The organism is Kitasatospora sp. NPDC002227 (assembly GCF_040296285.1).
In the GTDB taxonomy this organism is placed as follows: domain Bacteria; phylum Actinomycetota; class Actinomycetes; order Streptomycetales; family Streptomycetaceae; genus Kitasatospora.
Genome location: NZ_JBEOWY010000001.1, coordinates 57,672 through 284,694, shown reverse-complemented (window position 1 = coordinate 284,694; position 227,023 = coordinate 57,672). Strand labels below are relative to the sequence as shown.

The following is a 227,023-nucleotide window of genomic DNA, read 5'->3' as shown; positions in this document are numbered from 1 at the left end:
ACCACGTGGTTGGTGGTGAGGCCGAAGACCGACAGGCGCCCGTCGTCGCTCTTGGCGACCTGGGGCGGGCCGGCGAGGCCCAGGCCGAGGTCGTAGGAGTGGCCGGTGTCCCAAGTCCCGGCCGGGGCGGCGGTGGTGCCGGGCACGGACTGGGCCATGGTCCACGGGTGGTTGTCGGCGTGGTTGGCGAAGACCTGGAGCAGGGTGCCGGTGCTCTGGGTGCCGGTCGCCGAGGCGAGGGCGCTGTACGTGTTGGCGGCCAGGGCGGGGTCGCTGGTCCAGCCGGAGCCGAGGTCGGTCCAGGTGGCCCAGTTGCCGGTGGGCAGCGGGGTCTGCTGGGTGCCGGGCATCGCCTGGGCGGTCGCTTCCAGGTGTCCGTCCTGGGTACGGGCGGCCAGGGCGATACGGCCGGAGCCGGTGACGACGGCCGCCGGGTTGCCGGCCCACGGGCCGCCGGCCAGCTTCTCCCAGTCGCTCCAGAACTGGCCGTTGGGCGCCAGCTGGGCGCAGTGCCAGATCGCATTGTCCGCGCCGCGGACGAAGAGTTCCAGGCGGCCGTCGGTGTTGCCCTGGAGCTGGCCGCCGGCGTTGGCGGAGGTGGCGGTGTTGTCGTCGCTCACCAGGACCGGTGTGCCCACGACAGTGGTGCCGGGCGGGGTGCCCAGGTCGCCCCAGGGGCCCCAGCCGCCCTTTCCCCAGGTCTGGTGCCACAGGTCGCCGCTGCTGCGATGGGCGAAGACCTCCAGCCGGCCGTCCAGGCGGCGGCCGACCCCCGGGTCGCCGTTGGTCACACCCCCGGTGCTCGTCCAGTCGCCCCACGCGCCGGTGGCGGGGTCACGGTCGCGTCGGTACAGGGTGTTGTTGCCGGCGCGGACGAACACCGTCGTGGTGCCGTCTCCGGAGGTGGCCACGACCGGGGCTCCCGACGCGGCCGCCGCCTCGGCGGGCGGTGCGAGGAGGAGCGGTACCAGCCCGGCGGCGGTCAGCGCGGCGGCCAGCAGCGCACGCACGCCTCGTCGGCGCCGGGGGCGGTGGGGTCGGGGGTCGAGGAGTCCAGGCACGAGCAGACCTCCCAGGGAGTCCGGGACCGCGCGGGGCGCCCGAGACGGACGCGAAGCGGCTCCGAGGACGGTGAACATGCCGGCGTCATAAGCAGGCTGACCGATCGTATGAGTCCGAACGGCGTACCGCACCGGCGTGTGGGCGCGCGCTACCGGCGCCCGCGACAGGCGCAGGGCGCGGCGCCTCCGTCCGCCCTGCCGGTCCTGGCGTACGGATACCAGGCAGGACAGGAGCCGCGGCCGAAGGCGGCGGTACCCGGTGGACCGGGTACCGCCGCCTTCGGGAGGTGACGCCTGCTCAGTCGTGCGGGACGACCGCCACCGGTGCGGGTGCATGGTGGAGCACGGCGTGGGCGACCGGGCCGAGCCGCATCCCGAGGTGGTGGGGGCGGCGGCGCCGTCCGACCACCAGGAGGGCCGCGTCGGCGCCGGCGTCCACCAGGGCGGAGGAGCCGCTGCCGACCCGGTTGTCCTCGACCACGACGACCTCGGGGTACTTCTCCCGCGAGACGGCGAGCGTGTCGCTGAGCAGTTCGTCCTCCAGAGCACGGAACTGCCGCTCCTCGGCCAGCGGAGGCACCCAGCCGGCGTAGCCCCAGGCCGGCGGCGGGGTCCAGCCGTGGACGGCGCGGAGCACCGCCCGGCGGCGTGCGGCCTCGCGGAAGGCGAAGTCGATCACGTCGGCGGCGGGCGCACGGGTGTCGATGCCGACGACCACCTCGTCCCCGGTGGGCTCGTCGGCCCGGACCAGTACGACGGGCACCTCGCAGCGCCCGGCGACGGCGAGGCCGACGGAGCCGACCGCCAGCCCCTCGAAGCCGCCGATCCCGCGGGAGCCGAGGACGAGCAGCTCCGCCTTGGCGGCGGCCTCGGCCAGCACCTCGGCCGGTTCGCCGCCGCCGATCAGCTCGGCACGGATCTCCAGGCCCGGGTGCATGCCCTGGACCTCCTCCTTCGCGTCGGACAGCATCCGGGTCGTCAGGGCGCGTACGTCGGTGGGCTGGGAAGGGTCGGCGTGGAGGTCGTCCCGCCAGGTCTGGGCGTGCACCAGTCGCAGCGCGAGCCCACGGCGGACGGCCTCGTCGGCGGCCCAGCGGGCAGCGGCGGTGCTTGCGGGCGAGCCGTCGATCCCGGCCAGCAGGTACTCGGACATCAGGGTTCCTCTCGAAGGAAGGGGGCACCGGGTATCCGGTGCCGGGCCAGTGAGATCGGGCGGCCTGGCAGGCCGCTCAGCCGAGGGCGGTGCGCAGTGCGTTCAGGACGGCGGCCGGGTCGGTCAGGGCGTGGTGGACCGGCGGGACTGGCAGGTCGAGGCCGAGAAGCTGGTGGACGGCGTGCATGGCGCCGCGTACCGAGTACTCGACGGTGAACACCACGTCCTCGGGGATCTCCACGTACTGGCCGAGGAAGGCGAAGTTCCGTGCACCGTGCGGGATCACCCGCGGCCGGTCGCGGTCGTCCCGGCGGGCGAACTGGCTGGTGATGTACGGCATCATCACGGTGGTGACGGTGGTGGTGCTGTGCACCTCGTCGGCGATGTCCTCGAAGCCGAACTGGCCGAGCAGTTCGGTGAGGATCTCCCGCCCGGTGCACTCGGCCATCGCCTTGCCGGTGTGGTCGCCGGGGGAGTCGAGGAACAGGCCGTAGCCCCACAGGGTGAACACGCCGTCGGGCTGGCCGGCGAAGTGCGGCGGGCGCGGGACGACGACCGACAGCAGCCAGGGCGAATCCTTGAACGTCATCAGGGCCCCGGTGCCGGGCACGTTGCCGGAGAACTCCTCGATCCGCTTGAGCAGCGCGGGGCTGTGCATGGTGAGGGTGAACGACTCCCAGGCTCCTTCGGCGATGTTGCCGTTGAAGACGGCGGGGCGGCCGAAGTCCGGTGCCTTGCGGGAGAGCGTCTCCCAGAGCGTCCAGCTGCCGTCGCGCTTGTCGCGGATCAGCTCGGGGACGGTGTCGTCGCCGCCGAGCGCCGCGTCGGCCGTCATCGAGCCGAGGGTGATGAACGCCAGGTCCAGCTCGGCGAGTTCCACGGTGGCCGGGCCGCCCGAGCGCTCCAGGTGCAGCCGCCGGGCACGGCGGATGCCGCTCTGCTCGGTGAAGTCGACGTCGGTGACGGTGACTCCGTGCTCGAAGTGCACACCTCGGTCGGTCAGCCACGCGACGATCGGCCGGACGATGGAGTCGTACTGGTTGAGGCGGGTGCGGCGCACGCCGGCCAGGGTGTGGATCCGCGGGAACTCCTGGAGGAAGCGCAGGAAGTAGCGCTTGAGCTCGATCGCGCTGTGCCAGTTCTGGAAGGCGAAGGTGGTGCGCCACATCGTCCAGAAATCGGTGGCGAAGAAGTGCTCGGAGAAGAACTCGTCGATCCGGCGGGCACCGATCACCGACTCGGGCAGGACGAGCAGCCGGGCCAGTTCGAGCCGGTCGTGGTTGTCGAGGCCGAGCTGTGAGGCGTCCAGGATGCGGTGGTCGCGGTCGATCAGCCGGGCCTTGGCGTCGGTGGGCCAGCGGCGGTTGAAGTCGGTGGTCTCCTCACGGACCGAGACGTTCTCGTCGTCCAGGGTGGGGACGGTCTCCAGCAAGTCCCACAGGCAGGTGTACGCCTCGTCCTCCAGCATCCGCCCGCCCCGGGTCACGTACGCCTGCTCGGCCGAGCCGCTCCCGTCGAGGGAGCCGCCGGGGAGCGGCAGCCGCTCAAGGATGGTGATGTTCTCGCCGGGGAAGCCGCCGTCGCGGATCAGGAAGGCGGCGGCGGCGAGCGAGGCGATGCCGCCGCCGACCAGGTAGGCCTTCGATTCCCGCCCGCTGTCGATCATGGTCCGTCCAACCGTAGGAGGTACGCGCCAGGGCGGCGCACCTGCGCTGTCCCGCAGGCTCCGCCAGCTTCCGGCGTCCGGCGCCCCGGTGGCAGGGGCGGGCAGCCCACCTCGGTGGGGCCGTAGGTCCCGCTCCGGGGCGAAGCGTCGTGCCCCGGTCGGCCCTGTGCCGACGGGCGCTGGCCGGGCGACGATGAGCGTGGCCCACCACCGACGTCGTACCGAACCCGAGGGAGAGCGCCGCTATGTCCGGCACCCCGAGCACGGCCCCCGGCACACCGTCCGAGCGCGAGCTCAGGGAGCTGGACGCGCACTGGCGCGCTGCCAACTACCTGGCCGCCGGACAGATCTACCTGCTGGCCAACCCGCTGCTGCGCGAGCCGCTGGCACCGGAGCACATCAAGCCGCGCCTGCTCGGCCACTGGGGCACCTCGCCCGGCCTCAACCTCGTGCACACCCACCTCAACCGGGTGATCTCCGGGCGCGACCTGGACGCCATCTGCGTCTGGGGCCCGGGACACGGTGGCCCGGCGGTGTTGGCCGGCTCCTGGCTGGACGGCAGCTACACCGACACCTACCCGTCCGTCACCCGGGACGCCGAGGGCATGGCGAAGCTGTTCCGGCAGTTCTCCTTCCCCGGCGGGGTGCCCAGCCACGTCGCCCCCGAGACCCCGGGCTCGATCCACGAGGGCGGCGAGCTCGGCTACGCGCTCTCGCACGCCTACGGCGCCGCGCTGGACAACCCGGATCTGCTGGTCGCCTGCGTGATCGGCGACGGCGAGGCCGAGACCGGCCCGCTGGCCGCCTCCTGGCACGGCAACAAGTTCCTCGACCCGGTGCACGACGGGGCCGTCCTGCCGATCCTGCACCTGAACGGCTGGAAGATCGCCAACCCGACCGTGCTCTCCCGGCTGCCCGAGGCCGAACTCGACGCCCTGCTGCGCGGCTACGGCCACCTCCCGCTGTACGTCACCGGCGCCGATCCGCAGGAGGTCCACCGGGCCATGGCCGAGGCCATGGACACCGCCCTCGACCGGATTGCCGCCATCCAGTACGAGGCCCGCACCGACGGCTCCACCCGGCGCCCGCACTGGCCGGTGATCGTCCTGCGGACCCCCAAGGGCTGGACCGGCCCCGCCGAGGTCGACGGCCTGCCCGTCGAGGGCACGTGGCGCGCTCACCAAGTCCCGCTCGACCAGGTCCGCGACGACCCCGAGCACCTCGCACAGCTGGAGGCCTGGCTGCGCTCGTACCGGCCGGAGGAGCTCTTCGACGAGCGCGGGAGGCCCACCGAGCAGGTCATGGCCTGCGTCCCGCAGGGCCTCCGCCGGCTCGGCGCCAACCCGCACGCCAACGGCGGCCTGCTGCTGCGTGAGCTGCCGGTGCCCGAGCTGGAGCGGTACGCCGTACCGGTCGACAAGCCGGGTGCCACCCTGCACGAACCCACCCGCGTGCTCGGCGACCTGCTCGAACAGGTGATGGCCGACACCGCAGAGCACCGTGACTTCCGCCTGGTCGGACCGGACGAGACCGCCTCCAACCGGCTCCAGGCCGTCTACGCCGCCACCGGCAAGGCCTGGCAGGCCGCCACGCTGCCCACCGACGAACACCTCGCGCACGACGGCCGGGTCATGGAGATCCTCTCCGAACACACCTGCCAGGGCTGGCTGGAGGGCTACCTGCTCACCGGCCGCCACGGCCTGTTCTCCTGCTACGAAGCGTTCGTCCACATCGTCGACTCGATGGTCAACCAGCACATCAAGTGGCTGCGCACCACCCGGCAGATCCCCTGGCGCGCCCCGATCGCCTCGCTCAACTACCTGCTCACCTCACACGTCTGGCGCCAGGACCACAACGGCTTCTCCCACCAGGACCCGGGCTTCGTCGACCACGTCCTCAACAAGAGTCCCGAGGCCGTGCGGGTCTACTTCCCCCCGGACACCAACACCCTGCTGGCCACCGCCGACCACGTCCTGCGCAGCCGCGACTACGTCAACGTCGTCGTCGCCGGGAAGCAGCCCTGCTTCGACTGGCTGACCCTCGACCAGGCCCGCGCCCACTGCGCCCGCGGTGCCGGGATCTGGGAGTGGGCCGGCACCGACCACGGCGGCCTCGAGCCCGACGTGGTGCTCGCCTGCGCCGGCGACGTCCCCACCCAGGAGGTGATCGCCGCCGCCGAACTGCTGCGCCGTCACCTGCCCGACCTCGTGGTGCGGGTGGTCAACGTCGTCGACATCGCCCGGCTGATGCCCGCCGAGGAGCACCCGCACGGCATGCCCGACACCGAGTTCGACGCGCTCTTCACCCGCGACAAGCCGGTGATCTTCGCCTACCACGGCTACCCGTGGCTTATCCACCGCCTCGCCTACCGCCGCACCGTCCACCCGCACCTGCACGTGCGCGGCTACAAGGAGTCCGGCACCACCACCACGCCGTTCGACATGGTGGTCCGCAACGACCTCGACCGCTACCGCCTGGTCATGGACGTCATCGACCGCGTCCCCGGCCTCGGCGTCCGTGCCGCCACCGTCCGCCAGCAGATGGCCGACCAGCGGCTGCGCCACCACGACTGGATCCGCGAGCACGGCACCGACCTGCCCGAGATCACGGACTGGATCCCGGGCAGCTGACCCACCGCCGCCGGGAGCCGGCCAGAGGGAGACGATCACCATGCACCTGCCCGTCACGATCGGGGTCGACGGCTCCGAGGCCAGTCTGGCCGCCGCCGAGTGGGCCGCTCACGAGGCACTGCTCCGCGACCGCCCGCTGCGCGTCCTGCACGCCCTGCCCCTGATGCCGCACCTGCTCGCCAGCTGGTGCGCGCAACCCCGGCCCGCAGGCGGCGACCTGCTCCACGAGGTTCGGCACGTCCTGGCGGTGCGTCACCCACAGCTGGCGGTACGTACCGAGGAGGTCCACGACGTCGCCACCTCGGCGCTGGTCGCGGCCGCCGAGGACGCCGACCTGCTGGTGCTGGGGGCGCGCGGGAGCGGCGGCTTCCCGGAGCTGCGGGTCGGGGCCACGGTCCTGCACATCGCCGCCCGGGCGGGCTGCCCCACGGTGGTGGTCCCGCCGGAGCCGCCGGGCCCGCAGCCGCGGGAGGAGGTGGTGATCGGAGTGGATGCCCGGCGCCCCGCCGAGGCGGCGATCGGGTTCGCCTTCGACGCCGCCCTGCGGTACGGCCTGCCGCTTCGGGCCGTGTACGCCGGTGTCGTGCCGCCGCCCGAGGACCGGGGCAGTGAGGGCGTGCTGCTCGCCCAGGTCCTGGAGCCCTGGCGAGCCACCCACCCCGAGGTGCAGGTCGTCGCGGACATCGAGAGCGCCGGGCCGGGGCAGGTACTGGTGGAGGCGTCCGCGAAGGCCCGGCTGGTGATTCTCGGCCGCCGCCCGGCGGACCGGGCCGGCGCCCTCGGGCCGGTGGCCCACGCCGTCCTGCACCACGCCGGCTGCCCCGTGGCGGTCGTCCCCGGTGCCTGAGCGGGAGAGAGGGGAGAGGCGATGACCGACTTCGCCATCGAAGCCACCGGGCTGGTCAAGCGGTACGGCAACGCCCGCACCGGCAAGACCGCCCTGGCCGGCCTCGACCTCGCCGTGCCGCACGGCCAGGTGTTCGGCTTCCTCGGCCCCAACGGAGCCGGGAAGACCACCATGATCCGCCTCCTGCTCGACCTGATCCGGCCCACCTCCGGGTCGCTGCGCATCCTGGGTGCCGACCCGCGCGACAGCACGAAGACACGTGGACGGATCGGCTACCTGGCCGGTGACTTCCGGATCGACGGCCGCCAGACCGGACACGAGGCACTGACCTACCTCGGCGAGCTGCGCGGTGGCGTCCCGGCCGCCCGGATCACCGAACTGGCCGAGCGCCTCGACCTGGACCTGAGCCGCCGGATCGGCACCCTGTCGAAGGGCAACCGGCAGAAGATCGGTGTCGTCCAGGCGTTCATGCACACCCCGGAGCTGCTCGTCCTGGACGAGCCGACCAGCGGTCTGGACCCGTTTCTGCAGCAGCGGTTCGTCGAGATGGTCCAGGAGGCGGGCGGCAACGGTCAGACCGTCTTCATGTCCTCGCACGTGCTGAGCGAGGTGCAGCAGACCTGCCGGCGGGTCGGCATCATCCGGGAAGGCGAACTGGTCACCGTCGCGGACGTCGAGAGGCTGCGTCAGTCGGCTCACCGGACGATCGAGATCGCCTTCGCCTCGAAGATCGACATCTCAGTCTTCGACCGGCTGCCCGGGCTGCAGAACGTCGCCGTGACCGCGACGGCCGACGGCGGCAGCGTGCTGCGGGCGATCCTCACCGGCAGCCCCGACCCCCTGCTCAAGGCCACCGCCCGGTTCGAGGCGACCAGTCTGCTGGCCGAGGAACCGGAGCTGGAGGAGATCTTCTTCACCTTCTACGAGCACGGTCCCCACGGGACCGGTCCTCACGGGACCGGTCCTCACGGGACCGGTCCTCACGGGACCGGTCCTCACGGGACCGGAACGAAGGGCCAGGCATCGTGAACAGCACCGTCCTGCGGAAGTACCTGACGGACAGTCGGCGCGCTTTCCTGGGGTGGGCGCTGTCGATCACCGCGGTCGCGGCCATGTACTCCTCGATGTGGCCGGTCATGGGCGGGAACTCGGGTCTGGCCACCGCGATCGACTCCTTCCCCAAGGCCCTGCGCGACGCGTTCCACCTCCAGGACTACGGCACGGTGGCGGGCTACTTCGGATCGACGGTCTTCGGGCTGCTCGTCCCGATCCTGCTGGCCGTCTTCGCCGTCTCGGCCGGCGCCAGAGCGATCGCGGGCGACGAGGAGGCCGGGACGCTCGACCTGGTGCTGGCCCACCCGGTCGGGCGGGTACAGCTGGCGGTGTCCCGGTGGCTCGCGGTACTGGCCGCGATCCTGCTGGCCGGAGCGGTTCTGCTGCTCGTCGAACTGGCCATCCGGGTGCCGGCCGGGTTCACCGACCTGGGCATGGCGAACCTGGCCGCCATGGTCCTCCAGCTCGTCCTGTTCGGCTGCTGCTTCGCCTCGATCGCTTTCGGCATCGGTGCCTGGACCGGGCGCCGCACCTACGCGATCGTCGGCGGGGCCTACCTGACCGTCGTTGCCTACCTGTGCGACTCCTTCCTCCCGCAGATCAACGGCCTGCACTGGACCCAGTACTTCTCCCCGTTCCACTGGTACCTGGGTGGTGAGCCGCTGGTCAACGGCGTCCAGTGGACCCACTGCGCGCTGCTGGCCGGGGTCGGCCTGGCCTTCGCCGCGATCGGGATCCACGGTTTCAGCCGCCGCGACATCGCCCAGGGCGGCTGGCGCGGCTGATCTGATCCCCTGCGGAAGGTTCGGACCGCCCGTTCGACCTGCGCTCGTCCGCGTGTCGCCCGACAGGGCCGCTCGTTACGATCATGGCTTCGCCGGGCTGACCGGTGGGGCCCCGAGACGACGAAAGGCCCACGTGTCCCCATGTCCCACCGCCTGACCGAACCCCGCTCGAGCCAGCCCGACGAAACCTTCCTGCCGCCGGACCAGCCGCCCCCGGCGGTTCCCCCGAAGGTGCTGCGGGACGAGTTAGCGGCAGCGGCCGAGTGGGTTTCGCAGTACCTGAGCGAACTGCCGGCCGGCCCGGTGACCCGTCCGATGCCCGCGCGGCAGCGGGCCCGGCTGCGCGAGGGACACCTCGCCGGACGCGCCGGGGAGCTGGGCGAGGTGCTGGACTTCGTACGGGACCGGATCGCCCCGTACCCGACCGGGAACGGGCACCCCGCCTTCTTCGCCCGGATCAACTCGCCGCCCGCACCGGCCGGGGTCATCGCCGGGTGAGCCGCCCGCTGGAGCAGGTCGGAGGCCATGATCTGCTGATCGAAGTGGAGGCCTGCGGCGTCTGCTGTACCGATCTCCATCTGGCCGAGGGCGATCTCGCACCGCACGTGCCGCACTGCACGCCCGGCCATGAGGTGGTCGGACGGGTCAGGGAGGTCGGTGCGGAGGTAGACGGCTTCGCTCGCGGCGACCGGGTCGGCGTCGCCTGGCTCGCCGGGACGTGCGGCGAGTGCCGCTACTGCCGTTCCGGTCGGGAGAACCTGTGCCCGGACTCCCGCTACACCGGCTGGGACCGGCACGGTGGCTACGCCGGGCACACCGTCGCCGACGCCCGCTTCGCCTACCGCCTGCCCGAGGGGCCGCCCGCCGAGGAACTCGCCCCGCTGCTGTGCGCCGGGATCATCGGCTACCGGGCCCTGGAGCGGGCGCAGCTGCCGGCCGGCGGGCGCCTCGGGATCTACGGCTTCGGCGCCTCCGCGCACCTCACCGCCCAACTTGCGCTTGCTCGCGGGCCCACCGTGCACGTGCTCACCCGAGCCGAGGAGGCCCGGCAGCTGGCGCTCGACCTCGGTGCCGCCTCTGCCCGGGGCGCGTACGACCATCCGCCGGAACCGCTCGACGCAGCAGTCCTGTTCGCCCCCGTGGGTGACCTCGTCCCCGTCGCGCTCGCCGCACTCGACCGTGGGGGCACCCTCGCCGTCGCGGGCATCCACCTCACCGACATCCCCGTGCTCGACTACCAGCGGCACCTGTTCCAGGAGCGCACCCTGCGCAGTGTCACCGCCAACACCCGGGCCGACGGCCTGGCCTACCTCGCCGAAGCGGCCGCGCACCGGCCGGTCGTGCACGTGCGCCGGTACCCGATAGCGGCCGCGCCGGAGGCGCTGGCGGACCTTGCGGCCGACCGGATCACCGGTGTCGCGGTGCTGGTCGCCGACCCGGGCGGGTGACTGCCGCGCGGGGCCCGACCGGCCCTGCGGCCTGGGGCCGGACCGCCCCGCGCAGGGGACGGAGGGCCCTCGGCGTGGGGCGCCGACGCGGCGCACGATGAGGACAGCACAGCGGGAGCCGGTGCTGCGACCGGGATCCGTGCGGACGACAGCCCGAGGCCAGGGTCCCTGGACGGGCAGGATCGCCAGGACAAGGAGTGCCATCATGACCGACCGTACGCTGACGGAGGCAGACCTCCGCCTGCTGGCCGCCGCCGGGGGCGCCGCGCCGTCGCTGCACAACAGCCAGCCTTGGCGCTTCCGTCCGGCCACGGACCGGCGCGGCCTGCTGGTCTATGCCGACGAGAGCCGCGCGGTGCCCGTCGCCGATCCGGACGGACGTGCCCTGCACGTCTCCGTCGGCGCGGCGCTGTACAACCTACGGGTGGCAGCCAGCCACCTCGGGTGGAGCGCCGACGTCCGGCTCTGCCCGGAGCCGGAGGAGCCGGAGCTGCTCGCCGCGCTCGACTTCACCGAGGCGGGACCGGCGGAGAGCCCCGAGCTGTACGGGGCGATCGCGCAGCGCCACTCCAGCCGCGAGCCCTTCGCCAACCGGGACGTCCCGGAAGCCGTGCTCGGGGTGCTCATCCAGGCAGCCGCCGCGGAGAACACGCAGCTGGCGGTGTTGGAGGAGGCTGAGGCGCGACGGGTCATGAGCCTCACGGCAGAGGCCGAGAGCCGCATCGCCGCCGACGTCGTGCGGCAGGCCGAGACCCGGGCCTGGCTCCGACTTGAGGCCCCCGCGACCGACGGCATCCCCGCTGAAGCCCTCGGCCCGCTGGACCACGACGCCCGGGTGCCGATGCGCAGCTTCTCGGGCCGGCCACCGAGCCCGGCCCGCCCGACCCAGCGCTTCGAGGCGCTGCCCCAGCTGGCGCTGATAAGTACGCACGGGGATCGCCCGGTGGACTGGCTGCGGGCCGGCCAGGCCCTCGAGCGGGTCTGGCTGCTGGCCACCCTCCACGGCGTCCGGGCCTCGGTTCTGCACCAGGCCGTCGAGTGGCCAGAGACCCGCTGGCGGCTGCGCGACACCGCAGAGGGCCCCGGACACGTCCAGATGATCGTCCGGTTGGGGTACGGGCCGCCTGGATCGCCGACGCCGCGCCGCGCGGTGGACGAGATCCTCGACCTCAGCGGGACCGGTTCGCATGCGGGGGGCGAGGGCTGACCTCGGGTTGTGCTGGGACACTGCCGACAGAGGACGCTTGCTGCCTGTCCCGGGCGGATGGCCGCCCCGCGACCGAGGAGCATCAGTCGGTCCGCACGACCGGGGTGAGGGTCTGTTCGGGGCGGCCGTTGGCGGGTTGTGCGGTCACCGAGTTGCCATTGCTCCCGGCGGTGCTGGAGGTGAGTGCCCAGCCGGCGGGGTTGACCACGGCATGGCGGGCGCTGTCGTAGCTCCACCGCTGGGCGGCGGAGCCGTCGCAGGCGGCGCGCACCACTTCGCCGCCGACGGTCGGTGGTGCGGCCAGGCACTCGTTGCCCTGGGCGGTGTGCAGGCTGCCGTCGCGGGCGAAGACGAAGAGTTGGTTGGCGTTGGGGCTGGTGGCGCAGCGGTAGGTGATGGCTCCGTTGGTGCCGCCGCGGTCGAGGCAGGCGCCGTTCGCGAAGCGGAGTGGCCAGCGGGCGGACTGGCCGATGCCGAGTTCGGTGAGCACGGTGCCGTCGGGCTGCTTCTGCTGGTTGATCATGTCCTGGCACGTGCCGCTGGTCGAGGTGCCGCTGTTGGTGGCGGTGAGAGCGCCGTCGTTGCCGGTCATCGGGCCCCAGCGGTTCTTGGAGTACGCGTTGTCGTTGCAGGTGTAGGCGGATCTGTTCCAGTCGAAGTACTCCACCCAGCTGTTCCAATCACGCCTGATCTGCTGTGACTTGGGGAGCAGTGCCGAGCCGAGGACGAAGGAGCTGCCGGCGGTCTCGTCGGTGACGGTGGCTGTCACCCAGTGTGTGGCGGGGTTGATCCGGACCTGGATGGCGTAGGTGTGGCCGGTGATGGGGCGGCCCTGGTTGACGGTGTTGTTGGAGCACTGGAGGTGCTGGCCCTCGCCGGTGTTGTTCCAGCAGTGCGAGCCCTGGGTGCCGTCGGCGAACTGGAGGTCGGCGTCGGCCCAGACGGACCAGTTGAAGAGGCCGTCGTTCTGCTGCTTGTCCTGGAGCCCGATGTAGGAGAGGTTCCCGTCGAAGTTGAACTGGTTCGACCAGAAGACGTCACCATCGCCGGGGGTGGTGACCACGGTGGTGCGGAAGGAGACCTCGGTGAGGGCGGTGTCGCCCGGCATGGTCCAGTAGGAGTTCGAGCCGGGTGTCTGTCCGTATCGGGGCTGGGCTTCGGCGGTCGGCGGCGCTGACTTCGCGACGGCCGGGGCTGCCCCGGCTGGTAGGCCGGTGAGGGCGAGGCAGGCGAGAGGCACCGCGCACATGGCACGGCGCCGGGAGGGGTGCGACATCCAATGCTCCCGACAGGTCAGCGGCGACCGGGAGCCGACGCCGCACGGATCCCCCAGCGAGACCATCGCCTGCCCGGTCACGGCCCGCAACCGCGCGGTCGTAGCAGCCGGCCAGGTACGTCCCCGGGTGGTGGACGCCGTTCGGCGGGAGGGCGGGGCCGGTCGGCCCTTTCGGGTGCGGCCAGGGGAGCGGAGGCTGGAGGGGAAGCAGGTGACAGCGGAGGAGTTGTGCCATGGCCACGTCCCACGCACCGCAGACCGCCGAGGCGTTGCTCGCCGACGGCACCACGATCGAGATCCGGCCGCTCGGCCCGCAGGACCATCAAGCGGTGCTCGGCCTGTACACCGACGGGATGTCCGAGGAGAGCCTCCGGATGCGGTTCTTCGGGATCAGCCGCAACGCGCCGACGCAGGCGGCCGACTGGCTGTGCGGACCGCCCCGGCCGGGTCTCCTCGCGCTCGGCGCCTGGGCGGGGGAGGAACTGGTCGGCGAGGCGGACTGCGAGCTGCTGGACGAACCACCGGAGACCGCGGAGCTCGCCCTCGCGGTGGCCGACCGCTGGCACCACCGCGGTGTGGCCACGCTGCTGGTCGAACACCTGGTCCATGCTGCCAGGGCCGCCGGAATCCGGTCCTTCGAGGCCGACACCCTGTTCGGCAACCGTGCCGTCCACGGCGTCTTCGCGGCGCTCGGACTACCGGTCCACCGGAGCTTCACACAGGGTGAGGTCAGGCTTCGGGTGCTGCTCGACGAGTCGGCCGAGCAGTACCGCACGGCGGTGGACGTGCGCGGCCGGCAGGCGGACGTGGCCAGTATGGCGGCCTTGCTCCGCCCGGCCTCGGTCGCGGTGATCGGCGCCTCCCGGCGGGAGGGCTCGGTCGGCAGGACGGTGCTCGGGAAGATCCGGCGGGGCGCCTTCACCGGAAAGGTCTGGGCCGTCAACCCGTACGCCGAGGAGATCGACGGTGAGCCCGTCTACCCCTCCGTCGGGCTGCTGCCGGAGGTGCCCGATCTCGCCGTGCTGGCAGTCCCGGCCGCGGCCGTGGGCGAGACGGCCGAGGAGTGCGGAGCCACCGGGGTCAGGGCGTTGGTCGTGCTCACCTCCGGCCTGGGCCCGCAGGACGCCCGGCGCCTGATGCGGGCCTGCCGTCGGCACAGCATGCGCCTGGTCGGCCCGAACAGCCTCGGGATCGCCCAGACCGACTCGGGCGTGCGGCTGGATGCGGAGTTCGGCGAGGCCTTCCCGCTGCCCGGGACGGCCGGGGTGGCGGTGCAGAGCGGCGGAGTGGGCATCGCGTTGCTGGAGCGACTGGCCTGGCTGGGTGTCGGGGTGTCCAGCTTCGTCTCTCTCGGTGACAAGTACGACGTCAGCGGCAACGACCTGCTCCAGTGGTGGGAGGCCGACGGCCGGACCGACCTCGCGCTGCTCCACCTGGAGTCCTTCGGCAGTCCGCGCGCCTTCGCCCGCACCGCCCGCCGGGTGACCCGCTCGATCCCGGTGCTGACTGTGGACGCGGGGCGCTCGGACGCGGGCCGGCGCGGCGCCGCCTCACACACGGCCGCGGCCGCCACCCCCACCGTCACCAGGGAGGCGCTGTTCCGGCAGGCCGGCATCACGGCGGCCCGCAGCATCGACGAACTCGTGGCCGCCGCAGCCTTGTTGCACGCGCAGCCGCTGCCCGCCCCGCGCGGGGCCGTCGCCGTGGTGTCGAATGCCGGCGGCATCGGCATCCTGGCGGCCGACGCCTGTGCCGAGGCCGGGCTCGTGCTCCCCGAGCTCTCGCAGGAGATCGCCGAGTGGCTGCCGCCGGGCGCCTCCGTCCGCAACCCGGTGGACACCACGGCGGCGGTGGGGCCGGAGGAGCTCACCCACCTGCTGCGGGCCCTGGAACGGGAGGCGGCCGTCGACGCCATCCTGGTCTGTCTGGTGCCGACCGCGCTCAGCGCCAACCGGCACGACGGCCCGGTGCGCGCGCTGCTGGAGGGCCCGGCCCGGCGTCGTGTCCCGATCGCCGCCGTCCTGCTCGACCAGCAGGTGCCCGTCCGGTACCTGACCTGCGCCGACGGCGGTGCGCTGCCCGTCTACTCCGACACCGTCGCAGCCGCCCAGGCCTTCGCACACGCCCGGGACCGCGCCCGCTGGCTCGCCGAGCCGGCACCTGTGCCCGTGGACGCCCCGGGCTGCGACCGACGCACGGCACGGAGCCTGGTGGACGGCTGGCTCACCGCCCACCCCGAGGGCGGCTGGCTCGACCCGCTGTCCACTGCGGACCTGCTGGAGAGCTACGGTCTGCCGCTGACCACCTCGGTGTGGGCCCGCGACGAGCACACGGCGGCGGTCACCGCTGCCGGTCTGTTCCGGCTCGGGCACGAGGGCAAGGTGGCCCTGAAGGCGTACTGGCCGGGACAGGTGCACAAGAGCGCGGCGGGCGCGGTCCGCACCGGCCTCGCCACCGAGGCCGAAGTGCGCGCCGCCTACCGCGAGTTCACGCAGAAGTTCGGCGCGGAGCTGGCCGGAGCGGTGGTGCAGCCGATGGCCGCGCCGGGGCTGGAACTGCTCGCGGGCGTGGTCCAGGACCAGGTGTTCGGCCCGCTCGTCGTGCTCGGCCTGGGCGGCACCGCCGCCGACGTGCTGGCCGACCGGGCGGCCAGGCTCGCCCCGCTGAGCGAGCGCGACCTGACCACCATGGTGACCCAACTCCGGAGCGCACCCCTGCTGCTGGGCCAGGGCGGGCGGCAAGCCGTCGACCTCGCCGCCGTCCGGTCCGTCCTCGCGCGGCTCTCCCGGCTCGCCGAGGACGTCCCGGAGCTCGCGGAGGCCGATCTCAACCCGGTCATCGTCCGGCCCGACGGGGCGCTCTGCGTGGACGCCAGGGTGCGGCTCGAGGCACGGCCGTCCTACGACCCCTACCTTCGGCGGCTGCGGCGGCCGACCGCTGCTGAGGAGCAGTGAGCCCCGTGAAGCACAGCATCCTCGATGGCACGGCGGCCGACACCTTCCCCGCCGCCGCACGGCCGGCGGGCCGAGCCTGCGTCCGCGACTGCATGGGCGGTCCCAGGGTCGCCGTCACCCCCGGCACCGACTTCGCCACCCTGGTCGCCGTGCTGAGCGCCTCACAGCGCGGGGTCGTGCCCGTGGTGTCGCCCGACGGCACGATGACGGGTGTGGTGGCCGTCTCCGACCTGCTCGCGGCCTATGCCGATGGGGACCGTGCGGGCGCCCTGCTCGCCCGGGACCTCATGACTGCCCCGGCCGTCACGGCCACCGCTGACATGAGCTGTGCCGAGGCGGTGACGCTGCTGAGCGGGAACGCGGTGCACCACCTGCCCGTCGTGGACGGGGACGGCCGGTTGATCGGCCTGCTCTCCGCGCAGGACCTGCTCGACGCGCTGCGCGAGGACGACGAGGCGATCCGCGCTGACGCGCTCGCGCTCGCCCTCACCCCCGGCAGCGGCGTCGTTCCGAACTCGCTCCGGATCCGCTGCGAGCGCGGCCGGGTCGCAGTGTCCGGGCGCACGCGCACCCGCAGCGACGCGGCCGCGCTCTGCCTGCAGATCGCCCGCATCGAGGGTGTCACCGGCCTTGCGGACGGTCTCTCCTGGGACGTCGACGACACCGATGCGTCGCCGGTCGGCTGAGCGGGGACGGCCGGGTCACAGCGGAACGACGGCCACCGGGCACCCGGCGTGCTGCACGACGGCCTGGCTGGTGGAGCCGAGGCGCCCGAGCGGCCCGCTCGGCTCGCCGCTGCGCCCGACCACGGCGAGCCGGTGCGCGGCTGTCGCCGCGACCAGCTCCTTCGCCGCTCCGGAGCGCACCACCGACGGGGTGACGGCCACCTCCGGGAAGCGCTCGCGCCAGCCGGCCAGCAGCTCGGTGAGCAGTCGCTCGTGCTCCGCCGCGACGTGCCCCTGTTCGTAGACCGGCGGGAGCTCGTGTCCCGGGCCGAGCAGCAGCGGATAGCTCCAGGCGTGGACCGCCGTGACGGGGAGGGACTCCCGCCGGGCCGCCTCGAAGGCGTACTCGAGCAGGGGAGCCTCTTCGTCCTTGCCCTCCAGGCCCACCACCACACCGCCGGAGGGCACCGGCACCGGGTGCACCACGACCACCGGGCAGGACGCGTGGGCGGCGACGTGGAGACTGGTCGACCCCACCAGGAGCTGGGGGAACCCGCCGGAACCCCGGGCGCCGACCACGAGCAGCTCAGCGTCGTCCGCCGGCCCGGTCAGTGCTTCGCGCGGGGTGGCCTCCTCCGCCAGCTCGGCCTCGACGGCCACCTCCGGGCAGCGTGCGGCGATCCGGGCCCACTCCTGGTCGAGCAGCTGGGCCTCGTCGTCGGTCGTGCCGCCGGACCGGGCGTGGAGCAGCCGCAGGCCCACCCGTCGGCGCGAGGCCTCGTCCGCCGCCCAGTCGACGGCGGCCCGGCTGGCCCCCGAGGGGTCCACGCCCACCACGACGAATCGGTTCATCCTCGGCACCTCCGCGCTACGTCGAACAGTCCCGTCCTCAGGCTATGCCGCTCACCGGACGAGCACCCGCCCGCCGGAGCGGGGCACCACCGCCGTCCGACCGAGCTCGTGGTCGATCCGGTCCCGCAGTGCCTCCGAGCCTTCCCCAGCCTCCGGCCGGGCTCCTGGCCGCCCTCCGCGTCCGCCTGGGCGAGCAGCGCGGTGAACACCCGCTCCCAGGTCCCGTCTGCCGTCCATGTCCGCAGCCGGATGATCCGCAGGAAACGGCCTGGCGCCGTAGCCTCCCGGTGCCGGAACGTGCCAGGATCCTCGGATGGAGATCCGTCGTGTCACTCAGGTCGAGGCGGCCGACGCCGCTGGACATCTCTTCGACACCGCCCCAGGGCGGGAGGCCACTGAACGGTTCCTGGCGGACGAAGGCCATCACCTCCTGATCGCCTATGTTGACGACGTACCGGCGGGGATGGTCACCGGTGTCGAGATGACCCATCCGGACAAGGGGACGGAGATGTTCCTGTACGAGCTGGGCGTGGACGAGTCGTTCCGTGGGCGTGGGGTCGGCCGGGCTCTGGTGTCGGCGCTGGCGGACCTGTCACGTGAACGGGGCTGCTACGGCCTGTGGACGATCACGGATCAGGAGAATGCGGCGGCACTGGCGACGTACCGCCGCACCGGCGGCGTCCCGGAGCCGGGGCAGGTGGTACTCACCTGGACCTTCGATCAGCTGTAGACCGACGTAACGGATCTCCGTCCCGTACCGGGTGGTTGGCGCCCCGGCGTCGGAGGTGCGGGGAGGTGCGGGGAGGTGCGGGGAGGCCAGGGGCCGGCCCGGGGCCGGTGCGGCGGTCAGCTGTGCGGGACCACCGCCACCGGGGCGACGGAGTGGTGCGGGACGGTGTGGGCCACGGGGCCCAGCCGCGGGCCGACCTCGTGCCGCCGCTCCCGGCGGCCGACGACCACCAGAGCGGCCGCCGGGCCGGCCGCGACCAGGGCTCGGGCAGCGCCGCCGAAGCGCACCTCCGGGCGCAGGTCGAGGCTGGATGGTGAGCGAGCCGTCCTGTTCGTTGTGGTCCAGGCCGTCGCGCTCTGGCAGCCCCCGGGATGCCCACCTTTCGGGTCAGTTTCCGCAGGTCGGAGGAGTCTTGCAGGTCGCATGTCCGATTGAATGCGCTTCCGACCTGCGGAAATAGGGGTTGCGAAGAAGATCATTTCACCACCGGTGCACATGCGGCGGCGATGACGATGAGATGCGACGAGGAGCGCCGAACGGGAACGGCGAGAGCCGTTGGCGGCACACCGCTCGGTACTACTGATCGTGACCGCTCGCGAGAGGGCCGAGGACCTGGCCCCGGTGTCGAGGGCTTGTGCTGTGACCCTCGACAATCCCTGGATCAGGCCTGCCGTAGGCACAGGGTGCCCCAGTGGAATCCGGCGCCGATGGCGGACATGACGTAGGTGTCGCCCGGGCGGAGCCGGCCGGTGGAGGCGGTCTGGTGCAGGGCGGTGAAGATGCCGGCTGCGCCGGTGTTGCCGAGGCGGTCCAGTGTGACGGGGACGCGGTCGGCGGGGATGCAGAGGCGGGTTCGGGCTGCGTCGAGGATGTTGAGGTTGGCCTGGTGGAGGAAGTAGTGGTCGATGTCCAGCGGCCTGAGGCCGGCGTGGCGGGTGGCGTTGGCGATGCTCTCGGGCAGCCGGGTGGTGGCGGTGTCCCAGACGGCGTGGCCGTCCATGCTGACGTAGTGGGTGCCGTCGGCGAGTGTCGTTGCACTGGTGGGGAGTCGGGAGCCGCCCGCGGGGATCTGCACGGCGTACGAGAGCTCGGAGCCGATGTCGTAGGAGAGCAGTCCGGCGCCCGGCGTCCGGCTCTTGGCCAGGACCACGGCTGCGGCGGCGTCGCCGAAGAAGACTCCGGCGGTGCGGTCGCCGGGCCGCGTGAGCCGGGAGGCGCAGTCGGCGCCGATGACCAGGATGGTGGCGATGGAAGGGTTCTGCAGGAGGTGTGCGGCCAGGAGTACGGCGTGGACCCCGGCCGCACAGGCTGCCTGCGCCACGTCCAGGGCCAAGGCCCGGTGCGCGCCGAGGGCGTCCTTGACGATCAGTGAGGTCGAGGGCATGGGTTGGTCCTGGGTGTAGCTGGCCACGACGACGGCGTCCAGGCCGGACGCTGGGACGCGGGCTGCTTCCAGGGCGGGGCGGGCAGCGGCCACGCACATGTCGGAGGTGGCCAGCTCCGGCGCGAGCCGGCGGCGTTCGTGAATGCCGGTGCGGGCGGTGATCCAGTCGCCGCTGCGCTGGGTGGTACGGGAGAGGTCGTCGTTGGTGACCACGCCGGGCGGGATGTGGATGCCCGTGCCGGTGATCGCGAACGGGACCTGCAGACCGTCACCGGTGTGGGCGGCCGTGCCCCGCGGGTCGGTGGTGGTGGTCATGCGACAGTGCTCCGGTCGGCGGAGGTGAGGACCTCGAGGTCGGCGTAGTACCGCCCTGACGGGCGGGGCAGGCCGAGCAGGATCCGGCGGGCCGCCTCCGCGGTGAGCGCACCACCCAGCGCGACGCCGGAGGCCAGTTGGGGCCAACTGCTCAGCGTGGTACCGATCCTGGGGATGGCGGCGGCCATGTCGGAGCTGATGGTCTCCCGGCCGACCATGGCGAGGATCGTGTCCACCGTCTCCTGGTGGGTGAGGTCCGCGAGATCGCGTGCGGTGGTCGGTCCGAGCAGCCCGTGCAGGAGAGGCCGGTCGGGCTCCAGGTCGAAACGCTCGATGTCCAGCATGCCCCGGTCGTTGGCGTCCATGACGACCGGAACGCCCAGGGCTCGGGCCCGCTCGCGGGCGGCGAACTTCACGTACGGGGTGTCGCACTCCTCGACCAGCAGGTCGATCGGCCCGGAACCGCCGGTGAAGAAGTCCTCCATCGTCTCGTCGGTCAGGCCGCCGGGGTAGATCTCGATGTCCAGCCAGGGATCGATCTCCGCCATCTGCCGGGCGGCGATCACGCACTTGTTGATCCCCAGGTGGTGGACACCGGCCCGCAGCCGGTTGAGGTTGGAGAGGCTGAGGGCGTCGAAGTCGGCCAGCTTGAACGCCCCGGCGATGCCCTCCATGGCGAAGGTCAGGGCGGCGCTGCTGCCGACCGACAGCCCGATGACGCCGACTCGGCGCCCCAGCAGCTCTCGTTGCTGGGGCCGTTCGATCCGGCCCCGGTTGCGGTCGGTGCGCACCAGGCGGAACTCCTCGCGGGGCAGCAGGTGCACGAGCCGGCCCGACCACGGGTACCAGACCCACGTCCCGTACTCCCGCAGTCCGCTTCCCGTCAACTGCTCGGCGACGGCGTCCGACAGAGCCCCGGCATCGCGGCGCAGCGAGGGGTCGCGACTGGTCACCAGCTCTGTCAGCTGCTCCTCGACGGTGTCGAGCAGTTCGCGGACCCGGCCGGATCCAAGGAGCGTGTCGAAGGCAGATGCGTCGGGCTCGTTCGCCAGGTCGAACAGCACCGGTTGCCAGCAGTCGGCTCCGGCGGCGGGTGCGGGGTGGGGGTGTGTAGCGGGTGCGCCGGGTGCCGTTCGGGTGTGTCCCGTGGGCGCCGGTGCGGTGCGCAGGCGGTCGACGGAGGTCACGAAGGCGGGGAACTCCTCCTCGAGGAGCTCGACCAGGGCGTGGTACTCACCGGCCGGGTCCACTGCCCGGTACAGCATGGCCACGACGTCCTCGGTGTACTGCTCGACGTACCGGCGTGTCCCCGGCAGAGGGCGGAAGCCGAAGCGCTCGTGGAACAGGTCCTGGCCGTCGGCGGTGCCCGAGGTTCCGATCATGGCCTTGGCGCCGAGGTGTCGTGCGGCCGCGATGGCGACCGCGTTGAGGTGGACCCCCAGGCCAAGTTTGCGGGCGTGGTGTTCGACGACGAGGCGGCTGTGCTCAAACGTTTCGGCGGGGCCCAGACCGTGTTCCCGCAGTACCTCCTCGAAGTGCTCCGATCCCAGGTAGGCCCTGCTCTGGAACAGTGCGCTCGTCTGCGGGGTCGAGAGCCGCACGTATCCCAGCGGGCGCTCGTGCGGGCGGCGCCTGGCGAACACGTGCCAGGCGCCGAAGTCGAGGTCCTGGTCGTCCGTGTAGTCGCCCTCCGGCCTGCGGAAGTCCGGGCGGCGCCCGCGGTCGTACAGGATGCGGGCTCGCAGGTTCCGGGTCTCGGTCACCAGCGGGTCGTCAGCCGCGAGGTCCTCGGGGAGGTGGAGCGCGGAGATGTGCCATCCCCTCTCGGACGGAATGCGTTCAGCCGGCATGACTGTCCCTTCTCGTGAACTCGGCACGCGCGGTACGGCCGCGCGTCGGGGGTGGGGTGTGGCCGGCCGTCATCGGGCTGTCGGGCCGGGCGTCGCCGCGTACTTGGTGGCGAGCGTTTGGGTGAGCTCGCCGACGGTGGTCCTGGCGGCGGCCTCGTCGTCCTGGATCTCGACGCCGAGCTCCTCCTGCAGGATGAGCGCGAGTTCGGCGAGCGAGAGCGAGTCCAGGCCCAGGCTCTCCAGGGTGGCGTCCGGGACGATCTCGGACTCCGGGACGTCGAACTTGCCGGTCAGAGTGGAGCGCAGGGAGGTCTGGACAGGAGACACGGGGTGCCCTTTCGGAGACGGTGCGGTCGTTCAGGGGGAGGGGAGGATCGAGGTGCCGGACACTGGCGCGCCGGGGGTGAGATCGGGCCACAGCAGGGCGGCCGAGCCCCAGGTGAGTCCCGCCCCGAAGGCGGTGAGCAGCACCCGGTGCCCCGGACGCAGGTCCTGGCGGGCGGCCGCGTCGGCGAGAGCGAGCGGAATGGAGGCCGCGCCGGTGTTGCCGACCTTCGCGACATGGTTCACGCACCGCTGTGCGGGGAGGTCCAGGCGCTCGCCCACCGCGCTCAGGATGCGGGCGTTGGCCTGGTGCGCGACCAGCCGGTCGATGTCCGTCGGGGCCCAGCCGACGTTCTTCAGGACCGTGCGCGAGGACTCGGTCATCCGGGTCACGGCGTGCTGGAAGACCGCGCGGCCGTCCATGCGGAAGTAGCGGTCGGCCGGGCCGTAGGCTTCCGGCCTGGCTCGTTCCAGCGCGCCGCCACCGGGTACCTCGATCAGCCGGTGGCCGCTCCCGTCGCTGCCGAGGTCGAAGCCCAGGAGACTGCCCGGCTCCCCGGCGAAGCCGCGGCGCAGCACCACGGCTCCGGCGCCGTCGGCGAACACCACCCCCGCGCTGCGGTCGTCGGGGGCGATCAGCGTGGAGTACACCTCGGCCGCCACCAGCAGGACCCGTTCCGCGACACCGGCGCGGATCACGCCCGCGGCGGTGGCCAGCCCGTAGACGAAGCCGGCACATGCCGCTGAGAGGTCCCACGCCGCGGTGCCTGTCAGCCCCAGCCGGGCCGCGAGCTGCGGCGCCATGGCGGGCATCGGCCGGTCCGGGGTGGAGGAGGTCACGATGACCGCGTCCACCCGGGCGCCGCCGACCGACGCCAACGCCCGCCGCGCGGCGTGCTCGGCCGCCTCTCCGGTGGAGGTGCCCGGCTCCACCCAGTGCCGGGTGGTGATGCCGGTACGCCGGCGCACCCAGGCGTCGTCCACCTCCCAGGCGGCGGGCAGCTCGCCATTGGTCACCGCCCGTGGCGGCACCCACCCGCCCAGACCCTCCAACACCGCTGCTGCAGAGCCGAGTTCGTCGGACACCCGTAACCTCACCAAGATCGACCGCGAAGAGGACAGCCCGACTGTAGGGAGGATGTGACGGTAGATCATCTCGGGTTCGAGGTCGAACGGTCGGGAGTTGCATGCGCAAGATCGAGATCTGCGCAGATCAGGACGCCGATGGCCAGAAAATGCTACGGATGCTACCTACTTCGATGATCACTCCGACGGGCGAACGGCGGAGTTCATCGATGTGTGGTGGCATGCAGGGTGGCCGACCCCGCAACTGTGCGCATCCGGTTCGCGTGGGGCGGGTGAAGGCGGCCGCGACTCGCGGGGCTACGACGCGGCGAAGAAGATCGACGGAAGGAAGCGGCATCTGGTGGTGGACGCCAAAGGCCTGCCGCTGTTCGGGGGAACGCTCAGTCCGGGATCTTCCCGCGGGCCGGGACCTTGGTGATCGGCCGCCGCCCGGCGGATCGGGTCGGCTTGCTCGGCCCGGTGGCCCACGCTGTTCTGTGCCACGCCGACTTCCCGGTGGCAGTCGCACCCGGGGCGTGACGGGACCTTCGGGACCGGTCGGGGGCTGCTCGGCCTCTGTGGCCGGCCGTCGCCGGCCGCGAGCCTGTCCGTCAGACACGAGGTCGCGCGCACCGGTCCGCGACCGCAGGACGAAGGAGGTCGTGATCATGTCTCACGCTGTGGTGGTGGGAGTCGACGGCTCGGTGCAGAGCGCGGCGGCGGCCGAGTGGGCGGCTCGCCAGGCCCAGCGGAGCGGCTGTGCACTGCGGATGATCCACGCCGGTGGAGCGGAGCCGGCGCTGCTGCCGGAGCCCACGGACCGGGCGCAGTCGTTGCCCCGGCCGGTGCTCGAACTGCGGAACCTCCTCTCGGACCTGCTGCCGGGCCTGGAGATCTCCTGCGAGCATGTGCCCGGCCACCCCGTAAATGCGTTGGCTGCCGCAGGGGACCGGGAGGGACTGCTGGTGCTCGGTTCGCGCGGGCTCGGCGGGCTCGCCGGCTTGCTGGTCGGGTCGGTCGCGCTGCGCACGGCGGCGCACGCCGCCTGCCCGGTGGTCCTGGTCCGGCAGGGTTGGGAGGGCGACGGCGGAGTGCAGTCGGGCGTGGTGGTGGGGGTGGACAGCGCCCGGCTCTCTGGCGAGGTACTCGCCTTCGCCTTCGAGCAGGCCGCTGTACGGGGGGCGAAGCTGCGGGTGTTGGAGAGCCGGAGCCTGTCCACCGGACGGTACGTGACGGCGGCTCCGGCAGACCCGCCGGAGATCATGAAGGCCTTGGCAGCGGAGGCGCCGGCCCGGCTGGAGGATGCGCTGGCACCCTGGCGGGAGAAGTTCCCCGAGGTGCCCGTCAAGGCTGAGGTGACCGCCTGGCCGGCCGGGCGGGCACTGGTGGAAGCCTCCCGCAGCGCCTCGTTGACGGTGGTGGGCCGGCGGACCTCGAAGACCCGGCCGGCCGTGCCCGGACTGGGCGCCGTGGCCCACGCGGTGCTGCACCACGCGCACAGCCCGGTCGCGGTGGTGCCGCACGACTGACCGACAACGCCATCGTGGCCGTGGCAGGACCGACACCAGGTCCTGCCACGGCCGCCGGCGTGTCCGACCCCGGGGGTGGTGGCCCCGGCAGCCGGTGGGACGAGGGACCTTCGGCCCGCAGGCGTACCCCAACGGCCACCTCCCCGCGCGGTGCCGCTCGGGAAGGCTGTGGGTGCCAGCACGGGCGACGCCCGCCAGCGCACGATCCCCCCGGATGACGAACCGAAAGGTGGTCCCGCCATGCCCCGCCGCCCGCAGGCCGAGGAACCGAATCCTCCCGCCCCCGCCCCGGCCGGCACCACCGCCGTGGACAGCCTGGTCGCCCACGCGCTGACGGCTCTTCGGGACTACGCCGACTTCACCCAGGTACAGGTCGACCACATCGTCAAGAAGGCGTCCCTGGCCGCCCTGGCGCAGCACACCGGCCTCGCCGCGCTGGCGGTGGAGGAAACCGGGCGCGGCCTGTTCGAGGACAAGGCCGTCAAGAACGTGTTCGCCTGCGAGAACGTCACCCACGTGATGGCCCGGACGAAGACCGTCGGAGTGGTGCGCCGGGACGAGATCGACGGGATCGTGGAGATCGCCGAGCCGGTCGGCGTGGTTGCCGGCATCACCCCGGTCACCAACCCCACCTCCACCACGATCTTCAAGTGCCTGCTGGCACTGAAGACCCGAAACCCGATCGTGTTCGCCTTCCACCCTGCGGCGCAGCGCTGCTCGGCGGAGGCGGCCCGGATCGTGCGGGACGCCGCGGTGGCGGCCGGAGCGCCGAAGTTCTGCATCCAGTGGATCGAGCGGCCGTCGATGGCGGCCACCCGGGCCCTGATGAACCACCCGGATGTGGCCACCATCCTGGCGACGGGCGGCAACGCGATGGTCCGGGCCGCGTACTCCTGCGGCAAGCCCGCGCTCGGTGTCGGCGCCGGCAACGTCCCCGCCTACGTCGAGAAGAGCGCCGACCTGAAGCGGGCCGTCAACGACATCGTGCTGTCGAAGACCTTCGACAACGGGATGATCTGCGCTTCCGAGCAGGCCGTCATCCTGGACACGGAGATCCGCGACGCCGCGGTCGCCGAGTTCCGCGCGCTGAAGGCGCACCACGCGAGCGCCGAGGAGAAGGCGCTGCTGGAGCGGTACCTGTTCCCCGCAGCCGACGGGGGCGCCTCCTGCTCCGGCGAGCGGCTGAACACCGAGGCGGTGGGGCGCAGCGCCCACGAGATCGCCGCGGCGGCCGGGTTCGAGGTGCCGGCCGACACCTCGGTGATCCTGGCGGACGCGGAGCGGGTCGGGCCGTCGGAGCCCCTGACCCGGGAGAAGCTCTGCCCGGTGCTGGCCGTGCTGACCGCCTCCTCGCGCCGCGCGGGCGTCGAGCTGGCCGCGGCGATGGTGGAGTTCAACGGGCTGGGGCACTCGGCTGCGGTGCACACCGAGGACGCGGCCTTCGTCGAGGAGTTCGGCCACGCCGTCAAGGCCTGCCGGATCATCTGGAACGCCCCCAGCTCGCAGGGCGGCATCGGCGACGTCTACAACGCCTTCACCCCCTCGCTGACGCTGGGCTGCGGCTCCTACGGCCACAACTCCGTGGCCGGGAACGTCTCGGCACTGAACCTGCTGAACATCAAGCGGAGCGGGCGGCGCAACACGAACATGCAGTGGTTCAAGGTCCCGCCGAAGATCTACTTCGAGCGCAACAGCGTCAAGTACCTGGCGAGCATGCCGAACGCCCACCGGATCGTCATCGTGACCGACCGGACCATGGTCGAGATCGGCCACCTGGAACGGATCCGGGCGGTCCTGGACCGCCGGCGCGATCCGGTCGAGGTCCGGGTGGTCGACTTCGTCGAGCCCAATCCGAGCATCGACACCGTCCGGCGGGGCGCCGAGCTGATGCGCGGCTTCCGGCCGGACACCATCATCGCGCTCGGCGGCGGCTCGCCGATGGACGCGGCCAAGGTGATGTGGCTGATGTACGAGCACCCGGAGGTCGACTTCGCCGACCTGAAGGAGAAGTTCTTCGACATCCGCAAGCGCGCCTTCACCTTCCCCGACCTGGGCGGGATGGCCAAGCTGGTCTGCATCCCGACCACCTCCGGCACCGGAGCCGAGGTCACTCCGTTCGCGGTGATCACCGACACCGCGACGGGGCAGAAGTACCCGCTGGCCGACTACGCGCTCACCCCGAGCGTGGCCATCGTCGACCCGGCGCTCACCACCCACCTGCCCAAGGACGTCACCGCCGACACCGGCTTCGACGCCCTCACCCACTGCATCGAGACCTACGTCTCGGTCTACGCCAACGACTTCACCGACGGCCTGGCCCTGCAGGGCGTCCGGCTGATCTTCGACAACCTGGAGCAGGCCGTCACCGACGGCCCGGACAACCCCGTCGCCCGGGAGAAGATGCACAACGCCGGAACGATCGCGGGCATGGCCTTCGGCTCCGCCTTCCTCGGCGTCGTGCACGCCATGGCCCACACCCTGGGCGCCACCTTCCACGTCGCCCACGGCCGCACCAACGCCCTGCTGCTGCCCCACGTGATCCGCTACAACGGCACGGCACCGACCAAGGTGACCAGCTGGCCCAAGTACCGCAGCTACGCGGCCCCCGAGCGCTACCAGGCCATCGCCCGGGTGCTCGGCCTGTCCGCCGGCACCCCCGAGCAGGGCGTCGAGTCCCTGGCCACCGCGGTCGAGGAACTGCGCGACCGGGTGGGCATCCCGCGCTCCTTCAAGGAGGTCGGCATCGACGAGACGGCCTTCCTGACAGCCCTGCCGCAGCAGGCGATGAACGCCTACGAGGACCAGTGCGCCCCGGCCAACCCGCGGATGCCGCTGCTCGCCGACATGCAGCAGCTGATGCGCCAGGCGTACTACGGCGACCGGTCCTGACCACCACCCGAGCAGAGGGGCACCCCGACCATGACCACACAGCAGCACGGGACCGCGACCGCCTGGCACGGATTCCAGGGCGACCGCTGGCGCGAAGCCATCGACGTGCGCGACTTCATCCAGCACAACTACACCCCCTACCAGGGAGACGCCTCCTTCCTGGCCGGGCCCACCGAGCGGACTCGCTCGGTCTGGCAGCAGATCACCGACCGCTTCCCCGAGGAACGGGCGAAGGGCGTGTACGACGTCGCGTACGACATCCCCGCCGGCATCACCGCGCACGTGCCCGGATACATCGACCGGGAACGGGAACTGATCGTCGGCCTGCAGACCGACGCCCCGCTCAAGCGCGCGATCATGCCCTACGGCGGCTGGCGGATGGTCGCCGGCGCGTTGAAGACCTACGGCTACCCGGTCGACCCGGGACTGGAGAAGGTGTTCACCGAGTACCGCAAGACCCACAACGGCGGCGTCTTCGACGCCTACACGCCCGAGATCCTCGCCGCCCGCAAGGCCGGCGTCATCACAGGCCTGCCCGACGCCTACGGGCGCGGCCGGATCATCGGCGACTACCGCCGGGTGCCGCTCTACGGCGTGGACCGGCTGATCGAGGCGAAGCGGGCCGAGAAGGCCGAACTGGACCACCTGCCGCACGATCCGTCGCTGCTGGAGGAGACCATCCGGGAGCGCGAGGAACTCGCCGAGCAGATCAGGGCACTCGGCGAGTTGAAGCAGATGGCCGCAGGCTACGGCCACGATGTCTCCGGCCCCGCCACGACGGCCCGCGAGGCGGTCCAGTGGCTCTACTTCGCCTACCTGGCTGCAGTGAAGGAGCAGAACGGCGCCGCGATGTCGCTCGGCCGCACCTCCACCTTCCTCGACATCTACCTGCAACGGGACCTCGACGCCGGCAAGTTGACCGAGGAGCAGGCCCAAGAGCTGGTGGACGACTTCGTCATCAAGTTGCGGATCGTGCGCCACAACGCGCTGTAGCAGCGCTCACCCGCACGCGGTGCCGACGCCCTCCCCGACCACGGGCGTCGGCACCGCGTCTCTGTGCAAGGAGAACCGGGATGGCAGAGTCCCCCGAAACCCACCGGCGCGACGGTCGGCGCACCACCGCCGACGAGATCGTCCAGGAGGCCGCCAAGTACACCGAGTTCATCCGCGCCACCGACGAGCTGCTCGCCGACACCGACCTCGTCCTGCTCGACATCAAGTCCTGGGACCGCGCGCTCCACCGGCACCTGACCGGGCAGCGGCTCACTACCACCCTGGACTTCGCCCGGCGCCTCGCCGGCCTCGGTACGGAGGTCTGGGTCCGCTTCGTCCTCGTCCCCGGGCTCACCGACCTTCCCGAGAACCTCGAGGGCGCCGCCTCCTTCGCCGCCTCCTTCGCCGCCTCCCTCGGCAACGTCGCCCGCGTCGACGTGCTGCCCTTCCACAAGCTCGGCGCCGCCAAATGGCGCTCGCTGGGCGTGGAGTTCACCCTCGCCGACACACCGGCGCCGACCCGCGACCAAGTGGCCGCGGCCCGCGCGGTGTTCGCCGCCCACGGCTTGCACGCCGTCTGATCGAGCCTGTCACACCCGCTCCCCGGCACCGTCGAGCCCCACAGCTCGGCCACCGACCGCGGAGCTTCGTCGTGCCCGCGCCGCGTGCCGGTGATGAGGCGCCGGCCTGGCTCGAGACGCGTCTGAATGCGGCTGATGCCGAGGGCTTATCCGTGCGCGCCTCCGGGTCGCCGAACCGGGGTCATGGCCACCTGGCAGCGGACGAGATCCGTGCGATGCAGAACCGCAGTGGCCGGCCGCGATCGTGTCGCGGTCGGCCACTGCGGGTGTGGTGGGGGTCAGCGCAGCCAGGGGTGGTCGCGCACGATCGGGAGGGCGGCCCAGCGGCGGCCCAGCCCCCAGCTGTTGCCGGAGGCGGTGGCGGCCAACACGATCAGCAGCAGGGCGTAGACGAGGTGGTAGTCGACGACGGGGTTGGTGGAGCCGCTGGCGGCGCCGGCCGCCAGGTGGCGGGCGGGCGGCCACTCGGCGGTCCACATCATGGCCAGCAGGAGGGACCCGCTCGCCGCGGCTATCCGCAGGCCGATCCCGCCGATGAGAGCGAGGCCGATGCCGAGCAGGCCGAGCATGAACAGCCAGTCGGCCCAGGTCTGCCCGGCCCACTGGTGGAAGGCGGACTGCAGCGGGCCGGCCGAGACGTGGCTGAGGAAGCCCTTGGTGGGCGAGCCGCCCTTGACCCAGGCGGCGGCGCCCTTGGTGGCGTAGCCGAGGCCGAAGGTCTTGTCGAGGAAGGCCCACAGGAACACGAAGCCGAGGCTGACCCGGGCGGCGGCCAGGGCCATGGCCGTGGTGGTTACCGTGCCGACGACGGCGGCTCGGTCGGCCGGCCGTGCGGTGCGGTGGAACCTGGCCGTGAGGCGGCGGGGCATCCTGGGGGTGTGGGCGTGGTGGACGGACATGACGGGCTCCTCTGCTGGTTCTACTGCCGGAACGGCGAGTTGGTGATGCGCGGGTGTGTGCTTCGGTAGGCGGGCGGCTGCGGTCCCCCCACCGTCACTTGCGGTGCATGGTGTGCAGGGCCTCGGCCAGGACGTGCGGGTCGTGGTGCCCCTTGTGGACGGCCGGGGGCTGCCGGTCGAGGCCGAGGAGCTGCGTCACTGCGGTCCAGGCGGTGCGTACGGAGTACTCGACGGTGAAGACGACGTCGTCGGGTACCTCGGCGAACTGGCCGATGAAGGCGAGGTTGGTCGAGCCCTTCGGTACGACCTGCGGGCGGTCGCCGTGGCTGCGGACCAGGAACTGGCTGGTGATGTAGGGCATCAGGCAGGGGATGACGGTGGATGCCTCGGCGACGCGCTCCGCGGTGGCGGTGTCCACGGCCAGGTGGTGCAGGACCTCCTGGAGGATCTCCTCCCCGCTGCACTCCCGCATGGGCTTCTGGACGTACGTCCCGGGCTTGTCGGGGAAGAGGCCGTAGCCCCACCAGACGGACACGCCCTCGGGCTGCTGCTGGTAGACCGGCTGGCGGTTGACCACGACGGTGAGCAGCCAGGGGGAGTCGGTGAGGGTGAGCAGGCCACCACGGCCGGTGGCACGGCCGGTGAAGTTCTCCATCCAGTCCAGGAAGGCCGGGTCCTTGGCAGTGACGGTGAAGGACTCCCAGGTGGAGTCGGCGATGCTGCGATCGAACACCTCCGGGCGGCCGAAGTCCTCGCGGCCGCGGGCGATGCGGTGCCAGAGCAGGAAGGAGGAGGGGCTGCGCGAGGTGTGCGGGCCTTCCGGCGGGGCGGTGTGCGAGCCGAGGGTGGAATCGGCGGTCATCGAGCCGTTGGTGACGAAGACCAAGTCGTCCGGGGCGACCGGAAGGTCGGCGTGCGGCCCCGCGAAGTGGATGCGCTCGACGTTCGTGCCCGTTCCCGTCCGGAAGGACAGGTCGGTCACCCGGTGGCCGGTGTGGATCCGCACGCCGCGCTCCAGCAGCCAGGCGGTCAGCGGGCGGACGATCGAGTCGTACTGGTTGTACCGGGTGCGGTAGATCCCGGACATCGTCTCGAACTCGGGGAACAGGTGGACGAAGCGCAGCAGGTAGCGGCGGAACTCGATCGCGCTGTGCCAGGGTTCGAAGGCGAATGTGGTGCACCACATGTACCAGAAGTCGGTGGTGAAGAAGTCCTCGCGGAAGCAGTCGGTGATCCGCTTGCCGTCCAGCATCCGCTCCGGTGTGGCCAGGCACTTGACCAGCTGAACGCGGTGGTGCTCGGAGAAGCCCAAGGCGTGGCCGTCGCGGATCGCTCCTCCCTCGCCCACCAGGCGGGTGGCGTCGTCCCAGGGGGATTCCTGGTGGGAGTCGTAGACGTCCTGGGTGGCGGAGACCGACGGGTCGTCCAGCGACGGGATGCCGGACAGCAGGTCGTAGGTGCAGCGGAACTGGGCCTCGAACATCCGCCCGCCGCGCATCGTGTATCCCGCGTCCGGGGTGCCGCCCGCGTCCAGGCTGCCGCCGACCTCCTCCTGCTCCTCGAAGAGGTGGATGTCGCTCCCGGCGAAGCCGCCGTCGCGGATCAGGAACGCCGCAGCGGACAGGGCGGCTATGCCGCTGCCCACCAGGTAGGCCTTTGCCATCGGAATGCTCCTCAACTCTGCTGTACGAAAAGTGGTGTTCATGCCCGAGCGGCCGGTCCGAGCGGCGCTCTGCTGATCGGGGTGTGGATGACAGCCTGCTCCGGGCCGGCTGCCCGGGCTCTGGGCCGTTGGTCACTGGTTGGGGAACAACGGTCCCGGCGGCACGGCCTCGAGGTGTTCGGCGCAGATCCCGGTCGTCCTCGGCCGTGCCGGTGACCGGGCGGGCTGCGCGCTGTGGTGCGTCCAGGGAGCCAGGTCCCGGCCTGTCGGTCCCAGGCGCAGCAGCCGTCTCGCACCGGGGCTGAAAGTCCCGGCACGGCGACCCCCTCGGCCCTTCGCCACCACCTGCCGGCCGACCGATGGTGGAGACGACCACAACGAGAAGGGGAATCACCGTGACCGAGCAGAACGAGTCCCAGCGGCGGATCGTCGTCGGCGTGGACGGATCGCCGTCCTCGATCGACGCGCTGAGCTGGGCCATCGAACAGGCGCGCACCCGCGGCGCCGTCATCGAGGCCCTCGCCGTCTGGCAGCACCCGGTTGCCACCGGTTGGACAGTGCCGATCGAGGCCGACGAGGACCTTGCCGCCATCACACGCAAAGTGCTGGACGACGCCGTCGTTCAGGCGGCCGGCGCGGCATGCCCGGTCGAGATCCGGCCCCGGGTGGTGCAGGGCGGCGCCGTACCCCGCCTGCTGGAGGCGGCTCGGGGTGCCGACCTCCTGGTCGTCGGCAGCCGGGGCCATGGCGGCTTCGTCGGCGCGCTGCTGGGCTCCGTCAGCGGCCACTGCGTGCAGCACGCGACGTGCCCCGTCGTCGTGGTCCGCCACTCGACGGACTGATAACCCGACTCCACGACACCGCCCGTCCAGGACCTGAGCCGGACGCCACACCGCACCGCACCGCACCGCATCCACTGCACCCGACCGCGCGGCCCTCGGGGCCGCCGGCCCCAGAGAAGGAGTGAGCCGATCATGCGACACCGCATCGTGGGAGAGCTGATGACCCGGGCCGTCGTGTCCGTCCGGCCCGACACCGGCTTCAAGGAGATCGCCCGCCTGCTCGCCGAACACGACATCACCTCCGTGCCGGTCCTGGACCACGAGGAGCGGCCGATCGGTCTGGTCTCCGAGGCCGACCTGCTGCTCAACGAGGCCGCCCAGGAGGACCCCGCCGGACTGCTGCTCACCCCGCGGCTGTCGCCCGACGAGCAGACCCGCAGCCGCGCCGCCACCGCCGAATACCTCATGACCAGCCCGGCGGTGTGCGCCCGGCCCGAGTGGACCGTGGTCGAGGCCGCCCGCCTGATGCAGCGCGAGCACCTCAAGCGCCTGCCCGTCGTCGACGAGGCCGGACGCCTGGTCGGCATCGTCAGCCGAAGCGACCTGCTACGCGTCTTCCTCCGCCACGACCGGGCCATCAAGGAGGAGCTCACGCACGAGATCCTCGACCGCACCCTGGGGCTCGCCCCAGGCAGCGTCGACGTTCGGGTCAACGAGGGCCGGGTCACCCTGAACGGCACGGTCGAGCACCGCGCCCTGGTACCGGTGGTGGAACGGCTGTGCCGGAGCGTGGACGGTGTCATCGATGTGACGAACCGCCTCGACTACCGCACCGATGCCCCGGTCCGCTGACCAGGGTTGCCTCGGTCGGTGTCCAGAGCCGTGACCGCGGCTGCCCCGGCGTCGGTTCCGGGGCAGCCGCGGCGGAACTGTGGCTTCTCTGAGTCGGCGCCGGAGATGTCGGTCCTCCGCTTGGGACTGGTGCAGGGCCCGGACCAGCGCCTCGACGTCCTCCCGGAGTTGCCTCGCTTCGGCTGCTACCTCAGCCCGAAGCTCCTTCTACCAGGCGACCTGCTTCTTCAACCTCTTCTCGCAGCCAGGCACGGCTCCGCGGGCTCTGACCTTGTCGTAGAACGCGTTCGGGAGCGGCAGGTGCCATACTCTGCCGCCCTGCGCGTGACGCTCGACGGGCGCCACCAAGCTGACCGGCCCCCCGGCCCGGTGGAACCTGGGCGGCTCCCGCCTGCCCGAGCCGCTACGTGCCCTGGGCCGCGCAGGCCGGGCTGGGCCCGCGCTGCGCCAACCCGTTCCGCAACATCGTGACCCGGGCGGTGGAGCCGTGGGATGGGGCGGACCTCGCGGTCGTGGTCGACGCCGTGCACGGCCACCCCGGTGAGCCGGGCCTGATCCACCGGGTCACCGTCGACATCGACCGCCTGCTGGCCGATCCCCTTGCCGACGCGGTGCCGCGTGTCGTCGCCGAGGTGCGCCGGGCGGTGGAGGAGTTCCGGGCATGACCACCGAAATGCGGCCGACCGGGATACAGAGCACCGTTGGTCCCCGGTCGGGACACGGAAGGTCCGGGTCCCCCGGCGGCGGACCGAGGACCTTCGGCCCTCGGGACCGGAGCGGCCCGCGCGACAGCCTGAAAGGTGATGGCCGAGGCGATCGACCTGCTCAAGGACCGGCTGACGGACCGGCTCGACCGGGTCCGTCGGCACCGCTCGGGCCACCGGCAGCTCGCTGCCCCACCGCGCCGGGCCATGGCCGAGCAGGAGCACCGCCCGCATCGGCTCGACCGGCAGCCGGAGGACCGGCGGATCGTGCGCCACAAGTCCTACAGCCTGCCCAGGCAGGATGCCTGGGCGGCGGTGGCGCCGATGGTCGGGCTGACGGTGGGTGCCGCTTGAGGTGTTGGTGCTCGCGGTCGGCGAGGCGGTAAAGGGGCTCGAACTCGGCGGCTGGCCAAGCGTGTTCATCACCGACGCGGCCACGGGGCGCGGGAACGTGCTGTACCACCGGTACGACGGCCACTACGGCCTGATCACTCCGGTCCGGTAGCGGGAACGGCTTCGCGTGCGGCCCGCCACCGGGGACGGTGGCGGGCCGCAGTGCCGGGTCGGGTCAGAGGCCGCGCTCCGCCTCGGCCACGTGCTGCTTGACGGTGGCGAAGCTGTCCGGGGTGACGGAGATGGAGTCGATCCCGGCCCGGACCAGGAAGCGGGTGAACGCCTGGTCGTTGCTGGGGCGTTGGCCGCAGAGACCGACATGGCGGCCGGCCTCGTGGGCGGTGGTGATCAGGTGCTCGATGGAGCGGGTGACGGCCCGGTTGCTCTCGTCGAAGAGGTGGGTGAGCAGGTCGGAGTCGCGGTCGACGCCGAGGGTGAGCTGGGTGAGGTCGTTGCTGCCGATGGAGAAGCCGTCGAAGCGCTCCGCGAACTGTTCGGCGAGGACGATGTTGGCGGGGATCTCGGCCATCACGTAGACCTGCAGGCCGTTGCCGCCGCGTGGCAGGCCGTTGGCGGCCAGCTCGGCGAGCACCCGGTCGCCCTCCTCGGGAGTGCGGCAGAACGGGATCATCGCGACCACGTTGGTCAGCCCCAGCTCCTCGCGGACCTTCCGCAGCGCCCGGCACTCGAGGGCGAAGCCCTCGCGGTAGCGCTCGTCGTAGTAGCGGCTCGCGCCCCGCCAGCCGATCATCGGGTTGGCCTCGACCGGCTCGAACGGCCTGCCGCCCACGAGCCCCGCGTACTCGTTGGTCTTGAAGTCGCTCAACCGGACGATCACCGGGTCCGGCCAGCGGGAGGCCGCGATCCGGGCCACCCCGGCGGCGAGACGGTCGACGAAGTAGTCCGTGCGGTCGGCGAACCCATCGGTGAGGGCGTCGACCCGGCGGCGCTCGTCGGCGGAGAGACGTTCCGGGTGGACCAGGGCCATCGGGTGGACCCGGACCTGGTGCGCCACCACGAACTCGGTCCGGGCCAGCCCGACGCCGTCGGCCGGGAGCTGCCACCAGCGGAAGGCGGCGGCAGGGTCGGCCAGGTTGAGCATGACTCGGGTGCGGGTCCTCGGCAGGGCCGAGAGGTCGGTGTCGGTCGTCTCGTAGGGCACCCGCCCGGCGTACACGTTCCCCTCCGCGCCCTCGGCGCAGCTGACCGTCACCGGCCGGCGGTCGGCCAGCGCGGTGGTGCCGGTACCCGTGCCGACCACGGCCGGGACGCCCAGCTCCCGGCTGACGATCGCGGCGTGCGAGGTGCGCCCGCCGTGGTCGGTGACGATGGCCGAGGCCCGCTTCATCAACGGCTCCCAGTCCGGGTCGGTGATGCCCGTGACCAGCACGGCGCCCTCGGGGAAGCGGTCGAGGTCCACCGGACTGTCGAGCAGGCAGACCGGGCCGGCGCCGATCGCCTCGCCCACCGCGATGCCCCGCAGCAGCGGCTCGGCGGAGCCGGTCAGCCGGAAGCGCCGCAGCACGCCGCCGTGCCGACGGGACTGGACGGTCTCCGGGCGGGCCTGGACCAGGAACAGCTCGCCGGTGCGGCCGTCCTTGGCCCACTCGATGTCCATCGGGCAGCCGTAGTGTGCCTCCACGGCCACCGCCCACTCGGCGAGGTTGCGCACCTCGGGGTCGGTCAGTACCCGGGCCGCCCGTTCCTCGGGCGTGGTCTCGACGGTCCGGGTCAGGCCCTCCTCGGCGTAGACGGCCTTGCAGCGCTTGGGCCCGGTCTGCGCGCTCAGCACCGGGTTCAGGGCCGGGTCCTTGAGCAGCGGCTTGAACACCAGGTACTCGTCCGGGTCCACCTGGCCGCTGACCACCGTCTCGCCCAGGCCCCAGGCCGCGCTGACCACGACCGCCTCGGGGAAGCCGGTCTCGGTGTCCAGGGTGAACATCACGCCGGCGCCGCCCAGGTCCGAGCGGACCATCAGCTGGACGCCGACGGAGAGCGCCACCGTCAGATGGTCGTAGCCGAGCCGCTCCCGGTAGTCGATCGCCCGGTCGGTGAACAGTGAGGCGAAGCACCGCCGGCAGGCCTCGAGGAGCGCCTCGGGCCCCCGCACGTTGAGGAAGGTCTCCTGCTGCCCGGCGAAGCTCGCCTCCGGCAGGTCCTCGGCAGTGGCGCTGGAGCGCACGGCCACGTCCGGGTCCGGTTGGCCGGCCCGCCGGGCGAGCTCGGCGTACGCCTCGGTGAGCGCACCGGCCAGGGCCTCGGGCAGCGGCGCCGCCAGGACCGCCGCGCGGACGGCCGCACCGACCTCGGCCAGTGGCGCACCGGCGTGCAGGCGGGCGAGCTGGTCGCGGACGGTCTCCCGGAGGCCGTCGGTGCCGAGGTACTCGCGGTAGGCGTCGGCCGTGGTGGCGAACCCGTCGGGCACCCGGACACCGGCCGGTGCCAGGTGCCGGACCAGCTCCCCCAGCGAGGAGTTCTTGCCGCCCACCAGGGCGACGTCGTCGCGGCCGAGCTGGTCGAACCAGATCACGCGGTCCATCGGTACTCCTCCTGAGGTCGTGTGCTCCTGCTGACAGCCAACCGCTCGGCGGCCCTGGCCCGGGAGAGCCGGTGGGGCCCCGGAGGTGGGCCGGAGGTCCCTTCTCGGGGCGCGGTGCGGCCCGCGGGACCACCGGCGTTGCGGGCCGGGACCGTGACGTCCTCGGTGCGCAGACCCAGGGAATGATCGGCACCCTGCTGGCCCGCGAACTCACCGCACTCCTGCCCGGCCGGAGCGTGGCCGCGCTGGCCACCCACACCGAGATCGACCGCGCCCCGGACGGCTGCGACGACTGGACCTGCCGGCCGGCTCGATGAGGCATGACGCCGAGGCCACCGCTGCTTTCAAGCTCCCTGGACGTTCAATCGTGCGGGACGACCGCGACCGGGGCCTGTGTGTGGTGGAGGACGGCATGCGCGACGCAGCGGATGGTGGTGGTCTCGCCCGCGCCGTTGGGGTCGAGGAACCCGAACACCTCGCCCCGCCGCACCGTCAGATCGAGGCCCTCGACTCCGGTCCGGCGGCCGTAGCGCTTGCTCAGCCCGGCCAGTTCGATGGCCGGTCCTTCCTGCTCCATGGTTCTCCTCCTCCTTCGGTGTCGTCGGTCAGCGGATCAGGACGCGTTCGCCGGGCGCCGGGACGACGGCGTTCCAGCCGAGCTCCTCGGCGATCCGCCGGCGCAGGTGCTCCGATCCGGACGGTTCGCCGTGGACCAGGTAGACCGTGCCGGGGGCCGGGGCGTCGCGCAGCCAGCCGAGCACCTCGTCCGCGTCCGCGTGCGCGGAGAAGCCCGGGACGTCGACCACCTCGGCCCGGACCGGGACGTAGCCGCCGTACATCTTCAGTGCCCGGGCACCGTCCACCAGGTCGCGGGCCCGGGTGCCGTAGGCGGCGAAGCCGACGATCAGGACGGTGTTGCGCGGGTCCGGCAGCAGCCGCTGCAGGTGGTGCACCACCCGGCCGCCGGTGGCCATCCCGGAGGCGGAGACGATGATGCTCGGCACCGCGCTGTGCTGGATGCCGGCCGACTCCTCGGACGAGCGGGCCGCCGTGAACGGCTCGGGGTCGAGTGCGCCGCTGCCGTCCTCGGTCACCTCCGGCCGCAGGCAGGGGGAGCGGCGGTCGATCGCGTCCTGGTAGATGCGCAGGGTGCGCAGCGCCATCGGGCTGTCCACGAAGACCGGCACGGAGGCGGGGATCTTGCCGGTGCGCTTGAGTTCGGCGAGCTCGTGCAGTACCACCTCGGTGCGGTCGACCGCGAAGGACGGGATCAGGACGTGCCCACCGCGCGCCAGGGTGCGGTTGACCGCGTCGGCGAAGTGCACCCGGGAGGCCTGGTCGTCGTGGTGCCGGTTGCCGTAGGTGGACTCCACCAGCAGGACGTCCGCGCCGTGGAAGGGCTCCGGCGGGGTCAGCAGCGGGTGCACCGGGCGGCCGAGATCGCCGCTGAAGGCGATCGTCGCGCCGTCCTCCAGGGTGAGGTGGGCCCAGGAGGAGCCCAGGATGTGGCCCGCGTGGTGCAGCCGGAGCACCGTGCCCGGGGCGATCTCGGTGGGGGAGCCGAGCTCGATCGGGCGCAGCAGCCGCAGCAGTTGGTCGACGTCGTGGTCGTCGTAGAGCGGCTCGGCGGGGCGGTGCTTGGACCAGCCGTGGAGGTTGGCGTGAGCGGCCTCCTCGCGGAGCAGGTGGGCGCTGTCGCGCAGCACGAGCTCCGCGATCCGGGCTGTGTCGGGGGTGCAGTACACCGGCCCGGCGAAGCCGTCGCGGACCAGGCGCGGCAGGTAGCCGCAGTGGTCGAGGTGCGCGTGGGTGAGCACGACGGCGTCGACGTCGTGCGGGTCGAGCGGCAGCGGGCGCCGGTTGCGCCGGCGCAGTTCGGCCGGGCCCTGGAACAGGCCGCAGTCCACCATGACCCGGGCGTGGTCGGTCTCCACCAGGTACTTGCTGCCGGTGACGGTGCCCACGCCGCCCAGGAAGGTGAGCAGCCCCGGGCGAGGGGCCGAGGCGCGCCTGGGCGGGCATTCGTCGAGGTCACTGTGCATGGGTGCCACCTGCTCTCCGGGCCGTCGGCCGCATTGTCGGCTGTCGTGGACCACCCTGGCCGTCAGGGCGGGCGGCGACAGCGGGCCGCAGGTCCCTGCCCCCGGGCCTGACGGGCCACCAGGCCGTCCGGTACGGCGGGCCGTTCCTGCCTGTGACGGGGCCGTTCGGCCCTTGTGATCGGCGTCGCCTGGGGGCGGCAGTCGGGCGGAGCCCGGTCGGTGGTGGGAGGAGGGACATGAGGACGGAGATTCGGGCCGGGCGTGGACGACTTTGCTCTGCGCAAGGTCGACTCGCATGCCACGCTGCTGGTCGACCTGAGGCGCGCCGCCCGATCGACGTCCTGCCGGGCGGAGACGCCGAGTCGCTGGCCGCATGGTTGCGTGACCACCCAGCAGTCGAGGTGATCTTTTTACACAGAGCCGCGGTGAGGTACCCCCGCTGACCTGGACAGCTTGATACCGGGACGGATGGTCCCGGAGGAAGCAGCCCAGGCAGTGAGCAAGCAGAGCAACAGGAGCAAGCGGTACCCGGCCGAGTTCAAGCGGGACGCGGTCGAGCTCGCGCTGTCCTCGGACAAGACGGTGACCGAGGTGGCCACCATCAGGCCTGGCGTGGCGGCTCCCGCTGCGTGCCCCACCGCACCGTGGGTGGCCGCACGGACCGTCCCGGCTCCGGCGGCGGTCAGGACCAGAAGAACGTGCCGACGGCCTCAGCGGCGAGGCGTCGGAGACCTGGTGCTGCAGGTGGAGGAGGGCGAGCCCGACACCCTGATGTACTGCATCCACACCGGGGTGGTGGACGGCTCCCCGCCGCCGACCCCGCAGGAGGTGAGCTTTTTTGGGGCCTGGACCAGCCGGGAGTTCGCCCACCGCTTCGCCGGGTTCGTCCGGGGAGCCGCCGTCGGCTGACGGCGCTGATCGATCAGGATTCGAGAAGCCCCGCCGACCGGCGTCACATAGCGTGAACACATCGCCGGGGGATGCGCCGCCGGTCAGCGTGGTCAGGAGGACCGAGTGAGCTACGTAGTCGACTTCGACAAGGTGTCCACCGTCGGCCTGGAGTCGTCGCCGGTGGCCGAGCGGCTCGCCGGGTTGCGGGCCAATGAGGCCCGCTATTTTAAGACCAAGTACGACCACACCTTCACGGTGGAGCCCGCGGAGGAGGCCGGCGAGGTCGTCGACTGGGTGCACCGGATCCTCCGGGAGGAGCGCGAGATCGTCATCGCGTCCCGGCCCCTCGAAGCCACCGCCTTCCAGGTCGAGAACATCAAGATGGCCTACGTCTTCTACGAGAGCGGGCTGTCGATCAACGTGATGTACACCCTCGACGACGGGAAGCGGGCGGTCGGGTTCAAGCTCTCGGAAGGGATGGAGGTCCCGGAGGAGCTCGCCGAGCGGTTCAAGTTCGCCCGCCAGAAGTCGAAGCTCGCCGGGACGATCCGTGGGTCGTTCTTCGTCATCAAGAACGAATACGGCGCCCTGTAGGGCGCCGGGTGGGCCTGGGGTGACAGCAGCGGCGAGCAAGGGGCCGGCGGGTTGTGGGTTCAGTAAGACGAGTCGGACCGCGGTGTCCATTAGGGTGAGCGCGCCGGCCTGTGAACGGTCAGCGATTTCCCCCACTTCTGCGGCTTCATGGTCACGGATTTGGCCAGGGCCGCGGTCACGAGTCCTCAAGCGGAACTTGACCGCGACGAAAGCCTTGAACACCCCAGATCATGTGGTTTGACCTGCTAGTGATCGTTCGGTCCGAATCGTTCAGGTTCCCCTTGGGCATCCCCGAGCCGGGTTGAGGGTCCTGACCGTCTCGGAGTCGTCACCGTCCCTCGACCGACAGGCCGAGAGGTCGGCGGACACTCTGGAACCAGCTCGCGGCCTCGTTGGGGGTGGACCGCGAGACCATCAGGAAGTATCTGGCGCCTGCGGAGGCGTCCGGGATGGCCCCGGGTGGGCCGCCCACGAGCGAGGCGGACTGGGGCAAGCTGATCAAGGGCTGGTTCCCGGAGCTGGCCCGGCGCCGGCTGAACCAGGTACCCGGCGTGGTCGTAGACGGTGAGCTCGGCGGCGACGGTGGCGCGCAGCACGGCGGCGCCGAGGACGGCGGAGACGACCTGGCAGGTGAGCAGGAGGGCGACGGATCTGCGGTCGATCCGCCAGCCGAGCCGGAAGGCGCGGACCACCGGGCTGGGCAGGCGGCGGGCCATCGCGGTGACGCTGATCGCCTCGATCGCCTTGATGCGGCGGCCGTCGGCCGGCCAGCGGAGTTCCTCGTCGGCCTTTGCTGTCTCTTCGGACGGGGTGTCGTGGTGCTCAAGCGGCCTCCCTCGGTGGGGGGGTGAACGCTGTACCCGTACTCGGCCGGTGGCGCCGCCAAACCCGGCCCGGGTGGCCAGGCCGAAATGTGGTCGATCGGGATGATCTTCGTGATGGTGCGGCCCGGGATCGTCGTCCCGGGCCAGTGGGCTGAGGATCCGGTCTGTCCGGTCGTCAGTCGGTGTACATCGACCATTCGTTGTTGTAGATGCCGCTGGGCAGCACGCCCGCGTAGCCGGGGTCGGCGTAGAACACCACCGTGCCGTGGGCCCACTTGCCGTTGTAGAAGGTGAGGGTGTGGCCGGAGTTGTTGACCACCGAGGCCGCGTGGCCGCCGACGCTGACGCCGTAGCCGGAGCCGTTGCCCCAGTTGGCGAAGGTGAACTCGCTCAGGTCGCCGTAGCCGCCGGGGCTCCAGTGCTCGAAGGCTCCCCAGCCGTACTGCGGCGAGTTGTAGTAGAGGCAGATGCTGCCGCTGGGGCAGGTCTCGGCGCCGGTGGGAGCGGCGGCGTAGGACGGTGCGGTCGTGCCGACGAGCGTGGCGCCCGTGGTCACGGCGACGAGAGCGGCGGCTGCGAGCCTGCGCATGGTGCGATCTCCTGTTCGTTGGCGGTTCGGGCCGAGCCTGGCAGAGGCGGCTTACGCGGGACTTACCGTGCACTGACGGTGGGCCGACCCGGCGGAACGGCGGAGCTCCCGACCACGGGAGGCGGCCGGGAGCTCCGGGTGGTTCAGGGCGGCGGGGTCAGCAGGGGAAGGTGCCGCTGTAGAGGGCGTGGCCCGAGGAGGAGGTGCCGGCGCCGAAGCCGTAGATGCCGTCGTCCGTCCAGACGGCCTCGCGGGAGCCGCTGATGCAGGTCGAGGTGGGGGCGATGGCGAAGCCCTCCAGGTTGTCGACCGGCATGACGGCCGGGTTGGTGTAGGTCACGTCCGGGACGATGACGCCGCTCGCGTCGACCTTCATGAAGGTGTGGGTCTCGCCACAGGTGTTGTCACAGGTGGCGACGATGCGCTGGGTGCCGGCGTCGAACATCACGTCCATCACCGAGACCTTGCCGGTCGCGACGGTGCCGAAGGTGGTGAAGGAGCCGTCGGAGTTGAGGCCGTAGACGTGCAGGGTGCCGTCCCACTCCAGGCCGGCGAAGAACAGGCCCGAGCCGTGCAGCGGGTAGTTCGCCGGGTTGTAGGCGGCGCCGGTCAGCGGGTCGACCCAGCCGTTCGCGGTCAGCCAGGAGTCCGGGACGTAGCTGACGCCCTCGAAGCCGAGGTTGGCGTCGTCCTTGCTGCCGGTGTTCAGCTGCGGGAACTGCGAGGTCATGTCCCACTGGTGGACCGGGGTGAGGCTCGAGCCGGTGGCCGCCGGGTCGAACTCCATGATGGTGTCCTTGGGCACGGTGTTGTCGGTGTTGTCGCGCTCGGAGGTCACGTAGACGTGCCCGTTGGCGCCGACGGTGAGGCCCTCGGAGTCTGGCTGGCCGGTGCCGCCCGCGAACTTGATCTGCTTGCCGGTGGCGCTCCAGGACGCGTCCGGCACCCACTTGCCGCCGCTCTTGACCAGCTTGTAGAGCCAGCTCTTGTTCTTCGCGCCCCACAGCACCGAGGGGTTGGCCGGGTCGAAGGCCAGGCCGCTCAGGTCACGGCCCTCCGGGCCGGCGGAGGTGGTGAAGGCGCAGACGTTGTCGGCGATCGTGACGTCCAGGCCGCCCGGCCAGGCCAGGGTGCCGGACGGGGTGGAGCCGGTGCCGGAGGGCGCCTCGGGGGTGCAGCCGCTGGTGAGCGCGCCACCGCCGCCGAGCAGCTGGCCGGTCTGGCCGCCGCCCCCGCCGCTGCCGGTACAGGAGTTGGCACCGCCGAAGGAGGCGGTCACGGCCGTCCGGAACCAGCCGGTGCCGTTGGCGCAGCGTTCCTCCGAGGGGCTGGCGGCATTGGAGGCCCAGGTGACCGAGTCGATGGTGGTGCCGCTGCCGTCGATCAGGAAGAGGGAGTCGTTGGCGCCCAGCCCCAGGGCCGAGTTGAAGGTGACGTAGCCGCCCGCCGGGACGGTGGTCGCGCTCGGGGAGGAGGACGAGACCGGGACCGGGGCGTGGGTGGTGTCGTTGTCGACGTACTTCCAGGTGCCGATGCTCACCGCCGTGGTGCCGCCGTTGTAGAGCTCGACGGTGTCCAGGCCGTCCGAGGTGACCTCGTTGATCCGGACCTTGCTCGCGGCCGGCACGGGCGGGCAGCCCCCGGCGTTCGCGGCGCCGAAGGTGGTCGCGGTGGTCAGCGTCACCCAGGCGCCGGTGCCGTCGCCGCCGCAGCGGGCCATGGCCGGCTTGGCCGCGTTGGTGGCCCATTCGACCCGGTCGACCACGGTGCCGCCGGCGGTGTAGAGCACCACCTTGTCCGAGTCGCCCAGGCCCTTGGGGGAGTTGAAGGTGACGAAGCCGCCGGCCGGGATGGTGGCGGAGGACGGCGAGAACGCGGTCGGCGAGAAGCTGTCGTCGGACATCTTCCAGCCGCTGATGCTCACCGCGGCCGTACCGGTGTTGAACAGCTCCACGGTGTCGCTGTTCGAGGAGGTGACCTCGTTGATCCGGACGTTCTGGTAGCCGGCCGGGTCGGCGGCGGCCGCGGGCTGGGCGGTGACGAGGCCGGTGGCGACGAGTCCTGAGAAGCTCAGTGCCGCGGCGCACGCTGAGGCGACGCCAGTACGCGAGCGAGAGGTAGGCATGACGCCGAACTCTGCTGATCCAACGTGGAAACGACGTGTACGCGGGCTGAATGCCACCTGCTGGCCGCCGGAACGCCAGGCGCGCGTCCGTCGCACCGGCACCCCTGGCCGCAGGGGTGTTCGGACGTCCTCCTAACATCGCTTGGTCAGGGTGTCGTGCTTTAGGAGGAACGTCCATGCAAGCCCGGAAGATCGGCGTGGTGGCCGCGACGGCGGTGGCGGCCCTGGCCGCCCGTGACCTCATGCAGAAGCGCCACGCGCTGCTCCGGAACTTCCCCGTCGTCGGGCACGCCCGGTACCTGCTGGAGACGATCGGGCCCGAGCTGCGGCAGTACATCGTGACCTCCAACGAGGAGGAGCGCCCGTTCAGCCGCGACCAGCGCAGCTGGATCTACGCCTCCGCGAAGGAGGAGAACAACTACTTCGGCTTCGGCACCGAGGTGGACGTCGAGCACGTCCAGGGCCATGCCTACCTCAAGCAGCGCACCTTCGCCGACAACCTGCCCGACACGCACGACCCGCAGGCCCCGCTGCCCTCGGCCAAGGTGCTCGGCGGCCCGCGCGGGCGGGCCAAGGCGTTCCGCCCGGCCAGCGTGGTCAACATCTCGGCGATGAGCTTCGGCTCGCTCTCCGGCGCGGCCATCACCGCCCTCAACAAGGGCGCGGCGCTCGCGGGCACCATGCACAACACCGGTGAGGGCGGGCTCTCCCCGCACCACCGCGGCGGCGGCGACCTCGTGCTGCAGCTCGGCACCGCGTACTTCGGCTGCCGCAACGAGGACGGCAGCTTCAACCTGAGCAAGCTCAAGCAGGTGGTCGAGAGCGCGCCGGTCAAGGCGATCGAGATCAAGCTCTCGCAGGGCGCCAAGCCGGGCCTGGGCGGCATGCTGCCGGGCGCCAAGGTCACCCCCGAGATCGCCGAGATCCGCGGCATCCCGGTGGGCAAGGACTGCGCCTCGCCGTCGCGGCACACCGCGTTCAGCGACGTGGACTCGATGCTGGACTTCGTCGAGCTGCTCGCCACCGAGACCGGCCTGCCGGTCGGGGTGAAGAGCGCGGTCGGTGAGCTGGGCTTCTGGCAGGAGCTGGCCACCCTGATGGCGCGTCGGGACCGCGGGGTCGACTTCGTGACCATCGACGGCGGCGAGGGCGGCACGGGCGCCGCGCCGCGGATGTTCGCCGACTCGGTCTCGCTGCCGTTCCGGATGGGCTTCTCCCGGGTGTACGGCACCTTCGCGGAGCTCGGGCTGACCGACGAGCTGACGTTCATCGGCTCCGGCAAGCTCGGCCTGCCCGAGAATGCCGCAGTGGCTTTCGCACTCGGGGTCGACATGATCAACGTGGCGCGGGAGGCGATGCTCTCGATCGGCTGCATCCAGGCGCAGAAGTGCCACACCGACAGGTGCCCCACCGGCATCGCCACCCAGAACCCGTGGCTGGCCCGGGGCCTGGACCCGGCCTCGAAGTCCACCCGGGCCGCCGTCTACCTGCGCACCCTGCGCAAGGAGCTGATGAAGGTCTCCTCGGCCGTGGGCGTCGCCCACCCGTCCCTCATCACGCCCGCGGACGTCGAGGTCATGAACGGCGACTACGAGGCCCGCACCCTGGCCGACCTGTACGGCTACCAGGAGGGCTGGGGCGAGCTCGGCCCGCAGCTCGCCAAGGAGATCACCGCGCTGATGACGGCCCGGTAGTCCCCCGCGCCCGGGGCCCCGTGTAGCTGCCTCGGGCGCGCAGCCGCAGCGGCTCCTCGCGGTACTCCTCCACCGCGTGGGCCAGCCAGCCCGGGGTGCGGGCCACCGCGAAGACCACCTCGCCGGCCTCCGCCGACAGCCCGGCGGTGAGCGCCAGGGCGGCCAGCGCCAGGTCGACGTTGGCCCGCAGTGCCGGGTGCCCGGCCGGGCCCGCCGCCGCCTCGACCTCGGCGACCGCCCGCACCACGGCCGCCCCGCCGTCGAGCCGGGCCACGGCTTCGAGCAGGGCGGCGGCCCTCGGGTCGCCCTCCGGGTAGAGCGGGTGGCCGAGCCCGGGCACCGGGCGGCCGGTGCGCAGATGGTCGGAGACCACCGGCAGGGCGCCGCCGGCCAGCACCTCGCCGAGCAGCCGGTACGCCAGCGAGCTGGCCGCGCCGTGCAGCGGGCTGTCCGTGGCGCCGAGCCCGGCCGACACCACCGCGTACGGGTTGGCCCGCGCGGAGGCCGCCACCCGGGCCGCCACCGTGGACACCGCCAGCTCGTGGTCCATGAGCAGCACCAGGGCGCGGTCCAGGCAGGCCAGCGCCTCCGGCGCGGGCGCGGCCGTGGCGAGCCGGCTCCAGAGCCGGGCCGCCAGCGTGGCATCCGGACCCGGGAGGGGGCCGGTGGGCGGGAGCGCCTCCACCATCCCGGCGATCAGGGCGGACCCGGCGGCCAGCACCGTCTGCTCGCGCAGGTCGAAGCGCAGCGGGTCGAGCGCGGCGGCGACGCCGGCGGAGATCCGGAGCCGGTCCGGCAGCCGGATCCCGGCCGGCAGTGCGGCGGCGGTCCGGGCCAGTGCCTCGGCCGTGGCCGGGGGCACCCGCAGCGCCACCGGGGCGTCGGCGCCGTGCCCCCAGAGCCAGCCGATCGCGGCCTCGAAGCCGTACCGGGCGGCCAACTCGACGGCGTCCCGGCCCCGGTAGTAGAGCCGGCCGTGCTCGATCAGGGTCAGCCCCGTCCGCAGCGTGACCGGTTCGTCGGCGGGCGGGCGCACCACCGTGCGGCGGCCCCGGGCGGCCAGCTCGGCCACCTCGCGGGCGTCGAAGGTGCTGCCCTTGCCGCCGGGAGCGCGCTCGCTGCTCAGCTGGCCACGGCTGGCGTAGGCGTACACCGTCTCGACCTTGACGCCGAGTCGCTCGGCGACCTGCTGGGTGGTCAGCCGTTCGGCCATGCTCCGCCCGTCCTCCCGATGCGTCGTGCTGATGATCCAGAGTATTGCACATTGATTCCAATCAACGTTGACAACATGGATCAATGATCGGAGAGTACGAACGTCAACGCGAACGCCGGGAAAAGGGGTTGCTGCCATGCCGAACACCATCGAGATCGAGGTCCCCCGCGGCCTCAAGGGCGTCGTGGTCACCGACACCCGGCTGAGTGACGTCCGGGGGCTGGAGGGCTTCTACCACTACCGCCAGTACTCCGCGATCGAGCTCGCCGAGCAGCGCACCCTGGAGGACGTCTGGCACCTGATGCTGGTCGGGGAGTTGCCGGACGCCGCGGGCCGCGCCGCCTTCCTGGCCCGGACCGCCGCGCTGCGCCCGCTGCCCGCCGCGCTGCGCCAGGTGCTGCCCGCGCTGGCGGCGAGCACCGCGCACGGCGGTCCGCTCGCGGCCCTCGGCGCCGCGCTGTCGGTCGCGGCGGCCGGCCGCGGCCTGCGGCCGCTGTACGACACCGAGCCGGCGGAGCGCCTCGAGGACGCGCTGTTCGCCACCGCGCTGGTGCCCACCGTGCTGACCGCCCTGCACCGGCTGCAGCGGGGTGAGCAGCCGGTGGAGCCCCGGGCGGACCTCGGCTACGCGGCCAACTACCTCTACATGCTGACGGGGGAGGAGCCCGAGCCGGCCAAGGCCCGGGCGATCGAGCAGTACCTGATCTCCACGGTCGACCACGGCTTCAACGCCTCGACCTTCACCGCCCGGGTGATCGCCTCCACCGGGGCCGATCTGGTGGCGTGTCTGGTCGGCGGGCTCGGCGCCCTGTCGGGGCCGCTGCACGGCGGTGCGCCGAGCCGGGCGCTCGACACCCTGGACGCGATCGGCACCCCGGACCGGATCGACGGCTGGATTCGGCAGCGGGTGCTGGCCGGTGAGCGGATCATGGGCTTCGGGCACGCCGTGTACCGGACGGAGGATCCGCGCTCGCGGATGCTGCGCGGGGTCGCCGAGTCGTTCGGCGGCGAGCTGGTGGAGCTCGCCGTGCAGGTGGAGGCCCGGGTCGAGGAGATCCTGGCCGAACTGAAGCCCGGGCGGGAGCTGCACATCAACGTGGAGTTCTACGCCGGCGTGGTGATGCACCTGTGCGGTCTGCCGAGGGAGATGTTCACCCCCACCTTCGCCGCAGCGCGCGCGATCGGCTGGAGCGCGAACGTCCTGGAGCAGGCCGCCGATCCGAAGATCATCCGCCCCGCCGCCCGCTACGCCGGACCGGCCGCGCCGCAGCCGCTGCCGATGGTCTGACGGCCCGTCGGTGCACCCTTGCCCGGGTGGGGCACACCCTCGTCATTGGTCCAGACCTATTGACGCGTCAGGTCGTCCCTCCTACGATCCCGACCGGTACAGCCCCCACATGTCCCCACCTCACCCGTTGCCGGGCGGCACGCCCCCACGCGATGGTCATGTCCATGGCGCCCGGCGGGAAGGGAGCACCACATGTCCAGTCGGAGGTCGCTCGCCCCGGGCCGCGCCGTGCCCAAACCGAGCCTGCTGAGGAGATCCCTCGCCGGAGCGTGCGCGGTCGCCGTGGTCGGCGCCGGGATCGCCGTGGCCGGGTCCGTCTCCGCCGGGGCCGCCACCACCAACCTGGTGGCCAACCCCGGCTTCGAGAGCGGACTTTCGGGCTGGAGCTGCTCCGGCGGCTCGGCCGTGGGCAGCCCGGTGCACTCCGGCGCCGGCGCGCTGCAGGGCACGCCGATCGGGCAGGACGACGCCCAGTGCAGCCAGACCGTCAGCGTGCAGCCCAACTCCCAGTACACGCTGAGTGCTTACGTCCAGGGCAGCTACGTCTACCTGGGCGCCACCGGCACCGGCCTGACCGGTACCACCTCGACCTGGACGCCGAACAACGCGGCGTACGGGCAGTTGAGCGTCTCCTTCGGCACCGGGGCGGGCACCACCTTGGTGACGGTCTATCTGCACGGCTGGTACGGACAGCCGGCCTACTACGCCGACGACGTGTCACTGCTCGGGCCGGGCGGCAGCAGCCCCTCGCCCTCGCCGACCTCGGCCCCGCCGACCTCGCCTCCGCCCACCAGTGCGCCGCCCACCTCCGTGCCGCCCACGAGCACGCCGCCCACCAGCACGCCCCCCACGAGCACGCCGCCCGGTGGTGACACCTGCCCCACGAAGCCCAGGCCCGCCGGCAAGGTGCTGCAGGGGTACTGGGAGAACTGGGACGGCGCCGCGAACGGCGTGCACCCGGGGATGGGCTGGGTACCGATCACGGACAGCCGGATCGCCGCGCACGGCTACAACGTGATCAACGCCGCCTTCCCGGTGATCCTCTCGGACGGCACCGCGCTATGGCAGGACGGCATGGACTCGGGCGTCAAGGTCTCGACCCCCGCCGAGATGTGCCAGGCCAAGGCGGCCGGGGCGACCCTGCTGATGTCGATCGGCGGCGCCGCCGCGGGCATCGACCTGAGCTCGAGCACCGTCGCCGACAGGTTCGTGGCGACCGTGGTGCCGATCCTGAAGAAGTACAACTTCGACGGGATCGACATCGACATAGAGACCGGCCTGTCCGGCAGCGGCAGCATCGGCACGCTCTCCGCCTCCCAGGCCAACCTGGAGCGGATCATCGACGGCGTGCTGGCCCAGATGCCGGCCGGCTTCGGCCTGACGATGGCGCCCGAGACCGCGTACGTCACCGGCGGCAGCGTCACCTACGGCTCGATCTGGGGTGCCTACCTGCCGATCATCAAGAAGTACGCCGACAACGGCCGGCTGTGGTGGCTCAACATGCAGTACTACAACGGCAGCATGTACGGCTGCTCCGGCGACTCCTACCAGGCGGGCACCGTCCAGGGGTTCACCGTGCAGACCACCTGCCTCAACAACGGTCTGACCATCCAGGGCACCACGATCAAGGTGCCCTACGACAAGCAGGTGCCCGGCCTGCCGGCCCAACCAGGTGCGGGCGGTGGGTACATGGCGCCGAGCCTGGTCGGCCAGTCGTGGAGCGCCTTCGGCGGCGCGCTCAAGGGGCTCATGACCTGGTCGATCAACTGGGACGGCTCGAAGGGCTGGACATTCGGCGACAACGTCAAGGCCCTGCAGGGCCGTTGAGCCGATCCGGTCCGGTCCCCGCGCGGGGACCGGACCGGATCGGTTCGCGGCTCAGTCGCAGTTCGTGAACTCGGTGGTCTTGGTCACGTAGGTGCCGGCCGAGTTCTGCATGTCGAACCAGACCTCCAGGCAGTTGCCGTTGCCGGGGTAGATCGAGACCGGGCCCGCGTAGTAGAGGAAGTGGCCCGCGTCGTAGCCGGTCTGGCCGGTGGAGTAGACATCCTTGATCTGGATGTCCATCCACTTGTACATCCCGGAGTACACCCCCTGGGCCTCCAGGTAGGCGCAGGCGCCGTTCTGGTACTGGAAGATGTGCCCGGTGGAGGCCGGCCGGCCCGAACTGTCGTAGAAGGGGTAGGTCCAGGAGAGCACGGCGCCGGACGGGCAGCTCGCGCTGGCCGAGGCAGGCGCCGCCGCGCCGATCCCGCCGGCGAGCACTCCCGCGAGCAGCCCGGTGGTGGCCAGCAGTGAGCGGAACTTACGGATCATCATCGTCGGTCTCCCGTGGTCAGCAGTGGTGCTTCTGTTGCTCGACAGACCTTGGCAAGCGGCAGTCACAGCAGACTTACCGCTCGCTGACGCGCCGCAAGCGGAATGCCGCACTCCATACAGTGAATAGTCACTGTATGAGAGTTGGAACATTCGTTATCCGGATGCTCTTCACCACCAGGTGTCGGATCCGGAAGGCTTCCCCGTGTTTCGGACAGGATGTGCGACTTCGCATGTCCGGATACCGGGGAGGACACCACCCATGCCCATCAGGCACCGCCGCCGGCTGCTGATCAGCGCCGTCACCCTGGCCACGCTCGGCCTCACCACCAGCCAGGCACTCGCCGCCCCCGGCCAGGGGCTGCGCCCGTGGCAGGCCCGCCACCTCGCCGACCTCGCCCACCACCACGCCGCCCAGGCCGCCACGGCCGGCCACCTCGCCCCGCGCGCCGAGGCCGGCGGTGACGACGACGGCGGCGACGAGGCGTTCAACTCCATGGAGTCCACCGCCCAGTTCACCGAGGAGCGGACCGCCCCCGGTGTCGTCGCCCCCGGTGCCTACGGCGCGGCCTGGGCCCAGCTGCAGTCGATGGCCCACACCGGCGGCGACTGGAACCAGGTCACCAACAAGCCGTACAACGAGGACGACCCGCGCTACCGGGACGTGAACTCCAACTCCTCGGGCGGCGCGGGCCGCACCACCGGTCGGATCACCGGCATCGCGGCCGACGACGACGGCTACGTCTACGCCGGTGGCGCCAACGGCGGTGTGTTCCGCTCCAGGAGCGGCGGCGGCCAGTGGCAGGCCATCTCGGACAAGCTGCCCTCGCTCTCCACCGGTGCGCTGAGCCTCGACGGCAAGGGCCGCCTCTGGTACGCCACCGGTGAGTCCAACACCGGTGCCACCTCTTACGTCGGCACCGGCGTGTACGTGCTCGCCGACCCCAAGCACGGGGACTTCGAGCCGCGGATGCGGGTCGGCGGCGCCGAGCTGGAGTCGACCACGATCCACGCCCTGCGGTTCGGCGGGGACCGGGTCTGGGCGGCCACCAGCCGTGGCGTGTGGAGCCACTCCACCACCGTCCTCTCCGGCCCGTGGACGCTCGAGTTCGCGCCGAACCCGGACTACCTGCCCGGCGGTGCCAAGGCCGGCGACCCGAGCGCGCCGTACAAGAACATCGCCAACGACGTGGCGATAGACCCCAAGGACCCGTCCAAGGTGGTCCTGGCCGTGGGCTGGCGCAGCGGCGACACCTACAACGGCTTCTACAGCAAGGCGGCGGACGGCAGTTGGCAGCGCGTCGCCTCCCTCGGTGACCTGCCGACCGATGCCGCAGACGTCGGCAACGTGACCTTCGCCCGCTCGACGGACGGTTCGCGCTACTACGCGATCGACCAGTCCCCGGCCGTCATGGCCAGCGACCCGGACACCGGCCTCAAGGGCGTCTACGTCTCCAAGTCCGGCTCCCCGTTCGGCCCTTGGACGCTGATCGCGGACAAGGACAAGCTGAAGGGCAGCGGCTCGGCGCTGCAGGGCGACGGCTACCAGCCCGGCATCCAGGCCTGGTACAACCAGTTCCTGCAGGTCGACCCCAACAACGCCGACCACGTCTACCTCGGTCTCGAGGAGGTCTTCGAGACCAAGAACGGCGGCGCCAACTGGATCACCCCCGGCCCGTACTGGAACTTCGGCTTCCCCTGCTGGAGCATCGACCCGGCCAAGCAGACCGGTGACTGCTCGCCGACCACCCACTCCGACCAGCACGCGGTGGCGATCGGCAGCTTCCACGGCAAGAGCTCGGTCTACGTCGGCAACGACGGCGGCATCTACAGCCGCCCGCTGAACGGCGCGGTGGACTCCGGCGGCCACGCCAAGGACTGGAAGTCGCTGAACGACGGCACCATCGACACCCTGCAGTACTACTCGGTGGGCGTCGGCGCCGACCCGGCCCGCAAGGGCGTCGCGGTCAGCGGCGGCTTGCAGGACAACGGCGAGTCGATCCTGCGGGCCGGCGACAAGGTGATGGGTTCCAACTTCGGCGGCGACGGCGGTGACACCCTGGTCGACCCGAACAACGGCTGCAACATCGCCGCCGAGTACGTCTACGCCGACATCTGGGTCACCCAGAACTGCGCCACCAACAACGGCGCCTGGTCCACCGACCCGAGCAAGGCGACCTCCTTCGAGGTGGCCCCGCCGGACAAGGACGCCAGCGCCGCCCGGTTCATCGCGCCGATCGCCATGGACGCCAAGGACACCAACGCCTGGGTGGCCGGCGGCCAGCACGTCTGGACGCAGAGCAAGGGCTTCGCCATCCGCAGCGGCGCGGAGTGGAAGAACGCCTACGACCTCGGTGCCGGCCACGTCGCCACCGCCGTCGCGGCCTCCGGCGGCACCGTGTACGCCGGTTGGTGCGGCCCCTGCAACAACGTGGGCTTCTCCCGGGGCATCGCGGTCGGCAACGCCGACGGCAGCGGCTGGCACCAGCTGAACCTGCCGGTCGAGGGCAGCCTGCCCAACCGCTACGTCTCCTCCTTCGCGGTCGATCCGGCCGACGCCCAGCACGTGCTCGTCTCGTTCAGCGGCTTCTCGCGCAGCTGGACCGAGGGCCCGGGCGCCGGCGTCGGCCACGTCTTCGAGAGCCACGACGGCGGCGCGAGCTGGACCGACATCTCGGCGAACCTGCCGGATGTGCCGGCCGACTCGCTCAACCTGCTGCCGAACGGCGGCGTCGCGCTCGGCACCGACCTGGCCGCGTTCTACCGCGCCCCCGGCGCCAAGGACTGGAAGGTGCTCGGCCAGAAGCTGCCGACCACCACGGTCATGCAGCTGCGCACCGGCCCCGACGGCAAGCTCTACGCCGCCACCCACGGCCGTGGCCTGTGGTCCTTCGACCTGCGCCGCCTCGGCGTGGGCGTCGGCCACCGCGACGAGCTGGACGGCTGAGCCGGTGAGCCACCGGTGCCCGGCCCGATCCGTGATCGGGCCGGGCACCGGCAGGTCCGGGCGGGAACCGGATCGGGCCTGCTACCGTCCAAGCCGCATGAGGAGTTCTCAGTTGAAGCGACCGCTCGCCGCCCTTGCCGCCGCCGCGGCGCTCCTGGCGCTGAGCGCCTGCACTGGCCACCCGAGCAGGCCGGAGCCGAGCGGAACCACGGCAGGGACGGCGGCGGCCCCGGCCGGCACCCCCAGCTCGTCCGCGAGTCCGTCCGCGAGCCCGGACGTGACGCCCTCCGCCGCCCCGTCGCCCACGCTGAGCTTCCATCCGGTGCCGTTCGGCGGCCCCGCCTCCTCCGTACCGCCGAGGCCGTCCGGCCCGGGCCGGACGGTGGCGCCGAGCTCGACCGATCCGGAGAACCCGGTCGACCAGCAGCACCGGATGACCGCCTCCCCGGTCCGCTGAGCCCTCACCCCCGGCCCGGCAGGGCGCGGTCGGCCGCGGCCTGCAGGGAGTCGAGGTCCTCGGCGATCTCCGCACCCGCCACGGCGTCCGGCAGCTCGTCCTCCAGGTACCGCAGCGGGCGGTGGCGCAGGCCGAGGGCGGCCCAGAGGATCAGCAGCAGGCCGCAGGTCACCAGGAGCAGGCCGGTGCCGCGGCCCGGCCCGGTGCCGAGGACGTGCCCGACCGTGCCGGTCAGCGCCCCGCCCGGCGCCAGCAGGCCGTCGCAGAGGCCGGCCAGGGGCGCGGCGGTGAGGAAGGCCAGCGGGGTCATCGCGACGGCGAGCATCTGGTTGGTGGCGAGCACCCGGCCCTGGAGCTCCGGGCCGACCTTGAGCTGGATGACGGCCAGCCAGTGCGCGTTGAGGATGCTCATGGACGCCCACCAGACGAGCGCGCCCACGGCCGCCAGCGGCACCGAGGGACGCAGGCCGACCAGCAGGACGCCCAGGCCGACGCCGCCCACGAACCCCACCATGCCGGTGGCCCGCCGCGCCGTGCCGCCCCAGAGCGCCACGGCCAGGCTGCCCGCCACGGCTCCCGCGCCGCCGACGGCGGTGACCACGCCCACCGCCGTGGTGCCGCTGAAGGAGAGCAGGTCCGGGACGGTCAGCGTCACCGCGAGCGTGCCCAGGTAGTTCATCACCATGAAGAACACGATCATGACCAGCAGCGGCCGCCGCCGTGCCAGGAACCGCCAGCCGCCCACGACGGCCCGGCCGAAGGACTCCTCCCGCCGCCGGAACAGCCGGTCGGGGAAGCGCACCCACAGCAGCGCGGCCAGGCCGACCAGGAAGGACGCGACGTCCACGCCCACCACCCAGGGCAGCCCGATCAGCCCGATCAGCGCGCCGCCGGCCAGCGGGGCGATCAGGGTGCCCAGGCCGGCCCCGAGGTTGGCCAGCCCGTTGGCCTGCACCAGATACGGCTTGGGTACGAGCTGGGCGACGGCCGCCAGGTAGGCGGGGCGCCGGAACGCGGTCACCAGTGACATGACGCCCACGATCAGGCCGACCTGCCGGAGCGTCAGGCCGCCGCGCCACAGCGCGGCCACCAGCGACACCGTGGCGGCCGCGGAGACGGCGTCGCAGCCGAGCATCACCCGGCGGCGGTCCACCCGGTCCGCCACCGCGCCGCCCAGCGGCCCCGCGACGATCGCCGGGAGCATGGCCAGCATGCTGATCAGCGCGTAGTCGAGGACCCGCCCGCTGCGCTGGTAGGCCCAGACGCCGAGGGCGAAGGAGGTCAGCGCACTGCCGATCAGGGAGACCGTCTGGCCGGCCGCGACGACGTAGAAGGCCCGGAGGTCACGCCGCGCCCGCCCGCCGGTGACGGCGATGCCGGCGAGCTCGGCGAACTCGGCGATCGGATCCGGGAGCCGCCCGCCGGCCCAGGCACCGAGCCGCTCGCCGATCAGCCCGGCGAGCAGGCCGGCCTGGTGCTTGAGGAAGTAGTGGCCGGCCTGGGGGAGGGTGGCCAGCTCGACCCGGTCGGCGAAGGCACCCCACTCCGCGAACCGCTCCTGGTACAGCTCGGTGGACCGGTCGCGTTCGCCGATCAGGCAGAGCACCGGGGCCCGTAGCCTGCGGGAGTCCGGCCTGGTCAGCTCGTGGGTGAACCAGCCCTGCGCCTGGTCCACGTCGTACCGCAGGCCGCGCAGCATGGTCCGCTGCGCGGCTTCGTCGGCCTCGCCGGCCTCGTCCAGGCCGCCGAGGGTGCGCAGGAAGTCCCGGTAGGCCCGGTCGGAGGTCCAGCGGGTGGCCGGGAACCGGCGGCGCAGCCAGGTCGAGAGCCGCCCCGGCAGCCGGGCGCCGGGGAAGCTGCCGCCGACCAGCAGGCCGGTCACCGGGACGCCCTCGGCCTCCAGCCGCAGCGCCAGCTCGGTGGCCGCGGCGGAGCCGACGCAGTGGCCGTACACCGCCACCGGGCCGCCTTGGCCGGCAAGTTCGGCGACGACCCGGTCGGCCAGCGCGCTCAGCGGGAGCAGCGGCTCCTCAGGCCGGGCCGGATCGTGGCCCGGCAGTTCCACGGCCAGCACGGCCGCGCCGGGGATCGCCTTGGCCAGTTCGGTGGCGAGCGGCCCGTAGGAGGCGGCCGAGCCGCCGCCGTACGGGACGCAGACCACGGTGACGGCCGGCACCCGGCCGGGCGGAGGGCCGGCCAGGCGGTGCAGCAGGCGGCGTTCGCCGTCGGGCCCGTCCGCCTGCGCCGCGTCGAGGAAGGCGGCCAGCTCGCGGACGGTCGGGCGGGTGAACAGGTCGATCACCCGGAGCGTCGGGTCGATCGTCCGGACGGCGCGGACGGCCCGGAAGGAGTCCCCGCCGAGGGCGAAGAAGTCGTCGTCCACGCCGATGCCGCCGTCCGTCCCGAGCACCTGTGCCCAGGCGTGCGCGACGCGGAGCTCGGTCGGCGTGCCCGGGGCGGCGTGCTCGGCGCTCGCCGCCGGTTCGGGCGCGGGCAGGGCCGAACGGTCCACCTTGCCGTTGGGGTTGAGCGGCAGCGCGGGCAGGAGGACGACGGCCGAGGGCACCATGTAGTCGGGCAGCCGCGCGCGCAGTGCCGTCCGCACCCGGGCGAGGTCTACGGGGGAGGCGGCGGTCACCCAGGCGGCCAGCCGCCGGTTGTGGGCCTCGCCGACCGGCAGGACCACCGCCTCGGCGATCTCGGGCAGTTCGCGCAGGGCCGTGGCCACCTCGCCGAGCTCGACCCGGAAGCCGCGGATCTTGACCTGGTCGTCGATCCGGCCGAGGAACTCGACCAGACCGTCGGAGGTCACTCTGACCCGGTCACCCGAGCGGTAGCACCGCGTGGTGCCGGTCACCGGATCGGGGACGAATCGCTCGTCGGTCAGATCGGGGCGGCCGAAGTACCCGCGCGCCACGCTCGGCCCGCCGATCCACAGCTCGCCCGGCACCCCGGCGGGCAGCGGCCGCCCGCCGGGGTCGACCACGTAGCAGTCCACACCGGCCAGCGGGCGGCCGATCGGCACCGCGCCCGAGCGCCGCTCCGGCGGGATCTCCGCCACGGCGCAGCCGAGCACGGAGACGGTGGTCTCGGTGGGGCCGTAGTGCACCTGCACGGCCAGCCCGGGCCGGGCGGTGCGGATCCTGGCCACCAGCTCCCAGGGGCAGGCCTCCCCGGCGAGGACGAGCAGCTTGCGCGGCAGCACGCGGGCGAGGTCCCCGTGGGCGGCGAGCAGTTCGAGGTGGCTGGGCACCATCTTGACGGCGTCGACCGGGTGCGCCGCCAGGTACTCCCCGTACGCCTCCGGGTCGGTCGCCACCTCACGGTCCACCAGGTGCACCGTGCCACCGGTGGCCAGTGCCCCGAACAGGTTGGTCAGGCCGAGGTCCGCCGCATGGGTCGACACCAGGGCGAAGGAGCCGCCCTCGACGTCGCAGCCGGCCAGCCGCTCCGCCACCGCGTGCAGGTAGTGCACGATCTGCCGGTGCTCGACCGTGACTCCCTTGGGGCGGCCGGTCGAGCCCGAGGTGAAGATCAGGTAGGCGGGCGCGGAGGGATCCACGGCCGGGCCGGGGTGCTCCCGGGGCGTGGCGGAGGTGTCCTCGATGAGCAGCAGCCGCGCACCGCTCGCGGTGGCCCGGTCGGCGAACTCCCGCTCGGCGAGGACGAATCGCGCACCGGCTGTCGAGAGGATGTCGGTCAGCCGCTCGTCCGGGTAGGCCGGGTCGAGCGGCAGGTAGACCGCACCGGCCTTGAGGGTGGCGAGCAGGGCGACCACGAGTGCCGTCCGCCGGTCGGCCAGGACGGCGACCGGCTGCCGGGCCCCGGCCCCGGCCGCGAGCAGCCGGTGCGCGAGCCGGTTCGCCCGCTGCTCCAGCTCGCCGTAGGTGAGTTCACCGTCGGGGCCCACCACCGCGGTGGCGTCGGGCCGTTCGGCCGCCCAGCGCTCGACCAGGGCGTGCAGCGGCCGGGTGAGGTCGAACTGCCGGCGCGGCCCGGAGAGCAGCGGTCCGGTGACCGGCTCCAGGGGCACCTCGCGGACGGGCCGGTCGAGGTCGGAGAGCACGCCGTCGAGGAGGGCGGTGTACCAGTCGGCGATCCGCTGCGCGGTGCTGCGGCCGAACAGCCCGGTGCGGTAGATCAGCGAGCCTTGGTAGGTCTCGCCCGCCGCGGTCGGAGCGGCGGCCGTGAAGGCCAGGTTGAGGTCGAACTTGGCCGTGGCGGCCGGGGGCGCGAAGACCCTGGCCCGCAGACCGGGGAAGTCCGGTGCCGCCGCCGGGGTGTCGATCACGTTGAGCAGCACCTGGAAGACCGGCGTGGTGGCGAGGTCACGGACCGGGCGGACCTGGTCCACGATCCGCTCGAACGGGACTTCGGCGCGGGCGAAGGCCTCCAGTGCCATGTCACGGACCCGGGTGAACAGCTCCCGGCCGGTCGGGCCGCCCGACAGGTCGGTGCGCAGGGTCAGGGTGTTGATGAAGCAGCCGATCGTGCGCTCGGTGCCGGGGTGGCGCCGCCCGGCCTCGGGCACGCCGACCGGCACGTCGTCGGTCCCCGACAGGCGGGCCAGCAGCTCCTGCCAGACCGCGAGCAGCACCATGAAGGGTGTGCAGCCGGCGTCGGCGGCCCGTCCGCGCACCTTGGCGGTGAGGGCGGGCGGCAGGACCACCGGCAGTTCGGCGCCCGCCTGGTCGGCGACCGCCGGGCGGGGCAGGTCGGTGGGTAGGTCAAGGACGGGCTCCAGGCCGGACAGCGCCTGGACCCACCAGGCCAGTTGGCCCTGCGCGCGACCGTCGTCGGCCGGGCACCGGTCGAGCCAGTGCGCGTAGTCGGCGTACTGGACCGGTGGCGGTGCGGGAGTCTCGGCCAGGCCGCGCCGCGCCGCGTAGAGCGCCGCCAGCTCCGCCACCGCGACCGTCCGCGACCAGGCGTCGAAGGCGATGTGGTGGACGGTCAGGCCGAGGACGTGCTCGTCGGCGCCGAGCCGGAGCAGGGTCGCCCGCAGCGGTGGTTCCACCGCCAGGTCGAACGGCCTGCGGTGCTCCTCGAGCAGGCGGCGGTCCAGCGCGTCCCGCCCGCCGGGGCCGGTCAGGTCGACCTCGGCCAGCGGCACCGCCTCGGCCGGGCCCGCCACGGCCACCGGCTCGCCGTCGGTCTCGGTGAACAGACTGCGCAGGACGAGGTGGCGTTCGGCGAGATCGTGCACCGCGCCCAGCAGCGCCGCCGCGTCCAGCGGTCCGTGCAGGTGGACCGCGACCGGGACGTGGTAGGCGGTGCTGTGCGGATCCAGCTGGGCGAGGAACCACAGCCTCGCCTGGGCGGCCGACAGCGGAGCCGGCGCGTCGGGGTCCGGGCGGGCGGGTATCGCCGGGGCGCTGCCGGCGGCGGAGCGGCGGGCCGAGGCCAGGCGGGCCTTCAGGGCGTCGGCGAGCCGGGAGTCCGGCCGGCCGGTGGAGAGCTCGGTCATGCGGCACCGCCCGGGGTGTGGTCGGGCGCCGACTCGGCGAGGTCGGCCAGCAGGACGGCCTCCAGCGCGGCCGCGAAGTCGGCGAGGACCGGGTGCTCGAAGAGCAGGCGCACCGGCAGCGCGAAGTCCAGCGCGGCCGTCAGGCGGCCCGCGACCCGGGTCGCCGCCAGGGAGTGGCCGCCGAGCGCGAAGAAGTCGTCGTGGGCGCCGACTTCGGTGACGGCGAGCACGGCCTCCCACACCTCGGCCACCAGCAGCTCGGCATCGGTGCGCGGGGCGGTCCGTTCGCGGCCGGCCTCGCGACCGGGCGCCGGGAGGGCGCCGCGGTTCACCTTGCCCGAGACCGTCAGGGGCAGGGCGTCGAGCTGGACCCACCGCCGGGGCACCAGGTGGTCCGGCAGCCGGGTGCGCAGGCGCTCCTCCAGCTCGGGCGTACCGAGGGCGCCCGGGAGGTCCACCGCCAGGTAGCCGACCAGGTGGGCGTCGGCTCCCTCACCGAGGACCAGGACGGCCGCGTCCGTGACCGCCGGCTCCGCGCGCAGGGCGGTCTCGATCTCGCCGAGTTCGATCCGGTGGCCGCGCACCTTCACCTGCTGGTCGCGGCGGCCCAGGAACTCGAGGCTGCCGTCCTCGCGCCAGCGGGCCAGGTCGCCGGTGCGGTAGCGCCGCGCGCCCGGGTCGAACGGATCCGTGGTGAACGCCGCCGCGGTCGCCTCGGGCCGGCCGCGGTAGCCCCGGGCGACGCCCGCGCCGCCGATCCACAGCTCGCCGACGGCCCCTGGCGGCACCAGCCGGCCAAGGCCGTCCAGCACGTAGGCCGTCTCCCCGGCCAGCGGCCGCCCGATCGGCACCGCCTCGCCCACCGGCGCCGTCACCCGGGCCATGGTCGAGTAGACCGTGCTCTCGGTGGGCCCGTACGCGTTCCACAACTCTCCGGTACGGGAGAGGAGTTCGCCGGCCAGTACGGGGTCGAGGAGCTCGCCGATGCTGACCGCGCGCACGCCGGGCCCGGACCACCCGGCGGCGACGAGCATCCGCAGGGTGGTCGGCGTGGCGGTCATCAGGGTCACCCCGGCCTGGTCGATGAACCGCGCCACGGCGTACCCGTCCACCGCGGCCTTGCGGTCGAGCAGCGCCAGCCGGAGGCCGCAGGCCAGGCCGACCCAGAGCTCGAAGCCGAACACGTCGAAGGCCGGTGAGGTGAGCCCCAGCATCACGTCGTCCGGGTGGACGCCCGGCGTGATCCGCATCGCGGCCACGAAGGCCGCCAGGTTCGCATGGGTGACCTCCACGCCCTTGGGCCGGCCGGTCGAGCCGGAGGTGTGGAGCACGTAGGCGAGATCCTCGGGCGCCACCTCGGGCAGCGCCGTGGGCCCCGGGTCGCCCAGACCCCCGAGGTCGAGGACGGGGACGCCGAGCGACCCGGCCGGCGCGAGGCTCTCCCCGGCGGCGATGACGACGCCGGCCCCGGAGTCGGCGAGTTGGGAACACAGCCGCTCGGCGGGCTGGTCCGGCTCCAGCGGAACGTACGCCGCGCCGGCACGCAGGACGCCGAGCAGAGCGGCGGGCAGGTACCGGTCGCGGGGGAGGCAGACGCCGACGGTGGCGGCTCCGGCGGCGCGCAGGGCCGCGGCCACCCGCCGGGAGTACTCGGCCAGCTCCGAGTAGCTGAGCTCGCCCGCCGAGTCGGCGGTGGCCACGGCGGCCGGCCGCCGGGCGGCCTGCTCGAGCACGGCCGCCACCACGGTCCGCGGCCGGTCGGCCGGCAGCGGGGCTCCGGTGCCGGCGGCGAGCAGTGCGTCCTTCTCCGCCCCGGTCACCAACTCCAGGGCCGACAGCGGAAGATCCGGATCGGCCGCCGCCGCGCGCAGGACGCGGAGCAGCCGGTCGGCGAAGGCCTCGGCCTCGGCCGGGGCGAACCGGTCCAGGTCGTACGCGAGCTGCAGCTCGGGCCCCCGTACCGTCTCGTTGACGAACACGGTCAGTGCCGCCTGGGTGCCGCCGCCGGCCACCTCGCCGAGCAGCTCGAGCCGGAGGCCGTCGTGCTCCACGGCCACCGGGAGGCCCGGCGGCTGGACGGAGAGCACGACCGGGGTGCCCATCGTGCCCCGGGGGTGCTCGAGGCCGGCCGCCTCGAAGGCCTCCTGCACGGTGAGCCCCTGATGGTCCATGGCCCGGGCGGTCGCGGCGGCGGCCTGGCCGACGGCGCTGCGGAAGGACTGGCCGTGCGCGAACCGCAGCCGGACCGGCAGGATGCCGACCAGCGGTCCGACGAGCCTCTCCAGTTCGGGGTGCGCCCGGTGCGCCACGGCCGCGCCCAGGACGGCCTCGGGGCGGCCGGTGAGGCCGGCGACCAGCACGCCGAGCGCGGCCAGGTACATCGCGAACGGGGTCGACCCGCAGTCGGCCGCGAGAGCGCGCAGCACGGCCGCCGTCTCGGCGTCGAGGGGGCGGGCCAGCCGGTCGCCGACCAGCCGGCCGGGGCCGTCGGGCGTGGCGCGGCTGGTGGAGCCGAGCCCGTGCGGCGGTACGGCCTCCGCCAACTCCTGGGCCCAGAAGGCCCGCAGCTCCTCGATCCGGTCGGCCCGGGCGGCAAGCGCGCGCTCGTGCAGCGCGAGGTCGCCGACCTGGACGGGCGGCGGCGCGGACTCGGAGCCGCCCAACTCCGCCATCAGGACGCCGATCGACCAGCCGTCGAAGGCCAGATGGTCGGTCACCAGGACCAGTTCGGCGTCGCCTTCGCCGAGCCGGAGCAGGGTGGCCCGCAGCAGCGGTGTCTCGGTGGCGAGGTCGAACGCGTGGCTCGCGGCCGCGCGCGTCAGCTCGGCCGCCCGGCCCGCCCGCTCCGCCGTCGGCACGCCCCGCAGGTCGTGCTCCTCGAACGGCACGGGGGCCGGCGGGCGGACCAGCGAGACCGGTTCCTCGTCCCCGCCCTGACCGGCGCCCACCAGCACGCTGCGCAGCACTTCGTGCCGCTCGACCACCGCGTCCAGCGCGGCCCGCAGCCGCGCCGAGCCCGCCGGCCCGCGCAGGCGCAGCCGGAAGGCGATGGTGGTGGCATGCTCGGCGGAGCTGACCTGTCGCAGCAGCCACATGCCCTGCTGCGCGGAGGTGAGCGGGTAGCTGCCGCGCCCGGCGTGCCTGGCCGGCGCGGGCTCCGGGGCGGTGCTCGGGGCGGCCTCGAGCAGCGCGGCCAGCCCGGCGACGGTGGGCGCGGTGAGGAAGGCCGTCAGGGGGACGGCCGCCCCGAACTCGCGGCTGAGCAGGGCGCAGACGCGGGCCGCCGCCAGGGAGTGGCCGCCGAGCGCCCCGAATTCGTCGTGGATGCCGACCTCCGGCAGGCCGAGCACCCCGGCGAGGAGCTCCGCGACCCGCTGCTCGGTGCCGGTGCGCGGGGCGGCGTACTCGGCGCCGGCCGTGCGGCCGAACTCCACCGCCGCCAGCGCGGCGCGGTCGGCCTTGCCGGTCGGGCCCAGCGGCAGGCGGTCGAGGACGGCGATCCGGGAGGGGACCAGGTGCTCGGGCAGTCTGCCACGCAGCCAGGCGCGCAGCGCCGCCTCGGTGAGCGACCGGTCGGCCTCGGCGTAGGCGGTCAGCCGGCGGGCGCCGTCCTGGTCGGCCGGGGCCAGCACCACGGCGTGCCGGACGGCCGGATGCCCTGCGAGCACGGCCTGGACCTCGCCCAGCTCGATCCGGTAGCCGCGGACCTTGACCTGGTCGTCGCTTCGCCCGGCGAAGTGGTGCAGCCCGCCGGTGCGGCGGACCAGGTCGCCGGTGCGGTAGTGCCGGACCCCGGCGTGGTCGGTGACGAACCGTTCGGCCGTCAGCTCGGGCCGGGCCAGATAGCCCCGGCCGACCAGCGGACCGGACACCCAGAGCTCCCCGACCTCGCCGTCACCGAGGACGTTCCCGGCGCCGTCCCGGACGGTGAGCCCGCTGCCCGCGTAGGGCGACCCGATCGGCGGCTCCTCCCGGCCGGCCCTGGGCACCTCGTGCGTCACGCAGCTCACCGTGCACTCGGTCGGGCCGTAGCTCTGGACGAGCCGCCGCACGCCGGGGGCGGCGTAGATCCGGTCCGCCAGGGCCCGGGTGAGCGGTTCGCCGCCCGCGCGGACGGTGCGCACCCCCGGCGGCAGCGGCTCGCGCACCAGCGCGGCCAGCGTGGACGGCGTCCCGTAGACCATGGTCACCTCGTCCCGGGCGGGGAGGGCGGGCAGCGCCAGCAGGTTCTCGGCCAGGACGACGGTGCCGCCGCCGAGCAGCGGGAGGAAGAGCTGGGTCACCGACGGGTCGAAGCAGATCGAGGTCGCGGCCAGCATCCCGCTCAGTTCGGCGGCCGAGTAGACGGTGGACTCCCACCGCAGCAGGGCCGTCACGTTGCGGTGCTCGACCACCACGCCCTTGGGGCGGCCGGTCGAGCCCGAGGTGTACATCACGTACGCGGCGTCCGTCGGCTCGCCCGCTGCGCCGGGGCCGGCCTCGCGGGCGCCGGGCTCCACCGACTCCGTGAGCAGCAGGGCGAGGCCGGTGGTCCTCAGCACGTCGCCGCGGCGCTCGAGCACGGCGGCGGAGGAGACCAGGTGGGAGATCCCGGCGTCCGCGGCGATGAACTCGAGCCGGTCGGCCGGGTAGGCCGGGTCCAGCGGCACATAGGCCGCACCGGCCTTCCACACTCCGAGCAGGCCGGGAAGCAGCCACTCGTCACGGTCCAGGCAGACGCCCACCAGCGTGCCCCGCCCGACGCCGAGGCCGCGCAGCTCGCGGGCCACGGCGTCGGCCCGGCGGTCGAGCTCCGCGTAGGTGGTCCGGACCGACCCCGCCACCACGGCGGTCGCGTCCGGAGTCCGCCTCGCCTGCTCCTCGAAGGCCCGGTGTGCCTGGCCGATCATGGACATACCCGACGACGTCACTGTCGATCCCCCTCATGAACGCGTCATCACACCGGACGCAGATCCAACAAATGTGCTGGTGCAACCGGTTTCTGAGTGTGCGTCAGTTAGTGGGCGTCCAGCGGCGCGCCCACCGTACTTTGGGGTCCGAGGCGTGGTCCAGAGCCGTGATCGACAGGAAGAGGTCATTCCCGGCCGCGGCCCGGCCGCCTAGAGCCGGCGGCCGAACCAGTCGATGATCCGCCGGAGGGCGTCGAGCTGATGGGCGCGCTCCTGGAGGCCGTGGCCCTCGCGGGGGTAGACGACGAACTCGTGGTCGACGCCGAAGTGGCGCAGGGCACGGTGGAAGTGGACGGCCTGGCCGATCGGGACGTTGGTGTCCTCCTCGCCGTGCAGGATCAGCACCGGGGTGCGGATACCCGCCGCGTAGGAGATCGGGCTGTGCCGGTCGTGGACGTGCGGGCCCGGGCCCGCCCAGCCGGTGCTGCCGCCGAGCGCCGCGTCGAGGATCCCCCAGTCACCGGTGCCGGCCTGCATGCCCCAGTCGCTGATGCCCGCACCCATCACGGCGGCCTTGAACCGGTCGGAGCGGGCCATCGCCCAGGCCGCCAGGAAGCCCCCGTGGCTCCAGCCGGAGATGCCGAGGCGCTCCGGGTCGGCGACGCCCTCGGCCACCAGCAGGTCGATCCCGTCGAGGACGTCGGTCCACTCGTCGCCGCCGACCGCGCCCGCGGCCGTGGCGGCGAATGCGTGGCCGCGCCCCGAGCTGCCCCGGGGGTTGGCGAGGAAGACCGCGTACCCGGCGGCCGCCAGCCACTGGCCGCAGTCCACGGGATTGAGGGCGAACGCGTCGGCGTAGCGGTCGTAAGGGCCGCCGTGGACCAGGGTGACCAGCGGGAACGGCCCGTCGCCCCTGGCCCGGCCGCTGGGGAGGATCAGCAGGCCGTCCAACCGGAGCCCGTCCGAGGCCTGGTAGTCGAGGCGCTCCTGGACACCCCAGCGGACGGCGCGCAGTTCCGGCGCCGTGTCGGTGAGCCTGGCCAGAGAGCCGCCGACGGGCCCCGCATGGACGTCTCCCAGCTCGTACGCCGTGCTCGCCAGCAGGGCGACCGTCTCCCCGGAGCGGCTCGCGGTGAGCCCGGCGAGCAGTCCGGGGGCGGCGCAGACCTGACGGAACCGCAGGGAGCCCGGGTCGAGCCGGTACAGCGCGGTGTCCAGCCCGTCGGCGAACAGCGCGAGCGGGGGGCCGTCCGCGACCTGCACCAGCTCGGCCGGGCAGACGGGCAGGTCGGCGGTGAGGTTGCGGTACTCGGCGGCCGGCGGGACGGTGTCGAGCACGGCGAGCCCGCCGACCAGGTGGCCGGGGGTCACCGCCAGGTGGGCCAGGTGCCAGCGGCCGTCGTGGTGCCACCAGACCGGGGAGCCGGCCTCGACCCCGACCGGGCCCAGGTCGTGGACCACGGCCGTGCCCGGGTCGACCAGATGCAGCCGCGCCGTCAGCACGCCGGGGTCCAGCTCCGGGGTCGACCAGGTCAGCACCGCCAGCGGCCCGCCGTCCGGACGCTGGGTCAGTTCGACCACATGCCGGTCACCGAGGCCGGCCACGGTGCGGACGGCGCCGGTCGCCAGGTCGAGCAGGCGCAGCCGGGTGACGGGCAGGTGCCGGCCCCAGACCTTGGCGTCGTCGCCCTCGGCCTCGCGGCGTTCGTCCTCGGCGGTGGGTTCGTCCGCGGCGAGCAGGGCGACGGTACGGCCGTCCAGGAGCGGGTAGTGGTCGCCGATGCCGCCGCGCCAGGCGGTCAGGGTCTCGACGGCGTCCGCGCCGTCCAGGCGGATGCGCCGGAGTTGGGCGCCGCCCTGCTCCCCGAGGTCGGAGGTGAAGTGGAGCGCGGCCGAGTCCGGCGCCCACTTCGGGGCGAGACCCTCGGCCAGCCGGCGCGGAGGTGTGCCGCCCTCGGCGGCGGTGACCCAGAGGGACGCGCGCGGGCGCCCGGCGCTGCCGCCGTGCGCGACCACCGCATGGGCGACCAGGCGGCCGTCCGGCGAGAGGGCCGGGGTCACGGCGGCGGCGAGGTCCACCACCAGTTCGGCGGTGAGCGGGACGGCCGGTGCGGGGGTCGGCTGCGGTACGGGGCTCGGCATGCTGGCTGCCTTTCGCTTGTCGGTCTTGGCAAGCAGGCATCCTGGCGCACCGTCAGACAGGAGTCATGCGGATTTCGGGGCACCCGGGAGCTCGATCAGCATGCCCTCCGCCGCCACGGCGGCTCCCGCCGCGGTCAGGGCCGGGGTGGTGGCGTGGTTGAGCGGGTTGGTGTTGTTGAGGTGGGTGTAGAGGTGGCGCGGGCCGCGGTGGCGGGCGAGGTGGGGGAGGGAGTGCTGGACGGCCAGGTGGCCGGCGCCGCCGACGGCCGCGGTGGGTTCGTCGGGGCCGTCGTAGGTGCCGTCGAGGAGGACCAGGTCGGCGGTGCGGACGGCGAGTTCGAGCGCGGGGGTCCACTGCGCCAGCCCGGGGGCGTAGACCGCGCAGGCCGGCCCGGCGGTCTGGGTGAAGCGGTAGCCGGTGACCCAGGCGGGGTGCTCGGGCAGGTCGGCGGCGTAGCGGGGGCGCTTGGTGCCCAGCGCCAGGGGCTCGGCGACCAGGCCGCCGTCGAGTTCGACCGCGCGGCCGGGAGTCACGGTGCGCCAGTCGGCCTTGGTGTACGGCGCGAGGAGTGGGCCGACCGGGAAGGCCGAGTGGAGGGCTCGGCGGACCGGATCGGTGGCGTGGACGGTGAGCCCGGCGGCCTCGCGCAGGGTCAACAGGCCCAGGGTGTGGTCGAGTTCGCCACTGGTGAGCAGCACGCCGCGCAGCGGGGTGTCCCGGGTGCCGGGCGGCGGGGTGAGCTCGGGGGCGGCGAGGAGCTGGACGCGCAGGTCGGGGGAGGCGTTGACCAGGTACCAGGCCGTGCCGTCCCCGCTGACGGCCAGGCAGTCCTGGGTGCGGTGGGCGCCGGTGCGGCGGGCGGTGGTGCAGCTCGGGCAGCCGCAGTTCCACTGGGGCAGACCGCCCCCGGCGGCCGTGCCGAGGATCCGGATCTTCAGTGCAGCCTCCCAGGACGCGGACGGACCGACCGTACCCCGGCCGGTCCCTCGCGCCGCGCATTTCAGTCCTGGGTCGCGCCCAGGTCGGGCCGGTCGCGCAGCTCGACCGTGCGGGTGGTGGCGGTGTGCAGTTCGAGCACGGTGAGCTCGTTGCGGCCGGGGCGCAGGACGGGAGCCGGGAGGTACAGGGTGGCCTGCGGGCCTCGGGACCAGTAGCGGCCGAGCGGGAAGCCGTTCACCCAGGCCAGGCCCTTGGTCCAGCCGGGCAGGGCGAGGTAGCCGTCGGCCGGTCGGGCGAGCTCGAAGGAGCCCCGGTGGAAGGCCGGGCCGACCAGCGGCGTGGCCGGAGCGAAGGCCAGCGCGTCGAGGCAGGCCAGCGGCAGCGGGCGGCTGCGCCAGGCGGCGGGCTCCTGGCCGTTCAGCGTCACGCGGCCGAGCAGGCCCTTGCAGTCGTGGATGCCGGCGCCGTAGTTGACCCGGCCCTGGTTCTCCACCAGGACGGCCAGCCGGGCGCCCGGCCCGGGGGAGGCGAAGGCCAGGGCGTGCTCGTGGTTCTCCCGCTCCAGCACGCCGACGGGCTGTCCGTCGAGGAAGACCTGGGCCCGGTCGCGCACCTGCCCGACCCGCAGCACGGTGGGCCCGGCGGCCGCCAGCACCGTCTCGTACAGCACGAAGCCGAAGGACTGCCCCAGCTGCTCCATGCTCAGCGGCCGGTCGGCATCGACGGCCTCGCCCAGCCGTGGCGCCTGGGTCAACAGGGCGGCACAGGAGTCGAGTTCGACGCTCGCGGGGGTGAGCTTCGGCGCCGGGCCGGGCACCGGCTCGGCGGGGACGGGGGCGTGGCGGGCGATCACCTCGCGGAAGGCGTGGTACTTGGGCGTGGGGTCACCGGCTTCGTCGAGCAGCGCGTCGTAGTCGTAGGAGGTGACGGTGGGCCGGTAGGTGCCCTTGTCGTTGGCGCCGTTGGTGAAGCCGAAGTTGGTGCCGCCGTGGAGCAGGTAGATGTTGACGGAGGCCCCGGCGGCGAGCAGCCGGTCGAGCTCGCCGGCGGCGTCGGCGGGGCCTCGGGTGGTGTGCACGGCGCCCCAGCGGTCGAACCAGCCGATCCAGAACTCCGAGCACATCAGCGGCCCGGCGGGCTGCAGCCCGCGCAGCTCGGCGAGCCCGGCCTCGGCCCGGCTGCCGAGGTTGACGGTGCGCAGAACGCCGTCCAGCCCGCCCCGGGACAGGTCGGCGGGCTGGTCGCAGGTGAACAGCGGGACGTCGACGCCGTGGCCGCGCAGCAGCCGGGCCAGCTCGGCGAGGTAGCCGGTGTCTTCGCCGAACGCGCCGTACTCGTTCTCCAGTTGGACGGCGATCACCGGACCGCCGGCGGTGGCGAGGTAGGGCTTCAACGGGCTGAGCAGAGCCGCCAGGTAGCCGTCCACGGCGGCGAGGAAGCGCGGGTCGCGGCTGCGCAGCCCGATGCCGCGCTCGGCGAGCAGCCAGGCGGGCAGGCCGCCGCCCTCCCACTCGGCGCAGATGTAGGGCCCGGGGCGCAGCAGCACGTGCAGGCCCTCGGCGGCGGCCAGGTCGAGGAAGCGGGGCAGGTCGAGGCCGCCGTCGAGGCGGAACTCGCCCGGTGCGGGGGCGTGCAGGTTCCAGGGGACGTAGGTCTCGACCGTGTTGAGCCCGAGCAGGCGGGCCTTGCGGAGCCGGTCGGCCCACTGCTCGGGGTGGATGCGGAAGTAGTGCAGTCCGCCGGAGAGGATGCGCAGCGGTCGGCCGTCGAGGCGGAATCCCTCGTCGGCGATCTCCAGTCGAGGCATGTCGGGGTGCTCCTGACGCAGGGGGCGGTTCAGCCCTTGAGGCCGCTGCCGGTGATGCCTTCGACGATGTAGCGCTGGGCGATGAGGAACATCGCCACCAGCGGCGCGATGGTCACCACCGCGCCGGCGAACAGGCCGGGCAGGTTGATGGTCTGTGCGGTGAGGAAGGTGGACAGGGCGATCTGCGCCGTCCAGGCCGACGGGTCCTGGCCGATCACCAGCGGCCACAGGAAGGCGTTCCAGCTGTCGATGAAGGCGAGCGCCCCGAGCGAGGCGAGCATCGAGCCGGAGCTCGGCAGCGCGATCCGCCGGTACAGGCCCAGCCGGCCCAGGCCGTCCAGCCGCCCGGCCTCCTCGAGCTCGGCGGGCAGGCGGAGGTAGAAGTTGCGGAAGAGCAGCACGGCGAAGGGGTTGAACAGCCCGGGCGCGATGATGCCCCAGAGCGTGTTGACCCCGCCCAGCGAGCCGACCACGACGAAGGTCGGCACGAAGGTCACCGAGCCGGGGATCATCAGGGTGGCCACCACGAGCGTGAGCAGCACACCCCGCCCGGGGACGGGGATCCGCGCGAAGGCGTACCCGGCGGCCGAGGCGAGCAGGGTGGAGACCGGCGCGGTGATCCCGGCGATCAGCAGGGAGTTGGCGAGCGCCTGCCCGAAGTGCAGGGCGGGGTCGGTGAACAGCGCGGTGAAGTTCTCCCAGTGCGTGGTCGAGGGCCACCACGCCCAGTGCGGCGAGGTCAGCGACCGGGAGTCCATCAGGGCGCCCCGAAGCACCAGGTAGAACGGCGCCAGGAAGAGCGCCGTCAGCAGGCCGACGGTGAGACCGCGGGTGAGCGAGCGGAGCCGGTTCACCCGTCGGCCCTCCCGAAGCCGGTGACCCGGCCCTGCACCAGGGTCACACCCACGATGAGGGCCGTCAGCACGAAGGCCCCGGCCGAGCCCAGACCGTAGTCCTGCGCCCCCATCGCGGTGGTGTACAGGTAGACCAGCGGGGGCTGCACGGGCGCCGTGGCGGTGCCGGACAGACCGCTGTTGAAGAGGTTGTAGAACTCGTCGAAGGCCTGGAAGGCGGCGATGAACTGCAGCATCAGCACCGCCACCGAGGTGCCCCGCAGCAGCGGCAGGGTGATCCGGCGCAGCAGCCGCAGCCCGGTGGCGCCGTCGAGCGCGGCGGCCTCGTACACGTCCCGGGGGATGTTCTGCAGGCCGGCCAGGAAGAGCACCAGGTAGAAGCCGACCTGCAGCCAGAGCCGCAGCGAGACCAGCACGATCCAGTACAGCGGTGGGTCGGTGGTCTGCAGCCAGGGCACCGGGCTCATCCCGAACCAGCCGCCGACCAGGTTGGCGACCCCCGCCGGGAGGCCGTTGAACAGGCACATCTTCCACAGCAGGGAGGCCGCGACGTACGAGACCGCGGTGGGCACCAGGAAGGCGGTGCGCACCACCGCCCGGCCCCGGCGGACGCGGTGCACCAGCAGCGCGAGGCCGAGCGAGACGGCGAAGGTGACCGGGACGATGCCGGCGGTGAACAGGAGGATCTGGCCCAGCGAGGTGCGGAAGGCCGGATCGCCCAGCAGCCGGCGGTAGTTGTCCAGGCCGACCCAGTGGCCGAGTGCGATGGTGCCGTGGGCGTCGCTGAGGCTGAGCAGGAAGCTCCAGAGGATCGCCACGTACTTGAAGACGCCGAGCCCGATCAGCATCGGGGCGGTGAGCAGGGCGAAGGCGGCCCAGGCCCGAGGGTCGGTGCGCCTCCTGACGGTCGGGGCGGTGGTCATCAGGCCCGCTGCTTGTCCACGTCGGCCTGGGCCTGCGCGGCGGCGTCGGCGAGCAGCCGGGCCGGGTCGCCCTGCCCGGCGACGATCTTCGCGGCGGCGGCGTTGAAGGCGGCGGCGACCGCGCTGTCCCAGGTGTTGGGGTTGTTCCTGCCGTACTTGGCGGCCAGCTCGACGCTCTCCTTGGCCGCGCCCCGGGTGAGCTTGTCGGCGCCGGCGGCGACCGAGGTGCGCGGCGGGATGTGGAAGCCGTAGCTCTCCGACCAGTCCTTCTGCAGCGCGGTCTGCTCGACCCAGAGCCAGCGGACGAACTTCTTGGCCGCGTCCACGTGCTTGCCCTTGGCGTTGACGCAGCTGGTCCAGCCGCCGACCCGCAGCACCGGGCTGCCACCGGCCTTGAAGGCGGGCCAGGGCAGCACGCCGAAGTCCTCGCCGAGGGCGGCTGTGACGGCGGGCATGGCCCACAGCCCGCACCACTGCATCGGGACGACGCCCTGGGTGAAGGCCGAAGGATCCCACCAGTCGGTGGTGAAGCCGAGCAGCAGGGACTGGTCGTCGTGCAGCCGCCTGAGGCCGGCCACCGCCTCGACGGCCTGCGGCGAGGCGAAGGCCACCCTGCCGTCGGTGACCAGGTCGCCGCCGTTGGAGCGGACGGCGAGCAGGGCGCTGTCGCCGAGCCCGTCGTTGCCGACGAACAGCCCCTTGGCGGCCTTGGAGCTGAGTGCCTTCGCGGCCGCGGCCAGGCCGTCGAAGGTGGTGGGCGGGGTGATGCCCGCCTTGGCGAGGACGCTCTTGCGGTAGTAGAGCATCATCACGTCGTCGAGGGTCTTGATGCCGTAGAGCTTGCCGTCGACCGTCACATAGTCGAGGTCGCCCGCGCCGAAGTCGGCCTTGTCGCTGCCGTACACGTCGTCCAGGGCGGCGATCTGGCCGCGCCGGGCCAGGCCCACGTTGAAGTCGCCGATCTCGAACACGTCCGGGGCGGCGGAGGTGAGCAGGGTCGCGTTGAGCTTGCCGGTGTAGTCCCCGGGGACCCAGGTGACCTTCACCGCGATGTCCGGGTTGGCCTTGGTGAAGCTCTCGGCGTACCGGGTGGCGGCCTGCTGGGTGCCGGCCTCGCCGTAGGCGTGGAACCAGACGTCGAGCGTGGTCCGACCGCCGGCGGAGCCGCCGGTGGGGTCGGTGCTGCAGCCGACGGCGGCACCGGCGACGAACAGGAGCGAGCCGCCGAGGAAGGCACGTCGGCTAGGCTCCGGATGGTGAGCACTCATGTCTCGTCCTTGAGGGTGGGGGTGGGTGTGTCCGGCCGGCCGGTGTCCGCCGTCGTTGCTGCCAGGCATGGGACGGGCACCGGCCGGATCGTTCGGTAGGGCAGTTCACTGCGGTCGTTCGGTACGGTCGCTCACTGCGGTCGTTCGGTACGGTCGTTCGGTACGGTCAGGGGAAGAGCGCCTGGATGCCCAGGACGGCGGCCCCTCTGGCCCACTCCTCCCACGGGAGCGGACGCAGGGTCAGCGGGCACTTGGCGGCGGCCTTGAAGCAGTTGGCCGCATAGGCCTCCCTGATGTGCAGGCCGAACAGGTCGTAGGTGTCGAGCCCTTCGCCGGTGACGACGACGCGCTCGGGGCCGAGCAGGTTGACCAGGATGGCGATCCCGGTGCCGATCGCCTGCCCGGCCCGGGCGAAGGCCGCGCGGGCGGCGGGGTCGCCGCCGCGGGCGAGCTGCACGGCGCCGTCGAAGTCGAGCTCCGGAGCGCCGGTGGCCCGGCGGACCGAGTCGCGGATGGCGTCGCTGGAGGCGATGGCCTCGACGCAGCCGGTCTGGCCGCAGTGGCAGCGCGGCCCGGCCGGGTCGATGCTGAGGTGGCCCAGCTCACCGGCCACGCCGTAAGCACCCGCCACCAGCTGGCCGCCCACGACCAGGCCGGAGCCGATGCCCGCGCCGATGGTGACCAGCGCGAAGTACTCGGTGCCGATGCCCTCGCCGAACCAGTGCTCGGTGACGGTGAGCGCCTTGACGTCGTTCTCCACGGTGACCCTCAGGCCGGTCGCCCGCGCCACCGGCTCGGCCACCGGCACGTCCTGCCAGCCCGGGAGCACCGAGTAGCGGACCCGGCCGGCGGCGCGGTCCACGTCGCCGGAGACCGCGATGCCGAGGTGGCGGGTACGCTCCCGGAACTCCGGTGCGCTGTCAAGGATTTCGTCCACCAGCCCGTGCAGCAGGGCGAGCACGGCGGCCGGCCCCCGGTCCGCGCCGAGGCGGCGCTCGGCGGTGGTGCGCAGGCCGGCCCGCAGGTCGCAGACGGTGCCGAAGAGCGCGTCGGCGCTGATCTTGACCCCGGCGAAGTACTCCCGGTCGGCCGTCACCGCGAGCGGGTTGACGGGCCGTCCGGCGCCGGGGGCCGTGCGCTCGGGCGGGAGTTCGTGCAGGTAGCCGTCCTCGATCAGCGGGCGGGCGGCCTTGGTGACCGCCGTCGAGGACAGGCCGGTGCGGCGGGCGAGTTCGACCCGGCTCAGCGGGCCCTCGGCCAGCAGGAGGGCGAGCACCGAGGTCTCGGCCGGTGCGGTGACCAGAGGTTGGGCATGGTTCGGGAACACGGCTGCAAGCTACCGGCAAATAAATAACTTCGTCCAGTATTGATTTGGGTCCTCAACTCGCCCTACTCTCGGGTCACTTCCGTGCCAGCGACTCCGGGAGCCACCGTGCCCTCCGCCATCTCCTTCGACCCTGACCGAGGGGTCGCCCTCCTGCGCACCCCGGGCGGCGTCTACGCCGTCCGCATCGGCGCCGACGGCAGCCCCCGCCACCTGCACTGGGGCGCCGAGCTCGACCTCGACGCCCTGCCGCACCCCCGCTCGCCCGCCGACAGCAGCTTCGAGGCCGACGCCGCCGCCGACGAACTCGCCCCGCAGACCGGCCCCCGGTACGGCCCGGCCGGGCTCCAGGTGCGTTTCGCGGACGGCACCGCGGGTGCCCAGTGGCACTTCGCCGGGCATCGCATCGACGGCCACGAGCTGCGCCTGCGACTGACGGACCGTCACTATCCGCTGGCCGCCGAGCTCTGCTACCGGATCCGGCCCTCGAGCGACGTGATCGAGCGCTGGACCGAGCTCACCCACACCGGCACCCCGGCGGACGGCCCGGTCACCGTCACCCGCCTCGACTCCGCCGCCTGGACGGTGCCGCGGCTCGCCGACTACCGGCTCAGCCACCTGACCGGCGGCTGGAACAGCGAGTTCCAGCTGCAGCGCGACCGCCTGCCGGTCGCCGAGACCACCCTCACCAGCCGCCGGGGGCTGACCGGTCACCACGCGAGCCCCTGGCTCGCGGTGGACGACGGCAGCGCGAGCGAGGAGCACGGCGAGGTATGGAGCACGGCGCTGGCCTGGAGCGGCAGTTGGCGCATCACCGTGCACCGGGACCCGGTCGGCCGCACCACCTGGACGGGCGGCTTCGGCCACGAGGGCCTGGCCTGGGCGCTGCGGCCCGGTGAGACGCTGCACACGCCCGTCTTCGCCGGGCTGTACAGCCGCGGCGGCTTCGGCGGGGCCAGCCGCGCCTGGCACGCGTACGTCCGCTCGGCCGTCCTGCCCGCGCCCGAGCGGAGCCAGCCGGTGCTCTACAACTCCTGGGAGGCCACCGGCTTCGCGGTCGACCAGGCCGGCCAGATGCGGCTGGCCCAGCTGGCGGCCTGCCTCGGCGCCGAACTCTTCGTGCTCGACGACGGCTGGTTCGGCGCCCGCACGGGCGAGCGCGCCGGGCTCGGTGACTGGCGCCCCCGCTCCGACGCCTTCCCGGCGGGGCTGCGCCCGCTGGCCGACGAAGTGCACTGCCTGGGCATGGAGTTCGGCCTCTGGGTGGAGCCGGAGATGGTCAACCGCGACAGCGACCTCCACCGCGCCCACCCCGACTGGGTGCTGCACGCCCCCGCCCGCGAGGCCACCGAACTGCGCCACCAGCTGGTGCTCAACCTCGCCCGCCCCGAGGTGGCGGCCTGGGTGCACCGCACCCTCGACGAACTGGTCACCGAGAACGCCGTGGACTGGCTCAAGTGGGACGCCAACCGCCCCTTCACCGAGGCGGGTTGGCCCGGACACCCCGACCCGGACCGGGTCTGGACCGATCACGTCCGCGCCGTCCACCGGATCATGGACCAGCTGCGCGCGGACCACCCCGGCCTGCGGATCGAGGCCTGCGCCGGGGGCGGCGGCCGGGTCGACCTGGCCGTTCTGGCCCGCACCGACCAGGCCTGGACCTCCGACAACACCGACCCCGTCGACCGGATCGGCATCCAGCACGGCTACAGTCAGCTGTTCCCCGCCCGGGCCATGGCCGCCTGGGTCACCGACAGCCCCAACGGCGCCACCGGCCGGAGCACCCCGCTGCGGTTCCGCTTCCACGTCGCGATGGCGGGGGCGCTCGGCCTCGGCGGCGACCTGACCCGCTGGACGGAGGCGGAGCTCAAGGAGGCCGCCGAACTGGTCGCCCGCTACAAGGAGATCCGCCCTCTGGTCCAGCGCGGCGAGCAGTACCGCCTGGACGGCGGCGACGGCACCACCGCCGTCCACTACGCGGCCGCCGACGGCGGCGAGCACGCCGTGCTCGCCTGGCGGCCGGCCACCCGCTTCGGCCACGGGCCCGCCCCGCTGCGGCTGCCCGCCCTGGACCTCGGGGCCCGCTACCGCGACCGGGAGACCGGCGAGGTCCACAGCGGTGCCACCCTCAGGCACCGGGGCATCGACCTGCGGCTGCCCGCCGGTGACTACGCCAGCACGCTGATCCGGCTGGTCCGGCAGGAGGGGGCGTGATGAGCAGGCGGCTCGCCGTGGTCACGCCGGACCCGCACCGGTCACCGGACGGGGTTCCGTCCGGCGCAGCCGTCGGGGTGCGAGGGGGCCGGTCGCGGCGGGGGCGGCGAGCAGGTGGTGGTGCGGGGAGAGGCGGCAGGCCGGGTCGGTGGCGCCCGGGTCGCCGGTGAGCAGGAAGGCCTGGCAGCGGCAGCCGCCGTGGTCCACCTCGCGCAACTCGCAGCCGTGGCAGGGCTCGGGCATCCAGTCGGTGCCCCGGTAGCGGTTGAAGGCGGGGGAGTCGTACCAGATCGCGTCCAGGCGCTCGGTCAGCGCGCCGGGCAGCGGCGGGCCCGGCAGGGTGGCGGCGGCGAGGCAGGGGGAGGCGGTGCCGTCGGGGGTGAGCACCAGCTGCCGCCGGCCCCAGCCGTCCATGCAGGGCTTGACGGTGCCGCCGTGCAGATCGGCGGGGACGTAGGCGATCTCGATCCGGTCGCCGTGGCGGGCCCGGGCGGTGGCCAAGTCCTGCTCGGCCTGGTGGAGTTGCTCCTCGGTCGGGGCGAGGTGGGCGCGGTTGTGCCAGGCCCAGCCGTAGTACTGCGCGTGCGCCAGCTCGACCCGGTCGGCGCCCAGCGCCACCGCGAGGTCGGCGAGAGCGCCGAGCCGGGCCAGGTTGCCGCGGTGCAGTACGGCGTTGACGGTGAGCGGCAGGCCGGCGGCGGTGAGCAGTTCGGCCGCGGCGAGTTTGCGCCCGTGCGCGGGCAGTCCGGCGACGGTGTCCGCGCCGAGCCGGTCCGCGTCCTGCAGGGAGAGCTGGACGTGGTCCAGGCCCGCTGCGGCGAGCTCGGCCGTGCGGCGGGCGTCCAGCGGCAGGCCGCTGGTGATGAGGTTGGTGTAGAGGCCCAGGCGGTGGGCGTGGGCGACGAGTTCGGCGAGGTCGGGGCGCAGCAGCGGCTCGCCGCCGGTGAGGTGGAGCTGCAGGATGCCGAGGGCCCGGGCCTGGTCGAGCAGCTCGCACCACTGGTCGGTGGTCAACTCGCTCTGCTTGTCCGTCAGTTCCAGCGGGTTGGCGCAGTAGGTGCACTGCAGCGGGCAGCGGTGGGTCAGTTCGGCGACGAGCCCGAGCGGCGTGGGGGTGCCGCGCCCGGGGCTGCCGGTGAGGAGCCGGGCGGTGGTCGGGGTGCCGGTGCCGTCCAGGGCGAGCAGGCGGCGATCCGCCAAGTCGGCGAGCAGTAGCGTGACTTCGGCGGGGTCCACGCCTTCGTACTCGGCGCCGAGCCGCGCGGTGATCTCGGCGGCGTCGCGGCGCCCGTCGCAGTGGCGGAGCACGGCGGCGGCGGTGTCGCCGAGCAGCAGCACGCCCTCGGGGTAGAGGAGTGCGGCCTGACCACGTACCTGGTCCTCGACCAGCCGGACGCCGCGCCGCAGCCCCGGCCTCACCGGTCGGCGCCGTAGTCGACAGCGTCCAGCACGGCGCGCAGCACCTCGCACTTGAAGGCCAGCGCGGCCAGGGCGGCCTGCTGCTGGGCGGCGCTGGTGCAGTGGTCCAGGACGAGCTCCAGGGTCCGGGCGCTGTCCTGGCGGGCGGCCGGGATGCGGTGCTCGAAGTAGGCGTACCCGGCCGGGGCGATCCAGTCGTAGTGCGTGCGCCAGGCGGTGACCCGCTCGGCCATGTGCTCGGGGGAGAACAGCTCGGTGAGGGCGGCCGCGACGCCCTCCGTCCACGGGCGGGTCTGGCAGAAGTGCAGGTAGCCGTCGACGGCGAAGCGCACCCCGCGGGCGACGTGCCGCAGGTCGGTGACCTCGGCCCGGCCAAGGCCGACCGCCTCGGCGAGCACCAGCCAGTCGGCCAGCCCGCCCTGGCCGTCGGCCGCACCGTCCTGCTGGGCGAGGCGGGCGGCCCACTCGCGCCGGACCTCCGGCAGCGGGCAGTTGGCGATGATGGCGGCGTTCTTGCGGGTCAGACAGAGCTGGTAGTACCAGCGGTTGGCCACCCAGCGCCGCAGCTCCGGCGGCGTGCAGCCGCCGGAGTGCAGACGCAGGTGGAACGGGTGGGTGTCCCAGTACCGCTCGCGCAGCCCGTACAGGCCGGCCGCGAAGCTGTCCCGGGTCAGGGGCAGGGTCACCTGGTGGTCCGCGACGCGTAGGCGGTGACCTCGGCGCCGGTGCGGTGGCACTCCACCACGGGGGCCGACCAGGCGGGCCTCGCCGGGGGCGGCGCCGGTGCGGGGGCGGGCGGGGTGGCGGGAGCGGGGGCGGTGTTCACGGGTTACCTCCTGGGAGTGCGGGCGGCGGGGACGGGGCCCCGTGGCTCAGGACGCTACGAGCTGCCGGCGGCGGGCGCCCCTCCGAGCGGGGCGCCCGAACGGGTGAGGGCTCAGGAGCTCGCCCGGCCGAAGGCGAGCAGGTGGCCGTCCTTGGTGCCGACGTACACCCGGCCGCCGTCGGTGGCCGGGACGGAGAACCTGCTCACGGTGCCGAGCGGGAAGCTGCGGCGCAGCTTGACGGCGCCGCCGACCGGCACGGCGTCGTAGACCCGCAGCTCGCCGTTCTGCCCGCCGGGGCCGGTGCCGGAGTAGATCACCCAGACCAGGGCGGAGCCGCTGGTGGTGCCGTCGGAGGTGACCACCGGCGAGCCCGAGGCGTAGCCGAAGCCCTCGGCGCTGGTGCCCGCGCTGGTCAGCTGCGGCAGGCCGGAGGGGCCCACCGAGTACTTGAGCGCCCGCAACGAGCCGTCGCGCTCGACCTGGTAGACGTAGCCGCCGTCGCCGCCCCAGACCCCGGGGTGGCCCCAGACACCCTTGTACGGGCCGGTGGTGCCGAGCACGGCGTCGGTGCCGTTCGGGCCCTGGCCCATGCCGCCCAGGTTGTCCCGGTCGAGCAGGAAGATCCGGCCGTCCTTGCCGGCCTGCACCAGCAGGTGCGGGTGGGCGGGCGTGCCGAAGGCGGCCGGGAGGGCGGCCGGGCCGCCGGAGCCCAGGTCGAGGTCGCTGTGGTCGAGCTGGCGGTCGTTGCTCGGGCTGAAGAAGTCCTGCGGGCTCAGGCTGCCGTCGGAGCCCACGCCCAGGCGCACCACCGAGTCGGCGAAGTGCCCCTTCGGGCTGCTGCCCGGCCCCTTGGCCGGTGAGGAGCCGTCGCCCGCGCCGTTGCCGGTCGCGATGAAGATCCGCCCGGGCCCGTCCGAGACCAGCCCGCCGCCGCTCATCCAGACGCCGCCGTTCTGGGAGCGGGAGCCGGATTCGGTGGACCAAAGGGTCAGCTTGCCGCTGGTGGTGTTCACCCCCGCCACGCTCCCGACGTAGGTGCCGATGCCGCAGTCCGAGGCGAAGCCGAAGTAGACGGCGCCGTCGAGCAGCAGCAGCCCGGAGCGCTGGGCGGCGGTGCCCGGATCGAGCGGGACTCCGGGGCTGTTCACCGGATCGCCCTGGACCGCCACCGGCCAGCCGGCGCGCTCGGTGCCGGTGGCGGTGTCGAGCGCGTGGACGGAGAAGTGCGCGCCGCCCTCGCTCGACTTGGCCACCAGGTAGACGGCGCCGGTCACGGGGTCGTACACGGGGGTCGAGATGATCCCGGTGCCGGGGGAGAGGCAGTCGCTGGAGGAGGCGACCGGGGTGCCGAGCGCGCGCTGCCAGAGGAGGTGGCCGTCGGCGGCGCTGACGCCGTAGACGTGGTTGGTCTGGGTGACCACCACGACGGTGGAGCCGACCACCAGCGGCTGGGCGAACACCGCGCCGTCGACGGCGGTGGACCAGCGCCGGCCGAAGTCGGCGGCCGAGACCTCGGCCGGTGCCAGGTCCGGTTCGGCCTGGTCCCAGGCCGTGCGGGCGGAGTCGCCCGAGACGGTCGGGTTGTCGGCGCGCGCGGCCGCGGCCGGGGCCAGCAGCGCGAGGGCGGCGAGCAGCAGGCCGCCGCTGCGCCGGAGCGAGTGGGTCATGGGGGGCGCCCTTGCGAGTCGAATGGGTACGAACGAGCACGTGGCGCCATTCTGGGAACGCGCCCGGCCGCCCGGCACCCGCGGATAGGCCCGCTGCCCGGGCCGTTCACGCCCAGGGGGGACTCGGCCGCCCGGACGGCTCTGCCCTTAGCAGAACTTCACCCAGGGCAGAACGCCACGGCCTTCCCAGGGAGACCGGCATCCTTAGGCTGAAGGGGTGAGCACCCAGACGTCCGACCAAGCCCGTGTCATCCCCCTGCGCCCGAAGGCGGCGCCACCCGCCGACCCGGCGCCCGCGCGGCGCGAGCCGCTCTGGCGTGACCTGGTCGGTGATGTGCTGCGGCGTGAGCGGCTCGCCCAGGAGCGGACGTTGAAGGACGTCGCGGAGGCGGCCCGGATCTCGATGCCGTACCTGTCGGAGCTGGAGCGCGGCCGCAAGGAGGCCTCCTCCGAGGTGCTCGCAGCCGCCGCGCAGGCGCTCGGGCTCGGCCTGGGCGACCTGCTCTCGCTGGCGCAGCGCGAGCTGGTGCGGCACTCCCGCGGCCGCGCCGCCTCCTCGGGCCGCTTCGACTGCCTCTGCCTGGCGGCCTGACCGGGCGTCGGCCGGTACGGGGGAGCCGTACCGGCCGAACGGCGGGTCAGACGGTCCGCCGGCTCAGCACCTCGTCGGCCAGTCCGTAGGCGACGGCCTCCTCCGCGGTGAGCACCTTGTCCCGGTCCAGGTCGGCGCGCAGCTTGGCCGGGTCCTGCCGGGTGTGCCGGGCCAGCACCTCCTCCACCTGCGAGCGGATCCGGATCATCTCCTTGGCCGCCAGGCTCAGGTCGGAGACCGTCCCCTGCCGGCCGCCGCTGGCCGGCTGGCCGAGCAGCACCCGCGAGTGCCGGAGCATGAACCGCCGCCCCGGATCGCCGCCGGCCAGCAGCACGGCCGCCGTCGAGGCCGCCTGGCCGACGCAGAAGGTGGAGATCGGCGCCTGTACGAAGGTCATCGTGTCGTAGATGGCCATCAGCGAGGTGAACGAGCCGCCGGGCGAGTTGAGGTAGATGGCGATCTCGCGCTCGGGGCTCTCCGACTCCAGGTGCAGCAGCTGGGCGATGACCACGTTGGCCACCCCGTCGTCGATCTCGGTGCCCAGGAAGACGATCCGCTCGTTCAGCAGCCGGCTGAACACGTCGTACGAGCGCTCGCCCTGCGCCGTCCGCTCGATCACGTAGGGAACGGTGTACGACCCCATGTCAGAGCCCCATCCGCCGACGCGGGGCGGCCGGGCGGATGTCGGCGAGCGACTCCACCACGTGGTCCACCAAGCCGTACTCCCTGGCCTGTTCGGCCGTGAACCAGCGGTCGCGGTCGCCGTCCCGGGCGATCGTCTCCTCGGTCTGGCCGGTGTGCTCGGCGGTGATCCGCTCGATGGCCTTCTTGGTGAACTCCAGGTTCGCCGCCTGGATCTCGATGTCCGCGGTGGTGCCGCCGATGCCCGCCGAGGGCTGGTGCATCATGATCCGCGCGTTCGGCAGCGCGAACCGCTTGCCGGGCGCCCCCACGGTGAGCAGGAACTGGCCCATGCTGGCCGCGAAGCCCATCGCCAGCGTCGAGACGTCGTTCGGGATCAGCCGCATGGTGTCGTAGACGGCCAGCCCCGCCGTGACCGAGCCGCCCGGGCTGTTGATGTACAGGCTGATGTCGGAGCGCGGGTCCTCCGCCGAGAGCAGCAGCAGCTGGGCGCAGACCCGGTTGGCCGACACCTCGTCAACCTGGGTGCCGAGCAGCACGATCCGCTGCGCGAGCAGCTGCGCCGCGAGGTGGTCGTCGAAGCGGCTGGGCGGCGTGTCGCCGTCCTCCGCCCGGGGCGGGAGCAAGGTGCGTGGAGTCATCCGGTCCTCCTGGTCGAGGCGAAGCTGTCGTCGGCCCCACTCTCGGCCCGCCCGCGGCCGGGTGGGGGATTTCTCTGCCCGCCGCAGATTCGCCACGGGCAGAGCCGGGCGCCGGGCCGGGGCACGGAGGGGACATCGGCCCCTCGCGGCCGGGACACGGGCCGCCGGAGGGTGGAGGCGAGACAGGGAGGTGGGTGCGGTGATCACTTCGAAGACCTGGGAGTTCCACGCGGGTGACCGCGTCACGGTGTTCCGCGACTGCTCCTACGGCGCGGCCGAGGACGCGTACGTGGTGGAGGTCCGCGCGGACCGCAGCCTGCGGCTCGAGTTCGGCGACGGCCACCGCAGCTCGCTGCGCAACGGCCACGTCGAGCTGTGCGAGGTACGGGGCGGGTGAGGCTCCCTGCCTGCCCGCCAGTGATTCAGTCCTCGGTCAGCGGCTGCTCGCACCAGATGACCTTGCCGTCCGGGGTGTAGCGGGTGCCCCAGCGGTGGGCGAGCTGGGCGACCAGGAAGAGGCCGCGGCCGCCCTCGTCGGTGGTGGCGGCCCAGCGCAGGTGCGGGGCGGTGCTGCTGCCGTCGGACACTTCGCAGATCAGGCTGGTGTCGCGCAGCAGCCGGACCCGCACCGGCGAGGCGCCGTAGCGGATGGCGTTGGTGACCAGCTCGCTGAGGATCAGCTCGGTGGTGAAGACGATGTCGTCCAGCCCCCACTCGGCGAGGCGGCGGGCGGCGGCGGAGCGGACTTCGGCCACCGCCGACGGGTCCACCCGGACGTCCCACTCGGCCACCTGGTCGGGCGCCAGCCGCCCCGTCCGGGCGACCAGCAGGGCCACGTCGTCGGTGGCGCGGGCGACCTGGGCCGTCCGGGCCACGGCCTGGCAGGTCTCCTCCGGGGAGCGGTGGCCGCCGTCGGCGAGGACGGCGGCCAGCTGGTCCAGGCCCTGGTCGATGTCCCGGCCGCGGGACTCCACCAGGCCGTCGGTGAAGAGCACCAGACGGGAGCCCTCCTCGATCTTCAGCTCGGTGGTGCCGAACGGGTGGCCGCCCACGCCGAGCGGGGGCGCCAGCGCCGTCCCGGGGTACTCGACCGTGCCGTCGGGGTGGACCAGCGCCGGGCCGAGGTGCCCGGCCCGGGCGATGGTGCAGATCCCGGTGACCGGGTCGTAGACCGCGTACGCGCAGGTCGAGCCGGTGATCTTGAAGGCGTCGCACTCCTCGTCGGTCTGCGAGACCAGCTCGTCCAGCCGCTCGAGCACTTCGTCCGGCGGCAGGTCGAGGGCCGCGAAGGTGCGGATGGCGGTGCGCAGCCGCCCCATCGCCACGGCGGCGTTGATGCCGTGGCCGACCACGTCGCCCACCACCAGCGCGGTGCGCAGGCCCGGCAGGCTGATCACGTCGAACCAGTCGCCGCCCACCCCGGCACTGGCCGGCTGGTACCGGTACGCCACCTCCAGGGCGGTCTGCTCGGGCACGACCTGCGGCAGCAGGCTGCGCTGCAGGGCGGCGGCGGTGCCGTGCTCGCGGGCGTAGCGGCGGGCGTTGTCGATCGAGACGGCGGCGCGGGCCGCCATCTCCTCGGCGAGCAGCAGGTCGTCGGCGTCGAACTGGGCGCCGGCCGGCCGGCGGCGGAACTCGACCAGGCCGAGCACCCGGCCGTGCACCCGCAAGGGCGCCACCAGCGCCGAGGCCCGCCGCCCGGCCGGCCCGCCGCCGGTCAGCACGGCGCGCCCGGACTCCAGGGCACGGGCCTGCGGCGAGCCCTTGGCCGGGGTGAAGCTGCCGCTGGCGACGGCGCCGTGCACCCCGCGCAGCACGGTCCGGCGCAGCACCTGCGGGCCCGGCTCCGGCTCCTCGCCCAGGGTGACGCCCGCGACCAGGTCGACCGCGACCACGTCGGCGAAGCGCCCGGCCGCGACATCGGCCAGCTCCTCGCAGGTGCGGTTCATGTCGAGGCTGCGGCCGATCCGCAGGCCGGCCTCGTAGAGCAGCTGGCGGCGCCGCCCGGCGTCCTCTACCCGGCTGGTGAGCTCGTGCAGCTCGGTCGAGTCCCGCAGGGTGAGCACCGTGCCGGGCCGGCCGCCGTACGGGGCGGTCGGGCGCTTGTTGACCGCCAGCAGCCGGTCGCCGGCCCGGTGGATGCCGTCGGTGACGGCCTCGGCGGAGATCAGCAGCGCGACGGTCTGCGGGTCGAGCCCCAGCTCGCCGACCGGCCGCTGCTCGGCGTCCTCCGGCAGGCCGAGCAGCCGCCGGGCCTCGTCGTTGGCGAGGATCACGGTGGCGTCCTCGCCGATGATCAGCACACCCTCGCGGACGGCGTGCAGCACCGCGTCGTGGTGCTCGTACATCCGGGCCAGCTCGCGGGGGCCGAGCCCCCTGGTCTGGCGCAGCAGGCGGCGGCTGGCCAGCACGGTGACCACGGCGGCCAGCGCCACGGCGGCCGCCGCCCCGCCGAGCAGCACCGGCAGGTGCGAGCCGACCAGCGAATTGACCCGGCCGACGGTGATGTTGACCGCGACCACGCCCTTGGGGGTGCCGTCCGGGGTGAACACAGGCACCGCCGTCACGATCGAGCGGAAACCCGGCTCGTCCAGGTCGAAGGTGACGGTGTGCCCGGCCCTCAGCTGGGGCAGCACCTCGGAGAGCACGTAGGCCGGCGGCTGGTACGGGTGGCCGACGTAGGCGGGGTAGGGGGAGGTGAGCTGGACGGAGGCGGTGTTGAGCACCACCACCGAGTCCACCCCGGTGGCCTGCCGGACGGCCTCGGCCTCCGGCTGCAGCACCGCCGAGGGGACGGCGCTGTCCAGCGCGGGGATCAGCCCGGGGGAGTGCGCGAAGGACTCCGCCACCCCCCTGGTCACCCGGCGCGCGTCACTGACCGTGCTCGACCGGGCCTGCAGCACCATCGCGGTCAGCGCGGCCGTCACGAGCAGCAGCATGATCGCCAGCTCGATCAGCAGCGCCCGGCCGGCCAGGCTGCGGACGGTCAGCAGCCCCCGGGCACCGCTGCGCCCTGGCCGTCCGGCCGTCCGGGAGGCCCGGGCGGGGGCCGGGATCCGGGCCGGCGGGCCGGGCGGGGCCGGGGGCGGAGGCGACTTGAGCAGGACCATGGGAGCAATCCCCGTTCTCGACCACTGCGCGTGAGCAGCCGACGGAATCCACCATGGCGGGGCGGGCCCGGTGGCCGGTACGGGGAAAATACGTATTCGACTACGTATTCTCAGAATGTCGGGATCGTCCCGGTTTGATGATCATCGGGGGTGAACCCGGGTGACCGCAGCGGAGGGCCCGGGCCGGGCCGGGAATCTCCCGGCCGACCTGACCAGCTTCGTCGGCCGTCGGCAGGAGATCACCGAGGCACGTCGGCTGCTCCCCACCACCCGGCTGCTCACCCTCACCGGCCCCGGCGGGGTCGGCAAGACCAGGTTGGCGCTGCGGGTGGCCGAGACCGCCCGGCGGAGCTACCCCGACGGCACCTGGCTGGTCGAGCTCGCCGACCTCGGCGACGCCTCGCTGCTCGCCCACACCGCCGCGGAGGCGCTCGGCCTGCACGCCGAGAGCGCCCGGCCCCCCGCCGAGCTGCTGATCGACCACCTCGCCCCGCGCACCACGCTGCTCGTGCTCGACAACTGCGAGCACCTGGTGGAGGAGTGTGCCGCCTTCGTGGCCAGGCTGCTGCGCGCCTGCCCCGGCCTCACCGTGCTCGCCACCAGCCGCCAGTCGCTCGGCGGCTACGGCGAGACGGTGCTCCTGGTGCCGCCGCTGCCGGTGCCCGAGGGGGAGCCGGGCCGGGCCGAACTCGCCCGCTACGACTCGGTGGTGCTGTTCACCGAGCGGGCCCGGGCGGCGCTGCCGGGCTTCGACCCGGAGAGCGTGCCGCCCGAGGTGCTGGCCCGGCTCTGCCGCGAGCTCGAGGGCATCCCGCTGGCCATCGAACTCGCGGCGGTCTGGCTGCGGGCGCTCTCGCCGGGCGAGCTGGCACAGCGGCTCGACGAGCGCTACCGGCTGCTCACCACCGGCCCGCGCAGCGCGCCCGGCCGCCAGCGCACCCTGCGGGCGCTGATCGACTGGAGCCACGAGCTGTGCTCCCGGCCCGAGCAACTGCTCTGGGCCAGGGCCTCGGTGTTCGCCGGCGGCTTCGACCTGGCGGCGGCGGAGGCCGTCGGCGGGGGCGACGGGGTGGCGGCCGAGGACGTCCCGGAGCTGGTCCGCTCGCTGGTCGACAAGTCGGTGCTGATCCGGGAGGAGCACCGGGGCAGTGTCCGGTACCGGATGCTGGAGACGCTGCGCGAGTACGGCCAGGAGCTGCTCGCGGGCGGCGGGGAGGAGCAGGCCGTCCGGGCCCGGCACCGGGACTGCTACGCCGCGCTGGTCGGCCGGTTCGCGGCGGAGTGGATCGGGCCGGCCCAGGAGGCCTGGCTGGAGCGGCTGGAGCTGGAGCACGCCAACCTCCGGGCCGCGCTGGGGTACTGCCTCGGCCGGGCGGGCGAGGCCGTGGTGGCGCTGCGGATCGCCACCGGCATCGACGAGTTCTGGACCGTCCGGGGGATCAACACCGAGGCGCGCTACTGGCTCGGCCAGGCGCTGGCGGCGGCGCCCGAGCCGAGCCGCGAGCGGGTCTCGGGCCTGTGCCTGAGCGCCTGGTACGCGCTGCTGCAGGGAGAGGCCGGGGCCGCCGCCCCGCTGCTGGCCGAGGCCCAGGAGCTGCTCGAGGTGGTCGGCGGGGCGGGCCGGGCGGCGTACGCCGCGCAGGTGCGCGGCATGGCGGCGCTGTTCGCCGGGGAACCCGACCGGGCGCAGCCGCTGCTGGAGACGGCACTGGCCGGGTTCCGGGCCGGGCGCCCGGGCGGAGAGCTGTCCGCGCTCACCGTGCTGGGCCTGGCGGAGGGGCTGCAGGGCTCCCGGGAGCCGGGCCTGGCCCACCTGGAGGAGGCGCTCGCGCTGGCCGAGGGCCTGGGGGAGGTGTACTGGCGGTCCTGGGCGCTGTGGGCGCTCGCCTTCCTGGAGCTCGGCCACGACCTGGCGCGGGCGGAGGCGGCCGCCAAGGAGGCGCTCGCGGTCCACGGCCGGCTGCGCAGCGAGCTCGGCACGGCCTTCACCCTCGAGCTGCTGGCCTGGGTGAGCACCCGGCAGGGGCGGCACGCCCGGGCCGCCGTGCTGTTCGGCGCGGCCGCCGCCGGCTGGGAGCGGATGGACGCGGGCCCGGACGGGTACCGCCCGGTGGCCGCCGCGCACGCGCAGCACACCGCCGAGACCCGGGCGGCCCTCGGAGCGGACCGGTACGAGGACGCGCTCCGGCAGGGGCGGCGGCTGCCGGCCCGGCGGGCGGTCGAGCAGGCGCTGGAGCAGCGCGGGCCGACGGGCCGGCCGCCCGACGCCGCCGCGGCCTCGCTGACCCCCAGGGAGCGGCAGATCGCCGCGCTGCTGGCCGAGGGCCTCTCCAACAAGGACATCGCGGCCCGGCTGGTGGTCTCGCCGCGCACCGCCGAGACACACGTCGACCACATCCTGCGCAAACTCGGATTCAGCTCCCGTACCCAGATCGCCGCCTGGGTCGCCGGGCAGGAGCGCGACCCCGGGCCCGAGGACTGACCCGGATCTTGTATCGTTGCCCGCGAATCATCCAGAGGGGTGGAGGGACCGGCCCTACGAAGCCCCGGCAACTCCCCGTCCGGCTCGGCGTGCGAAGTACGCGCCAGACCGTGCGGGGGCAGTGCCAACTCCGGCCTGTCGCCAACGTGGCGCGGGAAAGATGAGGAGACACGGTGCTCTCTGTGCTGTCCTTCGCCCGGGCGCTTCCCGCCCCGGCCCTTCCGCGTACCCGTCTCGTGCCCGGCGCAGGCCCTCGGCCGAATTCCCCGGCCCTTCCGCGCTGACCACCCCCGCTCCCCGCGTGGAGCAGCCGTGCGCGCAACCTCACTGCCGCGTACGGCCTTTGAGACTGGAGTACCTGTCCATGGACAACACGAGCGGCGTCGGCGTGCTCGACAAGGTCACCACCATCCTCGGCACCCTGGAGTCCGGGCCCACCACCCTGGGCGAACTGGTGGTGGCCACCGGCCTGGCCCGGCCCACCGCGCACCGCCTCGCCGTCGCGCTTGAGCACCACCGCCTGGTCAGCCGGGACCTGCAGGGCCGGTTCGTGCTCGGCCCCCGGCTCGCCGAGCTCTCGGCGGCCGCCGGGGAGGACCGGCTGCTCGCGGCGGCCGGCCCGGTGCTGACCCACCTGCGGGACGTCACCGGCGAGAGCGCCCAGCTCTACCGCCGCCAGGGCGAACTGCGGATCTGCGTGGCCGCCGCCGAGCGGCTCTACGGCCTGCGGGACACCGTCCCGCTCGGCATCACCCTGCCGATGAAGGTCGGCTCGGCCGCACAGATCCTGCTCGCCTGGGAGGAGCCCGAGCGCCTGCACCGGGGGCTGCAGGGGGCCAGGTTCACCGCCACCGCCCTCAGCGGCGTGCGGCGGCGCGGCTGGGCCCAGTCCATCGGCGAACGCGAACCCGGCGTCGCCTCCGTCTCCGCCCCCGTCCGCGGCCCGGGCCACCGGGTGGTGGCCGCCGTCTCCGTCTCCGGCCCGATCGAGCGCCTCACCCGCCACCCCGGCGCCCGCCTCTCCCAGGCCGTGGTCGAGGCGGCCGACCGCCTCACCGAGGCGCTGCGCCACGCCTGACCGGCGGGGTCTGAGGCATTGTCAGTCCGGCGGCATACGGTGGGGCGGACCACACGGCTTTGCGGGAGGAGCTCCATGTCACGCGTACGGGTGCACAACTTCGGGGTCTCGCTGGACGGGTACGCCACCGGCGACGGCCAGAGCCTGGAGGCGCCGTTCGGCCACGCGGGCTCGCGGCTGCTCGACTGGGCGCTGGGGACTCGGACCTTCCGGGAGATGATCCACGGTCAGAGCGGCGGCTCCACCGGGGTCGACGACGCCCTCGCGGCCAGCTCGTTCCAGGGCATCGGCGCCGAGATCATGGGGCGGAACAAGTTCGGCCCGCAGCGCGGGCCGTGGCAGGACGAGGAGTGGCGCGGCTGGTGGGGCGACAACCCGCCTTTCCACACCCCCGTCTTCGTCCTCACCCACCACCCCCGCCCGTCGATCGAGCTCGAGGGCGGCACCACCTTCTACTTCGTCGACGCCCCGCCGGAGGAGGCGCTGCGGCGGGCCCGGGAGGCGGCCGGCGGGCTGGACGTACGGATCGGCGGCGGGCCGACCACCGTGCGGGAGTTCCTGGCCGGTGACTTGATCGACTTCATGCACGTGGCCGTGGTGCCGGTCGTGCTGGGGCGCGGAGTGCGGCTGTGGGAGGGGCTGGAAGGGCTGGAGGAGCGGTTCGAGGTGGAGTCCACCGTCGCGCCCAGCGGGGTCACCCACCTGACCTTCACCCGGCGGTAGCGGGCGGCGGCCACGGCGGTGAGGCCGTCCCTGGGGCGGGACGGCCTCCGCGGTCCGTCAGAACGCCGAGTGGGCGAACCAGTGGGCCAGCAGTGCGTCGTCGCCGTGCACCTCGAAGCGGTCCGAGGTGCGGTCGAGGCGGCCGTAGAGCAGGAGCAGCAGGTCGGCGGCGGTGCCGCGGACGGTGGCGTCGGCGGGCTCGGCGGGCTCCTCGGAGAGCTTCTCGGAGGTCTCGAGGGTGAGGCTGTCGGGGCGCAGGCGGACCAGCCAGTCGCCCGCGCCGTCGGTGCGGGCGAAGCGGATGGTGCGGTTCTCGGCGCGCAGCTCGGCCGTCTTCGGGGCGAAGAGGGCGGCGAAGGGCAGGTTGGTCAGGAACTCGGCCACGCCGTCGGCCGCGAGCGCCGGGTCGATGTCGGCGGGGAGGCCGAGTGCGAGCTCGGCGTCCACCCGGTGGACCAGCGTCTCGAAGGCCATCCGGCGGACCCAGAACCTGGCGTGCTGGTCCGCGCCCCAGGCCCACATGGGCGCGTCCAGGTCGAGCCCGGTCCAGACGGCGGCGGCCTCCGCGGCGGCCTCGCCCAGCCAGGCGGGGTACTCCGCCGGGCTCTCCGGCAGCTTGAGGTCGACGTCACGGCTGGTCGGCGGCTGCAGGCTGCCCTTGCCGAGCAGGTCGGTGAACCAGCGCTGCGCGCTGCCGGTGTGCCGGACCAGGTCGGCCAGCGTCCAGTCCGGGCAGGTGGGAACGGGGAGCGACGGGTCGGCGTGCTGGACGGCCGCGACGAAGCGGGTGGTCTCGGCGGCGACGGCGGTGCCGTGGTCGAGCGGGGTCATGAACGTGGTCTCCAGGCGCTCAATGTTTCAGTACGTGAAACAACCCTGAAGACGCTAAGCCTCAAATGTTGACCCTGTCAAACATTGCGGGGGATGACGATGAGCGAGCAGCACACCGAACCGGTGGTAAGCGTCCGCGGTGGCGCCGGCTGCCGGCCGCTCGGGCGGGGTGAGGCGTCACTCGGGGCGTGCCGGGGCCGGCTCGTGGTCGGGGTAGGCGGCGAGGAGGGCGAGCCAGAGCTGGAAGCGGTCCTGCATGGACTGCAGGGAGCGGCCGGTGAGGCGTTCGATCTGGTCGAGGCGGTAGCGGACGGTGTTGCGGTGGACGTAGAGCTGGTCGGCGACGGCCTGGACGGAGCAGTCGGCGGCCAGGTAGGCGTGCAGGGTGGTGACCAGGCCGGCGTTGTTGGCCCCGTCGAAGCGGGTGAGCGGGCGCAGCACTTCGGCGGCCAGCTGCTTGAGCGGCAGGTCGGGGCTGGAGAGCAGCAGGCGCGGCAGGTTCAGCGGATCGCCCGCGTGGACACCGGGCCCCCGGGAGAGCGCCGCCTGGGCCTCGAACCAGCTCCAGCGCAGCCCGTCCACGCCCCGGTAGCAGCCGCCGATGCCGACCGAGGCGCGGGTGTCGAGACCGGCCAGCGCGCCGGCGAGCCGCCGGGCCGGCTCCTCCACGGGCGCCGACTGCGGGAGGAGGGCCACCAGGTACCGGCCCACCACGGCCGTGAGCACCGGCTCGGGGGCGTCCGCCTGCTCCGGGGCCAGCCACGGCAGCCGGGCCAGCCGCTGCTCGGCCGCCCGGTCGCCGCCCTCCGGTGCCAGGGCGCCCAGTACGACCCGGTGGGCCGCCTTCGCGTCGAGCCCGAAGGCGGCGAGTCTGCGCTCGGCGGCCGCCGGTGCGAGCACGTCCCGCACGATGTCCTCCACCACCTGGCCGACCAGCTCCCGCCGCCCGGCCAGGTGCGCCTGACGGCGGGCCAGCTCCAGGCCGATCAGCCGCACCGCGTACGGCAGCACCTCCGCCGCCGGCCCGGCCGAGCGCAGGCACAGGTGACCCGCGAGGGCCCCGTCCACCTGGACGGGCAGCCGCAGCGGCCCGGTGGGCCCCGGCCCGTCCCGCCGCTCCGGGACGGCGGCCAGCACCACGCCGTGCCGGTCGACCACCGCCGCCTCGGAGCCACTGGCCCGGTGCAGCACCCGCAGCAGCGCGGTCAGCCCCTCGCCGGACAGCAGGGCCTGGACCAGCAGGTCGTGCTGGTCCACCAGCCGCCGCTGCGCACTGTGGTCCTCGGCCGCGATCCGCTCCGCCACCAGCCGGTTGACCGCGATGAACGGTGTCTCGTAAGGGACTTCGAGCACCGCCAGGCCCGCCCGCTCGGCCTCGGCCACCGTGGCCCGCGGCACGGCGGTGTGGCTCAGCCCGGTGCCGAAGCCGATGCCGGAGGCGCCCGCGGCCGCCACCTGGCGGACGAAGCCGGCCTGGGCGGCGGCGGTGCGCTGGCGCAGGCCGGTGGTGAGGAGCAGCTCGCCACCCGTCATCCACGGGGTCGGATCGGCCAGTTCGGTCACCGCGACCCACCGTACGACGCGGTCGAGGCCGGCCGGGCCGGTGCACAGCCGCAGGCCGAGGGCCTGGTCCTGGAGCAGATCACGCAGAGCTACGGGCATGCGCGGGACTGTAGCGCCGCACAACTCACCGGCGGAAGACCGTGCGGGTGTCCATGGCCGGCGGGAGCCGGTCTTCCCTAGGGTTCGAGGTGCCGAGCCGTCGGTCACGGCGGAGGGAACGACCCGAGGGGTACGCGGAGTTGACGAACGAAGACCGCCGGTCTGAGGCCGCCGGACCCGGCGCGATCCGGCTCGAAGGCCTGGCGAAGAGCTTCGACGGCCAGGTCCGCGCGGTCGACGGGGTGGACCTGGAGATCGGCGAGGGCGAGTTCTTCGCGATGCTCGGGCCGTCCGGCTCCGGGAAGACCACGGTGCTGCGCATGATCGCCGGCTTCGAGGCGCCGAGCTCGGGCCGGATCCTGCTCGGCGGCACCGATGTCACCGCGCTCGCGCCGTTCGACCGGGACGTCAACACGGTGTTCCAGGACTACGCGCTCTTCCCGCACATGACGATCGAACAGAACGTCGGCTACGGCCTGATGGTGCGCAAGGTGCCCAAGGCCGAGCGGGCCGAGCGGGTGCGGGCGGCGCTCGCGATGGTCCGCCTCGACGGCTTCGAGCGGCGGCGCCCCGCGCAGCTATCCGGCGGCCAGCGTCAACGGGTGGCGCTGGCACGGGCGTTGGTGAACCGGCCGAAGGTGCTGCTGCTCGACGAGCCGCTGGGGGCGCTCGACCTGAAGCTGCGGCACGAGATGCAGGTGGAGCTCAAGCAGATCCAGCGCGAGGTGGGGATCACCTTCGTGTTCGTCACCCACGACCAGGACGAGGCGCTCACCATGGCCGACCGGGTCGCGGTGTTCAACGCCGGGCGGATCGAACAGGTCGGACCGCCCGCCGAGGTGTACGAGCACCCGGCCACCGCGTTCGTGGCCGGCTTCGTCGGCACCTCCAACCTGCTCGACGGCCAGGCGGCCGAGCAAGTCGTCGGGGAGAGCGGCCTGTTCAGCATCCGGCCGGAGAAGATCCGGATAGCTCACCCGGACGACCCGGCCGGCCCCGACGAGCTCTCCGCGACCGGGCGGGTGGCCGAGGTGGTCTACGCGGGCGGCCACACCCGCTTCCTGGTCGACCTGACGGCGGGCGGCCGGCTCACCGCCGTCCGGCAGAACCTGGAGGAGGGCTCGGCCGACGTCCAGCGCCACCGCGGCGCCGAGGTCGTCCTCGCCTGGCAGCGGGGGCACACCGTCCGCGTCGGCTCCTGACACCCACTTCCCTCGAGAACGGACCAACTCGCATGCGTATCCGCTCGATCGCCGCCGCCGTGGCCGCGGCGCTGCTCGCCGCAGGCTGCAGCAGCGCCGCTCCGACCGCCGGGGCCGGCCACAGCCTGACGCCGCCGAAGCTGCCGATGCTCCAGACCCTGGGCACCGGGGAGGGCCAGGTGAACCTGGTCGCCTGGGCCGGGTACGCCGAGGACGGGGCGGACGACAAGGACGTCGACTGGGTCCACCCCTTCGAGCAGCAGACCGGCTGCAAGGTCAACACGAAGATCGCCGGGACGTCGGACGAGATGGTCTCGCTGATGAAGACCGGCCAGTACGACGCCGTCTCGGCCTCCGGGGACGCGACCCTGCGGCTGATCGCGGCCGGGGACGTCGCGCCGGTCAACACCTCGCTGGTGGCGAACTACGCGGACATCTACCCAGGCCTGAAGAACCAGCCGTGGAACTCGGTGAACGGCCAGATGTACGGCATCCCGCACGGCCGCGGCGCCAACCTGCTGATGTACCGCACCGACAAGGTCTCCCCGGCGCCGGACTCCTGGAGCGTGGTCTTCGACGGCGCCTCGAAGTACGCCGGCCACGTCACCGCCTACGATTCGCCGATCTACCTCGCCGACGCCGCGCTGTACCTGATGAAGACCAAGGCCGAGCTGGGCATCAAGAACCCCTACGCCCTGGACGACGCCCAACTGAAGGCGGCCGTCGAGCTCTTGAAGACCCAGCACAAGGCGGTCGGCGAGTACTGGAGCGACTACCAGAAGTCGGAGAACTCCTTCAAGACCGGCGACAGCGTGGTCGGCACCACCTGGCAGGTGATCGCCAACATGGCGCAGACCGACAAGGCGCCGGTGCAGGCGGTGCTGCCCAAGGAGGGCGCCACCGGCTGGTCGGACACCTGGATGGTCTCGGCGAAGGCGGCGCACCCCGACTGCGCCTACCAGTGGATGAACTGGATCGTCTCGCCGAAGGTGAACGCCCAGGTCGCCGAGTGGTTCGGCGAGGCGCCGTCCAACGCCAAGGCCTGCGACCTGACCTCGGACAAGAAGTTCTGCGCCACCTTCCACGCCGCGGACGACGCGTACTGGAAGAACGTCTACTACTGGACCACCCCGGTCAAGAACTGCCTGGACGGCCGGGGCACGGTCTGCACCGACTACGCCGCCTGGACGGCCGCGTGGACCGAGATCAAGGGCTGATGATGGCCCCCGACCTGGCCGCCCCGTCGCCGCTGGTGCGGCGGGGCGGTGTCCGTTCCCTGGCCTCGGCGCTGCACCGGCACGCCCGGCTGCGGCTCGCACTGCTGCTGGCGGCGCCGATGGCCTGGCTGGTGCTCGCCTACCTGGGCTCGCTCGCCGTGCTGCTGCTCTCCGCCTTCTGGACCATCGACGACTTCACCTACAACGTCGTCCAGGTCTGGAACACCGCCAACTTCACCACCGTGTTCACCGAGCCGGTCTACCGGGCGATCGCGCTGCGCACCCTCGGCATCGCGGCGGCCGTCACCGTGATCGACGCCCTGGTGGCCTTCCCGATGGCCTTCTACATGGCCCGGATCGCCCGGCCACGCACCCGCAAGCTGCTGGTGGTCGCCGTGCTGACCCCGCTCTGGGCCAGCTACCTGGTCAAGGCGTACGCCTGGCGGGTCATCTTCAGCCAGGGCGGCGTGCTCGACTGGGCGGGCAAGCCGTTCGGGGTGTCCAGCCCCGGGTACGGCACGGCGGCGGTGATCGTGGTCCTCGCCTACCTGTGGCTGCCGTACATGATCCTGCCGATCCACGCGGGCCTTGAGAACCTGCCGGCCAACCTCCTCGACGCCTCCGCCGACCTGGGCGCCTCGGCCGGGCGGACGTTCCGTTCGGTGGTGCTGCCGCTCACCCTGCCCTCGGTGTTCGCCGGGTCGGTCTTCACCTTCTCGCTCAGCCTGGGCGACTACATCGCGGTGCGGATCGTCGGCGGCAAGACCCAGGTGCTCGGCACCGCGATCGCCGACAACGTGACGCTCAACCTGCCGCTGGCGGCCGCGCTGTCCTGCGTACCGGTCCTGATGATCGTCGGCTACCTGCTCGCCGTGCGCCGCTCCGGCGCCCTGGACTCCCTCTAAGGGGCCACCGTGACCTTCTCCCGGCGCACCCGGATCGCCCTGCGGGCGGCCATGGCCGCGGGCCTCGCGGTGATCTACCTGCCGCTGCTGCTCGTGCTGCTCAACTCCTTCAACCGGGACCGCTCCTTCGCCTGGCCGCCGACCGGTCTCACCACCGAGTGGTGGTCCCGAGCCTGGGAGTCGGAGGGTGCCCGCAGCGCCCTGCTCACCTCGCTGCAGGCGGGCGCCGGGGCGACGGCGGTGGCGCTGGTGCTCGGTACGATGACCGCCTTCGCCGTCCAGCGGTACCGCTTCTTCGGGCGGCAGGCGGTGTCGTTCCTGGTCGTCCTTCCGATCGCGCTGCCCGGCATCGTCACCGGCATCGCGCTCAACGCGGCCTTCCGGACGGTGCTGGGCCCGGCAGGGATCGGCTTCGGCCTGCTCACCGTGATCGTGGGGCACGCCACGTTCTGCATCGTGGTGGTCTTCAACAACGTCATCGCCCGGCTGCGCCGGCTCTCCCCCTCGGCGGAGGAGGCCTCGGCCGACCTCGGCGCCCACACCTTCCAGACCTTCCGGTACGTCACCTTCCCGGCCGTCCGGTCCGCCCTCCTCGCGGGCGGCCTGCTGGCCTTCGCGCTCTCCTTCGACGAGATCGTGGTGACCACCTTCACCGCCGGGCCCGGCGTGCAGACCCTGCCGGTGTGGATCTACGCCAACCTCGCCCGGCCGAACCAGGCACCGGTGGTGAACGTGGTCGCGGCGCTGCTGGTCCTGCTCTCCGTGGTCCCGGTGTACCTGGCCCAGCGGCTCTCCGCCCCCGCCCTGCCGGGGACGGACCGGCGTGCGGGCGGTGGACGGTGAGCATGCCGGCCCGGGCTACCGGGCGGTCCGGTTACGACCCCCAGTAGACGGTGACGATGATCCAGTCGCTCCTGTACTCGCTCCAGCCGACGATGACGTGCAACTGGCCTTCGGCCTTCTCCGCGATGTAGTGCCAGTTGCCGTTGTCCTGGCAGAAGGGCCTGATGTTCCGCATCACGCCGTCGATCTCGTCCCGGGTGACCTGACGTCCGTTCATCCGGTCCAGTGCGTGGTCGGAGAGGTAGGGGGCGTAGGTCGGCGCCTGGGGGTCGGTGTGACAGTTCGTCGTTGCCGTGCAGTCGAAGTCGCAGCGGACGGCCGGGCGCGCGAGGCCCGGTGTCGCGGCGAGCGCGGGGCCGGAGAGCAGGGCCAGTCCGGCGGTGACCGCGGCGACTGCGGCGAGGCGAAGACGGTTCGGCTTGATCACGGGGGTTTCCTCTTCCGGGTTGGTTCCGCGGCTTTCTGCCGCTGGGGAAGAGGATGGTCGGCGGCGATCCACGCGTGATCTGCGGAACGTCTACGGCCCGGCCGACTTGGCCGGGCCGAGCGCGTGGTCAGCTGATGCAGGTCAGGGTGGCCTGCCAGAAGTGCGGGGCGAGCGTCTGCACGTCCAGGTCGCACTGGGCGTTGGTGTACCCGGCGGCGTGGGCCTGGCTGTAGGCGGACTGGCGGGCGGTGTAGGAGTCCTGGCCGGTGCCGACGAAGTAGCCGCTGGCGGCCGAGGCGGTGGTGGTGACGCCCGCGAGGGCGAGCAGGGTGGCGGCGGTCAGGGACACGGCGGCGATGCGGCGGGGAAGTGACGTCATGACTGTTCTCCGTCTCGGTCGGTGGAGCGGGTGCATGCGGTCCGTTCGGTGCCGGTTCTCGGCAAGCCGGGACTGTAGCAACTGACATGACGGGGCAACAGGTCTTCGTCAGCTGAAGTGATCGGTGCGGTCCTCTAGGGTGGAAGTGAGCCGGGGGGCGCACGGGTGGTTCGGGTGCCCCCTGGTGTTGGCAGGTTGTGGGGACGAGCTCGAGGAGCGGGTTGTGATGAGTGGTCGGTTCGCCGGGAAGGTCGTTGTGGTCACCGGGGCGGGGGCGGGGATCGGCCGCGCCAGCGCGCGGGCGTTCGCGCGGGAAGGGGCCGTGGTGGTGGCCGCCGGGGCGCGGGCGGAGTCGATCGAGGAGACCGTCCGGCTGGTGAAGGAGGACGGGGGCGTCGCCGACTCGGTGGTGGCGGACGTGAGCCGGGCCGAGGACATGGAGCGGCTGGTGCAGGCGGTGGTGGAGCGGCACGGCGGGCTGCACGTCGCGCACAACAACGCGGGCATCCTCGGCCGCCCGGCGCCGGTCGCGGACCTCGACCTGACGATGTGGCAGTCGGTTCTGGACGTGAATCTGACCGGCGTCCTGCTGAGCATGCAGTACCAGATCCGGCACATGCGCGAGCACGGCGGCGGAGCCATCGTCAACACCGCCTCCAACATCGGCGCGCACGGCCGCCGCCCCGGCCTGGCCGCGTACGCCGCCTCGAAGGCGGCGGTGAGCACCCTGACGAAGGTCGCGGCGCTCGACCACATCAAGGACAACATCCGGATCAACGCGGTGAGTCCGGGCGCGACCGACACCACCATGTCGCTGCGCCCGGGCGAGACGGCGGACGGCCGGGCCGAGCGGCTGGCCTCGGCGGTGCCGATCGGCCGGGTCGGGACGACGGACGAGGTGGTGGCGACCGTCCTGTGGCTGGCCTCGGCGGAGGCGAGCTTCGTGGTCGGGCACGACCTGGTGGTGGACGGTGGCGCGACCGCCTGACGGCCGGAATAGGCCCGGCCACGTGGGTGTGGTCCACGCGGCCGGGCTCCCCCACATACGGTTGGTTCTCGGGAGGGGCGGTCAGTGTGTCAGGCGGCGGTGCACCGGAGGGTGACGTAGGCCTCCCAGGTGGTCTGCGCCCAGTTGACCGGGGCGCTGGTGCTGGAGACGACCTGGCACTGGGTGGGGTAGTCGAAGCCCGCGTTCCGGGCACTGACGTCGGCGGCGCCGGTCGCGCCGTTGACCGCCCAGAAGCTGTTCGGGCCGAACGCGTGGCCGGTGAAGGTCGCCGTGGTGGCGGCCGAGGCGGTCGCCGGGAGCGCGGCTCCGGTCAGAAGCAGGGCGCCGACGGCGGTCGAGGTGCCGAGCACGCGGTGGAGCAGGGTCATGGTGATGACCTTTCAGGAGTGGCCGGCCTCGGGGAGCGGGAGGGGCGGCCGCGGTGTACCGGTGTGGTGGTCGGTGCCCGGATTCATTTCAGCACTTATGGGGCCGATTGTCATCAGCTCAAGTGAATTTGATCTATCTGGTGACCGGTCGGGGCCGTTGGTGGTGAGGGCGCTCAGCCGAGCTGGGCCTTCAGGAAGTTGGCGCCGTTGTAGCTGCCCCGGCCGGTGACCTTGTCGTACTTCGCGCCGGCCTGGTAGGCGCCGTTGCTGCCGCTGGTGACGTCGTGGAAGGCCGAGGAGTAGGCCGAGGTGCCGGCCAGTGACGGACTGGCCCTGGGCGGCCGCCTCATTGAGGTCGGTGTCCACCGCCACCCGGTTGCTCGCGGTCTCCCCGGCTTCGTAGATGCCCCAACTGATGGAGATGACCGGCACGTTGTCGCTGACCAGCTTGGCATAGACGGCCGTCTCCCCGGCGTCCGAGTTCGGCGCCTCGTACACCTTGATCGCGGCGCCCGGGGCGAGCGCCTGCACGACCTCGATGTCCAGCTCGACCTCGTCCTCGCCCGAGAGGTCGGTGGTGCCGCCGCCCGCGCCGACCACCACGGGGGTGGCGGGGGTGCGGTCGGCCGCGAGCGCGGCGAGTTCGTAGGCGGTCGCGGAGTCGTCGGCGTGCTCGGCCGCGGTGGCGAGGGAGTTGGCGAGCGTCTCCTCGGGCTCGGGCTCGGGCCGGGCGAAGGCGAGTTGGCGGGCCCGCTGCTCGGGTGGGAGGTGCGCGGGGGCGGGCAGGCCGTCGAAGAGGTCGACCAGACCGACGTACGGGAGGTGGGACTCCGAGGAGGCGGGTGCGCAGCGCAGCACGGCCCAGCCGGAGCGGGCGGCGAGGGTACGGGCGACGGTGGTGCGGCCGATCCCGGTGGGGCCGTGCAGCAGCAGGGAGTTGTGCTGGGCCAGGAGTGCGGCGGCGGTACGCAGGAAGCCTGCGCGGAGCGCGGCCCCGGTGCTGTGGTGTGCCCCCGTGTCGGCCATGCCCCGTCCTCCCTGCCGGCTGCGGACTCCCCCGGCCGGCTCGGCGCCGAGTGGGCTGAGCCGGACCTTCGGCAGTTCATCCCAGCCGTCGGGGCGGGTGGGCGTCAACAAGTGGCCGTGGGTGCGGGCCGGTTCGACACAGAGACTTCATGCCTGGGCGGGTGGTCAGCTCGAGGGTGGGGTGTCCTGGAGGGGGAAGGCCATCAGGCTGAGGCTGACCGGGGTGGTGCCCGGGGTGCGGACGGGCCGGGCGGCTTCGTGGAGTTCGACGGCGAGGGCCGCAAGGCGCGTGCGGGCGCTCTCCCACAGCTCGGGGTCGAGCCAGAGTTCGGCGTCGACGGTGACGCCGGTGCTGTCGGGTGCCCGGCGGGCGACGCGCTCGCGCAGCGTGTTCGCCATCGTCTCGGCGAGGAGCTGGGAGCCCTGGTGCTGGTCGGAGAGGGGGGTGCCGCGTACCGCGAGGTACCGGCGCTCGCGGCCGCCCCGGACGACCCGCTCCTCGGCGAGCTCGACCAGGCCGACGGCGTCCAGCCGCCGCAGGTGCTGGCTGGCGAGGGCGTGCGAGACGCCCAGCTCGCGGGCGAGTTCGGCGGCGGACATCGGCGCGGGCCAGATCAGGGTGAGGATCCGGAGCCGGAGCGGGTGGGCGAGCGCACGCAGCACGGGGTCGGTTTCGGTCACCGGGCCAGTAAACCGCATGGGCCGGCGGCGGCTCGGGAGTGATCACGAAGGGCTACCCCCAAGCAAATGATTGGGGGTAGTGTGACGGCTCCACGAATCGAACGGGGGATGGGTGTGAACTGGCACCTCGTCAAGGTGTTGCGGGAGCGCAACACGGGGCTCTACCTGGGTGGGGTGGTGGTCTCCGGCTTCGGGGACTCCGCGATGGCCCTGGCCGCCGGGATCTGGATCAAGGCGGTGACCGGCTCGGACAGCCTGGCCGCGCTGGCCGGGTTCTGCGTCTGGCTGCCCACGCTCGCCGGGCCGGTGGTCGGCACCTTCGCCGACCGGGTGCGGCGCCAGCCGCTGCTGGTCGGCGTCAACCTGGCGCTGGCCGTCGTGCTGCTCGCCCCGGCCGTGGCACCGGAGCCGGCCGTGCTGTGGGTGCTGCTCGGGGTGCTCACCGTGGTCGGGGTGGGGACGGTGCTGACCGACAGCGCCGAGACGGCGCTGGTCACCGCCGCCGTCCGCGAGGAGTTGCGCGGCGACTTCAACGGGCTGGTCCGCACCGCGATGGAGAGCTCCAAACTGGTCGCGCCGCTGGCGGGTGCCGGGCTGTACACCGCCTTCGGCGGCCCGGCGGTGGCCGCGCTGGACGCCGCCAGCTTCGTGCTCGCCGCCCTCGCCTTCCGGCTGATCCGGGTGCAGGAGGCCCCGCCGGAGCGCGCCGGGCGGCCGGACTGGCGGGCCGAGACGGCCGAGGGTGCCCGCTACCTGTGGCGGCACCCGGTGCTGCGGCCGCTGGTGCTCACGGCCGCGACGGCGATGGTGGCCTCCGGCCTGAGCAGCACCGCCACGTTTGCTCTGCTCGACCACGGCCTGCACCGGGCGGCGGCCTTCGCGGGCGTGCTGACGGCGCTGCAGGGGGTCGGCTCGATGGCCGGCGGCGTGGTGGCGGGCGCGCTGCTGCGGCGGATGCCGGAGCGGGTCTTCGTCGCGGTGGGGGTGGCGCTGTTCGCGCTCGGGGTGCTGGCCAGGGCCACCCCGTACCTGCCGGTGGTGCTGGCCGGGAGCCTGGCGGTCGGGATCGGGCTGCCCTGGCCGATCATCGCCGCGTTCACCGCCGTGCAGCGCGAGACCCCGGGCGGGCTGCTCGGCCGGGTGGCCGGCACGGCCGGGACGCTGGTCTTCGCCCCGACCGGGCTCGCGATGCTGCTGGGCACCGGGCTGGTGGCGACGATGGACTACCGCGTCCAGACGGTACTGGCCGGAGCCCTCGCGCTGGCCGCCGCGGGTCTGCTGGCCCGGCGGCGGGCGGCCGAGACGCAGGCCGCCTGACCGCGGGTCAGGCAGTGGCGCCGCGGGGGCCGGGTTCGGGGACCAGGCCGTGGGAGACGAGCCAGGGGGCAGTGGCGGCTGGAGAGGTCCGTCCCGGTAAGGGCTGGTCAGTTCGGCCTGGGCCGGCGGGCGTCCACCTCGATCTCGATCCGCATCCTGGGGTCGGCCAGCCCGCACACCATCATGGTGGCCGCCGGGCGGACGTCGCCGAAGTACCGGCGCAGCACGGGCCAGCACGGCTCGAAGTCCGCGCGCTCCGGCAGCAGGTAGCGCACCCGTACGACGTCGCCGAAGCCGCACCCCGCCTCCGCCAGGGCCGCGCCGATGTTGCGCAGGCACTGCTCGGCCTGGGCCACGACGCCCTCGGCGATCGTCATGGTCGCGTAGTCGAAGCCGGTGGTGCCGGACACGTACACCTGGTCGCCGTCCACCACCGCGCGGGCGTAGCCGATCTGCTCCTCGAAGGTGGAACCGCTGAGGATCGCTTGCCGCTCTGTCGCTGTCATGCGGGGAACGCTAGGCGGGCCTGCGGCGATACGTCCAATACGGCTTCGGGTACCAGCTGATATCTCCACGGGTATGGACGGCCCGGTCAGTCGGGCCATTCCTCGCAGTACTCGATGTGGAGCTGGCGGGCGGTGGGGGCGAGGGTGCCGTCGGTGCCGTGGAACTCCGTGCAGAAGTGCGAGGAGCTCGGGTGGGCGGCGGCGTGGCCGGGGCCGTCCTGGGCGAGGTCGAGGAAGTGGCGGGCGGTCTCCCGGAAGAGCTTCGCGCTGCCGGTCATGAAGAGCGTTTCGGCGTGCAGGTGCTGGTGGAACACATCGCGGTTCTCGCGGTGGTGGCGGGCCTCGAAGTCGATGGAGTCGACGGCGGGTGGGGCTTGGAGCGTGACGGTCCTCGGCCGGCCCGGGCCGAGGCGGGCGCGGAGCTCCTTCCAGCGGGCCGGGGCGAACTGGAGGGTGTGGTGGAGCAGCAGCAGGTCCAGCGGGCGGCCGTCGGCCGCCGACAGGGTCGCCGAGGGTAGCCGGTTGGTCCGCATCGGCAGGTGGATCAGTGCCCGGGGGGAGGTGGCGGCGAGGGCCCAGAGGGCACCGATGCACCGGGCGGCGTCCTGGTCGAGGTAGCAGTCCAGGTACCGGTCGTGGTCGAGGAGCGCGGCGTGGCGCAGTGGCCGGGCCGGGCGGATGACCTTGAACTCCGACGCGCCGAGGCGGGCCTGATGGATGGTGACGGGCAGTTTCAACGGGCTGTTCCGGTTACAGGTCGGTGGCCAGGTGGTGTCCGAGTGTGGCATGGTCGGCGCCGCTCCCCGGCGTGGTTTTCCGCCGGGGAGGGCCGCACGGGTGAACGGGGAGCAGGGCATGGCGACGGGGACGACACTCAACCTCTGGCGTGAGCAGCTGGGGGAGGTGCCCGAGGAGGTCTGGAGCCGCGCCGGGCTCCAGGTGCTGATCCTGGCGGACAACGGGCTGGCCCGGCTCTCCGACCGGATCGGGCGGCTGACGGAGCTGGTCACCCTCGACCTCGGGCACAACCGGCTCACCGAGCTGCCGGAGGCGCTGGGCGGGCTGGCCGGGCTCAGCGGGTGTCTGTACCTGCACGACAACCGCCTGGCTGAGCTGCCCGAGTCCTTGGGCGGGCTGACGCGGCTGCGGTACCTGAACGTCGGCGAGAACCCGCTGACCGCGCTGCCCGAAAGCATCGGCCGCCTCGGCGAGCTGGTCGAGCTGCGGGCCCAGTACGGCAGGCTGCGCGAGCTGCCGGCCGGGATCGGGGGCCTGCGGAAGCTGCGGGAGCTGTGGCTGCGCGGCAACCGGTTGAGCGGCCTGCCGTCCGCCTTCGGCGAGTTGGCGCAGCTGCGGCAGCTGGAGCTGCGGGAGAACGCGCTCACCGCGATCCCGGAGGTGCTGGCCCGCCTGCCGCTGCTGCGCCAGCTGGACCTGCGGAGCAACGGCATCACCGAGGTGCCCGACTGGGTGGCGCGGATGCCCGCGCTGGAGAAGCTCGACCTGCGGTGGAACCCGTGCGAGCCCTCCCGGCGGCTGCTCGCGGAGCTCGAGGCACGCGGGTGTGTCGTCCTGCGGTGAGGCGGGCGCGGAAAACCGGTCGACCGCGAACCGGGCCGGCCCTACGCTGACCGCCATGGGAACAGGGAAGACCTCCTACGTCTGTCTGCCCTGCCGGGCCTCCTACAAGCAGGGCTTCATGGGAGGCCAGGAGCGGCGCTGCCCGCGCTGCGCCGGCGGGCTGATCCACGTCGGATCCGCCTTCGCCGCGCCGCGGCGGCGGGACACCGCCGCCTGGCGGACGCTGTCCGTGCTGCTGAACGCGGGCATCCGCTTCCACACGGGCTGCTGCTGCGGGCCGGGCTACCGCCCGCGCACCCTCGGCGAGGTGCGCGAGCGGATGGCGTACGCGCGCCGGACGGGCGTGCCGTTCGAGCGGGCCCTGGTGAGCCCCGAGGTGCCGTAGGGTCAGCCCTCCAGACGCTCCAGGATGCGTTCCATGCCGCTGGTCCAGTTGTCGCGCAGGGCCAGGACGGCGGCCGGGACGCCCTCGGTGAGCAGGCATTCGGCGATGCGTTCGTGCTCGGCGGCGGTGCGCTCCAGGACGTCCTGGTCGCCGACTACCAGGCGTTCGTAGCGGTGCATGGTGAGCTTGAGGGAGGTGATCAAGTCCATCAGGCGCTCGTTGCGGCAGCCGGAGAGCAGCAGGTCGTGCCAGGCGTCGTCGTAACGCTCTATCACGTCGTACGGGGCCTGCTCGGCGCTGAAGGCGCGGGCCTCGGCGAGCAGCCGGGGGGCGATGGCGCGCAGGTGGGCGGGGTCGGAGAGCTCCAGGGCGAGGGACTCCATGGCGGCCACGATGGTGGTGAGGTCACGGAACTCCTGGGCGCTCAGCAACGCGAAGCGGAAGCCCTTGCCACGCTCGCTGGTGATGATGCCCTCGCGTTCGAGGGAGATCATCGCCTCGCGCAAGGGCGTGCGGCTGACGCCGAGCTCGGCCGCCAGGTGCACTTCGTTGATCGGCTCACCGGCGGTGAACTCGCCTCTGGCCAGGCGCTCCAGGAGTTCGTCCTTGACCTGCTCGCGCAGGGGACGCCGCTCGATCGGCATGGTGCTGCTCCCTCTCCCTCAAAAGCCGCGCCCAGTATCGCTCAGGCGGTGCCGGCGCCGTCCACCGCGATCACGGCGCCGCTGACGAAGGCGGCCGCGTCGCTGGCGAGGAAGGCCACCGTGCGGGCGATGTCCAGTGGTTGGCCGATCCGGCCGAGCGGGCGGTCGGCGGCATCGGTGTAGAAGGCGGCCACGCTCTCGCCGAGCTGGCGGGCCTCCTCGGCCAGCATGCCGGTCGCGGTGTCGCCGGGGCAGACGCAGTTGACCCGGATGTTGTCCGGACCGTGGTCGATGGCCATCGCCCTGGTCAGGTTGACCACCGCGCCCTTGGAGGCACAGTAGGAGGCGGCGCGGGCGCCGCCCTTGATGCCCCAGCCGGAGCCGGTGTTGACGATGCTGCCGCCGCCTTGCGCGGCCATCAGCGGGATGACCAGGCCGCTGAGCACCATGATCGAGCGGACGTTGACGGCCATCACCAAGTCCCAGTCCTCGTCGGTGATCTCGCAGACCGTCGAGCGGCGGATGATGCCCGCGTTGTTGAACAGCACGTCCACCCCGCCGTGCAGCTCGACGGCGGCGGCCACCAGCCGGGCGCAGTCCTCGCGGCGGGAGACGTCGCAGAGCACGAAGGTGGCGCCGAGCTCCTTCGCGGCCTGCTCGCCCCGGTCGGTGTCCACATCGGCGAGCACCACGGCGGCGCCGAGCTCGGCGAACAGCTCGGCGGTGGCGCGGCCGATGCCGGAGGCGGCGCCGGTGACGATGGCACGGCGGCCGGAGAGGTCGATCACGGTAGCTCCAGAGGGGTTCAGTAGGCGGGGTAGAGGGCGCGGCGGCGGAAGCCGGTGATCACCTGGTGGTGGCCGGAGAGTTCGGCGTCCAGTGCCGGGTCGCCGGTGTCGAGGTGCAGCGGGCGTCCGCGCAGGGCGGCGAGCTTGGCCTCGGTGGCGAGCACCAGCAGCCGGGACCGCCCGGCCGAACGCAGCACGGCGGGCGAGAGCTGCTGGTTGCCCCGGCCGAGCAGGAAGCCCTGCCCGCCGGTGGGGGAGAGGGCCAGCCACGCGGAGCGGCCGGCCAGCCGGTCGAGGAGCTCGCGCTCCCCGAGGTCGGTGGCGAGGGGCTGCAGGCCCGCGCCCTCGCGGCGGAGCAGATCCACCCCGAGCAGGGTGGTCTCGGCGCCGAGCGCGGCGGCCACCTGGTGGGTGGTCGAGCCCGGACCGAGCACGAGCAGCTCGCCGGGCGGCAGGAAGGTGCGCAGCTCGGCGGCGATCCCGCCGAGGGCGGCCGGGTCGGGCGTGGTGGCGCCGGTCTTGCGCTGCTGGATGCGCAGCGGCAGCTCGGGCACCGGGAGGTGGCCGTGCAAGCGGGCGCCGAGGCGGCCCCGGCGCAGCGCCTCCTCGTCCAGGTCGACCACCTCGCGCGGGTGGACGGGCAGCCCGGAGCTGAGGTGGGCCGCCGCCGTCTCCCCGGCCGCGCGCGGATGGACGGCGAAGACCGCCGAGTGCATCTTCACCCCGGTGGGCACGCCGATCACCGGGCAGCCGGGCTCGGCCGCGAGTACGTCGCGGGCGGTGCCGTCGCCGCCGGCGAACAGCAGCAGCCGCACGCCCGCCCGGCGCAGGGCGCGGACGGTGGCGGTGGTGTCCCAGGCCGAGGTGCGGCGGCCGGGCCGGTGCACCAGCTGCGGACGGAACCCGGCGACCAGCGCCGCCTCGGCGCCCATCGGGCCGTCGGCGGTGAGCAGCCGCAGCTCCTCCGGGTGCCGGGCGGCCAGCTCGGCCAGGGCGAGCGCGGCCCGCTCCCCGGCCCGGGGCACCGCCCCGAGCCGGTGGGCCCGCCGCTGGGTGGTCTCACCGTCGCTCCCCTTGAGCCCGACCGCGCCGCCGACCCCGGCGACGGGGTTGACGACGAGACCGACCAGAGCCGTCATACCTGCTCGCCAAGGATCTTGCGGCGATAGGCCCGCCAGGTGACGGCCCAGCGGTCGGGGTCGTCCAGGGTCTCGTGCCGGACGCGGTGCACGGCGGCGCGGTGCGGCGCGGTGCGGACGGTCTCCGGCTCCTCGTAGGCCTCACGGGAGATCTCGGCGAGGACGGCCGCGTACTCGTCCAGATCCGCGCGGGAGTAGGACTCGGTGGGCTCCAACGTCATCGGCTCCGGCACCACGTACGGGTGGTGGCTGGTCCAGTAGTGGGTGCCGAAGTCGGCGGCGCGGTAGCCGATCTCCTCGCTGTGCACCCCGGTGTCGGCCGCCAGCTGCTCCCAGCTGTAGCGGACCTGCTCCAGCCGGGGCCGCCCGGCGGCGTACGGGACTGACACGCCGCGGATCCGACTCACCTGGTGCATCAGGTAGTTGTTGTTCAGCACGGCAGTCTCGGCGGCGGTGCGCAGGCCCTCGGCGCCGAGCGACATGATCCAGGCGTAGGCGCGGACCAGGTTCGGCACCACGCCGTAGAAGGGGCGGATCTTGCCGATCGACTCGGGCCGGTCGTCGTCGAGGAAGTACCGCTCGCCGTCGAACCCGACAACGGGGCGCGGGAGGTAAGGGGCGAGCGCCTCGGTGACGGCGCAGGCTCCGGCGGCCGGGCCGCCGCAGGCGTGCGGGGTGGAGAAGGTCTTGTGCAGGTTGAAGTGGCACAGGTCGAAGCCGGCCTCGCGGGCCCGGGTGATGCCGAGGATGCCGTTGGCGTTGGCCTGGTCGTAGGCGGCCAGCCCGCCCGCCTCATGGACCAGCGCCACGAACTCGGCGATCCGGGGGTTGTAGATCCCGGTGTCCTCGGGATTGGTGATCAGCAGCGCGGCGGTGCGCGGGCCGACGGCGGCGCGCAGCGCCGCCAGCGAGGGGTAGCCGTCCGCGTCCGGGTGCAGGGTGATCACGCGGAAGCCCGCCGTCGCCGCGCAGGCGGCGTTGGAGGGGTGGGAGAAGACGGTGGTGATGATCTCGTCTCGCTGCGCCGCCTCGCCCCGGGCGGCGAAGTAGGCCCGGATCATCGCGACGTTGGTCCAGATGGCGGCCGAGCCGGCTCCGGGCTGCAGGCTCACCTGGTCCATCCCGGAAATCTCGGCGATCATCCGCTGGAGCCGGTGGATCAGCTCGAGGACGCCCTGGACGGTGGACTCGTCCTGCAGGGGGTGCAGCGCCGCCACGGCGGGGTCGCGGACGAAGGTGTCGTTGACCTTGGGGCTGTACTTCATGGTGCAGGTGCCCTGGCCGACGTCGATGTTGAGATCCACACCCAGGTTCTCCTGGGAGAGGCGCAAGTAGTGGCGCAGTACGTGGAGTTGGGAGAGTTCGGGCAGGCCGGGAGGTTCGGCGCGGCGCAGTGCGGCGGGCAGTGCGGCGAGCGGGTCGCCGACCGACATCTCCGGGTCGGGCAGCGGCACCAGGACGCCGCGCGAGCCGGGGGTGTGCAGGTCGAAGATCGCGGGCTCGTCCCAGCGGGCCTGCTGGAAGCGGCGCAGCGCGGGCTTCGGAGCGATCAGTCCCTCGGTCACTTGGCGATCTCCTGCAAGGTCTCGGCGAGGTGGTCGATGTCGGCCTTGGTGTGCGTCTCGGTGACGCAGTAGAGCGCGTCGGTGGCGTTCAGCGGCCTACCGCCGAAGATGCCCCGGGCGAGGAGTTCGCGGCCCACCTCGGCGGCGCCGAGCGAGCCGGTGAAGCGCAGGCAGAAGTCCGCGAAGTGCACCGAACCGGCGTACGGGGCTTCGACGTTCGCCACCTCGCCGAGGCGGCGAACCGCGTAGGCGGTGGTGGCGGCCACGTTCTCGCCCAGCTCGCGCATCCCGGCCGGGCCCATCAGTGCGAGGTGGACGCCGGCGGCGATGCCGTGCAGCGCGGCCGCGGTGCCGACCCACTCCTTGCCCTCCTCGCGGACGGCGAAGGAGGTCCGCCCGTAGGCGACGTCGCCGAAGCCGAGCTCGCCGGGCACCTCGGTGGGGACCAGGCCGAACAGGCGGGAGGGGTACTCGGCGACCAGGCGCTCCTCGTCGCGGCTGCCGATGAAGCCGGCGTGGCTGCCGCCGAAACTCATCGGCAGGCCGAGCGGTTGGAGGTCCCCGCAGGTGAGGTCGGCGCCGTAGGTGCTGGGAGGGCTGAGCACGCCGAGGCTCGCCGGGTTGCAGCCGACCACGTAGAGGGCGCCCACCGCATGGGCCAGCTCGGCGAGTTCGGGCAGGGCGGGGTCGACGATGCCCAGGTAGGAGGGCGCGTCGGCGTACAGGGCGGCGGTGTCGGTGGTGAGCGCGGCCCGGACGGCGCCGAGGTCGGCCCGGCCGGTGGCGGGGTCGACGGGCAGCACGGTGAGCCGGTGGTCCGGGCGCAGGTAGTCGGCGAGCTTGGCGAGCTTGTCCGGGTCGGTCGCGGTGGCGACCACCACGTGGCGTCGGCCGGTGTACCGGGCGGCCATCCGCAGCGCGGTGGCGGCGGCCTGGAAGCCGTCGTACGTGGGCACGTTGACGATGTCGGCGGCCAGCAGCTCGGCCATCAGCGACTGGTACTCCCAGAGCGCCTGGAACCGGCCGTGGTCCTCGTAGGGCTCCCCGGCGTAGGCGGTGAGGAATTCGCTGCGGTTCACGATCTCGTCCACCACGGCGGGGACGTGGTGCGGGTAGCAGCCCGCACCGAGGAAGCTCAGCGCCTGCCGGGTGCTGGTATTGCGGCCGAGCAACTCCCGCATGTGCCGCACGAGTTCGGCCTCCGAGCGGAGCGGGGCCGGGAGGTCGAGCGGTCGGCCGAGCCGCAGCGCGGCCGGGATGTCCGCGTAGAAGTCCTCGACGCTCTCCGCCCCGACGGCGGCCAGCATGGCGGCCCGGACGGCCGGGACGGAGTTGGGGACGTAGGGATGAACGGATGGTCCGGTGGAGGTCATCTTCCCGCTCTCTCAAGCTTCTTGGCGCAGGACTCTTGACGGCCGAGGCCGGGATTCAGTGTGCTGTATACAGCATTCAGCATCACTTCCCCCGGAGGCAAGAGTGCTCACCGGACCCACCCGCAGATCCGTTCTCACCGCCGGACTCGCCGCAGGCGCCGGGGTGTTGGGCCTGACCGGCTGTGCCGCCGGCGGCGCCGCGAAGCCGGTGCGCAGCCTGGCGCCGAGCAGCTCGGCGCCGCCGACGGGCAGTATCACCGTCTGGTCCTGGGACGTTGCCGCGCAGGCCATGAAGCGGCTGGCGCCCGTCTTCCAGCAGCAGCACCCCGGCACCACGGTGCAGGTGGTGGACATCGGCTACGACAGCGCGTACGACAAGATCACCGTCGGCCTGCAGGCGGGCACCGGACTGCCGGACCTGCTCACCGTCGAGGGCGAGCGGCTGCCCGCCTATCTCGGCAGCTTCCCCGCCGGGTTCTACGACCTGACCGCGCTCGCCGGGCAGCACCAGAGCCGGTTCGCCCCCGCCGCCTGGACGACCGTCACCGACCCGCAGGGCAAGGTGCGGGCGCTGCCCTGGGACATCGGGCCGTGCGGGCTGTTCTACCGCACCGACCTGTTCCGCCAGGCCGGGATCGACCCGGCCACCATCCTCACCTGGGACGACTACGTCCGCGCCGGGGTGCGGTTGAGGAGCGCCACCGGGCAGAAGCTGCTGGTGCTCGACTCGGTGAAGGACTCCACCATCGGCATGCTGCTCCAGCAGCAGGGGCAGTCGCTGTTCGCGGGCGGCGGCAAGGTCGCCGTCGGCACCCCGCAGGCCGTCAAGGCGCTCACCCTGCTCAAGACCCTGGCCGACCAGGGGCTGGTGGACTACGAGAAGGGCTGGGACGGACTGGTCACCGCCACCAAGGCGGGCAAAGCCGCCACCGCGCCCACCGCCGCCTGGTGGTCCGGCACGCTCACGAGCGAAATGCCGGAGCTCAAGGGCAAGTTCGACGTGCTGCCGCTGCCCGCCTTCGAGGCCGGCGGGGTCCGCACCTCGGACGCGGGCGGCTCCACGCTGGCCGTCACCGCGCAGAGCAAGAACCCGCAACTGGCCTGGGCCTTCACCGAGTTCCTGCTGGCCGACACCGGCAACCAGATCTCGATGCTGAAGAACGAAGGCATCTTCCCCGCCTACCTGCCCGCCCTGGCGGACCCGTTCATCGACGCCCCGCAGGAGTACTACGGCGGAAAGCCCGTCTTCCGGGTCTTCGCCGACCTCGCCAAGGCCATCCCCCCGGTGGAGTACACCAAGGACGACGCCAAGGCCGGCCAGATCATGGCCACCACCGTAGCCGGCGTGCTGCTGCACGGGGACGACCCCGGCAAGGCGCTCGGCTCCGCCGCCCGGCAGATCACCGCCGCCACCGGCCGCGGCGCACTGAGCGGATGACGGCCCGCCGGACGCCCCGGGCCTGGATCTTCGCCGGACCGGCCGCCGCGCTGCTCACCGCCTTCTTCGCCTACCCGCTGGCCGCCAGCCTCTACCAGAGCTTCACCACCCAGGACGGCGGCGTCACCAGCTTCGTCGGCCTCGCCCAGTACCGGCGCCTGCTGGCCGACCCGGCCTTCCTGCACGCGCTCGCCAACACGGCTCTGGTGCTCGCGGTGCAGGTGCCGGTGATGATCGGGCTGGCGCTGGCCCTGGCCTTCCTGCTCAACCAGTCCTGGCTGCGCTTCCGGGGCACCTGGCGGGCGCTGTACTTCCTGCCCGCCGTCACCACGCTGGTCGCCTACGCCGTGGTCTTCCAGGTGCTGCTCAAGACCGACGGCGGACTGGCGAACCAGGTGCTGGGCGCGCTCGGCCTGCACCCGGTGGACTGGCTGAACGACCCGGCCTGGGCCAAGGTGGCGCTGATCGGCTCGATCACCTGGCGGTGGACGGGCTACAACGCCGTGATCCTGCTGGCCGGCCTGCAGGCGATCGGCCGCGAGCAGTACGAGGCCGCCGCCGTGGACGGCGCGGGAGCGGTGCGCACCCACCTGGCGGTGATCCTGCCGCAGCTTCGGCCGGTGCTGCTGTTCTGCGTCATCACCTCGACCATCGGCACGCTCCAACTCTTCGATGAGAACTTCGTGTTGACCAGGGGCGGCCCGGCCGACGCCACCCTGACCCCGGTGCTCTACCTCTACCGGGTCGGCTTCCAGCAGAGCGACTTCGGCTACGCCGCCGCGATCGCCTGGGCGGTGGTGCTGGTGACCGGCGTGATCTCGCTGCTGCAGTTCCGGCTGCTCGGAAGGGGGCGGGGGTGAAGCGGGCCCTGGTCACGCTGGTGCTCGCGGCGGGCGCCGCGGTGAGCCTGCTGCCGTTCTGCTGGATGGCGGTGGCCGCCACCCACGACACCGCCGAACTCTTCCGCTCCCCACCGCCGTTCCTGCCCGGCGGGCACCTGCTGCACAACATCGCCGGGCTGCAGCGCAGCGTCGGCATCGGGCGGGTGCTGCTCAACAGCCTGGGCACCGGGCTGGTCTACACGGCCGGCAGCGCACTGCTGTCCGCGATGGGCGGCTACGGGCTGGCCAAGTACCGGTTCCGCGGGCGGGGGCTGCTGCTCGGCGCGGTGCTGGCGACCATGATGATCCCGTTCCAGGTGCTGCTGGTGCCGCTGTTCCAGATGATGGCGAGCCTCGGCTGGATCGACAGCTACCAGGCGATCGTCGTGCCCTTCCTGGCGAACTCCTTCGGCATCCTGCTGATGCGCCAGGCTTTTCTGGACTTCCCGGACGAGCTGATCGAATCGGCCAGGATCGACGGCGCCGGGGACATCCGGACCTTCTACCGCGTTGTGCTGCCGTGCGTGCGCCCGCAGTTGGGCGCACTCGTCATCTTCACCTTCATGGGCCAGTGGAACAGTTTCATCTGGCCGCTCCTGATGCTCAACACCGAGGACAAGTACACCGTGCCCGTCGCACTCAACACCCTCACCGGTCTCAGCCGGGTCGACTACTCCGGCCTGATGCTCGGCTCCCTGCTCGCCACCCTCCCGCTGATCCTGCTCTTCGCGCTGTTCCAGCGGCAGTTCGTCGCCGGCCTGCTCGGCGGGGCGGTGAAGGGATGACCGACGCGACCGGCACCGTGACCCGCGTACCCGGCCTGCTCTACGGCGGGGACTACAACCCCGAGCAGTGGCCCGAGGAGGTCTGGGCCGAGGACGTCAAGCTGATGCGCGAGGCCGGGGTCACCATGGTGACGCTCGGTGTCTTCGCCTGGGCCAGGATCCAACCGGGGCCCGAGGAGTGGGACTTCGGCTGGCTGGACGGCCTGCTGGAGCAGCTGCACGCGCACGGCGTCGCCGTGGACCTGGCCACCGCCACGGCCTCCCCGCCGGCCTGGCTGGTGCGCTCCCACCCCGAGCTGCTGCCGGTGACCGCCGACGGCGTACGGCTCGAGTTCGGCTCCCGGCAGCACTACTGCCCCTCCTCGCCCGTCTACCGCGCCGCCGCCGTCCGGCTCGCCCGCGCGCTCGCCGAGCGCTACGGCAAGCACCCCGCCGTGGCTCTGTGGCACGTGCACAACGAGTACGGCGACCACGTCACCGAGTGCTTCTGTGCGGAGTCGGCGGCGCACTTCCGCCGCTGGCTGGGCGAGCGCTACGGCGGCATCGAGGCGCTCAACTCGGCCTGGGGCACCGGATTCTGGTCCCAGCACTACCGCAGCCTCGGCGAGGTCGAGCCGCCGCGCACCGCGCCCGGCCCGGTGAACCCGACCCAGGCGCTCGACTGGCGGCGGTTCTGCTCCGACGCGCTGCTCGAGTGCTACCGCGCCGAGAAGGCCGTCCTCGACGAGCTGGCCCCCGGCACACCGGTGACCACCAACTTCATGTCGATGTTCAAGGCACTGGACTACTGGGCCTGGGCCGCCGAGGAGGACGTGGTCTCCGACGACGCCTACCCGGATCCGGCGGACCCGGACGCCCATGTGCACGCCGCGATGAACTACGACCTGATGCGCTCGCTCAAGGGCGGCGCGCCCTGGCTGCTGCTCGAGCAGGCCCCCTCGGCGGTGAGCTGGCGGCCGGTCAACGTGCCCAAACGGCCCGGACTGCAGCGGCTCTGGTCGCTGCAGGCGGTGGCCCGGGGTGCGGACGCCGTCATGTACTTCCAGTGGCGGGCCTCCCGCGCCGGGGCCGAGAAGCACCACAGCGCGCTGCTACCGCACCGGGGCACCGACTCGCGCGGCTGGCGCGAGACGGTGCGCTTCGGCGCCGAGCTGCGGCGGCTGGCCCCGGTCGCGGGCGGGCGCAGTACGGCGCAGGTGGCGATCGTGCTCGACTGGGAGAACTGGTGGGCCCTCGAGCTCGAGGACCACCCCTCGGCCCGGATGCGCTGGCTCGACCTGCTGCGGCCCTGGTACGCGGCGCTGCACCGGAGCGGCACAGCGGTGGACTTCGTGCCGCCGACGGCCGAACTCGACGGCTACCGCGTGGTGTTGGCGCCGAACCTGTACCTGTTGCGGGAGCGCACCGCGCAGCGGCTGGCCGGCTACGCGGCCGGTGGCGGCCACCTGGTCTGCGGTCCGTTCAGCGGCGTGGTGGACGAGCACGACCACATCCACCTCGGCGGCTACCCCGCTCCGCTGCGCGAGACGCTGGGCGTGGTGGTGGACGAGTTCTGGCCGCTGCCCGAGGGCGCGGCCACCCGGCTGAGCCTGGCGGACGGGCGGCAGCTGAGCGCCACCCGCTGGACGGAGTGGCTGGAGCCGCACGGCGCCGAGGCGGTCGCCCGGTACGACGAGGGCCCGCTGGCCGGGCTGCCCGCCGTCACCCGGCGCGGCACCGCCTGGTACCTCGGCTGCGACCTCGGGCCGCAGGTCGCCGTGGTGCTCGGGGAGATCCTGCGGACGGCCGGGGTGACGCCCGTGCTGGCCGCGCCCGAGGGGGTGGAGGCGACCGTCCGCCGCAGCCCCGGCGGGGCCGAGCACCTCTTCCTGCTCAACCACACGGACAGGCCCATCGTGGTGACCCTGCCCGCCGAATGGACCACCGCGAACGATCTGCTCGCCCCCGACCGCGTACCCGGCCCGGCCCTCACCCTCGGCCCGCTCGACGTGGCCGTCCTGCACCGCTGACCTCGAAGGACTACAGTGACCGACCGCCGTACCCTGCTACGTGCCGCCGCTGCCGGTGCCGTCCTCGCCGCCACCTGCACCGGCACGCTCCCGGTCGAGGCCGCCGAGCCCTCGTACGCCGATCTGCTCGACCTGCACGGCGTGCCCGCGGCCGCCGAGACCGGCACGCTCAACCCGGTCAACGTCTTCGCGGACCAAGGGGCCTGGCACGCCTACGCGTTGCCGCGCGCCGACGACCCGGGCAGTTACGGCGGCTTCTCCGGCCCGCTGTACATCGCTCAGGAGTACCCCTGGTGGCTCAGCCGCTCGTTCAGCCGGGTCGAGTTGAGCGAGGGCGGGAAGGCGCTCGCCCTCTCGAGTCCGGAACTCACCTCCCTGCCAGGACTGTTGCGGCAGCGCTACCGGTTCGGGGAGGGGCTGGAGCTCACCCTGGAGCTGCGCTTCACGAGTGACCGCAGCGCTTACGTCCGGGCCGTTGTGGCAAACGGTGGCGCCGAGCGGCGGGAGATAGCCGTCGGCTGGTCCGGCACCCTGCTGCGGCCGGTCGCCGAGCCGCAGCACAGCGCCCCGGCGCTGGTGGCCACCGAGCGCGGGGTGGCGGTCTCCTTCGCCCGGGTGCGCAGCACCTGGAGCTTCCTTACCGACGGCACCGAGCGGTTCGAGGTGACCCACGAGCGCCCGGTGCGCAGCACGGTGGACGGCGACTCCTACCGCACCGAGCTGGCTGCCCCGCTGGTGCTGGCGCCGGGGGCCCGGCAGGCACTGGGCTGGGCGGAGACGTACACCTTCACCGAGGCCGAACGGGCGGTGGAGCGCCCGGCGGTGGCCGAGCTGCTGCGGCGCCCGGAGCGGGCGGTGGCGGCGGTCGACCGGCGCTGGCGGGGCTATCTGAGCAGCGCGACCAAGGGGGTGCCGGCCGGCCGGCGGCGGCTCGCGGTGAAGGCCGTGCAGACGCTGGTGAGCAACTGGCGCAGTGCGGCAGGGGCGTTGAAGCACGACGGGATCACGCCCTCGATCTCGTACAAGTGGTTCACCGGCGGGTTCTGGGCCTGGGACACCTGGAAGCAGGCCGTCGGCACCGCGCGGTTCGACCCGGCGCTGGCGCAGTCGCAGATCCGGTCCGTGCTGGACCACCAGATCACGGCCGCCTCGGCGGACCGCCCGCAGGACGCGGGGATGGTGCCGGACTGCGTCTTCTACAACGACCTCGCGCACGGCGGCGGCAACTGGAACGAGCGCAACTCCAAGCCGCCGCTGGGCGCTTGGTCGGTCTGGCAGGTCTTCCGGCGCAGCGGCGACACCGCCTTCCTGCGCGAGGTGTACCCCAAGCTGGCGGCCTACCAGCAGTGGTGGAGCCGGTGCCGGGACCACGACGGCAACGGCCTGGCCGAGTACGGCGCGACGGTGGACCAGGGAAACGGCACGGCCGAGGACGCGCGGCAGGCGGCGGCCTGGGAGAGCGGGATGGACAACGCGCCGCGCTTCGACGCGGAGCTGGGCACCGCCGTGGTGGAGAACCGCGACGGCAGGGGCGAGTTGGTGGGGTACTCGCTCGGCCAGGAGTCGGTGGACCTCAACGCGTACCTGGTGGCGGACCAGCGCTATCTGGCCATGATCGCCGACCGGCTGGGCCTGCGGGCGGAGGCGGCGCGGTGGCGGGCAGCGGCCGAGGAGCTGGCGGCGAAGGTGCGCGGCCGGATGTACGACCCGGCGACGGGGTGGTTCCACGACACGGCGCTGGGCAGCGGGCAGCGGCTGACCGCGCGCGGGCGCGGGATCGAGGGGGTGGTCCCGCTCTGGGCCGCGGTGGCGAGCGAGGAGCAGGCGGCGGCGGTGCGTTCGCGCCTGGTCGACCCGGCGGAGTTCGGCACGGCGGTGCCCTTCCCGACGGTGGCGAGGAGCTCGCCGTACTTCGCCGCGCAGGAGTACTGGCGCGGCCCGGTCTGGCTCGACCAGGCGTACTTCGCGCTGGCCGGCCTGCGGGCGTACGGCTACGACCGGGAGGCCGCCGCGCTCACCGACCGCCTGCTGGCGAACGCGGCGGGCCTGAGCGGGGACGGCCCGATCATGGAGAACTACGACCCGCTGACCGGCAAGGCCCTCAACTCGACCAACTTCAGCTGGTCGGCCGCGCTGCTGCTGCCGATGATCGGCGACTGACCGGGCGTGCGGGGGCGGCCCGGGGCGAGGGCCGCCCCCGCCGCGTCACTCGGCGATCAGGCCGTCCCGCAGCTCGACCACCTGGTCGGCGAGCTCCATCAGGTTCGGGTCGTGGGTGGCGACCAGGGCGGTGACGCCCTCGCTGCGGACCACCGCGCGCAGCAGCTCCATGACGGAGCGTCCGGTCTCGGAGTCGAGCTGGCCGGTGGGCTCGTCGGCGATGATCAGCGACGGCTGGTTGGCGAGGGCGCGGGCCAGGGCGACGCGCTGCTGCTGGCCGCCGGAGAGCTCGCCGGGGCGCTGCTCGGCGTGGTCGGCCAGGCCGACCAGGGCGAGCAGGGTGCGGGCCCGCTCCTCCCGCTCCTTGGCGGGCACCCGGCTGAGGCGCATCGGTACGCCGACGTTCTCGGCGGCCGTGAGCACCGGGATCAGCCCGAAGGACTGGAAGACGAAGCCGATCCGCTCGCGCCGCAGCGCGAGCCGGCCGCTCTCGTCGAGCCCGTCGAGGGTGGTGCCGTCGATCTCCACCGTGCCGCTGGTCGGCGTGTCCAGACCGCCGATCAGGTTGAGCAGCGTGGTCTTGCCCGAGCCGGACCGCCCCTTGACGGCCGTCAGCTCCCCGCGCCGGGCGGTGAAACTGACGCCGCGCAGGGCGTGCACGGCCTGCGGCCCCTCGCCGAAGCTGCGGCGGAGGTCGCTCACCACCACCATCGGCGAGGCCGAGCCAGCCGCCGAGGTTGGCTGAAAAATTTCTGTCGTCATCGTGAAACCCCCTGAAGCCGGGCTGCGTGTACTTGGCAGTTCCGCAACAGTTGGCCACCTGGCACACGATCTCCACAACGGTACTCACACACCTGTTCGATTGTGCCATGATCATTTGATACCCGGTACGGGAAAGTCCGGGATCGGGGGAGAGATCGGATGCTCGGATTCGTCCTGCGCCGTCTGCGCGGACGGCTGCCCCTGGCGGCAGCCGTCCTGCTGACGGCGCTCATCACCACGGCGGTGCTCACCGCCCTGGTCGCCTTCGAGCGCACGGTCGGCGAGGCCGGCCTGCGGCAGGCCCTGCAAGGGCCCAGCCACGGCCAGACCGTCGCACTGGCCTCGGGCGACCACGACCTGAAGGCGCGCGCCGCGGACGACACGTCCGTCGCCCGCTACGCCGACCAGCTCTTCGGCACCCTGCCGCACTCCGTGCAGGCGATGGCCCGCAGCCGCTCCTACGGACTGCCCGGCCACCAGGGCAAGGAGCCGGACCTGACGGTGCTCGCCGCCGTGGACCGCAGCCGGGTCAAGCTCACCGCCGGCCGCTGGCCGGGGCCGGCGCAGCCCGGCGCGACGGCCGAGACCGCGGTGCCGCAGAGCCTGCTGACCAGGCTCGGCCTGACGGCGGCCCAGCTGCCCGCCGACGTCCGGCTGGACGACCGCTACGGCGGCGCGCCGATCGGCGTCAAGGTCACCGGCGTCTACCAGGCGCTCGACCGCGAGGAGCCGTACTGGCGGCTCGACCCGCTCGGCGGGCACGAAGTGCAGGTGATGGGCTTCACCACCTACGGCCCGATGCTGGTGGACGACTCCGCCTTCACCGCGGGCGGGCTGCCGCAGGGCAGCAGGTCCTGGCTGGTGACGGCCCAGTTCGGCGCGATCACCGCCGGGCAGGCCGACGGGCTGCGCCGGCGCGTCGAGCCGACCGGGGTCGCCTTCCGGCAGGCCAGCGGCCTGCAGAGCCGCACCGAACTCGGTGAAGTCCTGCAGGGTCTGCAGGCGGCCGAGTTGGTCGCCCGCTCCACCCTGCTGATCGGCGCGCTGCAGCTCGCCGTGCTCGCCGCCGCCGCGCTGCTGCTGGTGGTCCACCTGATGCAGGACCGGCAGGCCGGCGAGAACGCGCTGCTCACCGCGCGCGGCGCCGCCCGCCGCAGGCTCGGCGCGTTCACCGGGGTCGAGGCGCTGGTGCTCGCCCTGCCCGCCGCCGCGTTCGCCCCGCTGCTCACCCCGCCGCTGCTCACCCTGCTCGGCCACTCCGGCTCGCTGGCCAAGGTGCCGCTGGACACCGGGCTGCCGTGGCTGGCCTGGCCGGTCGCCGCGGTCTGCGCGCTGGTCTGTGTCGCGCTCACCGCACTGCCCACCCTGCTGCGCAACGCGGGTACGGCGGCGCTGCGCAAGGCCGGCCGCCGGCAGGCGCTGGTCGCCGGGGCGGCCCGCTCCGGGGCAGACCTCGCCCTGCTGGTGCTCGCGGTGCTCGCCTACCAGCAGCTCGGGCACTACTCCGGCGGCGGCCTGTCCGCCGCGGCGGACGGCTCGCTCAGCGTCGACCCGGTGCTAATCGCCGCGCCCACGCTGGCGCTGTGCGCGGGGACGGTGCTGGTGCTGCGGGTGCTCCCGTACGCCGCCCGGCTCGGCAGCCGGTTCGCCACCCGGGGCGCGGGCCTCGGCGGGGCGCTGGTCGGCTGGCAGCTCGCCCGCCGCCCCGGCCGGGCCACCGGGCCGGTGCTGCTGCTGGTGCTCGCGGTCTCGATGGGCGTGCTCGCGCTCGGTCAGCGCGCGGCCTGGACGGCCTCGCAGCACGACCAGGCCGAGTTCTCCACGGCCGGGGGCCTGCGGATCACGGGCTCGAGCGTCGCCCCGATGGGCCAGGCCGGCCTGTACGGCGGGCTGCCCGGCGGGGACCGGATGCTCCCCGTGGTGCGGGCCGACCTGGCCCTGCCCGACCGGTCCTCGGGGCAGTTGCTGGCGCTGGACACCGGCGCCGCGGCCACCCGGCTGCCGATCCGCTCCGACCTGCTGAAGGGGCGCCGCCCGGCCGAGCTGTTCGGCCCGCTGGCCGCCCCCGCGCAGGGCACGGCCACCGTCCCGCTGCCCGGCCGTCCGACCCGGGTGGACGTGAAGCTGACCAACCACGAACAGGCCTACCTGACCGTGCCGCCGCCGTGGGCAGCGCCGGACTGGCAGGGCGCGTTCGCACCCGACCTGGTGCTCCTGATCCAGGACCGCAACGGCGTCCTCTACCGGCTGGTCGCCTCGCGGCTGCCGCTCGACGGCGACGCGACCGTCTCGGTGGACCTGACCCGCTACCTGGACGGACCGCTCGGCTCCGCGGCCTACCCGCTCAGCCTGGCCGGGGTCACGCTCTCCTTCACCGGACAGTCGGACCACATGGGCAGCGGAGACCTGACGATCCATCAGATCCTGGTCTCCGACACGCCGGACGGCCCGGCGGCGGCGGTCACCCCGCCGGCCGGCTTCGGCTGGCAGTCGACCGCGAACTCGCCGGGCGCGCCGGAGAACCGCCTGGTCACCCTCGGTGCGGCCAAATCCACCGCCGAGCAGCTGCTGACCGCGAACTACCAGGCCGTGGTCAAGGACCTCTCGCTGGTCGGGGTCTCCGCCACCTTCACGGCGGCCGGCGAGCAGCAGCCGATCCCGGCGGTGGCCACCGACTCCTACCTGCGGGCGGTCGGCGCCGGCGTCGGCGACGTGGTCCAACTCCCGCTCGGGGAAGGGCGGCTGAGGGCCAAGGTGGTCGCCGCCGTGCGGGCCCTGCCGGTGGTGGGCACCACCGCGATCGCCGTCGACCTGCGCACCCTGCAGCTGCGGTCCGCCGCCGTCGGCCAGGACCCGCCGATCCCGTCCGAGTGGTGGCTGCCCGCCACCGGTCCGGGAGACGACACCCCGGCCAAGGCCGCCGCCGCGCTGCGCACCTCGGCCGCCAAGCAGACCGTGCGACTGCGCGAGGAGGCCGCCGCCGTGCTGCTCGACGACCCGGTCAACGCCGGTCCGCAGAGCGCGCTGGCCGCGCTGTGCGTGGCCGCCGCCGTGCTCGCCGCGATCGGCTTCGCCGCCGCCACGGCCGCGGCCCGGGGCGAACGCGCCGCCGAGTTCGCCGTGCTGCGCGCGCTCGGGGCCTCCGGCGGGCTGCTGGCCCGCACCGTCACCGTCGAGCAGGGCCTGCTGGTCGGCCTCGGCGCCGCCGTCGGGCTAGCCCTCGGCACCGTCCTGCTGCACCTGATCATCCCGCTGATCCTGCTCACCCCGACAGCTCAGCGCCCCGTACCGGAGGTCGTCATCGCCCTGCCCGTGGGCCAGGCCCTCGCCCTCACCGCGGCGATCGCCGCCGTCCCCCTGCTCGCCGCCGTGTTCGGCGGGCGTCGTCAGCGCGACCTGGTCGCCCGCCTGCGGTTCGCGGAGGAGATGTGAGCACCGACCGCCCGACCCCGCCCGGCGCGCCCTGGGTCCGCACCCGGCTGGGCGCCGCCCGTACGGCCGCCGTGCTGGCCGCCCTGCTCGCCTTCCTCGTGGTGCTGCTCGCCACCGCACTGCCGCGGGCCATGGACCGGGGCGCCGACCGGGCGCTGCGCCAGTACCTGAAGGACGGCGGGGTGACCGACACCAGCCTGGTGGTCACCGCGACCAGCGGCGGCACCACCGGGCGCGAGGAGAGCGGAGCCGACCTCGACCGGACGGTCGGCCAGCTGACCGACCGGATGACCGAGCACCTGAGGCCCGCCCCCAGCGGCCCCGTCTACGGCCGCCGGGGCCTTCGGCCACGCGCCCTGCAGAACCCGGAACTGGCGGCGCCCGAGGGCGTCCCCCCGAAACTGGAGGTGCTGTACCTGCAGGGGCTCGCCAAGCACGCCAAGCTGGTGAGCGGGAAGTGGCCGGACGACGGCACGACCCCGCAGACCGTGCTCTCGGAGAGCGGGGCGCGTACCCTCGGCGCCAAGGTGGGCACCGTGCTGAACGGCGGGGGCGGGCTCGGCATGACCGTGGTGGGCCTCTATGCCGTCGACGACCCCGCGGACCCGTACTGGACGGGAATGGGCTGTCTGGTCAGCGCCTGCTCCGAGTACACCGCGGGCAAGCCGCCGTACCAGTACTGGGAGGTCGGCGGCCTGATCGGCCCGAACCAGCTGGAGGTCGTCGGCAGTTGGGGCGAGGAGGCGGAGAACTTCTGGCGGCTGCCGGTCGACATCGACCGGCTGCGCAACGACCAGCTCGCCGACATCCAGACCGAGACCGCGGCCTACGTGGGCGGCACCACCAACGTGGAGCTCGCCTACCGCACCGGCAGGCCCGCGCTGCGGATCACCTCCGGCCTGCCCGAGCTGTTCGAGCAGGCGCAGGCCGAGCAGGCGGCGGCGGCCCCGCTGGCCGCCATCGGCCCGGCCGGCGCCGCCGGGGTGGCCGCCGTGGTGCTCTGCCTGGCCGCCGCGCTCGGCAACGACCGCCGCACCGCCGAACTGCGGCTGCTCGCCGCCCGGGGCGCCTCGCGCGCCGGGCTGCTGCGCCGGCTGCTCGGCGAGAGCGCCGTCACCACGCTGCCCGCCGCAGTGCTCGGCGGAGCGCTCGCCCTAATGCTGCTGCCGACCTTCCGGTGGGGCAACGCGGTGCTGGCCGGCACGCTCGTCACCCTGTTCACCCTGCTCTCCCTCCCGCTGCGGGTGGTCGCCCCGCAGCTGCGGCCGGGCAGGCGGCCCGGCCGGCGGCGCCTGGTCGCCGAGCTGCTGGTGCTGGTCGTCACGGCCGCGGCCGTCTTCGAGCTGCGCCGGCGCGGGGTCTCGGCCGCGAACCAGGGCGTCGACGTGCTGCTGATCGTCGCGCCGCTGCTGCTCGCGCTGAGCGGGGCACTGCTGCTGGTGCGTCTGCAGCCCGTGACGGTCGGGGCGTTGGCCCGCTGGACCGGGCGGCGCCCGGGCCTGGTCGGCTTCCTCGGCCTGGCGCGGGCCACCCGGGGCACCGGCGAGCAGGCCCGGCCCTCGGTGCTGCCGCTGCTCGCCCTGGTGCTGGCCGTGACCACCGCCGGGTTCGGCGCCACCTTGGTGAGCGCCGTGGACGGGCAGCGCCACCAGGCCGCCCGGTTCCAGGTCGGTGCCGACACCGCCGTCCTGCTGCCCGAGGGCGCCCAGCTGCCGGAGGGGTTCACCGCCAAGGCCGACGCCCTGCCCGGCGTCCACGACGCGGTCGCCCTGTGGACCGAGGACGAGGTGTTCGTCCGCGACTCCGACCTGGCCGGCACCCCGCGGGTGACCATCGTCGTGGTCGACCCGGCCAAGTACGCCGTGCTCGCCCACGCCGCCGGGCACGGCGAGTTCGACCCCGCCGTGCTCGGCGGTGCCCGGGCCGACGGCACCGTCCCGGTGCTGGTCACCAAGGACCTGGCCAACCTGGCCGGGGCCAAGTTCGGCCTGCGGACGCAGAACGGTGACGACCTGTCGGTCACCGCCCGGGGCATCGTGGACACCCCCGCGACGGTGGCCGGCTCCAGGAGCTCCGCCGTGATCGTGCCCGCCGGGCCCGCCATCGCCCAGACACCGGCTCTCGGGCACGTCAACCGGTGGTACGCCCTCGGTGCGACCGACCCCGCCGGGGTGACGGCGCTGCTCGGCAAGACCTCGGCGGAGGTGCGCACCAGCGCGGCCGTCACCGCGGCGCTGGCGCACAACCCGCTGCAGGGCTCGGCCGAGCGGATGTTCTGGGTCTCGGTGGTCGCCGCCGTCGGCTTCGCCCTGCTGGCCGTGCTGCTCGCCCTGGTGCGGGCCGCGCCGGACCGCGCCGCGATCCTGGCCCGGCTGCGCACCATGGGCATGCGGCCCCGGGAAGGGGTCGGCGTGATCATGGTCGAATCGCTGCCGCAAGCCTTCACCGGCACGCTGATCGGCGCCCTGGGCGCCGTGCTGGCGGTGCTGCTGCTCGGCCCGGCCATCGACCTCACCACCATGGTGGGCGCCCCGGTCGCCACCGGGCTCGCCCCCGCCGTCACGCCCGTGCTCGGCCAGGCGGCGGTCATCGCCGCCCTGACCACGCTGGGCGTGCTCGCCGAAGCCGCGCTCTTCGGCCGACGACAGATCACCACCGAGTTGAGAGCGGGAGACGCCCGATGACCAGCCAGCCCGAGAGCACCACCGTCGAGCGGGCCCAGGCGGACGGCCCCGCCGAGCCCACCCTGGCGCAGCTGCGCGAGCGGGCACTCGCCGCCGCCGCGCCCAGCTCCTACGGCAAGGACGCGGTGATCGCCTGCGACCGCCTGGTGCGGATCTTCACCGCCGACCGGATCGAGGTGCAGGCCCTGCAGGGCCTGGACCTGCTGGTCGACCACGGCGACCTGGTCGCCCTGGTCGGCGCCTCCGGGAGCGGCAAGTCCACCCTGCTCAACATCCTGGCCGGACTGGACAGCCCGACGGCCGGCCGGGCCACCGTCGCGGGGCGGGACCTTTTGGCGATGAGCGCCAAAGACCGGCTGCGCTACCGGCGGGAGGTGGTCGGCTTCATCTGGCAGCAGACCGCGCGCAACCTGCTGCCCTTCCTGACCGCCGAGCAGAACATCGCGCTGCCCATGCAGCTCGCCAAGGGCCGCGCCGGCGCCGCCAAGCAGGCCGCCCGGGTGGCCGAGCTCCTCGAGGCGCTGGACATCGGCGACCTCGCGGGGCGCCGCCCGGCCCAGCTCTCCGGTGGCCAGCAGCAGCGGGTGGCGATCGCGGTGGCGATGGCCAACAACCCGGCCGTGGTGCTCGCCGACGAGCCCACCGGCGAGCTGGACTCGGAGACCGCCGCCGGGATCTTCGAGGCCTTCCGCACCGTCAACCGGGAGCTCGGCGCCACCGTGGTCATCGTGACCCACGACCCGCTGGTGGCCGGGGAGGTCCGCCGCACCGTGGCCATCCGGGACGGCCGCACCAGCAGCGAGGTGCTGCGGCGCACCGTCACCGACGAGCACGGCGAGGAGACCGTCAGCGAGCGCGAGTACGTGATGCTCGACCGCACCGGCCGGGTGCAGCTGCCCGCCAAGTTCCTGGCGGCGCTGGGCATGAGCGAGCGCGTCGCGATGGACCTGGCCGCCGACCACATCGCCGTCTACCCGGACCAGGAGGACTGACCGCACGCAGCCGCCATCCGGCGGTTCGGGAGCAGGGCCTCCGTGGTGACCACGGAGGCCCTGAGTCCGTGGTCACCACGGATTCGCGGGCGCGGCGCACCGGCCACAGTGGGGAGGGACAGGGGGCAGCTGCCCCGACAAGCTCGAAGTGACCCACCGGAGTTGAATCATGACCGGACGACGCACCGCGCTCTCCCTCACCGTCGCCGCGCTGACGGTGTCGGCCCTCGCGCTGACCGGCGCGCCCGCCCAGGCCGACGGGGCCACCAACATCAGGGTGCTGAACTCGCGGCACTGCCTCGACAACGCCACCGAGAACGAGGCGAAGCTCCAGATGTGGACCTGCGGCGGCGGCAACGAGCAGATGTGGCAGACGGAGGACATGGGAGGCGGTCTGTTCCGCTTCAACAACGAGTGGTCGAACCGGTGCATCACGGCGCCGTCGTGGCCGGCGGTCGGCCAGATCACGATGGGCGACTGCTACCCCTCCCTGTCCACGCAGCTCTGGCGCCGGTACGCCACCGGGCCGTCCGGCATGGTCATGTGGCAGAGCGCCTACAGCGGTGAGTGCATGACCACCCCGAGCGTCGCCAACGGCACCGCCGTGCTGGCCCAGACCTGTGAGACCACCGACCAGTACGACTGGTGGCAGTAGTCCCCGTCCCGGGACGGCCGGAGCCCACCTTTGACGATGCGTCCGGCGCGTCGGTATCGTCGGCGGATGGATCTCTTGCGATATGTGGCGTTCACGACCGACCCGGCGGGCGGAAACCCGGCGGGGGTGGTGCTGGACGCCGGCGGGCTCGACGAGTCGGTGATGCTGGCCACGGCGGCCGAGGTGGGCTTCTCGGAGACGGCCTTCGCGGTGCCGAAGGGGCCGGGCGAGCTGGCGGTGCGGTACTTCAGCCCGCTGATCGAGGTGCCGTTCTGCGGGCACGCGACGATCGCCACGGCCGTGGCCTACGCCGAGCGGTACGGCACGGGGCCGCTGATCCTGCACACCGGGGCCGGGGAGATCGCGGTCACCACCCGCGCGGGGGAGGACGGCACGGTGACGGCGACGCTGGTCAGCGTGGCGCCCTCGGTCGAGCCCATGACCGATCTGCCGGAGCTGCTGGCCGCGCTGCGCTGGGAGGCCGCGGACCTCGACCCGGCCCTGCCGCCGCGGGTGGCGTACGCGGGCGCCCGGCACCCGGTGATCGCCGCCGCGACCCGGGAGCGGCTGGCCGCGCTCGACTACGACTTCGCCGCGCTCAAGGCGCTGATGGAGCGCCACGGATGGGTGACGGTCGACCTGGTCTGGCGCGAGTCCGCCACCGTCTTCCACGCCCGCAACCCGTTCCCGACCGGCGGCGTGGTCGAGGACCCGGCCACCGGAGCCGCCGCCGCAGCCTTCGGCGGCTACCTGCGCGACCTCGGCCTGGTCGACCTCCCGGCCACCCTGACCGTCCACCAGGGGCACGACCTCGGCCGCCCCAGCACCCTGACCGTCACCGTCCCGGCCGAGCCGGGCAGCGGCATCGCGGTGACGGGGACGGCCGTGCCGTTCGCCTAGGAGCTGCCTGGGCAGCTCCGGGGGAGCCTGGTGTCAGTTCGTCAGTTCGAAGAGGAGTTCCAGCTCGAGCGGGGCGTCCAGGGGGAGGGACGGAACGCCGACCGGGCTGACGGCCGGGTGGCCGGCCTCGCCGAGGACGGTGGCGAGGAGGTCGGTGGCGCCCTCGACGACGGCGGCCTGGCCGGTGAACCCGGGGTCGGAGGCGACATAGCCGACCAGGCGGACGGCGCGGACGGTCCGCCCGGGGCCCACCACCGCGTCGACCGCCGCCAGCGCGGCGAGGGCGCAGCGCCGGCTCAGCTCCCGGGCCTCGGCGGGCGGCACCGCACCACCCACCAGGCCGGTGGCCGCGAGCTCGCCGTCGACCACCGGGAGCTGCCCCGAGACCTGCACCAGGCGGCCGTTGACCACAGCCGGGACGTACACCCCGCGCGGCGGGCTGACCGGAGGGAGGGACAGGCCGGCCGCGGCGAGCCCCGCCCGGATACTCTGCGTGTGCTCCGTGTACTCCATGGCCCGCAGCCTACCCGGCCAACTGAGCCGTCCCACACAGAACTTGCGCAAGGCGGTGGCACAGTCGCCACACCTGGCCGGTCCGGGCCGTGCGGTGGCCCACTACGATGGGCGGACCAGACAGACGGGGAGATCACGCGTGGTGGCCAACGAGGTGCCGGACGGAGGGTCGCTCGCGTCGAGGATCGAGCGGCTGTTCCAGATCGTCAGACGGCCGGGCGGCGACGCCTACAGCAACGAGGAGGTGGCCCGGGCCTGCCGGGAGGCGAGCGGGGAGAGCTTCTCGACCACCTACCTGTGGCAGCTGCGCACGGGCCGCCGGGACAACCCGACCAAGCGGCACCTGGAGGCACTGGCACAATTCTTCGAGGTACCACCCGCATACTTCTTCGAGGACGGCCCGGCCGACCGGATCGCCGAGGAGCTGACGCTGCTGGGGGCGCTGCGCGACGCGGGGGTCCGCGAGGTGGCGTTGCGCGCGGTGACCCTCTCGCCGGACGGTCTGGGTACGATCACCGACATGATCGAGGCGATCGGGCGGCGCGAGCGCGAAGCCGCCGAGCGGCAACGGGCGGAGCAGAGGTAGACATTGGCCGGGGTGGGGTGGGGGCGTGGGGCCCAGTGGCGGCGGTGCCGCCGGCTGGCGGAGTCGATCGAGCTGCCGGAGCCGTTCGACCCGGCGGCGCTGACGGAGCTGCTCACCGGGAGGCTGGGCCGCCCGGTGGAGTTCCTGCCGCTGCCGGCCGGGGCCTTCGGCCCCTGCGGAGTGCTGGTGAGCACCGAACGGGCCGAGTACATCGGCTACCCGGCCGACGCCACGCCGCTGCACCAGCGGCACATCGTGCTGCACGAGGTCGGCCACCTGCTCTGCGGCCACCGCGGCACGGCCACCCTGAACGCCGCCACCGAGCGGACCCTGCTGCCGCACCTCTCGGGTGAGCTGGTGCGCCGGGTGCTAGGCCGGGACGGCTACACCGAGCCGCAGGAGCGGGAGGCCGAGCTGTTCGCCACCCTGGTGGCGGCCCGTCAGCGCCACCAGGCCGGTCCGGCTCCCACCCCCGGCGGCGCGGGGGACAGGGTGAGCCGGCTGATCGGGGTCGAGCGGCCGCCGGGGCGCGGGGAGTGATCGACTTCGCCGGCCTGCTGGCCGTGGTGATCGCGCTGGCCGCCGCGGGCTGCCGGCTGTGGGCGAGCAAGGGCGCCCGGCCCGGCCTGGTGTTCGGATTCGCCGTCAGCATGGCGATCTCCTCGGGGTTACTCTCCCCGGCGGTCTCCGAGTCCGCCGCCCAGCTGTGGGAGCCGCTGTGCCGGGTGGTGCCGCTCCTCGGCATCGAGGTGCGCAACGTCGCGCTCTGCTTCCTGGCGCTGATGGCCTACGGCGTGCGGGGCGGCGTCGAGGCCCGGCGGGAGCGGCGCCAGCTCATGCTGCTGGCCGGGGTGATCGCCGTCGAGGCGCTCAGCTACCTGGCGGCCGGGGTGGACCCGGAGGGGAGCGTGCTGGCCTCGAACGGCCCGGGCAGCCGGGCGGCGCTGGTCGCGTACGACCTCTTCTTCCTGCTCTACAGCGTGTGGTGCGTCAGCCTGTTCGTGGTGGTGATCCACCGCTCGGCGCGGCAGGTGCCGGCCGGGGTGCTGCGGGTGGGCGTGCGGCTGGTGGCGGCCGGCGGCCTGTCCGGGCTGGTCTGGACGGCGCTGGACGTCATCCCGCTCTTCTCCCAGCTGCTGACGGGCCGGCAGGAGTACGCGGAGGACGTGTACTCGGCGCCCTGGGCGGTGCTCACGCTCACCCTCGGGCTCGGCGGCGCCACCCTGGCGGCCTGGGGCCGGACGGCCGCCGCCCCGCTGCGCTGGCTGCGCGCCTGGCGCAGCTACCGGCGGCTCGGGCCGCTCTGGACGGCCCTGCACCAGGCCCGGCCGGAGATCGCGCTGGAGCCGGCCGGCTGGCGCGGCAGTGCGCACCTGTCGCTCTACCGGCGGGTGATCGAGATCCGGGACGGGCAGCTCGCGCTGCGCGGCCATGTGCACCCGCAGGCGGTGGAGTGGGCCGGCTCGGACGCGGGGTCGGAGGTGGTGGAGGCCGCGGTGATCGCCGCCGCCCTGGAGGCCGCGGCGGCCGGGCGCAGCTACCCCGGCAGCGGGTACCGGGCCCCCGAGATGTCGGCCGAACTCACCGAGGAGGCGGCCAGGCTGGAGCTGATCGCGCAGGCGTTCCACCGGTCCGCGGCGGTGGCGGAGGTGCGGCGGCGGGTGCGGGCCTCACTGGCCGAGGTGCCGGGCTGAGGGTGTGCGGGCGCAAGTGTGCCCGCCCCGGCCGGGGGACGACACCGGACGGGGCGGGCGGTGAGGACGGCCGACCGGGTTCGGGGTCTCCGCCGGGGTTCACCGGCGAAGTCCCGGTCGGGCCCTCGGCTCAATGATCACAGCGTAGGCCAGCTGAGGTGAATCTGACTAGACCTCAATATCCACAGCTGTTTCGGGGTTCGGGGTGCCGTCGAGGCGCTTGAACAGGTGGACGTCCGAGTGCCCGCCGGGGATACCGAGCATCCGGCCGGTCTCCCGGTACCCGTGGCGCTGGTAGAAGCCGGGCGCCTGGAAGGTGAAGGAGGAGACCGCCACCCGGTCGCACCCCCGGGCCCGCGCCTCGGCCTCGGCGGCCAGCAGCAGCTTGGCCCCCCAGCCGCCCGAGCGGCTCTCCTCCCGGACCCAGAGCATCTCGATCCCGCACAGCCCGCCCCAGGTCCAGGCCGTGAGCCCGCCGATCAGCTCTCCCGCTTCGTCGGTGGCCCTGACCGAGAAGGAGCCGTAGTCGTCGGCGCCGGTCGCGGCGGAGTTGAAGGCGGTCAGTTCGGCGTCGAGCCGCTTGTTGAGTTCGGGGTCGCGCTCCCCGGTGGTCAGATGTGCCATGCGCGCGAGTATGCCGCAGACCGGCGCGTCGGCCGGCCCCGCTGTCGGGTCGGGCCGTCAGCTCAGGGCGGTGGCCAGCAGGGTGGCGGTGGCGGCGAGGAGGGGCTCGTCCGGCGGGGCAGCGGGGTCGGGCTTGGCGGAGAGGACGGCGAGGACGAGCGGCGGGCGGCCCGGGGGCCAGGTGAGGGCGGCGTCGTTGGTGGTGCCGTAGTGGCCGGTGCCGGTCTTGTCGGCGGTGGTCCAGGAGGTGGGGAGGCCGGCCCGGAGGCGGCCGGCGCCGGTGGTGTTGCCGAGCAGCCAGGCGGTGAGGCGGCGGCGGTCGGGCGGGGCGAGGGCGGGGCCGAGGGCCAGGCGGGCGTAGCTGAGGGCGAGGGCGCGCGGGCTGGTGGTGTCGGTGGTCCGGCCGGGTTCGGCCGAGTTGAGGCCGGGCTCCCAGCGGTCGAGCCTGGTCACACCGTCGCCGATGGAGCGGCAGAAGCGGGTGACGGCCGCCGGGCCGCCGAGTTCGCGCAGCAGCAGGTTGGCGGCGGTGTTGTCGCTGTGGTCGAGGGCCGCCGCGCACAGGTCGGCGACGGTCATGCCCGCGGCGAGGTTCGCGGGCAGGCCGGTGACGGGGGCGTAGCCGGAGGCGGCGACGTCCCGCGCGGTGTACCGGATGCGGTGGGCGAGGAAGGCGGTGCCCAGGTCACGCAGCACCGCCGCCACGGCGAGCGTCTTGAAGGTCGAGCAGAGCGGGAAGAGCTCGTCCGCGCGGTACGCCACCGCCCGGCCGGTCGGCGAGTCGTACGCGAAGACCCCGAGCCGGGCCCCGTGGGCCCGCTCGAGGGAGCGGAGCCGGCCCGTCACGGTGTCCGCCGCGAGGGCCCTCCCGCCGGTGGGGAGGGCCAGCGCCAGGGCTGCCAGGACGGTGCGCCGCGCGGTCAGTAGACCTGCACCGAGGAGCTGCCGGAGCTGCTGTCCGAGCGGAAGACCGCCGAGGAACTGTTGCCCGCCAGCCCGAGCAGCAGGAAGAGCACGACCAGCACCTTGCCCCCGGTGCCCAGCCGCAGCGGCCGCGAGGCCGAGCGGGCCTCCTGCTGCCCGTACGGCTCGCTGTCGCCGAACAGCCGCTTGGGGTAGGCGGAGGTCACCATCATCGCGTACGCGTTGTACCGCATCGTGTACCGCAGGGTCGCCGCCGTGGCCTCCCACAGCGGCTGCGGCAGGCGGCCCATGACCAGGGTGATCAGCCAGGTGATGAAGGCCAGCACGTACCACCCGCCGACGAGCAGGCTGTTGATGACGGCGGCCGGGATCATCAGGATGATGCGGAAGAACACCGCGAGCCGGTTGAGCTCACCGGGCCGCAGCCAGACCTGCACCGGGTACTCCGGCGGCGCCTGCAGCGCGAACGGCGGGTACTCGTCGACCAGCAGCATCGCACTGGCCTGGACACGGGTGGCGTAGGCGACGTACCCGGAGAGGAAGCCAGCGCACGGCTCGGGCAGGCGGCCGAGCACCAGGGCGCCGAACCAGCCGACCACGGTCAGCACGAAGGCGACGATGCCGAGCACGAAGAGGGCGATGAAGTGCGGGATCAGCAGCAGCCAGCGCAGCAGCACGGTGAGCCGGCGTTGGCTCTTGGCACCTGGTAGGTCCAGCTCCGGCAGCCACTCCTGCTCGAAACCCGCCTGGGGCGGTGCGCTCCATCCGGTTGCGGCCATCGTCCTGCTCCTCACTGGGGTCCGTGCCTTGCCACGCTGCCAGCCGTCCGCTCTGACGGCGCGTCGGTCTGGGCCGACGGAGGGTCAACCGGGCGCGGAAACCACTCGCGGGGGTGAGACCGCCGCCCGTAGGCTCCCGGGACCATGGACGAGAACAGGCGGGAACGGCTCCGGACCACCTTCACCGAGGACGCCGAACTGTACGACCGGGCGCGCCCCGGGTACCCGGCGGCGCTCTACGCCGAGCTGGCCCGCTCGGCCGGGCTCGGGCCGGGGTGCCGGGTGCTGGAGATCGGGTGCGGCACGGGGAAGGCGACGGTGCCGCTGGCCGCGGCCGGGGCCCTGGTGACGGCCGTCGAGCTCGGCCCGGAGATGGCGGCGGTGGCGGAGCGCAACCTCGCGCCGTACCCGGCGGCCGAGGTGCGGGTCGGGGCCTTCGAGGCCTGGCCGCTGCCGGCCGAGCCCTTCGACCTGGTACTCGCGGCGACGGCCTTCCACTGGATCGACCCGGCCGTACGGGTGGTCAAGGCGGCCCGGGCGCTGCGGCCCGGCGGAGCGCTGGCCGTGTTCGGCACCCACCACGTCCGGGGCGGCGACGTGGACTTCTTCACCGAGACCTACCCGATCTACGATCGCTTCGACCCCGACACCCCGCCGCCGGACCGGCTGATGACCCCGGGCGGTGAGATCCCCGCCGCCACCGCCGAGCTGACCGCCGCCGGCCTGTTCGGCCCGCCCGCCGTGCACCGCTGGGAGTGGGACTGCAGCTACTCCACCCGGGCCTACCTGGACGTGCTGCTCACCTACTCCAACCACCGCGCCCTGCCGGACCGGGCCCGCGAGGGCCTGCTCACCGCGATCGCCGAGCTGATCGACACCCGCTACGGCGGCCGCGTCACCAAGCGCTACATGACCGAGCTGACGCTCGCGGAGCGGCTCGCCGGGTAACAGATCACGAATCGAGAAGCCGCCCGGCCCCGCGCCCGCCTAGCCTGAGGGTGATCAGGCGGGGCGGGCCCGCCGGATCGGACGGAGACACGATGAGCGAGCCGCACGCCGCCGACAGCCACGACCTGATCCGGGTGGTCGGCGCGCGCGAGAACAATCTGAAAGACCTTGAGCTGGAGCTGCCCAAGCGGCGGCTGACGGTGTTCACCGGGGTCTCCGGCTCGGGCAAGAGCTCGCTGGTCTTCGACACCATCGCCGCCGAGTCGCAGCGGCTGATCAACGAGACGTACAGCGCCTTCGTGCAGGGCTTCATGCCCACCCTCGCCCGGCCCGAGGTGGACGTCCTGGAGGGGCTGACCACCGCGATCATCGTGGACCAGCAGCGGATGGGCGCCGACCCGCGCTCGACCGTGGGCACCGCCACCGACGTCAACGCGATGCTGCGGATCCTGTTCAGCCGGCTCGGCAGGCCGCACATCGGCCCGCCCAGCGCGTACGCCTTCAACGTCCCCTCGGTCAGCGCGAGCGGGGCGATGAAGGTCGAGCGCGGGGAGCAGAAGGCCGTGAAGGTGAACTTCTCCCGCACCGGCGGGATGTGCCCGCGCTGCGAGGGCCGGGGCGCGGTCTCCGACATCGACCTCACCCAGCTCTACGACGACACCAAGTCGCTGGCCGAGGGCGCGCTCACCATCCCCGGGTACACCACCGGCGGCTGGAACTACCGGCTGTACAGCGAGTCGGGCTTCTTCGACCCGGCGAAGCCGATCCGCAGGTTCACCAAGAAGGAGCTGCACGACTTCCTGCACCACGAGCCGGTGCGGATGAAGATCGCGGGCATCAACATGACCTACGAGGGCCTGGTGCTCCGCATCCAGAAGTCGATGCTGGCCAAGGACAAGGAGGCGATGCAGCCGCACATCCGGGCCTTCGTGGACCGTGCGGTCGCCTTCACCACCTGCCCCGACTGCGACGGCACCCGCCTGAGCGAGGGGGCGAGGGCCTCGAAGATCAAGAAGGTCAGCATCGCCGACGCCTGCGCGATGCAGATCAGCGACCTGGCCGAGTGGGTGCGCGCGCTGGACGAGCCCTCGGTGGCGCCGCTGCTCGAAGGGCTGCGGGCGACGCTGGACTCCTTCGTGGAGATCGGCCTCGGCTACCTCTCGCTCGACCGCTCCTCGGGCACGCTCTCGGGCGGCGAGGCGCAGCGGGTCAAGATGATCCGCCACCTCGGCTCCTCGCTCACCGACACCACGTACGTCTTCGACGAGCCCACCACCGGCCTGCACCCGCACGACATCCAGCGGATGAACGAGCTGCTGCTGCGCCTGCGGGACAAGGGCAACACGGTGCTGGTGGTCGAGCACAAGCCGGAGACCATCGCGATCGCCGACCATGTGGTGGACCTCGGGCCGGGCGCCGGGGCGGCGGGCGGCACGGTCTGCTTCGAGGGCACGGTCGAGGGCCTGCGCCGCAGCGGCACCGTGACGGGCCGGCACTTCGACGACCGGGCCAAGCTCAAGGCGGCGGTGCGCAAGCCCACCGGCGCGCTGGAGATCCGGGGTGCGAGCGCGCACAACCTGCGCCACGTGGACGTGGACATCCCGCTCGGGGTGCTCGCCGTGGTGACCGGGGTGGCGGGCTCGGGCAAGAGCTCGCTGGTGCACGGGTCGGTGCCCGCGAGCGAGGGGGTGGTGTCGGTGGACCAGACACCGATCCGGGGTTCGCGCCGGAGCAACCCGGCGACGTACACCGGGCTGTTGGAGCCGGTCCGCAAGGCGTTCGCGAAGGCGAACGGGGTGAAGCCCGCACTGTTCAGCGCCAACTCCGAGGGTGCCTGCCCGACCTGCAACGGGGCCGGGGTGGTGTACACCGACCTGGCGATGATGGCCGGGGTGTCGAGCACCTGCGAGGACTGCGAGGGCAGGCGGTACCAGGCCTCGGTGCTCGAGTACCGCCTCGGGGGCAGGGACATCAGCGAGGTGCTCGCGATGCCGGTGGCCGAGGCGGTGGAGTTCTTCGCCGCCGGGGAGGCGGCGACGCCAGCCGCGCACCGGATCCTGACCCGGCTCGCGGACGTCGGGCTCGGCTACCTGAGCCTCGGTCAGCCGCTCACCACCCTCTCGGGCGGTGAGCGGCAGCGCCTCAAGTTGGCCACCCACATGGCCGACAAGGGCGGGACCTACGTGCTCGACGAGCCGACCGCCGGGCTCCACCTGGCCGACGTCGAGCAGCTGCTCGGGCTGCTCGACCGGCTGGTGGACGCCGGCAAGTCGGTGATCGTGGTCGAGCACCACCAGGCCGTGATGGCCCACGCGGACTGGATCATCGACCTCGGCCCGGGAGCGGGCCACGAGGGCGGCCGGGTGGTCTTCGAGGGGACGCCGGCCGAACTGGTCGCCGCCCGCTCGACGCTGACCGGGCAGCACCTCGCGGAGTACGTCGGAGCCTGACGGCTCAGCAGGTGCCGGAGCCGGGGCCGCCGAGGTGGAAGGAGGTGGCCGTGGCTCCGGCGGAGAAGTAGAGGGCCGGGCTGGTGGCCGACACGGTGAGGGCCGGGGCGTCGGCGGAGCCCGCCAGGTAGTAGGAGTCGATCCAGGAGGAGCGGTTGGAGGCGGCGGCCCAGCCGTTGCCCATGTCCTCGCAGGTGGCGTCGGTGGCGTGGGCGATCTCGCCGAAGGCGGTGACCACCTGGGCGCGGGTGTAGTTGCCGCTCCAGAGCGAGCCGGGGAAGTAGCCGATGGCCTGGTTGTTCCAGTACAGCCACCAGTCGCCGCCCACGTTCTGGATGGCGTAGCTGGCGGAGGAGCCCGCGCCCACCGTCATGCCGGGCTTGACGTTGCGGTTGGTGGAGACGAAGCCGCAGCCGTTGTAGCAGCTCTCCTGGCCGTTGACCCAGTGGTAGACGAACAGGTGCGGCCGGGTGTCGCCGTTGAGGCCGAGGTCCACCGTCCAGCCGATCTCGACGGTGGAGTTGCGGTCGGCGGACTGCAGGGCCAGCTCCTGGAGCGAGTGCGAGGAGGTGTCACCGGGCTTGATCTCGGGGGCGGCCTGCATCATCCGGATGCTGGCCCCGGCCGTGTCGGTGATCTGACGGCCCGAGACGTAGTCGTAGCACGCGCCGTACCAGCAGACCGGGCCGGTGCCCGAGGCGGTGGCGGGCGGGCGCGGGGCGAGCGGCGCGGCGGCCTGGGCCGGGGCGGCGGCCGCCAGGAGGCCGAGGGCGGTGAGCAGGGTGGTGGTGCCACTGAGGATCGAGCGGCCTATCCGCATGGGGGCTCCGTCGGGTTGCGTGGGGGCTCAGGTGGGTTATGTGCTGTATTAACTCTGGTTACAGCGGGAGTTAAGCTAGCCCCGGCGGATCGGCGGGCGCAAGGGTCCGGACGGACTACGCTGAGCGCCCGTCGGTGCAGCGAACGGAGTGGGTGGTCATGGCGGTGCAGGGTGCGGGGGCTGAGGAGCGGGCGGCGATCGGTGCCCGGGTGCTGCGGTTGCGCACCGAGCGCGGGCTCACCCAGCGGGCGCTGGCCGAGCCCGCGTACACGGCCGCTTACATCTCCACGGTGGAGTCCGGCAAGGTGAGCCCGTCGGAGACGGCGCTGCGCTTCCTGGCCGGGCAGCTCGGCGTCAGCTTCGAGGAGCTGTCGACGGGCAGACCCGCGCACCTGGGCACCGAGCTGCGGGTGCTGCTCGGGGACGCCCGGCAACTGCTGGCCGAGGGCGCTCCGGCCGACGCCGCGCGGCGATTCGCGGAGCTGGCCGAGGAGGCGGCGCGATCGGCACTGCCCGCCGAGGAGGCCACCGCCCGGACGGGGCTCGGCGACTGCGCCCTGGAGCAGGGCGAACTCACCCGGGCCATCGAGGAGTTCGAACGCGCCGAGGAGCTGCTCGCCGACCGGCCGCTGCCGCAGCGGGTGCCCGCACTGCGCGGCCGGGCGGTGGCCCACCTGCTCGCGGGTGACCTGCGCTACTCCTGCTACCTGCTCGAGAACGCGATCGACCAGCTCAACGCCGCCGGACTGCACGACCCGCACGCCCTGGTGCTGCTCTACTCCGCCGTGATCGCGCCCTACATGGACCTCGGCGCCCAGAACCGGGCCGCCAGGGCCGCCGAACTCGCCCTCGCGCTCGCCCCCCAAGTCGCCGACCCCGCACTGGTCGCCCGGCTGCACCGGGGGGTGGCCCGCACGCTGCTCGCCCAGGGCCGGGCCGCGGAGGCCGACGCGGCGCTGGCCCGGGCCCAGGAGCTCTACCAGCAGCTGCAGATCCGCACCGAGCTCGCCCACTGCCACTGGATGCGAGGCTATCTCCGGGGCCAGGAAGGCGACTTGGGCGAGGCCGAGCGCGAACTGCGCACAGCCCGGGGCATCCTCGCCGACCGCCGGGCCGCGCTCTACACCGTGCAGATCGACGTCGAACTCGCCGACGTGCTGCGGCGCGGCGGCCAAGCGGCGGAGGCCGAGCAGCTGCTCGCCGACCTGCTCGGCTCACTCACCCCCGAGCGCGGCGCCGTGCACGCGGGCGGCGCCCACCGCCTGCTCGGCCTGATCGCCGAGGAGCGGGGCGACGACACCGCCGCCGAGCAGCACTACCGCGCCGCCCTCGCCCTCCTCGAGCGGACCGGCGCGGCCGCCGACCTCGCCGACCTGTGCCGCCTGCTCGGCGACCTGCTGCGCCGCACCGACCGCCCCGAGGCCGCCCTCGACGCCTACCGCGCCGGCCTCACCCACCGCGCCACCCCGGGCACCACCACTCTCGGCCCCGCCCCGGCAGGCCCCCCGCTGTGACCCCACCCTGGCCGATGCGCCCGGTGGCTCTCCCGGGGTGGTCAGAAGCAGGTGCGGTCCGCGCTGCGGCGGTCGCCGAGCGGCAGGTGGGCAGGGTGGTTGCCCGCGCGGGCGGTGCGGCGCCAGGGGCGGGCGTAGCGGAGGGCGATCTCGATGTCCTGGTCCGGGGAGTCGCGGTCGAGGTCGGCGAGGGCGAGGGCCGGGGAGGTGCCGGCCGGGCAGCGGGCCAGCCAGCGGCCGCCCGGGGCGACGACGCCGGCCGGGGCGGTGGCGCCGTACTGGGCCGGGGTGCTGTAACCGAGCCAGTAGTTGTAGAGCGTGCCGTAGGCCTGGGCCAGCACCCCGAACATCACGTCCTCGGCCATCGCCGAGAGCAGCACGCAGTCCACGCCCAACCGCTCGTACTCGGCGAACAGTTCGGGGAAGTTGACCTCGATGCAGAGCGCGGCGCCGAACCGGAAGCCGTCCACCTCGAAGACCACCGGCGCGGTGCCGGGGGTGTACAGGTAGGAGAGCTCGGCGTGCGAGAGCAGTCGCTTGTCGTAGCGGGTGACCAGCTCGCCCCGGTCGGAGATCACGTACAGGCTGTTGTGCGGCCGGGCGGGCGCGGTCAGCGGGTGGACCGAGCCGAGCACCGTCCACAGCCGCAGCTCGCCGGCGAGCGCCGCGACCGCCTCGGCCTCCGCCCGTAGCAGGCCCCAGTCGGCCCGGCTCCAGTCGGCCTCGGCGAGCCGCTCGGGCCCGGCCGAGGACATCAGCCGCTTGCCCGGGTACACCAGCGCGCCCTCGGGGAACTGCACCAGCCGTGCCCCGGCGCCCGCGGCCTCCCGCATCAGCTCCCTGACCTGCGCCCCGGCGGCCCGCAACGCCGGGGCGTCCCCCGGGTCCGCCGGCACCGTGGTCCGGGCGACCGCCAACCGCAGTGTGGTACCGCTCACTTCTGCCCACCCCGTCCGTCTGTCACAACCGTGTCGTCCGCTCCGTCATACCAGCGACCGACTCTTCCGAGACAGGAGATCCGATGATGGACGCACGGATGCCCAACCCCGCCGTGGTGATTCCCGAGGCGATGCCCGCCCTGCTGGCCGTGGTGAAGGCGGCCGGCCAGGGCGGGGTGCCGCAGACCGTGATGGAGCTGGTGCACCTGCGGGCCAGCCAGATCAACGGGTGCAGCTACTGCCTGGACGGCGGCGTCACCAGTGCCCGGAAGGCGGGGGTGGACGAGAAGCAGCTCGCCACCGTCGCCGCCTGGCGGGACGCGCCGTACTTCTCGCCCGCCGAGCGGGCCGCGCTGGCGCTGGCCGAGTCGATGACCCGGCTGGCGGACCGCAGCGACGCGGTGCCGGACGAGATCTGGGCGGCGGCCGCCGAGCACTTCGACGAGCGGCAGCTGGCCGGGCTGACCCTGATGATCGGCCTGACCAACCTGTTCAACCGGTTGAACGTGACCACCCGCCAGCCCTCCGGCGCGAGCTGGTAAGGGGCCCCGCGATGCGAATCACCATCTTCGCGGCGAGCGGAGGCGTCGGCCGCCACCTGCTCGACCAGGCGCTGGCGGCCGGACATGACGTGACGGCCGTGGTCCGGGCCCCGGCCAAGCTCGGGCCGACCACGGCCCGGGTGGTCGCCGTCGACCTGGCCGAGGCCGGCCCGGCCGAGCTGCGGGCGGCGGTCGAGGGCGCGGACGCGGTGCTCTCCGGGCTCGGCCCGGTCTCCAAGGCGGAGGCCGGGGTGGCCTGGCGGGGCACCACCGCGATCGTGCAGGCGATGAAGGCGGCCGGGGTGCGGCGGATCGTCGCGGTGAGCGCGGCCCCCGTCGGCACCATCGCCACACCGGGGCGGCCGCACCCGCCCCGGCACGACCCGGGCGACCGGGGCGTCCTGCGGTACGTGGCCTACCCGATCCTCAAGCGGGTGCTGCGGACGCACTACGCGGACGTGGCGCGGATGGAGGAGGTGCTGCGGGAGAGCGGTCTGGAGTGGACGGCCGCCCGCCCGGTGCAGCTCACCGACAAGGCGCTCACCCGCGCCTACCGCACCGCGCTGGACCGCAACCTCCCCGGCGGCAGGGTGATCTCGCGGGCCGACGTGGCCCACGCGATGCTCGCCGCACTGGAGCAGCCCGAGACGGTGGGGCGGACCCTGGGACTGGCCGACTAAGCCGGCTCAGCGGTGCTCGCCGGGCTCGCAGTGGTAGCAACGAGCCACGGCGCCGTCGTGGTTGTACCACTCGTGGGCGCCGCAGTCCTTGCTGCCCTTGCCGGCGACTCCTCGCTCTACGAGGAACCAAGGCAGGTGCCTGCGCAGACGGGTACGCCACCGGTACCGGCCAGTTCTGGTCATCCCGAGAGGCTAACGCCTTCCGGCCCGCCGTGGCGGTCGGAGAAATCTCCCAGGAAACTCTCAGCTTGCGGCAACCGACCGGACCTCGCCGGTCACGGTTGCACGGTCTTTCCCGGCAGCAGGGCCGACACTTCGGCGGCCAGGGCGTACGAGTCCCCGCCCGGGTCGAGGGGGTAGGAGTCGGTGGCGTGCGCCCAGGCGTCGTCCACCGCGAACCAGTCCACCGGCTCGGGCGGGCGGCCGGTGGTCAGGGCCGTCTCCAGGGTCGCGAAGTACCGCTGCCAGCGCGGGGCGTAGAGCCCGGAGAGCAGGCCGGACCACTCGCGGGCGGCGTAGTCGTGCACGCCGCCCTCCTCGGCGGCGGCCCGGGGGCCCCAGGTGGCCAGCAGCGAGCGGGCGTCGTACTCGAGCCGGTCGCGCTCGGCCGGCCCGGCGCCCCAGGAGCGGGCCGCCTCGAGCCAGGGCCCGAGCATGAACTCCCGGGCGGTGCCGGTCAGCCGGTCGAGCAGGGCGATCGCGTCGAGCCACTGGGCGGCATCGCGGCGGAAGGCCGGGAGGTCGCCGTCGCGGTAAGCCCGGGCGAGCTCGGGCAGCAGGGCACGGGAGTGGTTGGCGAGCACCTGCCGGGCGAGGTCGACCAGGTCGTGGCGGTAGGCGTCCGTCTTGCGCAAGGCCGGTGCGGCCCGCAGGAGTTCGGCCAGCGCCGTCCGGACGGTGCCGGGGTCGTAACGCAGCCCGCCGGGGCTCCAGGTGGCGGAACTCACGGCTGTCAGGCTCGGTCTGGCGGAGAACAGGCCGTCCTGCGGCTCGCTCCACCGCCCGGCGGGCAGGCGGTACGGGCCCCGGCCCAGCTGCTCCCAGGCGGCCGCCGTGTGCGCATCGGCCCCGCCGTAGCGGGCGGCGGCGTACTCGGCGAACCAGGCAGAGAGGTCGAACTCGGCTGGCAGCCAGGCGAGTTCGGTGAACAGGGCGAAGGCGGCCGGGTCGGTGCCGGTGCCCTCGGGCAGGTAGGCGAGGCCCTGCAGCAGGCTGCCCGGCTGCGAGCGCAGGCGTGCCAGGCGTGCCAGGCGGTCGGCCCAGACGGCGGTGTTGGCGCCGAGCGAGGTGTGGCCGCCGAAGTTGGGGATGGTGCCGAAGGCGTACGGCACGCCGGGCCAGTCGTGCTCGCGGTCCAGCGGGTCGTAGCGGTCGGAGAGGCCGTCCAGCACGAACAGGGCGGCGGGGTCGACGGCGGCCAGCACGGCCGGCGGCGGGTTCTGCTCCCAGCCGAGCATGACCCAGACGGCGCCGGGGTGGGCGGTCCGCAGGGCGGTGAGCACGCCCCGGGCGGCGGCCCCGACATCCACCCCGTCGGCCCGGCCGCCTTCGTGCAGCAGGTCGGCCTTGTAGCGGGTGGTGGCGCCGAACGCGGTCTGCTGGTGGCGGTAGTAGGCGGCGGCCAGCTCGGGGAAGACCGGCCCGGCGGGGTCGAGCCAGTCCGGCCGGGGCAGGCCGCACCAGGTGCCCTGGGGGAGGGTCCGGGCCCCGGGGTTGCGCTCGGCGAAGCCGGGCGGCACGGTGCCGGTGAAGCCCGGCAGTACCGGCGTCATGCCGAGCTCGCGGATGCGGTCGGTCAGCCTCCGGCCCAATTCGGCGCGGGCGAGGATGAGTTGTTCGGAGACCGGGCCGCCGAGGCCGGACATGTTCTGCAGCAGCCACCACGGCTGGTGCCCGGGCGCGGGGATCCAGGCGCGCAGCTCGGCAGGGCGGTAGCCGAACTCCTGCAGGGCGCGGTAGTAGGGGAGTTCGGCACCGAGCTGGACGTACACCTCGTTGACGCCGTGCAGGGCCAGGACGTCCAGCTCGTGCTCGTACGCGGCCCAGTCGCGGTAGGGGCCGGAGTAGCCCGGGTCGGTGTCGTTGAGCGCGAAGCGGTGCGCGACGGCCGCCGAGCGGCGGACTGTGGCGGGCGGCGCGGGGAGCACGGCGGGCAGGGCGGCCGTGCTGTCGCCGGGCAGGCCGATGTCGGCGTGGGCCACGTGGTGCAGGTACCAGCCCAGGCCGGTGAGCAGCACGGCCGGGCTGGTGCCGCGCACCCGGACGGCGCCGGGGCGGCCGGAGAGCTCGAACCAGTCGCCGTGGCCGTCCGGCGGGGCCGGGAGCAGGTCGAGTTGACCGGCCCGCCCGGGCAGCAGCCGCTGGGCGGCGGCGACCGCGGGGGACGGGTCGAAGTACCCCATGTGGGCCGCCAACACCGGTGTGACGGTGACGAGTTGGGCCAGCAGGGCGAGGAGGGCGAGACGGCGGCGCACCGGGCGGCGGTCAGGCGTAGGAGTAGCCGAGCGCGGTGGTGCCGGCCACCTGCGGGGCGGTGCTGGCCCACGGGTCGAGGATCGCGTCGTGCGGGGTGAGGCTCGGCCCGGCGGTGTGGTTGAGCTGCCAACGGTCCCAGATCCGGTCGACGTTGGCGTGCAGCAGCCAGAAGATCGGGTCGCGCGGGGAGTGCATGATGTCGCTGACGGTGCCGTTGCACCAGTTGTGCACCTGGTTGTGCGCGTCCGTCTCCAGGTGGCTGGTGAACGGGGTGTAGCGCGGGCGCAGCAGCAGGGCGTCGATCACCGCCTGGGTGGGCAGCGCGCCGCCGGCCGCCCCGGGCACGCCCCGGGTGACCTGCGGAGGCTGCCAGACCCAGTCCGGGCGGGCGTGGTCGGTGGCGTAGTCCCAGTACGGCACGGTCAGCGACGGCCCGGCGGCCGGCTGGGTGGAGCGCAGCAGGTTCTCCATCTCCAGCAGGTAGCGGCGGTGCCAGGGCAGGAAGCGCTGGGTGCCGACCGGGCCGTTCATCGAGTGCATCCGGTGGCTCATGTCGGCGTGGACGGCGGCCAGCTTCTGGTAGTCGCCGCTCGCGTGGGCGGCCTGCAGGGCCTGGTTGAAGGTGTCCCGCCCGGCCTGGTCGAGCTTGCGGTGGTCGATCCGGGTACGGGTGAGGCTGCCCGCGAGCTGGACCACGAAGCCGCGGGCGGCGTCGGCGGGCACGAGAACCTCCCCGGCCGGGCCGCCGGGCCGGGGCTCGAGGGTGGCCAGGTGGCGGTCGAAGCGGACGGCCACCGCCTCGGGGTCGAGCGCAGGGTGCAGGCCCCAGCCCTCCTGGAGCCGGAGCAACTCCTCGCGGTCGGGGAAGTGGCCGGTGGCGGGGAGTTCGGCGGTGCTGGGGTCGGTGGGTGGCATGCGGACGTCCCGTCGGTGGGTGGCTGGGCGGTCTGCTGCCACGGTCGCCCGGCGGGTGCGCGGGTGGGCGGTGGGACGCGCTGGGCGGGCCGCCTTTCACCCCATCAGATCAGCGGATCGGATGACCTTCGCCTGACCTTCGCCCTGCCTTGCCGCCGCTGCGGCTCAGGAGCACGCTGGACAGTGGGGTGGCGCGGCTTTCGGAGGTGCGAGATGCAGAACGAATGGGACGTGCACCTGAGCTTCCAGGAGGACGGGGTGCACACCTCCTGCGAGGCCCGGCTGACCGGCGCGCGGGCGCCCGGGCTGCGGGGACACGGTGAGGCGGTGCGCAGCGCGGAGGACCGGCCGCTGGCCAGGATCGGCGAGGAGGTCGCGGCCTCGCGGGCGCTGGACGAACTCGCCGCGCGGCTGCGGGCCCAGGCCGACGGCGAACTGGCGGACGAAGGCCACCGCCCGGCGTACCTGATCTTCTGAGGAGCCTCCCGAGGAGGAGTCTCCCGATAGGGAAGAAAGGCGCCGGACATGACAGCTCCCGGCAGCTCCGCCTTCTCGCTCTCTCCGGACCTCGGCCGTCGCCGAAGCGTCTCTGGGAGCGAATGGGGCTACCGGGGGCCTAGCCAGGCCCACGACAAGGGAGTCGCTCGGACGGCCGGTTGACGTCCTATCTGTCCGGCGGTGCGGCTCTCTCCTGTTGTCTGGTGTACTGCCCAGTCTCCTCCCGACAGGCCAGTAGTCAAGAGGTGCCGGTGGTCCGTTCGGGGCGGTCGTGGGACACGGTGTCCCGGTCGGAGGGCGGCCCTGGGACACCAGGGCCGAAGGCGGATCGGGACCGGGAGAGCATGACGGACGGTCAGGCCGGGGCGCCGAAGTCCTGGGTCCACCAGGGGCCGCCGGAGCCGTAGTGGACGCCGACGCCGAGGTCGGTGAACGCGCAGTTGAGGATGTTGGCGCGGTGGCCGGGGCTGTTCATCCAGCTGTCCATCACCGACGGCGGGTCGGCCTGGCCCATCGCGATGTTCTCGCCCCAGGTGCTCCAGCGGTAGCCGGTGGCGTCGATCCGGGCCTGCGGGCCCTGGCCGTCGGGGTTGGTGTGGTCGAAGAAGTTGCGGGCCGCCATGTCGTCGGAGTGGCCCTGGGCGGCCTTCTGGAGCTGCGCGTTGGACTTCACCGGCCCGCAGCCCGCCTTGGCGCGCTGGGCGTTGACCAGGTCGATGACCTGCTGGACGGCGCCCGCCGGGGTGGCCGCGCGGGCCGAGGGAGCGGCCGGGCTGGGCTTGGCGGTGCGGGAGGGCGAGGCGCTCGGGGTCGGGGTGGGGCTCGGTGCGGCGGTGCTGGGGGAGGGGCTCGGCGAGGCCGAGGTGGTGGGCGCCGCCGTGGACGGGGAGGCGGAGGGCGAGGTGATCGCCACCGTGACCGGCGCGGGCACGTCCGCCACCGCGTCGGCGTGCACGGGCTGGTCGCCCGGCTGGTCCTGCTCGGCGAGCACGAATCCGCCCGCGGCCAGGGTCAGCACGGCCGTGCCGACGGCCACCGCCGCCACCCGGCGGCGCGAACCGGTGGGCCGGCGCCGCCGGCCGCCGCTCCCGCGGTGCCGGGTGGCAGCGCCGGCCGGGGAGCCGCCGGTCGCGGCGTGGGCGGTCGTGGCGTGGGCGGCAGTCAGGCCGTGCGGGCCGAAGGCGTGCGAGCGCGGCAGCGGGAGCATGGCCAGGCCGGCCAGCAGGCCCTCGGCGGGCACCAGGCCGTTCCAGTGGCGGGCGCAGTGCGCGCAGTCCCGGGCGTGGCGGGCGATCCGCTTGCGCCACAGGGCGCTCGGCCGCTCGTCCCACCCGGCGGTCATCGCGGTCAGCTCCGGGCAGGGCGGCACGGTGGTGAGCGCTCGGACCACCACCCGGGCGGTCTCCAGCTGGGTCTTCATCCGCTGGACCCGCACGGCCGCGTGCTGCGGGGTCAGCTCCAGGGCCGCCGCCAGCTCGGCCCGGCTGAGCTCGCCCGCCGCCTCCTGCCACCAGAGCGCGAGCAGGTCGCGGTCGTCCTCGTCCAGCCAGCGGGTCGCCTCGGCGACCTCACGGCGCTGGCCGGAGAGGCCGAGCCGGATGATGGTCAGGCCCACGAAGTCGGCGGCGGGGTCGGCCGGCTCGTAACCGTCCTGGAGGGTGCCGCCCCGGTCGTGACTGAGCTGCTGGGCCTGGTGGCGCTGGCGCACCTCGTTCATCGCTATCGCCACCAGCCAGGAGCGGAAGCTGGCCGGGTCGCGCAGCTGCGGCAGGCTGTGGACGGCGCGCAGCATGGTCTCCTGCACGACGTCGTCGGTGTCCGGGTGCCCGGACAGGGCCCGGCCGACGACGTTGTAGACCAGGGGCAGGTAGGACCTGACCAGCTCGTTGGTCGCCTGCTGGTCGCCGGTCTGGGCGAGCTCGACCGTCGCCGTGCCGCAGTACCTGTCCATCGTGTCCACCTTCTCCGTCGGCCTGCCCGGTGCTGCCTGTCCTGGTAGGAGATCCGGCGGGTGAGGGCGGATAACAGAAAATCGACGGAGATTTTCCAGCCATCCCGGATCAGCCGGGCAGCGTACCGGAGCGCGCGACACGCCCGACCGCCGGGGCCGCCCCCAGCCGGTCGGCTCAGCCGGTCAGCTGGGCCAGCAGCTTCCGGCCGAAGGGCCAGTCGCCGAGGCCGGAGTCGCTGTTGAGGTGGCCGTGGGCCCCGGCCACCTCCAGCCGGGCGCCCCAGGCGGCGGCGAACTCGCGGGAGCGCTCGAGCGAGCACCAGGGGTCGTCGGTGCTGGCCACCACGACGGTGGGGAAGGGCAGCGGGGCGAGTGGCACGGGCCGGAAGTTCACCAGCTCGGGGACGTCGGCGGTGTCGATGTCGGCCGGGGCGACCAGCAGCGCTCCCCGGACTCGCCCGAGGTGGCGGGCGGCCCAGTGCGCCACCGTGACGCAGCCGAGGCTGTGCGCGACCAGTACCACCGGTCCGTCCGCGGCGGCCACCGCGTTGTCCAGCTCGGCGACCCAGTCGGCGAGCCGCGGCGCGTCCCAGTCGGCCTGCCGGACGCGGCGCAGCGAGGAGTCCGCCCGCTCCCAGTGGCTCTGCCAGTGCTCGGGGCCGGAGTTCTGGTAGCCGGGGAGGATCAGGACGCGCGGCTCGACAGTCATGGCTGCCCTTCCGGGGAGGAGAACGGGAGGTGGACGGGGCGCCGTCGGCCGTCCGGTGATCACTGACCCTATCGGGTGAGCGAGGGGTGACGTGAGGTGACCTGGGAGTGTGTGAGGAAGCCGAGGACGTCGCACGAGTAGCCGCAGCCACACGTATCGTGAGGGGCGTTGTCCACGGAGGGGAACAAGGTGCGCAAGCTCACGTACTACGTCGGTGCCACCATCGACGGCTTCATCGCCGATCCTGACGGCTCGTTCGGCTTCTTCCCGCTGGCCGACGACATCCTCAAGTACATCGGCGAGGAGTACCCCGAGACGCTGCCGACGCACGTGCGCTCGCCGCTGGGCATCGTGGGGGCGAACCGGCGCTTCGACACCGTGGTGATGGGCCGGGCCACCTACGACCCGGCGCTGCGCGCGGGCATCACCAGCCCGTACGCGCACCTGCGCCAGTACGTGGTCTCCTCCTCCCTCCCGCTCGGGGCCGATCCGGAGGTGGAAGTGGTGCGCACCGACCCGGTCGGGCTGGTGCGCCGGCTCAAGCGGCAGGAAGGTCTCGGCGTGTGGCTGGCCGGCGGGGCGCGGCTGGCGGGGGAGGTGCTGCCCGAGATCGACGAGCTGGTGGTGAAGACCTACCCGCTGGTGATCGGCTCGGGCATCCCGCTGTTCACCCGGGAGTTCGCGGTGGCCGCCTTCCGGCGGACCTCCGGCCGGGCCTTCGACAGCGGCGCGGCGATCACGGTCTACCAGCGGGACTGATGATCCGTCAGACCTCCTGGCCGGCTGCCTGCTTGATGGCCTCGCGGATGCGGAAGTAGGTGCCGCAGCGGCAGACGTTCTGGATCTGGTCGATGTCCGCGTCCGTCGGGTTCGGGGTGCGGCGCAGCAGCGCGACGGCGGCCATGATCTGGCCGGGCTGGCAGAAGCCGCACTGGGCCACGTCGAAGTCCAGCCAGGCCTGCTGCACCGGGTTGAGCCGGTCGCCCTGGGCCAGGCCCTCGATGGTGGTGACCGAGCGGCCCGCGCAGTTCTGCACCGGCACCGTGCAGGGCTGGATCTCGGCGCCGTCCAGGTGGCTGGTGCAGGCGCGGCAGACGCCCACCCCGCAGCCGTACTTGGGCCCGGTGACGCCGAGCTTGTCGCGCAGCACCCAGAGCAGGGGCATGTCGGCCGGGGCGTCCACCTGCACGGACTGCCCGTTGAGGACGAAGGTGTAGCTGGGCATGGGAGTCCTCGGAGGTCAGAAGCTGATCGGGAAGCTGCGCGGCGAGGTGCCGGTGGCGCGGGCGTAGGCGTTGGCCACGGCGGCCGCCGCGGCGGGCACGCCCAACTCCCCGGCGCCGCCCGGGTCCCCGCTCGGCGGGAGCAGGTGCACCTCGAAGGCGGGTGGGCTGTGCCGCTGGCGGGCGTAGTGGAAGTCGGCGTAACTGCCTTCGCGGATCGCGCCGTTGTCCAGGTGCAGGCCGGCCTGCAGGGTGAGCGAGATGCCGTCCATGACGGCGCCCATGAACTGCGCCTCCAGGCCGCGCGGGTTGACTGCCAGGCCGACGTCGGCCGCGACCACGGCCTTGGTGACGCGGGGGGCCGCGGCGTCCGTGCAGTCGATCTCCACCAGGCAGGCCAGGCTGGAGCGGTGCTCGGAGTGGAAGGCGAAGCCCTGGGCCTGCCCGGGCGGCATCGGGCGGCCCCACCGGCCGGCCTGGGCCGCCTGGTCGAGCACCGCGACGGCGCCCGGGTCGGTGAGCCGGGCCCGGCGGAAGGCCACCGGGTCCTGCCCGAGGGTGCGGGCCAGCTCGTCCATCATGATCTCGTCGGCGGTGCGGACCAGCCCGGAGTAGACCGATCGCCAGCTGCCGGTGTGCATCTCCAGCGGCACCTCGGCCAGCAGCTGGGTGTTGACGCCGAGCGCGTACGGCACCTTCTGGGTGAGGGTGAAGAAGACCTGGGAGAAGCCGTCGCCGACCGGCGGGATCGACACCCCGGCCGCGGTGAGCGCGTCGCCGACGCCGTGCCGGAAGTCGGTCTTCACGGTGGCCACCCGGTGCTCGTAGGTGAGCACCTGCCCGAGCGCGTGGGTGGCGCGGACGCGGTGGTGGCTGGCCGGGCGCATCCGGCCGTGCCGGACGTCGTCGTTCCTGGTCCACATCAGCTTCACCGGCCGCCCGGCCGCCTTGGAGACCTGGGCGGCCTCCAGCGCGGCGTCGAAGAACAGCCGCCGCCCGAACGAGCCGCCGCCGCGCACCACGTGGACGGTCACCGCGGCGACCGGCAGCCCGACGGCGGCGGCGATCGCGGCCTGGGCGACCAGCGGCGACTGCGCGGCGAACCACACCTCGGCGCGGTCGGCGCGCACGTCCGCGACGGCGGTGAGCACCTCCATCGGGGCGTGGCTGACGAAGGCGAAGTCGAACTCCGCGTCCAGGTGCAGGGTCAGCAACGGCGGTATCAGGAAGGGGGGTTGGGCGGCCTTGAGCTGGGCGCGGACGTCCGCGTCGGAGAGGCCGTCCACCGTGCCGGGGCCCCAGCTGACCTGGACGGCGGCCTTGGCCTTGAGCGCCTGGTCGAAGGTCTCGGCCAGCACGGCGACGCCGGTGGGGATCTGCACCACGCCGAGCACCCCGGGCAGGGCGAGCGCGGCGGTGGCGTCGAAGGAGCGGACGGTGCCGTTGATGGTCGGCGGGCGGACCACCACGGTCGGCACGGCGCCGGGCACGGCCAGGTCGCCCGCGTACTTGGCCTTGCCGGTGACGATGTCACGGGCGTCGATCCGGCTGGTGGGCCGGCCCACCAGCTGCTGCTGGGCGGGCGGCTTGGGTGTGGCCGCGACGGCGGGCACCAGCACGGCGGCCGCGTCGACGGCCAGCGAGGCGTAGGTGGCCGAGCGGCCGTCCGGGGCGAGTACGGCGCTGCCGGCGGTCCGCAGGCTGCCCGCGGGCAGCTGCCAGCGGTTGGCGGCGGCGGTGACCAGCCGGGCCCGGGCGGCGGCGGCCACGTCGCGGACGGGCCCGTAGAGCGAGCGCATCGAGTTCGAGGCGCCGGTGAGCTGGTTGAAGAGCAGCTCCGGCCGGGCCGGGGCGAGCGGGATCTGCACATCGCCCAGATTCGCGTCCAGCTCATCGGCCACCACCATCGCCATCGCGGTGGTCAGCCCCTGGCCGACCTCGACGCGCGGCAGCTCGAGCAGGATCGATCCGTCCATGTTGACCTGCAGGCTCAGCAGGTGCGAGGTCGGCAGCCCGGCCAGGATCATCGCGTCACCGAGGTCCAGGATGTCCGGCACCCCGGGAAGTGCCTCGGCCGACGGCACGTCGGCGGCCAGCCGGACGCCGACGGCCAGGGTCGGCGCGGCGATCAGATAGGTGAGGAACCGTCGGCGGCTGACGGGCCGTGGGGAGTCGGTGGCAGTGATGGCCGGGCACCCTTCGAGTGCGGAGCGGAAGCCCGCGCAGCATAAGGAGTGTGACGGCGAACGGTCAATGTGGTGTCAGTAGACTGCCAGGATGATCGGGGTGGAGGCCAGGGGGCTGTACGAAGCGCTGCTGGAGCAGGAGGACGGTGACTCCTGGGAGGCGGTGGGCCTGCCGTGGCTGGCGCGGGCCCAGGGTGGGTACCAGGAGCGGCTCCGGACGGCTGCCGAGTACCGGAAGGATTCGGCTCCTTCGGTCGAACTGCAGTGTGAGCTCTACGCGTTGAGCCGGGTCGGCGACCTGCTGCTGGAGGCGGAGGCGGTCGGCCTGTTCACCGGGCTCGGCATGACGGCGTTCGAGGGCGGGCCCTTCGATCCCTTCCTGCACGAGATCGTCGAGGTCGAGCAGGCGGCCGATCCGCAGGCGCCCGTCGAGCTGATAGGGACGGTGTGGCCGGGGCTGATGCTCGGTCAGCTGCTGATCCGCCGGGCCGGGGTGCGGGTGCGGGCCGGCGCCGCGCACGCCCAGCGGGGCGTGGCCGACCGGGGGATGCTGTACTGGACGTTCAGGCGCGCGCACCGGCCGGTGCAGGACCTCTCGCACGGGTGGGGCCACAACTCGCAGTGGTCCACCAGGCTGCGGCTCGACTACCGCACCCCCGGTGGTGACCTGCTGAATGTGGCGGGAAGGCTCAGCATCGACGGCGACGACATGCTCGCGCCGGACCACCCGGAGAACCTGAGTGACGCCGCCCGCCTGTTGACGGCCGGCGAGCGGCGTGAACTGCTGCGCCACCGCTGCCTGCTGCGGGTGCCGAAGGCGGTGGACCGGCTGGCCGAGCAGGTCGGCTGGGCGGCGGAGTTCATGCCCTACGACTGGCGGCTGCCGCCGGCGGAGGAGGGTCGGCCGGGGTAGCCGTCCGGGCCGGCGAGCGCCGTGCGGCTTGGCGCCTGCGGACTCGGAGCAGGGCGGCCGGGCCCGGTGAGGAGAGGACGGCACCGGCGGTCTCCGGGCAGGCGCAGCCGGTGACCAGCGCCGCGGCCCGGCAGGCCGGGAAGGCAAGGCCGGCGGCTTGTCGTACCTGCATAGCGGCAGATCATCCGTGGGGGCGCCACCGCCCTCACCCGTACGGCCCCGGTTGACACCCCCCGGAGGGCGGGCGTACAGAGAGAAGGTGCGGCAGCGGGTGCCGACGGGCCACCACGGCCCGTCCGTGACCAGTGGGACGACGGCGATGCGGAGCACCGAGCCCCGCCCGCCGGCGGACCGGCCCGCCCGGGGTGCGGCGGCCACCCGCGACGAGGTGCTGGCCGCCGGGCTGCGCCGGGCCGTCCAGCACGCCGCCGCCTACGGCGGAGTGGTCTACCTGCGCTCGCCCGACCGCGCCTCGCTGGTGCTCAGCGCCGTCGCCGGAGTACCGCTCTCGCTGCTCAGCGGATTCCGCCGGGTGCCGGTGGCCGGGCAGCTGCCCGCACCCGTCGCCTACCGCACGGGCCGCACCGTCGCGCTCTCCGGCGCCGAGGAGACCATGCGGCGCTTCCCCCGGCTCGCCGTCGGCCTGCCGTACGCCTTCGCCTCCGCCAGCGTGCCGGTCTCCGCACCCGCCGCGCTGGGCGGCGAGCGGTACGGCGCCCTCGCCGTGCTCTGGCCCAGCAGCGGCGCCGCGATACCCGCCGCCGTCCGGCGGCAGCTGCGTACCGCCGCGAGCCGCCTGGGCGCGGCGCTGGCCGAGCTGGCCGTGGCCGGCCACCCCGTCGAGGCGGGCGGCCCGCCGGTGGAGGTCGAGCTGCCCGGCCCGGCCGGCCCCGCCGTCCGGGTCGGCCTGTTCGACTGGGACCTCGCCACCGGGCTGCTCACCGCCGACGAAGGCCTGTACGACCTGCTCGGCCGCAGCCCCGAGAGCCTGGACGGCCGGATCGGCTCGATCGCCGCACTCGTCCACCCCGAGGACCTGCCCTCCCTGCGCGCCGCCGTGCTCGCCGCCGTCCGCACCGGGGTGCTGCCCAGCCGCACCGTACGGATCGCGGACGGCCACGGCCGCCACCACACCGTCCGGATCTGGGGCCGCTGCCCCGGCGGCCCCGCCCGCACCCACCTGATCGGCGCCGTGCTCGACACCGGCCAGGGCGCGGCCGCCGTGGCCGCCGTCGAGCGGCTGCGCGACGGCGTCTTCGCGCTCGACCCGGACGGCCGGGTCGACTACGCCAACCGCAGCCTCGAGCTGCTCCTGGACACCCCGCGCGAGCGGCTGCTCGGCCACCACCCCTGGTCGGTGCTGCCCTGGCTCGCCGACCCCGAGTACGAGGACCGCTACCGCGCCGCGATGCTCTCGCAGCGCCCCACCGCCTTCCTGGCCCGGCGCCCGCCCGACCAGTGGCTCAGCTTCTCGCTCTACCCCGACGCACACGGCCTGACCGGCCGGGTCGCCCCCACCGGCCCGCCGCGCAGCCGGCACCAGCCGGCGGAGACGGCACCCCCGGACGACGGTGAGCCGTCGGTGCCGCGGACGGCGCCCGGCGCGATGTACCACCTGCTGCAGCTGGCCAGCGCGCTCGGCGAGGCGGTCTCGGTACGGGAGGTCTGCGACGCGGTGGCCGAGCAGATCATGCCCGGCTTCGGCGGCCAGGAGCTGGCGATCTACCTCTCCCGGGCCGGGCGGATGTTCCTGGTCGCCCAGCGCGGCTACCCCGACGGCTTCCTGGACGGCTTCGAGGGCACCTCGCTGCGGGCCCGGCTGCCCGGCACCGAGGTGCTCAACACCGGCGCGCCGATCTTCTTCGAGACCGAGCACGAACTGCTGGCCGCCTACCCCGGAATTCCGGTGGACGACATGCGCGCCTGGGCCTTCCTGCCGCTGATCGCCTCCGGCCACCCCGTCGGCAGCTGCATCCTCGGCTTCGACGAGAACCACGTCTTCTCCGCCGAGGAGCGCGCCGTGCTCACCGGCCTCTCCGGCCTGATCGCCCAGGCGCTGGAGCGGGCCCGGCTCTACGACGCCGAGTTCGCCCTGGCCCGGGGCCTGCAGCAGGCGCTGCTGCCGCACCGGCTGCCGGACGTACCCGGTCTGGAGATCGCCGCCCGCTACCTGCCCGGCACCCAGGGCATGGAGATCGGCGGCGACTGGTACGACGCGATCACCACCCCGCGGGGTCTGTGCCTGGTGATCGGCGACGTCGAGGGCCACAGCGTCGGCGCCGCCGCCATCATGGGGCAACTCCGCAGCGCGGTCCGGGCGTTCGCCACCACCGGCGGGCCACCCGAGGAGGTGCTGGCCCGGACCAACCAGCTCCTGGTCGAGCTCGACCCCGGCCTGCTGGCCAGCTGCTGCCTGCTGCGGCTCGACCCGGCGACCGGCCAGGTCGAGGCCGCCCGGGCCGGCCACCTGCCGCCGCTGGTCCGCCACCCCGACGGACGCGCCGAGGCGCTCGACCTCCCCGGCGGCCCGCTGCTCGGCGTCGACCACCCCAGCCACTACCCCGCCAGCACCCTCCACCTCGCCCCGGGCGCCGTGCTCGCCCTCTACACCGACGGCCTGGTCGAGGAGCCCGGCACCTCCATCGACACCGGCGTCGACCGCCTGCGCACCACCCTCGCCCACACCACCGACGACGGCCTCGACCCCCTCGCCGACCACCTCCTCGGCAACGCCCGCCACCTCGCCCACCGCGCCGACGACGTGGCCCTGCTGCTCGCCCGGCTGCTGCTCTGACCTGCGGCCGCGATAGCCTGGCCGATCTTGTGGCCCGCACCCGCGGGCCGCTCAGCTTGCGGGGGAACGATGGAACCGAGAGTGGCCGCCTACCAGGGGCGGCTCGTGGCACCAGGTGTACTCGGGCTGGTCACCCAGCTGCTGGTCGGCCTGGAGGCCGTGGCCCAGACGGTGCTCACCGCCACGACAGGGACCGGCTCCTCGATCTTCAAGATGGTCGCGGAGGTGGACATCTGGCTGTTCATGGCGGCCGGCATCGCCTTCCTGCTCTGGTTCAGCCGCTGCCGACACAACGCCGAGCTGCTCGCACCGGGCCGGATCGCCTACCCGGACGGGATGGCGATGGGCGCCTGGTTCGTGCCCGGGCTCATGTGGTGGGCGCCTCGCCGGATCGCCCTGGACATCCGCCGCGCGGCCGGTGGCCCGGGCGATACCGTCCTGATCAACGCTTGGTGGATCGCCTGGCTGGCCGACTCGCTCGGTTTCGTGCTGTACGCGCTGATCGACCCGGACGGCAACCCGAACGGACCCCTGGTCCTGGTGCTCGACGTGGTCGCGGCGGCGCTGTGCGTCGCGGTGATCAGCCGGATCACCGCCGCCCAGAACGCCGCGGCCGCCCGGGCGGCGGCCGGCGGGAGCTCCCGGGGCAATTCATGAGACCGACGTACGCGGCCGCAGATCTGACCCTGCCAAAGGTGCCGCAGCAGGACCGGCTCCGGCCGCCCGGGACGGTCGGGGTGGTGGCCCAGGTGCTGATCGGCGTGAAGGCCGTGGTGGAGATCGTGGCCCCGCTCGTCACGGGGATCGGCCGCGAGGGAGTGGACGTGCTCGTGCGGGCGGACCAAGTCCTCTCGCTGGCGGCCGCGCTCGCGTTCGTGGTGTGGTTCGGCTGCTGCCGGACGAACGCCGAGGTCTTCGCACCGGGACGGACCCCGTACGGGGACGGGATGGCGGCGCTGGCCTGGTTCATCCCGGTGTTCTGGTGGTGGGGCCCCTGGCGGATAGCCCTGGGCATCCGGCGGGCGAGCGGCGGCACTCGCGGTGATGTGGCACTCATCAACGCCTGGTGGATCGCCTGGGTGGCCCGCATGGTCAGCCTCCCGCTCTACCGTCTGCTCGCCCTGTACGGCGGCCCGAACCCGCCCTGGTTCTCGGCCCTGAGCGCCGTCGCGGCGGCGCTGTGCATCGCGGTGATCAGCCGGATCACCGCCGCTCAGAACGCCGCCGCCCGGGCGGCGGCCGGCTGAGCCTGCTCGCGTCGGCCCGACCGTCGTCATGCCTGAAGGGGATCCTGAGCCTGTGCGACGCGAGCCGGCGGCGGTCCGCGCGGAGCGGGAACTCGGCGCTCTCAGAGCCAGGTTGGTATGGGAAGTCACGGCGGCCCGGGAGGAGTACGGCTCGCAGGGGTCCAGCTTGGGCGGCATCGCGACGGACGCCGAGATCGTCGGCGAGGTCCGGCGTCTTTGGGGCGGGGTGGTGGGCTTGCGAGGTGCGGCCGTGGACCTGCTCAGGGAGCGGTACGTCCGGGTCCGCGGTCGGCACCCGGGTCGCTTCGGTGGGAGCGATGAGGCCTACAGGGGCGGTTTCACCTGGCCGGCGGCCTTGGTGAGGGTGGTGCGGGCGGCGTCGAGTTCCTCGGTGAGCTGGGCCTCCAAGGTGGGGAGGAGGGAGAGGGCGGCCGATGCGGCCTCCGGGGTGGGGGCGGGGTCGGCCTGGGCGGCGGCGACGGCGGCGCGCAGTGGCATGGGGGTGAGGGCGGTCTCCCAGGCGGTGCGGTGGACTCCGGTCGCGTAGCGGGCCGTCAGGAACTCCAGCGGGTCGAGGGCGAGGCCGTCGGTGACGCCGGGGGCGGCCAGGCGGTGCTGGGGGAGCGGCTGGGGGAGCAGCCAGGCGATGCCGTCGCGGGCGATGAGTTCGAAGGCGCGGCTCTCGTCCGGCACCGCCCAGCGCCCCGCGCCGGTGGTGGCGGTGCGCAGCAGGCGGTCCAGCATGGCCGCCTCGCGGGCGTGTGCCGTCCGCTCGGGGTGGGGCAGTTCGTGCAGCAGCTGCTCGAGGTGGTAGCGCTGGCCCCAGCTGCCGACCCAGCGCCGCATCGCGCCCGCCCGGGTCTCACGGATCGCAGCCAGCGCCAGCGCCCGGGTGGAGAAGTCCCGCCGGGCGGCGACCTCCACCCCCGCCGGGGCCTCCTGGTCGAGGTCGGCCCGGACGGCGGTGACCGTCGGCCCGTCGTACCAGCGGAACGTCCAGCGGCGGTGGTCCGGATCGGGCAGCAGCTCGATCGCGGTCCGGTGCCGGGTGCTGAGGCTCTCGGCGAGCCGGCCGAGCCGGGCCTGGTGGGCGGCGGTGGAGGTGGGCATGAACTGCACAGTAGCGAGCGGGGGCGCGGCAGGAGCGGAACGCCACGGCCGGGTGGCGCGGGGCGCGCGCCCGGATGCGCGCGCGATCGGACACTGTCACTCGAATGGGTGAACTGCCTGACATGGACGTGACTTGGCGGCGGATAGCCAGTTCCCTGACGTGTTGTCCGTGCACATATTCAGGGAGCGACTATGGATCTTACGACCAGTCAGGCCGGTGAGGAGAACGCTCCGGCGGAGCGCCCGAAGGTGACCCGCCGTACGCTGTTCGGCTCTGCGGCAGCGGTCGCGGCGGTGGCCGGGACGGCCGGGTTCGCGGGGCGCTCGGCGATGGCCGCGCCCGCCACGCGGCACAGCGGCGGTGCGGACGAGGCGCAGGGGCAGGACCTGGCACGCAAGATGCTGCTGGTGGGGGAGGACGAGGAGACCGACCTCAAGCTGGAGTACCTGCGGGTGCTGATCGACGGCAAGCTGCCGCCGCGCGCCGCGCGCAAGAAGGTGCTGGTGGTCGGCGCGGGCGTGGCGGGCCTGACGGCGGCGCGGCTGCTCAAGGCGGCCGGGCACGAGGTGGTGGTGATCGAGGCCAACGCGAGCCGGGTCGGCGGCCGGGTCAAGACCTTCCGGGGGATCTTCTCGGACCCGCGCCTGCACGCCGAGGCCGGGGCGATGCGGCTGCCCGACTTCCACCCGATGGTGCTGGCGCTGGCCGACCAGCTCGGCCTGAAGCGGCGGCTGTTCTACAACGCCGACGTCGCCCCGGGCGCCGGGCCGACCGGTGAGGTGCCGCCGGTGACGTACCACTCGTTCACCGGCGAGACCTGGAGCAACGGGCCGGACAAGGGCGCCTTCGTGCCACCGCAGGCCAACTTCCGCACCAAGATCGCGGTCAACGGCACCCAGGTCAGCCGGGCGGCCTACGCGCAGTCGCCGCGCCCGGTCAACAGCAGCTTCGGCAGCGACCTGGACACCACCACGGCGGCCGCCGTCTCCAAGGCCTTCGACCGCTTCACCGTGCCGGCCGGCCCGATCGGCAAGCAGCTGTCGGCCTGGTCGAAGATCTTCCAGAAGTACGACGGCTACTCCACCCACCGCTACCTGGTGGAGGAGGAGGGCTGGGACCAGGCCCGGCTGCAGGCCGCCGGGACGCTGGAGAACATCACCTCCCGGCTGCACTACTCGATCGTGCCGACGCTGATCGACCACGCCGTGATCAGCCCGACCAACCGCTACTGGGAGCTGACCGAGGGCACCGACGCGCTCACCAGCAAGCTCGCCGAGGACCTCAAGGGCGAGCTGCGGATGGGCCGCCGGATGACCAAGCTCACCCAGACGGCGGGCGGGGTGCGGATCGAGACCAGCGCGGAGAGCGGGGACGAGGAGAGCCCCGACGGCGCGCCGGTCGACCCGACGGAGGTGTTCGAGGGTGACTACGCGATCGTCACCATCCCGTTCAGCGCGCTGCGGTTCTGCCAGATCGAGCCGCTGATGTCGTACGCCAAGCGCCGGGCCGTCACCGAGCTGCACTACGACTGGGCGACCAAGGTGCTGCTGGAGTTCAAGACCCGGTTCTGGGAGGAGGGGCCGAACGGCTTCACCGGCGGCGGCTGCGTGTCCGACAGCGCGAGCCGGTTCACCTACTTCCCCTCGCACGCGCCGGACGGCTCGCCGGGCGGGGTGGTGCTGGCCGCGTACACCTGGTCCGACGATGCGGCGCGGTGGGACTCGCTCACCCCGGGCGAGCGGTACGCCTTCGCACTGAACGACCTGGAGCGGCTGTACGGGCCCCGGGTGCGGGCGGAGTACACGGGCGTCGGCGCCACCCAGTCCTGGGCCCGGGCCCGGTACGCGCTGGGCGAGGCGGTGATGTTCACCCCTGGTCAGCTGCACGAGCTGCACCCGGCGGCGCGGACGGTGGAGGGGCGGGTGCACTTCGCGGGTGAGCACACCAGCCTGAAGCCGGCCTGGATCGAAGGGGCGCTGGAGTCCGCGGTGCGGGCCTTCCTGGAGGTGCACCCCCGCTGATCCGTCCCGGCGCCGACCTCGCTCCAAGACGTGCGGCCCCGGGGAGGGTGTCCTTTTCCGGGGCGGCGCGTTGACGGGGTGTGCTCTGCGTACGGAGGTCCGGATGATCGCGAACGGCAGTGTCGGTGAGCTGGGCGGGGCCCCGCCGGTCGGGCTCCGGACCTTCCTCGGGCGGCGGGAGGATGCCCGCCGGGCCGCCGAGGCGGTGGCCGAAGGGGCAGCGGTCGGGTACGGGTTCGGGAACATCTACGCGCTGGCGGCCCGCCCGGAGCAGCCCGTGGTGGCGCGGGTGAACCGGCTGAAGGGCCGCCCGGCCGGGCAGGTGGGCAGCGTCACCACCACGCCCGCCCGGATCCCGCTGATCTTCGACTGGTCCCGGCTGCCCGCCGGGGCCGGCCACCGCGAGGTGACGGCGCTGATCGACGCGCTCTACACCCTCGGCCCGTTCGGATTCCGGGGCCCGGCCGCCGAGTTGGTGCCCGCGCACCTGACCGACGGGGGCACGGTGCAGGTGATCGCGCCGGGGTACTCCTGCCCGTCGAACGAGTTCCTGGCGCAGAGCCTGGCGCTGGTGGAGGGCGAGCTGCTGCTGATCACCTCGGCCAACCGCTCGCACCACCTGACCGGCGCCCTGGAGGAGCCCGCGCACTGGCAGGTGGCCACGCTGGGCACGGAGTTCGCGCCGGGGGAGCTGGGCTGCCTGCTCGAGCACCCGGACGAAGAGGTGGCCCGGCGCAACTACCCGCTGCACGAGCCGAGATCGACCTCGGTGCTGGCCTTCGACCGGGTGGAGGGCGCGGACCGGGAGGGCCGGCCGTGCCTGGTGCTCGAGCGGCACGGCTCGCTGGAGGTGGAGCGGGTGCGGCGGGTGGCCGAGCGGTGGGGATTCGGCGTGGTGCTCGGCGCGGCGGCCGGGGTGCGGCTCGGGCAGCGGGAGGAGGCTACGGGCCGGTAGTTGGATCACTGTTCATCTGAGGTGATCTTGGCGCAACCTCCCGGTAGGACGGCTGCGTCAAGCTTCCATATTGGTAGAGACCAATCCGTGGACTGATGTGTCATTGGTCTATACCAACTGCGGTACGGTGGGCCCGGAAGCTGTCGAAACACGGCTGTGGGGGCCACCATGACTGCCGATCACCTGCCTGCACCACCCAACGACCAGGAGCTCTACTGGTACTTCGGACCTCAGCGGCGCTGGGTCCTCGTCTGCACCTCGCTCGCGTTCTCCTTCACCGCGGTGACCATGCTCACCTTCGCGCTGCGCACGCCCGCCCTCTGGGCCTTCCTGGCCGTCCTCGCGCTCAACCTCGCGGCCCTGGCGCTCTCCTCGCTCAACAGCCTGCGCACCCGCCGCCTCACCCGGCAGTCGCACGAAGTGCTGGTGAGCGCCTGGCAGCCCGCCGAGGCCCCGAGCGTCGACCTCTACCTGCCCACCTGCGGCGAGCCGCTGGACATCCTGGCCAACGCCTACCGCCATGCCGCCGCCGTCCAGTGGTCCGGCGAGCTGACGGTCTGGGTGCTCGACGACGCCGACCGGCCCGAGGTCGCGGCACTCGCCGCCGGGCACGGGTTCCGCTACGTGGTGCGCCCCGACCGCGGCCACCTCAAGAAGGCCGGGAACCTCAACCACGCGCTCACCCTCAGCCGGGCCGAGTACATCGCCATCCTCGACGCCGACTTCGCGCCCCGGCCCGACTTCCTGCACCACCTGGTGCCGTACTTCGCGGACGAGCGGATCGGCATCGTGCAGAGCCCGCAGTGCTTCGACACCGACGAGTCGATGGGCTGGATCGAGCGGGCGGCCGGCTCGGCGCAGGAGTGGTTCTTCCGCTGGATCCAGCCCTCCCGGGATGCCAGCGACGCCGCCATCTGCTGCGGCAGCAACGCCGTCTACCGACGCGCGGCCGTCGACCTCGCGGGCGGCTTCGCCCGGCTCGACCACAGCGAGGACATGTACACCGGCCTCGCCCTCTACGAGCGCGGCTACCGCACGCTGTACGTCCCGGTGCTGGTCGCCAAGGGCACCTCGCCGGACAGCCTGGCCTCCTTCGTCAACCAGCAGTACCGCTGGGCGATGGGCAACCTGCACCTGCTCGGCAGCCGCGACCTCAAGCGGATGCGCGCGCCCTGGCGGATGCGGCTGTGCTTCTACGAAGGCGTGGTCGGCTACCTCACCATGGCCGTCAACATCTTCGCCGCGCCGCTGCCGCCGCTGGTGATGATGTACCGCTACCCCGAGCAGATCCGCCCCTGGCACGTGCTGCCGCTGCTCGCCCCGCTCTGGCTCTGGCACGTCCTGCTGCCCCGGATCAGCCGCACCCGCTGGCGGGTCGAAGTGATCCGCGCCAACGTGCTGATGAGCATCGCCGCCGCCGCGGCCTTCCTGCACACCCTGCGCGGCCACAGCGCCGCCTGGGTGCCCACCGGGGCCGGCAAGGCCAAGCCCGGCGGCCTCGCCCGCCGGGTGGTGCTGGTCTCGCTCGGCTGGATGATCGCCTCGCTCGGCGCCGCGGCTCTCGGGCTGGCGCTCGACGTGCGGGCCTACGGCTGGGGCCCGAACTGGGGGTTGGGGCTGTACCTGCTGGTGCAGTGCCAGCTCGGCCTGCCGCTGGTGCGCGACCTGATCGCCGAACTGCGGACCCGCCCCGCGGCCAAGCGCGCCCCGGGTGCGATGGCGCCCCGGCGCTGGCCCGAAGGCCTGGCCGTCACCGCCGTCCTGACCCTCACCGCGCTGCTGGCCTCCGGCTGGGTGCGCCCGATGCTCCCCTGGCTGGGCTGAACCATGGCCGTACTCATCGAACCATCCCTCCTCGCACCGAAGCCGGCGAAGCGCCGGGACCACCGCCCCGACATCGAGGGCCTGCGCGCCGTCGCCGTGCTCGCCGTGCTCGCCTTCCACGCCGCAGTGCCCGGGCTGGCCGGCGGGTTCGTCGGGGTGGACGTCTTCTTCGTCATCTCCGGCTACCTGATCACCGGCCAACTCCTCCGGGAGGCCGCCGAGTCGGGCCGAATACGGCTCGCCGAATTCTTCTCCCGGCGGGCCCGGCGCCTGCTGCCCTCCGCCGGGCTGGTGCTCGGCGTCATCGCCCTGGCCGGGGTCTGGTTCACCGCGCCGCTGCACCGCGCCGACACCGAGTACGACGTGCTGGCGGCCGCCCTGTCGGTGGCCAACTGGCGGTTCGTCGCCCAGCAGACCGACTACCTGGCCGCCGGGCGCGACCCCAGCCCGCTGCTGCACTTCTGGTCGCTCGCCGTCGAGGAGCAGTTCTACCTGGTGTGGGGGCCGCTGCTGGCCCTGCTGGTGCTGGCGGTCGCCGCCCGGCGGCTGCGGGCGGCCGTCGTGGTGCTGGCGGCCGTGGTCGGCCTCGGCTCCTTCGGGCTCTCGCTCGGCTGGACGCACGGCTCGGTCTCGCTCGCCTACCTCGGCACGCCGTCCCGCGCCTGGCAGTTCGCCGCGGGTGCGCTGCTTGCGGCTCTGCCCGCCGGGTGGCTGCCCCGGGCGCTGCGGCTGGTGGCCGGCTGGGCCGGGCTGGCCGCCGTCGGCTGGTCGGTACTGGCCTACGACGCGCAGACGCCGTACCCGGGCGTGGCCGCGCTGGCGCCCACGCTCGGCACCGCCGCCGTGATCGCGGCAGGGAGTGAACTGCGGTACGGGGTGGGCAGGTTGCTCGGTATTCGCCCCGCGCGGGCGGTCGGGCGGCTCTCCTACAACCTGTACCTGTGGCACTGGCCGGTGCTGGTCTTCGCGGAGGGGCGGTTCGGCACGCTCGGCTGGCCGGTCAAGGTGGCGCTGACCATGGCCGCCGCACTGCCCGCGTACGCCGCGCTGCGCTGGGTCGAGCGGCCGCTGCGGACCAACCCCGTGGTGGCCGAACTGCCCCGGCGCGGGCTCTCGTTGGGGCTCGGTGCGGTGGTGGTGCCGGTGGTGCTCGCACTGGTGGTCGGCACCGGCACGCTGCGGCTGCTCGGCGTCGGTACGCCCGTCGACCTGGCCGGGCTGCCGCCCGGTGCGGCCGACGGCGGCTCGCTGCTGGTGCAGCAGGCGGGCATGAAGGTGACCGGCGCGGTGGTGCCCACGCCGGTACAGGCCCGCAAGGACTTCCCGCCGGACGGCGAGTGCGAGGTGGCGCCCACCACGGTGACCAGCCCGCCCTGCCTCGCCGGGCCGGGCAGCGGCGCCGACCGGATCGTGCTGCTCGGCGACTCGCACGCCGGGCAGTGGTACTCGGCCGTGCTGGCGATCGCCGCCCAGCGGCACTGGGGCGTGGAGGAGCTGGTCAAGCAGGGCTGCCCGCTGCCCGAACTGACCGTCACCAACCCGCAGTTGGGCCGGACGTACCGGGAGTGCGACACCTGGCGGGCCGACAGCCTGGCCCGGCTGGCGCACGAGGCCAAGCCGCGGCTGATCGTGATCGCCTCGCTCAACCGCTACACCGACGACCGTGACCTGCTGCTGCGGGCCTGGGAGAAGACACTCACCCCGCTGCGGGCGATCGGCGCCCCGATCGTCTACCTCAAGGACACCCCGATCCCGGGCACCGACGTGCCCGCCTGCGTCTCCGGCCACACCGAGGACCCGGGCGCCTGCGAGTTCGCCCGCCACGCCGCGCAGTGGCCCGACCCGCTGGCGGAGGGCCACCTGCCCGGTGTCACCACGGTGGAGCTCAACTCCGTGCTCTGCCCTGGCTCCGGGCGCAGCTGCCCGGCCGTCCTGGAGCGCATCCTGCTCTACCGGGACGACGCCCACCTGACCAACACCGCGGTGGTCGTGCTCACGCCCCGGCTCGAACGGCTGCTCGGCGCCGCCGGGTTGCTGGGCGGCGGCTGGACCACCCTGCTGCGCGAGGACTTCGACGGACCAGCGGGCGGCCGCCCCCCGGCCGAGCGCTGGCAGTACGACCTCGGCACCTGCTACCCCGGCTGCCCGGCCGCCCAGTGGGGCACCGGCGAGGCCGAGACGATGACGGATTCGACGGAGAACGTGCGGCTGGACGGCAAGGGCGCGCTGGAGCTCGTGCCGACCCGCTCGACGGACGGGAAGTGGAGCTCGGGCCGGATCGAGACCCGCCGGGCCGACTTCGTCGCACCGGCGGGCGGACTGCTGCGGATCGAGGCCTCGATCGCCCTGCCGGACGTGACCGGTGCGAAGGCCGGCGGGTACTGGCCGGCGTTCTGGACGCTGGGCGGCGGTCTGCGGCAGGGGTACAGCGGCTGGCCGGGGGTCGGCGAGATCGACGCAATGGAGGCGGTGGGCGGGAAGGGCTCGGTGTTCGGCACCTTCCACTGCGGCACCGCCACCGGCGGGCCGTGCCAGGAGCCCAAGGGGCTCGGCTCCGGTGAGGTGCCGTGCGCCTCCTGCGGCGGCGGCTTCCACACCTACGCGGTGGAGGTGGACCGCTCGACGAGCCCCGAGCAACTGCGCTGGTACCTCGACGGCAAGGAGTACCACCGGGTCACCGCCGCCGCCATCGACCCGGCGGCCTGGGACCAGGCCGTGCACCACGGGCACTTCCTGCTGCTCAACCTGGCCATGGGCGGCGGCCTCCCGGACGCCTTCGGCTCGCCGCTCACGGCGGCGACCGAACCGGGTCATGCGATGCGGATCGACTACGTCGCGGTCAGCAGCCGGCAGTGAGCGACGGGCCACTTGCACCTTGCCGGTGCAAGTGGTCCACCGCGTAGGGGCACAGTCCCTGGGAGGCGTGACCTCAGTCCGCAGGGGCGATCTGTTCGCCCGTCGCGGCGAGGTGGACGCTCAGCGCCTCCACCGGGCAGAGTTCGGCCGCCTCGGTGAGGAGGTCGCGGTCGGTGGCGTGCGGATTGCGCGGGTAGGCCCGGCCGTTGGGGCCGAGGGCCAGGTCGTCGGGGGCGGTGCGGGCGCACTGGCCGGTGCCGACGCAGCGGGTCTGGTCGACCCGGACGAGCAGTTCTTCGGTACTCACCAGGCGACTCCGAGGGTGAGGGGGCTGCGGGTGAGGAGGCCGGTGCGCCAGGTTATCCGGTCGGTCGGCTCGGTGAGGCGGAGCTCGGGGAAGCGGCGGGCCAGGCCGTGCAGGCCCAGCTCGAGCTCCATCCGGGCGAGCCAGGCGCCGAGGCAGTGGTGCGGGCCCGCGCCGAAGGTGAGGCTCGGGGTGCCGAGCGGGGCGAAGAGGTCGATGCCCTCCGGATAGACCGCGGGGTCGTGATTGGCCGAGCTGGGGTCGGCGGCGACCACACTGCCGGCCGGGATGGTGACGCCGCCGATCTCGAGATCGGCGTTGGCGCGCCGCAGCAGGCCCGGAGCGGTGGAGCGGTCGCCGAGCGGGATGGTGCGCAGCGCCTGCTCGGTGGCCTGGACGGCGGCGGCCGGGTCGGCGCCGATCCGGGCCCAGCCCTCGCGGTTCTCGTCCAGGAGGTAGACCAGGGCGTTGCCCAGGGTGGTCATGGTGGTCTCGTGCCCGGCGACGACCAGGCCGATCACCAGCATGGTGAGCTGCATCTCGGTGGCCCCGCCGGTCTCGTCGGCGGCCAGCACCAGGCTGGAGACCAGGTCGTCGCCGGGAGCCTTGCGGCGCTCGGTGACCAGCTGGTACCCGAAGGCGCCGAACTCCTGCATCGCCTGCTGGATCTCCTCCGCCGTGTAGGCGGTGGCCGAGAGCGCATGGTCGCTCCAGTGGCTCAGCCGGCTCAGGTCGTGGTTGTCCAGGCCCATCAGACGGCTGATCACCTGGACCGGCAGCGGCCGGGTGAAGGTGGCCACCACGTCGGCCGGGGAGCCGGCCGCCGCCACGCCGTCCAGCAGGTCCTCCACCACGGAGGCGACCCAGGGGCGCCAGCGCTCGATCGCACGCGGCGTGAAGGCGCGCTGCACGGTGCGGCGCAGCGCCTGGTGCTCGGGCCCGTCGATGTTGAGCAGGGTGTCGGGAGCGTCCAGCAGGTTGGGGACGAGCGTCACCTGCGGCGCGTCCGGGGCGTACAGCGAGGCCCGGTCGAGCCGGGGGTCGGTGAGCGCCTGCCGGACATCGGCGTGCCGGGTCACGACCCAGACCGGCGTCCCGGTGGGCAGAGCGGCGAGCCGGGGCGGTCCGGGTTCGGCGTGCAGCAGGCAGTGCAGGGGAATGAGCGGTCCGCCGGCGGGTGCCTGGCTCTGCTCGACGGTCATGGGTGTGACTCCTCGTGGTCAGCGTGGAGCAACCTGCGACGGCAGGGCCCGTACCCGACCGTAGGCGTGGTCGGGGTCGGGAGTAAGGGTGCTATTCGGCCAAGATTCTGTCAGCTGCTGCCAGTTGGAGTCTTTCGAACGGGTGTCAGACTCCGGGCTCGGCGGCGAGGCGGCCGCGGCGGACGGCCGCGACCAGCTGGGCGTGGTCGGCTTCGGTGCGGTCGGCATAGACGACGGCGAAGGCGGCGACCGCGGAGTCGAGTTCCTCGCCGCGGCCGCAGTAACCGGCCAGGACGGCGGCGTCGGCGGTGTGGGCGTGGGCCCGGGCCAGCAGGGCGCCGGCCAGACGGCCGTAGTCGTCCAGCTGGCCGGGCGGCAGGGCGGCGGGGTCGACGCTGCCCTTTCGGTTGCGGAACTGCCTTACCTGGTAGGGGAGTCCGTCCACGGTGGTCCAGCCCATCAGCAGGTCGCTGACCACCTGCATCCGCTGCTGGCCGAGCACCACCCGGCGGCCTTCGTGGCCGGCGGGGCCCTGCGGCGGGTATCCCGCGCGGGCCAGGTGCGGGAGCAGCGCGGAGGGCCGGGCCTCCTTGACCTGCAGGACGAGCGGCTCCTCGCGGTGGTCGAGCAGCAGGACGACGTAACTGCGGGTGCCCACGCTGCCGGTGCCCACCACCCGGAAGGCGACGTCGTGCACGTGGTAGCGGGCGAGCAGCGGGTGGAGGTCCTCGCTCACGGTGTCGCGGTACCCGGCCAATGCCGAGGCGACGGCGAGGGCCTGCTGGTCGGTGACCTCGCGCAGCACGGGGGGAGCGGGGACGAAGCGCCAACGGCCGTCCGCGGTACGGGTGGTGGACTTGGCGGCGAACTTGGCGCTGGTGTTGCGCAGTGCCTTGGCGGCCACCGAGCGGAGCACCTCGGTGAGTTCGTGGGCGTCGGCGAAGGTGACCAGTTCGGCGTCGGGCACCGCGTGCCAGGCGTCCAGGGCGGGCATCCGGGCCAGCACCCGCAGGGTGCGGCGGTAGGCCCCGGCGGCGTCGCCCGCCGCCTGGCGGCAGGCCGACTCGTCCGCCCCGGCCTGACGGCCGGCCAGCACCAGGCTGGCGGCGAGCCGCTTGAGGTCCCACTCCCAGGGGCCGGGCACGGTCTCGTCGAAGTCGTTGATGTCCATCACCAGCCGGCCGCGGGCGTCGCCGTAGAGGCCGAAGTTGGCCGCGTGGGCGTCACCGCAGAGCTGGGCGGTCACGCCGCTGGTCGGGGTGGCGGCCAGGTCGCAGGCCATCAGGCCGGCCGAGCCGCGCAGGAAGGCGAAGGGGGAGGCGGCCATCCGGCCGGTGCGGATCGGGGTGAGCTCCGGGAGGCGGCCGGCGTTCGACTCCTCCACCGAGCCGACCACGCTCGGGCGGTCGGCGGGCAGTTCGAACGCGGCGTGCGCCTCCCGGGGCACCTTGAGGCGCAGCCGCTTGCCCTGCTGCTTCCCGTCCCGCGCGGGCGGCTGGGCCGCGAACCCCGGCACCGCGTAGCCCCGACTCGCCACCTGGCGCTCCTCACTGTCCGGCCGTCACTGCGCTTCACCCTACGGGGGCAGGGTGAAGAGCGGGTGACGGGCAGGCTCAGCGGGGGACGATCACCCGCAGCTCGTCCGGCAGGACGCGGACCTCGGCCGGCAGGGGGCCGAGGTACTCGCCGTCGGCGTAGGCGGTGATGCCGGGGGACTCGAGTCGCAGGGAGGGGGTGCGGTGGGTGGTGACCCCGGGGTGCTGGACGTGGGTGCCCTTGAATACGGTCGGGAAGAACCGGGCGACCCGCAGCCGCGGCATGGCGTCCACCAGGGTCACGTCGAGCTGTCCGTCCGCCCGGTCGGCGGCCGGGCAGATCGCCATGCCGCCGCCGTAGTAGCGGGTGTTGCCGACGGCGGCCAGGGTGAGCGGGCGCTCCAGGGTGGTGCCGTCGGCGAGGACCAGACGGAACGCCAGCGGGCGCAGTTCGGCGAACTCGGCCAGGATCGCCAGGTTGTACCGCATCCGGCCGCGCGGCCAGGGCAGCCGGTTGGCCCGGTCGGTGACGAGGGAGTCGAAGCCGGCGGCGAGCACGGTGCCGAAGTAGCGGCTGGTGCCGTCGGCGGTCTCGGCCAGGCCGAGGTCGGCCGTGGTGACGTGGCCGTCGGCGATCACGTCGGCCGCCGCCTCCGGGTCGCCGAGCGGCAGGCCGTACTCGCGGGCGTGGTCGTTGCCGGTGCCGCCCGGGACGATGCCCAGGGGGACGCCGCTGCCCGCGAGGGCCTGGAGGGCGAGGTGGACGATGCCGTCGCCGCCGACGACCGCCAGGGCGTCCACCCCGCGGGCGACGGCCTCGCGGATCAGGCGCAGGGTGTCGGCCGGGTCGGCCCCGGTGAGCACCCGCACCGCGAGGCCGCGCTCGCGCAGCCGGGCCTCGGCGCGCTCGGCGGCGCGGACGGCCCGGCCGTGGCCGGCGGCCGGGTTGGTGACCAGGGCGAGGTCGCGGATCTCGCGCCGCTCGGTGGTTCGCGGCCTCCCGGGGGCGGCCGGGCTCACGGGACGAGCTTGCCGGGGTTGAGGATCCCGGCCGGGTCGAGGGTGTCCTTGACCGCGCGCAGGATCCGCACGCCGAGCTCGCCGATCTCCTGGCCGAGCCACGGGAGGTGGTCGGTGCCGACGGCGTGGTGGTGGGTGATGGTGCCGGCGTTCGCCATGATCGCCTCACCGGCGGCCCGCTTGACGCCGGCCCACTGGGTGAGCGGGTCGCCCTGCTGGGCGGCGACGACGGTGAAGTAGAGCGAGGCGCCGGTCGGGTAGACGTGCGAGATGTGGCACATCACCAGCGAGTCGGTGCCGGTCTGCTTGAGGGAGGTCTGCAGGGCCTCGGTCACCGCCGCCTTGAGGCGGTCGAGCTCCGCCCACTCGGTGGCGGTCTCGAGCGTCTCGCACAGCGCGCCGGCGGCCAGCAGGGAGTCGCGCAGGTAGGGGGCGTTGAACCGGCCGTGCTCCCAGGCCTTGGCCGGCTCCGCGCCGAGGGAGGTGCCGCCGGCGGCCAGCAGTACGGCCCGGGTGGCCTCGTGGCGGGCGGCGGTCTGCTCGGGGGTGCCCTCGAAGACGGTGACGGCCAGGCAGCCGCCGGTCACCTGGGTGCCGCCGATCTTGTCGGTCATGGCCAGGTTGACGGCGGTCTCGGCCTCGTCGGAGAGGCGGATGACTGTGGGCCCGGTGCCCTGCTGCTCGACGGCCCGCAGTGCGGCGGCGCCGGTGGCGAAGTCCGGGAAGCTCCAGGCCTCGTAGGCCTTGCTGGTGGGCAGCGGGTGGACGCGCAGGCGGACGGCGGTGATCACGCCGAAGGCGCCCTCGGAGCCGAGGAACAGCTCGCGCAGGTCGGGGCCGGCGGCCGAGGCCGGGGCCCGCCCGAGGTCCAGGAGGCCGGCGGGGGTGACCACGCGCAGGCCGCGGACCATCTCGTCGAAGCGGCCGTACCCGGCGGAGTCCTGGCCGGAGGAGCGGGTGGCGGCGAAGCCGCCGATGGTCGCGTAGCGGAAGCTCTGCGGGTAGTGGCCGAGCTCCCAGCCGCGCTCGGCGAGCAGCTCCTCGGCCTGCGGGCCGGTGAGGCCCGCGCCGAGGACGGCCTCGCCGGAGAGCTCGTCCAGCTCGTGCAGCCGGTCGAAGCGGCGCAGGTCCAGGCAGAGCACTGCGGCGAAGCCGCCGCGGTCGGGCTGGACGCCGCCGACCACGCTGGTGCCGCCACCGAAGGGCACCACCGCGATCCGCCGCTCGGCGCACAGCGCGAGCAGGGCGGCGATCTCCTCCTCGCTGCCCGGCAGCACCACGGCGTCGGGCGCGTCCTGCGGCTCACGGCTCTTGCGGCGCAGCAGGTCCGGGGTGGACTTGCCGCCGCTGCGGGGCAGCCGGTCGGCGTCCGCCGTGCTCAGGTGGCCGTCGCCGACGATCGCGGTGATCGCCGCCAGGTCGTCCGGGCTCAGCGCGGACGGGCGCAGCAGCACCTCTTCGGCCGTCGGGCCGGCGGTGTCGGAGGCCGAGACGCCGAGCGCGGCGCTCAGCAGCCCCTTGATGTCGTCAGGGAGCGGCTTGGCGAGGGCCGGATCGCCCCAGGCGTCCCACTTCATCGGGGGCAGCGGCAGTTCGGCGTCGGTGTGGTGGACCATGCGTTACAGTGTTACACATCATGTCAAGTAGTAACGTCGCTCCGGGTGGTGCCGAGGTTCCCGGCGCCACCGGTCAGGTCACCGACCCGGCCAGAGCCACCACCGAGCGGAACACCGACGACGCGATCCTGGACGCCGCGGCCGACCTGATCGTCCAGCTCGGCGTGCAGCGGGCCCAGCTGTCCGAGATCGCCCGCCGGGCCGGGGTCAGCCGCCCGACCGTCTACCGGCGCTGGCCGGACGTCCGCGCCGTGATCGGCGCCCTGCTGACCCGCGAGATCCGGGCCGTCCAGGCGGACGTCCCGCCCATCGGCGGCGACCGCGCCTCCGTCGTGGCCTGGATCCTCGAGATCGCCGTCCGGCTGCGCGACCACCCCGTCCTCGGGGCGCTGCTGCACTCCGACGCGGACACCCTGCACGAGTACGTGGTCGAACGGCTCGGCACCAGCCAGCGCGGCCTGATCGACGCCCTGGCCGAGGGGATCGTGCTCGGCCAGCACCACGGCTCGATCCGCCCCGGCGAACCGGCCCAGCTGGCCGCGATGGTCCTGCTGATCGCCCAGTCCACCGTCCAGTCCCACCGCATGGTCGCCCACCTGCTCCCCGAGCCGGCCTGGCGGCGCGAACTGGCCACCGCACTGAACGGATACCTCGCCCCATGAGCACCCGCCCCGCTCCGTCCGGCCCGCCCGGCGCTCCCGGCGCCTCCGCGCTCAACGCGCGCCGCCGCCTCGCCGACCTCGACGCCCTCGCCGGCCCCGACGGGGACGCGATCGACGTGCTCGTCGTCGGAGCCGGCGTCACCGGCGCCGGCGCCGCGCTGGACGCCGCCGCCCGCGGCCTGCGGACGGTGCTGGTCGACTCCCGCGACCTCGCCTTCGGCACCAGCCGCTGGAGCTCCAAGCTGGTGCACGGCGGCCTGCGCTACCTGGCCACCGGCAGCATCGGCGTCGCCCACGAGAGCGCCGTCGAGCGCGGCATCCTGATGACCAGGACCGCCCCCCACCTGATCCGCCCGCTGCCCCAGCTCGTCCCGCTGCTGCCCTCGGTCGGCCGCGGGCAGGCCGCGCTGGTGCGGACCGGATTCCTCGCCGGCGACCTGCTGCGCCTCGCCGCCCGCACCCCGGCCGCCGTGCTGCCCCGCCCCCGCCGGGTCGGCGCGGCCGAGGCCCTCGAGCTCGCCCCGGCGCTGCGCACCGAGGGCCTGAGCGGCGCCCTGGTCAACTACGACGGCCAGCTGATCGACGACGCCCGCCTGGTGGTGGCCATCGCGCGCACCGCCGCCGAGCACGGCGCCACCGTCCTCACCCGGGTCCGCGCCGAGCAGGTCACCGGTGACGGCGCCCGGCTGACGGACACGCTCAGCGGGCGCTCGCTCACCGTCCGGGCCAAGGCCGTGATCAACGCGACGGGCGTCTGGGCCGGCGAGGTCGATCCCTCGATCCGGCTGCGCCCCAGCCGCGGCACCCACCTGGTGTTCGACGCCGCCACCCTCGGCCACCCGCGCGGCGCCCTCACCGTCCCCGTCCCCGGCAGCACCAGCCGGTTCGTCTTCGCCCTCCCGCAGCAGCTGGGCCGGGTCGTCCTCGGCCTGACCGACGAGGACGCGCCCGGTCCGATCCCGGACGAGCCCCAGCCGACCGAGGCCGAGATCGCCTTCCTGCTCGACACCGTCAACACCGCGCTGCGCACCGAGCTCACCCGGGACGACGTCCGGGGCGCCTTCGCCGGACTGCGGCCGCTGATCGACAACGGCGGCGGGGACACGGCGGACGTCTCGCGCCGCCACGCCGTCCTGGAGTCCCCGGCCGGGATGATCACCGTCGTCGGCGGCAAGCTCACCACCTACCGCCGGATGGCGCAGGACGCCGTGGACAAGGCCGTCCAGGCCCGCGGCCTGAGCGCGGGCGACTGCCGCACCCGCACCCTCCCGCTGGTCGGCGCCCCCGGCCACGCCGGCAGCACCCCGGCCCCCACCGGCGCCCCCGCCTCCCTGACCGCCCGTCACGGCGGCGCGGCCCGGGCCGTCCTCGACACCGCGACCGTGGAACAGGCCCTGGCGCCGATTGCCGAGGGCCTCGACGTGCTGCGCGCCGAGGTCGAGTACGCACTCACCCACGAGGGCGCCCTCGACGCCGCCGACATCCTCGACCGGCGCACCCGCATCGGCCTGGTCCCCGCCGACGCCGACCGTGCCCGCGAGGCGGTGGAGGAGATCCTCGCCACCGTCGCCACCGCCGGCTGACGGCCCCGGTGGACGCCGCCCGCTGAATGGGAGCCCGGTACCCCTCCACGCCCGGCCCGGTGCTCGTCCGCCCGGCCCGGGCGTGGAGCCGAGCAGCACCCCGCCCTCGGCCACCGCGCCCGCCGGACGGTTCAGTTCCGCGAGACCTGCTTGTCCTAGAAGGCCGCCGTGCGGTCTTCGCTGCGCGGGTCGGTCACCTGGTGCTCCGCGTAGACGCCGGCGCGAGACCTGCGACGCCAAGGGCGGGCGTGGGCCACTGCTTCGGCGGCTTCGGAACCGTCGTCGAGGTCCACGACCGCCAACGACGGCGAACCGTCCGCAGGGCACCGGTCAAGCCAGTCGCCGTCCGGGGCGATGACTCCGGACGGCGCGGTGGCGCCGTGCCGGGTCGGCACCGAGAAGCTGACCCAGTAGCTGTTCACCGCGGCGTGGCCCTGGGCCTGGGCGGCGGCGTTGCCCGGGGAGACGCCGGTCGTGGAGAACAGGACGCAGTCGACGTCCAGGCTCTCGTACTCGGCGAACAACTCCGGGTAGTGGATCTCCATGCCGAGCAGGCATCCGAAACGCACACCGTCGACGTCGAAGGTCACCGGCGAGACGCCCGGCGAGTACAGGTACGAGACCTTCGTGTTCGACAGCCGGCGCTCGTCGTAGCGCGTGACGACCTCGCCGCGATCGGAGATGACGTACAGGCTGTTGTGCGGGCGGTTCGGCTCGGTCAGGCGGTGCACCGAGGCGATCACCGTCCACAGCCGCAACTCGCCTGCCAACTCGGTGATCGCAGCCAGCTCTGCTCGCAGGACCGGCCACTGGCACCGGCTCCAGTCCGCCGGGCCGACCGCGTCCGGGCCGTCGACGGACATGACGAGCATGTGGGGAAAGCAGATCGCGCCTTCCGGGAAGTGCACGATCCGCGCGCCCCGAGCAGCCGCCTCGCGCATCAGAGCACGGACCTGACGGCCGCTTTCGCGCAGCGCGTCCACATCTCGGGGGTCCTCGCGGACGGGGGTCTGCGCGACGGCGAGCCGCACGCTCCTGGGGTTCCCTGCCTCCGACATGACGTCTCCTGATGGAGTCGGACGGAAGTGCCGGAGGGCAGAGGTGTAGGACTCGCCGGTCTTGGCGGCGCGGGCGCGCACCTGGCGCTTGAAGTTCCTGCGGGCTGTCATCACGGCCTTCCACGCCTTGAGCGACCGTTCCCCAGCAACCCCGCCCGAGGCGATCGGGCTGCGACAACGGCCTGAGACGCTGGTCCCTTTGCCTCCGACAGGAGACCGTGCTGGGGACGGTCGCGGGAGGTTCGGCGTAGGCCACGCAGTCCGTCATCATGCCGTCGCCCACGGACCCCGTCAACCACCGCCACTCACTCACTGATCGCATCCGTTGCCACTGACCGACATCGGAACCACTCGTCCAGGGTCTGTCCGGCCGATCACGCCGGGCGGCCGACGCCGGGGCACGCGCCCTCCTGGCCCGGCATCGGGCAGGAGGGGCCCTTCGCCAGCTTCTGGTCGGTCGCCGATGCTCCGCATGGACATGCCCCAGCCTTCGGCCGGGAGGTGCCCCCCGCGTCGGCACAGCCCGCGCGTCACTCGACGGCGCCCCGCCTGCCCTCCGGGCGGACGACGGGGGTTGACGACGGACCTTAAGACACCGTTTCTTCTGGCGGAACGCCTTCCGAGTCAGCGATCGTTCGTGGGCTCTGCGCACTCTTCCAGGAGAGCGGCGAAGGCAACGCCAGCAGACTGGACGGGGAAGGTCCGGGAGGTCGTGGCGAGGTCCGGCGACGTGATCACGTAGTGGTGGGCGAGGTAGGAGAGATCTCCCCAGCCTTCCCTGCTGTGGGCGCGCATCAGGACCTGGTCGCATCTCGTGCAGGCGATCCACGGGACGAGGACGGGGCCGGCCGGGTCCTGGCCGGGGCCGAGGGCTGGCTGATCGTCCGAGGCACCGCCGTGTTCGAGAAGCTTCAGATTGGCTGGTGCGTCGTCCCCACGGCATTGGAGGATCCGGGGCGTGAGTGCCTCCCTCTCGCCCCATGTCTCCGCGAGTACGGAGATCTGGGCCCTGACCGTTTCGCTGATCGGCACTTGATGGACGAGGAGCCCTGAGACGAGCAGGCCGAGCCCTGCCTCCTGCTCCCCGATGTTCCAGCAGTCCCGGACCTCTTGGGCCTCCGGCTCCGGCAGCAGGGCGGCGAGTCGGTTCCAGGCAGCAGCGTCATCGGTCACCCAGCAGACGCTACCGGTCGACGCCGACACCCAGACGCCGGAGGCAGATGGGCTTCACCGCCGCTATGAGCGGGAGGCCGAACCCTTCCTCGCCTTCGCCGGCATCGCCGCGACCCTCATCTGCTACCGGCATCTGACCCGCTGACGCTCTACCAGGCTCCCACCTCCGGACTGACCGACGGCAGCCCCCACAGCTCCAGCTCTCCGCTGACCAGGTCCGCCATGAATTGGGCTACCCCACCGGCATAGTTCCACCAGGCGCCGCTGCGCGAGGCAACAGTGACCACCCACTCCTCCGGACTCGCCCCGGTGGTACTCCACAGGAAGAAGTCACCCTGGGTCGATGTCGCCCAGACGAGAAGGCCGCCCGGCGCGGGATACGTGCTCATGGGAACGGACAGGTTGGCATCCTCAAGCCATTCGTCGATGACATCAAGCTCCTCGCGGGTTTTCTCAAGCCAGCGGCCGTACTCGCCGGACCCCTGGCCGCCGGACCCCTGGCCGCCGAAGCCCAGGAAGCCTCCGAGCTCGAATGCCGGGTACAGCTCGCAGAGCAGCTTGAAGTCGGCTGGGAAGTCCGTCCCTGCCTCCATCTTGAAGGAGTCCCAGTCGAGGCTGCGCGGTGCGGGAAGCCGTAGCGCACCGAGACCCGGTACAGCACGCTCCAACGCCTCAACCGCCGCCACCGGATCCTTCAAACGGTGACGCGGCTCCTGGGTACCAACGAAATCATCCACACCCGCACCTTGCCAGAGCGCCACGGCCTGCCCTACAGGCCCCCGGGGAGCCACCACCAGAATGGATAACCTCTGACTGGGCGTTTCATCCCTGACTCGCTGGCTCATGTTCCTCGCCAGGTGGGGGTGGTCTCGCCCGTGAGTCGGCGGGTCATGAGGCCGATCATCGCGACGTGGATCATGGCTTCGGAGCGGGCGGGGAGGGCTTCGTAGTCGCGGGCCAGGCGGCGGTGGTTCATGAGCCAGCCCAGGGTGCGTTCGACGACCCAGCGGCGGGGCTGGACGACGAGTCCCCTGGTGGCGGGGTTGCGTTGGACGATCTCGACGTCGATTCCGAGGGCGGCACCGTGTTCGACGACGGCGTTCTTGTAGCCCATGTCGGCCCAGGCCTTGCTGATCGCGGGGTGCTTGGCCGCGACCGCGGTCAGCAGCTGCTGACCAGCGGTGCCGTCCTGCACGCTCGCAGCGGTGACCAGGACCGCGAGCAGCAAGCCGATGGTGTCGGTGACGATGTTGCGTTTCCTGCCGACGATCTTCTTCCCGACATCGACACCCTGCGTGGCGGCGGGAACGTTCGTGGAGGTCTTCACGCTCTGGGAGTCGATGATGCACGCCGTCGGCTCCGGATCGCGGCCTTCGGCGGCGCGGACCAGGCGTCGGAGAAGGCCGTTGAGCTGCTCGAACACTTCCTCCTTCTGCCAGCGGGCGAAGTAGGCGTAGACCGTTTCCCAGGGCGGGTAGTCGTGCGGGAGGTAGCGCCAGGGGATGCCTGATCTTGTCGGGTCATATGGGTTCAGGCACGGATTCCGTGAAGTCGATCATCCACGCTGAGGGTCCGTCACGGTCTGTGGTCGGCGACTCGCGGCAGTCAGCAGGAGCCGCTTGCGCAGTAGTGGAAGTTTCGCTCTGCCGAACATGCTGCGCTTGAGGGCTTTAGAAGTTACGTGGAATCTGCCGGGGTGATCATGTCTCTCCGGCGCAACCACGGACTTGGGAGATGTGTTGGGCGGCACGATGGTGCTGACGGAGAAGTGGCCGGTGCTCGGCCGGCACGAGCAGGCGGCGACCTGGCTGACGATCTGGACGGATCTCGGACGTGCGCCCCGTACGATCGATGCCTACGCCCGCGGGCTGGCCGAGTACCTGCTGATGTGCGAACGAGACAACGTCTACCCGGTCACCGCGAGCCGGGCACGCGCTGATATCGGAGTGCGCACAGGCCTGGGAGAGTGACACAGTCACTGCCGTGACCTTGATGAACATGCTCGTCGACTTCGCCCGAACCGGCCGGATCGGGCCGCTTCACTGCGGAATGCCCCTGGCCGAGGCTGAGCACCTCCTCGGCCCGGGGCGGCCGCACCCCGCCCACATCATGAAGGGGCCCGACATCGACGGCTACCCGTACTCCTGGGACGGACTCAAGCTGGACGTAACCCAGCGGGCGGTCAGCGGCATCTGGATCCACCTCCGGCCCGGTTCGACAGCGAAGTTCCCCGCTCTCGTCCTGCCCGATTCCGAGTCGTTCGAGGCCACTGTGCTCCGCGAGGAACTGATCACGGCCCTGGACACCGCAGGCTGTGAGCATCACGTCAACGACACCCTCACCTTCGGCCAGCAGTCCAGCATTCTCACCCGGCCCGCTGACGTCTACGCGGTCTTCAGCCTCCCGGGCCGGGACAACCACGTGCCTCACCGAGGCCGTCAATACCTCGACGTGATGCACAAGTACACGGCTTGACATCGCTGATTCCATAGAATCAGGTCGTTGACGCGGCCTTCAACGGGGCCGGAGGACCATTCGGTACTCATGCCGAAGACGACGGCGTCGAGGTCGGTGATCAGCCCGGCGGCGAAGGAGGCCAGGCCGCACTGCTTGTCGGCGCAGACATCGGCGATCCATCCGCGCAGCCGGTCTCCTTCACGGTTGGTCATGATGACCGCGAACGTCCGGACGTGGGTGGTGGCGGCCGTGAGCTCGGGCGAACGGGCCAGGAGCGTCTTGAGCCTCACTTGGTCGTCGTCGCGCAGGTGGTCGGGGTGGCTCATGATCCAGCGGGTGGCTTCGCGGGGCGAGGGCGGCCGGGCCATCGGCGGGCAGCCGTCTGCGGGCCGGCGCCCGGGACGCAGCGGACGGACGTAGTCGCGCAGGGTGCTGTAGGCACAGCGGGCCCCGCGTTCTTGCAGCTCGCGGTGGAGGATCGACAGGTTCGTGCAGCCCTCGGCGATCCGTTGCTCCAGGTAGGGCCGGTAGCGGTCGAGTTTGCTGGTTCGGTCCTGCCACTGGCCGTGCAGCATTGCCTCCGGGCTGGCGGCGCGGGCGTACTTGCGCACCGTGTTGCGGCCCAGTCCGAGGCGGCGGGCGACTTCGCGCAGGCTCAGGCCCTGCTCGACCTGGGCCCGGACCGCGGCGTGGGTGTCGCGGAGCCGGTCGAGGAACTTCCCCGGCGGGTAGGGCTCGGACGGCTCCCGGCCGACGGAGACAGGCTCAGGTGCCGGTTCGGGTTCGGGTGGAGGCTCTGGCTCGACGAGGCCGCGGAGGAGGGCACGGTGGTGGGAGACCAGGCGTTCGACGGCTTCGCCGAGGTTGTGCCAGACGTGCCATTTGTCCGCGCAGTGCTGGGCCTGCGGGGCGCCTTCGGCGAAGAACGCCGCGCGGTCGCGGCAGACGATCTCAACGCCGGGGTGCTCGCGCAGCCATGCGGTCAGGGTCTCGGCCTCGCGGTCGGGCAGCAGGTCCATGGGTTGGTGGGTCTCGCAGTCGATCAGGATCGTGCCGTACCGGCGGCCCTTCCTGGTCGCGAACTCGTCCACTCCCAGCACCCGCGGCACCGCCCAGGCCGGCTCCGGCAGCGCCATCACCACTCGAAGTACAGTCATCCGGCTGACCGCGATGCCCAGCACCAGCCCCAGCCGTACCACGACGCGAGCGGCCAGGACGACACCAAGAGCACCGACGATCCGCTGTAGGACGGGCGTCCGCCGACCGTAGCGGCTGGTCAGCCCCTCGACCTGCTCGGCGAAGGTCACCCGCGCACAGCCGCTGTTGTCGCAGAACAGGCGGCGCACCGACAACTCGATGAGTACTGGTTGGGTGCCGACCGGAGCATCGGCGATCTTGCGCCCGTGTCGCGCGTCAGACTTTGTGGCAGGGCTCGTTTCTTGTGGGTCCTGCTGCTTGAAGGAGTCTGATCGATCATGGTGAGGCCACCGGCACTGCCGCCGGAGGAGAAGGTCCGGATCGTGCTGTCGATTCTGGCCGGTGAGATGACCGTTGCCGAGGCCGCGCGGCGGGCGAAGGTGTCCGAGCAGTCGATCGGGACCTGGAAGCGCCAGTTCCTGGAATCCGGCCGGGCAGGTCTCGTGGGCAAGTCCGGCCCCAGCACTCGGGAACAGCAACTCGAAGCCCAGGTTGCCGACTTGACCCAGGCGCTGGGTGAGGCCGCGGTCGAGCTGCGGGTGTGGAAGAAGTCCGCGGAGGGCCGGCTGGGCCCTTCGAGGACCTCGAGGTGATCCGCACCGAGGCGGGCATGCCGACCGCGAGGTTCTGCCGGCTGATCGGCGTGCCCGAGCGGACCTGGCGTCGCCACCAGGCCCGCGCCCGCCAGGGCGCGCAGGCCAGAGGACCGTGGCCGCGCCCGGCCCGCGAGAGCGTCCGGGAGACCGCCCGCCGGCACGCGCTCGCGCACCCGGCCTGGGGCCACCGTAAGGTCTGGGCGATGTGCCGCCACGACGGCCACCGTGTCTCCCAGGCGACCGTACTGCGGCTGCTGCGGGACGAGGGCCTGCTGCTGGAGGCGAACTACCAGCGGGAGCGGCGCCAGCTCGCCGCCCGCCGCAAAGCCGCCTTCGCAACCGGGCCGACCGGCCCGAACCAGGTCTGGCAGCTCGACTTCTCCGAGTTCGAGACCGCTTCGGGCGGCACCTGGCGGCTCGCGGGCTGCCGCGACTACTGGTCGAAGTACGAGCTCGGCTGGCACGTGTCGCCCACCGCGAACCAGCACGACGCCATCGCCGCGATCGAACTCGCCCTCAAAGAAGCGGAGTCGCTGGCGGGAATGCCGCTGGCCGAGCTCGCCCCGCGCGACGCGGACGGGACCGTGAAGCCGCTGGTCACCATCGTCACCGACAACGGCGGACCGTTCCGCTCGTTCCGGTTCGAGGCGTTCATCGCCACCCGCCCGGAGCTGCGGCACGTCCGCACCCGGGTCCGTACGCCAGGCCAGAACGGCTCACGCGAGCGCGGCTTCGGCTCGCTCAAGTACGAGAAGCTGTTCCTCGAGGAGATACCCGACGCCCTCGACCTCGTCCGGCACGCCGAGGACTACCGGCGCGACTACAACACCGTCCGACCGCATGAGGCCCTGGCCTGGAACCGGCCCCACGACGTCCACACCGGCGCCGCGGACCCGCTCGTCCCCAACTTTCCCGAACCCGAAAACCTGCCAACTGCTTGACGCGGGACACTCGCGGTCGTGGCCGAGACCTGCCGGGCCGGCTCCTCGGCCGGGTTCGCCTGGGCACTGTTCGAGGAGTGGCGACAGGCCGGCCTGCCCGCCAAGGAGAGCTGGATCCTGCACGCGCTCGGGGTGCTGGGGGACGACGGGACGGTGCGTCGACTCACCCCGGTGCTGCGCGACTGGCCCGGCGAGGGCGCGCACCACCGCGCGGTCGAGGGCCTGGACGTACTGGCCGCGATCGGCACCGATGTCGCGCTGCTGCACCTGCACGGCATCGCCCAGCGGGTGAAGTTCAAGGCGCTCAAGGTCCGCGCCCAGGAGAAGATCGCCGAGGTGGCGGAGCACCTGGGCCTGACCGCCGAGCAGCTGGCCGACCGGCTGGTCCCGGATCTCGGCCTCGGGCCGGACGGCACCACGGTGATCGACTACGGCACGCGCCGGTTCACCGTCGGCTTCGACGAGCAGCTGCGCCCGTTCGTGCGGGACGGCGACGGCAGGCGGCGCAAGGAGCTGCCCGCCCCCGGCGCCCGGGACGACCAGGAGCTGGCCGCGGCCGAGCGCAAGCGGTTCACCGCATTGAAGAAGGACGTGCGCACCACGGCCGCCGACCAGATCCGCCGTCTGGAGGCCGCCATGGTCGCCCAACGCACCTGGACCGCCGTCGAGTTCGGCGCGCTCTTCGTCGACCACCCGCTGGTCCGGCACCTCGCCGGCCGCCTGGTCTGGCTGGCCGACGGGGCCGACGGCACCACGACGGCCTTCCGGACCGCCGAGGACCGCACCTTCGCCGACGTGACCGGAGAGGCCTTCGTGCTCCCCGGGAACGCGACGGTCCGGCTCCCCCACCCGCTGCACCTCGGTGAGCAGTCGGCTGCCTGGTCGGCGGTCTTCGCGGAGCACGGGATCCTCCAGCCGTTCCGGCAACTCGACCGCCCGGTGCGCCGGTTGACGCCGTCTGAGGCGGACTCCAACCGCCTGCACCGCTTCGAGGGCTGCACGGTGCCGGTCGGCCGGCTCCTGGGCCTGACCAAGCGCGGCTGGGAGCGCGGCGAACCGCTGGACAACGGCATCGAGCGTTGGTTCTCCAAGCGTCTCGCCGACGGCTGCCACCTGGTGATCCAGCTCAATGAGGGCATCTGGGTCGCCGTGGTGGGCGAGTACTCCGACCAGACCTTCGAGACGGTCTGGCTGGACGTGGCACCCCGCGACCACCTGGGCAGCCGCCACGAGTACCCGCTCCGGTTCGGCGAGCTGGACCGGATCGTCGCCTCGGAGCTGCTCGCCGACCTGGAGGAGGTGACGGCCCGGTGAGCGCCCTCGGAGGTCACTGACGGGTGGTCAGCAGATCGGTGCGATGGCGTTCGAGGTCGGTGACGGTGTCGAGGTCCACCTCGACGGTGTAGCGGCTGGGGGTGCCGTGGGGGGCCGTCTCCCGGGTCAGCTGGAGGCTGTCGACGAAGCCCCAGTCGGCGCCGGTGTAGACGCCCTTGATCCGCCCTTCCACCGTGCCGACCGCCTCGAACGGGCCGCCTTCCCACCGGAACGTCCAGTGGGTGCGGTACCAGGCCTCGAGCTGCTCGGGGGTGGCCAGGTACCGGTTGCCGTCCGGGGCCCGCGGGTCGGCGGGGAGGCCGGAGGACGCCAGGCCGGCACCGGTCAGGGCGATCCGGCCCGAGGCGTCGGCCCGGGCGTCGGCCGGGTATGTGCCGCCGCGGTGGACGGCGCAGGCCTCCGGGCGGAAGTCGTTCGCCTCGGCCAAGCGCCGGAGCAGCTCGGCGCGCGGGCCGAGCAGGTCCTCGCGGCGCTCCGTCGGGTCGGTGACCTCGCCGCGCGGGAATTCGCCGCGGTAGCCGATGACCCGGCGCTTCAGGTGCTCATCGGCGAAGCCCTGGTCGTCGCCGAGGTAGTGGCCGGCGATCGTGGCGTCCGTGGCGCCGGTGCACTCGAAGAGCTCACCCCGCCAGCGGAACGTCCGGTGCACGGCGTACCAGGCGTCGAGGCGGTCCGGGGCCAGCGGGTACCCGGCGACCGAGCCGTCGGCGGCGTACCGGGGTGCCACGCCTTCGGGCGCGGAGGAGCCTGGCTCGGGCAGCAGTTCGACGCAGGGCCACCGGCTGGCAGCGGAGCGGGCGGCGAAGCGCACCCCTCGGAAGACGGCAACCTCGCCCTCGTACCTGTCGAAGCGGCCGTCGGCGTTCATACGCCCTATCTCAGCACGGTGCGCGAAGCCGGGTGCTCACCGGGCGTCGACGTAGTCGACCAGTTGCATCATGCCGAGGTCCTCGTGCTGCAGGTGGTGGCAGTGGGCGAGGGTGCGGCCGGTGAAGTCCTCGTACTTGACCAGGAAGGTCACCTGGTCGCCGGGGTTGCCGCCGGCGAGGCCGATGGTGTCGTGCCAGACGGGTGGGTCGAGGCGGGTGCCGTTGCGGTGGGTGACCAGGACGTGGTTGGTGTGGAGGTGGAAGGGGTGGTTGAAGGCCGGTCTGGTCTCGTCGCTGCGGACTGTCCAGCGCTCGACGGTGCCCAGCGGCAGGGTGTGGTTGACCTGGGCGGGGTCGAAGAGGCCGTAGGCGGGGTCGCGGGTGAGGTCACCGGTGGGGTCGGCGGCGGGGGTCGGGTGGCTGCCGAGGATCCGGTAGGCGTTGGGGAAGGGGGCGGCGAAGACGCCCTGGTCGACATGGAAGACCACCTCGCGGTCGGCCGTCGGGTTGGCGATGTCGCGCTCGTCGAGGAAGGGCTTGCCCTGGGGCAGGGCGGCCGGCAGCGGCATCGGCGGTACGGCGGCGGGCCCCGAGACCGAGACGGTCAGCAGCGGGGCCGGGACTCCGTCGGCCTTCAGGGTGAAGGTGCCCGCCGCCCCGGCCCGGACCAGCACGTCCGCCCGGTTGCCCATGGCCAGCCGCAGCACGTCGACGCCGACCGGCGCGGGGAAGGTGATGCCGTCCTGGGCGATCTGGTGCACCGTCGGCAGGTCACCGCTGCCGGTGATCCGCAGCGGCAGGGCGGTGAACGCAGTCGCGGCCACCAGCCGCCAGCGCTGGACTTCGCCCGGGCGCATGGTGACGGTGGGGTTGACCACTCCGTTGACGGTGAGGACGGGGGCGACGGCCGCCAGCGCGGTGCCGGAGGTGAAGTCGGGCACCTTGCCGTCCTTGAGGCGGAGTTCGCTGACGCACATCACCAGGTCGGCGGCCGCTCTGATCTCGGGGACGTCGTCCACGTCGCCCTCGACCACCAGGACCCCGGCCATGCCGCCGACCAGTTGGACGGTGGTCGCCCCGTGCAGATGCGGGTGGTACCAGTAGGTGCCGGCCGGGTGGCCGGCCGGGATCTGGACGGTCGTCACGTACTGGGGCTCCGGCGCTCCGGCGGCGGCTTCGGCGACGGTGCGCGGCGCGAACTCGCGCAGGACGTTGTCGGCCTCCCCGGACGGGGAGACGTGCAGGCCGTGGGTGTGCAGGTTGAAGCTGTTGGGGTTGTGCGGCCGGTTGTGGCCGCCGCCGCTGTCCGGGTTGGGCGGCAGGCCGTTGACCTGGGTGAGCCGGAGGGTGTCCCCGGCGCGCACCCGCAGGGTCGGCCCCGGGATCGTGCCGTTGTAGGTGCGGGTGGTGACCGTGCCGTACCCGGGGACGGTGACGTCCGTCAGCCGTACGTCGAGGGTCTGTTCGACGAGTTGGCTCCGCACCCCGCCTACGGTCGGCGGCGAGCACACCGTCGGCTGCGCCAGCGGCACCGCCTTCGGGCGCGGCCGGGCGGAGGCGGTGCCCCGCGTCGCGGCGAGGACGGCGGCCACGGGGAGGGCTTTGAGTACCGCCCTACGGCTAATACGATCATTTCCGCTCATAATCGGGCAATCTAGAGCGGACCGACGACCGTACCGGTCAGGCTCACCGCGAGGCGTGTCGCGTACCCGCCATCGGGAGCGCTCTCCTGTGATGGGATGTACTCCTTGTGTCCGAGCCCTGGGGAGGCCGTGATGTCCCGTACCGCGCAGGAGATCTTCCACAGCTACGTCCACGCCGGCCCCATGACGCAGAACGCCGACGCGCTGGCCGAGCTCTTCACCGAGGACGGTGTCTTCGAGGCGCCGCTCATGCCCGACGGCGCGAGCCTTCCCCGCCGGATCGTGGGGCGGGAGGCGATCCGGCACACGCTGGCGGCCCACTACGAGCGCCAGGCGAAGGACACCCGCCCGCCGAACGTGGAGAAGTCCGGGTTCGTGCTGCACACCACGGCCGACCCCGAGGTGTTCATCGTCGAGATCGACTCGGTCTTCGACACCGAGGGCGAGGACCGCGTCGTGCCCCTGGTGCAGATCTTCCGCCTCCGGGACGGCAAGATCGCCCGACTGCGGGACTACTTCTCCCCCGCCCTGATCGCCTGACGCCCCGGCGGGCCGAGCGCGCACCGGCGGGCCGAAGGCGCCATACCGGCCCGGGGGGGGTGCCATGCCGGCCCGGGGGGGGTGCCATGCCGGCCCGGGGGGGGTGCCATGCCGGGCCGGGGGTGCCATGGACGCGGCGGGCCGGTCGGACTATCGTCGCCCGGCATGACCTTCTCCATCGTGGCCCGCTCCGGAGCCGCCCTCGGGGTGGCGGTGGCCAGCAAGTTCCTCGCCGTCGGCTCCGCCGTCCCCGCCGCCGAGGCCGGGGCCGGTGCGCTGGCCACCCAGGCCTGGGCCAACCTCGCCTACCGCCGCCAGGGCCTGGCCCTGCTGGGCACCGCCGTCGCCCCCGAGCACGTGGTGGCCGGCCTGACGGCCGCCGACCCGGACCGGGCGCACCGGCAGCTCGGCGTGGTCGGCCCGGCCGGGCCCGGCGCCACGTACACGGGTGAGGAGTGCATGGCCTGGGCGGGCGGCGTGGCGGGTGAGGGCTACGCGATCCAGGGGAACATCCTGACCGGGCCCGAGGTGGTCCGCGAGATGGAGTCCGCCTGGCTGGGCTCCGCCGAACTCCCGTTCGCCGAACGGCTGGTGGCCGTGCTGGCGGCCGGCGACGCGGCGGGCGGCGACAGCCGGGGCCGGCAGAGCGCCGCCCTGTACGTGGTCGAGCCGGGCCGGGGCTTCGGCGGCTCCGGCGACATCTCCTACGACCTGCGGGTGGACGACCACCTCGACCCGGTCACCGAACTTCGGCGCCTGCTCGGCATCCACGAGATCCTGCACGGCACCCCCGATCCGGCCACCCTGCTCGACCTCGAGGGCGAACTCGCCGCCGAGGTCCTGCGCCGGGTCACCGCCCTCGGCTACGACTCCCTCGACCGCTGGGCCGGGGTGGAGAACCTGGAGGGCCGGCTGGCCGCGGGCCGCATCGACCCGCTCGTACTGGCCCACCTGCGCGCGATGGGCTAGCACGCCCAGACACCCTCAAGGCGTGACAACTCCTCGGCCGCCCGGGCCAGTTCGGCGTCGTACTGATCGGCATCGAAGTGGCACTCGGGCGGTCTCGGCTCGTCCGCGCACGTCTCCCAGCCGGACCACTCCACCAGGCCCCGGGCCCGCCGGACGACCGCCGACAGGAAGCCGCAGCACCCTCCCGTGCACTCCGGCTCGCCGAGCACCACGCGCCGCGCCGCACCGCTCGCCCACAGCGAGCCGTCACCGGCCGCGGCGAGCGCCTCGGCCGCGTACGGTCCACGGCCACCCTCGCCGACCGCCGCCGGCGTCAGCTCCTCGCCGTCGATCCACAGCTCCAACTGCGCGGCCCACCGCCGCCCCGGCGGTACCACCCTGATCTCCGACCGATCGAACACCCGGCGAGCGTACGGGCCACCGGGCCCGGCCGCCCGGCCATCTCCGCCTCAGAGCGGCGGACGCTCGTACAGCGCGACCAGCACGCCGTGGACCGGTTCGCCCTCGGGAGCCTCCTCCGCCCCGTCGACCAGGGCGTCCAGCTCGGCTGCCAGCCGGGCGGCCTGGGCGCGGGTGAGGCGCAGATGGCGCAGCGTCAGGGCGGGCGGCGCCGGCTCGCGGGGGGCCGCGGCGTACTCGGCGGAGACGGCGGAGAAGATCGCCACGGCCGAGCCGGCCTCGGCGGGGTCGGTCGGCGACATGGCGACCCGGCGCGGGGTGCGGCGGTAGTACTGCTCGGTGCCGCCGCGCACCTGGCGGGTCTCGGCCACGTGCACCAGGCCCGCCTCCCGGAGCACCTTGAGGTGGTGGGCGACGGTGCCCTTCTGCGCGTCGAAGCCGACGGCCAGCTGGCTGATGGTGGCCGAGCGGCCGCTCAGCGCGAGGAGCAGGCGCTGGCGGAGCGGGTGGGCGAGGGCCTTGTGCTGCGCGGGGCTGTCGACGGTCAGGTCGTCTGTGTTCGGGGAGTCTGCGGTCACGAGCTAAGCGTCGAAGATTCTTGACACTTTTGCAAGCCGCATGGTGAAGTAGCGGCGACTTGATCAACCGACCGGCACCACCAGGGGGACCGAGAGATGACTTCGCTTCAGCCCGAGCAGATCACCGGGATCGTCGAGGAGACCGCCCGGCTCACCGAGGAGGGCTACGTCTTCGCCGAGATCGGCACCGGGATCGCCACCGTGCTCCGCGACCGCCTGGCGGCCGGGCACTACCACGCGGCGCAGGACCCGGAGGAGCTCGGGAAGCTCGTCACCGAGGACCTGCAGTCGGTCAACGGTGACCGGCACCTGCGGCTGAAGTTCCACCCCGAGGAGATACCGGCCAAGCAGGACAGCGCGGCCATGGCGATGATGAGCCGGTTCGGCGAGCTCTCGCTGGGCGGGGTGCCGGCCGTGGAGCGGCTGACCGGCGGCGTGGTGCGGCTGGAGATCGGGCCGATCATCCTGCCGCTGAGCCTGGCCGTCGAGCCGCTGACCGCCGCGCTCAACCTGGTGGCCGGGGCACAGGCGCTGGTGCTCGACCTGCGCGGGTGCATCGGCGGGAGCCCGGAGACGGTGTCGTACATCTGCGGGTACCTGTTCGACGAGCGGACCCACCTGAACACCCTGTACGACCGGGAGGACGACGCCGAGACCCAGTTCTGGACGCCGCCGCACGTGCCGGGCCCGCGGTTCGGCGGCAGCAAGCCGCTGGCCGTACTGACCTCCAAGGCCACCTTCTCCGGCGGCGAGGAGCTCGCCTACGACCTGCAGCAGCGGGGCCGCGCCCGCGTCTACGGCGAGCGCACCGGCGGCGGCGCCAACCCCCGGGTCGGCCACACCGTCCACCCGCACCTGGAGGCGACCATCCCGGTCGCCACCGCGATCAACCCCGTCTCGGGCACCAACTGGGAGCTGGTCGGCGTCGCCCCGGACGTCGAGACCGACCCGGCCGAGGCACTCGCGGCCGCCCACCACGCCCTTCTCACCGAGATCGCGGCGAGCGAGAGCGACAGCCACTCCGCCCGCGAGGCCCGCGAGCACCTGGCCGGCGCCCCGGTGGCCGACACCGCCGCCACCCCGCTCTAGGAGCAGGCGCTCCCACAGGCTGACCAGCCTGCCCGGACCATGTGGGTGGTCCGGGCAGGCGGTCGAGAACCCGGCTCGGGCTGTGCCGAGCCGGGTCTACGGGCCCGACGGGCGGACGGACGGCGCCGGCCGGTCCGACCGCGCGACGGGCGGGCCCGGTGGTGCGAGGCGACCCCTCAAGAGGCCCTGAGACCCTGAGGCGGGCCCGCGCCGGGGGGCGTCGTACACCCCCCTTCGAGGCCCCGGAGGGCTGCCCGGCCGCTCAACGAACGGGCAGCTCTCCGCTGAGGTCAGGCGACAGTGACGACGATCTTGCCACGGGTGTGGCCCTCGGCGTTGAGGCGCAGCGCCTCGGCGGCCTCAGCCAGCGGGAAGGTCGCGGCGACCTCGACCTGGAGCCGGCCGCTCTCGGCCAGGTCGGTGAGGGCGGTCAGGTCGGCGAAGTCGGGGCGGACGAAGACGTAGCGGCCGCCGAGCGCCAGTACCGAGCCGTCCGCGATGGAGGCGATCCGGCCGCCGTCCGCGAGCAGGGCCGGGGAGAGCTGGAGGGCCTCGCCGCCGACCAGGTCGAGCACCGCGTCCACACCCTCCGGCGCCAGCTCCCGCACCCGCTCGGCCAACCCCTCGCCGTAGCTGACCGGCTCCGCGCCGAGCACCCGCAGGTACTCGTGGTTGCGCTCGCTGGCGGTGCCGATCACCCGCGCCCCGAGGCTGACCGCGATCTGCACGGCGAGCGAGCCGACCCCGCCGGCCGCCGCATGGACCAGCACCGTCTCGCCCGGCTTGACCGCCAGCGCGTCGACCAGCGACTGGTAGGCGGTGAGCCCGGCCAGCGGCAGGCCGGCCGCCTGCTCGAAGCTGAGGTTGCGCGGCTTGCGGGCCAGCGTGCGCACCGGCGCCGCGACGTACTCGGCGAAGGTGCCCCGGCCGACCATGTCCTCGCGGACGTACCCGATCACCTCGTCACCGACGGCGAACTCGGTCACGCCGACGCCGACCTGCTCCACCACACCCGAGACGTCCCAGCCCGGGATCACCGGGAAGACCGCGTCGAGCACCGAGTCGAGGTACCCGGCCTGGATCTTCCAGTCCACCGGGTTGACCGCGGCGGCGTGGACGCGGACCAGCACGGCGTCCGGCCCGAGCTTCGGCGCGGGGACGTCGCCGAACTCGAGAACCTCGGAGCCGCCGTAGCTGCGGTAGGTGATGGCCTTCATGGTGGTGCTCCTTGTGGGACATGACAGGAAGGAAAGCTTCGAGGACCTGGATTGTTGAGCTCCTCAAGCAACGGGTTCGACGGTAGACCTGAATAGTTGAGATTGTCAAACATCCACCCTGATACCCATCGGCCGCCCGCCGCCCCAGCTGGGAAAATGCTTCGACGGGCCCGGTGACCATCGGCTACCGTCCCGCCATGACGAACTTGGAAGAGCTGCTGCACGAGCGGCTGAGCGCTGCGTACGAGACGGTGACGGGCGAGGTCGTGGAGCCGCTCGTGCGCCGATCGCAGCACGCGCACTTCCAGTCGGACGCCGCCCTGCCCACCGCCAAGCGGCTGGGGCTGCCGCCCCGGGAGCTGGCCGCCCGGGTGGTGGCCGCCGCCGAGCTGGGCGATCTCTGCTCGGGCGTCGAGATCTCCGGCCCCGGCTTCGTCAACCTGACCGTCTCCGACGCCGCGCTCGCCAGGCTGCTCACCACCTCCGCCGCCGACCCGCGGCTCGGCGTGCCCGAAGCGGCCGAGCCCCGGCGGGTGGTGGTGGACTACTCGGGGCCCAACGCCGCCAAGGAGATGCACGTCGGCCACCTGCGGTCGACCATCATCGGCGACGCCGCCGTCCGGGTGCTCGAGTGGCAGGGCCACCAGGTGGTCAAGCAGAACCACATCGGCGAGTGGGGCACCCCCTTCGGCATGCTGGTCGAGCACCTGCTCGACGTCGGCGAGGCGGAGGCCGCCCACGAGCTCTCGGTCGGCGACCTGAGCGGCTTCTACCGGGCCGCCCGGGCCAAGTTCGACGCCTCCGAGGAGTACCAGGAGCGGTCCCGGCGGCGGGTGGTGCTGCTGCAGAGCGGGGACGCGACCACCCTGCGGCTCTGGCAGCAGCTGGTCGAGGAGTCCAAGAACTACTTCCTGACGGTCTACCAGCTGCTCGGCGTCCGGCTCGGCCCCGCCGACTTCCGGGGCGAGAGCGCCTACAACGACCAACTGCCCGCCATCCTCGAAGAGTTGGCCAGGCTCGGGCTGCTTGAGGAGAGCGCCGGTGCCGACTGCGTCTTCCCCGGGGAGCACCGGAACCGGGCGGGCGATCCGCTGCCGCTGATCGTCCGCAAGAGCGACGGCGGCTTCGGCTACGGCGCGACCGACCTCGCCACCATCCGGTACCGGCTCGGGGAGCTGGCGGCCGACCGGCTGCTCTACGTGGTCGGCTCGCCCCAGCGGCAGCACCTGCAGATGGTCCGGGAGACGGCCGAGGAGGCCGGCTGGCTCCGGGCACCCGCCACCGCCGAGCACATCGGCTTCGGCTCGGTGCTCGGCTCCGACGGCCGGATGCTGCGCACTCGGGCCGGTGCCTCGGTCAAGCTGGTCGACCTGCTCACCGAGGCCGTCGCCCGGGCCACCGCCGTGATCGCCGAGAAGAACCCCGAGCTGGACGGGACGGCCCGGGCCGCCGTGGCCCGGGCGGTCGGCATCGGCGCGGTCAAGTACGCCGACCTCGCCACCGACCGGCAGAAGGACTACGTCTTCGACTTCGACCGGATGCTCTCCTTCGAGGGCAACACCGCGCCCTACCTCCAGTACGCCCGGGCCCGGATCTGCTCGATCTTCCGGCGGGCCCAGGTCACCGCCGAGGGTCTGACCGTCACCCGCCTCACCGAGCCCGCCGAGCGGGAGCTGGCCCTGGAGCTGCTCGGCTTCGGCCAGGTGGTCGGCGCGGTCGGCGAGACGCTGGAGTTCCACCGGCTCGCGGGTTACCTGTTCGGCCTGGCCGGCGCCTTCACCTCCTTCTACGAGCACTGCCCGGTGCTGGGGTCCGAGGGCGAGCTGCGTACCAGCCGGCTCGCCCTGTGCGATCTGACGGCCCGTACGCTGGCCGTCGGCCTCGATCTGCTGGGTATCGAGACCCCCGACCGGATGTGAGGGTGCCATGAGTCGTAGAGCCGGGCTGTTCGTCCCCGAGGAGGAGGACCAGCGCTTCGCGACGCCCGCCAACGCCGACGAGCGCACCCTGCTGCTCGATCTGCTGGCGGCGCAGCGCAGCACGCTGGAGCTCAAGTGCGCGGGCCTGACGGGCGAGCTGGCGGACCGCTCGGTGGAGCCGTCCACCCTGTCGCTGCTCGGCCTGGTGCGTCACCTCGCCGAAGTGGAGCGCCGCTGGTTCCGCCTGGTGCTCGCCGCCGAGGCGCTCCCGCCGCTCTACACCTCCCCCGAGGCCCCCGACCACGACTTCGACGGCACGGCGGGCGACCCCGCCTCGATCGCCGAGGCCTGGGCGGCCTGGCGGACCGAGGTGGCCTTCGGCGAGGCCTTCGTCGCGGCGGCACCCAGCCTGGACGTGGAGGGCGAGGACGACTGGCGCGGCACGGTCTCGCTGCGCTGGGTGCTGCTGCACCTGATCGAGGAGTACGCCCGCCACAACGGGCACGCCGACCTGCTCCGCGAGCGGATCGACGGCGCGCGCGGGATGTAGTCGCTCAGGGCGCGGTCAGCCGCGCCGAGAGCCACTGCAGCGCGGTGGGGATGAGCCGCGTCCAGGTGGTGAAGTTGTGGCCGCCGCTGTCCACCGTGGCCTGGTCCACGGTGAGCGGCGGGCGGGCCAGGGCGGCGAAGGCCTGCGCCTCGGCGTAGGTCGAGCCGTCCTCCAAGCTGTCGGCCAGCAGCAGCGAGACGGCGGGCTGGGGCAGGTGGGTGAGGCGCCAGCTCAGGTCCGCCTCCTGGCGGCGCTGCGGGCTACCACCAAAAAGATCACCGGTGGTGACGTCCTCGGCGGCCTTGTAGTAGCCGGAGAGCGAGACGGCGGCCGGGTAGGTCTCCGGGCTGGTCAGCGCCAGTTTCAGTGCGCAGTAGCCGCCGGTGGAGTCGCCGATCATCGCCAGGCTGCGCGGCCCGGCCTGCACCCGGTAGGAGGCCCGGATCGCCTTCGGCACGTCGGTGGCGAAGTAGGTCCGCGCCTGCGGGCCGCCGGGGACGTCCTCGCACTCGCTGTCCCGCGGCATCGAGGGCGAGGGCCGCAGCAGCACCTGCACGGAGGGGGCCACCGTGCCCGCGCGCAGCTCGCGCAGCAGGGTGCCCGGGTAGTCGAGCTTGGTGACCAGGTTCTTGGCGTCCCCGGGGAACCCGGTCAGCACCACCACCGCCGGGAAGCTGCGCTGCTGGTAGGCCGGCTGGAAGTACTGCGGCGGCAGGTAGACGTACCCGTCGGAGCTGAGCCCGCTCACCACGCCGGGCAGCCGGACGTGGTCCAGCCGCCCGACCTGCGCCGGTGACCCGGCCGGCCCGTGCACGCCGTCCCCGGGCAGCGGTACGACGCCCACTGCCGGGCCGGAGGGGCCGGACGGCTTCGCGCCCGGAGCCGTCCGCAGCGTGACCGCCCCGCCCTGGTCGGTGCCGAGCAGGTCGCCCCAGGAGGCGTAGAAAGCGAAGTAGTCGTTGGCCAGCAGGCCGAGCGTGCAGACCAGCGCCAGCTGGGTCACCAGGACGGTGCCGAGCCGGGCGAACAGCGCGGGCCAGCTCCGGACGGCCAGCCGGGGCCAGATCCACAGCGTGGCGGCCACCAGCGCGACCGTCAGCACGGCGGCGAGCAGCAGCACCTTGTGGCTGGTGAGCCCCACGGCGGCGGTTACCGGTAGGGCCGGGCGGTCGCGGCGAGCAGCGCGATGTCGTCCTCGGCCGGGGCCGGGGCCAGGCCGAGGAGGGCGTCGAGCAGCTGGTCGCAGCCCGCGTACGGGGGCAGCCGCAGGCGGGTGAGGCGGCGCAGCGAGACGTCGATGTCCTCGCCCCGGCGCTCGACCAGGCCGTCGGTGTAGAGCACCAGGGTGTGGTCGGCGGGCAGTTCGGCGGTATGGGTGCGGTAGCCGCCGAGGCCGGTGCCGAGCGGCGGGCCGGGGCGCACCGGCAGCAGCACGGTGCGGCCGTCGGGGCGCACCACGGCCGGGGGCAGGTGCCCGGCGCTGGCGTACTGGCAGCTGCCGCCGCCGGGATCGGCGGTCACCACCATGCAGGTGGCCGGGCGGGCGTCCTTGGCGCGGCCGAGCAGGGTGTCCATCTGCTCCAGGATCTGCTCGGGCGGCAGCTGCTGGCCGGCCAGCACCCGGAGCATGGCCTGGTAGTGGGTCATCTCGACGGCCGCCTCCAGGCTGTGGCCCATCACGTCGCCGATCGCCAGCAGGGTGCGGCCGTCGGGCAGCGCGGCGGTCTCGTACCAGTCGCCGCCGACCAGGGCGCTCGTCCCGGCCGGGCGGTAGCGGAAGGCCACCTCGAGGTCGGGGTGCGGCTCGCCCGGGTCGGCGAGCAGGGCGCGTTGGAGGCCGAGCGCTATGGAGTGCTCGCGGGTGTAGCGGCGCGCGTTGTCCAGGCTGATCGCGGCCCGGCGCACCAAGTCCTGGGCGGCGGCGGCGTCGTCGCCGGTGAAAGCGGGCGAGCCGTCCACCCTGGTCATCGAGACGGTGCCGATCTGGTGCCCCCGGGCGGCCAGCGGCACCACCAGCGCGGAGTGGATGCCCAGCGCGCGGTACTCGGGCACCCGTCCGGCATTCGGGGCGGCCCGGCGCAGCGCGTCGTCGTCGGGCACGTTCTCGATCACCGGCCGCCCGGTGGCCAGGCAGCGCGGCACGGCCGAGCCGGGCTGGTAGTCCACGTACTCACCGGGGGTGCCGAAGGCGCTCGTCCGCTCGCGCAGCTCGGGCAGGGCGGCCATCGCGGCACGGCGCAGCCGGACGTGGCCGCGCAGCGCCGGGCGGGCGTCGGGGGCGTCGTGGTAGGGCAGCACCTCGACGGTGGCGATCTCGGCGAGGGTGGGCACCAGGAAGTCGGCCAGCTCGCCGCAGGTGGTGTCCATGTCGAGGGTGGTGCCGATCCGGGTGGCGGCGGCGTTCAGCAGGGCGAGGCGGTTGCGGACCTGCTCCAGCTCGTGCTGCTGCTCCCGGGAGGCGGTGACCTCCAGGACGATGCCGACCAGCCCCATGGTGCGGCCGCCCTCGCGCAGCCGGTGGTAGGCGCCGTGCCAGTAGCGGCGGCGCAGCGTGGAGGGCTGGCGGGTGTGGCCGCTGGAGGTGACCTCGCGGGGGCGGCCGTCGGCGAGCACGGCGCGCAGCACGTCCTCCCGGGCGTCTATGCCGGGCACCACCTCGGCGATGGCCCGGCCCAGGTGGTCGGCGGCGGGCACGCCGTTCATCCGGGCCAGCGCGGGGTTGACGTACCGGTAGCGCAGCTCGGTGTCGAGCACACCGACGCCAGCCGGGGTGCCCTCCAGGATCAGCCGGAGCGGCCCGCCGAGCTGCGGCCAGTGGCTGTCGGCCACCATGGGCACACCTCCCGTCTGCCCGCACTCCTCCGCTCATCGTGCTGCGCCGCGCGGCTCGCCGCATCCCGGGCGCGGCGGGACTTCAGGCCCCTGAACTGGGGTCCTGTGCGGCGCCCCGGCCGCTCGCGCGGCTGGTCGTACGGATCGGGTCAGGGCCGCTGCGGCGGCCCTTCTGCGCTGTCCCGATGCTCGCAGTGCTCCACCCCGGAAAGACACCTGCCACAAGGAAGGCACACTTCACCCAACGGATCTGACGGGTGGTCAGCCTGGCGTTAATTCGGTGGCGCGGGGCGGGCCGCACGGGGCAGCATGATCGGCATGTCCCGGTACGCCATCGCCCAGCAGCCCGCAGTCGCGGGCGCGATGGCTGCTGCCCTGGCACTCGCATCCACTGGCGCATCCGCGTTCGCAGCCGCATTCGACGGCGCGCGAAGCTGACCTTCCCCGGGAAGTCCCGGGGCCTCGGACGGGGAAGGTCGGTCCGTCCTTGAGGCCCCGCCACGCGACTCCCAGGAAGATCATCGTCATGGCCAAGCAGGCCTTTGTCCGCACCAAGCCGCACCTCAACATCGGCACCATGGGTCACGTCGACCACGGCAAGACCACCCTCACCGCCGCCATCACCAAGGTCCTCGCCGAGCGCGGCGGCGGCTCCTTCGTCCCGTTCGACCGGATCGACCGGGCCCCGGAGGAGGCTGCGCGCGGCATCACCATCAACATCGCCCACGTCGAGTACGAGACGGCCACCCGGCACTACGCCCACGTCGACATGCCCGGCCACGCGGACTTCGTGAAGAACATGATCACCGGCGCCGCCCAGCTGGACGGCGCGATCCTGGTCGTCTCCGCGCAGGACGGCGTGATGCCGCAGACCGCCGAGCACGTGCTGCTCGCCCGGCAGGTCGGGGTCGAGCACGTGGTGGTGGCCCTCAACAAGGCCGACGCGGGTGACCCGGAGCTGCTCGAGCTGGTCGAGCTGGAGGTGCGCGAGCTGCTCTCCACCCACGGGTACGACGGCGCCGGGCTGCCGGTGGTCCAGGTCTCCGGCCTTCGGGCGCTGGAGGGGGACGAGCGCTGGTCGGCGGCCCTGCTCGAGCTGCTCGACGCGGTGGACGCCTATGTGCCCACGCCCGTCCGCTACACCGACGCGCCGTTCCTGCTCCCGGTGGAGAACGTGCTCACCATCACCGGGCGCGGCACGGTGGTGACCGGCGCGGTGGAGCGCGGGCGGGTCAGGATGGGCGACCGCATCCAGGTGCTCGGCTACGACTCCGAGGTGGAGGCCGTGGTCACCGGGGTGGAGACCTTCGGGCGGACCATGGAGACCGCGGAGGCGGGCGACAACGTCGCGCTGCTGCTGCGCGGGGTGCAGCGGCAGCAGGTGCGGCGCGGCCAGGTGGTCGTGGCGCACGGCTCGGCCGCGGTGCACACCACCTTCACGGCGCGGGTGCACCTGCTCTCGGCCGCCGAGGGCGGGCGCCGGACGCCGATCACCAGCGGGTACCGCCCGCAGTTCTACCTCCGCACGGGGGACGTGGTCGGTGACGTCCAGCTCCCGGCCGGTCTCGCGGTCGCCGCGCCGGGCGAGACGGTGGAGGTCACCGTGACGCTCGGCCAGCCGGTGCCGCTGGAGCCGGGCCTCGGCTTCGCCGTCCGCGAGGGCGGGCGGACGGTCGCGGCGGGGTCGGTACTGTCCGTCTCCTAGGACAGGTCTAGCCGTTGAAGGTGTCGATGTTGGTGATCCGCCAGGTGCCGCCCTGGCGGATCACGTCGACGGCGAACATCGCGGCGGCGTAGCTGGAGCTGTCCTTGCTGTCCTTGCTGCCCGCCGCGGCGGCCGTGCTGGTGTTGCGCTGGTCGGCGAAGACCAGCAGCCTGGCGCAGTCGCCGTCCAGCCGGACCACCCCGCTGTCGGTCACCGTGGTGGTGAGCACCAGCTTCTGCTGCGGGGCCTGCTGGTGCACCTGCGCCAGCATGCTCGCGTACTGCTGCACCGCCGCGCCGGTCAGCAAGGTCTTGGCCGCGCTGTCGGTACGGGCGGTGTCGGCGTAGTTGTAGGAGAACAGGGCGTTCACCGCCTGCGCCACCGCGCCCTTGACCTCGCTGGTGCGGGCCGGGTCGGCCAGGGCGGCATTGTGCGCGGCGCCACCCGCGCGCAGGTCCGAGGCGCGGCCGGCCGCGAGGGCGCTGAAGCCGCCGAGCAGCACGGTGAGCAGCGCGATCAAGGCGAGCAGCACCGGGCGGCGACGTTCCTTCGGGGGTGTCTCCTCGACGAGCGGCGGGGCCTCGGGAGCGAGCACGGCCACGGCGGCTGCCGGGCCGGCAGCCGCGGCGGTCGGGCCGGCAGCCGCGGCGGTCGGGCGGGCGGCGGCCAGGCGGCGCTGCCGGTTGATCAGGTGACGGGTCGTGGTCGACATCGAGGTCCTCTCCCGAACGTGCTACTGGCCGGAACCGGCGGCGGAGCCCATCGGAGCCTGGCCGAGGGCGCTGAGCTTCCAGCCCGTCGCCGTACGGGTCAGTTCGCCGAGCATCCGGCTCTCCTTGGTCGCGGGCTGCTGCTTGGGCGCCTGCACGGTGATCCGCAGGGCCACCAGGACCGCCGCCCGCCCGGCCCGTTCGTCCAGCTCGGTCACCGCCCCGGCCAGCACCTTGGCGGTGCTCACCGTCTGAGCCTGGGCCACCTGCTTGCTGAAGTCCGCGCGCCCCTGCACCAGTTGGCTGTGCAGGTCGCCCGTGGTGGAGGCCTCCCAGAGGTCGAGCCCTCGGGCCAGGTCGGCGTGGTCGAGGGTGTTCATGTTCTGCACCGCCTGCTCCGCCGCCGCCAGGGCCTGATCCCGGGCCCGGGCGTAGGCCGCCGTGTCGTCGTGCGCCGCCGCGTACCAGGACCAGCCGGTGAAGATCGCCGCCACCGCCGCCACCACGACGAGCGCGAGAGCCGCCGTCAGGACGGGGTTGAGCCGTCGTACCGCCATCTTCCGCTCCCCTACCGGGCCTTGAGTTCCGTGATCCGCCAGTGGCCGCCCGTCCGGCGGGCCGTCACCGAGAGCTGGGCGGCGGCGGTGCTCGCCGCCTTGCCCTCGCGCTGCGAGGTCTGGTCCAGGAAGACCAGCAACTTCGCCTGCTCACCCGAGAGTTCGGTCACCCCGGCCCGCACCACGCGGGTGGTGAGGGTCAGCTTCTGGTCCGCCACCTGCTGCTTCACCTGGGCGAACAGCGACCGGTACTGCGCGGCGGCCGGGCCGTCCAGGAGCGCGTCCGCCGCCTTGGCGGTGGCGGCGGTGTCGGCGGGGGTGTAGGAGAAGATCCGGCCGAGCGCGTTGCCGACATCACCGACCACCTCGGCGGTGGTCTGGCCGTCGGTGAGCGCCCGGTTGGCCTCGGCCTGCGCCTCGGCCCGGTCGCCGAGCACGAGCAGGCAGCTCCCGGCCAGTACGAGCAGTACGAGCGCCAGCGGCAGCGGCCAGCGGCGGGGGCGGCGTGGTTCCTGGTCCGTCACGGTCTCCCCTCTCAGCTCGCGCCGACGGGCACGGCGGTCAGCGAGGTGACCTTCCAGCCGTCGGCGGTCCGGGCCAGCCCGGCCTCGAAGCGCTTGCGGTCGGTGCTGGCACTGCCAGCCTTGGGGGTGAGGTCCACCGAGACGGTGGCGATCAGCCGGGCGGTGCCCGCGCGGGTGTCCAGCTCGGTGACGGCGGCGTCGGTGACGGTGCCGTGCGCCGAAGTACCGGCCTGGCGCAGGGTGGTGGCGTCGGCGGTGCCGGTGCGCTGGAGCTGCTCGTGCAGCGGCCCGGTGGTCACCGCCAGCCAGTCGCGCAGGCCCGTCTCGGCCTCACCGGCGTCGACCGTGTTGAGCGCGGTCAGCGCCGTCCGCCCCTGCGCCAGCACCGCGTCCCGGGCCCGCCCGTACGCGAGGTCGTCGGCGGAGCGCGCCTGCCAGTACCAGCCGGCGGCCAGCAGGCAGTACCCGGCGGCGAGTACCAGGGCCGCCCACCCGAGCAGCCGCCGTCCGGAGCGCGGGCCGACCACGACGGGCTCGGGCTGCGACTCCGGCTCCCGCTGCGGCTGCGGCTCCGGCTCCGGCTCCGGCTGCGACTCCGGCTGCCTGGCAGGTGCCGCCTGGTCGACGGTCGCCAGCAGCGCGCGCACGGCCGCGAGTTCGGCCAGCCGTCCGCCCGGCGGCAACGTCCCCGCAGCGGCCTCCGCCTCGGCCGCCGCCAGGTCCTCGCGAGGGCTCATCGCGCCACCCCCAGGCCGAGCAGGCCGCCCAGGTCGGCGGGGCCGCCGACCGGGAGAGCGGGCAGGCCGAGGGCACCCGGCAGTGCGGGGGTTGGCCGTGCCTGGGCCGCCGGGGCGGGGTTGGCCGTGGCGGGGAGCAGCGAGCCGGGCTGGGCGGGGGTGGGGATGCCGCCCTGCGGGGCATTGGCCGAGCCTCGGACGTCCTGGCCGCTGCCGGGCGTGGCCGAGCAGCGGGCGGCGGTGTTGAAGGCGGGGGCCGGGCCGGTGTCCAGGCCGTTGCGGTAGGTGGTGCCGCCGTAGCCCGAGGTGCAGGGCAGCGGGGAGAAGAAGGTGACGGCCACACCGAGGTGGGCACCCTTGTCGTCGATCGCGGTGGCGCCCGCGGCGGCCACGGCCGGGAGCCGGACCAGGAGTTCCTCCAATCCGCGCTGGCGGGTCACGGCGAGGTCGGAGGTGGTGAGCAGATTGGCCAGTACCACGCTCAGGCTGGGGCCCACGTCCCGCAGCAGCGCGCTCACCTGTCCGGTCGCCTCCGGCGCGGCGCCGATCAGCCGCCGCAGGTCGGTGTCCGACTCGTTGAGCTGTCCCGCTAGTTGGGCGGCACTGTCGGCGAAGGAGCGCAGCGCGTCGCTCTCGGCGACCTGGGTGGTGAGCACGGCCTTGCCGTCCTCCATCAGGGCGATGTTGCCGGGCAGCGCCTTGCTCGCCGAGTCGAGCAGGTGGCTGCTGTTGTCGAGCAGCGCCTGCAGGTTGGCGCTCTGGCCGTTGAACGCGGCGCCGAACTCGTCCACCACCGTCCGCAGCGACTGTACCGGCACTGAGCCGGCCAGTGCGTCCACACTGGTCAGCAGGTTGGTCACCGGCAGCGGCACGGAGGAATCCTCTTGCGCCACCACGGAGTTGTCGGTCAGGTACGGCGGCTGGTCGCTGGTCGGCCGCAGGTCGATGTACTGCTCCCCGACGGCGGAGAGGTCGGCCACCACGGCCTTGAGCCGGGCCGGGATATGCGGGGTCGAGTTGTTGATCCGCAACTCGGCCTCGACACCGTCCTCGGTCAGCCTGATCGGGCCGACCCGGCCGACCGAGACGCCCCGGTAGGTGACGTTGGCGTGCTCGAACAGGCCACCTGTCTGCGGGAGTTGCACCCGCACGGTGTAGTAGTCGCGCAGGCCGACGTACCGCCCGAGGTCGGCATAGCGCACGCCGAGGTAGCCGAGCACCAGGACGGAGATCAGCAGGAAGGCGAGGTTCTTCAGCCGGGTGGCGAGGGTGAGCATCAGCGGCCTCCCTTCCTGGGGGCGGTGACCGGCGGCAGGGGCAGCGGGACGGGCAGCCCGCGCCCGTTGAGGTGCCGCAGCAACGACGCCTCGCCGGTCGGCGTGTCGGTGGGCTGGTCCGTCGGCTGGTCGGTGGGTTGATCGGTCGGCTGGTCCGTCGGCTGATCGGTCGGCTGATCGGTGGGCTGGTCCGTCGGGGAGTCGACCGGCGACGGGCTCGGGTCGGGCGGCGGGGCGTTGTCGGCCGGGTCGAGCGCCGGGATGATCTGGGTGCCCGGCGCCGCCGTCAGGTCGAGGTAGACGTTCAGGTAGTCGCCCTTGACGCCGCGAAGCACTTCGTCCGTGAACGGGTAGGTGAGCAGCACCTGCAGCGAGTCCGGCAGCGCCTTGCCCGCATCCGCCAGGCGCTGCAGGGTCGGGGCGAGCGCGCGCAGGTCCGCCACCATGTCGTCCTTGCTGCGGTTGACGGTGTCGACGGCGACGGTGGAGAGGCTGTCGAGCGAGCGGAGCATGGTGACGAGCGCGCCGCGCTGCTGGTCGAGCACCTTGAGGCCGGGGCTGAAGTCGGTGAGCACGGTGCCGATCTGCTGGTCCCTGGCGGCCAGCGAGGCGGAGAGCCGGTTGACGCCGTCCAGCGCGTCGGTGATGTCCTTGCGGTGGGCGTCCAGATCGGCCGTCAGGGTGGCGACCTGGCTCAGCATCGAGCGCAGCTGTGGTTCGTTGCCCGTCATCGCCTTGTTCAACTCGGTGGTGATCGTGTGCAGTTGGGCCACTCCCCCGCCGTTGAGCAGCATCGAGAGGGCGCCGAAGACCTCCTCCACCTCCACGTTGCGCTCGGTGTGCGCGGCCGGGATGACCGCACCCGGGGCGAGGCTCCCCTGCGGGACCTCGCCACTCGGTGGCGCCGAGAGCTGGACGTACTTCTCGCCGAGCAGGCTGGACTGCTCGAGGTGGGCGTAGGCATTGGCCGGCAGGTGCACGCCACCGTTGATCTTCATGGTCACCACGGCCGACCACTCGCCGGGCGCGAGAGCGATCCGGGTGACCCGGCCCACGGCCACGTCGTTGACCCGTACCGCCGCCTGCGGCACCAGGCTGAGCACGTCCGCGAACCTCGCGGTGACTTCGTACGGGTGGCTGCCGAGGTCGGCGCCGCCGGGCAGCGGCACGTCCTGGATGCCGTGGAAGGAGCCGGAGCAGCCCGTGAGGGTGACGGCCAGGGCGGCGACTAGGATGGCGCGTCTCATCGGCCCGCTCCAGCGCTCGGCCCGGCAGGATTAGGGGTGAGGCTGCCGACCTTCGGCAGCGGGAGCGGCGGGCCGCTCAGCTCGTTGAGGTCGGCCCGGCCGTCCAGGGTGCCGTGGGCGGCGTCGAAGGCGTTCAACGCGTTGTCGGCGGCCAGCGGCGCGGTGTCCATCAGCTCGGCCAGCGACGCGCGTTGGTCGACCAGTGACTGGGTGACCGGTGCCAGTTGGTCGACCACGCTCTTCAACCGGGCCCGGTTGTCCTGGATGAAGCCCTTCACCTGGCCCAGGGCGGTGGCCAGTTGCTGGAGCGCCGCACCGAGGTTCTGCTTGTCCTCGGCCAGGAAGCCCGTCACCGTGGCGAGTTGGTCGGTGGCCGAACGCACCTTGCCGTCGTTGTCCTTGAGCATGGTGGTGAAGGACTGCAGGTAGGCCAGCGTGGCGAACAGGTCGTCGCTGTGCCCGGAGAGGGTCCGGGCGGCCTGGCCGAGCCCGGCGATCGAGTCGCCGATGGCCTGGCCGTTGCCGGCCAGGTTCCGCGCGCCGGTGTCGAGCAGGCGGGAGAGGGCGCCGGTGGCGTTGGCACCGTTCGGGCCCAGGGCGTCGGCGAGCTGGGTCACCGACTGGTAGAGCTGGTCCAGCTCAAGCGGGTTGGAGGTGCGCTCGAGCGGGATCTCGGTGTGGTCGGCGATCTCCGGGCCGCCCGTCCAGGCGGGGGTGAGCTGGATGTACCGGTCCGCGACCACGCTGGGTGCGACCACCACCGCCCTGGCGTCGGCCGGCACCCGTACGCCGGGCTCCAGGGTGAGCGTCACCCGCACCCGGGTGCCCTGCGGCCGCACGGAGTCCACGGTGCCGACCTTCACCCCGAGCACGCGCAGGTCAGAACCCGGGTAGACGCCGGTGGCGTGGTCGAACAGCGCGGTCAGGTGCTTGCCGTCCGACTCCTGCGCGGCCAGGACGGCAGCGGTGACGGTGCCGCCGACCACGGTCAGGGCGGCCAGGCCGGCCAGGGCTCGGCGGCGCAGCGGATGCACGGTCGGGAAGGGGCGCATCATTGACCGCCTCGGGGCTTGGGCGGCAGGCAGCCGCTCTGCGGGGCGCTGCCCGCGGGCAGGTAGTTGCGGGGCACGACCCCGCACAGGTAGGCGTCGAACCAGCGGCCGCTGCCGAGCGTGTTGCCGAGCAGCCGGTAGTACGGCCCGGCCAGCGCGAGGGTCTGGTCCAGGCTGCTCTGGTTGGCGGTGAGCACGGCGGTGACCCTGCCGAGTGCGTCCAGGGTCGGGCCGAGCTGCCGGGCGTTGTCGGCCACCAGGCCGCTCAGCTGGGTGCTCAGCTGCTGGGTGCCGGTGAGCAGTTGGTGGACGGCGTCGCGGCGCTGCCGGATCTCGCCGAGCAGCAGGTCGCCGTCCGAGAGCAGCTGCTCGAACCGTCCGTCCTGGTCGGCGAGGGTCTTGGTGAGCTGCTTGCTCCCGGCGAGCAGCTGGGCCAGCTGGCCGTCCCGGCTCGCGATGGTCTTCGAGAGCGCCGAGAGCCCGTCGGCGGCGCTGCGCACCGAGGCGGGGGTGTCCCTGAAGGTGTCGGCGATGGTCTGGAAGCTCTGCGCGAGCTGCTTGCTGTCGATCGCCCCCGCGGTGCGGCCGAGGTCGTCCAGGGCCTGGGTGACGTCGTACGGCGAGGTGGTGCGGCTGAGCGGGATGCGCTCGGCGGGGCTCTGGCGGTGCGCGCCGAGCGGGTCGACGGCGAGGTACTTCTCGCCGAGCAGGGTCTTGATGCCGATGGCCGCCGTGCTGGCGTCGCCGATCCAGGCCTCCTGCACCGCGAAGTCGACCTTCACCTTGGCGCCGTCCAGCGCCACCGCGGTGACCTTGCCGACCTTGACCCCGGCGATCCGCACCTCGTTGCCGGGGCGCAGGCCCGCCGCGTCCGTGAAGTCGGCGCTGTAGCCGGTGCCGGAGTCGACGAAGGGCAACGCGTCGGCCCGGTAGGCGAGCGCGGCGACCACGAGCAGCAGCAGGAGCCCGACCGCGCCGACGGCGGCGGGGTTGCGGTCCCGAAGAGGGCCCCACAGGGGACGCGTTGTCATCCTCGGCACCTCGATTCGGTGACGGGCAGGCCGGTCGGCGGCGTGCTGCCGTCGTAGGTGGTGACGCCGGTGACCTTGGCCTCACAGAGGTAGAGGTTGAGCCAGGAGCCGTAGGAGGTCAGGCGGCCGATGGTGCGCATCTTCTCCGGGGTGGTGCGCAGGAAGTTCTCCAACTGGCCGCTGTTGTCGGCCAGGTTGGTGGACAGGCGGCCGAGCTGGGCCACCGACTCCTTGAGCGGGACCCGGCCCTGGTCCAGCAATCCGGCGGTGCTGTCGGCCAGTTGGGAGATCGCGCTGAGGGACTGCCCGATCGGCTCGCGGTCGGCGGCGAAGCCGCTGACCAGTTGCTGCAGGGTGCCGACCAGGTCGGTGAAGCCGGCCTCCCGGCTGTTCACCGTGGAGAGCACCGAGTTGAGGTTGTCGATCACCTGGCCGATCACCTGGTCCTTGCCGGCCAGCGTGCTGGTGAGCGAGCCGACCGTCCGCAGCAGACCGTCCACCGTGCCGCCCTCGCCCTGGAGCACCTGGACGATCTCGTTCGCCAACTGGTTGACCTGGTCGGGTGCCAGGCCCTGGAAGAGCGGCTGGAAGCCGTGGAACAGCTGGGTGAGGTCGAGCGCGGGGGTGGTGTGCTCGAGCGGGATCAGCCCGCCGGGCGGCAGGCTGCGGTCCACCGCGCCCGGGCCGCGCTCCAGGTCGATGTAGCGCTGGCCGACCAGGTTCAGGTACTTGACCGAGGCCGTCACCGACTCGGGCAGCGGCTTGTCCCGGTCGACCGAGAACCGCACCTGGGCGACCCTGCGGTCCACCACGCTCACACTGTCCACCTGCCCCACCCGCACGCCCGCGATCCGGATGCTGTCGCCGGGCGCCAGCCCGGTGACGTCGCTGAACCGCGCCGTGTAGCCGATGGTGGGGCCGACCCCGGTGTCCGCGATGCTCAACGCCAGGGCGCCGGTGGCCAGACCGGTCACCACCACGAACACCAGCGACTTGGTGACCGGCCCGGCGAGACCGCGCCGGCCGACTCGGTCTCCCACTCGTCGGTCTTCCACTCGTCGGTCTCTCACTCGTCGGTATTTCACTGCACCGTCACCTCCGCCCCGCGGAAGACCGGCCCGGCCAGCAGGCTGGCCCAGTCGGGCGCCCCGGCCGGCAGCGGCGCGGTCGGCGCACCCGCCTTCAGGAGCTCACCCACCAGCTGGTTCTCCTGCGGGGAGTTGGGCAGCCCGAGGCTGCTCGGGTCCGTCCCCGCGAAGGAGGGCACGTCGCTCAGCGGGGTGGTCCGCCCGGTGTACGGCACGGCGTAGCACTGCGGCCCCCCGCTCGCCCGGTACGCCGGGGTGTCCTGCCCCGGCAGGTACCTGCCGCGTGAGGGCACCGTGGTGACGCTCACGTGCAGACCTGGCTGGTCGGTGCCCTTGCCGAGCGCGCGGTCCATCGCGGGCACGAAGTTCGCCATCGTCCTTAGTGTGCAGGGGAATTCCGGCGCGTAGCGGGCGAGCAGGTCGAGCGTGCCGGTGCTGTCGGCGCTCAGGTGGATCAGGTTGTCCTTGTTCTGCCGCAGGAAGGTGGTCACGTCCTGGGCGGTGCCGGTGGTGGTGCCGTAGAGGGTGGCCAGGCCGGCCTGCTGGTCGACCACGGTGGCGCTGGTGCGGGTGAGGTCGGTGAGCGCCCGCACCAAGTCCGGGGCCGCCTGGTCGTAGGCCCGGCTGACGGCCACCAGCTGGTGGATGTCCTCGTTGAGGGTGGGCAGTTCGGGGTTGAGCTGCTTCAGGTAGGCGTCCAGCTCGGTGAGCGTGCTGCCCAGTTGGCCGCCCCGGCCGTCCAGCGCGGTGGCCACCGCGCTCAGTGTGGCCGAGAGCTTGGCCGGCTGCACGGCGGTGAGCACCGGCATCAGGTGGTCGAGCACCTGCTGCAGCTCGATCGCGTCCGAGGACCGGTCCTGCTGGATCACCGCGCCGGCCCGTAGGTGGCCCTGGGGCTGGGCCTGGTCGGGCACCAGAGCCACGTACCGCTCGCCGAACAGCGTGGTGGGCAGCAGTTGGACGGACAGTCCGGCCGGGATCTGCGGCAGCCGGGACGGGTCGAGCGCCAGGGTCAGCCGGGCGCCGTCGCCCGCGCTGCCGATCCGGCGGACCTGGCCGACGATCACCCCGCGCAGCTTCACATCGGCACCCAGGTGCAGCTCGTGGCCCGCGCTGCCGGTCTCCACCACCACCTCGGCGGAGTCGCTGAACTCCTTGTCGTAGACGGCCACGGCGAGCCCGGCGAGCAGCGCGGGCACCAGCAGGAAGACCACCCCGGCGGTCCGCCGGCCGTACGTGCGCGAGCCGGTGGTCGAGTTGGCGGTCATCCGGCCACCCGCACCGTCGTGGTCGCGCCCCAGATCGCCAGGCTGAGCAGGAAGTCGGCCAGGCTGATCACCACGATCGCGTTGCGCACCGAGCGCCCGACCGCGACCCCGACCCCGGCCGGGCCGCCCTTGGCGGTGTAGCCGTAGTAGCAGTGCGCCAGGATCACCACCACGCTGAACATCAGCACCTTGAGGGTGGAGAGCAGCACGTCGGCCGGGGAGAGGAAGAGGTTGAAGTAGTGGTCGTAGGTGCCCTGCGACTGGCCGTTGACGAACACGGTGACCGCCCGCGAGGCGAGGTAGCTGCTGAGCAGGCCGATGCCGTAGAGCGGGACGATCGCCACGATGCCCGCGATCACCCGGGTGGTGACCAGGTACGGCATGCTGCGCACGCCCATCCCCTCCAGCGCGTCCACCTCCTCGTTGATCCGCATCGCGCCGAGCTGGGCCGTGAATCCGGCGCCGACGGTGGCCGACAGGGCCAGGCCCGCGACCAGGGGGGCGATCTCACGGGTGTTGAAGTAGGCGGAGATGAAACCGGTGAACGCGGTGGTGCCGAGCTGGTTCATCGCGGCGTAGCCCTGCAGGCCGACCACCGTGCCGGTGAACAGCGTCATCCCGAACATCACCCCGACGGTGCCGCCGATCACCCCCAGTCCACCGCTGCCGAAGGCGACTTCGGCCAGCAACCGGCGCACCTCGCGGGAGTAGCGGCGCAGGGTGCGCGGTATCCAGAGCAGCGCGGTGAGGTGGAAGATCAGGTGGTCGCCGGTCTCGTCCAGCTTGTCGAGCACGGCCATGGCTCAGGCTCCCTTCTGCGGGACGAGCTGCAGGTAGATGCCGGTGATCGCGACGTTGACCAGGAAGAGCAGCAGGAAGGTGATCACCACCGACTGGTTGACGGCGTCACCCACCCCCTTCGGCCCGCCGCGCGGATTCAGCCCCCGGTAGGCGGCCACGATCCCGGCGATGAACCCGAAGACCAGCGCCTTGAACTCGCTCACGTACAGGTCGGGCAGCTGGGCCAGCGCGGAGAAACTGGACAGGTAGGCGCCCGGAGTGCCGTGCTGGAGAACGATGTTGAAGAAGTAGCCGCCGAGCGTGCCGACCACCGAGACCAGCCCGTTGAGCAGCACGGCGACCAGCATGGTGGCCAGCACCCTGGGCACGACCAGGCGTTGGACGGGCGAGACGCCCATCACCTCCATCGCGTCCAGCTCCTCGCGGATCTTGCGCGAACCGAGGTCGGCGCAGATCGCCGAGCCGCCGGCGCCCGAGATCAGCAGGGCCACGATCAGCGGGCTCGCCTGCTGGATGACGGCCAGCACGCTGGCCCCGCCGGTGAACGACTGGGCGCCCAACTGCTGGGCCAGCGAGCCGACCTGCAGGGCGATGACGGCGCCGAACGGGATCGACACCAGGGCGGCGGGCAGGATGGTGACGCTGGCCACGAACCAGAACTGCTCGATCAGCTCGCGCCACTGGAACGGCCGCCGGAAGGTGTCGCGTACGGTGGTGGCGGAGAGCTGGAAGAGCCGGCCGGTCTGCCGCAGCGCACCCAGGCCCGGGGCGCGCGTCCAGGGGATGCTCATGCCGGGCCTCCCTGGCTCGGGGCGAGCCCGGCGCGGACGGCCTCCCGGGCGGCCGGGGGCAGCTGGTCCCACATGGCGAGCACCCGGGCCCGGCGGCGCTGCACGGCCGCCCGGGGGCCCAGACCCGGCGAGGGCTCGAGCTGGGGCACCAGCGGGGCGGGTGGCTCGGGGGCGTAGTTCTCGAGCGCCAGCTGGGCCTGGTCCTTCTCCTCGGACATCCCGATCGGCCCGGCCCGGCGGCCGGTGAGGAACTGCCGCACCACCGGCTCCTCGCTGGTGAGCAGCAGCTCGCGCGGGCCGAAGGCGACCAGTTCACGGCGGAACAACATGCCCATGTTGTCGGGCACGGTGGCGGCGATGTCCAGGTTGTGGGTGACGATCAGCATGGTCGCGTCGATCTGCGCGTTGAGGTCGATCAGCAGCTGGGAGAGGTAGGAGGTGCGGACCGGGTCGAGCCCGGAGTCCGGTTCGTCGCACAGGACTATCTGCGGGTCGAGCACCAGCGCCCGGGCCAGACCGGCGCGTTTGCGCATGCCGCCGGAGATCTCGCCGGGCAGCTTGCCCTCGGCACCGACCAGGCCGACCATCTCGATCCGCTCCATGACGGTCCGGCGGATCTCGCTCTCCTTCCTGCGGGTGTGCTCGCGCAGCGGGAAGGCGATGTTGTCGAACAGCGTCATCGAGCCGAACAGCGCACCGTCCTGGAACATCAGGCCGAACAGCTTGCGGGCCTCGTAGATGTCCCGCTCGGGGCTGTTCACCATGTCGACGCCGCCCACCAGCACCCGGCCCCGCTCGGGTTTCAACAGCCCGATCACGGACTTGAGGAACACCGTCTTGCCGGTGCCGGAGGGGCCCAGCATCACGCTGACCTCACCGGCCGGCAGGGTGAGGGACACGTCCTGCCAGACGGTCTGCTCGCCGAAGGACTTGGTCAGACCTTCGACGGTGACTTCGATGCCCATGACACCTCCCGGGGTCGCGGTTGTTGGCGGTCAGTGCCGGCGGGTCGGCGGGTCGGGTACGACGATCTCGGGTTCGCAGCCGTTGGTGGCCGGGTCACTGCCCGGGGTGCAGGTCGGGCCCTGCATCAGGTTCAGCTGGTTGCCCGGGCCGGAGACGGCGGCGGTGAAGAGGGCGTCGAGGTTCTCCCCGTGGCTGGCGCAGCCGGTGAACGGCGGGACGTACAGGTCGGTCTGGGAGAGCGGGCCGCCGCCCATCAGGGTGTAGTCCGGCTTGCCGTCACCCCCGCCCGGCAGGTAACTGTCCTGCCGCCCCTGCAGTTTGAGCTCGACGGGCGCGGCGGTGCGGCAGTTCGGGCCGACATCCAGCGGGGTGCCGTTCACCAAGACGTCGTGGATCCGCATCGACTGGTAGCCGTAGATGTTGAACACGATCGGCTGGTTCCACTGGACGTTCCCGGTGGCGACGATGGTCAGCAGGCCGACCGGGGTGAAGTCGATCTTGGCGCTGGTCGGCACGAATCCGTAGGTCAGGAAGGTGGAGTCAGCTGTCGGGAGGTTCAGCCTGCCCAGTACGTCGCTCTCGAAGTAGCCGTCGGTGTCGCCCCAGAGCACCACCAGGCGCCGGTTCATGTTCAGCGCCACCATGGTGGGCGACTTCGCCGGGTCGTTGACCAGCGTGGCCTGGCCGAGCTTGGTGATGTTGGCGAAGCCGTCGGCGAAGGCGCAGGCGGGCATGTCCGGCCAGTCCATGTCCGGCGACGGGATCACGGTGGCGCCCTCCGGCACCGGGGGCAGCCGCGCGGGGTCCAGTTCACCCTTCGGCGGGTCCGGGCAGAGGTCGGTGCCGGAGTGGTAGGCGGGCTGCACCTGGATGGCGGGCGCCTTCCCCGGCGGCGCGAGCCGGACCCCGGAGCCCGAGGCGGACGGGCGCCCCGACGCCGTGGGCGGTCCGCTCACCGAGGCGGTGCCCGAGGGCGCCCCCGCCGAGCCGCTCCCGCTCGGACTCCCGCCCGGCGCCGGGGCGGAGAGCGTCGAGCCGGAGGGCGCCGGGGCGGAGGGCGCCGAGCCGGAAGGCGCCGGGGCGGAGGGCGTCGCACTGCCGGAGGGCCCGGCCGTCACCTCGACGCTCCCCAACTCCGCGGCCTGCCCCGGCGCGAGGGCGCAGGAGACGGCCAGGCGGCCGGCCGAGGCAGTGCCGGTGTGCGGGGTGAGCGTGGCCCCGGCGCCCGCCGTCGGCGTGCCGCTGGGGGCGGGCGACGCCGGGCTCACGGCCCGCTGGACGGTCAGGTCGAGCGAGAGGCTCCCGGCCGCGAAGGAGACGGCACCCGGGGCCGCCACCGTGACGGGCGCCACCGCGCCCGTGAAGGCGATGAGACCATCGCCGTTGCCGGACAACGGAGTTGTGGAGGACGTCAGGCCGGACCAGTCCGTGCCGAGCTCGGCGGCGCCCTGGCTGATCCCGGCCGCCAGGCTCGCCGTCCCGTTCACGGCGACCGCACCCGCGGGCAGCGCCCCGGCGGGCAGCGGCACCCGTACCGTCAACGGCCCGGGCCGGAAGGCGGATCCGGCCGCCGCGGCGCTCGGGTAGCTCTGCAGCAGCTCCACCGTGACGGCCCGGCTCCCGCCGGGGAAGCCGCAGGTGTACCCGAGCGAGAGCCGCCCCGGCTGGCCGCCCGAGGCCGAGTCGGTGCCCGGCAGCAGCCCCGCCAGCAGACCCGCGGCGGCGACCACCGCAAGGCGCACCGAGCGACGCGTGCCCACTGCATCTCTCATGGCTGTGGCTCCCCCGTGGATTTAGTTCGGGACGCAGGACACTACGGTCCGGTAACAAGCAGCGACAAGTGATCGCACACAGGAAAGTTCCGCGATCGGGCCGGGCCGGAGAAATTTGTCATCCGGTGACAATCGGCCGTCGGCGCTTTGTCGTTCATTGAGCACGTGACGGCCGCCCGGACATGCGGCAGGCCCACCGCACCGGAAGGACGCGGGGCGGCGGGCCCATCACCGCTCAGCGGCGGCGAGTTCGGACGCGGATCACGGCGAGGTGATCGTCTGCGACCCGTTGAGGACGTAGTTCGCGGTGTAGGTCGCCGCGTCCCCGTTGTTGAGCAGGCCCAGGCAGGTGCCGGACACGTTGTACGCGTGCAGGTCGCCACCGCTGATGCTCAGCGTGTGGGTGGAGTTGCTGTAGCTGCCCGCGAGGGTGGCCGAGGTGGTGCTGGTCGGGCCGGCGAAGTCGGCGGTGCAGCCGGCGCCGCTGATGTGGGCCTTGACACCGGTCAGGGTGCCGGTGGTCACGCCGGTGGTGGCGTTGTAGCTCACCGCGTTGAGCGCCCAGGGCAGACCGTTCGGGGTCACCGAGAAGGTGATGCCCAGCGGGCCGGTGCAGCTCGTCCAACTCACCGAGGTGATGGAGGATATGCCGGTGCCGGAGAGGCCGGATCCGCTCTGCAGGGTGCCCGCGGCACTGGAGGAGGAACAGGTCAGCTGGGTACCGGTCCTGGTGTCCAGCAGCTTCGGCGAGGTCGCCTTCGCGGTCCACGCCCCGCCGGGGGTGGCCGTCCAGGTGCCGGCGGCCGTGGCCGACCCGGCGGTCATGCCGAGGGCCGCGGTGAGCGCGGCGGCGGCAACCATGGTGGTCTTGGTCAGCTTGCGCACGTGCTGATCCTTTCTGGTAGTTCGCGGGCCGGGGGTTTATCGGAATTCCGGGCGTTCTTCCGCACGGGAATCCGACAGCGGCCCGCCACCTGGGACGTTGCACCGATGCGAATCGGCCGCCGTCATGGTTCTGGACGTTACGCACGGGTAACTGAGGGCGCAACACTCCGGCCCGAGATTCCCGGCACCGACTTACCGGCGGGTATTTTTTTATCTCCCGCGCAACAGGAAGGAGTTCACCCTTGTGAAGAAATGAGCACCCCCACCCGGCGCCGGAACATCACCGGACTCCCGCGCGCACCCCGGCCGTTCGGCCCCGGACGGCCCGTCCTTCCTGGAAGTCCGCTGACAGATCGGAAGTTTCCGTGCGCGGAGGGTGCGCCGAGCGCTCCCGGTGGTCTATCTTTCACCTGCCCCCGAGAGTTTGTACGCTACGCGCCTCGCCGGGGCCCCACCCGCCCCGGCCGCACCGGCAGGCGGCCCGCACCGCTCCGAGGAGCCGACCAGCTGGGGGCCACAGCATGACCGTCGCAAGACAACCCCCGGACCGCACCGAGCCGCTGGGGCCGCTCCCGCGCGAGCTGGCGGCCGTGATGCGCCCCGAACTTCCCAGCCTGCTCAAGGAGATGGCCTCCGAGATCGTCGCCGCCATCCCCGAGTACGGCGAGCTGCTGGAGGGCCCCAACGCCCGGGTGATCAGGGTCGGCATCGAGCAGAACATCGCCACCTTCGTGGACCAGATCGCCGCCCCCACCGCGACCACCTCCTTGCGCGACGAGATCTGCCGCCGCTTCGGCCGGTTCGAGGCGTACGAAGGGCGCAGCCTGGACATGCTGCAGGCCGCTTACCGGATCGGCTGCCAGGTCGCGCTGCGGCGGGTGCGTACCGTCGGCAAGCGCTACAACCTCTCGGTCACCGTGATGCTGGCCTTCGCCGACGCGCTCTTCGCCTACATGGGCGACATCGCCGAACTCTCCCGCGAGGGCTACCAGCAGGCCATGGCCGAGCTCGGCGAGGAGCCGGACAACCGCCGCCGCCGCCTGCTGCGGCGCATCCTCGGCGGCACCGCCGTTGCCCGAAGCGCGCTCAACGAGCTGGCCGAGCACGCCGGTTGGCCATTACCGGCCGAAGTCACCCTGGTCGCGTTACGTGCCCCCACGTTACCCTCGCGAGGCGCCCTCGACCGGGACGTGCTGGTCGACTTCGGTGACCCGGAGCCCCATCTGCTGGTGCCCGGACGGCTGGCGGGCGAGCGCCTGACGGCACTGGAGGAGGCGCTGAGCGGCTGCCGGGCCGCGATCGGCCTGACCACCCCGCTGGACGAGGCCGCCGACTCGCTGCGCTGGGCCCGGCACACCCTGGTGCTCGCCGGGAGCGGCGTGATCACCGATCAGCAACTCACCCGCAGCGAGGACCACTTGCTTCCCCTGTGGCTGCTCGGCGACCCGGGCCTGATCCGCCAGCTCGCCGCCCGGCACCTCGGCCCGCTGGCCGACCTGACCCCGGCTCAGCGCCACCGCCTGATCGACACCCTGCGGACTTGGCTCACCACCCGGGGCACCGCCGCGCAGATGGCTGAGCTCCTCGGCGTCCACCCGCAGACCGTGCGCTACCGGATGCGGCTGCTCGACCGCGCATTCGGTGCACAACTCACCGACTCCGACGGCCGGTTCGCGATCGAGGTGGCGCTGCGTGCGCTCCAGCTGGAGAGCACGCGGCGCCGTCGCACCGGTCAGTAGCCCGCGTACGGCTCAGTACCCCACGTACGGCTTGCCGTGGGCCACCGCCTTCACCCCGGGCACGTTGTCGATCGAACCGTAGGTGCTCAGCGCGTAGCGGGTGCCCGCGATGATGTTGTCGACCGGGTTGTAGATGTCGCCGTGGCCCGGGAGCGTGTGCTCCTGGAAGGTCGAGTCGATGGTCTGCATCAGACCCTTGGACGGGTGGCCCGCCTTGGCGTTGCTGTCCCAGTTGTTGATGGCGTGCGGGTTGCCGCTGGACTCGTGCTCGATCATCAGCAGCACGCCCTCGGCGTTCAGCTTGTCGGCGGGCACGCCGTTGGCCTTGAGGATGTCGAAGGCCTGGTTGATCCAGGCCATCACCTGCTCGCGGTTGGCGTAGTCGCCCTTGGGCAGCGGCGCGGGCGAACCCCCGCCGTCCCCGCCGCCGGTACCGCTTCCGGTCCCGCCACCCGTGCCGCCGCCATGGCCGCCCTGACCGCCGCCATGGCCGCCCTGACCGCCCTTGTCGCCCTCCGTGGGGTGCTTGGGCGGCGGAACGCTGCCGCGCTTCCCGCCGTGGTGCAGGTGACGCGCGGCCTCCGCGTCGGCCTCACGGTAGTTGCTCGCGCACCGGCTGATGCCCTCGCCGTCCTGGTGCAGCCGGCCGGTCAGCTTCGCGGCGCGCTCGCCGACGTTCTTGACCACCCGCTCGACCTCGACCACCAGCTCGGCCGCGACCAGCCCCCGGCTCAGCAGAGTGGTCAGCTCGGCCTTGCCGAACTCGCCGAGCACGGCGTGCACCCGCTGCACCACCTGCTCCAGCTTCGCCGCCTCGCCCTGCCACGTGCCGGCCAGCCCGTCGAGCTGGTCGGGCGAGACGTGGTACTGCTCCGTCATGTCCGTCCCCCGTCCTTGCGTACCGCCGGCCTACAGCAGGCCGCCCGCGACCACCACTGCACCGGCCGCGCCCGCGGCGGCGTCCAACTCGCCGACCAGCGCCCGCAGATCACGCAGCCGCTCGTCGGCGTGCGTGTGGAAGGCGTCGGCCGCCCGGCCCTCCCAGTGCACCGAGCCCTTGGCCCGCTCCAGCTCCTGCGCGATCTCGCCCACCTGGCCGGCCAGCGCCTCCAGCTCGGCCTTGATGTGCGCGAGCGGCGCGTCCCCGACGAATCCGGCCAAGCCCTTGACTACGTCCCCGAGCCCGCTCATCCGCGATCTTCCCCCCGTTCGATCCGCGTCCGGCCGAGGGTCGGCTGACGACCCGTCGGCCCGGTGAGGCTACTGCGCCCACGAAGGCTTTCGCAATCGCGCCGGCGGCCCGGCTCGTCCCCGCCCGGAAGCTGCCCGCGGGCCGCCCGGTAGGCTGCCGCCTGCCCGCCCACCAGCCACGACACCGAGGAGCGCACCTTGGCAGCCCCCCAGCACCCGGCGCCGCCGAACCGGCCGATCACCGTCGTCGGGCTGGGCGCGGACGGCTGGCCCGGCCTCACCGAACCGGCCCGGGCCGCACTGCGCGAGGCCGAGGCCGTGATCGGCGGCCCCCGCCAGCTCGACCTGCTGCCGCCCGAGGTGACGGCCGAGCGGGTGCCCTGGCCCTCGCCGCTGCGCCCGGCCGTGCCGAGGCTGCTCGCCGAGCACGCCGGCCGCCGCCTGGCGGTGCTCGCCAGCGGCGACCCGATGTTCTACGGCATCGGCCGGGCCCTCGCCGAGACCGCCGGGCCCGAGGCGCTGCGGGTGCTCCCGCACCCCTCCTCGGTGAGCCTGGCCTGCGCGCGCCTGGGCTGGCCGCTGGAGGACACCGAGGTGGTGAGCCTGGTCGGGCGGGCGCTCGACGGCCTCTCTCTCGCGCTGCACCCCGGCCGCCGCCTGCTGGTGCTCAGCGCCGACGCCACCACCCCGGCCGCCGTCGCCGCCCTGCTCACCGAGCGCGGCTACGGCCCGAGCCGCCTGCACCTGCTCGAACAGCTCGGCGGACCGGCCGAGCGCGCCCTGCTCGGCACCGCGGAGGCCTGGCCGCACGCCCCGGGCGATCCGCTCAACCTGCTCGCCGTCGAGTGCGCGGCCGGCCCCGAGGCACTGCGGCTCCCGGTGGTGCCGGGCCTGCCGGACGCCGCGTACGACTCGGACGGCCAGCTCACCAAGCGGCACGTGCGCGCCGCGACCCTCGCCACCCTGGCGCCCCGGCCCGGCGAGCTGCTCTGGGACGTGGGCGGCGGCTCGGGCAGCATCGCGATCGAATGGTTGCGCTCACATCGCAGCTGCCAGGCCGTCAGCGTCGAGCGCTCGCCGGTCCGCGCCGAGCGGATCGCCCGCAACGCCGCCATTCTCGGGGTACCCCGGCTGCGCGTGGTCACCGGCCCGGCGCCCGCCGCCCTCGAGGGGCTGCCCACTCCGGACGCGGTCTTCGTCGGCGGCGGGCTCACCGCCCCCGGGCTGCTCGACGCCTGCTGGGCGGCGCTGCCGGTGGGCGGGCGGCTGGTGGCCAACACTGTGACGCTCGAGTCCGAGGCGCTGCTGACCGAGTGGTACCGCCGCCACGGCGGTGAGCTGCTGCGGCTCTCGGTGGCGCACGCCGTGCCGGTCGGCGGCTTCACCGGCTGGCGGCAGGCGATGCCGGTCACCCAGTGGTCGGTGGTCAAGCCGGCGCCAGTAGGTTGAGCACACCGTTGTCGGCAGCTGATCAGGAGAACCCCGAGTGACCGTCCACTTCATCGGAGCCGGGCCCGGCGCCGCCGACCTGATCACCCTGCGCGGCCAGCGCATGCTCGCCGCCAGCGGGGTGTGCCTCTACGCGGGCAGCCTGGTGCCGCGTGAGCTCCTGGACGAGTGCCCGCCCGGGGCCCGGCTGGTCGACACCGCCAAGCTGGACCTGGACCAGATCGTCGCCGAGATGGTCCGCGCCCACCAGGAGGGCCAGGACGTCGCCCGGCTGCACTCGGGCGACCCGTCCGTGTTCAGCGCGATGGCCGAACAGATGCGGCGCCTGGACGCCGAGGGCATCCCGTACGAGGTCGTCCCGGGCGTGCCCGCCTTCGCCGCGGCGGCGGCCGCGCTCAAGCGCGAGCTGACGGTGCCGACCGTCGGCCAGACGGTGATCCTCACCCGGGTCGCCCGCCAGGCCACCCCGATGCCCCCCGGCGAGGACCTCGCCACCCTCGGCCGCAGCGGCGCCCTGCTCGTCCTCCACCTCGCGACCCGCTACGTCGACAGCGTGGTCGAGGAGCTGCTCCCCCACTACGGCGCCGACTGCCCGGCCGCCGTGGTCGCGATGGCCAGCCGCCCCGAGGAGCTGGTGCTGCGCGGCACCCTGGCCGACATCGCCGCCCAGGTGCGGGAGGCCGGCCTGGTCCGCACGGCTGTCATCATCGTCGGCCGCACCCTGGCCGCCGCCGAGTTCCGCGACAGCCACCTCTACTCCACCGACCGCCACCGGTGCGACTGACGCTCCGCGACCCGGCCCGGCTGACCGCCGGCGGAGTGCGTCGCGGAATGAACGTTCATTCCGCGACGCCTGGAACCGGCCCAGGACCGGCCCAAGCTGTCGGCCGGGCCACCTACGGTAGGCACCACCCGACGGAGCCCTGCCCTGCCGGGCTCTGCTCTGCCAGGTGGTGCGCTTTCACGTGCTGCCCAGCTAGGTGCCGCCCAGCTAGGTGCTGCGCTGTCACGTGCTGCCCAGCCGGGTGTGCTCCGGCCCGCCCGGGCGCGGGAGCCGCGCTACCCGGCTCGCCCGACGATCGTGCCCGCGCGGTCGATGCAGATCACGTCGACCGCGACGGGCGAGCCCTTCAGGACGCCGAGCGCCGTCTGCCGGGCCGCCTCGGCGACCAGATCCCCGAGCGGGACGCCCGCCGCGCGGCACAGCTGGACGGCCTGCAGGCCGGTGTTGGCGCCCGCCACCGCCTCGGCCAGCGCCTCGTCGGCGCCGCCGACCCGGGCGAGGTCGGCCAGGTAGCCCTTGTCGACCTGGGAGCGGGCCGAGTGCAGGTCGAGGTGCCCGGCGGCGAGCTTGGAGAGCTTGGCGAAGCCGCCCGCGATGGTCAGCCGGGGCACCGGGTGGCGCTTGAGGTACTTGAGCACGGCCCCCGCGAAGTCGCCCATGTCGAGCAGGGCGTCCTCCGGCAGCCCGTGCACCGCCACCGCGATCTTCTCGCTGGTCGAGCCGGTGCACCCGGCCACGTGGGTGCGCCCCGCCGCCCGCGCCACGTCCACCCCGCGCCGGATCGAGTCGATCCAGGCCGAGCACGAGTACGGCACCACGATCCCGGTCGTGCCCAGGATCGAGAGCCCGCCCAGGATGCCCAGGCGCGGGTTCCAGGTCGAGCGGGCGATCTCCTCGCCGTTGTCCACCGAGACGGTCACCTCGACGTCCCCGCTCGCGCCGTGCGCGGCGGCGATCTCCGCCACCGTGTCCCGGATCATCTGCCGGGGCACCGGGTTGATCGCGGGCTCGCCGACGGCCAGCGGCAGCCCGGCCTTGGTCACCGTGCCGACCCCTGGCCCGGCCCGGAACACCACCCCGGTGCCCGGCGCCCCCAGGCGTACGGTCGAGCGGATCAGCGCGCCGTGCGTCACGTCCGGGTCGTCCCCGGCATCCTTGACCACCCCAGCCATCGCCTGACCCTCCGTCAACTCCTCGACGGCGAGCGCGAACTCGGGCTGCTGGCCCTTCGGCAGCGTGATCCGCACCGGGTCCGGGAACTCCCCGCCGAGCAGCGCGGTGTACGCGGCGGCCGCGGCGGCCGTGGCACAGGCGCCGGTCGTCCAGCCGTGCCGCAGCCCGCTGCTCCTCAGCTGCCCCGCCCGGCCGCCGACCGCCTCGGTGTTGTCCGTCTGCTCAACCACGAAGATCCCCTGGAGTCCTGATGTCCGAAGCCGACGGCCCGCACCGCGTGGCGATCCGCCACGTGCCGGTCCGCCACGTGCTGATCCTCGGCGGCACCACCGAGGGCCGCCGCCTGGCGGCCGACCTGGCCGCCGATCCGGCGGTCCGGGTGACCAGCTCGCTGGCCGGCCGGGTCGCCGAGCCCCGGCTGCCCGCCGGCCAGGTGCGGATCGGGGGCTTCGGGGGCCCGGCGGGGCTGGCCGCCTGGCTGCGCGAGCAGCACGTGGACGCACTCATCGACGCCACCCATCCCTTCGCCGAGTCCATCAGCCGTAACGCGGCCCTCGCGGCCGCCGAGGTCCATGTTCCCCTGCTCGCGCTGCGTCGCCCCAGCTGGGTGCCGGTTCCGGGCGACGACTGGCACTCGGCCGGCTCCCTGGCCGAGGCCGCCGAGGCGCTGCCGGGGCTCGGGCGGCGGATCTTCCTGACCACCGGCCGCCAGGGCCTGGCCGCCTTCGCTCACCTCACCGGCCTGCACTTCCTGGCCCGCTCGGTGGACGCGCCCGAGGCCCCCCTCCCGCCCGACCTGGACGTCCTGCTCGACCGCGGCCCCTTCACCCTGGACGGCGAGCGCGCGGTGCTTCGCGAGCACCGGATCGACGTCCTGGTCACCAAGGACAGCGGCGGCGCCGCCACCGCCCCCAAGCTCACCGCCGCCCGCGAGCTCGGCCTGCCGGTCGTCGTGGTCCGCCGCCCGACCCCGCCGCCGGGCATCCCGTCCGCCCCCGACGTCGCCGCCGCCCTCGCCTGGCTCGGCTTGCTCTGACGTCCGGCGCTCTCCCCTCCGGCGTGGAGGAGGTGGGTCGGCCTCCCCTCGGCCCGGAATGAATATTCATTCCGGAAGGGCTTGACTTCGCCCCAAGCGCGGAATGAACATTCATTCCGTGACTCCTAAGCCCGACTCCAGCCGCCGGGGCGACCTCGCCCAGACCCTCCTCGACGCCGCCATCGACGTGTTCGCCGAGCGCACCTACGAGGGCACCCAGATGCCCGCCGTCGCCCAGCGCGCCCAGGTCGGCGTCGGCACCATCTACCGGTACTTCCCCAGCAAGGAGGCGCTCGGCAACGCCGCCTTCCAGTACGCCAAGGGCGGGCTGCTCGCGGAGTACCGGGCCGCGGTCGCCGAGGGCGGGCCCACCACCTCCACCCGCGAGGAGTTCAGCCGGCTCTGGCGGGGCTTCGCCCGCTACACGGCCGCCCACCACAACGCCTTCGTCTTCCTCGAGCACCAGCAGCACGACACCTTCCTCGCCCCCGAGAGCCAGGCGCTGGCCGCCGAGCTCGACGCGTTCGCCGCCGACTTCATCCTGAGCGGCCAGCTCTCCGGCGAGATCCGCGACGGTGACCCGAAGCTGCTGATCTCGATGGCCCTGGGCGCCTTCGCCGGGCTGCTCAAGCACGTCGGCCCCGGCGGCCTCGCCACGCTCACCCCCGACCAACTCGCCCAGGCCGAGCAGGCCGTCTGGGCCCTCCTGCACCGAGAGGCCTCCGCATGACCACCACCGCCCCGACCTCGGTCCTGATCACCGGCTGCTCCTCCGGCATGGGCCGGCACACCGCTCTCGCACTGCACCGGCTCGGCCACCACGTCTACGCCACCGCCCGCCGCCCCGAGACCCTGGCCGACCTCGCCGCCGAGGGGATGACGGTGCTGGGGCTGGACGTCACGGACGAGACCTCGATGGCCGAGGCCGTCGCCCGGGTTGAGGCCGACCACGGATCGGTCGGGCTGCTGGTGAACAACGCGGGCTTCGGGCTCTACCTGCCGGTGGAGTCCGCCACCACCGAGGAGATCCGCGCACAGTTCGACACCAACGTCTTCGGCCTGGTCCGGATGACCCAGCTGGTGCTGCCCGGCATGCGCAAGGCCGGGCGCGGCCGGATCGTCAACATCTCCTCGATGGGCGGGCGCTTCTCGCCGCCCGGCGGCGCCTTCTACCACGGCACCAAGCACGCGGTGGAGGCCATCAGCGACGCCCTCCGCCTCGAGGTGGCGCCCTTCGGCATCGAGGTCGTGGTGGTCCAACCCGGCCCCACCATCACCGAGTTCGCCGGCACCGCGATAGACACCCTGCAGGCCGCGCCCGACGAGAACGACCCCTACGGCCGCTTCCGCGCCGATCTCGCCACCATGTACGGCAAGGCCTTCAGCCGCAGCAAGGGCGCCGTCCCGGCCGAGGCCGCCACCAAGGTGATCGTCCGGGCCGCCACCACGGCGCGGCCCCGGGCCCGGTACGCGATCGGCGGGCTGGCCCGCTCCACCATGATCGCCCGCCGCCTGCTGCCGGACGCCGCCTTCGACCTGCTGATGCGCTCCAACTTCCCGGTGCCGGCTCCCCGCTGAGCCCGCCCTGCCCGGCCGACCGCACGCCCCGCCGAGCCCCGAGCGCCGGGCGTGAACCCGCGCCGGGCGGGAATGGTCCAGGGGGCCGTCTCCCGCCCGAGCCCCGGAGGGTTCCCGTGTCCGCGTTCTCCCACGCCGAAGTCACCCACCGCACCGTGCCGACCGGCACCGGCCGCATCCATCTGGTCGAGCAGGGCAGCGGCCCGCTGGTACTCCTGGTGCACGGGTTCCCGGAGTCCTGGTACTCCTGGCGCCATCAGCTGCCCGTGCTGGCCGCGGCCGGGTACCGGGCGGTCGCGATCGACGTACGCGGCTACGGCCGGTCCTCCCGGCCGGCCGCCCTGGAGGCCTACCGGATCGGCGAGTTGGCGGCCGACAACGCGGCCGTGGTCCGGGCACTCGGGGCAGCGAGCGCGGTGGTGGTCGGGCACGACTGGGGCTCCCCGATCGCCAGCGCCTCCGCCCTGCTGCACCCGGAGCTGTTTCGCGCGGTCGGTCTGCTCAGCGTGCCCTACGCACCACCCGGCCCGGCCAAACTGACCGAGGCGCTGGCCCCGTTGGCGGGACCGCACGAGTTCTACCTCTCCTACTTCCAGGAGCCGGGCCGGGCCGAGCGGGAGATCGAGCCCGACGTCCGGGGCTGGCTCGCCGGGGCGTACGCCGCGCTGGCCGCCGAGGGGATGGGCACCGGGGTCGACCCGTTCACCGTCCCCGCCGGGGCCCGGATGCGCGACCGCTTCCCCACCGGCCCGCTGCCCGGATGGCTGACCGAGGCCGATCTCGACTTCTTCGCCGCCGAGTTCGAGCGCACCGGCCTGACCGGCGGCCTCAACCGCTACCGCTGCATGGACCAGGACGGCGAAGACCTGCGGGCCCACCACGGCGCCCGGCTCACCCAGCCCTCCCTCTTCATCGGCGGCACCCTGGACGCCCCCACCCAATGGTTCGGCGACCTGATCGCGGACCTCACCTCGACCATGCCCGGCCTGCTCGCCTCGCACGTACTCGAAGGCTGCGGCCACTGGGTGCAGCAGGAACGCCCGGCGGAGACCAACCGGCTGCTGCTCGACTGGCTCGGCCGGCTCGACGGCCAGGGCCTCACTTTCGGGTCACATCGGCTGTGACATCAGCAGCTGGCGCCGCGGGGCGGGCGTCGTTGGGGCGCTTGCCCCGGCGGCGCCCGCCCGACGTGATCCGAAAGAGAGGCCCTGAGCCCGATCAGTCCGCCCAACCGGCCAGGAAGGCCCGGATCGACCGCACTCTGGGGTGGCCCCGCTCGAGGACTCGCTCGGCGTCCGCCAGCAGGGCCCGCGCGGCGGCCCGGGCCGCCGCCGGGTCGCCCAGGGCGGCCTGGGCGTGGGCCAGGTGGAGCCGGGTGGAGAGGGTGTGCGGGTGGTCCGGGCCGAGCACCCGGGCGCGGTCCGCCGCCAGGGCCGCGAGCTCCGCCGCGGCCTCGGCCGGCTGGCCGGTCTGCAGTGCGAACCAGGCCCAGGCACCCCGTACGGCCATCGTGTGCGGATCGTCCGCACCCAGCGCGGCCGCGGCGTCGGTGCCCAGCAGCGACAACTCGAACTGTGCGGCGAGCAGTTCACCGGAGCAGCCGCGGAACCAGGCCAGTCCGCGTCTGGTCGCCAGCGTCTGCGCGTGCCGCGAGCCGAGCACCCGCTCCCGGTCCGCGAGCAGCACCCGCAGCTGCCGGACAGCCCCGACAAGATCGCCGGACTCGCCGATGTAGTAGGCCAGTTGATGCCGGGCGGCGAGGGTGTCGGCATGGTCGGCGCCCAACTCCCGCCCGGCGTCCACCACCAGCGCCTCGAACAGCGGCACGGCCTCGGCCACCGATCCGGACTCGGCGGTGAAGTAGGCCAGTTGGTGCCGGGCCGCCAGCGTCTCGGGGTGGGCCGGGCCGAGCTCGGCGGTCCGGGCGGCCAGGATCGGGCCGAGCGCCCGCGCGGCGGCGGCCGGGTGGCCGGAATCACCGAGCACCAGGGCGAGGGCGAAGTCGGCGCCCGGCACCGCGCCGTCCCGCGCCCGCCGCAGCGCGACGGCGGCGTGGGCGAGCCGGGCCTCCTGGTGCGCCACCAGCCCCAGGTCGTAGCAGTCGGCCGCGCCCAGCCGGGGCAGCAGCCCGTCCCACAGGTGGTCCGGCACGGGCCGCAGACCCGGCCCGTCCAGCAGGTAGTCGAAGGCCGTCCACCCGGCCGCGGCGCTGCCGGTGAGCAGGCTGCTGGTCGCGTGCGCGGGCTGCCCGGCCCAGGCCAGCGCGGGGCCGAGCGGCTCGGGCTTGAGGTCCTCGCCGCCGCGCTCGGCCAGGTACGGCAGGTGCAGCTCGGCCAGCCACTCCTGCGGCAGCGGGCGCCGCAGCCCGAGCCGCCGGCAGTCCACCGCCGCCGCGACCAGGGCCGCCCCGCGCGGGTTGGCGCCGGGCGCCCAGGCGTCCCGCCAGGAGTCGAGCAGCGCGGGTCCGGAGGCCAGCACCTCGCTCACCCCGAACCGGCCGCTGCTGCGCAGCGCCCGCTCGATCCGCGGGTCCCGCGCGCGGAGCCGGGCCCGCTCGCACTCGGGCCCCGACCAGCGGCGGGCGACCCGGACCACCCGGGCCGCCTGGACCACCCCGCGCTCGGTGCGCCACAGATCCCGGTCCGAGCCGGTCAGCCGGCTCTCCTCCCGGGCGTCGTACCGGCGGTGCTCCTCCGCGCGCATGGTGGCCACCACCACGGCCCGGCCAACCCGTTCGGCCAGCAGCGCCCTCAGCTCGGGCTCGGTGAGACCGCCCGCGCCCAGGTAGCCCTCGAGGTCGTCCAGCCAGAGCACCGCGGGCCGCCTGCCGCGCCCCACCAACCGCAGGGCCGCCGACAGATCCGTCCGGCCGAGCGGCCGGACGAAGCGGTGGTCCGGGTACAGCGCCCGGACGCTCTCGTACGCCAGCCGGGTCTTGCCTGCGGCGGACTCACCCACCAGCAGGACGAACTGACAGCCGGCCAGCAGCGAACGCAGCTCCGGCTCGGCATCCCGGGCGATGTACGCGGGCGCACCCTCGGCCGACCACTCGGCCGGGTGCACCCCGGCCGCCACCGGGTCGTCCAACTGGCGCACCAGTGGCACCCGGCCCGCCCGCCCGCGTAACACCCCGTCACCGGCGGGAAGTTCGGCCCGGCTCCGGCCCCCTTCGGCCACCCGGTCGGCGGCGAAGCCGAGCACCGAGGCGAGCGCCCCGACCCCGACCGCCGGTGCCCCCGACAGCCAGACCTGCGACACCGCCGCAGCCGCCGCCCCGCCCGCCACCGCCCCCACGTACACCGGCCACCCCGGCATCGCCAACCCCCGTTACCAGCGGACCACTTGGCCCCAGTGTCTCAACCACCCACCCCCGGGGGAACGGGCCGGGCGGGGCCGCCTGGTGGCCCGGGGCCTGCTTTCCGGGTCACGTCGGCTGTGACATCAGCGGGCGGCGCTGGAGGGCCACTCCCGCCCGTCGGCCGGCAAGGAGGGCGAGCTGCCCTGCGGCCGCCCGGCGTGGTCCGGACGACAGGCCCTAGGGTCGCGGTCATGACCACTACGGAGTCGATTCCACCCACCCCCGGCAGCGAGGCCGCCCGGCCGGTGCCGACCAACGTCCTGGGTCTGCGCGGCGAGTTCACCGATCCGCTGTGGCGGATCAGTGTCCGGCTGCGGCCGGTCGAGGTCGAGTTGCTCCGCACCGAACCGCTGCGGCGCCTGCACTTCGTCACGCACGGCGGCGCCTCGACGCTCAGCACCTTGCAGTCCTACAGCAGGCTCGAGCACACCCTCGGTGTTCTCGCCCTGGTCGCACACTTCCGCCCGGAGGACGAACTCCTCCGGACCGCAGCGCTGTTGCACGACATCGGCCATCTACCGCTGAGCCACACCTTCGAGGGCATCGGCGGCCTCGACCACCACGCCATCGGCGCCCGGCTGTTGCGGGCCGACCCGATCCGGCCGGCCCTGGAGCGGCATGCGATCTCCGCCGGAGCCGTCGCCGCCGTGCTGGACGGCGAGCCGCTCTCGCCCCTCACCGGCCGGTCAGGCCTGATGAACCTCGACCATCTCGACTCCTACGTACGCAGCGGCCGCGCCGCCGGGCACCTCGACGCCGATCCCGCCGCCCTGTTGAGCCGGCTCGACCTCACCGACTCGGCGGTATCGACGGACCCTCGCACGGCCGCCGTACTCGTCGCCCTGGTCCGCGCGGAGGCCCGGCTGCACACCTCCTGGGACAACGCGGGCCCGGTCTCCGTGGTCCGCCGCCTGGCCGGGCGACTGCTCGACGGCGGCACACTCACGCCGGCCCGGCTCGCCCGGCTGACCGACCACCAGCTCTGGTCCGCGTTCGAGGCCTGCCCGGCCACCCGGGCCGAGAGCCACCTGATCCGGTACGAGCCGCACCGCCTGGCGGTGACGCTCGGGCTCGCCCCCGAGGAGAGCACCGGCTGGGACTTCTCCCTGCGCAAGATCTACCGCTCCGCCCCACTGGTGGACGGCCGCCCGCTCGAGGAGGCCGCACCCGGACTCGCCGCCGAGCTGGCCGCCTTGAGCGCGCTGCCCACCGACTTCCACGTCCGCTGGAGCGGGGCGTGAGGGACTGCCTGAGGTCAGTCCCTCACGCCCACGGGCTACGCCTCCGGGTAGCGCCGCGGCGTCCAGACCACCTCGGTGCCGTTGTCGCGGGCGACGGCCTGGGTCTGCGAGGAGCCGATCAGCAGGATGGTCCGCATGTCGACCTGCGCCGGGTCGAGGTCGCCGAGCCGAACGGTGCGCACCCGCTCCGTCGGGCCGCCCACGTCGCGGGCCATCACCACGGGGGTGTCGGCGGCGCGGTACTCGAGCAGCAGTTCCTTGGTCAGCCCCACCTGGGTGGTGCGGCTCTGCGAGCCCGGGTTGTAGAGCGCGAGCACCAGGTCGGCCTCGGCCGCCGCGCGCAGGCGCTTGGCCACCACCTCCCAGGGCTTGAGCCGGTCCGAGAGCGAGACCGTCGCGTAGTCGTGGCCCAGCGGCGCGCCTGCCCGCGAGGCGGCGGCGTGCGCGGCCGTCATGCCGGGCAGGATCCGCACCGGCACCGAGCGGTACGGATCGGCGCAGGCCGCCTCGAGCACGGCGGTGGCCATGGCGAAGACACCCGGGTCACCCGAGGAGACCACGGCGACCTTGCGGCCGCGCCGGGCCAGATCGAGCGCGAACTCGGCCCGCTCGGCCTCGACCTTGTTGTCCGAGCCGTGCCGCAGCTGGCCCGGCCGCACCGGCACCCGGTCGATGTACGTCGTGTAGCCGACCAGATCGGTGGCCCGCGCCAGCGCGCCGCGCGCTTCCGGCGTGAGCCACAGCGGCCCGGCCGGGCCGGTGCCGACCACCACGACCTCACCGACGCCGTCAGAAGCCACCGGACTGCCGTCGTACGGCTGCCCGTCGGAGTCCAGCTGCGCCACCCGACTGGGCAGCACGGCGACCGAGAAGTACGGCACGCCCTCCTCGTCCACCTCGGCCAGCGGAGCCGTCCGCTCCCCCGGCATGAAGGCCCGCTCGACGTACTGCGCCTCAGCCAGGCGGCCCGAGCGCTCCAGCGCGCGCTTCACGGTGGGGAAGGTGCGGCCGAGCTTCATCACCACGGCGGAGTCGGTGGCGGCCAGCCGGGCCGTCAGCTCCTCCTCGGGCAGGGTGCCCGGGATGATCGTGAGCACCTCCTCGGCCTCCACCAGCGGCTTGCCCAGCCGAGCGGCGGCGGCGCTCACCGAGGTGACACCGGGCACGACCTCGGTCGGGTACCGGTGCGCGAGGCGCTTGTGCATGTGCTGGTACGAGCCGTAGAAGAGCGGGTCGCCCTCGGCCAGCACCACCACGTCACGGCCCGCGTCCAGGTGGGCAGCCAGGCGGGCGGAGGCCTCCTCGTAGAAGTCGTCCAGCGCGCCCCGGTAGCCGCCGGGATGGTCGGTGGTCTCGACCGTGATCGGGTAGACCAGCTTCTCCTCGATCTGACTGCCCGTCAGATAGTGCTCGGCTATCGACCGGGCGATCGAGCGGCCGTGCCGGGCGCTGTGGTACGCGATCACGTCCGCCTTGGCGATGAGCCCGGCGGCCTTGACCGTCACCAGCTCCGGGTCACCCGGGCCGAGGCCCACGCCGTACAGGCGGCCGAGCCGACGCTCCGTCGCGTCGGTCTGACGATCCGTCACTCTTCTTCACTCGCAATCGCGTTGATCGCGGCAGCCGCCATCGCGCTGCCGCCCCGGCGGCCCCGGACCACCAGGTACTCCAGGCCCAGCTTGTTTGCGGCCAGGGCGTCCTTGGACTCGGCCGCGCCGATGAAGCCCACCGGCACGCCGATCACGGCGGCCGGGCGCGGCGCACCGGCCGCGATCATCTCCAGCAGGCGGAACAGCGAGGTCGGCGCGTTGCCGACCGCCACCACCGCCCCTGCCAGCTTGGGCAGCCAGAGCTCCATCGCGGCGGCGCTGCGGGTGTTGCCCATCTCCTTGGCCAGCGCGGGCACCGACGGGTCGGAGAGGGTGCAGACCACCTCGTTGTCGGCGGGCAGGCGCTTGCGGGTGACACCGCTGGCGACCATCGAGACGTCGCACAGGATCGGCGCTCCGGCCAGCAGCGCGGCGCGCGCGTCAGCCACCGCGCGGGGCGAGAAGGCCAGGTCCTCGACCAGGTCGGTCATGCCGCAGGCGTGGATCATCCGCACCGCGACCCGGGCGACGTCCTCGGGCATGCCAGCGAGGTCGGCCTCGGCCCGGATGGTGGCAAAGGACTGCCGGTAGATCTCGGCGCCGTCCTTCTCGTACTCGATCACTTCGTCCTCCGGGCCTCGGCCACCGCCGTGGCCATCTGCTCTCTCGTCACTTCGACAACACTCGTGTCCCCAGCCAGGGAGATCCGGTACCGCTCGGGTCCGGTCGCCAGTACGTCCACCCAGGCACCCGACGGGTGCCCGCACCTGCGCTCGCAGCCGGACCAGTGGACCGGCAGTCCGCCGGCCGCCGTCGAGTCCAGCGCCGCGGCGGCGTCCCGCCGCACGTCGGCGAGCGACTTGCCGCACCCGGGCAGCCCGGTGCACGCACTCGCCCCGGCCCAGGCGGACTCCGCCTCGGTCCGCAGCCCGGCCACCGCCAGCTCCGGCAGTGCCGAAGCACCCGCCCCGGGCACCACCACCGACCGCCACGGCGTCACGCGCAGTCCGTCCCCCACCGAAGCCAGCAACCGCCACTGCGCAGCCGTCACCCGCCCGAACCTCAGCCCGACGCAGACAGCCGCGCCGCCCAGCACACCGATGTCCAGCGGCGCCCCGAACCCCGGCAGCGGTTCGCTCCCCGCGTCCAGAGCAGAAACCTCCCGCACGTGCCAGGCCCCGCCTGCCACCGCCAGGAACTCCACCGCCGCCGCGACCGCCGCCGCGACCTCGCCCCCGGCCGCGACAGCACGCGCGGTCCGAGCCCGCCCGAGGCGCAGCAGCGCGCCCCCGCCCGCCACTGCGATCAACGTCACATCGGCGTCCAGCGCCGCGACGTCCCCCCGCCCGTCGTCCAGCGCGAACAGGAACTTCCCCGACAGCCCGGCGGCAGCCGCCGACGCACACAGCGCCGCGTCCAGCGCCCGCACCCACCCCTGGACGTCCGCGTACCCGAGCCCGTCCAAGCCGGCGGCCGGCGAGGCCACGATGTTCCGTACCCGCTCGTGGGTGTCCGAGGGCAGCAGCCCGGCGGACCGCAGCCGCCGCCCGAGCTCCAGCCCCGAATCGGCGGCCAGCCCCCGGAGTTGGACGTTGCCCCGCGAGGTGGTCTCCAGCGCGCCGTCGCCGAGCTCGTCCGCCGCGTCCGCGAGCGCGAGCGCCTGCCGGGACGTCAGCAACCCTCCCGGTATCCGGACCCGGGCGAGGGCGCCGTCGTCGGCGGCGTGCAGCCGCAGGGCGCCCGGGCAGGCGTCCGACTGCGCCCGGCCGGGGCGGCCGGGGCCCGGTTCGGTGGCGGAGGGTCGGGGTGACATGGCCGCGAGCATACCCACGATCCGCCCGGGCACAGCTGCTGTGTGGATCACACCGGTCACCGGGCGCTCTGTCCCCGTCACCTGGCACCCCGTACGATGCTGCCGGGCGTCCCTCGCGGCCGCCCACGCCAGCGACGGCGCTTCACGGAGGAAACCGGTGCAAAACCGGTGCGGTCCCGCCACTGTGACCTCGGCTCACTGGCCGAGGAAGTCAGGAACTCCTGCCGTCCTCGACTCACCCCACGGGGCGCGGACCCCGAGGAAGGCCCGACCATGCCTGTGCTGGGGCGTCAACCCCGGGGGCGCGGGGCTCTGCTCATCAACAGCAGGCGCGCCCAGCCGCCCATCGCCGTACCCGGTTGCGCGCATCGTCCCGCTCGTCCCCGCTCCGGTTGCCCTGAGCAGTCCAAGCTCCACGCCGCAGCCCGCAGCGCGTACTCACCGCTCCGTCCCCCCGCCTGGGGCATCCACAACCTGGCCGGGAGGCCCTCCGCATGATCCTGCTGCTCTCCACCTCCGACACCGACCTGCTGAGCGCCCGCGCCTCGCAGGGCCCGGTCGGCTTCCGCCTGGGCAACCCGGCCCGGCTCTCCCCCGAGGAGCTCCCCGGGCTCCTCGACGGCACCGAGCTGGTGGTGGTCCGCCTGCTCGGCGGCCGCCGCGCCTGGCAGGAGGGGCTGGACGCGCTGCTCGCGGGCCCGCGCCCGGTGATCGTGCTGACGGGTGAGCAGGCCCCGGACGCCCAGCTGATGGAGCTCTCCACCGTGCCCGCCGGCATCGCCGCCGAGGCGCACGCCTACCTCGCGCACGGCGGCCCGGCCAACCTGGCCGAGCTCGGCGCCTTCCTCTCCGACACCGTGCTGCTCACCGGCCACGGCTTCGCCGCCCCGGCCTCCGCCCCCGAGTGGGGCCCGCTGGAGCGCACCGAGGCCAACGAGAGCGGCCCGAGCGTGGCCGTCCTCTACTACCGCGCCCACCACATGAGCGGCAACACCGGCTTCGTCGAGACGCTCTGCCAGGCCCTCGAGGCCCAGGGCGCCCGCCCGAAGCCGCTCTACTGCTCCTCCCTGCGCGGCGCCGCCCCCGAGCTCCTCGCCGAGCTGGCCGGCACCGATGCGATCATCACCACCGTCCTCGCGGCGGGCGGCACCAAGCCCGCCGACGCCCAGGCCGGCGGCGACGAGGAGGCCTGGGACGCGGGCGCGCTGGCCGCCCTGGACCGCCCGATCCTGCAGGCGCTCTGCCTGACCTGGTCCCGCGAGCAGTGGGAGGCCAGCGACGACGGCCTCTCCCCGCTCGACACCGCGACCCAGGTCGCCGTCCCCGAGTTCGACGGCCGCCTGATCACCGTCCCGTTCTCCTTCAAGGAGCTGGACGAGGACGGCCTGACCGTCTACGCGGCCGACCCCGAGCGGGCCGCCCGCGTCGCCGGCATCGCCGTCGCGCACGCCCGGCTGCGCCACACCCCGGCCGCCGAGCGCCGCCTCGCGCTGGTGCTCTCCGCGTACCCGACCAAGCACGCCCGGGTCGGCAACGCCGTCGGCCTGGACACCCCGGCCAGCGCGATCCGTCTCCTCCACCGCCTGCGCGAGGAGGGCATGGACCTCGGCACCGACCTCCCGGGCCTGGACGTCGACAGCGACACCGACTCCGGCCACGAAGGTGACGCCCTCATCCACGCCCTGATCGCGGCCGGCGGCTACGACCAGGACTGGCTGACGGAGGAGCAGCTCGCCCGCAACCCCGTCCGCATCCCCGCCGCCGACTACCGCCGCTGGTACGCCACCCTCCCGGCCGGCCTGCGCGAGCAGGTCGAGGAGCACTGGGGCCCGGCCCCTGGCGAGCTGTACGTGGACCGCTCGCAGAACCCGGACGGCGACATCGTGCTCGCCGCGATCCGCTCGGGCAACCTGCTGGTCCTCATCCAGCCGCCGCGCGGCTTCGGCGAGAACCCGGTCGCGATCTACCACGACCCGGACCTGCCCCCGAGCCACCACTACCTGGCCGCCTACCGCTGGATCGCGGCGGCTCAGGAGGACAACGGCTTCGGCGCCCACGCCGTG

Annotated in this window: 193 protein-coding genes, 4 pseudogenes and 2 riboswitches (2 of these 199 only partly in view); of the genes and pseudogenes, 94 read left to right on the top strand and 103 right to left on the bottom strand. The window is 73.5% G+C overall.

The features are described 5' to 3' along the window. From ABT095_RS01215 to ABT095_RS01205, 3 genes are all read right to left on the bottom strand, one after another. Positions 1–1,010 carry the start of a DUF8189 domain-containing protein gene (locus tag ABT095_RS01215; protein WP_350527136.1) on the bottom strand. 1,288 nt of this gene lie to the left of the window's left edge, so only the first 1,010 of its 2,298 coding nucleotides appear in the window; the start codon lies at positions 1,008–1,010; its stop codon lies beyond the left edge, outside the window. Between the two features lie 349 nt (positions 1,011–1,359). Further along, positions 1,360–2,214, bottom strand: coding sequence for a universal stress protein (locus tag ABT095_RS01210; protein ID WP_350527135.1), 855 nt, complete (start codon positions 2,212–2,214; stop codon positions 1,360–1,362). 76 nt (positions 2,215–2,290) lie between these two features. After that, positions 2,291–3,880: an oleate hydratase gene (locus ABT095_RS01205; RefSeq protein ID WP_350527134.1), complete on the bottom strand. Its 1,590-nt coding sequence runs from the start codon at positions 3,878–3,880 to the stop codon at positions 2,291–2,293. 245 nt (positions 3,881–4,125) lie between these two features. Here ABT095_RS01205 and ABT095_RS01200 point away from each other — a divergent pair, with 245 nt between their 5' ends. From ABT095_RS01200 to ABT095_RS01170, 7 genes are all read left to right on the top strand, one after another. Next, positions 4,126–6,510 carry a phosphoketolase family protein gene (locus ABT095_RS01200; protein WP_350527133.1) on the top strand — a complete coding sequence of 795 codons (2,385 nt, stop codon included), beginning with the start codon at positions 4,126–4,128 and terminating at the stop codon, positions 6,508–6,510. Between the two features lie 40 nt (positions 6,511–6,550). Continuing rightward, the gene (locus tag ABT095_RS01195) at positions 6,551–7,357 is read left to right on the top strand and encodes a universal stress protein (protein WP_350527132.1); all 807 of its coding nucleotides are present in this window, start codon (positions 6,551–6,553) and stop codon (positions 7,355–7,357) included. Between the two features lie 21 nt (positions 7,358–7,378). After that, positions 7,379–8,386, top strand: a complete 1,008-nt coding sequence (locus tag ABT095_RS01190; protein WP_350527131.1) for an ABC transporter ATP-binding protein — start codon at positions 7,379–7,381, stop codon at positions 8,384–8,386. Beyond that, entirely contained in the window at positions 8,383–9,195 is an 813-nt protein-coding gene (locus tag ABT095_RS01185) for a DUF2705 family protein (protein WP_350527130.1), read from the top strand. Before ABT095_RS01190 ends, ABT095_RS01185 begins: the two co-directional genes overlap by 4 nt. Positions 9,196–9,336: 141 nt before the next feature. Next, positions 9,337–9,693 carry a hypothetical protein gene (locus tag ABT095_RS01180; RefSeq protein ID WP_350527129.1) on the top strand — a complete coding sequence of 119 codons (357 nt, stop codon included), beginning with the start codon at positions 9,337–9,339 and terminating at the stop codon, positions 9,691–9,693. Next, a complete protein-coding gene (locus ABT095_RS01175) occupies positions 9,690–10,643 on the top strand; it encodes a zinc-dependent alcohol dehydrogenase family protein (protein ID WP_350527128.1) in 954 nt (317 codons plus the stop codon). The genes ABT095_RS01180 and ABT095_RS01175 overlap by 4 nt, the downstream gene beginning before the upstream one ends. A gap of 205 nt (positions 10,644–10,848) precedes the next feature. Continuing rightward, positions 10,849–11,850, top strand: coding sequence for an Acg family FMN-binding oxidoreductase (locus ABT095_RS01170; RefSeq protein WP_350527127.1), 1,002 nt, complete (start codon positions 10,849–10,851; stop codon positions 11,848–11,850). A gap of 82 nt (positions 11,851–11,932) precedes the next feature. On the opposite strand, the gene ABT095_RS01165 is transcribed toward ABT095_RS01170, so the two are convergent. Continuing rightward, a complete protein-coding gene (locus ABT095_RS01165) occupies positions 11,933–13,126 on the bottom strand; it encodes a ricin-type beta-trefoil lectin domain protein (RefSeq protein ID WP_350527126.1) in 1,194 nt (397 codons plus the stop codon). 233 nt (positions 13,127–13,359) lie between these two features. Here ABT095_RS01165 and ABT095_RS01160 point away from each other — a divergent pair, with 233 nt between their 5' ends. Continuing rightward, on the top strand, positions 13,360–16,080 hold the full coding sequence (locus tag ABT095_RS01160; RefSeq protein WP_350527125.1) for a bifunctional acetate--CoA ligase family protein/GNAT family N-acetyltransferase: 2,721 nt from the start codon (positions 13,360–13,362) through the stop codon (positions 16,078–16,080). A 5-nt stretch (positions 16,081–16,085) separates the two neighbouring features. After that, positions 16,086–16,766: a CBS domain-containing protein gene (locus ABT095_RS01155; protein WP_350527124.1), complete on the top strand. Its 681-nt coding sequence runs from the start codon at positions 16,086–16,088 to the stop codon at positions 16,764–16,766. A 15-nt stretch (positions 16,767–16,781) separates the two neighbouring features. Here the strand turns inward: ABT095_RS01155 and ABT095_RS01150 are convergent, their stop codons facing one another. Further along, entirely contained in the window at positions 16,782–17,597 is an 816-nt protein-coding gene (locus ABT095_RS01150) for a universal stress protein (protein WP_350527123.1), read from the bottom strand. Positions 17,598–17,910: 313 nt separating this feature from the next. Between ABT095_RS01150 and ABT095_RS01145 the strand changes: the two genes are divergently transcribed. After that, a complete protein-coding gene (locus ABT095_RS01145) occupies positions 17,911–18,327 on the top strand; it encodes a GNAT family N-acetyltransferase (RefSeq protein WP_350527122.1) in 417 nt (138 codons plus the stop codon). A gap of 116 nt (positions 18,328–18,443) precedes the next feature. Here ABT095_RS01145 and ABT095_RS01140 read toward each other — a convergent pair whose 3' ends face one another. From ABT095_RS01140 to ABT095_RS01120, 5 genes are all read right to left on the bottom strand, one after another. Further along, entirely contained in the window at positions 18,444–18,614 is a 171-nt protein-coding gene (locus tag ABT095_RS01140; RefSeq protein WP_502884778.1) for a universal stress protein, read from the bottom strand. A 374-nt stretch (positions 18,615–18,988) separates the two neighbouring features. Then, positions 18,989–20,026 (bottom strand): 3-oxoacyl-ACP synthase III family protein, encoded by a 1,038-nt coding sequence (locus ABT095_RS01135; RefSeq protein WP_350527121.1) that lies wholly within the window; start codon positions 20,024–20,026, stop codon positions 18,989–18,991. Beyond that, positions 20,023–21,876 carry a ThiF family adenylyltransferase gene (locus ABT095_RS01130; protein WP_350527120.1) on the bottom strand — a complete coding sequence of 618 codons (1,854 nt, stop codon included), beginning with the start codon at positions 21,874–21,876 and terminating at the stop codon, positions 20,023–20,025. The genes ABT095_RS01135 and ABT095_RS01130 overlap by 4 nt, the downstream gene beginning before the upstream one ends. 69 nt (positions 21,877–21,945) lie before the next feature. Beyond that, positions 21,946–22,203: an acyl carrier protein gene (locus ABT095_RS01125; RefSeq protein WP_350527119.1), complete on the bottom strand. Its 258-nt coding sequence runs from the start codon at positions 22,201–22,203 to the stop codon at positions 21,946–21,948. Positions 22,204–22,233: 30 nt separating this feature from the next. After that, positions 22,234–23,286 carry a beta-ketoacyl-ACP synthase 3 gene (locus ABT095_RS01120; protein ID WP_350527118.1) on the bottom strand — a complete coding sequence of 351 codons (1,053 nt, stop codon included), beginning with the start codon at positions 23,284–23,286 and terminating at the stop codon, positions 22,234–22,236. A gap of 647 nt (positions 23,287–23,933) precedes the next feature. Between ABT095_RS01120 and ABT095_RS01115 the strand changes: the two genes are divergently transcribed. The 4 genes and pseudogenes from ABT095_RS01115 to ABT095_RS01100 all read left to right on the top strand — a co-directional run bounded on the left by ABT095_RS01115 (position 23,934) and on the right by ABT095_RS01100 (position 29,257). After that, entirely contained in the window at positions 23,934–24,794 is an 861-nt protein-coding gene (locus tag ABT095_RS01115; protein WP_350527117.1) for a universal stress protein, read from the top strand. Between the two features lie 240 nt (positions 24,795–25,034). Next, positions 25,035–27,683 (top strand): bifunctional acetaldehyde-CoA/alcohol dehydrogenase, encoded by a 2,649-nt coding sequence (gene adhE / locus ABT095_RS01110; RefSeq protein ID WP_350527116.1) that lies wholly within the window; start codon positions 25,035–25,037, stop codon positions 27,681–27,683. Positions 27,684–27,713: 30 nt separating this feature from the next. After that, positions 27,714–28,661, top strand: a pseudogene (locus tag ABT095_RS01105) (pyruvate formate lyase family protein); the annotation flags it as partial. 95 nt (positions 28,662–28,756) lie between these two features. Continuing rightward, positions 28,757–29,257, top strand: coding sequence for a hypothetical protein (locus tag ABT095_RS01100; RefSeq protein ID WP_350527115.1), 501 nt, complete (start codon positions 28,757–28,759; stop codon positions 29,255–29,257). A gap of 278 nt (positions 29,258–29,535) precedes the next feature. On the opposite strand, the gene ABT095_RS01095 is transcribed toward ABT095_RS01100, so the two are convergent. Continuing rightward, a complete protein-coding gene (locus ABT095_RS01095) occupies positions 29,536–30,156 on the bottom strand; it encodes a hypothetical protein (RefSeq protein ID WP_350527114.1) in 621 nt (206 codons plus the stop codon). 94 nt (positions 30,157–30,250) lie between these two features. After that, positions 30,251–31,861, bottom strand: a complete 1,611-nt coding sequence (locus ABT095_RS01090) for an oleate hydratase (RefSeq protein ID WP_350527113.1) — start codon at positions 31,859–31,861, stop codon at positions 30,251–30,253. Positions 31,862–32,214: 353 nt separating this feature from the next. Here ABT095_RS01090 and ABT095_RS01085 point away from each other — a divergent pair, with 353 nt between their 5' ends. From ABT095_RS01085 to ABT095_RS01065, 5 genes are all read left to right on the top strand, one after another. Then, a complete protein-coding gene (locus ABT095_RS01085; RefSeq protein ID WP_350527112.1) occupies positions 32,215–32,661 on the top strand; it encodes a universal stress protein in 447 nt (148 codons plus the stop codon). 132 nt (positions 32,662–32,793) lie between these two features. Further along, complete coding sequence (locus tag ABT095_RS01080) at positions 32,794–33,453, top strand: CBS domain-containing protein (protein WP_350527111.1); 660 nt, start codon at positions 32,794–32,796, stop codon at positions 33,451–33,453. Between the two features lie 407 nt (positions 33,454–33,860). Next, complete coding sequence (locus ABT095_RS01075; protein ID WP_350527110.1) at positions 33,861–34,118, top strand: hypothetical protein; 258 nt, start codon at positions 33,861–33,863, stop codon at positions 34,116–34,118. A 138-nt stretch (positions 34,119–34,256) separates the two neighbouring features. Continuing rightward, the gene (locus ABT095_RS01070; protein ID WP_350527109.1) at positions 34,257–34,511 is read left to right on the top strand and encodes a hypothetical protein; all 255 of its coding nucleotides are present in this window, start codon (positions 34,257–34,259) and stop codon (positions 34,509–34,511) included. Next, complete coding sequence (locus ABT095_RS01065) at positions 34,501–34,662, top strand: sigma 54 modulation/S30EA ribosomal C-terminal domain-containing protein (protein ID WP_350527108.1); 162 nt, start codon at positions 34,501–34,503, stop codon at positions 34,660–34,662. The genes ABT095_RS01070 and ABT095_RS01065 overlap by 11 nt, the downstream gene beginning before the upstream one ends. A gap of 63 nt (positions 34,663–34,725) precedes the next feature. On the opposite strand, the gene ppsA is transcribed toward ABT095_RS01065, so the two are convergent. Continuing rightward, positions 34,726–37,089 carry a phosphoenolpyruvate synthase gene (gene ppsA / locus ABT095_RS01060; RefSeq protein WP_350527107.1) on the bottom strand — a complete coding sequence of 788 codons (2,364 nt, stop codon included), beginning with the start codon at positions 37,087–37,089 and terminating at the stop codon, positions 34,726–34,728. 182 nt (positions 37,090–37,271) lie between these two features. On the opposite strand from ppsA, the gene ABT095_RS01055 reads away from it, so the two are divergent. Continuing rightward, positions 37,272–37,406: a hypothetical protein gene (locus ABT095_RS01055; RefSeq protein WP_502884777.1), complete on the top strand. Its 135-nt coding sequence runs from the start codon at positions 37,272–37,274 to the stop codon at positions 37,404–37,406. Between the two features lie 44 nt (positions 37,407–37,450). Here the strand turns inward: ABT095_RS01055 and ABT095_RS01050 are convergent, their stop codons facing one another. Both ABT095_RS01050 and ABT095_RS01045 read right to left on the bottom strand, forming a co-directional pair. Beyond that, positions 37,451–37,666, bottom strand: coding sequence for a hypothetical protein (locus ABT095_RS01050; RefSeq protein WP_350527106.1), 216 nt, complete (start codon positions 37,664–37,666; stop codon positions 37,451–37,453). A gap of 28 nt (positions 37,667–37,694) precedes the next feature. Next, positions 37,695–39,131 carry an MBL fold metallo-hydrolase RNA specificity domain-containing protein gene (locus ABT095_RS01045; protein ID WP_350527105.1) on the bottom strand — a complete coding sequence of 479 codons (1,437 nt, stop codon included), beginning with the start codon at positions 39,129–39,131 and terminating at the stop codon, positions 37,695–37,697. 495 nt (positions 39,132–39,626) lie between these two features. Between ABT095_RS01045 and ABT095_RS01040 the strand changes: the two genes are divergently transcribed. The 3 genes from ABT095_RS01040 (at position 39,627) to ABT095_RS01030 (ending at position 41,467) form a co-directional block, all read left to right on the top strand. Beyond that, positions 39,627–40,040 carry a transposase gene (locus ABT095_RS01040; protein WP_350527104.1) on the top strand — a complete coding sequence of 138 codons (414 nt, stop codon included), beginning with the start codon at positions 39,627–39,629 and terminating at the stop codon, positions 40,038–40,040. A gap of 105 nt (positions 40,041–40,145) precedes the next feature. Next, positions 40,146–40,616: a DUF8821 family protein gene (locus ABT095_RS01035; protein ID WP_350527103.1), complete on the top strand. Its 471-nt coding sequence runs from the start codon at positions 40,146–40,148 to the stop codon at positions 40,614–40,616. Positions 40,617–41,014: 398 nt separating this feature from the next. Then, positions 41,015–41,467, top strand: a complete 453-nt coding sequence (locus ABT095_RS01030) for a hypothetical protein (RefSeq protein WP_350527102.1) — start codon at positions 41,015–41,017, stop codon at positions 41,465–41,467. 148 nt (positions 41,468–41,615) lie between these two features. On the opposite strand, the gene ABT095_RS01025 is transcribed toward ABT095_RS01030, so the two are convergent. Both ABT095_RS01025 and ABT095_RS01020 read right to left on the bottom strand, forming a co-directional pair. Further along, positions 41,616–42,029, bottom strand: a complete 414-nt coding sequence (locus tag ABT095_RS01025; RefSeq protein ID WP_350527101.1) for a hypothetical protein — start codon at positions 42,027–42,029, stop codon at positions 41,616–41,618. A gap of 157 nt (positions 42,030–42,186) precedes the next feature. Next, positions 42,187–44,154, bottom strand: a complete 1,968-nt coding sequence (locus tag ABT095_RS01020) for a lamin tail domain-containing protein (RefSeq protein WP_350527100.1) — start codon at positions 44,152–44,154, stop codon at positions 42,187–42,189. A gap of 176 nt (positions 44,155–44,330) precedes the next feature. Here ABT095_RS01020 and ABT095_RS01015 point away from each other — a divergent pair, with 176 nt between their 5' ends. Continuing rightward, positions 44,331–45,848, top strand: a complete 1,518-nt coding sequence (locus ABT095_RS01015; RefSeq protein WP_350527099.1) for an FMN-binding glutamate synthase family protein — start codon at positions 44,331–44,333, stop codon at positions 45,846–45,848. On the opposite strand, the gene ABT095_RS01010 is transcribed toward ABT095_RS01015, so the two are convergent. Then, positions 45,823–47,061: a citrate synthase gene (locus ABT095_RS01010; RefSeq protein WP_350527098.1), complete on the bottom strand. Its 1,239-nt coding sequence runs from the start codon at positions 47,059–47,061 to the stop codon at positions 45,823–45,825. The two genes, ABT095_RS01015 and ABT095_RS01010, sit on opposite strands and share 26 nt — an antisense overlap. Before the next feature lie 136 nt (positions 47,062–47,197). Here ABT095_RS01010 and ABT095_RS01005 point away from each other — a divergent pair, with 136 nt between their 5' ends. The 3 genes and pseudogenes from ABT095_RS01005 (at position 47,198) to ABT095_RS00995 (ending at position 50,176) form a co-directional block, all read left to right on the top strand. Further along, on the top strand, positions 47,198–48,349 hold the full coding sequence (locus tag ABT095_RS01005) for a citrate/2-methylcitrate synthase (RefSeq protein ID WP_350527097.1): 1,152 nt from the start codon (positions 47,198–47,200) through the stop codon (positions 48,347–48,349). A gap of 192 nt (positions 48,350–48,541) precedes the next feature. Next, positions 48,542–48,973: pseudogene (locus ABT095_RS01000) on the top strand (carbohydrate binding domain-containing protein); the annotation flags it as partial. A 186-nt stretch (positions 48,974–49,159) separates the two neighbouring features. Next, entirely contained in the window at positions 49,160–50,176 is a 1,017-nt protein-coding gene (locus tag ABT095_RS00995) for a chitinase (RefSeq protein WP_350527270.1), read from the top strand. 51 nt (positions 50,177–50,227) lie between these two features. Here the strand turns inward: ABT095_RS00995 and ABT095_RS00990 are convergent, their stop codons facing one another. Beyond that, on the bottom strand, positions 50,228–50,668 hold the full coding sequence (locus ABT095_RS00990; protein WP_350527096.1) for a hypothetical protein: 441 nt from the start codon (positions 50,666–50,668) through the stop codon (positions 50,228–50,230). A 259-nt stretch (positions 50,669–50,927) separates the two neighbouring features. On the opposite strand from ABT095_RS00990, the gene ABT095_RS00985 reads away from it, so the two are divergent. Continuing rightward, positions 50,928–53,612 (top strand): ligand-binding sensor domain-containing protein, encoded by a 2,685-nt coding sequence (locus ABT095_RS00985; RefSeq protein WP_350527095.1) that lies wholly within the window; start codon positions 50,928–50,930, stop codon positions 53,610–53,612. Between the two features lie 112 nt (positions 53,613–53,724). Next, positions 53,725–54,069, top strand: a complete 345-nt coding sequence (locus ABT095_RS00980; protein WP_350527094.1) for a hypothetical protein — start codon at positions 53,725–53,727, stop codon at positions 54,067–54,069. Positions 54,070–54,073: 4 nt separating this feature from the next. On the opposite strand, the gene ABT095_RS00975 is transcribed toward ABT095_RS00980, so the two are convergent. The 9 genes from ABT095_RS00975 to ABT095_RS00935 all read right to left on the bottom strand — a co-directional run bounded on the left by ABT095_RS00975 (position 54,074) and on the right by ABT095_RS00935 (position 73,686). Continuing rightward, a complete protein-coding gene (locus ABT095_RS00975) occupies positions 54,074–59,536 on the bottom strand; it encodes a non-ribosomal peptide synthetase/MFS transporter (RefSeq protein ID WP_350527093.1) in 5,463 nt (1,820 codons plus the stop codon). Next, the gene (locus tag ABT095_RS00970) at positions 59,533–64,425 is read right to left on the bottom strand and encodes a non-ribosomal peptide synthetase (protein WP_350527092.1); all 4,893 of its coding nucleotides are present in this window, start codon (positions 64,423–64,425) and stop codon (positions 59,533–59,535) included. Before ABT095_RS00970 ends, ABT095_RS00975 begins: the two co-directional genes overlap by 4 nt. Before the next feature lie 210 nt (positions 64,426–64,635). Beyond that, positions 64,636–66,567, bottom strand: coding sequence for a S9 family peptidase (locus ABT095_RS00965; RefSeq protein ID WP_350527091.1), 1,932 nt, complete (start codon positions 66,565–66,567; stop codon positions 64,636–64,638). Between the two features lie 63 nt (positions 66,568–66,630). Then, entirely contained in the window at positions 66,631–67,494 is an 864-nt protein-coding gene (pqqB, locus tag ABT095_RS00960) for a pyrroloquinoline quinone biosynthesis protein PqqB (RefSeq protein ID WP_502884786.1), read from the bottom strand. 74 nt (positions 67,495–67,568) lie between these two features. Continuing rightward, positions 67,569–69,314, bottom strand: coding sequence for a glycoside hydrolase family 35 protein (locus tag ABT095_RS00955; protein WP_350527090.1), 1,746 nt, complete (start codon positions 69,312–69,314; stop codon positions 67,569–67,571). Between the two features lie 29 nt (positions 69,315–69,343). Further along, positions 69,344–70,168, bottom strand: a complete 825-nt coding sequence (locus ABT095_RS00950; RefSeq protein WP_350527089.1) for a carbohydrate ABC transporter permease — start codon at positions 70,166–70,168, stop codon at positions 69,344–69,346. After that, positions 70,165–71,091, bottom strand: coding sequence for a carbohydrate ABC transporter permease (locus ABT095_RS00945; protein ID WP_350527088.1), 927 nt, complete (start codon positions 71,089–71,091; stop codon positions 70,165–70,167). The genes ABT095_RS00950 and ABT095_RS00945 overlap by 4 nt, the downstream gene beginning before the upstream one ends. Next, a complete protein-coding gene (locus ABT095_RS00940) occupies positions 71,091–72,359 on the bottom strand; it encodes an ABC transporter substrate-binding protein (protein ID WP_350527087.1) in 1,269 nt (422 codons plus the stop codon). Before ABT095_RS00940 ends, ABT095_RS00945 begins: the two co-directional genes overlap by 1 nt. A 166-nt stretch (positions 72,360–72,525) precedes the next feature. Further along, positions 72,526–73,686, bottom strand: coding sequence for an ROK family protein (locus tag ABT095_RS00935; protein ID WP_350527086.1), 1,161 nt, complete (start codon positions 73,684–73,686; stop codon positions 72,526–72,528). Between the two features lie 105 nt (positions 73,687–73,791). On the opposite strand from ABT095_RS00935, the gene ABT095_RS00930 reads away from it, so the two are divergent. Then, positions 73,792–75,897, top strand: a complete 2,106-nt coding sequence (locus ABT095_RS00930) for an alpha-galactosidase (protein ID WP_350527085.1) — start codon at positions 73,792–73,794, stop codon at positions 75,895–75,897. A 21-nt stretch (positions 75,898–75,918) separates the two neighbouring features. On the opposite strand, the gene pqqE is transcribed toward ABT095_RS00930, so the two are convergent. The 4 genes from pqqE to ABT095_RS00910 form a co-directional block, all read right to left on the bottom strand. Then, on the bottom strand, positions 75,919–77,316 hold the full coding sequence (pqqE, locus tag ABT095_RS00925; protein ID WP_350527084.1) for a pyrroloquinoline quinone biosynthesis protein PqqE: 1,398 nt from the start codon (positions 77,314–77,316) through the stop codon (positions 75,919–75,921). Then, the gene (gene pqqC, locus ABT095_RS00920; protein WP_350527083.1) at positions 77,313–78,002 is read right to left on the bottom strand and encodes a pyrroloquinoline-quinone synthase PqqC; all 690 of its coding nucleotides are present in this window, start codon (positions 78,000–78,002) and stop codon (positions 77,313–77,315) included. Before pqqC ends, pqqE begins: the two co-directional genes overlap by 4 nt. After that, a complete protein-coding gene (pqqA, locus tag ABT095_RS00915; RefSeq protein ID WP_350527082.1) occupies positions 77,999–78,142 on the bottom strand; it encodes a pyrroloquinoline quinone precursor peptide PqqA in 144 nt (47 codons plus the stop codon). Before pqqA ends, pqqC begins: the two co-directional genes overlap by 4 nt. A 111-nt stretch (positions 78,143–78,253) precedes the next feature. Further along, positions 78,254–79,810: an outer membrane protein assembly factor BamB family protein gene (locus ABT095_RS00910; RefSeq protein WP_350527081.1), complete on the bottom strand. Its 1,557-nt coding sequence runs from the start codon at positions 79,808–79,810 to the stop codon at positions 78,254–78,256. Positions 79,811–80,027: 217 nt separating this feature from the next. Here ABT095_RS00910 and ABT095_RS00905 point away from each other — a divergent pair, with 217 nt between their 5' ends. After that, positions 80,028–80,402, top strand: coding sequence for a helix-turn-helix domain-containing protein (locus ABT095_RS00905; protein ID WP_350527080.1), 375 nt, complete (start codon positions 80,028–80,030; stop codon positions 80,400–80,402). Positions 80,403–80,448: 46 nt separating this feature from the next. Here ABT095_RS00905 and ABT095_RS00900 read toward each other — a convergent pair whose 3' ends face one another. Together ABT095_RS00900 and ABT095_RS00895 are read right to left on the bottom strand one after the other, a co-directional pair. Next, positions 80,449–81,045 carry a ClpP family protease gene (locus ABT095_RS00900; protein WP_350527079.1) on the bottom strand — a complete coding sequence of 199 codons (597 nt, stop codon included), beginning with the start codon at positions 81,043–81,045 and terminating at the stop codon, positions 80,449–80,451. Position 81,046: 1 nt separating this feature from the next. Next, a complete protein-coding gene (locus ABT095_RS00895; RefSeq protein ID WP_350527078.1) occupies positions 81,047–81,685 on the bottom strand; it encodes an ATP-dependent Clp protease proteolytic subunit in 639 nt (212 codons plus the stop codon). A 199-nt stretch (positions 81,686–81,884) separates the two neighbouring features. Here ABT095_RS00895 and ABT095_RS00890 point away from each other — a divergent pair, with 199 nt between their 5' ends. Next, positions 81,885–82,082 (top strand): hypothetical protein, encoded by a 198-nt coding sequence (locus tag ABT095_RS00890; protein WP_350527077.1) that lies wholly within the window; start codon positions 81,885–81,887, stop codon positions 82,080–82,082. Between the two features lie 25 nt (positions 82,083–82,107). On the opposite strand, the gene ABT095_RS00885 is transcribed toward ABT095_RS00890, so the two are convergent. After that, on the bottom strand, positions 82,108–84,795 hold the full coding sequence (locus ABT095_RS00885) for a SpoIIE family protein phosphatase (RefSeq protein WP_350527076.1): 2,688 nt from the start codon (positions 84,793–84,795) through the stop codon (positions 82,108–82,110). Positions 84,796–84,955: 160 nt separating this feature from the next. On the opposite strand from ABT095_RS00885, the gene ABT095_RS00880 reads away from it, so the two are divergent. The 3 genes from ABT095_RS00880 (at position 84,956) to ABT095_RS00870 (ending at position 89,078) form a co-directional block, all read left to right on the top strand. Further along, positions 84,956–87,277 carry an ATP-binding protein gene (locus ABT095_RS00880; protein WP_350527075.1) on the top strand — a complete coding sequence of 774 codons (2,322 nt, stop codon included), beginning with the start codon at positions 84,956–84,958 and terminating at the stop codon, positions 87,275–87,277. A 24-nt stretch (positions 87,278–87,301) separates the two neighbouring features. Next, positions 87,302–87,444: riboswitch (SAM riboswitch) on the top strand. Between the two features lie 197 nt (positions 87,445–87,641). Next, entirely contained in the window at positions 87,642–88,355 is a 714-nt protein-coding gene (locus tag ABT095_RS00875) for an IclR family transcriptional regulator (RefSeq protein ID WP_350527074.1), read from the top strand. 75 nt (positions 88,356–88,430) lie between these two features. Beyond that, positions 88,431–89,078: a dihydrofolate reductase family protein gene (locus ABT095_RS00870; RefSeq protein ID WP_350527073.1), complete on the top strand. Its 648-nt coding sequence runs from the start codon at positions 88,431–88,433 to the stop codon at positions 89,076–89,078. 57 nt (positions 89,079–89,135) lie between these two features. Here ABT095_RS00870 and ABT095_RS00865 read toward each other — a convergent pair whose 3' ends face one another. Then, positions 89,136–89,909: a maleylpyruvate isomerase family mycothiol-dependent enzyme gene (locus ABT095_RS00865; protein ID WP_350527072.1), complete on the bottom strand. Its 774-nt coding sequence runs from the start codon at positions 89,907–89,909 to the stop codon at positions 89,136–89,138. Positions 89,910–90,086: 177 nt separating this feature from the next. Continuing rightward, entirely contained in the window at positions 90,087–91,571 is a 1,485-nt protein-coding gene (locus tag ABT095_RS00860; RefSeq protein ID WP_350527071.1) for a PucR family transcriptional regulator, read from the bottom strand. Between the two features lie 140 nt (positions 91,572–91,711). On the opposite strand from ABT095_RS00860, the gene ABT095_RS00855 reads away from it, so the two are divergent. The 4 genes from ABT095_RS00855 to ABT095_RS00840 are packed head-to-tail and all read left to right on the top strand — an operon-like array spanning position 91,712 to position 95,738. Continuing rightward, positions 91,712–92,773, top strand: coding sequence for an ABC transporter ATP-binding protein (locus ABT095_RS00855; protein ID WP_350527070.1), 1,062 nt, complete (start codon positions 91,712–91,714; stop codon positions 92,771–92,773). Between the two features lie 32 nt (positions 92,774–92,805). Beyond that, positions 92,806–93,990 carry an ABC transporter substrate-binding protein gene (locus tag ABT095_RS00850; RefSeq protein WP_350527069.1) on the top strand — a complete coding sequence of 395 codons (1,185 nt, stop codon included), beginning with the start codon at positions 92,806–92,808 and terminating at the stop codon, positions 93,988–93,990. A gap of 2 nt (positions 93,991–93,992) precedes the next feature. Further along, complete coding sequence (locus ABT095_RS00845; protein WP_350527268.1) at positions 93,993–94,895, top strand: ABC transporter permease; 903 nt, start codon at positions 93,993–93,995, stop codon at positions 94,893–94,895. A gap of 51 nt (positions 94,896–94,946) precedes the next feature. Next, positions 94,947–95,738 (top strand): ABC transporter permease, encoded by a 792-nt coding sequence (locus ABT095_RS00840; protein WP_502884785.1) that lies wholly within the window; start codon positions 94,947–94,949, stop codon positions 95,736–95,738. A 31-nt stretch (positions 95,739–95,769) separates the two neighbouring features. Here the strand turns inward: ABT095_RS00840 and ABT095_RS00835 are convergent, their stop codons facing one another. Continuing rightward, positions 95,770–96,165: a DUF4258 domain-containing protein gene (locus ABT095_RS00835; RefSeq protein WP_350527067.1), complete on the bottom strand. Its 396-nt coding sequence runs from the start codon at positions 96,163–96,165 to the stop codon at positions 95,770–95,772. A 127-nt stretch (positions 96,166–96,292) separates the two neighbouring features. Next, the gene (locus ABT095_RS00830; RefSeq protein WP_350527066.1) at positions 96,293–96,544 is read right to left on the bottom strand and encodes a hypothetical protein; all 252 of its coding nucleotides are present in this window, start codon (positions 96,542–96,544) and stop codon (positions 96,293–96,295) included. A 226-nt stretch (positions 96,545–96,770) separates the two neighbouring features. On the opposite strand from ABT095_RS00830, the gene ABT095_RS00825 reads away from it, so the two are divergent. Continuing rightward, positions 96,771–97,532: a glucose 1-dehydrogenase gene (locus ABT095_RS00825; RefSeq protein WP_350527065.1), complete on the top strand. Its 762-nt coding sequence runs from the start codon at positions 96,771–96,773 to the stop codon at positions 97,530–97,532. Between the two features lie 89 nt (positions 97,533–97,621). Here the strand turns inward: ABT095_RS00825 and ABT095_RS00820 are convergent, their stop codons facing one another. From ABT095_RS00820 to ABT095_RS00810, 3 genes are all read right to left on the bottom strand, one after another. Beyond that, the gene (locus tag ABT095_RS00820) at positions 97,622–97,921 is read right to left on the bottom strand and encodes a hypothetical protein (protein ID WP_350527064.1); all 300 of its coding nucleotides are present in this window, start codon (positions 97,919–97,921) and stop codon (positions 97,622–97,624) included. A gap of 12 nt (positions 97,922–97,933) precedes the next feature. Further along, positions 97,934–98,947 carry an ATP-binding protein gene (locus ABT095_RS00815; protein WP_350527063.1) on the bottom strand — a complete coding sequence of 338 codons (1,014 nt, stop codon included), beginning with the start codon at positions 98,945–98,947 and terminating at the stop codon, positions 97,934–97,936. A gap of 165 nt (positions 98,948–99,112) precedes the next feature. Continuing rightward, positions 99,113–99,628 carry an ArsR/SmtB family transcription factor gene (locus tag ABT095_RS00810; RefSeq protein WP_350527062.1) on the bottom strand — a complete coding sequence of 172 codons (516 nt, stop codon included), beginning with the start codon at positions 99,626–99,628 and terminating at the stop codon, positions 99,113–99,115. Positions 99,629–99,736: 108 nt separating this feature from the next. Here ABT095_RS00810 and ABT095_RS00805 point away from each other — a divergent pair, with 108 nt between their 5' ends. Further along, entirely contained in the window at positions 99,737–100,945 is a 1,209-nt protein-coding gene (locus tag ABT095_RS00805; protein ID WP_502884775.1) for an MFS transporter, read from the top strand. Between the two features lie 107 nt (positions 100,946–101,052). Here ABT095_RS00805 and ABT095_RS00800 read toward each other — a convergent pair whose 3' ends face one another. Beyond that, on the bottom strand, positions 101,053–101,451 hold the full coding sequence (locus tag ABT095_RS00800; protein ID WP_350527060.1) for a RidA family protein: 399 nt from the start codon (positions 101,449–101,451) through the stop codon (positions 101,053–101,055). A gap of 86 nt (positions 101,452–101,537) precedes the next feature. Continuing rightward, on the bottom strand, positions 101,538–102,188 hold the full coding sequence (locus ABT095_RS00795; RefSeq protein WP_350527059.1) for a hypothetical protein: 651 nt from the start codon (positions 102,186–102,188) through the stop codon (positions 101,538–101,540). A 118-nt stretch (positions 102,189–102,306) separates the two neighbouring features. Here ABT095_RS00795 and ABT095_RS00790 point away from each other — a divergent pair, with 118 nt between their 5' ends. Further along, positions 102,307–103,032: a leucine-rich repeat domain-containing protein gene (locus ABT095_RS00790; RefSeq protein WP_350527058.1), complete on the top strand. Its 726-nt coding sequence runs from the start codon at positions 102,307–102,309 to the stop codon at positions 103,030–103,032. A gap of 55 nt (positions 103,033–103,087) precedes the next feature. Beyond that, positions 103,088–103,417: a deoxyxylulose-5-phosphate synthase gene (locus ABT095_RS00785; RefSeq protein ID WP_350527057.1), complete on the top strand. Its 330-nt coding sequence runs from the start codon at positions 103,088–103,090 to the stop codon at positions 103,415–103,417. 2 nt (positions 103,418–103,419) lie between these two features. Here ABT095_RS00785 and ABT095_RS00780 read toward each other — a convergent pair whose 3' ends face one another. The 5 genes from ABT095_RS00780 to gcvPA are packed head-to-tail and all read right to left on the bottom strand — an operon-like array spanning position 103,420 to position 108,926. After that, complete coding sequence (locus tag ABT095_RS00780) at positions 103,420–104,061, bottom strand: GntR family transcriptional regulator (RefSeq protein ID WP_350527056.1); 642 nt, start codon at positions 104,059–104,061, stop codon at positions 103,420–103,422. A 41-nt stretch (positions 104,062–104,102) separates the two neighbouring features. Next, entirely contained in the window at positions 104,103–104,849 is a 747-nt protein-coding gene (locus tag ABT095_RS00775) for an SDR family NAD(P)-dependent oxidoreductase (RefSeq protein ID WP_350527055.1), read from the bottom strand. A gap of 17 nt (positions 104,850–104,866) precedes the next feature. After that, on the bottom strand, positions 104,867–105,988 hold the full coding sequence (locus ABT095_RS00770) for an ATP-NAD kinase family protein (protein ID WP_350527054.1): 1,122 nt from the start codon (positions 105,986–105,988) through the stop codon (positions 104,867–104,869). Beyond that, a complete protein-coding gene (gene gcvPB / locus ABT095_RS00765) occupies positions 105,985–107,553 on the bottom strand; it encodes an aminomethyl-transferring glycine dehydrogenase subunit GcvPB (protein ID WP_350527053.1) in 1,569 nt (522 codons plus the stop codon). Before gcvPB ends, ABT095_RS00770 begins: the two co-directional genes overlap by 4 nt. Next, complete coding sequence (gene gcvPA, locus ABT095_RS00760) at positions 107,550–108,926, bottom strand: aminomethyl-transferring glycine dehydrogenase subunit GcvPA (protein ID WP_350527052.1); 1,377 nt, start codon at positions 108,924–108,926, stop codon at positions 107,550–107,552. Before gcvPA ends, gcvPB begins: the two co-directional genes overlap by 4 nt. A gap of 103 nt (positions 108,927–109,029) precedes the next feature. Here gcvPA and ABT095_RS00755 point away from each other — a divergent pair, with 103 nt between their 5' ends. The 5 genes from ABT095_RS00755 to ABT095_RS00735 are packed head-to-tail and all read left to right on the top strand — an operon-like array spanning position 109,030 to position 116,199. Then, positions 109,030–110,364: an ABC transporter substrate-binding protein gene (locus tag ABT095_RS00755; RefSeq protein ID WP_350527051.1), complete on the top strand. Its 1,335-nt coding sequence runs from the start codon at positions 109,030–109,032 to the stop codon at positions 110,362–110,364. After that, positions 110,361–111,224, top strand: coding sequence for a carbohydrate ABC transporter permease (locus ABT095_RS00750; RefSeq protein ID WP_350527050.1), 864 nt, complete (start codon positions 110,361–110,363; stop codon positions 111,222–111,224). Before ABT095_RS00755 ends, ABT095_RS00750 begins: the two co-directional genes overlap by 4 nt. Then, positions 111,221–112,030, top strand: coding sequence for a carbohydrate ABC transporter permease (locus ABT095_RS00745; protein ID WP_350527049.1), 810 nt, complete (start codon positions 111,221–111,223; stop codon positions 112,028–112,030). The genes ABT095_RS00750 and ABT095_RS00745 overlap by 4 nt, the downstream gene beginning before the upstream one ends. Next, positions 112,027–114,039, top strand: a complete 2,013-nt coding sequence (locus ABT095_RS00740; protein ID WP_350527048.1) for a beta-galactosidase — start codon at positions 112,027–112,029, stop codon at positions 114,037–114,039. The genes ABT095_RS00745 and ABT095_RS00740 overlap by 4 nt, the downstream gene beginning before the upstream one ends. Positions 114,040–114,054: 15 nt before the next feature. Continuing rightward, positions 114,055–116,199 (top strand): MGH1-like glycoside hydrolase domain-containing protein, encoded by a 2,145-nt coding sequence (locus ABT095_RS00735; RefSeq protein ID WP_350527047.1) that lies wholly within the window; start codon positions 114,055–114,057, stop codon positions 116,197–116,199. A gap of 45 nt (positions 116,200–116,244) precedes the next feature. On the opposite strand, the gene ABT095_RS00730 is transcribed toward ABT095_RS00735, so the two are convergent. After that, a complete protein-coding gene (locus tag ABT095_RS00730; RefSeq protein ID WP_350527046.1) occupies positions 116,245–116,961 on the bottom strand; it encodes an ABC transporter ATP-binding protein in 717 nt (238 codons plus the stop codon). A 159-nt stretch (positions 116,962–117,120) separates the two neighbouring features. Between ABT095_RS00730 and ABT095_RS00725 the strand changes: the two genes are divergently transcribed. The 5 genes from ABT095_RS00725 (at position 117,121) to ABT095_RS00705 (ending at position 125,624) form a co-directional block, all read left to right on the top strand. After that, positions 117,121–120,393, top strand: coding sequence for an FtsX-like permease family protein (locus tag ABT095_RS00725; protein ID WP_350527045.1), 3,273 nt, complete (start codon positions 117,121–117,123; stop codon positions 120,391–120,393). Then, positions 120,390–123,077 carry a hypothetical protein gene (locus ABT095_RS00720; RefSeq protein ID WP_350527044.1) on the top strand — a complete coding sequence of 896 codons (2,688 nt, stop codon included), beginning with the start codon at positions 120,390–120,392 and terminating at the stop codon, positions 123,075–123,077. The genes ABT095_RS00725 and ABT095_RS00720 overlap by 4 nt, the downstream gene beginning before the upstream one ends. Next, positions 123,074–124,069 carry an ABC transporter ATP-binding protein gene (locus ABT095_RS00715; RefSeq protein WP_350527043.1) on the top strand — a complete coding sequence of 332 codons (996 nt, stop codon included), beginning with the start codon at positions 123,074–123,076 and terminating at the stop codon, positions 124,067–124,069. The genes ABT095_RS00720 and ABT095_RS00715 overlap by 4 nt, the downstream gene beginning before the upstream one ends. 169 nt (positions 124,070–124,238) lie before the next feature. Then, a complete protein-coding gene (locus ABT095_RS00710; RefSeq protein ID WP_350527042.1) occupies positions 124,239–124,724 on the top strand; it encodes an RICIN domain-containing protein in 486 nt (161 codons plus the stop codon). 66 nt (positions 124,725–124,790) lie between these two features. After that, positions 124,791–125,624, top strand: coding sequence for a PhzF family phenazine biosynthesis protein (locus ABT095_RS00705; RefSeq protein WP_350527041.1), 834 nt, complete (start codon positions 124,791–124,793; stop codon positions 125,622–125,624). A gap of 33 nt (positions 125,625–125,657) precedes the next feature. Here ABT095_RS00705 and ABT095_RS00700 read toward each other — a convergent pair whose 3' ends face one another. Beyond that, positions 125,658–126,137: a RidA family protein gene (locus ABT095_RS00700; RefSeq protein WP_350527040.1), complete on the bottom strand. Its 480-nt coding sequence runs from the start codon at positions 126,135–126,137 to the stop codon at positions 125,658–125,660. A gap of 139 nt (positions 126,138–126,276) precedes the next feature. Here ABT095_RS00700 and ABT095_RS00695 point away from each other — a divergent pair, with 139 nt between their 5' ends. From ABT095_RS00695 to ABT095_RS00685, 3 genes are read left to right on the top strand one after another with little or no spacing between them, the layout of a single operon-like run. Beyond that, entirely contained in the window at positions 126,277–126,723 is a 447-nt protein-coding gene (locus ABT095_RS00695) for an XRE family transcriptional regulator (RefSeq protein ID WP_502884773.1), read from the top strand. A gap of 12 nt (positions 126,724–126,735) precedes the next feature. After that, positions 126,736–127,263, top strand: coding sequence for a M78 family metallopeptidase domain-containing protein (locus ABT095_RS00690; RefSeq protein WP_350527039.1), 528 nt, complete (start codon positions 126,736–126,738; stop codon positions 127,261–127,263). Beyond that, on the top strand, positions 127,260–128,417 hold the full coding sequence (locus tag ABT095_RS00685) for an MAB_1171c family putative transporter (protein ID WP_350527037.1): 1,158 nt from the start codon (positions 127,260–127,262) through the stop codon (positions 128,415–128,417). The genes ABT095_RS00690 and ABT095_RS00685 overlap by 4 nt, the downstream gene beginning before the upstream one ends. Before the next feature lie 168 nt (positions 128,418–128,585). On the opposite strand, the gene ABT095_RS00680 is transcribed toward ABT095_RS00685, so the two are convergent. The 3 genes from ABT095_RS00680 to ABT095_RS00670 are packed head-to-tail and all read right to left on the bottom strand — an operon-like array spanning position 128,586 to position 130,744. Further along, positions 128,586–129,041 carry a GNAT family N-acetyltransferase gene (locus tag ABT095_RS00680; protein ID WP_350527036.1) on the bottom strand — a complete coding sequence of 152 codons (456 nt, stop codon included), beginning with the start codon at positions 129,039–129,041 and terminating at the stop codon, positions 128,586–128,588. Between the two features lie 57 nt (positions 129,042–129,098). Then, on the bottom strand, positions 129,099–129,965 hold the full coding sequence (gene bla, locus ABT095_RS00675) for a class A beta-lactamase (RefSeq protein ID WP_502884784.1): 867 nt from the start codon (positions 129,963–129,965) through the stop codon (positions 129,099–129,101). Beyond that, on the bottom strand, positions 129,962–130,744 hold the full coding sequence (locus ABT095_RS00670) for a DUF4389 domain-containing protein (protein ID WP_350527034.1): 783 nt from the start codon (positions 130,742–130,744) through the stop codon (positions 129,962–129,964). The genes bla and ABT095_RS00670 overlap by 4 nt, the downstream gene beginning before the upstream one ends. Before the next feature lie 144 nt (positions 130,745–130,888). On the opposite strand from ABT095_RS00670, the gene ABT095_RS00665 reads away from it, so the two are divergent. Together ABT095_RS00665 and ABT095_RS00660 are read left to right on the top strand one after the other, a co-directional pair. Further along, positions 130,889–131,692, top strand: a complete 804-nt coding sequence (locus ABT095_RS00665; protein ID WP_350527033.1) for a class I SAM-dependent methyltransferase — start codon at positions 130,889–130,891, stop codon at positions 131,690–131,692. A gap of 92 nt (positions 131,693–131,784) precedes the next feature. Beyond that, complete coding sequence (locus ABT095_RS00660; protein ID WP_350527032.1) at positions 131,785–134,142, top strand: ATP-binding cassette domain-containing protein; 2,358 nt, start codon at positions 131,785–131,787, stop codon at positions 134,140–134,142. Positions 134,143–134,146: 4 nt separating this feature from the next. Here ABT095_RS00660 and ABT095_RS00655 read toward each other — a convergent pair whose 3' ends face one another. Next, on the bottom strand, positions 134,147–134,962 hold the full coding sequence (locus ABT095_RS00655) for a neprosin family prolyl endopeptidase (RefSeq protein ID WP_350527031.1): 816 nt from the start codon (positions 134,960–134,962) through the stop codon (positions 134,147–134,149). 158 nt (positions 134,963–135,120) lie between these two features. Here ABT095_RS00655 and ABT095_RS00650 point away from each other — a divergent pair, with 158 nt between their 5' ends. After that, positions 135,121–136,476 (top strand): helix-turn-helix domain-containing protein, encoded by a 1,356-nt coding sequence (locus tag ABT095_RS00650; protein WP_350527030.1) that lies wholly within the window; start codon positions 135,121–135,123, stop codon positions 136,474–136,476. A gap of 41 nt (positions 136,477–136,517) precedes the next feature. Here ABT095_RS00650 and ABT095_RS00645 read toward each other — a convergent pair whose 3' ends face one another. Further along, a complete protein-coding gene (locus ABT095_RS00645) occupies positions 136,518–137,414 on the bottom strand; it encodes a carbon-nitrogen hydrolase family protein (protein WP_350527029.1) in 897 nt (298 codons plus the stop codon). A gap of 86 nt (positions 137,415–137,500) precedes the next feature. On the opposite strand from ABT095_RS00645, the gene ABT095_RS00640 reads away from it, so the two are divergent. Together ABT095_RS00640 and ABT095_RS00635 are read left to right on the top strand one after the other, a co-directional pair. Beyond that, entirely contained in the window at positions 137,501–137,956 is a 456-nt protein-coding gene (locus ABT095_RS00640; RefSeq protein ID WP_350527266.1) for a carboxymuconolactone decarboxylase family protein, read from the top strand. Positions 137,957–137,967: 11 nt separating this feature from the next. Beyond that, entirely contained in the window at positions 137,968–138,636 is a 669-nt protein-coding gene (locus ABT095_RS00635) for an NAD(P)-dependent oxidoreductase (protein WP_350527028.1), read from the top strand. A gap of 6 nt (positions 138,637–138,642) precedes the next feature. Here ABT095_RS00635 and ABT095_RS00630 read toward each other — a convergent pair whose 3' ends face one another. From ABT095_RS00630 to ABT095_RS00620, 3 genes are all read right to left on the bottom strand, one after another. Next, the gene (locus ABT095_RS00630; RefSeq protein ID WP_350527027.1) at positions 138,643–138,819 is read right to left on the bottom strand and encodes a hypothetical protein; all 177 of its coding nucleotides are present in this window, start codon (positions 138,817–138,819) and stop codon (positions 138,643–138,645) included. Positions 138,820–138,911: 92 nt separating this feature from the next. Then, positions 138,912–141,110, bottom strand: coding sequence for an alpha-N-acetylglucosaminidase (locus tag ABT095_RS00625; RefSeq protein WP_350527026.1), 2,199 nt, complete (start codon positions 141,108–141,110; stop codon positions 138,912–138,914). 10 nt (positions 141,111–141,120) lie between these two features. Next, complete coding sequence (locus tag ABT095_RS00620; RefSeq protein ID WP_350527025.1) at positions 141,121–142,026, bottom strand: tyrosinase family protein; 906 nt, start codon at positions 142,024–142,026, stop codon at positions 141,121–141,123. A gap of 213 nt (positions 142,027–142,239) precedes the next feature. On the opposite strand from ABT095_RS00620, the gene ABT095_RS00615 reads away from it, so the two are divergent. Continuing rightward, positions 142,240–142,503: a dsRBD fold-containing protein gene (locus ABT095_RS00615; protein WP_350527024.1), complete on the top strand. Its 264-nt coding sequence runs from the start codon at positions 142,240–142,242 to the stop codon at positions 142,501–142,503. 376 nt (positions 142,504–142,879) lie between these two features. Here the strand turns inward: ABT095_RS00615 and ABT095_RS00610 are convergent, their stop codons facing one another. Together ABT095_RS00610 and ABT095_RS00605 are read right to left on the bottom strand one after the other, a co-directional pair. Further along, entirely contained in the window at positions 142,880–144,475 is a 1,596-nt protein-coding gene (locus ABT095_RS00610; protein WP_350527023.1) for a sigma-70 family RNA polymerase sigma factor, read from the bottom strand. A gap of 175 nt (positions 144,476–144,650) precedes the next feature. Further along, the gene (locus ABT095_RS00605) at positions 144,651–145,184 is read right to left on the bottom strand and encodes an RBBP9/YdeN family alpha/beta hydrolase (RefSeq protein WP_350527022.1); all 534 of its coding nucleotides are present in this window, start codon (positions 145,182–145,184) and stop codon (positions 144,651–144,653) included. A 189-nt stretch (positions 145,185–145,373) separates the two neighbouring features. On the opposite strand from ABT095_RS00605, the gene ABT095_RS00600 reads away from it, so the two are divergent. Further along, positions 145,374–145,943, top strand: coding sequence for a dihydrofolate reductase family protein (locus ABT095_RS00600; RefSeq protein ID WP_502884783.1), 570 nt, complete (start codon positions 145,374–145,376; stop codon positions 145,941–145,943). Positions 145,944–145,950: 7 nt separating this feature from the next. Here the strand turns inward: ABT095_RS00600 and ABT095_RS00595 are convergent, their stop codons facing one another. Both ABT095_RS00595 and ABT095_RS00590 read right to left on the bottom strand, forming a co-directional pair. Further along, entirely contained in the window at positions 145,951–146,409 is a 459-nt protein-coding gene (locus tag ABT095_RS00595) for a (2Fe-2S)-binding protein (RefSeq protein WP_350527020.1), read from the bottom strand. 15 nt (positions 146,410–146,424) lie between these two features. Beyond that, positions 146,425–148,464: a xanthine dehydrogenase family protein molybdopterin-binding subunit gene (locus ABT095_RS00590; protein WP_350527019.1), complete on the bottom strand. Its 2,040-nt coding sequence runs from the start codon at positions 148,462–148,464 to the stop codon at positions 146,425–146,427. Positions 148,465–148,684: 220 nt separating this feature from the next. Here ABT095_RS00590 and ABT095_RS00585 point away from each other — a divergent pair, with 220 nt between their 5' ends. The 4 genes from ABT095_RS00585 (at position 148,685) to ABT095_RS00570 (ending at position 153,547) form a co-directional block, all read left to right on the top strand. Beyond that, positions 148,685–149,506: a nucleotide exchange factor GrpE gene (locus tag ABT095_RS00585; protein ID WP_350527018.1), complete on the top strand. Its 822-nt coding sequence runs from the start codon at positions 148,685–148,687 to the stop codon at positions 149,504–149,506. A 319-nt stretch (positions 149,507–149,825) separates the two neighbouring features. Continuing rightward, positions 149,826–152,300, top strand: coding sequence for a SpoIIE family protein phosphatase (locus ABT095_RS00580; protein ID WP_350527017.1), 2,475 nt, complete (start codon positions 149,826–149,828; stop codon positions 152,298–152,300). Positions 152,301–152,369: 69 nt separating this feature from the next. Beyond that, complete coding sequence (locus ABT095_RS00575; RefSeq protein ID WP_350527016.1) at positions 152,370–152,957, top strand: DUF4328 domain-containing protein; 588 nt, start codon at positions 152,370–152,372, stop codon at positions 152,955–152,957. Positions 152,958–152,995: 38 nt separating this feature from the next. After that, complete coding sequence (locus ABT095_RS00570) at positions 152,996–153,547, top strand: DUF4328 domain-containing protein (protein ID WP_350527015.1); 552 nt, start codon at positions 152,996–152,998, stop codon at positions 153,545–153,547. Positions 153,548–153,871: 324 nt separating this feature from the next. Here ABT095_RS00570 and ABT095_RS00565 read toward each other — a convergent pair whose 3' ends face one another. Continuing rightward, positions 153,872–154,657 (bottom strand): hypothetical protein, encoded by a 786-nt coding sequence (locus tag ABT095_RS00565; RefSeq protein WP_350527014.1) that lies wholly within the window; start codon positions 154,655–154,657, stop codon positions 153,872–153,874. A gap of 192 nt (positions 154,658–154,849) precedes the next feature. Here ABT095_RS00565 and ABT095_RS00560 point away from each other — a divergent pair, with 192 nt between their 5' ends. The 4 genes from ABT095_RS00560 (at position 154,850) to ABT095_RS00545 (ending at position 162,314) form a co-directional block, all read left to right on the top strand. Continuing rightward, on the top strand, positions 154,850–156,679 hold the full coding sequence (locus ABT095_RS00560) for a flavin monoamine oxidase family protein (RefSeq protein ID WP_350527013.1): 1,830 nt from the start codon (positions 154,850–154,852) through the stop codon (positions 156,677–156,679). Between the two features lie 103 nt (positions 156,680–156,782). Next, positions 156,783–157,634: a hypothetical protein gene (locus ABT095_RS00555; RefSeq protein ID WP_350527012.1), complete on the top strand. Its 852-nt coding sequence runs from the start codon at positions 156,783–156,785 to the stop codon at positions 157,632–157,634. Between the two features lie 168 nt (positions 157,635–157,802). Further along, complete coding sequence (locus tag ABT095_RS00550) at positions 157,803–159,458, top strand: glycosyltransferase family 2 protein (protein ID WP_350527011.1); 1,656 nt, start codon at positions 157,803–157,805, stop codon at positions 159,456–159,458. A gap of 3 nt (positions 159,459–159,461) precedes the next feature. Continuing rightward, positions 159,462–162,314: an acyltransferase family protein gene (locus tag ABT095_RS00545; RefSeq protein ID WP_350527010.1), complete on the top strand. Its 2,853-nt coding sequence runs from the start codon at positions 159,462–159,464 to the stop codon at positions 162,312–162,314. A 73-nt stretch (positions 162,315–162,387) separates the two neighbouring features. On the opposite strand, the gene ABT095_RS00540 is transcribed toward ABT095_RS00545, so the two are convergent. The 5 genes from ABT095_RS00540 to ABT095_RS00520 form a co-directional block, all read right to left on the bottom strand. Then, entirely contained in the window at positions 162,388–162,621 is a 234-nt protein-coding gene (locus tag ABT095_RS00540; protein WP_350527009.1) for a ferredoxin, read from the bottom strand. Beyond that, positions 162,618–163,820 (bottom strand): cytochrome P450, encoded by a 1,203-nt coding sequence (locus ABT095_RS00535; RefSeq protein ID WP_350527008.1) that lies wholly within the window; start codon positions 163,818–163,820, stop codon positions 162,618–162,620. The genes ABT095_RS00540 and ABT095_RS00535 overlap by 4 nt, the downstream gene beginning before the upstream one ends. A 145-nt stretch (positions 163,821–163,965) precedes the next feature. Next, a complete protein-coding gene (locus tag ABT095_RS00530) occupies positions 163,966–165,357 on the bottom strand; it encodes a DUF2252 domain-containing protein (protein ID WP_350527007.1) in 1,392 nt (463 codons plus the stop codon). A 76-nt stretch (positions 165,358–165,433) separates the two neighbouring features. Beyond that, the gene (locus tag ABT095_RS00525; RefSeq protein ID WP_350527006.1) at positions 165,434–166,375 is read right to left on the bottom strand and encodes a diacylglycerol kinase; all 942 of its coding nucleotides are present in this window, start codon (positions 166,373–166,375) and stop codon (positions 165,434–165,436) included. Next, positions 166,372–167,991 carry an FAD-binding oxidoreductase gene (locus tag ABT095_RS00520; protein ID WP_350527005.1) on the bottom strand — a complete coding sequence of 540 codons (1,620 nt, stop codon included), beginning with the start codon at positions 167,989–167,991 and terminating at the stop codon, positions 166,372–166,374. Before ABT095_RS00520 ends, ABT095_RS00525 begins: the two co-directional genes overlap by 4 nt. Positions 167,992–168,011: 20 nt before the next feature. On the opposite strand from ABT095_RS00520, the gene ABT095_RS00515 reads away from it, so the two are divergent. Both ABT095_RS00515 and ABT095_RS00510 read left to right on the top strand, forming a co-directional pair. Then, the gene (locus ABT095_RS00515; RefSeq protein ID WP_350527004.1) at positions 168,012–168,653 is read left to right on the top strand and encodes a TetR/AcrR family transcriptional regulator; all 642 of its coding nucleotides are present in this window, start codon (positions 168,012–168,014) and stop codon (positions 168,651–168,653) included. After that, complete coding sequence (locus ABT095_RS00510) at positions 168,650–170,236, top strand: glycerol-3-phosphate dehydrogenase/oxidase (RefSeq protein ID WP_350527003.1); 1,587 nt, start codon at positions 168,650–168,652, stop codon at positions 170,234–170,236. The genes ABT095_RS00515 and ABT095_RS00510 overlap by 4 nt, the downstream gene beginning before the upstream one ends. A 155-nt stretch (positions 170,237–170,391) precedes the next feature. Here the strand turns inward: ABT095_RS00510 and ABT095_RS00505 are convergent, their stop codons facing one another. Then, positions 170,392–171,405 (bottom strand): carbon-nitrogen hydrolase family protein, encoded by a 1,014-nt coding sequence (locus tag ABT095_RS00505; protein ID WP_350527002.1) that lies wholly within the window; start codon positions 171,403–171,405, stop codon positions 170,392–170,394. Positions 171,406–171,918: 513 nt separating this feature from the next. Continuing rightward, a complete protein-coding gene (locus ABT095_RS00500; RefSeq protein ID WP_350527277.1) occupies positions 171,919–172,467 on the bottom strand; it encodes a hypothetical protein in 549 nt (182 codons plus the stop codon). 52 nt (positions 172,468–172,519) lie between these two features. Here ABT095_RS00500 and ABT095_RS00495 point away from each other — a divergent pair. After that, positions 172,520–172,612 (top strand): annotated as a pseudogene (locus tag ABT095_RS00495) (IS5/IS1182 family transposase); the annotation flags it as partial. 4 nt (positions 172,613–172,616) lie between these two features. Here ABT095_RS00495 and ABT095_RS00490 read toward each other — a convergent pair. After that, entirely contained in the window at positions 172,617–173,204 is a 588-nt protein-coding gene (locus ABT095_RS00490) for an SMI1/KNR4 family protein (protein WP_350527001.1), read from the bottom strand. Positions 173,205–173,308: 104 nt separating this feature from the next. Continuing rightward, positions 173,309–173,980, bottom strand: a pseudogene (locus ABT095_RS00485) (IS5 family transposase); the annotation flags it as partial. A gap of 226 nt (positions 173,981–174,206) precedes the next feature. Here ABT095_RS00485 and ABT095_RS00480 point away from each other — a divergent pair. Together ABT095_RS00480 and ABT095_RS00475 are read left to right on the top strand one after the other, a co-directional pair. Beyond that, on the top strand, positions 174,207–174,437 hold the full coding sequence (locus ABT095_RS00480; RefSeq protein ID WP_350527000.1) for a hypothetical protein: 231 nt from the start codon (positions 174,207–174,209) through the stop codon (positions 174,435–174,437). Between the two features lie 13 nt (positions 174,438–174,450). Continuing rightward, a complete protein-coding gene (locus ABT095_RS00475; RefSeq protein ID WP_350526999.1) occupies positions 174,451–174,942 on the top strand; it encodes a hypothetical protein in 492 nt (163 codons plus the stop codon). Here the strand turns inward: ABT095_RS00475 and ABT095_RS00470 are convergent. After that, on the bottom strand, positions 174,906–176,513 hold the full coding sequence (locus ABT095_RS00470) for an ISL3 family transposase (protein ID WP_350527265.1): 1,608 nt from the start codon (positions 176,511–176,513) through the stop codon (positions 174,906–174,908). The genes ABT095_RS00475 and ABT095_RS00470 overlap by 37 nt on opposite strands. Here ABT095_RS00470 and ABT095_RS00465 point away from each other — a divergent pair. Genes ABT095_RS00465 through ABT095_RS00455 form a run of 3 tightly spaced genes read left to right on the top strand, consistent with a single transcriptional unit; the run spans position 176,400 to position 178,972 of the window. After that, positions 176,400–176,714 (top strand): transposase, encoded by a 315-nt coding sequence (locus ABT095_RS00465; protein ID WP_350527264.1) that lies wholly within the window; start codon positions 176,400–176,402, stop codon positions 176,712–176,714. The two genes, ABT095_RS00470 and ABT095_RS00465, sit on opposite strands and share 114 nt — an antisense overlap. Continuing rightward, positions 176,711–177,658: an integrase core domain-containing protein gene (locus ABT095_RS00460; RefSeq protein WP_350526998.1), complete on the top strand. Its 948-nt coding sequence runs from the start codon at positions 176,711–176,713 to the stop codon at positions 177,656–177,658. The genes ABT095_RS00465 and ABT095_RS00460 overlap by 4 nt, the downstream gene beginning before the upstream one ends. A gap of 18 nt (positions 177,659–177,676) precedes the next feature. After that, complete coding sequence (locus ABT095_RS00455; RefSeq protein ID WP_350526997.1) at positions 177,677–178,972, top strand: DUF4132 domain-containing protein; 1,296 nt, start codon at positions 177,677–177,679, stop codon at positions 178,970–178,972. A gap of 13 nt (positions 178,973–178,985) precedes the next feature. Here ABT095_RS00455 and ABT095_RS00450 read toward each other — a convergent pair whose 3' ends face one another. Next, the gene (locus tag ABT095_RS00450) at positions 178,986–179,861 is read right to left on the bottom strand and encodes a hypothetical protein (RefSeq protein ID WP_350526996.1); all 876 of its coding nucleotides are present in this window, start codon (positions 179,859–179,861) and stop codon (positions 178,986–178,988) included. A gap of 36 nt (positions 179,862–179,897) precedes the next feature. Continuing rightward, complete coding sequence (locus tag ABT095_RS00445) at positions 179,898–181,454, bottom strand: multicopper oxidase family protein (protein WP_350526995.1); 1,557 nt, start codon at positions 181,452–181,454, stop codon at positions 179,898–179,900. A 183-nt stretch (positions 181,455–181,637) separates the two neighbouring features. Here ABT095_RS00445 and ABT095_RS00440 point away from each other — a divergent pair, with 183 nt between their 5' ends. Continuing rightward, on the top strand, positions 181,638–182,045 hold the full coding sequence (locus tag ABT095_RS00440; protein ID WP_350526994.1) for a nuclear transport factor 2 family protein: 408 nt from the start codon (positions 181,638–181,640) through the stop codon (positions 182,043–182,045). Between the two features lie 165 nt (positions 182,046–182,210). Further along, a complete protein-coding gene (locus ABT095_RS00435; protein ID WP_350526993.1) occupies positions 182,211–183,014 on the top strand; it encodes a DUF1028 domain-containing protein in 804 nt (267 codons plus the stop codon). On the opposite strand, the gene ABT095_RS00430 is transcribed toward ABT095_RS00435, so the two are convergent. Both ABT095_RS00430 and ABT095_RS00425 read right to left on the bottom strand, forming a co-directional pair. Next, positions 183,011–183,415 (bottom strand): hypothetical protein, encoded by a 405-nt coding sequence (locus ABT095_RS00430; protein ID WP_350526992.1) that lies wholly within the window; start codon positions 183,413–183,415, stop codon positions 183,011–183,013. The genes ABT095_RS00435 and ABT095_RS00430 overlap by 4 nt on opposite strands. 48 nt (positions 183,416–183,463) lie before the next feature. After that, a complete protein-coding gene (locus tag ABT095_RS00425; protein WP_350526991.1) occupies positions 183,464–183,991 on the bottom strand; it encodes an ArsR/SmtB family transcription factor in 528 nt (175 codons plus the stop codon). A gap of 96 nt (positions 183,992–184,087) precedes the next feature. Here ABT095_RS00425 and ABT095_RS00420 point away from each other — a divergent pair, with 96 nt between their 5' ends. Next, complete coding sequence (locus ABT095_RS00420; RefSeq protein WP_350526990.1) at positions 184,088–185,080, top strand: S41 family peptidase; 993 nt, start codon at positions 184,088–184,090, stop codon at positions 185,078–185,080. 290 nt (positions 185,081–185,370) lie between these two features. Here the strand turns inward: ABT095_RS00420 and ABT095_RS00415 are convergent, their stop codons facing one another. After that, the gene (locus ABT095_RS00415) at positions 185,371–186,297 is read right to left on the bottom strand and encodes an NADP-dependent oxidoreductase (RefSeq protein ID WP_350526989.1); all 927 of its coding nucleotides are present in this window, start codon (positions 186,295–186,297) and stop codon (positions 185,371–185,373) included. Between the two features lie 197 nt (positions 186,298–186,494). Here ABT095_RS00415 and argS point away from each other — a divergent pair, with 197 nt between their 5' ends. Both argS and ABT095_RS00405 read left to right on the top strand, forming a co-directional pair. Further along, on the top strand, positions 186,495–188,216 hold the full coding sequence (argS, locus tag ABT095_RS00410) for an arginine--tRNA ligase (protein WP_350526988.1): 1,722 nt from the start codon (positions 186,495–186,497) through the stop codon (positions 188,214–188,216). Between the two features lie 7 nt (positions 188,217–188,223). Beyond that, entirely contained in the window at positions 188,224–188,766 is a 543-nt protein-coding gene (locus tag ABT095_RS00405; RefSeq protein ID WP_350526987.1) for a DinB family protein, read from the top strand. 4 nt (positions 188,767–188,770) lie between these two features. Here ABT095_RS00405 and ABT095_RS00400 read toward each other — a convergent pair whose 3' ends face one another. Continuing rightward, positions 188,771–189,907 carry an alpha/beta hydrolase gene (locus ABT095_RS00400; RefSeq protein WP_350526986.1) on the bottom strand — a complete coding sequence of 379 codons (1,137 nt, stop codon included), beginning with the start codon at positions 189,905–189,907 and terminating at the stop codon, positions 188,771–188,773. Between the two features lie 8 nt (positions 189,908–189,915). Then, positions 189,916–191,598 (bottom strand): SpoIIE family protein phosphatase, encoded by a 1,683-nt coding sequence (locus tag ABT095_RS00395; RefSeq protein ID WP_350526985.1) that lies wholly within the window; start codon positions 191,596–191,598, stop codon positions 189,916–189,918. Positions 191,599–192,124: 526 nt separating this feature from the next. On the opposite strand from ABT095_RS00395, the gene tuf reads away from it, so the two are divergent. Further along, the gene (gene tuf, locus ABT095_RS00390) at positions 192,125–193,303 is read left to right on the top strand and encodes an elongation factor Tu (RefSeq protein WP_350526984.1); all 1,179 of its coding nucleotides are present in this window, start codon (positions 192,125–192,127) and stop codon (positions 193,301–193,303) included. A 7-nt stretch (positions 193,304–193,310) separates the two neighbouring features. Here the strand turns inward: tuf and ABT095_RS00385 are convergent, their stop codons facing one another. The 15 genes from ABT095_RS00385 to ABT095_RS00315 form a co-directional block, all read right to left on the bottom strand. Further along, a complete protein-coding gene (locus ABT095_RS00385; protein ID WP_350526983.1) occupies positions 193,311–194,015 on the bottom strand; it encodes a hypothetical protein in 705 nt (234 codons plus the stop codon). A gap of 21 nt (positions 194,016–194,036) precedes the next feature. Next, a complete protein-coding gene (locus ABT095_RS00380) occupies positions 194,037–194,570 on the bottom strand; it encodes an Rv1363c family protein (RefSeq protein ID WP_350526982.1) in 534 nt (177 codons plus the stop codon). 11 nt (positions 194,571–194,581) lie between these two features. Further along, complete coding sequence (locus ABT095_RS00375; protein WP_350526981.1) at positions 194,582–195,094, bottom strand: hypothetical protein; 513 nt, start codon at positions 195,092–195,094, stop codon at positions 194,582–194,584. 11 nt (positions 195,095–195,105) lie between these two features. Further along, positions 195,106–195,621, bottom strand: a complete 516-nt coding sequence (locus ABT095_RS00370) for a hypothetical protein (RefSeq protein ID WP_350527263.1) — start codon at positions 195,619–195,621, stop codon at positions 195,106–195,108. Between the two features lie 206 nt (positions 195,622–195,827). Further along, the gene (locus ABT095_RS00365) at positions 195,828–197,108 is read right to left on the bottom strand and encodes an MlaD family protein (RefSeq protein WP_350526980.1); all 1,281 of its coding nucleotides are present in this window, start codon (positions 197,106–197,108) and stop codon (positions 195,828–195,830) included. Further along, positions 197,108–198,355 carry an MCE family protein gene (locus ABT095_RS00360; protein WP_350526979.1) on the bottom strand — a complete coding sequence of 416 codons (1,248 nt, stop codon included), beginning with the start codon at positions 198,353–198,355 and terminating at the stop codon, positions 197,108–197,110. The genes ABT095_RS00365 and ABT095_RS00360 overlap by 1 nt, the downstream gene beginning before the upstream one ends. Next, entirely contained in the window at positions 198,352–199,410 is a 1,059-nt protein-coding gene (locus ABT095_RS00355) for an MCE family protein (RefSeq protein WP_502884772.1), read from the bottom strand. The genes ABT095_RS00360 and ABT095_RS00355 overlap by 4 nt, the downstream gene beginning before the upstream one ends. Next, positions 199,407–200,438, bottom strand: a complete 1,032-nt coding sequence (locus tag ABT095_RS00350) for an MCE family protein (RefSeq protein WP_350526978.1) — start codon at positions 200,436–200,438, stop codon at positions 199,407–199,409. The genes ABT095_RS00355 and ABT095_RS00350 overlap by 4 nt, the downstream gene beginning before the upstream one ends. Beyond that, positions 200,435–201,478, bottom strand: a complete 1,044-nt coding sequence (locus tag ABT095_RS00345; protein ID WP_350526977.1) for an MCE family protein — start codon at positions 201,476–201,478, stop codon at positions 200,435–200,437. Before ABT095_RS00345 ends, ABT095_RS00350 begins: the two co-directional genes overlap by 4 nt. Before the next feature lie 41 nt (positions 201,479–201,519). Then, entirely contained in the window at positions 201,520–202,794 is a 1,275-nt protein-coding gene (locus tag ABT095_RS00340) for an MCE family protein (protein ID WP_350526976.1), read from the bottom strand. Beyond that, positions 202,791–203,594 (bottom strand): MlaE family ABC transporter permease, encoded by an 804-nt coding sequence (locus ABT095_RS00335; protein WP_350526975.1) that lies wholly within the window; start codon positions 203,592–203,594, stop codon positions 202,791–202,793. Before ABT095_RS00335 ends, ABT095_RS00340 begins: the two co-directional genes overlap by 4 nt. 3 nt (positions 203,595–203,597) lie before the next feature. After that, the gene (locus ABT095_RS00330; RefSeq protein ID WP_350526974.1) at positions 203,598–204,386 is read right to left on the bottom strand and encodes an MlaE family ABC transporter permease; all 789 of its coding nucleotides are present in this window, start codon (positions 204,384–204,386) and stop codon (positions 203,598–203,600) included. Further along, complete coding sequence (locus tag ABT095_RS00325; RefSeq protein WP_350526973.1) at positions 204,383–205,351, bottom strand: ABC transporter ATP-binding protein; 969 nt, start codon at positions 205,349–205,351, stop codon at positions 204,383–204,385. Before ABT095_RS00325 ends, ABT095_RS00330 begins: the two co-directional genes overlap by 4 nt. A gap of 30 nt (positions 205,352–205,381) precedes the next feature. Further along, on the bottom strand, positions 205,382–207,124 hold the full coding sequence (locus ABT095_RS00320) for a DUF6801 domain-containing protein (RefSeq protein ID WP_350526972.1): 1,743 nt from the start codon (positions 207,122–207,124) through the stop codon (positions 205,382–205,384). A gap of 261 nt (positions 207,125–207,385) precedes the next feature. After that, complete coding sequence (locus ABT095_RS00315) at positions 207,386–208,009, bottom strand: hypothetical protein (protein ID WP_350526971.1); 624 nt, start codon at positions 208,007–208,009, stop codon at positions 207,386–207,388. Positions 208,010–208,530: 521 nt separating this feature from the next. On the opposite strand from ABT095_RS00315, the gene ABT095_RS00310 reads away from it, so the two are divergent. Continuing rightward, the gene (locus ABT095_RS00310) at positions 208,531–209,748 is read left to right on the top strand and encodes a PucR family transcriptional regulator (RefSeq protein ID WP_350526970.1); all 1,218 of its coding nucleotides are present in this window, start codon (positions 208,531–208,533) and stop codon (positions 209,746–209,748) included. A gap of 12 nt (positions 209,749–209,760) precedes the next feature. Here ABT095_RS00310 and ABT095_RS00305 read toward each other — a convergent pair whose 3' ends face one another. Both ABT095_RS00305 and ABT095_RS00300 read right to left on the bottom strand, forming a co-directional pair. Next, positions 209,761–210,627, bottom strand: coding sequence for a transglycosylase SLT domain-containing protein (locus ABT095_RS00305; RefSeq protein WP_350526969.1), 867 nt, complete (start codon positions 210,625–210,627; stop codon positions 209,761–209,763). A gap of 30 nt (positions 210,628–210,657) precedes the next feature. Further along, entirely contained in the window at positions 210,658–210,939 is a 282-nt protein-coding gene (locus tag ABT095_RS00300) for a hypothetical protein (protein ID WP_350526968.1), read from the bottom strand. Positions 210,940–211,137: 198 nt separating this feature from the next. Between ABT095_RS00300 and cbiE the strand changes: the two genes are divergently transcribed. After that, positions 211,138–212,388, top strand: coding sequence for a precorrin-6y C5,15-methyltransferase (decarboxylating) subunit CbiE (gene cbiE / locus ABT095_RS00295; protein WP_350526967.1), 1,251 nt, complete (start codon positions 211,138–211,140; stop codon positions 212,386–212,388). Between the two features lie 37 nt (positions 212,389–212,425). After that, entirely contained in the window at positions 212,426–213,172 is a 747-nt protein-coding gene (cobM, locus tag ABT095_RS00290; protein WP_350526966.1) for a precorrin-4 C(11)-methyltransferase, read from the top strand. Between the two features lie 275 nt (positions 213,173–213,447). Here cobM and ABT095_RS00285 read toward each other — a convergent pair whose 3' ends face one another. Further along, complete coding sequence (locus tag ABT095_RS00285) at positions 213,448–214,575, bottom strand: cobalt-precorrin-5B (C(1))-methyltransferase (protein ID WP_350526965.1); 1,128 nt, start codon at positions 214,573–214,575, stop codon at positions 213,448–213,450. 20 nt (positions 214,576–214,595) lie between these two features. Here ABT095_RS00285 and ABT095_RS00280 point away from each other — a divergent pair, with 20 nt between their 5' ends. The 4 genes from ABT095_RS00280 (at position 214,596) to ABT095_RS00265 (ending at position 218,083) form a co-directional block, all read left to right on the top strand. Further along, on the top strand, positions 214,596–215,381 hold the full coding sequence (locus ABT095_RS00280; RefSeq protein ID WP_350526964.1) for a cobalt-precorrin-6A reductase: 786 nt from the start codon (positions 214,596–214,598) through the stop codon (positions 215,379–215,381). Between the two features lie 118 nt (positions 215,382–215,499). Continuing rightward, positions 215,500–216,111 (top strand): TetR/AcrR family transcriptional regulator, encoded by a 612-nt coding sequence (locus ABT095_RS00275; RefSeq protein ID WP_350526963.1) that lies wholly within the window; start codon positions 215,500–215,502, stop codon positions 216,109–216,111. After that, the gene (locus ABT095_RS00270) at positions 216,108–216,959 is read left to right on the top strand and encodes an oxidoreductase (protein ID WP_350526962.1); all 852 of its coding nucleotides are present in this window, start codon (positions 216,108–216,110) and stop codon (positions 216,957–216,959) included. Before ABT095_RS00275 ends, ABT095_RS00270 begins: the two co-directional genes overlap by 4 nt. Before the next feature lie 116 nt (positions 216,960–217,075). Further along, complete coding sequence (locus tag ABT095_RS00265; RefSeq protein WP_350526961.1) at positions 217,076–218,083, top strand: alpha/beta fold hydrolase; 1,008 nt, start codon at positions 217,076–217,078, stop codon at positions 218,081–218,083. Positions 218,084–218,177: 94 nt separating this feature from the next. Here the strand turns inward: ABT095_RS00265 and ABT095_RS00260 are convergent, their stop codons facing one another. After that, entirely contained in the window at positions 218,178–220,274 is a 2,097-nt protein-coding gene (locus ABT095_RS00260; RefSeq protein WP_350526960.1) for a tetratricopeptide repeat protein, read from the bottom strand. Positions 220,275–220,508: 234 nt separating this feature from the next. Here ABT095_RS00260 and ABT095_RS00255 point away from each other — a divergent pair, with 234 nt between their 5' ends. Then, complete coding sequence (locus tag ABT095_RS00255; RefSeq protein ID WP_350526959.1) at positions 220,509–221,558, top strand: HD domain-containing protein; 1,050 nt, start codon at positions 220,509–220,511, stop codon at positions 221,556–221,558. A 35-nt stretch (positions 221,559–221,593) separates the two neighbouring features. Here ABT095_RS00255 and ABT095_RS00250 read toward each other — a convergent pair whose 3' ends face one another. From ABT095_RS00250 to ABT095_RS00240, 3 genes are read right to left on the bottom strand one after another with little or no spacing between them, the layout of a single operon-like run. Continuing rightward, positions 221,594–223,147, bottom strand: a complete 1,554-nt coding sequence (locus ABT095_RS00250; RefSeq protein WP_350526958.1) for a precorrin-2 C(20)-methyltransferase — start codon at positions 223,145–223,147, stop codon at positions 221,594–221,596. Further along, complete coding sequence (locus tag ABT095_RS00245) at positions 223,144–223,770, bottom strand: precorrin-8X methylmutase (protein WP_350526957.1); 627 nt, start codon at positions 223,768–223,770, stop codon at positions 223,144–223,146. The genes ABT095_RS00250 and ABT095_RS00245 overlap by 4 nt, the downstream gene beginning before the upstream one ends. Then, on the bottom strand, positions 223,767–224,972 hold the full coding sequence (locus ABT095_RS00240) for a ferredoxin-like domain-containing protein (RefSeq protein ID WP_502884770.1): 1,206 nt from the start codon (positions 224,970–224,972) through the stop codon (positions 223,767–223,769). Before ABT095_RS00240 ends, ABT095_RS00245 begins: the two co-directional genes overlap by 4 nt. Positions 224,973–225,078: 106 nt before the next feature. Then, positions 225,079–225,203, top strand: a riboswitch (cobalamin riboswitch). Between the two features lie 251 nt (positions 225,204–225,454). Here ABT095_RS00240 and cobN point away from each other — a divergent pair. Beyond that, on the top strand, positions 225,455–227,023 hold the 5' end (the start) of the coding sequence (gene cobN / locus ABT095_RS00235; protein ID WP_350526955.1) for a cobaltochelatase subunit CobN. 2,052 nt of this gene lie beyond the right edge of the window; the window shows 1,569 of its 3,621 coding nt (coding positions 1–1,569); its start codon is at positions 225,455–225,457; the stop codon falls past the right edge of the window.

What these genes read in the sequence shown, in the direction of transcription:
- ABT095_RS00805 (WP_502884775.1), top strand. Translation starts at nt 99,737, where the DNA reads ATGGGTGTGAACTGGCACCTCGTCAAGGTGTTGCGGGAGCGCAACACG.
- ABT095_RS00970 (WP_350527092.1), bottom strand. Translation starts at nt 64,425, where the DNA reads ATGATCGGCCAGGCACACCGGGCCTTCGAGGAGCAGGCGAGGCGGACT.
- ABT095_RS01165 (WP_350527126.1), bottom strand. Translation starts at nt 13,126, where the DNA reads ATGTCGCACCCCTCCCGGCGCCGTGCCATGTGCGCGGTGCCTCTCGCC.
- ABT095_RS00780 (WP_350527056.1), bottom strand. Translation starts at nt 104,061, where the DNA reads ATGCCGATCGAGCGGCGTCCCCTGCGCGAGCAGGTCAAGGACGAACTC.
- ABT095_RS01210 (WP_350527135.1), bottom strand. Translation starts at nt 2,214, where the DNA reads ATGTCCGAGTACCTGCTGGCCGGGATCGACGGCTCGCCCGCAAGCACC.
- ABT095_RS01205 (WP_350527134.1), bottom strand. Translation starts at nt 3,880, where the DNA reads ATGATCGACAGCGGGCGGGAATCGAAGGCCTACCTGGTCGGCGGCGGC.
- tuf (WP_350526984.1), top strand. Translation starts at nt 192,125, where the DNA reads ATGGCCAAGCAGGCCTTTGTCCGCACCAAGCCGCACCTCAACATCGGC.
- ABT095_RS01190 (WP_350527131.1), top strand. Translation starts at nt 7,379, where the DNA reads ATGACCGACTTCGCCATCGAAGCCACCGGGCTGGTCAAGCGGTACGGC.
- ABT095_RS00365 (WP_350526980.1), bottom strand. Translation starts at nt 197,108, where the DNA reads ATGCTCACCCTCGCCACCCGGCTGAAGAACCTCGCCTTCCTGCTGATC.
- ABT095_RS00990 (WP_350527096.1), bottom strand. Translation starts at nt 50,668, where the DNA reads ATGATGATCCGTAAGTTCCGCTCACTGCTGGCCACCACCGGGCTGCTC.
- ABT095_RS00270 (WP_350526962.1), top strand. Translation starts at nt 216,108, where the DNA reads ATGACCACCACCGCCCCGACCTCGGTCCTGATCACCGGCTGCTCCTCC.
- ABT095_RS01145 (WP_350527122.1), top strand. Translation starts at nt 17,911, where the DNA reads ATGGAGATCCGTCGTGTCACTCAGGTCGAGGCGGCCGACGCCGCTGGA.
- ABT095_RS00635 (WP_350527028.1), top strand. Translation starts at nt 137,968, where the DNA reads ATGCGAATCACCATCTTCGCGGCGAGCGGAGGCGTCGGCCGCCACCTG.
- ABT095_RS00850 (WP_350527069.1), top strand. Translation starts at nt 92,806, where the DNA reads ATGCGTATCCGCTCGATCGCCGCCGCCGTGGCCGCGGCGCTGCTCGCC.
- ABT095_RS00670 (WP_350527034.1), bottom strand. Translation starts at nt 130,744, where the DNA reads ATGGCCGCAACCGGATGGAGCGCACCGCCCCAGGCGGGTTTCGAGCAG.
- ABT095_RS00450 (WP_350526996.1), bottom strand. Translation starts at nt 179,861, where the DNA reads ATGAACGCCGACGGCCGCTTCGACAGGTACGAGGGCGAGGTTGCCGTC.
- ABT095_RS00895 (WP_350527078.1), bottom strand. Translation starts at nt 81,685, where the DNA reads ATGACTCCACGCACCTTGCTCCCGCCCCGGGCGGAGGACGGCGACACG.
- ABT095_RS01070 (WP_350527109.1), top strand. Translation starts at nt 34,257, where the DNA reads ATGGCCGAGGCGATCGACCTGCTCAAGGACCGGCTGACGGACCGGCTC.
- ABT095_RS01005 (WP_350527097.1), top strand. Translation starts at nt 47,198, where the DNA reads ATGCCGAACACCATCGAGATCGAGGTCCCCCGCGGCCTCAAGGGCGTC.
- ABT095_RS00435 (WP_350526993.1), top strand. Translation starts at nt 182,211, where the DNA reads ATGACCTTCTCCATCGTGGCCCGCTCCGGAGCCGCCCTCGGGGTGGCG.
- ABT095_RS00750 (WP_350527050.1), top strand. Translation starts at nt 110,361, where the DNA reads ATGACGGCCCGCCGGACGCCCCGGGCCTGGATCTTCGCCGGACCGGCC.
- ABT095_RS00335 (WP_350526975.1), bottom strand. Translation starts at nt 203,594, where the DNA reads ATGGCCGTGCTCGACAAGCTGGACGAGACCGGCGACCACCTGATCTTC.
- ABT095_RS00550 (WP_350527011.1), top strand. Translation starts at nt 157,803, where the DNA reads ATGACTGCCGATCACCTGCCTGCACCACCCAACGACCAGGAGCTCTAC.
- adhE (WP_350527116.1), top strand. Translation starts at nt 25,035, where the DNA reads ATGCCCCGCCGCCCGCAGGCCGAGGAACCGAATCCTCCCGCCCCCGCC.
- ABT095_RS00440 (WP_350526994.1), top strand. Translation starts at nt 181,638, where the DNA reads ATGTCCCGTACCGCGCAGGAGATCTTCCACAGCTACGTCCACGCCGGC.
- ABT095_RS00305 (WP_350526969.1), bottom strand. Translation starts at nt 210,627, where the DNA reads ATGACGGAGCAGTACCACGTCTCGCCCGACCAGCTCGACGGGCTGGCC.
- ABT095_RS00405 (WP_350526987.1), top strand. Translation starts at nt 188,224, where the DNA reads ATGAGTCGTAGAGCCGGGCTGTTCGTCCCCGAGGAGGAGGACCAGCGC.
- ABT095_RS00340 (WP_350526976.1), bottom strand. Translation starts at nt 202,794, where the DNA reads ATGACCGCCAACTCGACCACCGGCTCGCGCACGTACGGCCGGCGGACC.
- ABT095_RS00725 (WP_350527045.1), top strand. Translation starts at nt 117,121, where the DNA reads ATGCTCGGATTCGTCCTGCGCCGTCTGCGCGGACGGCTGCCCCTGGCG.
- ABT095_RS00730 (WP_350527046.1), bottom strand. Translation starts at nt 116,961, where the DNA reads ATGACGACAGAAATTTTTCAGCCAACCTCGGCGGCTGGCTCGGCCTCG.
- ppsA (WP_350527107.1), bottom strand. Translation starts at nt 37,089, where the DNA reads ATGGACCGCGTGATCTGGTTCGACCAGCTCGGCCGCGACGACGTCGCC.
- ABT095_RS00620 (WP_350527025.1), bottom strand. Translation starts at nt 142,026, where the DNA reads ATGCCACCCACCGACCCCAGCACCGCCGAACTCCCCGCCACCGGCCAC.
- ABT095_RS01115 (WP_350527117.1), top strand. Translation starts at nt 23,934, where the DNA reads ATGTCTCACGCTGTGGTGGTGGGAGTCGACGGCTCGGTGCAGAGCGCG.
- ABT095_RS00940 (WP_350527087.1), bottom strand. Translation starts at nt 72,359, where the DNA reads ATGAGTGCTCACCATCCGGAGCCTAGCCGACGTGCCTTCCTCGGCGGC.
- ABT095_RS00415 (WP_350526989.1), bottom strand. Translation starts at nt 186,297, where the DNA reads ATGAAGGCCATCACCTACCGCAGCTACGGCGGCTCCGAGGTTCTCGAG.
- ABT095_RS01080 (WP_350527111.1), top strand. Translation starts at nt 32,794, where the DNA reads ATGCGACACCGCATCGTGGGAGAGCTGATGACCCGGGCCGTCGTGTCC.
- ABT095_RS01090 (WP_350527113.1), bottom strand. Translation starts at nt 31,861, where the DNA reads ATGAACACCACTTTTCGTACAGCAGAGTTGAGGAGCATTCCGATGGCA.
- ABT095_RS00615 (WP_350527024.1), top strand. Translation starts at nt 142,240, where the DNA reads ATGCAGAACGAATGGGACGTGCACCTGAGCTTCCAGGAGGACGGGGTG.
- ABT095_RS00655 (WP_350527031.1), bottom strand. Translation starts at nt 134,962, where the DNA reads ATGCGGATAGGCCGCTCGATCCTCAGTGGCACCACCACCCTGCTCACC.
- ABT095_RS00865 (WP_350527072.1), bottom strand. Translation starts at nt 89,909, where the DNA reads ATGACCCCGCTCGACCACGGCACCGCCGTCGCCGCCGAGACCACCCGC.
- ABT095_RS00585 (WP_350527018.1), top strand. Translation starts at nt 148,685, where the DNA reads ATGATCGGGGTGGAGGCCAGGGGGCTGTACGAAGCGCTGCTGGAGCAG.
- ABT095_RS01195 (WP_350527132.1), top strand. Translation starts at nt 6,551, where the DNA reads ATGCACCTGCCCGTCACGATCGGGGTCGACGGCTCCGAGGCCAGTCTG.
- ABT095_RS01050 (WP_350527106.1), bottom strand. Translation starts at nt 37,666, where the DNA reads ATGGAGCAGGAAGGACCGGCCATCGAACTGGCCGGGCTGAGCAAGCGC.
- ABT095_RS00800 (WP_350527060.1), bottom strand. Translation starts at nt 101,451, where the DNA reads ATGACAGCGACAGAGCGGCAAGCGATCCTCAGCGGTTCCACCTTCGAG.
- ABT095_RS01180 (WP_350527129.1), top strand. Translation starts at nt 9,337, where the DNA reads ATGTCCCACCGCCTGACCGAACCCCGCTCGAGCCAGCCCGACGAAACC.
- ABT095_RS00395 (WP_350526985.1), bottom strand. Translation starts at nt 191,598, where the DNA reads ATGGTGGCCGACAGCCACTGGCCGCAGCTCGGCGGGCCGCTCCGGCTG.
- ABT095_RS00610 (WP_350527023.1), bottom strand. Translation starts at nt 144,475, where the DNA reads ATGGACAGGTACTGCGGCACGGCGACGGTCGAGCTCGCCCAGACCGGC.
- ABT095_RS00560 (WP_350527013.1), top strand. Translation starts at nt 154,850, where the DNA reads ATGGATCTTACGACCAGTCAGGCCGGTGAGGAGAACGCTCCGGCGGAG.
- ABT095_RS00595 (WP_350527020.1), bottom strand. Translation starts at nt 146,409, where the DNA reads ATGCCCAGCTACACCTTCGTCCTCAACGGGCAGTCCGTGCAGGTGGAC.
- ABT095_RS00565 (WP_350527014.1), bottom strand. Translation starts at nt 154,657, where the DNA reads ATGCCCACCTCCACCGCCGCCCACCAGGCCCGGCTCGGCCGGCTCGCC.
- ABT095_RS00975 (WP_350527093.1), bottom strand. Translation starts at nt 59,536, where the DNA reads ATGACCGAGCTCTCCACCGGCCGGCCGGACTCCCGGCTCGCCGACGCC.
- ABT095_RS00350 (WP_350526978.1), bottom strand. Translation starts at nt 200,438, where the DNA reads ATGACAACGCGTCCCCTGTGGGGCCCTCTTCGGGACCGCAACCCCGCC.
- ABT095_RS01015 (WP_350527099.1), top strand. Translation starts at nt 44,331, where the DNA reads ATGCAAGCCCGGAAGATCGGCGTGGTGGCCGCGACGGCGGTGGCGGCC.
- ABT095_RS00465 (WP_350527264.1), top strand. Translation starts at nt 176,400, where the DNA reads ATGGTGAGGCCACCGGCACTGCCGCCGGAGGAGAAGGTCCGGATCGTG.
- ABT095_RS00300 (WP_350526968.1), bottom strand. Translation starts at nt 210,939, where the DNA reads ATGAGCGGGCTCGGGGACGTAGTCAAGGGCTTGGCCGGATTCGTCGGG.
- ABT095_RS01055 (WP_502884777.1), top strand. Translation starts at nt 37,272, where the DNA reads ATGATCGGCACCCTGCTGGCCCGCGAACTCACCGCACTCCTGCCCGGC.
- ABT095_RS01100 (WP_350527115.1), top strand. Translation starts at nt 28,757, where the DNA reads ATGGCAGAGTCCCCCGAAACCCACCGGCGCGACGGTCGGCGCACCACC.
- ABT095_RS01095 (WP_350527114.1), bottom strand. Translation starts at nt 30,156, where the DNA reads ATGTCCGTCCACCACGCCCACACCCCCAGGATGCCCCGCCGCCTCACG.
- ABT095_RS00330 (WP_350526974.1), bottom strand. Translation starts at nt 204,386, where the DNA reads ATGAGCATCCCCTGGACGCGCGCCCCGGGCCTGGGTGCGCTGCGGCAG.
- ABT095_RS00520 (WP_350527005.1), bottom strand. Translation starts at nt 167,991, where the DNA reads ATGGTCCACCACACCGACGCCGAACTGCCGCTGCCCCCGATGAAGTGG.
- ABT095_RS00840 (WP_502884785.1), top strand. Translation starts at nt 94,947, where the DNA reads ATGGCCGCGGGCCTCGCGGTGATCTACCTGCCGCTGCTGCTCGTGCTG.
- ABT095_RS00320 (WP_350526972.1), bottom strand. Translation starts at nt 207,124, where the DNA reads ATGAGAGATGCAGTGGGCACGCGTCGCTCGGTGCGCCTTGCGGTGGTC.
- ABT095_RS00885 (WP_350527076.1), bottom strand. Translation starts at nt 84,795, where the DNA reads ATGGTCCTGCTCAAGTCGCCTCCGCCCCCGGCCCCGCCCGGCCCGCCG.
- ABT095_RS01150 (WP_350527123.1), bottom strand. Translation starts at nt 17,597, where the DNA reads ATGAACCGATTCGTCGTGGTGGGCGTGGACCCCTCGGGGGCCAGCCGG.
- ABT095_RS00555 (WP_350527012.1), top strand. Translation starts at nt 156,783, where the DNA reads ATGATCGCGAACGGCAGTGTCGGTGAGCTGGGCGGGGCCCCGCCGGTC.
- ABT095_RS00860 (WP_350527071.1), bottom strand. Translation starts at nt 91,571, where the DNA reads ATGCCCGTAGCTCTGCGTGATCTGCTCCAGGACCAGGCCCTCGGCCTG.
- ABT095_RS00785 (WP_350527057.1), top strand. Translation starts at nt 103,088, where the DNA reads ATGGGAACAGGGAAGACCTCCTACGTCTGTCTGCCCTGCCGGGCCTCC.
- ABT095_RS00830 (WP_350527066.1), bottom strand. Translation starts at nt 96,544, where the DNA reads ATGACGTCACTTCCCCGCCGCATCGCCGCCGTGTCCCTGACCGCCGCC.
- ABT095_RS01020 (WP_350527100.1), bottom strand. Translation starts at nt 44,154, where the DNA reads ATGCCTACCTCTCGCTCGCGTACTGGCGTCGCCTCAGCGTGCGCCGCG.
- ABT095_RS00665 (WP_350527033.1), top strand. Translation starts at nt 130,889, where the DNA reads ATGGACGAGAACAGGCGGGAACGGCTCCGGACCACCTTCACCGAGGAC.
- ABT095_RS00945 (WP_350527088.1), bottom strand. Translation starts at nt 71,091, where the DNA reads ATGACCACCGCCCCGACCGTCAGGAGGCGCACCGACCCTCGGGCCTGG.
- ABT095_RS00815 (WP_350527063.1), bottom strand. Translation starts at nt 98,947, where the DNA reads ATGGCCGACACGGGGGCACACCACAGCACCGGGGCCGCGCTCCGCGCA.
- ABT095_RS01160 (WP_350527125.1), top strand. Translation starts at nt 13,360, where the DNA reads ATGGCCACGTCCCACGCACCGCAGACCGCCGAGGCGTTGCTCGCCGAC.
- ABT095_RS00955 (WP_350527090.1), bottom strand. Translation starts at nt 69,314, where the DNA reads ATGCCTCGACTGGAGATCGCCGACGAGGGATTCCGCCTCGACGGCCGA.
- ABT095_RS00740 (WP_350527048.1), top strand. Translation starts at nt 112,027, where the DNA reads ATGACCGACGCGACCGGCACCGTGACCCGCGTACCCGGCCTGCTCTAC.
- ABT095_RS01135 (WP_350527121.1), bottom strand. Translation starts at nt 20,026, where the DNA reads ATGACCACCACCACCGACCCGCGGGGCACGGCCGCCCACACCGGTGAC.
- ABT095_RS00240 (WP_502884770.1), bottom strand. Translation starts at nt 224,972, where the DNA reads ATGCTCGCGGCCATGTCACCCCGACCCTCCGCCACCGAACCGGGCCCC.
- ABT095_RS00900 (WP_350527079.1), bottom strand. Translation starts at nt 81,045, where the DNA reads ATGGGGTCGTACACCGTTCCCTACGTGATCGAGCGGACGGCGCAGGGC.
- ABT095_RS00965 (WP_350527091.1), bottom strand. Translation starts at nt 66,567, where the DNA reads ATGCCGAGCCCCGTACCGCAGCCGACCCCCGCACCGGCCGTCCCGCTC.
- ABT095_RS01025 (WP_350527101.1), bottom strand. Translation starts at nt 42,029, where the DNA reads ATGCGCAGGCTCGCAGCCGCCGCTCTCGTCGCCGTGACCACGGGCGCC.
- ABT095_RS00875 (WP_350527074.1), top strand. Translation starts at nt 87,642, where the DNA reads ATGGACAACACGAGCGGCGTCGGCGTGCTCGACAAGGTCACCACCATC.
- ABT095_RS00260 (WP_350526960.1), bottom strand. Translation starts at nt 220,274, where the DNA reads ATGCCGGGGTGGCCGGTGTACGTGGGGGCGGTGGCGGGCGGGGCGGCG.
- ABT095_RS00825 (WP_350527065.1), top strand. Translation starts at nt 96,771, where the DNA reads ATGAGTGGTCGGTTCGCCGGGAAGGTCGTTGTGGTCACCGGGGCGGGG.
- ABT095_RS00715 (WP_350527043.1), top strand. Translation starts at nt 123,074, where the DNA reads ATGACCAGCCAGCCCGAGAGCACCACCGTCGAGCGGGCCCAGGCGGAC.
- ABT095_RS00680 (WP_350527036.1), bottom strand. Translation starts at nt 129,041, where the DNA reads ATGGCACATCTGACCACCGGGGAGCGCGACCCCGAACTCAACAAGCGG.
- ABT095_RS01170 (WP_350527127.1), top strand. Translation starts at nt 10,849, where the DNA reads ATGACCGACCGTACGCTGACGGAGGCAGACCTCCGCCTGCTGGCCGCC.
- ABT095_RS00380 (WP_350526982.1), bottom strand. Translation starts at nt 194,570, where the DNA reads ATGGCGGTACGACGGCTCAACCCCGTCCTGACGGCGGCTCTCGCGCTC.
- ABT095_RS00660 (WP_350527032.1), top strand. Translation starts at nt 131,785, where the DNA reads ATGAGCGAGCCGCACGCCGCCGACAGCCACGACCTGATCCGGGTGGTC.
- ABT095_RS00845 (WP_350527268.1), top strand. Translation starts at nt 93,993, where the DNA reads ATGGCCCCCGACCTGGCCGCCCCGTCGCCGCTGGTGCGGCGGGGCGGT.
- gcvPA (WP_350527052.1), bottom strand. Translation starts at nt 108,926, where the DNA reads ATGACCTCCACCGGACCATCCGTTCATCCCTACGTCCCCAACTCCGTC.
- ABT095_RS01010 (WP_350527098.1), bottom strand. Translation starts at nt 47,061, where the DNA reads ATGGCCGAACGGCTGACCACCCAGCAGGTCGCCGAGCGACTCGGCGTC.
- ABT095_RS00870 (WP_350527073.1), top strand. Translation starts at nt 88,431, where the DNA reads ATGTCACGCGTACGGGTGCACAACTTCGGGGTCTCGCTGGACGGGTAC.
- ABT095_RS00650 (WP_350527030.1), top strand. Translation starts at nt 135,121, where the DNA reads ATGGCGGTGCAGGGTGCGGGGGCTGAGGAGCGGGCGGCGATCGGTGCC.
- ABT095_RS01045 (WP_350527105.1), bottom strand. Translation starts at nt 39,131, where the DNA reads ATGCACAGTGACCTCGACGAATGCCCGCCCAGGCGCGCCTCGGCCCCT.
- ABT095_RS00545 (WP_350527010.1), top strand. Translation starts at nt 159,462, where the DNA reads ATGGCCGTACTCATCGAACCATCCCTCCTCGCACCGAAGCCGGCGAAG.
- ABT095_RS00605 (WP_350527022.1), bottom strand. Translation starts at nt 145,184, where the DNA reads ATGACTGTCGAGCCGCGCGTCCTGATCCTCCCCGGCTACCAGAACTCC.
- ABT095_RS01200 (WP_350527133.1), top strand. Translation starts at nt 4,126, where the DNA reads ATGTCCGGCACCCCGAGCACGGCCCCCGGCACACCGTCCGAGCGCGAG.
- ABT095_RS00640 (WP_350527266.1), top strand. Translation starts at nt 137,501, where the DNA reads ATGGACGCACGGATGCCCAACCCCGCCGTGGTGATTCCCGAGGCGATG.
- ABT095_RS00360 (WP_350526979.1), bottom strand. Translation starts at nt 198,355, where the DNA reads ATGAGACGCGCCATCCTAGTCGCCGCCCTGGCCGTCACCCTCACGGGC.
- ABT095_RS00280 (WP_350526964.1), top strand. Translation starts at nt 214,596, where the DNA reads ATGTCCGAAGCCGACGGCCCGCACCGCGTGGCGATCCGCCACGTGCCG.
- ABT095_RS00575 (WP_350527016.1), top strand. Translation starts at nt 152,370, where the DNA reads ATGGAACCGAGAGTGGCCGCCTACCAGGGGCGGCTCGTGGCACCAGGT.
- ABT095_RS00820 (WP_350527064.1), bottom strand. Translation starts at nt 97,921, where the DNA reads ATGACCCTGCTCCACCGCGTGCTCGGCACCTCGACCGCCGTCGGCGCC.
- ABT095_RS00700 (WP_350527040.1), bottom strand. Translation starts at nt 126,137, where the DNA reads ATGGAGTACACGGAGCACACGCAGAGTATCCGGGCGGGGCTCGCCGCG.
- ABT095_RS00385 (WP_350526983.1), bottom strand. Translation starts at nt 194,015, where the DNA reads ATGTCGACCACGACCCGTCACCTGATCAACCGGCAGCGCCGCCTGGCC.
- ABT095_RS00770 (WP_350527054.1), bottom strand. Translation starts at nt 105,988, where the DNA reads ATGACGGCTCTGGTCGGTCTCGTCGTCAACCCCGTCGCCGGGGTCGGC.
- ABT095_RS00535 (WP_350527008.1), bottom strand. Translation starts at nt 163,820, where the DNA reads ATGACCGTCGAGCAGAGCCAGGCACCCGCCGGCGGACCGCTCATTCCC.
- ABT095_RS01130 (WP_350527120.1), bottom strand. Translation starts at nt 21,876, where the DNA reads ATGCCGGCTGAACGCATTCCGTCCGAGAGGGGATGGCACATCTCCGCG.
- ABT095_RS00255 (WP_350526959.1), top strand. Translation starts at nt 220,509, where the DNA reads ATGACCACTACGGAGTCGATTCCACCCACCCCCGGCAGCGAGGCCGCC.
- argS (WP_350526988.1), top strand. Translation starts at nt 186,495, where the DNA reads ATGACGAACTTGGAAGAGCTGCTGCACGAGCGGCTGAGCGCTGCGTAC.
- ABT095_RS00310 (WP_350526970.1), top strand. Translation starts at nt 208,531, where the DNA reads ATGACCGTCGCAAGACAACCCCCGGACCGCACCGAGCCGCTGGGGCCG.
- ABT095_RS00710 (WP_350527042.1), top strand. Translation starts at nt 124,239, where the DNA reads ATGACCGGACGACGCACCGCGCTCTCCCTCACCGTCGCCGCGCTGACG.
- ABT095_RS00790 (WP_350527058.1), top strand. Translation starts at nt 102,307, where the DNA reads ATGGCGACGGGGACGACACTCAACCTCTGGCGTGAGCAGCTGGGGGAG.
- ABT095_RS00355 (WP_502884772.1), bottom strand. Translation starts at nt 199,410, where the DNA reads ATGATGCGCCCCTTCCCGACCGTGCATCCGCTGCGCCGCCGAGCCCTG.
- ABT095_RS00510 (WP_350527003.1), top strand. Translation starts at nt 168,650, where the DNA reads ATGAGCACCCGCCCCGCTCCGTCCGGCCCGCCCGGCGCTCCCGGCGCC.
- ABT095_RS00705 (WP_350527041.1), top strand. Translation starts at nt 124,791, where the DNA reads ATGGATCTCTTGCGATATGTGGCGTTCACGACCGACCCGGCGGGCGGA.
- ABT095_RS00630 (WP_350527027.1), bottom strand. Translation starts at nt 138,819, where the DNA reads ATGACCAGAACTGGCCGGTACCGGTGGCGTACCCGTCTGCGCAGGCAC.
- ABT095_RS00985 (WP_350527095.1), top strand. Translation starts at nt 50,928, where the DNA reads ATGCCCATCAGGCACCGCCGCCGGCTGCTGATCAGCGCCGTCACCCTG.
- ABT095_RS00515 (WP_350527004.1), top strand. Translation starts at nt 168,012, where the DNA reads ATGTCAAGTAGTAACGTCGCTCCGGGTGGTGCCGAGGTTCCCGGCGCC.
- ABT095_RS00910 (WP_350527081.1), bottom strand. Translation starts at nt 79,810, where the DNA reads ATGACCCACTCGCTCCGGCGCAGCGGCGGCCTGCTGCTCGCCGCCCTC.
- ABT095_RS00505 (WP_350527002.1), bottom strand. Translation starts at nt 171,405, where the DNA reads ATGACAGCCCGCAGGAACTTCAAGCGCCAGGTGCGCGCCCGCGCCGCC.
- ABT095_RS00325 (WP_350526973.1), bottom strand. Translation starts at nt 205,351, where the DNA reads ATGGGCATCGAAGTCACCGTCGAAGGTCTGACCAAGTCCTTCGGCGAG.
- ABT095_RS00580 (WP_350527017.1), top strand. Translation starts at nt 149,826, where the DNA reads ATGCGGAGCACCGAGCCCCGCCCGCCGGCGGACCGGCCCGCCCGGGGT.
- ABT095_RS00420 (WP_350526990.1), top strand. Translation starts at nt 184,088, where the DNA reads ATGACTTCGCTTCAGCCCGAGCAGATCACCGGGATCGTCGAGGAGACC.